At 63.8% G+C, this 229387-nt stretch carries 215 protein-coding genes and 1 riboswitch (2 of these 216 cut by a window edge); of the genes, 113 read left to right on the forward strand and 102 right to left on the reverse strand.

The features are described from left to right. From lptC to hprK, 6 genes are all read left to right on the forward strand, one after another. Positions 1-468 carry the 3' portion of an LPS export ABC transporter periplasmic protein LptC gene (gene lptC / locus P8T11_RS18250; protein WP_268080652.1) on the forward strand. Its footprint begins 165 nt before the window's first position, so the window shows 468 of its 633 coding nt (coding positions 166-633); the start codon falls outside the window, past its left edge; the stop codon is at positions 466-468. Continuing rightward, positions 465-1085: a lipopolysaccharide transport periplasmic protein LptA gene (lptA, locus tag P8T11_RS18255; RefSeq protein WP_268080651.1), complete on the forward strand. Its 621-nt coding sequence runs from the start codon at positions 465-467 to the stop codon at positions 1083-1085. The genes lptC and lptA overlap by 4 nt, the downstream gene beginning before the upstream one ends. A 34-nt stretch (positions 1086-1119) precedes the next feature. After that, a complete protein-coding gene (gene lptB / locus P8T11_RS18260; protein WP_050446226.1) occupies positions 1120-1914 on the forward strand; it encodes an LPS export ABC transporter ATP-binding protein in 795 nt (264 codons plus the stop codon). Between the two features lie 224 nt (positions 1915-2138). Continuing rightward, positions 2139-2477, forward strand: coding sequence for a ribosome hibernation-promoting factor, HPF/YfiA family (hpf, locus tag P8T11_RS18265; RefSeq protein ID WP_050446225.1), 339 nt, complete (start codon positions 2139-2141; stop codon positions 2475-2477). A gap of 401 nt (positions 2478-2878) precedes the next feature. Next, positions 2879-3334 (forward strand): PTS sugar transporter subunit IIA, encoded by a 456-nt coding sequence (locus P8T11_RS18270; RefSeq protein WP_259250969.1) that lies wholly within the window; start codon positions 2879-2881, stop codon positions 3332-3334. A gap of 19 nt (positions 3335-3353) precedes the next feature. Beyond that, entirely contained in the window at positions 3354-4280 is a 927-nt protein-coding gene (hprK, locus tag P8T11_RS18275; protein WP_006216298.1) for an HPr(Ser) kinase/phosphatase, read from the forward strand. A 23-nt stretch (positions 4281-4303) separates the two neighbouring features. Here hprK and P8T11_RS18280 read toward each other — a convergent pair whose 3' ends face one another. Further along, positions 4304-5584, reverse strand: a complete 1281-nt coding sequence (locus P8T11_RS18280; protein WP_268082331.1) for a cytochrome c — start codon at positions 5582-5584, stop codon at positions 4304-4306. A 13-nt stretch (positions 5585-5597) separates the two neighbouring features. Beyond that, positions 5598-6416 (reverse strand): c-type cytochrome, encoded by an 819-nt coding sequence (locus tag P8T11_RS18285; protein WP_418910291.1) that lies wholly within the window; start codon positions 6414-6416, stop codon positions 5598-5600. A 184-nt stretch (positions 6417-6600) separates the two neighbouring features. Here P8T11_RS18285 and rapZ point away from each other — a divergent pair, with 184 nt between their 5' ends. Together rapZ and P8T11_RS18295 are read left to right on the forward strand one after the other, a co-directional pair. Continuing rightward, entirely contained in the window at positions 6601-7473 is an 873-nt protein-coding gene (rapZ, locus tag P8T11_RS18290; RefSeq protein WP_268080650.1) for an RNase adapter RapZ, read from the forward strand. Beyond that, positions 7470-8432 carry a septal ring lytic transglycosylase RlpA family protein gene (locus tag P8T11_RS18295; protein WP_268080649.1) on the forward strand — a complete coding sequence of 321 codons (963 nt, stop codon included), beginning with the start codon at positions 7470-7472 and terminating at the stop codon, positions 8430-8432. The genes rapZ and P8T11_RS18295 overlap by 4 nt, the downstream gene beginning before the upstream one ends. 46 nt (positions 8433-8478) lie before the next feature. Here P8T11_RS18295 and P8T11_RS18300 read toward each other — a convergent pair whose 3' ends face one another. Further along, complete coding sequence (locus tag P8T11_RS18300) at positions 8479-9063, reverse strand: methylated-DNA--[protein]-cysteine S-methyltransferase (RefSeq protein ID WP_268080648.1); 585 nt, start codon at positions 9061-9063, stop codon at positions 8479-8481. 3 nt (positions 9064-9066) lie between these two features. Next, positions 9067-10002 carry a 16S rRNA (cytidine(1402)-2'-O)-methyltransferase gene (rsmI, locus tag P8T11_RS18305; protein WP_268080647.1) on the reverse strand — a complete coding sequence of 312 codons (936 nt, stop codon included), beginning with the start codon at positions 10000-10002 and terminating at the stop codon, positions 9067-9069. A gap of 66 nt (positions 10003-10068) precedes the next feature. Here rsmI and P8T11_RS18310 point away from each other — a divergent pair, with 66 nt between their 5' ends. The 4 genes from P8T11_RS18310 to P8T11_RS18325 all read left to right on the forward strand — a co-directional run bounded on the left by P8T11_RS18310 (position 10069) and on the right by P8T11_RS18325 (position 12477). Next, the gene (locus P8T11_RS18310) at positions 10069-10551 is read left to right on the forward strand and encodes a YraN family protein (RefSeq protein WP_268080646.1); all 483 of its coding nucleotides are present in this window, start codon (positions 10069-10071) and stop codon (positions 10549-10551) included. A gap of 101 nt (positions 10552-10652) precedes the next feature. Further along, complete coding sequence (locus tag P8T11_RS18315) at positions 10653-11246, forward strand: phosphoheptose isomerase (RefSeq protein WP_013396736.1); 594 nt, start codon at positions 10653-10655, stop codon at positions 11244-11246. Beyond that, a complete protein-coding gene (locus tag P8T11_RS18320; RefSeq protein WP_268080645.1) occupies positions 11243-11986 on the forward strand; it encodes a BON domain-containing protein in 744 nt (247 codons plus the stop codon). The genes P8T11_RS18315 and P8T11_RS18320 overlap by 4 nt, the downstream gene beginning before the upstream one ends. Then, the gene (locus tag P8T11_RS18325; protein WP_268080644.1) at positions 11983-12477 is read left to right on the forward strand and encodes a peroxiredoxin family protein; all 495 of its coding nucleotides are present in this window, start codon (positions 11983-11985) and stop codon (positions 12475-12477) included. The genes P8T11_RS18320 and P8T11_RS18325 overlap by 4 nt, the downstream gene beginning before the upstream one ends. A 136-nt stretch (positions 12478-12613) precedes the next feature. Here the strand turns inward: P8T11_RS18325 and P8T11_RS18330 are convergent, their stop codons facing one another. Continuing rightward, positions 12614-13402: a MetQ/NlpA family ABC transporter substrate-binding protein gene (locus P8T11_RS18330; protein WP_268080643.1), complete on the reverse strand. Its 789-nt coding sequence runs from the start codon at positions 13400-13402 to the stop codon at positions 12614-12616. Between the two features lie 265 nt (positions 13403-13667). Here P8T11_RS18330 and argB point away from each other — a divergent pair, with 265 nt between their 5' ends. The 5 genes from argB to P8T11_RS18355 all read left to right on the forward strand — a co-directional run bounded on the left by argB (position 13668) and on the right by P8T11_RS18355 (position 18710). Then, positions 13668-14570: an acetylglutamate kinase gene (gene argB, locus P8T11_RS18335; protein WP_006216311.1), complete on the forward strand. Its 903-nt coding sequence runs from the start codon at positions 13668-13670 to the stop codon at positions 14568-14570. After that, complete coding sequence (locus P8T11_RS18340; protein WP_268080642.1) at positions 14570-15316, forward strand: pyrimidine 5'-nucleotidase; 747 nt, start codon at positions 14570-14572, stop codon at positions 15314-15316. The genes argB and P8T11_RS18340 overlap by 1 nt, the downstream gene beginning before the upstream one ends. A gap of 57 nt (positions 15317-15373) precedes the next feature. Continuing rightward, entirely contained in the window at positions 15374-15949 is a 576-nt protein-coding gene (gene slmA, locus P8T11_RS18345; RefSeq protein WP_046803065.1) for a nucleoid occlusion factor SlmA, read from the forward strand. A gap of 205 nt (positions 15950-16154) precedes the next feature. Further along, positions 16155-17648: a DASS family sodium-coupled anion symporter gene (locus P8T11_RS18350; protein ID WP_268080641.1), complete on the forward strand. Its 1494-nt coding sequence runs from the start codon at positions 16155-16157 to the stop codon at positions 17646-17648. 12 nt (positions 17649-17660) lie between these two features. Then, positions 17661-18710: an Ldh family oxidoreductase gene (locus P8T11_RS18355; RefSeq protein ID WP_268080640.1), complete on the forward strand. Its 1050-nt coding sequence runs from the start codon at positions 17661-17663 to the stop codon at positions 18708-18710. Positions 18711-18891: 181 nt separating this feature from the next. Here the strand turns inward: P8T11_RS18355 and rodA are convergent, their stop codons facing one another. The 5 genes from rodA to P8T11_RS18380 all read right to left on the reverse strand — a co-directional run bounded on the left by rodA (position 18892) and on the right by P8T11_RS18380 (position 24528). Further along, positions 18892-20028, reverse strand: a complete 1137-nt coding sequence (rodA, locus tag P8T11_RS18360; protein WP_268080639.1) for a rod shape-determining protein RodA — start codon at positions 20026-20028, stop codon at positions 18892-18894. After that, a complete protein-coding gene (gene mrdA / locus P8T11_RS18365) occupies positions 20025-21953 on the reverse strand; it encodes a penicillin-binding protein 2 (RefSeq protein ID WP_268080638.1) in 1929 nt (642 codons plus the stop codon). The genes rodA and mrdA overlap by 4 nt, the downstream gene beginning before the upstream one ends. A gap of 15 nt (positions 21954-21968) precedes the next feature. Further along, positions 21969-22529 carry a rod shape-determining protein MreD gene (gene mreD, locus P8T11_RS18370; protein ID WP_268080637.1) on the reverse strand — a complete coding sequence of 187 codons (561 nt, stop codon included), beginning with the start codon at positions 22527-22529 and terminating at the stop codon, positions 21969-21971. Beyond that, positions 22516-23400, reverse strand: coding sequence for a rod shape-determining protein MreC (mreC, locus tag P8T11_RS18375; RefSeq protein ID WP_268080636.1), 885 nt, complete (start codon positions 23398-23400; stop codon positions 22516-22518). Before mreC ends, mreD begins: the two co-directional genes overlap by 14 nt. Positions 23401-23484: 84 nt before the next feature. Next, positions 23485-24528, reverse strand: a complete 1044-nt coding sequence (locus P8T11_RS18380; RefSeq protein WP_006216320.1) for a rod shape-determining protein — start codon at positions 24526-24528, stop codon at positions 23485-23487. Between the two features lie 227 nt (positions 24529-24755). On the opposite strand from P8T11_RS18380, the gene gatC reads away from it, so the two are divergent. The 4 genes from gatC (at position 24756) to P8T11_RS18400 (ending at position 28513) form a co-directional block, all read left to right on the forward strand. Further along, positions 24756-25064: an Asp-tRNA(Asn)/Glu-tRNA(Gln) amidotransferase subunit GatC gene (gene gatC / locus P8T11_RS18385; RefSeq protein WP_268080635.1), complete on the forward strand. Its 309-nt coding sequence runs from the start codon at positions 24756-24758 to the stop codon at positions 25062-25064. Between the two features lie 3 nt (positions 25065-25067). Then, positions 25068-26594 carry an Asp-tRNA(Asn)/Glu-tRNA(Gln) amidotransferase subunit GatA gene (gatA, locus tag P8T11_RS18390; protein ID WP_268080634.1) on the forward strand — a complete coding sequence of 509 codons (1527 nt, stop codon included), beginning with the start codon at positions 25068-25070 and terminating at the stop codon, positions 26592-26594. 110 nt (positions 26595-26704) lie between these two features. Beyond that, a complete protein-coding gene (gatB, locus tag P8T11_RS18395) occupies positions 26705-28162 on the forward strand; it encodes an Asp-tRNA(Asn)/Glu-tRNA(Gln) amidotransferase subunit GatB (protein WP_268080633.1) in 1458 nt (485 codons plus the stop codon). A gap of 102 nt (positions 28163-28264) precedes the next feature. Continuing rightward, the gene (locus tag P8T11_RS18400) at positions 28265-28513 is read left to right on the forward strand and encodes a hypothetical protein (protein ID WP_268080632.1); all 249 of its coding nucleotides are present in this window, start codon (positions 28265-28267) and stop codon (positions 28511-28513) included. A 74-nt stretch (positions 28514-28587) separates the two neighbouring features. On the opposite strand, the gene pyrE is transcribed toward P8T11_RS18400, so the two are convergent. Then, a complete protein-coding gene (gene pyrE / locus P8T11_RS18405; protein WP_268080631.1) occupies positions 28588-29286 on the reverse strand; it encodes an orotate phosphoribosyltransferase in 699 nt (232 codons plus the stop codon). 131 nt (positions 29287-29417) lie between these two features. Between pyrE and P8T11_RS18410 the strand changes: the two genes are divergently transcribed. Further along, on the forward strand, positions 29418-30206 hold the full coding sequence (locus P8T11_RS18410) for an exodeoxyribonuclease III (protein ID WP_268080630.1): 789 nt from the start codon (positions 29418-29420) through the stop codon (positions 30204-30206). Positions 30207-30683: 477 nt separating this feature from the next. Next, complete coding sequence (gene gdhA, locus P8T11_RS18415) at positions 30684-32030, forward strand: NADP-specific glutamate dehydrogenase (protein WP_268080629.1); 1347 nt, start codon at positions 30684-30686, stop codon at positions 32028-32030. Between the two features lie 96 nt (positions 32031-32126). Here gdhA and P8T11_RS18420 read toward each other — a convergent pair whose 3' ends face one another. Both P8T11_RS18420 and P8T11_RS18425 read right to left on the reverse strand, forming a co-directional pair. Then, the gene (locus P8T11_RS18420) at positions 32127-32624 is read right to left on the reverse strand and encodes a copper chaperone PCu(A)C (protein ID WP_268080628.1); all 498 of its coding nucleotides are present in this window, start codon (positions 32622-32624) and stop codon (positions 32127-32129) included. Positions 32625-32644: 20 nt separating this feature from the next. Next, positions 32645-33544 carry a LysR family transcriptional regulator ArgP gene (locus P8T11_RS18425; RefSeq protein WP_268080627.1) on the reverse strand — a complete coding sequence of 300 codons (900 nt, stop codon included), beginning with the start codon at positions 33542-33544 and terminating at the stop codon, positions 32645-32647. 179 nt (positions 33545-33723) lie between these two features. Here P8T11_RS18425 and P8T11_RS18430 point away from each other — a divergent pair, with 179 nt between their 5' ends. Beyond that, on the forward strand, positions 33724-34350 hold the full coding sequence (locus tag P8T11_RS18430) for a LysE/ArgO family amino acid transporter (RefSeq protein ID WP_268080626.1): 627 nt from the start codon (positions 33724-33726) through the stop codon (positions 34348-34350). Positions 34351-34481: 131 nt separating this feature from the next. Here P8T11_RS18430 and P8T11_RS18435 read toward each other — a convergent pair whose 3' ends face one another. From P8T11_RS18435 to P8T11_RS18445, 3 genes are all read right to left on the reverse strand, one after another. Then, on the reverse strand, positions 34482-34907 hold the full coding sequence (locus P8T11_RS18435; protein ID WP_006216338.1) for an organic hydroperoxide resistance protein: 426 nt from the start codon (positions 34905-34907) through the stop codon (positions 34482-34484). A gap of 172 nt (positions 34908-35079) precedes the next feature. Further along, on the reverse strand, positions 35080-35541 hold the full coding sequence (locus tag P8T11_RS18440) for a MarR family winged helix-turn-helix transcriptional regulator (protein ID WP_268080625.1): 462 nt from the start codon (positions 35539-35541) through the stop codon (positions 35080-35082). A 68-nt stretch (positions 35542-35609) separates the two neighbouring features. Further along, a complete protein-coding gene (locus P8T11_RS18445) occupies positions 35610-36317 on the reverse strand; it encodes a Crp/Fnr family transcriptional regulator (RefSeq protein WP_268080624.1) in 708 nt (235 codons plus the stop codon). Positions 36318-36485: 168 nt separating this feature from the next. Here P8T11_RS18445 and P8T11_RS18450 point away from each other — a divergent pair, with 168 nt between their 5' ends. The 7 genes from P8T11_RS18450 to P8T11_RS18480 all read left to right on the forward strand — a co-directional run bounded on the left by P8T11_RS18450 (position 36486) and on the right by P8T11_RS18480 (position 45151). Further along, positions 36486-38462, forward strand: a complete 1977-nt coding sequence (locus P8T11_RS18450) for an AMP-dependent synthetase/ligase (RefSeq protein ID WP_268080623.1) — start codon at positions 36486-36488, stop codon at positions 38460-38462. Positions 38463-38467: 5 nt separating this feature from the next. After that, positions 38468-39265 carry an ABC transporter ATP-binding protein gene (locus P8T11_RS18455; RefSeq protein WP_268080622.1) on the forward strand — a complete coding sequence of 266 codons (798 nt, stop codon included), beginning with the start codon at positions 38468-38470 and terminating at the stop codon, positions 39263-39265. Positions 39266-39276: 11 nt separating this feature from the next. Further along, entirely contained in the window at positions 39277-40206 is a 930-nt protein-coding gene (locus P8T11_RS18460) for a branched-chain amino acid ABC transporter permease (protein ID WP_050446193.1), read from the forward strand. 26 nt (positions 40207-40232) lie between these two features. After that, a complete protein-coding gene (locus P8T11_RS18465) occupies positions 40233-41297 on the forward strand; it encodes a branched-chain amino acid ABC transporter permease (RefSeq protein ID WP_268080621.1) in 1065 nt (354 codons plus the stop codon). A 247-nt stretch (positions 41298-41544) separates the two neighbouring features. Continuing rightward, complete coding sequence (locus tag P8T11_RS18470) at positions 41545-42885, forward strand: ABC transporter substrate-binding protein (protein ID WP_268080620.1); 1341 nt, start codon at positions 41545-41547, stop codon at positions 42883-42885. A gap of 60 nt (positions 42886-42945) precedes the next feature. Continuing rightward, on the forward strand, positions 42946-43800 hold the full coding sequence (locus P8T11_RS18475; protein WP_268080619.1) for an ABC transporter ATP-binding protein: 855 nt from the start codon (positions 42946-42948) through the stop codon (positions 43798-43800). 82 nt (positions 43801-43882) lie between these two features. Further along, complete coding sequence (locus P8T11_RS18480; protein WP_268080618.1) at positions 43883-45151, forward strand: phenylacetate--CoA ligase family protein; 1269 nt, start codon at positions 43883-43885, stop codon at positions 45149-45151. Between the two features lie 73 nt (positions 45152-45224). Here the strand turns inward: P8T11_RS18480 and P8T11_RS18485 are convergent, their stop codons facing one another. From P8T11_RS18485 to P8T11_RS18495, 3 genes are read right to left on the reverse strand one after another with little or no spacing between them, the layout of a single operon-like run. After that, positions 45225-45644, reverse strand: a complete 420-nt coding sequence (locus P8T11_RS18485; protein WP_268080617.1) for a YeeE/YedE family protein — start codon at positions 45642-45644, stop codon at positions 45225-45227. Position 45645: 1 nt separating this feature from the next. After that, the gene (locus tag P8T11_RS18490) at positions 45646-46077 is read right to left on the reverse strand and encodes a YeeE/YedE family protein (protein ID WP_268080616.1); all 432 of its coding nucleotides are present in this window, start codon (positions 46075-46077) and stop codon (positions 45646-45648) included. Next, positions 46074-46409 (reverse strand): ArsR/SmtB family transcription factor, encoded by a 336-nt coding sequence (locus P8T11_RS18495; protein ID WP_268080615.1) that lies wholly within the window; start codon positions 46407-46409, stop codon positions 46074-46076. The genes P8T11_RS18490 and P8T11_RS18495 overlap by 4 nt, the downstream gene beginning before the upstream one ends. 99 nt (positions 46410-46508) lie before the next feature. Between P8T11_RS18495 and P8T11_RS18500 the strand changes: the two genes are divergently transcribed. From P8T11_RS18500 to P8T11_RS18515, 4 genes are all read left to right on the forward strand, one after another. Then, positions 46509-47363 (forward strand): MBL fold metallo-hydrolase, encoded by an 855-nt coding sequence (locus P8T11_RS18500; RefSeq protein WP_268080614.1) that lies wholly within the window; start codon positions 46509-46511, stop codon positions 47361-47363. Between the two features lie 93 nt (positions 47364-47456). Further along, positions 47457-48923 (forward strand): polyphosphate:AMP phosphotransferase, encoded by a 1467-nt coding sequence (pap, locus tag P8T11_RS18505; protein ID WP_268080613.1) that lies wholly within the window; start codon positions 47457-47459, stop codon positions 48921-48923. Between the two features lie 28 nt (positions 48924-48951). Beyond that, positions 48952-49401, forward strand: coding sequence for a GNAT family N-acetyltransferase (locus P8T11_RS18510; protein ID WP_268080612.1), 450 nt, complete (start codon positions 48952-48954; stop codon positions 49399-49401). Next, positions 49398-49862, forward strand: a complete 465-nt coding sequence (locus P8T11_RS18515) for an HIT family protein (RefSeq protein WP_268080611.1) — start codon at positions 49398-49400, stop codon at positions 49860-49862. Before P8T11_RS18510 ends, P8T11_RS18515 begins: the two co-directional genes overlap by 4 nt. A gap of 69 nt (positions 49863-49931) precedes the next feature. On the opposite strand, the gene P8T11_RS18520 is transcribed toward P8T11_RS18515, so the two are convergent. Beyond that, positions 49932-51086: a glycosyltransferase gene (locus P8T11_RS18520; RefSeq protein WP_268080610.1), complete on the reverse strand. Its 1155-nt coding sequence runs from the start codon at positions 51084-51086 to the stop codon at positions 49932-49934. After that, positions 51083-51460, reverse strand: a complete 378-nt coding sequence (locus P8T11_RS18525; RefSeq protein ID WP_268080609.1) for a hydrogenase — start codon at positions 51458-51460, stop codon at positions 51083-51085. The genes P8T11_RS18520 and P8T11_RS18525 overlap by 4 nt, the downstream gene beginning before the upstream one ends. Positions 51461-51850: 390 nt before the next feature. On the opposite strand from P8T11_RS18525, the gene nhaA reads away from it, so the two are divergent. The 4 genes from nhaA to P8T11_RS18545 all read left to right on the forward strand — a co-directional run bounded on the left by nhaA (position 51851) and on the right by P8T11_RS18545 (position 57266). Continuing rightward, positions 51851-53080 carry a Na+/H+ antiporter NhaA gene (gene nhaA / locus P8T11_RS18530; RefSeq protein ID WP_268080608.1) on the forward strand — a complete coding sequence of 410 codons (1230 nt, stop codon included), beginning with the start codon at positions 51851-51853 and terminating at the stop codon, positions 53078-53080. Between the two features lie 38 nt (positions 53081-53118). Continuing rightward, the gene (locus tag P8T11_RS18535; RefSeq protein ID WP_268080607.1) at positions 53119-53880 is read left to right on the forward strand and encodes a uracil-DNA glycosylase; all 762 of its coding nucleotides are present in this window, start codon (positions 53119-53121) and stop codon (positions 53878-53880) included. 278 nt (positions 53881-54158) lie between these two features. Further along, positions 54159-55952: a DEAD/DEAH box helicase gene (locus tag P8T11_RS18540; RefSeq protein ID WP_268080606.1), complete on the forward strand. Its 1794-nt coding sequence runs from the start codon at positions 54159-54161 to the stop codon at positions 55950-55952. Positions 55953-56078: 126 nt separating this feature from the next. After that, positions 56079-57266, forward strand: a complete 1188-nt coding sequence (locus tag P8T11_RS18545; protein ID WP_268082329.1) for a class I SAM-dependent methyltransferase — start codon at positions 56079-56081, stop codon at positions 57264-57266. A 9-nt stretch (positions 57267-57275) separates the two neighbouring features. Here P8T11_RS18545 and P8T11_RS18550 read toward each other — a convergent pair whose 3' ends face one another. Continuing rightward, positions 57276-58427, reverse strand: a complete 1152-nt coding sequence (locus P8T11_RS18550; protein ID WP_268080605.1) for a CCA tRNA nucleotidyltransferase — start codon at positions 58425-58427, stop codon at positions 57276-57278. Then, complete coding sequence (locus tag P8T11_RS18555; protein ID WP_268080604.1) at positions 58424-60562, reverse strand: lytic transglycosylase domain-containing protein; 2139 nt, start codon at positions 60560-60562, stop codon at positions 58424-58426. The genes P8T11_RS18550 and P8T11_RS18555 overlap by 4 nt, the downstream gene beginning before the upstream one ends. A gap of 150 nt (positions 60563-60712) precedes the next feature. Between P8T11_RS18555 and P8T11_RS18560 the strand changes: the two genes are divergently transcribed. The 6 genes from P8T11_RS18560 to P8T11_RS18585 all read left to right on the forward strand — a co-directional run bounded on the left by P8T11_RS18560 (position 60713) and on the right by P8T11_RS18585 (position 66967). Beyond that, the gene (locus tag P8T11_RS18560; RefSeq protein WP_268080603.1) at positions 60713-61387 is read left to right on the forward strand and encodes a 5-formyltetrahydrofolate cyclo-ligase; all 675 of its coding nucleotides are present in this window, start codon (positions 60713-60715) and stop codon (positions 61385-61387) included. A gap of 219 nt (positions 61388-61606) precedes the next feature. Then, positions 61607-63037, forward strand: a complete 1431-nt coding sequence (locus P8T11_RS18565) for a circularly permuted type 2 ATP-grasp protein (RefSeq protein ID WP_268080602.1) — start codon at positions 61607-61609, stop codon at positions 63035-63037. Between the two features lie 2 nt (positions 63038-63039). Next, positions 63040-64014 (forward strand): alpha-E domain-containing protein, encoded by a 975-nt coding sequence (locus tag P8T11_RS18570; protein WP_268080601.1) that lies wholly within the window; start codon positions 63040-63042, stop codon positions 64012-64014. A gap of 15 nt (positions 64015-64029) precedes the next feature. After that, positions 64030-64833, forward strand: a complete 804-nt coding sequence (locus P8T11_RS18575) for a transglutaminase family protein (protein ID WP_050446175.1) — start codon at positions 64030-64032, stop codon at positions 64831-64833. A 54-nt stretch (positions 64834-64887) separates the two neighbouring features. Then, the gene (locus P8T11_RS18580) at positions 64888-65751 is read left to right on the forward strand and encodes a proteasome-type protease (protein WP_268080600.1); all 864 of its coding nucleotides are present in this window, start codon (positions 64888-64890) and stop codon (positions 65749-65751) included. Between the two features lie 217 nt (positions 65752-65968). Beyond that, positions 65969-66967, forward strand: a complete 999-nt coding sequence (locus P8T11_RS18585) for a tripartite tricarboxylate transporter substrate-binding protein (RefSeq protein WP_268080599.1) — start codon at positions 65969-65971, stop codon at positions 66965-66967. A 198-nt stretch (positions 66968-67165) separates the two neighbouring features. Here the strand turns inward: P8T11_RS18585 and metF are convergent, their stop codons facing one another. The 9 genes from metF to P8T11_RS18630 all read right to left on the reverse strand — a co-directional run bounded on the left by metF (position 67166) and on the right by P8T11_RS18630 (position 75772). Further along, positions 67166-68008 (reverse strand): methylenetetrahydrofolate reductase [NAD(P)H], encoded by an 843-nt coding sequence (gene metF / locus P8T11_RS18590; protein WP_268080598.1) that lies wholly within the window; start codon positions 68006-68008, stop codon positions 67166-67168. Beyond that, positions 68008-68343, reverse strand: coding sequence for a phage holin family protein (locus P8T11_RS18595; RefSeq protein ID WP_268082328.1), 336 nt, complete (start codon positions 68341-68343; stop codon positions 68008-68010). The genes metF and P8T11_RS18595 overlap by 1 nt, the downstream gene beginning before the upstream one ends. Positions 68344-68466: 123 nt before the next feature. After that, on the reverse strand, positions 68467-69885 hold the full coding sequence (gene ahcY / locus P8T11_RS18600; RefSeq protein ID WP_268080597.1) for an adenosylhomocysteinase: 1419 nt from the start codon (positions 69883-69885) through the stop codon (positions 68467-68469). Between the two features lie 100 nt (positions 69886-69985). Further along, positions 69986-70158, reverse strand: a riboswitch (S-adenosyl-L-homocysteine riboswitch). A 73-nt stretch (positions 70159-70231) separates the two neighbouring features. Then, the gene (locus P8T11_RS18605; protein ID WP_268080596.1) at positions 70232-71281 is read right to left on the reverse strand and encodes a glycosyltransferase family 4 protein; all 1050 of its coding nucleotides are present in this window, start codon (positions 71279-71281) and stop codon (positions 70232-70234) included. 137 nt (positions 71282-71418) lie between these two features. After that, entirely contained in the window at positions 71419-71655 is a 237-nt protein-coding gene (locus tag P8T11_RS18610; RefSeq protein WP_100853881.1) for a DUF1289 domain-containing protein, read from the reverse strand. Positions 71656-71734: 79 nt separating this feature from the next. Beyond that, the gene (locus tag P8T11_RS18615) at positions 71735-72622 is read right to left on the reverse strand and encodes an alpha/beta fold hydrolase (protein WP_268080595.1); all 888 of its coding nucleotides are present in this window, start codon (positions 72620-72622) and stop codon (positions 71735-71737) included. Positions 72623-72643: 21 nt separating this feature from the next. Further along, positions 72644-73300, reverse strand: a complete 657-nt coding sequence (gene leuD, locus P8T11_RS18620; protein WP_268080594.1) for a 3-isopropylmalate dehydratase small subunit — start codon at positions 73298-73300, stop codon at positions 72644-72646. Further along, on the reverse strand, positions 73297-74718 hold the full coding sequence (gene leuC, locus P8T11_RS18625) for a 3-isopropylmalate dehydratase large subunit (RefSeq protein WP_268080593.1): 1422 nt from the start codon (positions 74716-74718) through the stop codon (positions 73297-73299). Before leuC ends, leuD begins: the two co-directional genes overlap by 4 nt. A gap of 70 nt (positions 74719-74788) precedes the next feature. Then, the gene (locus P8T11_RS18630) at positions 74789-75772 is read right to left on the reverse strand and encodes a tripartite tricarboxylate transporter substrate binding protein (protein ID WP_268080592.1); all 984 of its coding nucleotides are present in this window, start codon (positions 75770-75772) and stop codon (positions 74789-74791) included. Between the two features lie 158 nt (positions 75773-75930). On the opposite strand from P8T11_RS18630, the gene P8T11_RS18635 reads away from it, so the two are divergent. The 3 genes from P8T11_RS18635 to P8T11_RS18645 all read left to right on the forward strand — a co-directional run bounded on the left by P8T11_RS18635 (position 75931) and on the right by P8T11_RS18645 (position 78522). Then, positions 75931-76854 carry a LysR family transcriptional regulator gene (locus P8T11_RS18635; protein WP_268080591.1) on the forward strand — a complete coding sequence of 308 codons (924 nt, stop codon included), beginning with the start codon at positions 75931-75933 and terminating at the stop codon, positions 76852-76854. A 72-nt stretch (positions 76855-76926) separates the two neighbouring features. Beyond that, positions 76927-77184 carry a helix-turn-helix domain-containing protein gene (locus P8T11_RS18640; protein ID WP_050446164.1) on the forward strand — a complete coding sequence of 86 codons (258 nt, stop codon included), beginning with the start codon at positions 76927-76929 and terminating at the stop codon, positions 77182-77184. 3 nt (positions 77185-77187) lie between these two features. Continuing rightward, positions 77188-78522 carry a type II toxin-antitoxin system HipA family toxin gene (locus P8T11_RS18645; protein WP_268080590.1) on the forward strand — a complete coding sequence of 445 codons (1335 nt, stop codon included), beginning with the start codon at positions 77188-77190 and terminating at the stop codon, positions 78520-78522. A gap of 111 nt (positions 78523-78633) precedes the next feature. Here the strand turns inward: P8T11_RS18645 and P8T11_RS18650 are convergent, their stop codons facing one another. From P8T11_RS18650 to P8T11_RS18660, 3 genes are all read right to left on the reverse strand, one after another. Further along, positions 78634-79275: a flavin reductase family protein gene (locus tag P8T11_RS18650; protein WP_050446162.1), complete on the reverse strand. Its 642-nt coding sequence runs from the start codon at positions 79273-79275 to the stop codon at positions 78634-78636. A gap of 1 nt (position 79276) precedes the next feature. Beyond that, positions 79277-80053, reverse strand: a complete 777-nt coding sequence (locus P8T11_RS18655; protein ID WP_268080589.1) for a GntR family transcriptional regulator — start codon at positions 80051-80053, stop codon at positions 79277-79279. An 80-nt stretch (positions 80054-80133) separates the two neighbouring features. After that, on the reverse strand, positions 80134-81096 hold the full coding sequence (locus P8T11_RS18660) for a polysaccharide deacetylase family protein (RefSeq protein WP_268080588.1): 963 nt from the start codon (positions 81094-81096) through the stop codon (positions 80134-80136). A gap of 232 nt (positions 81097-81328) precedes the next feature. On the opposite strand from P8T11_RS18660, the gene P8T11_RS18665 reads away from it, so the two are divergent. The 4 genes from P8T11_RS18665 to P8T11_RS18680 all read left to right on the forward strand — a co-directional run bounded on the left by P8T11_RS18665 (position 81329) and on the right by P8T11_RS18680 (position 87699). Further along, the gene (locus tag P8T11_RS18665) at positions 81329-82519 is read left to right on the forward strand and encodes an ABC transporter substrate-binding protein (RefSeq protein ID WP_050446159.1); all 1191 of its coding nucleotides are present in this window, start codon (positions 81329-81331) and stop codon (positions 82517-82519) included. Between the two features lie 27 nt (positions 82520-82546). Beyond that, positions 82547-83425, forward strand: a complete 879-nt coding sequence (locus P8T11_RS18670) for a branched-chain amino acid ABC transporter permease (RefSeq protein WP_100853873.1) — start codon at positions 82547-82549, stop codon at positions 83423-83425. Then, positions 83425-85917 carry a branched-chain amino acid ABC transporter ATP-binding protein/permease gene (locus tag P8T11_RS18675; RefSeq protein ID WP_268080587.1) on the forward strand — a complete coding sequence of 831 codons (2493 nt, stop codon included), beginning with the start codon at positions 83425-83427 and terminating at the stop codon, positions 85915-85917. Before P8T11_RS18670 ends, P8T11_RS18675 begins: the two co-directional genes overlap by 1 nt. A gap of 249 nt (positions 85918-86166) precedes the next feature. After that, the gene (locus tag P8T11_RS18680) at positions 86167-87699 is read left to right on the forward strand and encodes an amidase (protein WP_268080586.1); all 1533 of its coding nucleotides are present in this window, start codon (positions 86167-86169) and stop codon (positions 87697-87699) included. 380 nt (positions 87700-88079) lie between these two features. Here the strand turns inward: P8T11_RS18680 and metK are convergent, their stop codons facing one another. Next, complete coding sequence (metK, locus tag P8T11_RS18685) at positions 88080-89243, reverse strand: methionine adenosyltransferase (protein WP_046802994.1); 1164 nt, start codon at positions 89241-89243, stop codon at positions 88080-88082. A 275-nt stretch (positions 89244-89518) separates the two neighbouring features. On the opposite strand from metK, the gene P8T11_RS18690 reads away from it, so the two are divergent. The 5 genes from P8T11_RS18690 to xerC are packed head-to-tail and all read left to right on the forward strand — an operon-like array spanning position 89519 to position 93991. Then, positions 89519-90421, forward strand: coding sequence for a lysophospholipid acyltransferase family protein (locus P8T11_RS18690; protein ID WP_268080585.1), 903 nt, complete (start codon positions 89519-89521; stop codon positions 90419-90421). A 30-nt stretch (positions 90422-90451) separates the two neighbouring features. Further along, positions 90452-91342, forward strand: coding sequence for a lysophospholipid acyltransferase family protein (locus P8T11_RS18695; protein WP_268080584.1), 891 nt, complete (start codon positions 90452-90454; stop codon positions 91340-91342). 28 nt (positions 91343-91370) lie between these two features. Next, entirely contained in the window at positions 91371-92282 is a 912-nt protein-coding gene (gene dapF / locus P8T11_RS18700; protein ID WP_268080583.1) for a diaminopimelate epimerase, read from the forward strand. Between the two features lie 4 nt (positions 92283-92286). Then, on the forward strand, positions 92287-92964 hold the full coding sequence (locus tag P8T11_RS18705; protein WP_268080582.1) for a DUF484 family protein: 678 nt from the start codon (positions 92287-92289) through the stop codon (positions 92962-92964). A 22-nt stretch (positions 92965-92986) separates the two neighbouring features. Beyond that, entirely contained in the window at positions 92987-93991 is a 1005-nt protein-coding gene (gene xerC / locus P8T11_RS18710; RefSeq protein WP_277549888.1) for a tyrosine recombinase XerC, read from the forward strand. Positions 93992-93997: 6 nt separating this feature from the next. On the opposite strand, the gene P8T11_RS18715 is transcribed toward xerC, so the two are convergent. Genes P8T11_RS18715 through P8T11_RS18735 form a run of 5 tightly spaced genes read right to left on the reverse strand, consistent with a single transcriptional unit; the run spans position 93998 to position 98234 of the window. Further along, positions 93998-94975, reverse strand: a complete 978-nt coding sequence (locus P8T11_RS18715; protein WP_268082326.1) for a nickel/cobalt transporter — start codon at positions 94973-94975, stop codon at positions 93998-94000. Between the two features lie 29 nt (positions 94976-95004). Further along, on the reverse strand, positions 95005-95688 hold the full coding sequence (locus tag P8T11_RS18720; protein WP_418910290.1) for a DUF1007 family protein: 684 nt from the start codon (positions 95686-95688) through the stop codon (positions 95005-95007). After that, positions 95649-96629, reverse strand: a complete 981-nt coding sequence (locus tag P8T11_RS18725; RefSeq protein ID WP_418910289.1) for a metal ABC transporter substrate-binding protein — start codon at positions 96627-96629, stop codon at positions 95649-95651. Before P8T11_RS18725 ends, P8T11_RS18720 begins: the two co-directional genes overlap by 40 nt. A 19-nt stretch (positions 96630-96648) precedes the next feature. After that, complete coding sequence (locus P8T11_RS18730) at positions 96649-97515, reverse strand: metal ABC transporter permease (RefSeq protein WP_268082323.1); 867 nt, start codon at positions 97513-97515, stop codon at positions 96649-96651. Then, positions 97512-98234, reverse strand: coding sequence for a metal ABC transporter ATP-binding protein (locus tag P8T11_RS18735; protein WP_268080581.1), 723 nt, complete (start codon positions 98232-98234; stop codon positions 97512-97514). The genes P8T11_RS18730 and P8T11_RS18735 overlap by 4 nt, the downstream gene beginning before the upstream one ends. Positions 98235-98653: 419 nt before the next feature. Between P8T11_RS18735 and P8T11_RS18740 the strand changes: the two genes are divergently transcribed. The 5 genes from P8T11_RS18740 to hslU all read left to right on the forward strand — a co-directional run bounded on the left by P8T11_RS18740 (position 98654) and on the right by hslU (position 103334). Then, on the forward strand, positions 98654-99151 hold the full coding sequence (locus tag P8T11_RS18740) for a Fur family transcriptional regulator (RefSeq protein WP_268080580.1): 498 nt from the start codon (positions 98654-98656) through the stop codon (positions 99149-99151). Positions 99152-99527: 376 nt separating this feature from the next. Then, on the forward strand, positions 99528-100652 hold the full coding sequence (locus P8T11_RS18745; protein WP_268080579.1) for a CobW family GTP-binding protein: 1125 nt from the start codon (positions 99528-99530) through the stop codon (positions 100650-100652). A 126-nt stretch (positions 100653-100778) separates the two neighbouring features. Next, positions 100779-101243, forward strand: coding sequence for an RNA polymerase-binding protein DksA (dksA, locus tag P8T11_RS18750; RefSeq protein WP_006216410.1), 465 nt, complete (start codon positions 100779-100781; stop codon positions 101241-101243). A 132-nt stretch (positions 101244-101375) separates the two neighbouring features. Continuing rightward, positions 101376-101915, forward strand: a complete 540-nt coding sequence (gene hslV / locus P8T11_RS18755; protein ID WP_006216412.1) for an ATP-dependent protease subunit HslV — start codon at positions 101376-101378, stop codon at positions 101913-101915. Between the two features lie 84 nt (positions 101916-101999). Further along, complete coding sequence (gene hslU, locus P8T11_RS18760) at positions 102000-103334, forward strand: ATP-dependent protease ATPase subunit HslU (RefSeq protein WP_100853856.1); 1335 nt, start codon at positions 102000-102002, stop codon at positions 103332-103334. A gap of 135 nt (positions 103335-103469) precedes the next feature. Here hslU and P8T11_RS18765 read toward each other — a convergent pair whose 3' ends face one another. Next, positions 103470-103775, reverse strand: a complete 306-nt coding sequence (locus tag P8T11_RS18765; RefSeq protein WP_006216414.1) for a copper-binding protein — start codon at positions 103773-103775, stop codon at positions 103470-103472. Positions 103776-103980: 205 nt separating this feature from the next. Between P8T11_RS18765 and P8T11_RS18770 the strand changes: the two genes are divergently transcribed. The 5 genes from P8T11_RS18770 to rfbC are packed head-to-tail and all read left to right on the forward strand — an operon-like array spanning position 103981 to position 107975. After that, positions 103981-104535, forward strand: a complete 555-nt coding sequence (locus P8T11_RS18770) for a cob(I)yrinic acid a,c-diamide adenosyltransferase (protein ID WP_277549883.1) — start codon at positions 103981-103983, stop codon at positions 104533-104535. Positions 104536-104583: 48 nt separating this feature from the next. Continuing rightward, on the forward strand, positions 104584-105645 hold the full coding sequence (gene rfbB, locus P8T11_RS18775) for a dTDP-glucose 4,6-dehydratase (protein WP_268080578.1): 1062 nt from the start codon (positions 104584-104586) through the stop codon (positions 105643-105645). 1 nt (position 105646) lies between these two features. Further along, the gene (gene rfbD, locus P8T11_RS18780) at positions 105647-106555 is read left to right on the forward strand and encodes a dTDP-4-dehydrorhamnose reductase (RefSeq protein WP_268080577.1); all 909 of its coding nucleotides are present in this window, start codon (positions 105647-105649) and stop codon (positions 106553-106555) included. Then, positions 106552-107433: a glucose-1-phosphate thymidylyltransferase RfbA gene (rfbA, locus tag P8T11_RS18785; RefSeq protein ID WP_268080576.1), complete on the forward strand. Its 882-nt coding sequence runs from the start codon at positions 106552-106554 to the stop codon at positions 107431-107433. Before rfbD ends, rfbA begins: the two co-directional genes overlap by 4 nt. Then, positions 107433-107975 carry a dTDP-4-dehydrorhamnose 3,5-epimerase gene (rfbC, locus tag P8T11_RS18790; RefSeq protein WP_268080575.1) on the forward strand — a complete coding sequence of 181 codons (543 nt, stop codon included), beginning with the start codon at positions 107433-107435 and terminating at the stop codon, positions 107973-107975. Before rfbA ends, rfbC begins: the two co-directional genes overlap by 1 nt. Here the strand turns inward: rfbC and lipA are convergent, their stop codons facing one another. After that, entirely contained in the window at positions 107976-109010 is a 1035-nt protein-coding gene (lipA, locus tag P8T11_RS18795; RefSeq protein ID WP_268080574.1) for a lipoyl synthase, read from the reverse strand. 174 nt (positions 109011-109184) lie between these two features. On the opposite strand from lipA, the gene P8T11_RS18800 reads away from it, so the two are divergent. After that, complete coding sequence (locus tag P8T11_RS18800; RefSeq protein WP_268080573.1) at positions 109185-109997, forward strand: substrate-binding domain-containing protein; 813 nt, start codon at positions 109185-109187, stop codon at positions 109995-109997. Positions 109998-110280: 283 nt separating this feature from the next. On the opposite strand, the gene P8T11_RS18805 is transcribed toward P8T11_RS18800, so the two are convergent. The 10 genes from P8T11_RS18805 to P8T11_RS18850 form a co-directional block, all read right to left on the reverse strand. Beyond that, positions 110281-111003: a tetratricopeptide repeat protein gene (locus P8T11_RS18805; protein ID WP_268080572.1), complete on the reverse strand. Its 723-nt coding sequence runs from the start codon at positions 111001-111003 to the stop codon at positions 110281-110283. Positions 111004-111023: 20 nt separating this feature from the next. Then, positions 111024-111674 (reverse strand): lipoyl(octanoyl) transferase LipB, encoded by a 651-nt coding sequence (gene lipB, locus P8T11_RS18810; RefSeq protein WP_268080571.1) that lies wholly within the window; start codon positions 111672-111674, stop codon positions 111024-111026. Positions 111675-111686: 12 nt separating this feature from the next. Further along, positions 111687-111959, reverse strand: coding sequence for a YbeD family protein (locus tag P8T11_RS18815; RefSeq protein ID WP_006216435.1), 273 nt, complete (start codon positions 111957-111959; stop codon positions 111687-111689). 114 nt (positions 111960-112073) lie between these two features. Continuing rightward, positions 112074-112940: a D-amino acid aminotransferase gene (locus P8T11_RS18820; protein ID WP_268080570.1), complete on the reverse strand. Its 867-nt coding sequence runs from the start codon at positions 112938-112940 to the stop codon at positions 112074-112076. Positions 112941-113076: 136 nt separating this feature from the next. Next, positions 113077-114339, reverse strand: coding sequence for a D-alanyl-D-alanine carboxypeptidase family protein (locus tag P8T11_RS18825; protein WP_268080569.1), 1263 nt, complete (start codon positions 114337-114339; stop codon positions 113077-113079). A 170-nt stretch (positions 114340-114509) separates the two neighbouring features. Next, positions 114510-115163 carry an alpha/beta hydrolase gene (locus tag P8T11_RS18830; RefSeq protein WP_268080568.1) on the reverse strand — a complete coding sequence of 218 codons (654 nt, stop codon included), beginning with the start codon at positions 115161-115163 and terminating at the stop codon, positions 114510-114512. Positions 115164-115224: 61 nt separating this feature from the next. Beyond that, positions 115225-115881, reverse strand: a complete 657-nt coding sequence (locus P8T11_RS18835) for an ABC-type transport auxiliary lipoprotein family protein (RefSeq protein ID WP_268082322.1) — start codon at positions 115879-115881, stop codon at positions 115225-115227. Between the two features lie 29 nt (positions 115882-115910). Further along, complete coding sequence (locus tag P8T11_RS18840) at positions 115911-116867, reverse strand: MlaD family protein (RefSeq protein WP_268080567.1); 957 nt, start codon at positions 116865-116867, stop codon at positions 115911-115913. Continuing rightward, positions 116854-117693 carry an ABC transporter ATP-binding protein gene (locus P8T11_RS18845; RefSeq protein ID WP_100853848.1) on the reverse strand — a complete coding sequence of 280 codons (840 nt, stop codon included), beginning with the start codon at positions 117691-117693 and terminating at the stop codon, positions 116854-116856. Before P8T11_RS18845 ends, P8T11_RS18840 begins: the two co-directional genes overlap by 14 nt. Continuing rightward, the gene (locus P8T11_RS18850; protein WP_268080566.1) at positions 117693-118823 is read right to left on the reverse strand and encodes an MlaE family ABC transporter permease; all 1131 of its coding nucleotides are present in this window, start codon (positions 118821-118823) and stop codon (positions 117693-117695) included. The genes P8T11_RS18845 and P8T11_RS18850 overlap by 1 nt, the downstream gene beginning before the upstream one ends. Positions 118824-118918: 95 nt before the next feature. Between P8T11_RS18850 and P8T11_RS18855 the strand changes: the two genes are divergently transcribed. The 3 genes from P8T11_RS18855 to P8T11_RS18865 are packed head-to-tail and all read left to right on the forward strand — an operon-like array spanning position 118919 to position 120753. Then, complete coding sequence (locus tag P8T11_RS18855; RefSeq protein ID WP_268080565.1) at positions 118919-119770, forward strand: biotin--[acetyl-CoA-carboxylase] ligase; 852 nt, start codon at positions 118919-118921, stop codon at positions 119768-119770. After that, positions 119767-120573, forward strand: a complete 807-nt coding sequence (locus P8T11_RS18860) for a type III pantothenate kinase (protein WP_268080564.1) — start codon at positions 119767-119769, stop codon at positions 120571-120573. The genes P8T11_RS18855 and P8T11_RS18860 overlap by 4 nt, the downstream gene beginning before the upstream one ends. A gap of 15 nt (positions 120574-120588) precedes the next feature. After that, positions 120589-120753: a hypothetical protein gene (locus tag P8T11_RS18865; protein WP_268080563.1), complete on the forward strand. Its 165-nt coding sequence runs from the start codon at positions 120589-120591 to the stop codon at positions 120751-120753. A 172-nt stretch (positions 120754-120925) separates the two neighbouring features. On the opposite strand, the gene P8T11_RS18870 is transcribed toward P8T11_RS18865, so the two are convergent. Both P8T11_RS18870 and waaC read right to left on the reverse strand, forming a co-directional pair. Further along, positions 120926-122284, reverse strand: coding sequence for a 3-deoxy-D-manno-octulosonic acid transferase (locus P8T11_RS18870; protein WP_268080562.1), 1359 nt, complete (start codon positions 122282-122284; stop codon positions 120926-120928). Between the two features lies 1 nt (position 122285). After that, positions 122286-123323: a lipopolysaccharide heptosyltransferase I gene (waaC, locus tag P8T11_RS18875; RefSeq protein ID WP_268080561.1), complete on the reverse strand. Its 1038-nt coding sequence runs from the start codon at positions 123321-123323 to the stop codon at positions 122286-122288. A gap of 122 nt (positions 123324-123445) precedes the next feature. On the opposite strand from waaC, the gene P8T11_RS18880 reads away from it, so the two are divergent. The 22 genes from P8T11_RS18880 to P8T11_RS18985 all read left to right on the forward strand — a co-directional run bounded on the left by P8T11_RS18880 (position 123446) and on the right by P8T11_RS18985 (position 150294). Continuing rightward, complete coding sequence (locus P8T11_RS18880) at positions 123446-124498, forward strand: Gfo/Idh/MocA family protein (RefSeq protein ID WP_268080560.1); 1053 nt, start codon at positions 123446-123448, stop codon at positions 124496-124498. A 4-nt stretch (positions 124499-124502) separates the two neighbouring features. Continuing rightward, a complete protein-coding gene (locus tag P8T11_RS18885; RefSeq protein WP_268080559.1) occupies positions 124503-125072 on the forward strand; it encodes an acyltransferase in 570 nt (189 codons plus the stop codon). Between the two features lie 3 nt (positions 125073-125075). Further along, positions 125076-126176: a DegT/DnrJ/EryC1/StrS family aminotransferase gene (locus P8T11_RS18890; RefSeq protein ID WP_268080558.1), complete on the forward strand. Its 1101-nt coding sequence runs from the start codon at positions 125076-125078 to the stop codon at positions 126174-126176. Then, positions 126173-127261 carry a non-hydrolyzing UDP-N-acetylglucosamine 2-epimerase gene (gene wecB, locus P8T11_RS18895; protein WP_268080557.1) on the forward strand — a complete coding sequence of 363 codons (1089 nt, stop codon included), beginning with the start codon at positions 126173-126175 and terminating at the stop codon, positions 127259-127261. Before P8T11_RS18890 ends, wecB begins: the two co-directional genes overlap by 4 nt. Then, positions 127254-128039 (forward strand): ABC transporter permease, encoded by a 786-nt coding sequence (locus P8T11_RS18900; RefSeq protein WP_268080556.1) that lies wholly within the window; start codon positions 127254-127256, stop codon positions 128037-128039. The genes wecB and P8T11_RS18900 overlap by 8 nt, the downstream gene beginning before the upstream one ends. Then, a complete protein-coding gene (locus P8T11_RS18905; RefSeq protein ID WP_268080555.1) occupies positions 128032-129822 on the forward strand; it encodes an ABC transporter ATP-binding protein in 1791 nt (596 codons plus the stop codon). Before P8T11_RS18900 ends, P8T11_RS18905 begins: the two co-directional genes overlap by 8 nt. Next, positions 129819-131177: a class I SAM-dependent methyltransferase gene (locus P8T11_RS18910; protein WP_268080554.1), complete on the forward strand. Its 1359-nt coding sequence runs from the start codon at positions 129819-129821 to the stop codon at positions 131175-131177. Before P8T11_RS18905 ends, P8T11_RS18910 begins: the two co-directional genes overlap by 4 nt. Positions 131178-131278: 101 nt before the next feature. Beyond that, positions 131279-132298 carry a hypothetical protein gene (locus P8T11_RS18915; protein ID WP_268080553.1) on the forward strand — a complete coding sequence of 340 codons (1020 nt, stop codon included), beginning with the start codon at positions 131279-131281 and terminating at the stop codon, positions 132296-132298. A gap of 37 nt (positions 132299-132335) precedes the next feature. Next, positions 132336-133769 carry a glycosyltransferase family 4 protein gene (locus P8T11_RS18920; RefSeq protein WP_268080552.1) on the forward strand — a complete coding sequence of 478 codons (1434 nt, stop codon included), beginning with the start codon at positions 132336-132338 and terminating at the stop codon, positions 133767-133769. Continuing rightward, positions 133766-136066 (forward strand): D-glucuronyl C5-epimerase family protein, encoded by a 2301-nt coding sequence (locus P8T11_RS18925; RefSeq protein WP_268080551.1) that lies wholly within the window; start codon positions 133766-133768, stop codon positions 136064-136066. Before P8T11_RS18920 ends, P8T11_RS18925 begins: the two co-directional genes overlap by 4 nt. 86 nt (positions 136067-136152) lie before the next feature. After that, positions 136153-137277, forward strand: a complete 1125-nt coding sequence (locus P8T11_RS18930; protein ID WP_268080550.1) for a DegT/DnrJ/EryC1/StrS family aminotransferase — start codon at positions 136153-136155, stop codon at positions 137275-137277. Positions 137278-137300: 23 nt separating this feature from the next. Next, entirely contained in the window at positions 137301-138263 is a 963-nt protein-coding gene (locus P8T11_RS18935) for a Gfo/Idh/MocA family protein (protein ID WP_268080549.1), read from the forward strand. Positions 138264-138272: 9 nt separating this feature from the next. Further along, a complete protein-coding gene (locus tag P8T11_RS18940; protein ID WP_268080548.1) occupies positions 138273-138809 on the forward strand; it encodes an acyltransferase in 537 nt (178 codons plus the stop codon). Positions 138810-138899: 90 nt separating this feature from the next. After that, complete coding sequence (gene asnB, locus P8T11_RS18945; RefSeq protein ID WP_268080547.1) at positions 138900-140822, forward strand: asparagine synthase (glutamine-hydrolyzing); 1923 nt, start codon at positions 138900-138902, stop codon at positions 140820-140822. Between the two features lie 2 nt (positions 140823-140824). Further along, a complete protein-coding gene (locus tag P8T11_RS18950; protein ID WP_268080546.1) occupies positions 140825-142060 on the forward strand; it encodes a glycosyltransferase family 4 protein in 1236 nt (411 codons plus the stop codon). 56 nt (positions 142061-142116) lie between these two features. After that, positions 142117-143307, forward strand: a complete 1191-nt coding sequence (locus P8T11_RS18955; RefSeq protein WP_268082321.1) for a glycosyltransferase family 4 protein — start codon at positions 142117-142119, stop codon at positions 143305-143307. Next, entirely contained in the window at positions 143304-144308 is a 1005-nt protein-coding gene (locus P8T11_RS18960) for an MraY family glycosyltransferase (RefSeq protein WP_268080545.1), read from the forward strand. Before P8T11_RS18955 ends, P8T11_RS18960 begins: the two co-directional genes overlap by 4 nt. Beyond that, positions 144298-146187 (forward strand): polysaccharide biosynthesis protein, encoded by a 1890-nt coding sequence (locus P8T11_RS18965; protein ID WP_268080544.1) that lies wholly within the window; start codon positions 144298-144300, stop codon positions 146185-146187. The genes P8T11_RS18960 and P8T11_RS18965 overlap by 11 nt, the downstream gene beginning before the upstream one ends. 58 nt (positions 146188-146245) lie before the next feature. Beyond that, complete coding sequence (locus P8T11_RS18970; protein ID WP_268080543.1) at positions 146246-147274, forward strand: acyltransferase; 1029 nt, start codon at positions 146246-146248, stop codon at positions 147272-147274. Positions 147275-147384: 110 nt separating this feature from the next. After that, entirely contained in the window at positions 147385-147954 is a 570-nt protein-coding gene (locus tag P8T11_RS18975) for an SRPBCC family protein (RefSeq protein ID WP_268080542.1), read from the forward strand. 99 nt (positions 147955-148053) lie between these two features. Then, positions 148054-149406, forward strand: coding sequence for an MFS transporter (locus tag P8T11_RS18980; RefSeq protein WP_268080541.1), 1353 nt, complete (start codon positions 148054-148056; stop codon positions 149404-149406). An 18-nt stretch (positions 149407-149424) separates the two neighbouring features. After that, complete coding sequence (locus P8T11_RS18985) at positions 149425-150294, forward strand: DMT family transporter (RefSeq protein ID WP_268080540.1); 870 nt, start codon at positions 149425-149427, stop codon at positions 150292-150294. 9 nt (positions 150295-150303) lie between these two features. Here P8T11_RS18985 and clsB read toward each other — a convergent pair whose 3' ends face one another. The 12 genes from clsB to P8T11_RS19045 all read right to left on the reverse strand — a co-directional run bounded on the left by clsB (position 150304) and on the right by P8T11_RS19045 (position 163670). Beyond that, entirely contained in the window at positions 150304-151515 is a 1212-nt protein-coding gene (clsB, locus tag P8T11_RS18990) for a cardiolipin synthase ClsB (RefSeq protein WP_259251103.1), read from the reverse strand. Next, positions 151512-152378 (reverse strand): endonuclease/exonuclease/phosphatase family protein, encoded by an 867-nt coding sequence (locus P8T11_RS18995; RefSeq protein ID WP_268080539.1) that lies wholly within the window; start codon positions 152376-152378, stop codon positions 151512-151514. The genes clsB and P8T11_RS18995 overlap by 4 nt, the downstream gene beginning before the upstream one ends. Before the next feature lie 270 nt (positions 152379-152648). After that, positions 152649-154436 (reverse strand): aspartate--tRNA ligase, encoded by a 1788-nt coding sequence (gene aspS / locus P8T11_RS19000; RefSeq protein WP_277549864.1) that lies wholly within the window; start codon positions 154434-154436, stop codon positions 152649-152651. Between the two features lie 40 nt (positions 154437-154476). Next, a complete protein-coding gene (locus P8T11_RS19005; RefSeq protein WP_418910288.1) occupies positions 154477-155142 on the reverse strand; it encodes a DUF502 domain-containing protein in 666 nt (221 codons plus the stop codon). Between the two features lie 16 nt (positions 155143-155158). Continuing rightward, entirely contained in the window at positions 155159-155512 is a 354-nt protein-coding gene (locus P8T11_RS19010) for an FmdB family zinc ribbon protein (protein WP_268080537.1), read from the reverse strand. Positions 155513-155722: 210 nt separating this feature from the next. Further along, positions 155723-157006, reverse strand: coding sequence for a putative Na+/H+ antiporter (locus P8T11_RS19015; RefSeq protein WP_268080536.1), 1284 nt, complete (start codon positions 157004-157006; stop codon positions 155723-155725). Between the two features lie 178 nt (positions 157007-157184). Further along, the gene (locus P8T11_RS19020) at positions 157185-158081 is read right to left on the reverse strand and encodes a DUF6999 family protein (RefSeq protein WP_268080535.1); all 897 of its coding nucleotides are present in this window, start codon (positions 158079-158081) and stop codon (positions 157185-157187) included. Further along, complete coding sequence (locus P8T11_RS19025) at positions 158078-160009, reverse strand: iron-containing redox enzyme family protein (protein ID WP_268080534.1); 1932 nt, start codon at positions 160007-160009, stop codon at positions 158078-158080. Before P8T11_RS19025 ends, P8T11_RS19020 begins: the two co-directional genes overlap by 4 nt. Positions 160010-160041: 32 nt before the next feature. Beyond that, entirely contained in the window at positions 160042-160974 is a 933-nt protein-coding gene (locus P8T11_RS19030) for a fatty acid desaturase (RefSeq protein ID WP_268080533.1), read from the reverse strand. Then, entirely contained in the window at positions 160934-161710 is a 777-nt protein-coding gene (locus P8T11_RS19035; protein ID WP_268080532.1) for a sterol desaturase family protein, read from the reverse strand. Before P8T11_RS19035 ends, P8T11_RS19030 begins: the two co-directional genes overlap by 41 nt. 133 nt (positions 161711-161843) lie before the next feature. Then, positions 161844-162737: a 4-hydroxy-tetrahydrodipicolinate synthase gene (dapA, locus tag P8T11_RS19040; RefSeq protein ID WP_268080531.1), complete on the reverse strand. Its 894-nt coding sequence runs from the start codon at positions 162735-162737 to the stop codon at positions 161844-161846. A gap of 447 nt (positions 162738-163184) precedes the next feature. After that, positions 163185-163670, reverse strand: a complete 486-nt coding sequence (locus P8T11_RS19045; protein WP_268080530.1) for a GAF domain-containing protein — start codon at positions 163668-163670, stop codon at positions 163185-163187. 158 nt (positions 163671-163828) lie between these two features. Between P8T11_RS19045 and P8T11_RS19050 the strand changes: the two genes are divergently transcribed. From P8T11_RS19050 to P8T11_RS19070, 5 genes are all read left to right on the forward strand, one after another. Continuing rightward, positions 163829-165031, forward strand: coding sequence for a PLP-dependent aminotransferase family protein (locus P8T11_RS19050; protein ID WP_259251117.1), 1203 nt, complete (start codon positions 163829-163831; stop codon positions 165029-165031). 130 nt (positions 165032-165161) lie between these two features. Then, positions 165162-166088: a 4-hydroxybenzoate octaprenyltransferase gene (gene ubiA / locus P8T11_RS19055; RefSeq protein WP_268080529.1), complete on the forward strand. Its 927-nt coding sequence runs from the start codon at positions 165162-165164 to the stop codon at positions 166086-166088. A gap of 206 nt (positions 166089-166294) precedes the next feature. Further along, the gene (locus P8T11_RS19060) at positions 166295-166699 is read left to right on the forward strand and encodes a DUF1090 domain-containing protein (RefSeq protein ID WP_268080528.1); all 405 of its coding nucleotides are present in this window, start codon (positions 166295-166297) and stop codon (positions 166697-166699) included. A gap of 361 nt (positions 166700-167060) precedes the next feature. Next, complete coding sequence (locus tag P8T11_RS19065) at positions 167061-167453, forward strand: DUF4148 domain-containing protein (protein ID WP_268080527.1); 393 nt, start codon at positions 167061-167063, stop codon at positions 167451-167453. A gap of 203 nt (positions 167454-167656) precedes the next feature. Next, a complete protein-coding gene (locus P8T11_RS19070) occupies positions 167657-168778 on the forward strand; it encodes a saccharopine dehydrogenase family protein (protein ID WP_268080526.1) in 1122 nt (373 codons plus the stop codon). Between the two features lie 46 nt (positions 168779-168824). Here P8T11_RS19070 and glcC read toward each other — a convergent pair whose 3' ends face one another. Then, positions 168825-169589 carry a transcriptional regulator GlcC gene (glcC, locus tag P8T11_RS19075; protein ID WP_268080525.1) on the reverse strand — a complete coding sequence of 255 codons (765 nt, stop codon included), beginning with the start codon at positions 169587-169589 and terminating at the stop codon, positions 168825-168827. Positions 169590-169828: 239 nt separating this feature from the next. Here glcC and P8T11_RS19080 point away from each other — a divergent pair, with 239 nt between their 5' ends. From P8T11_RS19080 to P8T11_RS19090, 3 genes are all read left to right on the forward strand, one after another. After that, the gene (locus P8T11_RS19080) at positions 169829-172000 is read left to right on the forward strand and encodes a malate synthase G (RefSeq protein WP_268080524.1); all 2172 of its coding nucleotides are present in this window, start codon (positions 169829-169831) and stop codon (positions 171998-172000) included. A 121-nt stretch (positions 172001-172121) separates the two neighbouring features. Beyond that, entirely contained in the window at positions 172122-172739 is a 618-nt protein-coding gene (locus tag P8T11_RS19085; protein WP_268080523.1) for a TetR/AcrR family transcriptional regulator, read from the forward strand. 244 nt (positions 172740-172983) lie between these two features. Beyond that, a complete protein-coding gene (locus P8T11_RS19090; protein WP_268080522.1) occupies positions 172984-173841 on the forward strand; it encodes a cysteine hydrolase in 858 nt (285 codons plus the stop codon). 30 nt (positions 173842-173871) lie between these two features. Here the strand turns inward: P8T11_RS19090 and P8T11_RS19095 are convergent, their stop codons facing one another. The 5 genes from P8T11_RS19095 to P8T11_RS19115 all read right to left on the reverse strand — a co-directional run bounded on the left by P8T11_RS19095 (position 173872) and on the right by P8T11_RS19115 (position 177034). Then, on the reverse strand, positions 173872-174474 hold the full coding sequence (locus P8T11_RS19095) for a TetR/AcrR family transcriptional regulator (RefSeq protein ID WP_268080521.1): 603 nt from the start codon (positions 174472-174474) through the stop codon (positions 173872-173874). Positions 174475-174601: 127 nt separating this feature from the next. Continuing rightward, on the reverse strand, positions 174602-174910 hold the full coding sequence (locus P8T11_RS19100; protein WP_230693728.1) for a DUF4148 domain-containing protein: 309 nt from the start codon (positions 174908-174910) through the stop codon (positions 174602-174604). Positions 174911-175021: 111 nt separating this feature from the next. Beyond that, complete coding sequence (locus tag P8T11_RS19105; protein WP_259251129.1) at positions 175022-175330, reverse strand: DUF4148 domain-containing protein; 309 nt, start codon at positions 175328-175330, stop codon at positions 175022-175024. 111 nt (positions 175331-175441) lie between these two features. Continuing rightward, positions 175442-175750, reverse strand: a complete 309-nt coding sequence (locus tag P8T11_RS19110; RefSeq protein WP_268080520.1) for a DUF4148 domain-containing protein — start codon at positions 175748-175750, stop codon at positions 175442-175444. Between the two features lie 330 nt (positions 175751-176080). Then, positions 176081-177034: an AraC family transcriptional regulator gene (locus P8T11_RS19115; RefSeq protein ID WP_268080519.1), complete on the reverse strand. Its 954-nt coding sequence runs from the start codon at positions 177032-177034 to the stop codon at positions 176081-176083. A 167-nt stretch (positions 177035-177201) separates the two neighbouring features. On the opposite strand from P8T11_RS19115, the gene P8T11_RS19120 reads away from it, so the two are divergent. Further along, positions 177202-179409, forward strand: a complete 2208-nt coding sequence (locus P8T11_RS19120; RefSeq protein ID WP_268080518.1) for a TonB-dependent siderophore receptor — start codon at positions 177202-177204, stop codon at positions 179407-179409. Positions 179410-179527: 118 nt separating this feature from the next. Here the strand turns inward: P8T11_RS19120 and P8T11_RS19125 are convergent, their stop codons facing one another. After that, positions 179528-180694: a mandelate racemase/muconate lactonizing enzyme family protein gene (locus tag P8T11_RS19125; protein ID WP_050448316.1), complete on the reverse strand. Its 1167-nt coding sequence runs from the start codon at positions 180692-180694 to the stop codon at positions 179528-179530. Between the two features lie 113 nt (positions 180695-180807). Here P8T11_RS19125 and P8T11_RS19130 point away from each other — a divergent pair, with 113 nt between their 5' ends. Next, positions 180808-181707, forward strand: a complete 900-nt coding sequence (locus P8T11_RS19130) for a LysR family transcriptional regulator (RefSeq protein WP_268080517.1) — start codon at positions 180808-180810, stop codon at positions 181705-181707. A 112-nt stretch (positions 181708-181819) separates the two neighbouring features. Here P8T11_RS19130 and ssb read toward each other — a convergent pair whose 3' ends face one another. Both ssb and P8T11_RS19140 read right to left on the reverse strand, forming a co-directional pair. Beyond that, the gene (ssb, locus tag P8T11_RS19135) at positions 181820-182341 is read right to left on the reverse strand and encodes a single-stranded DNA-binding protein (RefSeq protein ID WP_046802916.1); all 522 of its coding nucleotides are present in this window, start codon (positions 182339-182341) and stop codon (positions 181820-181822) included. Between the two features lie 379 nt (positions 182342-182720). After that, complete coding sequence (locus tag P8T11_RS19140; RefSeq protein ID WP_268080516.1) at positions 182721-183905, reverse strand: MFS transporter; 1185 nt, start codon at positions 183903-183905, stop codon at positions 182721-182723. A gap of 195 nt (positions 183906-184100) precedes the next feature. Between P8T11_RS19140 and uvrA the strand changes: the two genes are divergently transcribed. After that, on the forward strand, positions 184101-186956 hold the full coding sequence (uvrA, locus tag P8T11_RS19145) for an excinuclease ABC subunit UvrA (protein ID WP_418910287.1): 2856 nt from the start codon (positions 184101-184103) through the stop codon (positions 186954-186956). Positions 186957-186992: 36 nt separating this feature from the next. Beyond that, positions 186993-187655: a glutathione S-transferase family protein gene (locus P8T11_RS19150; RefSeq protein ID WP_268080515.1), complete on the forward strand. Its 663-nt coding sequence runs from the start codon at positions 186993-186995 to the stop codon at positions 187653-187655. A 39-nt stretch (positions 187656-187694) separates the two neighbouring features. Here the strand turns inward: P8T11_RS19150 and P8T11_RS19155 are convergent, their stop codons facing one another. From P8T11_RS19155 to P8T11_RS19165, 3 genes are read right to left on the reverse strand one after another with little or no spacing between them, the layout of a single operon-like run. Beyond that, positions 187695-188822: a deoxyguanosinetriphosphate triphosphohydrolase gene (locus tag P8T11_RS19155; RefSeq protein ID WP_268080514.1), complete on the reverse strand. Its 1128-nt coding sequence runs from the start codon at positions 188820-188822 to the stop codon at positions 187695-187697. Positions 188823-188846: 24 nt separating this feature from the next. Next, positions 188847-189923: a 3-dehydroquinate synthase gene (gene aroB, locus P8T11_RS19160; RefSeq protein WP_268080513.1), complete on the reverse strand. Its 1077-nt coding sequence runs from the start codon at positions 189921-189923 to the stop codon at positions 188847-188849. Beyond that, entirely contained in the window at positions 189920-190561 is a 642-nt protein-coding gene (locus P8T11_RS19165; RefSeq protein WP_278072145.1) for a shikimate kinase, read from the reverse strand. The genes aroB and P8T11_RS19165 overlap by 4 nt, the downstream gene beginning before the upstream one ends. Before the next feature lie 114 nt (positions 190562-190675). Here P8T11_RS19165 and P8T11_RS19170 point away from each other — a divergent pair, with 114 nt between their 5' ends. Further along, complete coding sequence (locus P8T11_RS19170; RefSeq protein ID WP_268080512.1) at positions 190676-193120, forward strand: penicillin-binding protein 1A; 2445 nt, start codon at positions 190676-190678, stop codon at positions 193118-193120. A 57-nt stretch (positions 193121-193177) separates the two neighbouring features. Here the strand turns inward: P8T11_RS19170 and P8T11_RS19175 are convergent, their stop codons facing one another. The 6 genes from P8T11_RS19175 to hydA all read right to left on the reverse strand — a co-directional run bounded on the left by P8T11_RS19175 (position 193178) and on the right by hydA (position 201293). Beyond that, positions 193178-194830, reverse strand: a complete 1653-nt coding sequence (locus tag P8T11_RS19175; RefSeq protein WP_268080511.1) for an ABC transporter ATP-binding protein — start codon at positions 194828-194830, stop codon at positions 193178-193180. 1 nt (position 194831) lies between these two features. Beyond that, a complete protein-coding gene (locus P8T11_RS19180; RefSeq protein WP_268080510.1) occupies positions 194832-195728 on the reverse strand; it encodes an ABC transporter permease in 897 nt (298 codons plus the stop codon). 10 nt (positions 195729-195738) lie between these two features. Then, the gene (locus P8T11_RS19185) at positions 195739-196680 is read right to left on the reverse strand and encodes an ABC transporter permease (protein WP_268080509.1); all 942 of its coding nucleotides are present in this window, start codon (positions 196678-196680) and stop codon (positions 195739-195741) included. Between the two features lie 6 nt (positions 196681-196686). Next, the gene (locus P8T11_RS19190) at positions 196687-198291 is read right to left on the reverse strand and encodes an ABC transporter substrate-binding protein (RefSeq protein WP_268080508.1); all 1605 of its coding nucleotides are present in this window, start codon (positions 198289-198291) and stop codon (positions 196687-196689) included. Between the two features lie 69 nt (positions 198292-198360). Further along, positions 198361-199803, reverse strand: a complete 1443-nt coding sequence (locus P8T11_RS19195) for an amidohydrolase family protein (protein ID WP_268080507.1) — start codon at positions 199801-199803, stop codon at positions 198361-198363. Positions 199804-199844: 41 nt separating this feature from the next. Beyond that, positions 199845-201293, reverse strand: a complete 1449-nt coding sequence (gene hydA / locus P8T11_RS19200) for a dihydropyrimidinase (protein WP_268080506.1) — start codon at positions 201291-201293, stop codon at positions 199845-199847. 319 nt (positions 201294-201612) lie between these two features. Between hydA and P8T11_RS19205 the strand changes: the two genes are divergently transcribed. Further along, positions 201613-202293: a GntR family transcriptional regulator gene (locus P8T11_RS19205; RefSeq protein ID WP_259251149.1), complete on the forward strand. Its 681-nt coding sequence runs from the start codon at positions 201613-201615 to the stop codon at positions 202291-202293. A gap of 150 nt (positions 202294-202443) precedes the next feature. On the opposite strand, the gene cyaY is transcribed toward P8T11_RS19205, so the two are convergent. Then, the gene (gene cyaY / locus P8T11_RS19210; protein ID WP_105555742.1) at positions 202444-202773 is read right to left on the reverse strand and encodes an iron donor protein CyaY; all 330 of its coding nucleotides are present in this window, start codon (positions 202771-202773) and stop codon (positions 202444-202446) included. Positions 202774-202828: 55 nt separating this feature from the next. Between cyaY and lptM the strand changes: the two genes are divergently transcribed. Next, a complete protein-coding gene (gene lptM / locus P8T11_RS19215) occupies positions 202829-202981 on the forward strand; it encodes an LPS translocon maturation chaperone LptM (RefSeq protein WP_278072146.1) in 153 nt (50 codons plus the stop codon). Then, positions 202978-204270, forward strand: coding sequence for a diaminopimelate decarboxylase (gene lysA / locus P8T11_RS19220; RefSeq protein ID WP_268080505.1), 1293 nt, complete (start codon positions 202978-202980; stop codon positions 204268-204270). The genes lptM and lysA overlap by 4 nt, the downstream gene beginning before the upstream one ends. Before the next feature lie 122 nt (positions 204271-204392). On the opposite strand, the gene P8T11_RS19225 is transcribed toward lysA, so the two are convergent. From P8T11_RS19225 to tssJ, 6 genes are read right to left on the reverse strand one after another with little or no spacing between them, the layout of a single operon-like run. Further along, positions 204393-205673, reverse strand: coding sequence for a hypothetical protein (locus P8T11_RS19225; protein ID WP_268080504.1), 1281 nt, complete (start codon positions 205671-205673; stop codon positions 204393-204395). 26 nt (positions 205674-205699) lie between these two features. Further along, positions 205700-206416 (reverse strand): type VI secretion system-associated protein TagF, encoded by a 717-nt coding sequence (tagF, locus tag P8T11_RS19230; protein WP_268080503.1) that lies wholly within the window; start codon positions 206414-206416, stop codon positions 205700-205702. A gap of 13 nt (positions 206417-206429) precedes the next feature. Beyond that, entirely contained in the window at positions 206430-210056 is a 3627-nt protein-coding gene (gene tssM, locus P8T11_RS19235) for a type VI secretion system membrane subunit TssM (RefSeq protein WP_268080502.1), read from the reverse strand. Further along, entirely contained in the window at positions 210053-211318 is a 1266-nt protein-coding gene (locus P8T11_RS19240) for a DotU family type VI secretion system protein (protein WP_268080501.1), read from the reverse strand. The genes tssM and P8T11_RS19240 overlap by 4 nt, the downstream gene beginning before the upstream one ends. A gap of 35 nt (positions 211319-211353) precedes the next feature. Continuing rightward, a complete protein-coding gene (gene tssK, locus P8T11_RS19245; RefSeq protein WP_268080500.1) occupies positions 211354-212688 on the reverse strand; it encodes a type VI secretion system baseplate subunit TssK in 1335 nt (444 codons plus the stop codon). A 49-nt stretch (positions 212689-212737) separates the two neighbouring features. Next, on the reverse strand, positions 212738-213244 hold the full coding sequence (gene tssJ, locus P8T11_RS19250) for a type VI secretion system lipoprotein TssJ (protein ID WP_268080499.1): 507 nt from the start codon (positions 213242-213244) through the stop codon (positions 212738-212740). Positions 213245-213426: 182 nt separating this feature from the next. Between tssJ and P8T11_RS19255 the strand changes: the two genes are divergently transcribed. Continuing rightward, the gene (locus P8T11_RS19255; RefSeq protein ID WP_268080498.1) at positions 213427-213798 is read left to right on the forward strand and encodes a TssQ family T6SS-associated lipoprotein; all 372 of its coding nucleotides are present in this window, start codon (positions 213427-213429) and stop codon (positions 213796-213798) included. 27 nt (positions 213799-213825) lie between these two features. Beyond that, positions 213826-214596 carry an FHA domain-containing protein gene (locus tag P8T11_RS19260; RefSeq protein ID WP_268080497.1) on the forward strand — a complete coding sequence of 257 codons (771 nt, stop codon included), beginning with the start codon at positions 213826-213828 and terminating at the stop codon, positions 214594-214596. Between the two features lie 10 nt (positions 214597-214606). Here P8T11_RS19260 and tssH read toward each other — a convergent pair whose 3' ends face one another. From tssH to tssA, 10 genes are read right to left on the reverse strand one after another with little or no spacing between them, the layout of a single operon-like run. Continuing rightward, positions 214607-217225 (reverse strand): type VI secretion system ATPase TssH, encoded by a 2619-nt coding sequence (gene tssH, locus P8T11_RS19265; protein WP_268080496.1) that lies wholly within the window; start codon positions 217223-217225, stop codon positions 214607-214609. A gap of 15 nt (positions 217226-217240) precedes the next feature. Continuing rightward, positions 217241-218347, reverse strand: coding sequence for a type VI secretion system baseplate subunit TssG (tssG, locus tag P8T11_RS19270; protein WP_268080495.1), 1107 nt, complete (start codon positions 218345-218347; stop codon positions 217241-217243). 4 nt (positions 218348-218351) lie between these two features. Beyond that, the gene (locus P8T11_RS19275; protein WP_278072147.1) at positions 218352-219011 is read right to left on the reverse strand and encodes a DUF3540 domain-containing protein; all 660 of its coding nucleotides are present in this window, start codon (positions 219009-219011) and stop codon (positions 218352-218354) included. Positions 219012-219039: 28 nt separating this feature from the next. Continuing rightward, positions 219040-220986: a type VI secretion system baseplate subunit TssF gene (gene tssF, locus P8T11_RS19280; protein WP_268080493.1), complete on the reverse strand. Its 1947-nt coding sequence runs from the start codon at positions 220984-220986 to the stop codon at positions 219040-219042. Next, complete coding sequence (tssE, locus tag P8T11_RS19285) at positions 220986-221546, reverse strand: type VI secretion system baseplate subunit TssE (protein ID WP_268080492.1); 561 nt, start codon at positions 221544-221546, stop codon at positions 220986-220988. Before tssE ends, tssF begins: the two co-directional genes overlap by 1 nt. After that, a complete protein-coding gene (locus tag P8T11_RS19290; RefSeq protein WP_268080491.1) occupies positions 221546-222364 on the reverse strand; it encodes a type VI secretion system accessory protein TagJ in 819 nt (272 codons plus the stop codon). Before P8T11_RS19290 ends, tssE begins: the two co-directional genes overlap by 1 nt. A gap of 12 nt (positions 222365-222376) precedes the next feature. After that, a complete protein-coding gene (locus P8T11_RS19295) occupies positions 222377-222862 on the reverse strand; it encodes an Hcp family type VI secretion system effector (RefSeq protein ID WP_268080490.1) in 486 nt (161 codons plus the stop codon). 50 nt (positions 222863-222912) lie between these two features. After that, on the reverse strand, positions 222913-224415 hold the full coding sequence (gene tssC / locus P8T11_RS19300) for a type VI secretion system contractile sheath large subunit (protein WP_268080489.1): 1503 nt from the start codon (positions 224413-224415) through the stop codon (positions 222913-222915). A 30-nt stretch (positions 224416-224445) separates the two neighbouring features. After that, the gene (tssB, locus tag P8T11_RS19305; protein ID WP_268080488.1) at positions 224446-224994 is read right to left on the reverse strand and encodes a type VI secretion system contractile sheath small subunit; all 549 of its coding nucleotides are present in this window, start codon (positions 224992-224994) and stop codon (positions 224446-224448) included. 39 nt (positions 224995-225033) lie between these two features. After that, the gene (gene tssA, locus P8T11_RS19310) at positions 225034-226131 is read right to left on the reverse strand and encodes a type VI secretion system protein TssA (RefSeq protein WP_268080487.1); all 1098 of its coding nucleotides are present in this window, start codon (positions 226129-226131) and stop codon (positions 225034-225036) included. A gap of 517 nt (positions 226132-226648) precedes the next feature. On the opposite strand from tssA, the gene P8T11_RS19315 reads away from it, so the two are divergent. Next, a complete protein-coding gene (locus tag P8T11_RS19315) occupies positions 226649-229036 on the forward strand; it encodes a type VI secretion system Vgr family protein (protein WP_268080486.1) in 2388 nt (795 codons plus the stop codon). A gap of 7 nt (positions 229037-229043) precedes the next feature. Next, on the forward strand, positions 229044-229387 hold the 5' portion of the coding sequence (locus P8T11_RS19320) for a hypothetical protein (protein WP_268080485.1). It continues 79 nt past the right edge of the window; only the first 344 of its 423 coding nucleotides appear in the window; the start codon lies at positions 229044-229046; the stop codon falls past the right edge of the window.

Below are 229387 nucleotides of genomic sequence, written 5' to 3' on the forward strand. Positions count from 1 at the left end.
ACGGACCCCACCGGCCGCCCGATCAACCGACTGGAGGGCGAATACGCGGAACATTTCCCCGACGACGATTCGTATCACATCACCGCCCCGCGCGCGGTGGGCCAGCGCGAAGACAACCCGGTCACGGTAGGCGTATCGAAAACAGCCGTGATGGAGCAAGGCGGCAAGCGCATCGTCATGAATGGCGACGCCCATGTGCACCGCCAGCCCGACGCCAACAACGACGTGCTCGACGTGCGCAGCCAGCAGTTGATCATCCTGCCTGACGAAGATGTGGTCTACACGGACCTGCCCGCCGAAGTCATCAAGGGCCGTTCACGCATGAACGGCAAGGGCATGCACTACAACAACAAGACACGCCAGTTGCAGGTGTCGGCGTCGACGGATGTTGAGATCGCCGGTTCCGAAGGCAGGCAACAGCGCCGCACCGAGATTCCCGCCAACAACACTGACCAAAAGAAACCATGACCGACCTTCGGACTCTCTTTGCCCCGACGACCCGCCTGCTGGGCGCCGTCCTGCTGTCGGCCTCGGTGCTTGCGCCCGCCTACGCGGCGGAACCCGCGGCCAAGCCGGCCGAAGAGCCCAGCACGCTGATCCTGTCGGACACCCTGCACTACGACGACGTCAACAAGAAAAGCGTGTTCACCGGCAACGTCAACATGACGCGCGGCCTGATGACGCTGACCTCCGACACGCTGGAAATGCATGAGGACGCCCAAGGCGGCCAATACGGCACGGCCACGGCCAACAAGGGCAAGGTTGTGACCATACGCCAGGAACGCCCCGAGACCTTTGAGCTTATCGAAGGCAAGGGCTTGCGCGCCGAATACGATGGCACGAAAAGCACGTTCGACCTGATCGGCCAGGCTGTCGTGGTCCGTTACGTCTGTGGCAAACCGTTCGACACGATTCGCGGCGAACGGATACGCTACAACGAAAAAACCGGCACCTACGAAGCCCAGGGCGGCCCCAACTCCGCTGCGGCGGGCGGCCGCGTGCGTTCGGTTGCCGAACCGCGCGCCAAGTCCGATGCCGCCGTGGCCGAATGCCGCAAGCAGCAAGCCGCCAAGAAAGGGCGCTAAAAGCGCCCCCCACGCAACACCACTCGCACCTACGATGAACCAACCTTCTGTGCCCACCCCCGTGACCTCCGCCCCTTCCGGGGTCAAGCAGGGCAGCCTGCGCGCAACCGGTTTGCGCAAGACCTACAACGGCCGGACCGTGGTGCAGGATGTGTCCCTGTCCGTGGTCAGTGGCGAAGTCGTGGGACTGCTTGGACCCAACGGCGCCGGCAAGACCACCAGCTTCTACATGATCGTGGGCCTGGTGCCGGCGGACGCGGGGCGCATTGAAATCGACGGCGCCGTCATCACCGCAATGCCGATCCACAAGCGCGCGCGCATGGGTCTGTCATACCTGCCCCAGGACGCTTCCGTGTTCCGCCGCCTGACGGTCGAACAGAACATCCGCGCCGTGCTTGAGCTGCAAGTGGGGGCCGATGGCCGTCCGCTTTCCACGCCCAAGATCAATGAACAGATGGAGGCCCTGCTGGAAGAGCTGCAGATCGGCCATATCCGCAGCAATGCCGCGATTTCGCTGTCGGGTGGCGAACGCCGCCGCGTGGAAATCGCGCGCGCCCTGGCAACCAGCCCGCGCTTCATCCTGCTGGACGAACCCTTCGCCGGCGTGGACCCCATCGCCGTCATTGAAATCCAGCGCATCGTGCGTTTCTTGAAGGGCCGTGGCATCGGCGTGCTGATCACCGACCACAACGTGCGGGAAACGCTGGGCATCTGCGACCGCGCCTACATCATCAGCGAAGGCAAGGTACTGACCGACGGCCACCCTGACGAAATCGTGGGCGATCCGGCCGTGCGCCGCGTGTATCTGGGCGAGCACTTCCGCATGTAATCGGCACCCTGGGGAAGACCCCTAGTTCCCTCTGGGGACAAGGGCAAATACACCCTAGGGCGTCCGCCATAAAAATGCCATGTTCTTGCGCTAGGTCAGCTTGTTTTATCGGCCCGAGTCTATACACTAGTACTAAACGTAGCCACCCAATCAAGGAGAACGCCTAACGACCTCACCGCGCATTTCGCGCAACCATTTTTTCTCTTTTAGAAGGAGAGCACACTATGAACCTGAGCATCTGCGGTCGTCACCTCGACGTCACCCCGGCAATCCGGGAATATGTCATGAACAAACTGGCGCGAGTGCTGCGGCATTTCGATCACGTCATCGATACCCAGGTCATGCTCTCGGTAGAGCCCCTGCGGCATAGAGCCGAAATCACCATGCGTCTAAGCGGTAAGGACATTCATTGTGAAGCTACCGATGAAAATCTCTATGCGGCCATAGACCTTCTTGCTGACAAAGTCGACCGTCAGGTCATCAAGCACAAGGACAAGGTACGAAGTCACTCAGCGGAGTCCGTGAAGCGGCAAGCGGCGAACCTTTCGCCACCCCAGCAGTAACGCGCTTCATGATCACTCGCCCTGAGCGATACGCTAAACAGCGATTGTAAAAATCCTGCCTAAGTCCCGGTGTCCCGCTAGACGTCAGTCCAGTCGGGGCATCGGCAAAGCTCCCCGCAGTACCCTTCTCGCAGTACCCCCCTCCGTAGTTTCCCCTTCGCCCTGCCCCCTCGATTTGTCCCCAAAATTCTCGGCTTGCACTGGCCCAGGTCCTTGCGTCGCGCTCATTGCGTGTGGGCGGTCGATCCCGCGTCCCCAGGGTTGGCCCGAATGCCGGAAAACCCACAATGCGCCGCGATCAGACTATGCTGTCGCTCTTGCCGTACCGTCCGCCGCCCATTCCATGAGCGCGGCGCAAGGCCAATTTATTGCACTGCGTCATATAACCATATAATGATCCGATGAATCATTTGTCGCGCATCCTACCCGCCGGCAACGTCGTGCTCGATATGCTCGCCACGAGCAAGAAACGAGCGTTCGAACAAGCTGGCCTTCTTTTTGAAAACAACCATGGCTTGGCACGCGCGCTCGTGTTCGACAGCCTGTTTGCCCGGGAACGTCTTGGCTCCACTGCCCTTGGGCAGGGTGTGGCCGTTCCGCATGGCCGCGTGAAAGGACTGGAGCAGGCGCTGGCGGCATTCATCCGCCTGGCCCAGCCCATTTCGTTCGACGCGCCCGACGGGCAACCGGTGTCGATGCTGCTTTGCCTGCTGGTGCCGGAAACGGCCACGCAACAGCACTTGGACATCCTGGCCGAACTGGCACAGCTGATGTCGAACAAGGCGTTGCGTGAAGCGCTGGCCACCGAGCCCGATCCGGCCATCGTCCACAAAATGCTCACGACCGGCAAACTCTGACCCTCGCGGACACGCAGCCATGCTAACGGTGCAGGAACTCGTCGACGACAACGCCGACAAAATCCCCTTTAACTGGATATCCGGCCAAGGCGCCGCGGACCGCGCCATTCCCGATGACGGCATGGCCGCCGCCGACCTGGTTGGCCACCTGAACCTGATCCACCCGTCCCGCATCCAGGTGTTCGGGCAGGAAGAGCTGGCGTACTACACCCGCTTCGACCTGCGCCGCCGCATGCACCACATGGACGAGCTGCTGATCGGCGGCGTGCCCGCCATTCTGCTGGCCGATGGCCTGACGCCCCCGCAAGACCTCGTGGACCAATGCGACCAGCATCAGGTGCCGCTGCTGTCCACCCCGGTGGCCGCCGCGCAACTGATCGACCTGCTGCGCATCTACCTGGGTAAGAAGCTGGCGCCCACCACCACGGTGCATGGCGTGTTCCTGGACGTGCTGGGTCTGGGGGTGTTGATCACCGGCGAATCGGGCCTGGGCAAGAGCGAACTGGCGCTGGAACTGATTTCGCGCGGACACGGCCTGGTGGCCGACGACGCCGTGGAATTCTCCCGCACCGCGCCCAACATGATCGAAGGCCACTGTCCCCAACTGCTGCAAAACCTGCTGGAAGTTCGTGGCCTGGGCCTGCTTGATATCCGCACCATCTTCGGCGAGACCTCGGTACGCCGGAAGATGCGCCTGAAGCTCATCGTGCATCTGGTGCGCGCCACCGCGCAAGACAAGTTCGAACGCTTGCCGCTGCAAGACATCACGCAAGACATGCTGGGCCTGCCCGTGCGCAAGGTGATGCTGCAAGTGGCAGCCGGCCGCAACCTGGCCGTGCTGGTGGAAGCCGCCGTGCGCAATACCATCCTGAAGCTGCGCGGCATCGATACGCTGGGCGAATTCATGGAACGCCAGGCCATGGCGATCCTGCAAAGCAGCAAGTGAACGCGCGTCGCCGCTAGCCGGCCTTAGTTCAAGGTGGACGACGCGCGCGCCCGCTTGACCTCAAGCGCGGTAACGCCGCCTGCTTCGTTGCCCCAGCTATTGCGGATGTAGGACACCAGCATGGCGATGTCACTGTCGTTCAGGATCTGGCCAAACGGCGGCATGCCATGCGGCCGTGGGTTGGCGACCGTGGCGGGCGCATAGCCGCCGTCCAACACCATGCGTATGGCGTTGACCGGCGACGGCGCCGTCACCGTCGGGTTGCCCGCCAACGCCGGCCACGCGTTGCCGCTGCCCTGACCCTGCGGCTGATGGCATTGCGCGCAATGCTGGCGATAGATCTTGCTGCCCAACTCCATTGCCGCGGGCGCTGCCGCCGCCGTTGAGCGTGGCGTGGAAGGCGGCGTCGCCGACAGGGACTTGATGTAGACGCCAATCGCCAGCGCGTCGTCATCCGTCAGGTGCTGCGTGCTGCCCAGCACAACTTCAGCCATCGGACCGCTGGCGCTCGAATGGACCGAGATGCCGGTCTTGAGCAAGGCGGCGATGTCGGCCGCCGTCCAGCGGCCCATGCCGGTCTGTCTATCGTTGGTGAGCGGCGGCGCATACCAATCCAGCACGGGAATGATGCCGCCCGTGAACGCATCGGACGACCGGGTCGCCCCCAGGCTGTTGCGCGGTGTATGGCAGGCGGCACAATGCCCCAGGCCTTCGACCAGATAGCGGCCGCGGTTCCATTGCACTGATTGCCCCGCGTCGGCCTCTTGCACGCCCGGTTTGAAATACAGCGCACGCCACGCGGCCAGCAAGGCGCGCTGGTCGTAGGGGAACGCCATATCGGGCGGGCGACTGGGCTGGCTCACCGGCGGCACGCTGCGCAGGTAGGCGTACAAGGCATCGGCATCGGCCCGCGTGACACGGGTGTATTCCGTGTAGGGGAAGGCCGGATACAGCAGCGTGCCGTCCTTGGATTTACCGTTGTGCAGCGCTTGCCAGAAGTCGTCGGCGGTCCAGGTGCCGATGCCCGTTTTTTCATCAGGCGTGATGTTCGGGCCGTACACCGTGCCGAATGGCGTGGGGATCGGCGTGCCGCCCGCCAGCGCCTTGCCGCCTCGGCTGGTGTGGCAGGCCATGCAGTTACCGGCCAGCGCCAGATAGCGGCCGCGCTCGACCAGCGTGCCTGCGTCTGCCGTGGCGGCAGGGCCCGTGCTGGTGTCGTCGCGCGTGCCCAGCCAAACCAGGCCGCCTACCGTCACGACACACGCCAACAACACGACAGTCAGGATTTTCTTCAGCAGTTTCATCATGGCCCCCGGATCAGCGTTGCGCCTGGCTGCCGCATTCCGCGGGCAAGCGCAGCGACCCCGCGCTTTCTGGCGCGTAGGGCTCGGTGACGGGCTGTGACGACAGCCACGCGGCCAGGGCGCCGATGTCGGCCGGGGTGAGCTTGTTGGCGATGTCGGCCATGCAGTCCGGCGCGGCGGCGCGGCGCAGCCCGGTCTTCCAACTGCCGATCTGCGAACCGATGTAGTCACGCGGCAAACCCAGCAATCCAGGAATGGCGGGCATCAGGCCGCTGAGCGCGGCGCCGTGACAGGACGCACAGGCAGGCAGGCCACGAGCCGCGTCGCCCTGCAAGGCCAGCTTGCGGCCGGCCTCCAGCGTGGCGCGGGATACCTCCGCGCGCGCCGGTGGCGGATAGGGCACATGCTGCTCGGAAAAATACGCGGCCATCTCGCGCAGGTAGTCGTCGGGTAGACCCGCCAGCAGATGCGACATGGGCCGGTACTGACGGCGCTCGTCGCGGAAATTCAGCAACTGGTGGTACAGGTATTCCTGCGGCTTGCCGGCCAGGCGCGGGTAGTACCCGTCGGCGCCCGCCCGGCCCTGCGCACCATGGCAGGCGGTACAGGCCGCAACGCGGGCCGCCATGGTGTCGGGCTGCAAGGTATCAGGCTTCAACGCATCGGGACTTGCGCTGGCGGGTATGGAAGGGGCTGAAGGCGGGGCGGCGGGCGACGCTGGCTGCGCGTGCACGGGGCTTGTCGTAAAGACCACAACGGCCGCCGCGAACACGCGGAAAATCGCCCCAAACCGCGGCAGTGAAACACTACGAAAGGAAATGAGCGCTAACATCTAGGTCGAATTCCTATCCCCCGAGAGCATGGCGGCGGGGCTGGTCAGTGAATCGATCAAGTATCCGGCCCGTAAGCTTAAGCGATGGAGCAAGAAAGGGTACAGGCGCAGATTCCCGATTTACGGCCATACCAGATGCCTTCTCGCCTGCATCGTCCTGGAAAAGCGTGCCACAATCATGTCCATGTTGAAAGTCGTCCTAGTCACCGGTATCTCGGGTTCGGGAAAATCAGTTGCCTTGCGCATGCTTGAGGACGCCAGCTACACCTGCGTCGACAACTTGCCTGTGCGCTTCCTGACCGAATTCATCGCCAACGCACGCGATGAAGGCTTGGAGCGCGTGGCCGTGGCAATCGACGTCCGCTCACCCGGCGAACTCGCCGAACTGCCTGACGTCGTGACGGCGCTGCGTTCCATGGGCACCAGCCTGCGCGTGGTGTTCCTGGACGCGAACACCTCGACGCTGGTGCAGCGTTACTCCGAATCGCGTCGCCGCCATCCGCTTACCGATCGCCTGCAACGCGGCGGCACGCCGCCCTCGCTTGCCGACTGCATCGCGCTGGAACGTGAACTGCTGGCGCCACTGCGCGAGCAGGAACATGTGATCGACACCTCGGATCTGACCCCCGGTCAGTTGCGCGCCTGGATCCGCGACTTGATCCAGGCCGACCGCGCGCCGCTGGTACTGACCTTCGAATCCTTTGCCTACAAGCGCGGCGTGCCCGGCGACGCCGATCTGGTGTTCGACGTGCGCTGCCTGCCCAACCCGCATTACGACCGCAACCTGCGGCCGCTGACCGGGCGCGATGAACCCGTGGCCACCTGGCTGGCCGGTTACGAGCAAGTGGGGCAGATGGTCGACGACATCGCCGGCTTCCTGAACCGCTGGCTGCCGCAATACACGCAAGACACCCGCAACTACCTGACCGTGGCAATCGGCTGCACGGGCGGCCAGCACCGCTCGGTCTATGTGGTGGAGCAGTTGGCGCTGCGCTTCGCCGACCACGACCCCTTGCTGGTGCGCCACCGAAACCAATTGCCCACCGAATCCGCATGACCCTGTCTCGCCCGCTGCGCCCGATCCTGATGTTGTTGCTGGCCATTGCCGTGGCCGGCTGCTCTTCCACCGGCGGAAGCAAAAAGGGCGGCGGGTACTACAAGGACGACGGCCCGGACGCCAACCCGCCGTCGAACCTGGACCAGGTGCCGGATGCGGTGCCCCGCATCGAACCCTATGCCAGCGGCGCCAACCGGCCCTATGTGGTTTTCGGCAAGCGCTACGTGCCGGACACCAGCGGCCAAGCGTATAAGCAGCGCGGCCTGGCATCCTGGTACGGTAAGAAGTTCCACGGCAATGCCACGTCCATCGGCGAGTCCTACGACATGTACGCCATGACGGCGGCCCACACGACGCTGCCACTTCCCAGCTATGCGCGCGTCACCAGCCTGGTCAACGGCAAGACGATCATCGTGCGGGTGAACGACCGTGGTCCGTTCCATAGCGACCGCATCATGGATTTGTCTTACGTGGCCGCCTACAAGCTGGGCATCATCGGACCGGGTAGTGGCCAGGTAGTGGTCGAGAGCATTCCGCAGGAAGAGATCCGACGCCTGGCCTCGCAAGGAACGCCCGCGGTGCCTGCACCGGAACCCGATTCCGCCACGGGCTCGTTGCCCGTCCAGGCGCCGTTGACCGCGGCGCCGGTAGCGTTGACGGCTGAACCCTTGCCCGGCCCCGCCGCGGGTTCGGCTCCGGTACGCCAGGCGCCGGCAGCCGGCATCGGCAATGTCTATCTGCAAGTGGGCGCGTTCAGTCAGGCCGGCAACGCGCAATCGCTGGTTGCCCGCATCAATCCGCAACTGAGCTCGGTCGGCGCGCCGCCCGCCAAGGTGGATCAATCCAACAACCTGTACCGGGTCAGGATCGGCCCGTACCCCGACCGCCAAAGCGCGTTGAACGCGGTGCCGACAGTGTCGGACCGCATCGGCATCCTGCCCAGCATCGCCACGCAGTAACGCGGACGGCTTTCGGGCTTACCAAGGCAGAGTTAACAAGGCAGATTCACCACGGCAGCTCGGCTTGCCCGTCGCAGATGCGGCGCGCGCGCGGGTTGCGGCTGACATAGCGGTTGCCTTCGTGGGCCAGCAGCGCCTGCTTGCGCGGGAGCCCGCCGCCAAACCCCGTCAGCGAGGTATCGGCGCCAATCACGCGGTGACACGGAATGATGATGATGATGGGGTTGCGGCCGACCGCGCCGCCGACTGCCTGCGCGCCCTTGGGCCGCCCCACGCTGCGGGCCAGGTCGCCATAGCTGGCGAGCTTGCCAAAATCCAGTGCGCACAGTGACTGCCAGACCTTGTGCTGGAACGCGGTGCCGACGGGGTCGAGCGCCACGTCGAAAGCGCGGCGCTTGCCCGCGAACCATTCGTCCAGTTCGCGACGCGCCTGCTCCAGGATGGGATCGGCGTCCGTATGCGCCCAGCCTTCAGGCGACGGCAGCGATTCCTGGTCCGTGAACCAGGCACCACGCAGGCCTTTCGGGCTGGCGACCAGGCGCAGCTCCCCCAAAGGGGTGGGCATGTCGCGGTATGCCAAGGGTTCCAGCGGATCGGCGGGTTTTTTTGACACGATAGTTGGGTACGCCATGGCTTAGTCCGCCGACTTCTTGCGCGACAGCGCCCGGTTGTACAACACGTCTCGCGGCTGGCCCGTGACCTTGGCGGCGACCCGCGCGGCGTCGCGCACGGACAGCGATTCCAACAGCGCGTCCAACAATACATCGGTGCGCGGATCGGCATCCGCGTCGATTTCCTGCTCGGCGGCGGCATGCGCGATCAGCACGAATTCACCCTGCTCGCGGTGAGCGTCGGCAGCCAGCCAGGCCGCCGCTTCGCCCATCGTGATGGTGGCGATTTCTTCAAAGCGCTTGGTGAGCTCACGCGCCACGGTCAATTGCCGGTCGGGCCCGCAGACTTCCAGCAGGTCCGCCAGCGTGGCGGCCAACCGGTGGGGGGATTCGAACATCACCACGGGCGCGGGCAAGGCGCACCACGAACGTAGCCAGCGCTGGCGAGCCACGGCCTTGGGTGGCGGGAAACCGGCAAAGGCGTAGGCGGGGTTTTCGTCGGTGGTCACGCCGCTGCCCATCAGCGCCGCGATGACGGCGCTGGGCCCCGGCACGGGCACCACCGCGAAGCCGGCGTCGCGCACGGCGCGCACCACGCGCGCGCCAGGATCGCTGACGGCGGGTGCGCCCGCGTCCGACACCAGCGCCACGCGCTGGCCTTGGGCCAGGCGTTCACAGATGGCTTGGGCGGCGGTGGCTTCATTGTGGCGGTGCGCGGCCATGAGCGGCGTGCTGACGCCCCAGGCGTCCAGCAAGGTGCGGCTGGCGCGCGTGTCTTCGGCGGCAATCACGTCGGCGCGTTGCAGGGCATGCCAGGCCCGCAGCCCCAAGTCGCCCAGGTTACCGATCGGCGTGGCCACGACGTACAGCGTCGACGCGGGCCAATGCTGCCCCGCCACACGGTCGGCCACGCGGCTCCAGGCATCGCCGCCGGGCGGGGGTGAGACATTTTGATTCATTGCAGCCTACTGACACGGAAAACCATGTCAGTGTAGCCGCCAATCCCTGCCATCTTCGGAGCCTGCATGACGGACGATACCTTGCGCCTGGCCTGCGAACTGGCGCTGGCCGCCCGGCGTCGCGCGGACAAACGGCGGCGGCGCAGCCGACGGCCGCCCGCGCCAGGCGACACGCCGGTGCGCCGCTCGCCCATGCAGCGCCGGGGAGACCACCACGAAGACGCCGCGCTGCGGCTGCTGCAAGCACGCGGCCTGGTCTTGCTGGCGCGCAATCTGTGGACGCGGGCCGGGGAAATCGATCTGGTCATGCGCGACGGCAACACGCTGGTCTTCGTCGAAGTCCGTGCCCGCGCACGCACGCGCTACGGCGGCGCGGCGGCAAGCATCGGCCGCGACAAACAGGCTCGGCTGGCCCGCGCGGCCGCGCACTGGCTACCGGAATTGGCGCGGCGGCATTGGCAAGGGGTGGCTCCCCCTGCCCGCTTCGACGCGGTGGTGTTCGACGACGGCCATCCGCAATGGCTGCGCGCCGCCTTTGTGCTGCCGTAGCCGGCGGCACTTGCAGGGTCCGGACACGTCCGTAACCCCCTGCCGCACAGTCGTTACGCATGGACAGAACGGCGCGACGGCCCCGTGAGATAATCGCGCCCATGGATATGACCTCTCGTATGACGTCGCACTTTCGCGACGCCATGGCTGCGTGCGAACAAAGTATGAACGTCCTGGCGGAACCGCTGGCAGTGGCGGTCGACGTGCTGTTCGGCGCCCTGGCGAACAACGGCAAGATTCTGGCTTGCGGCAACGGTGGCTCGGCCGCCGATGCGCAGCATTTCATCGCCGAACTGGTGGGCCGCTTCGAACGCGAGCGCCTGCCCCTGGCGGGCATCGCGCTCAATACCGACACCTCCATTCTCACCGCCGTCGGCAACGACTACGGCTTTGACGAAATCTATGAGCGCCAGGTCAACGCCTTCGGGCAGGCCGGCGACGTACTGGTGGCCATCTCCACCAGCGGCAATTCACCCAACGTGGTGCGGGCCATGGAAGCCGCCAGCGCCCGCGAAATGCACGTGCTTGCCCTGACGGGCAAGGGCGGCGGCGTCATGGGGGAACTCATCACGCCCATGGACGTCCATCTATGTGTTCCCAGCGACCGCACCATGCGGATCCAGGAAGTCCATATTCTGCTGCTGCACGCGCTTTGCGACGGCATCGACGCTCTTCTGCTTGGAGACACCGAATGATTTCTGACGTCAGAACCGCAGTTCGCCCCCTGATGCTCGCCGCGGCGCTGTCCACCGCCGCCCTGTCGCTGTCGGCCTGCGCGCCCCTGATCGTGGGCGGCGCGGCCGCCACCACGGCGGTCGTCATCACCGACCGCCGCACCTCCGGCATCCAGCTTGAAGACCAGAACATTGCCTTCAAGGCGCAAAGCCAGATCTCGCAAAAGCTGGGCGACACGGCCCGGGTCAATGCCATGGCCTATGGTGGGCACCTGCTGCTGACGGGCGACGTGCCCACCGAGCAAGCCAAAGCCGAAGCGACCACCATTGCGCAAGGCATCGAAAACGTCAAACAGGTCATCAACCAGTTGAACGTCGGCCCCATCGCCTCGTTCGGCACACGTTCGAACGACACATGGCTGACGTCCAAGGTCAAGACCGCGCTGATCAACACCAAGTACGTGCCGTCCGGCACCATCGCACTGACGACCGACAATAGCGTCGTCTACCTGATGGGCAAGGTGACCCAGGCCGAAGGCGACTACGCCGCCAACGCCACGGCGGATGTCGGCGGCGTGGTCAAGGTGGTTAAACTGTTCGAAATCATCAGCCGCGAAGAAGCGATCCGGTTGTCCAACAGCAGCACCCGGGACGCCGCCACAGAAACCAAAGCGCCTATTCAAAGCGGCGCCGGCGCAGCACCCAGCGACAACAACGCGGCCGGCACGAGCAACGGCGTAGAAGCGATGCCCATCAAATGAAAAAAGCCATCGTAGCCCTGGCCGTCCTGGTGGCGGTTGGCGTCGGCGCCTGGTTCGTCTGGCGTCCTGCCCAGACCGCGCCCGACGTCTCCTTCACCACGCTGGAAGGCAAAACCTTTTCAATGCAGGACCTGCGCGGCAAGGTTGTGCTGGTCAAGTTCTGGGCAACCAGTTGTGTCACTTGCGTGAAGCAGATGCCGGAAACCATCGCCGCCTACAAGGAATACGCCGCGAAGGGCTACGAGGCCGTGGCGGTCGCCATGGACTACGACCCGCCCAATTACGTGCTGAACTTCGCCGAGCAGCGCAAGCTGCCTTTCCCGGTGGCGCTGGACACCAAGGGCGAGATCGCGCGCGCGTTCGGCGACATCCGGCTCACCCCCACCGCCTTCCTGATCGACAAGCAGGGGCACATCATCAAGCGCTATCTGGGTGAATACGACGTGGCCGAATTCCACGCCACGGTGGAAAAGGCGCTGGCGGCAGGCTGATTACGCTGGGTTTGCGCGTTTGGTTGTCAGCGCGTTTCCCAGTTGCTCCGTTCCCCGCCCCCAAAACAAAACCGCCCATTGGGCGGTTTTGTTTTTGCCCGGCCGTATCAGCCGAGTCCAGCGGTATCTGCCGGACTCAAAACGCCGGAATGACCGCGCCCTTGTACTTTTCCTGGATGAATTTCTTCACCTCGGGCGAGTGCAGCGCGTCAACCAGCTTCTTGATGCCGGGGGCGTCCTTGTTGTCCGACCGGGTCACCAGAATGTTGGCGTAGGGCGAATCAGCGCCCTCGATGAACAACGCATCCTTCGTGGGAACCAGGCCGGCTTCCAGCGCGTAGTTGGTGTTGATCAAGGCCAGGTCCACGTCATCCAGCGCGCGCGGCAGCATTGCAGCTTCGAGTTCGCGGAATTTCAGCTTCTTGGGGTTCTCGACCACATCGGCGGCGGTGGCCAGGATGTTGGACGGATCCTTCAGCTTGATCACGCCCTGCTTTTGCAGCAGCACCAGCGCGCGGCCGCCGTTGGACGGATCGTTCGGGATGGCGACCGTGGCGCCGTCCTTGAGCTCGGTCAGGCTCTTGATCTTCTTGGAATACCCGCCAAAGGGTTCGACGTGGACCAGCGCCACCGGCACCAGCGTGGCCTTGCGGTCTTTGTTGAACGAATCCAGGTACGGCTTGTGCTGGAAGAAGTTGGCGTCCAACTGCTTGTCCACCAATTGCAGGTTGGGCTGCACGTAATCACTGAACACCGTGATGTCGAGCTCGACGCCTTGCTTGGCCAACTGCGGTTTCACCACTTCCAGGATTTCGGCGTGGGGAACCTGGGTCGCGCCCACCACCACTTTTTCTGCATGGGCGGCATGGGCCGCCACCAGGAAGGCCGATGCCACCAGGGCAGACCGGACGAAGTTCAAACGCATGTGTTGCCTCTTTTATGGGATGAAAATAGGGGACTGATTCTCAATAGCCAGGATTCGCCCCCTTTTGCGGGGCCCCGCTGTCTCGAAAACGCACCCAATTTACCTGAATGCCGGTTATTTGTCGGGCATATGGACATGGGTTTTAGGCATATGAAACGCGGGGGTACTACAATCCGTCGTATGCTTGCGCTACCGCGTTTCGAACGCGATGTTGTGCAGGCATTTTTTCTAACCACTCATACTTTTATTTGCCGACTTAGCTGCCATGACCGACACCCCCGACCCTGCTGCCGTTTCGTCCCCCGCTGTCAAAGCCGCTGTGCTGTCTGAAGCACTGCCGTATATCCGACGATTCCACGGCAAGACCATCGTGGTCAAGTACGGCGGCAACGCCATGACGGAAGAGCGCTTGCAGCGCAGCTTCGCGCACGACGTCGTGCTGCTCAAGCTGGTGGGTCTGAACCCGGTGGTGGTGCACGGCGGCGGTCCGCAGATCGACGACGCGCTGCGCCGCATCGGCAAGCAAGGCACCTTCATCCAGGGCATGCGCGTGACCGATGCCGAAACCATGGAAGTGGTTGAATGGGTGTTGGGCGGCCAGGTCCAGCAAGACATCGTCATGATGATCAACGAGGTCGGCGGCAAGGCCGTGGGCCTGACCGGCAAGGATGGCGGCTTGATCCAGGCCCAGAAAAAACTGATGGCCAACAAGGACAACCCCGCCGAACCGATCGACATCGGCTTCGTGGGCGACATCACGCTGGTTGAACCTGCCGTGGTCAAGGCCCTGCAAGACGACCAGTTCATTCCCGTGATCTCGCCCATCGGCTATGGCGAAGACGGCACCGCCTACAACATCAACGCCGACGTCGTCGCCGGCAAGATGGCCGAAGTGCTGGGCGCCGAAAAGCTCTTGATGCTGACCAATACCCCGGGCGTGCTGGACAAGGCGGGCAAGCTGTTGCGCAGCCTGTCGGCCCAGACCATCGACGAGCTCTTCGCCGACGGCACTATCTCGGGCGGCATGCTGCCCAAGATCTCGTCGGCGCTGGATGCCGCCAAGAACGGCGTGAATTCCGTGCATATCGTCGACGGCCGCGTGCCGCACTGCCTGCTGCTGGAAATCCTGACCGACCAAGGCGTGGGCACGATGATCAGCTCGCATTGATGCGAGCACAGCGCCTCTTGTTGCGGCCGGCGGTGCGCCTGCGCCGCTCACGCCGCGTGGCCACGGGCGTTTCCGAACGCCTGTGGCTGTTCGACCTGGACAACACGCTGCACGACACCTCCCATGCCATCTTTCCGAAGATAGACCTGGGCATGACCATGGCGGTGGCCGAGGCGCTGAATGTAGACGTCGACACCGCCAACGATCTGCGCAGGAAATATTGGCACCGCTACGGTGCCACGATGATTGGCATGGTGCGCCACCACGGCGTCAACCCGCACGACTTCCTGCACCGCAGCCACGACTTCGACGTCAACCCGCTGGTGCGCAGCGAAAAGGCGCTGGCCTACAAGCTGCGCCGCCTGCCCGGTCGCAAGGTGCTGCTGACCAACGCGCCACTGCGCTATGCGCGCTCCGTGCTGGAACGCCTGGGCATCCTGAACCAGTTCGACAGCCTGTGGGCCATCGAACACATGCAACTGCACGGTGAATTCCGGCCCAAGCCGTCGCCCGCGCTACTGCGCTATGTACTGGCCCGCGAAGGCGTGCCCGCCCACCGCGCCGTGCTGGTCGAAGACACGCTGGCCAACCTGCGCGGCGCGCGCAGCGTGGGCCTGCGCACGGTGCACGTGTATCACCCCGGCACGCCCTTTTCGCGCGGCCAATCGCATCGTCCGCCCTATGTCGACTTGCGGGTAAACTCCGTCAGTGATTTGTTGTTACGTCGGCGTCCCCTGCGGGGATAGCGGCGCGCTCCTCCCCTTCCCTTCACCGTCCAAGCCTGCGCGAGAGCAGTCCCTTCCATGGCGAGCAAACCCGGCGAGCGCAAGACCCAGATTCTGCAGACCCTGGCCGAGATGCTGGAGCAACCGCACGCATCTCGCATCACCACGGCCGCGCTGGCCGCGCGCCTGCAGGTGTCGGAAGCCGCGCTGTATCGGCATTTCGCCAGCAAGGCGCAGATGTTCGAAGGGCTGATCGAATTCATCGAAACCAGCATCTTCACGCTGGTCAACCAGATTGCCACCGTGGAACCCTACGGCGTGCCGCAAGCGCACAAGACCGTGGCAATGCTGTTGACGTTTTCCGAGCGCAACAAGGGCATGACGCGGGTGCTGACGGGCGACGCGCTGGTCACGGAAGACAACCGGCTGCAAGAGCGCATCAACCATATCAATGACCGGATCGAAACGTCGTTGAAGCAGTCGCTGCGTATCGCCATCACCGACGGCGGTTTGCCGGCGGATGCCAACGTGGCCGCGCACGCCAGCCTGCTGACGCATCTGGTGTTGGGCCGCTGGCTGCGCTATGCGCAAAGCGGCTGGCGGGTTGCGCCGACGCTGCACCTGGATGAGCAACTGCGCCTGGCGCTGGGCTGAAGCGCCCCCTTGCGAGCCGCAAGGGCGAACGAGCATAATGCGCCGGGTAGGTTTCCTCAAGCCCAAAGCTCTATCGGTTTGATCTACATCAATGCGGGTTTTCCTCAATGCCGTCACGATCGTCCTGTAGCGTCGACACATCGAATTGAATAAACCCGTGCTCGCGGGAAGCGTGTCGACGGTTTGACCTCAACCGGAGATGGATATGACCGCGCCAGCCGCTGTCCCTGCCTCGCAAGCCCCCAAGAAAGTAAAAATACCCATCGGACTCATCGCCGGCGTCTTGGTGATGATCGGGGTGCTAATGATGCCCCTGCCCGCCGACCTGCCGGTTGCGGGCCACCGCATGCTGGCGATCCTGGCATTCGCCGTGGTGGTCTGGATTACCGAAGCCGTGTCTTACGAAGCCAGCGCGATCATGATCACGACGCTGATGGCTTTCCTGCTGGGCACGGCTCCGACAATCAAAGACCCGAACGTGCTGTACGGCACGTCCGCCGCCATCAGCATGGCGCTGACGGGCTTTGCCAACTCGGCGCTGGCGCTGGTCACCGGCGCCTTGTTCATTGCCGCCGCCATGACGTTCACCGGGCTGGACCGGCGCATTGCGCTGGTCACGCTGTCGCGGGTGGGCACCAGCACGCGCCGCATCCTGATCGGATGTATCGCCGTGACGATCGTGTTGAGCCTGGTCGTGCCCAGCGCCACCGCGCGCAGCGCCGCCGTGGTGCCGATCATGATGGGCGTCATCGCCGCCTTCGGCGTGGACAAGCGCTCGAACATCGCGGCCGGCATCATGATCATCGTGGCGCAGGCCACCAGCATCTGGAACGTGGGCATCCAGACCGCCGCCGCGCAAAACCTGCTGACCGTCGGCTTCATGGAAAAGATGCTGGGTGAGCGTGTGGCGTGGTCGGACTGGCTGATTGCCGGCGCCCCGTGGTCGCTGATCATGTCGGCCGTGCTGATCGTCGTGGTGCTCAAGCTGCTGCCGCCGGAAAGCGACAGCATCGCCGGGGGCAAGGAAGCCGTCGAAAAGTCGCTGATTGAACTGGGCCCGATGACCAGCGCGCAAAAGCGCCTGATGGGTGTGTCGCTGATGCTGCTGCTGTTCTGGGCAACCGAAGGCAAGCTGCACAAGTTCGACACCACGTCCACCACCTACTTTGGCCTGGTTTTGTTGCTGCTGCCGCGCTTTGGCGTGATGACGTGGAAAGACGTGCAGTCGCGCATTCCATGGGGCACCGTGATTGTGTTCGGCGTGGGTATCAGCCTGGGCACCGCCCTGCTGACCACACAAGCCGGCCAATGGCTGGGCAACCAGGTGGTTGCGCACACCGGGCTGGACCATCTTGGGCCGCTCGCCATCTTCGCCGTGCTGGCCGCGTTCCTGATCGTCATCCACCTGGGTTTCGCCAGCGCCACCGCGCTGACCTCGGCCATGCTGCCCATCCTGATTTCGGTGCTGGCCACGCTGCCCGGCGATTTCAGTCGCCTGGGCATGACGATGCTGTTGGGCTTTGTCGTCAGCTACGGCTTCATCCTGCCGATCAACGCTCCGCAGAACATGGTGTGCCTGGGCACGGAAACCTTCAACGCCAAGCAGTTCGCGAAAGTCGGCATCATTGTCACCATCGTCGGCTACCTGCTGATGCTGCTGATGGGCATGACCTACTGGCGCTGGCTCGGCTGGCTGTAAGGAGTACGCATCATGAAACTCTCTTTAGCCCAAGCCAATGAATACGGCCGCCGCGTGCTGATGGCGCAAGGCGTGCCGGAAGACATCGCGCGCGACGTGGCCGAGCACCTGGTGGAGTCCGACCGGGTCGGCTACACCAGCCACGGCCTGTCGATCCTGACCAACTATCGCCGCGTGCTGTCCCAGGGACTGGCGCAGGCGGATGGCCGCCCCGAACTGGTCAATGACCGGGGCGCCATGCTGGCCTACGACGGCCACCACGGCCTGGGCCAGTACGTTGGCAAGGTCGTCATCGACAAGGCCATCGAGCGTACGCAGGAACACGGGCAGTGCATCGTGACCCTGCGCCACAGCCATCACCTGGGCCGCATGGGCCACTTTGGCGAAATGGTGGCGGCCAAGGGGCTGATCCTGCTGGCCTTCACCAACGTGATCAACCGCGCCCCCACCGTGGCGCCGTTCGGCGGCGCGCAAGCCTGCCTGACCACCAACCCGCTGTGCTTTGCCGGCCCGCTGCCTGGCGGACGTCCGCCTTTCATCGTGGACATGGCGACGAGTTCCATCGCCGTGAACAAGGCGCGGGTGCTGGCGGCCAAGGGCGAACAAGCGCCGCCCGGGTCGCTGATCGACGCGGACGGCAACCCCACGACGGACCCCAGCGCGCTGTTCGCCGATCCGCCGGGCGCCCTGCTGCCCTTTGGCGGCCACAAGGGCTACGCGCTGGGCCTGGTGGCCGAACTACTGGCGGGGGTGTTGTCAGGCGGCGGCACGATCCAGCCTGAACACCCGCGCAACGGCGTGGCAACGAACAATATGTTTGCGCTGCTGCTGGACCCGCAGGTCGACTTCAATACGGACTGGCGGTCGATGGAAGTGGGTGCGTTCATCGATTATTTGCACGCCTGCAAGCCGCAACCGGGTGTGGAGGGGGTGCAGTACCCGGGGGAATATGAAGCTCGGAATCGGGCGGTGAATGCGGATTCGGTGGAGTTCGACAGCCGGATCTGGGACGGGCTGAACACGCTGGCGGTGGAGTTGGGGGTGCCGGAGGCGTTGCCTTGAGGGCGGGCGCGTAGGGGACGATGGGGTTCGTGCTTGGCGGAGATGAAGGGGGTCGTGCTTGCGGAGATGATGGGTTCGTGTTTGCGGAGATGATGGGTTTCGCGCGAAGGAGAATGGCGTTTTTGGGTAGGGGGTGGCGCGCTGCACCCATCCTACGCCATCCTGCCTTTGAGAAATGCTGTCAGGTTTTGGTGGAGCGGTGTCGGCTGATGCTCATCATGATGCCGAACGCGATGCCCATCGTGAATAGTGCGGTCCCGCCGTAACTCATGAATGGCAAGGGTACGCCCACGACCGGCAGGATGCCCGTCACCATCCCGACGTTCACGAACACGTAGATGAACAGCATCATCGTCAGCGCGCCGGCCAGCAGCCGGCCGAACTGCGATGAGGCGCGGGACGCGATGGTGAGGCCGCGCGCCATCATCAAGCCGTACAGCACCAGAATCGCAATGCCGCCGTACAGCCCGAATTCCTCGGCGTAGACCGCGAAGATGAAGTCGGTGGTGCGTTCGGGAATGAAGTCCAGATGGGTTTGCGTACCCTTCATGTAGCCCTTGCCGTACATGCCGCCCGACCCCACCGCGATCATCGATTGAATCGTGTGGAAGCCCTTGCCGAGCGGATCGGAACTTGGGTTCAGCAGGGTGCAGACACGGTTCTTCTGATAGTCGTGCAGCACGACCCAGTTCACGTCCGGTTCGCACAATTGGTCTTCGTAGTACACCAGCGTGCCGATGGCGATGATGCCGGCCAACATGACGGGCACCAGCAGCTTGAAGGACAGGCCCGCGAAATAAATCACGAAAAAGCCCGCGCCGAACACCAGCAGCGCCGTGCCCAAATCGGGCTGCAAGACGATCAGCCCAAAGGGCGCGGCCAGCATCGCGGCGGCGGCGAAGAAATCGCGGACGCGCACGGCGCCTTCGTGACGCTGGAAATACCAGGCCAGCATCATCGGCACGGCAATCTTCATCATCTCGGACGGCTGGATCCGGGTTACGCCCAGGTCCAGCCAGCGCGTCGCGCCCTTGCTGGTTTCCCCAAAGAATTCCACGCCCAGCAGCAACACCACCCCCACCACGTAAAACGGCAAGGCCAGCTTCATCAGCCACTTGGGCGGAATCAGCGCCATGGTCCACATGGCGAAGAACGCGATGACGAAGTTGCGTGACTGCTCGGCAAAACGCCAGTCCGTACCACCCACGGCAGAATGCATGACGGTCAGGCCCAGCGCCGTGAACATCATCAGGATGGCCAGCAGCGGCCAGTCGAACGCCGTGAAGACGCGTAGCAGGATGAGGCCCAGGCGTTTCATTGTTGGCGCACCACTTCGTCGGTAATCGTTTCGACGGACGCCAGCGGGTCGCCACGGTCGGGCCGCACGATATGGTCCTGGCGGTCCTTGGCGAGCCAATAGTCGAAAACCTTGCGCGCGACCGGCGCGGCCACGCTGGCGCCCCAGCCCGCGTTCTCGACAATCAGCGACAGGGCAATGCGGGGATGCTCCAGCGGCGCGAAGCCCATGAACAGCGCGTGGTCGCGCAGGCGTTCGTCGATGGCGCTGGCGCGGTAGTGGCCACCGCGCAGGCTGAACACCTGCGCGGTACCGGTTTTACCGGCCGCCTGGTACGGCGCGTTGGCGAATGCGCGGCGCGCGGTACCGGACCGCACCACATCCGCCATGGCGTTCTTGATCACATCCACGTTGGCCTGCTTGAGCGGGATGCGGTAATCGGGCACGGACACCGTGGGCTTGGCGACGCCAGTGCGCGAATCGCGCACCGCGTGCACCAGGTGCGGGCGGCGGTACAGGCCATTGTTGGCCAGGGTCGACGTACCCTGCGCCAGTTGCAGCAAGGTAAATGAGTTGTAGCCCTGGCCCACGGCCACCGATATGGTTTCGCCCGCGTACCAGCGCTGGCGGTCCTTGTCTTTGTAGGCCGCGCGCTTCCAGTCGGTGGACGGCAACACGCCCCGCTTTTCGCCTTCCAGGTCGATGCCCGTGATCTGGCCAAAGCCGAACTGCTTGGTGAAGTCATGCAGGGCGTTGACGCCGATCTCGGGGCCGAGCGAATAAAAGTACGTGTCGGACGACACCACGATGGCCTTGTGCATGTCCGTCATGCCGTAGGCCGCGCCGCCCGCGTTGCGGAATCTTTGCCCGCCGAACTCGAAGTAGCCGGGATCCGAAATACGGTCCGTTGCGCTGCGCTTGCCCAGTTCCAGGGCGGCCAGGCCAACGAACGGCTTGTAGGTGGAGCCGATGGGATAGGTGCCGTAAAGCGGACGATTGATCAGCGGATGGTCCGGTGATTCGTTAAGCATGCGCCAGTTATCGACATCGATGCCATCCACGAACAGATTGGGGTCGAATGACGGCTGCGACACAAAGGCCAGCACCTCGCCCGTATCCGGGTCAATCGCGACCAACGCGCCGCGCTGGCCCGCGAAGGCTTCCTCGGCCACCTTCTGCAGGCCCAGGTCAATGGACAGCATGATGTCCGACCCCGGCACCGGATCAATCCGCCGCAACGTGCGCATCGGGCGGCCGCTTGCGGTGACTTCGACCTCTTCCAGGCCGGTGCGGCCGTGCAGTTGCTCTTCCCAGGTCTTTTCGATGCCTTTTTTGCCGATGACATCCGTGCCGCGGTAGTTGCCCAGTTGGCCGGTGCGCTCCAGTTCTTCGTTGTCGCCTTCGGCGATGCGGCCGATGTAGCCGACCACGTGCGCGGCAGAGACGCCTTGCGGATATTCGCGCACCCAGCGCGCCCGCAATTCAACCCCCGGGAACTGGAAGGCGTGCGCGGCGAACCAGGCCGCCTCGGTCTCGTTCAGGTTATTGCGCAAGAGCAGGCTGGCGTAACGGCTGGCCTCCGCCGCGCGCCGCTTGAAACGCCGCTGATCCGCCGGGCTGATGTAGACGATTTCGGTCAGGCGCTCGAACAGCTCGTTCATGTTGCCGGCATGGGCAGGCACCACTTCCAGCGTGTAGGTGCGGTAGTTGCGGGCCAGGACTTCCCCGTTGCGGTCCAGGATCTCACCGCGTCGCGGCGGGATCGGCACCACCGCGATGCGGTTGCGGTCGGCGCGTTCCGACAGGCCTTCGTAACGGTCTACCTGCAAGTACCAGAACCGGCCTGCCAGCACGCCGAAGCACACCAGCGCGAACACACCGCCCACCCACGCGCGCAGGCGGAATCGCTGCTTTTGCTGCTGGCCGGTTTTCTTGAATTCAAACATCACGCATCGCCGTCATCAGGCGGAGGAGGATTCTGCGTCGTCGGCGCCGCGCTGCGGCAGGTGCAGCACCCAACCCACCAGCGGCCACAAGGCGACCGTGATGGCCACGCTGACGCACCATTCCCAGCCCGGCCACTTTCCCGCCAGCCAGGCGTGGATGATCTGCGTCAGGAAACGGGCGACGAAGAACACAGGCAGCATGTGCATCGCCTGGCTCCAGAGGTCGAACCGTTGCAGCCGTCGGTGCAGCACCACGGCGCCATAGGCGACCAAGGTGTAGGACAAGGCGTGCTCGCCCAGCAGGCCGGCGTCGTGCACATCCATCAGCAAGCCGAAGAAGAACGCGGTGAACAGGCCGACGCGGCGCGGTTCGTGCACGCACCAGAAGGCGATGATCAGCAGCAGTACGTCGGGCGCGCCCTGCCACAGCCGCCACGGCAGCAACGACACCAGCCACACCAGCAGCAAGGTGCCCCAGACGAACACACCATGCGCCGGACCGGAAAGCCGGTCGGGGTGCACGTTGCTGGGTGTGCCCAGGCGGCGCCTGGGTTGCGATTGATTAGTCCGATCCACCGGAATCGACCTCCTGACGGTTGGACTCGGCGCGGGCCACATCCACCTGCAGTACCAGGAAGTGGCGATAGCGTTCGGGGTGGGCCAGCGGTTCACACACGGCGCGGGCGAACCCGGAAGCGGTGTCGCGCTCGACCGAGGTCACTTTGGCCACGGGCAGGCCGGCGGGAAACAGGCCGCCGACGCCACTGGTGACGATAGTATCGCCTTCCTTGATGTCGGCATTGGCGGCAAGGTAACGAACTTCCATCTTGCCGGGCGAATTGCCGCCGAAGGCAATCAAGCGCAGGCCGTTGCGCAGCAATTGCACGGGAATGGACACTTGTTCGTCGGTCACCAGGGCAGCTTCGGCCGTCATCGGCGTCACACGCACGATCTGGCCCACCACGCCGCCTTCGTCGATGACCGGCATGCCCGGCGCCAATCCGGCCTTGCTGCCCTTGTTGAACACCAGCCTTTGCGTGAACGCGTTGGCGGGTTCGTACATGACCTCGACCACCACGGCCGACTGGTCCACGGTATCGGTCACACCCAGCAGGCGGCGCAATTGGGCGTTTTCGGCGGCCAGTTGCGCGGCGTGCGACGCCACTTGGGCCAGCTCGATGCGCTGGCGCTGCAAGGCTTCGTTTTCACTGCGGATGCGGTTGGCCGCGTTGACCCACTCATTGACCTGCTGGACCAGATCGCGCGGCGCCATGACGGCGCGCTGAAAGGGGTACAGCGCCACGGCAATCGTACGGCGCGCGGGTTCAAGCATGCGCCATTGCGAATCCATGATGATCAAAACCAAAGCAAGGACGACCAGAACGACCAGCCGCACCTCCGCAGGTGGGCCGCGCCTGAATAGGGGGGGGGTCCCTTGTCGTTGCATGAATCTCAGCCCGGACGCCCGCGTCCGTAGCCCCCGCAGCGGCCGGAGCCGAAAAAAAGCGGGGCTCCGGGCTGGCGGGCGGTATTAGTCGTTGATGAAGATGGCGCCCAGTTTCTCAAGGTGTTCCAGCGCCTCGCCGCAACCACGCACGACGCAGGTCAGGGGGTCGTCGGCCACCACCACGGGCAAACCGGTCTCTTCCTGCAGCAGGCGATCAAGATCGCGCAGCAGCGCGCCGCCACCGGTCAGGGCGATGCCCTTGTCGGTGATGTCGGCGCCGAGTTCGGGCGGGGTTTGTTCAAGTGCGATCTTCACGGCGGAGACGATCTGGTTCAGCGGATCGGTCAGCGATTCCAGGATCTCGTTGGACGAGACCGTGAAGCTGCGCGGCACGCCTTCGGCCAGATTGCGGCCCTTGACTTCGATCTCGCGGACTTCGGACCCCGGGAATGCGGAACCGATTTCCTTCTTGATCAATTCAGCCGTGGGTTCACCGATCAGCATGCCGTAGTTGCGGCGGATGTAGTTGACGATGGCCTCGTCGAACTTGTCGCCGCCGACGCGCACGGAACCCTTGTAGACCATGCCGCCCAGCGAGATGACCGCCACTTCCGTGGTGCCACCGCCGATGTCGACAACCATGGAGCCGCTGGCGTCGGACACGGCCAGGCCGGCGCCGATGGCCGCGGCCATGGGTTCTTCGATCAGGAAAACGTGGGACGCGCCCGCGCCCAAGGCCGATTCGCGAATGGCGCGGCGCTCAACCTGGGTGGAACCGCAAGGCACGCAGACGATGATCCGCGGGCTGGGCGCCAGCATGTTGCGGGGGTGCACCATGCGAATGAACTGTTTGAGCATCTGTTCGGTGACCGTGAAGTCGGCGATAACGCCGTCCTTCATGGGCCGGATGGCCTCGATGTTGCCGGGAACTCGACCGAGCATCTGCTTGGCTTCGTGGCCGACGGCCTGGATGATCTTTTTGCCGTGAGGCCCGCCTTCATGACGGATTGCGACCACGGAGGGCTCATCGAGCACGATGCCCTTGCCGCGGACGTAAATCAGCGTATTGGCGGTACCGAGGTCGATCGCCATATCGCTGGAAAAATAACTGCGCAGGAATCCGAACATGGGAGCTCAGCTAAATTCTGGGGGGAATTGGGTTCATGCCGGGGGGCGTATGGCCCGAAAAAGGTCGGGTCCGCCTGTCATCACGGCGATTAAACCGTGAATCATAACTTATAATTTCACCGGAAATAGCGCATAAATGCAGGCTATTCAAGCTTTGTAACGGGTTCGGCGCATGCATACTGCCCAGTCCCGCCCTTCGGCCTTCGCTTATCGATTTTGCAATCCCTATGGCGCTTAATGACACAGATGTGGCCCGCATTGCCCGGCTGGCCAGGATCGAATTGACCCCCGACCAGCGCACCCTTGCGCAGGCCGAGCTTAACGGCATTCTCCACTTGATAGAACGGCTTCAGTCCGTCGACACCCAAGGCGTCGAACCGCTGGCCCACCCCCTGTCCGCCCATGAGGACATTGTGCTGCGCCTGCGTGAAGACGCCGTGACCGAGACCAGCTCGGAAACGCGCCGCGAAGCGCTGCTGGCCAATGCCCCCGACGCCCAGGAAGGCTTGTTCCTGGTTCCTAAAGTCCTGGACTAAGCCATGACAAAACCCGCCTTGCATACCCAATTCGAGGGGATCGCCGCCTTGCGCGCGGCCCTCGCCCAACGCCAGGTCAGCGCCGTCGAACTGGCGCAAAGCGCCTTGGCGGCCGCCGATGCGGCCAGCGGCCTGAATTGCTTTTTACATATTGACGCTGAATTGACGCTGGCCCAGGCCCGCGCCGCCGACGCCGCCCTGGCCGACGGCTCGGCAGGCCCCTTGGCCGGCGTGCCCATCGCCCACAAAGACGCTTTCGTGACCCGCGGCTGGCGCACCACCGCCGGCAGCAAGATGCTGGACGGCTACGTCAGCCCGTTCGACGCCACCGTGGTCGAGCGCCTGGGTTCGGCTGGCGCCGTGTCCATCGGCAAGCTCAACTGCGACGAATTCGCCATGGGCTCCGGCAACGAGAATTCCGCCTACGGCGTCGTGAAGAATCCTTGGGACCACGCCGCCGTTCCGGGCGGGTCGTCGGGCGGCTCGGCCGCCGCGGTGGCCGCCCGCCTGGTGGCCGCGGCTACCGGCACCGACACCGGCGGCTCGGTCCGCCAACCCGCCGCGCTGTGCGGCGTCAGCGGCATCAAGCCCACTTACGGCACCGTGTCGCGCTATGGCATGGTGGCTTTCGGGTCCAGCCTGGACCAGGCCGGCCCCTTGGCGCAAAGCAGCCGCGACCTGCTTGAACTGCTGGACGTCATCAGCGGCTTTGACCCGCGCGACGCCACCAGCCTGGAGAAGTGCGACGCCGCCGTGAACGAACCCGGCCGCGTCCGCCGCGACTTCGACGCCGCGCAAGGAAAGTTCGACTCCGCCGGCAGCCAGCCCCTGAAGGGCCTGCGCATCGGCGTGCCGGAAGAATATTTCGGCGCCGGCCTGGCTGCCGATGTAGCCGCCGCGGTGGAAGCCGCGCTGGCACAGTTTGAAGCGCTGGGCGCCGTGCGCGTGCCGGTATCCCTGCCCCGCACGGAACTGGCCATCCCGGCTTATTACGTCATTGCCCCGGCGGAAGCGTCCAGCAACCTGGCCCGCTACGACGGCGTGCGCTACGGCCACCGCACCGAGCAGTACGGCGATTTGAACGAGATGATCAGCCGCTCGCGCGCCGAAGGCTTCGGCGACGAGGTCAAGCGCCGCATCCTGATCGGCACCTACGTGCTGTCCCACGGTTACTACGATGCCTATTATTTGCAGGCCCAACGCCTGCGCCGCCTGATCGCGCAAGATTTCCAACGCGCCTATGCCGGCCAGTGCGACGTGATCATGGGCCCGGTCACGCCCTCGGTTGCCAAGAACATCGGCGACAACCGCGACGACCCAACCGCCGACTGGCTGGCCGACGTCTACACGCTGGGCGTGAGCCTGGCCGGTTTGCCGGCAATGTCGATCCCCTGCGGCTTTGGCGGCGACAACGGCAAGCGTCCGGTCGGCCTGCAAATCATTGGCAACTACTTCGATGAAGGCAGGCTCCTGGCCATCGCCGACCGTTACCAACAAGTGACGGACTGGCACAAGCGGTCCCCGCTCTGATGATGCCCCCACGCTCTCTTCGTTCGCTGCCCCCCGACGGGGCTGCCAACGCTTGGGGCGGCCCGGCGCCGCTGGCCCCGCAGCGGCACTACTGATTGGAACTACAGATAATGAACTGGGAAATCGTCATCGGCCTGGAAACGCACACCCAGCTTTCCACCGACTCCAAGATTTTTTCGGGCAGCAGCACGCAATTCGGCGCGGCGCCCAATACGCATGCCAATGAAGTGGACCTGGCCTTGCCGGGCAGCCTGCCCGTCATGAACCGGGGCGCGGCTGAACGCGCCATCCGCTTTGGGCTGGCCGTGGGCGCGACCATCGCGCCGCGTTCGGTCTTTGCGCGCAAGAACTACTTCTACCCCGACCTGCCCAAGGGCTACCAGATCAGCCAGTACGAACTGCCCGTCGTGGTGGGTGGAACGCTGTCGTTCTTTGTCGGCGAAGAAGAAAAAACCGTCAACCTGACGCGCGCCCACCTGGAAGAAGACGCAGGCAAGTCGCTGCACGACGACTTCACGCTGGCCAACGGCTCGCCCGCCAGCGGCATCGACCTGAACCGCGCCGGCACCCCGCTGCTGGAAATCGTGACCGAGCCCGAAATGCGCTCGGCCGCCGAAGCCGTGGCCTACGCCCGCGCGCTGCACAGCCTGGTCGTGTGGCTGGGCATTTGCGACGGCAACATGCAGGAAGGCTCGTTCCGCTGCGACGCCAACGTGTCCGTGCGCCCGGTCGGCCAGAAAGAATTTGGCACCCGCACCGAAATCAAGAACGTCAACTCGTTCCGCTTCCTGGAACGCGCCATCGTCTACGAAGCGCGCCGCCAGATCGAACTGATCGAAGACGGCGGCACGGTCGTGCAGGAAACCCGCCTGTACGACGCCGACCGCGACGAAACCCGCAGCATGCGCAGCAAGGAAGACGCGCACGATTACCGCTACTTCCCCGACCCCGACCTGCCCACGCTGGTGATCTCCAGCGCCTGGGTCGATGAAGTGCGCGCCGCCATGCCCGAACTGCCGGCCGCGCAACGCGCCCGCTTCGAATCGGAATACGGCCTGCCCGCCTACGACGCCGCCCAACTCACGGTCAGCCGCGATCTGGCCGCGTACTTCCAGGCGGTGGCGAATGCGCTGCCGGCGGGCCAGGCCAAGCTGGCCGCGAACTGGGTCATGGGCGAAGTGGCTGCTGCCCTGAACAAGGACGAAAAGAGCATCGCTGATTCGCCTGTGCAGGCCCCCGCGCTGGCGGCCCTGATCGGCCGTATCATCGACGGCACGATCTCCAACAAGATCGCCCGCGAAGTCTTCGGCGCCATGTGGGCCGGTGAAAACGGCGGCGACGCCGACGCCATCATCGACGCACGCGGCCTGAAGCAGATCAGCGACACGGGCGCCATCGGCGCCATGATCGACGACGTGCTGGCCGCCAACCCGGCCATCGTGGAAGAGTACCGGGCCGGCAAGCAAAAGGCGTTCAATTCGCTGGTGGGCCAGATCATGAAGGCCGCACGCGGCAAGGCCAACCCGCAGCAAGTGAACGACCTGCTCAAGGAAAAGCTGGGCGGCTGATAGCCAAGACAGGGATCAGTCTGACAAAAGGCCGCGGCACATTGCCGCGGCCTTTTCTTTTGCCAAGAATGGGGATGGCCAATTCTTGATCGGAGATCCCCAATGTCTGACTACATCGAAGTGCCGCAGGAAGCGGTTGCAAAACAGCTTGAGACGTTGATCGTGGCTGCGCAGAACGGTGCGCGCATCGTCATCGTGAAGGACGGCAAGGCACGGGCCTACATTCGCCCGGCGAATCCTGATATGACCGAAGACATGTACGACGCGATCCTCGCGTTGCGGGGCTTCGCCTTGAACCGAGGCATCTCGGACGAACAACTCCGCGCCTGGTTCACCGAGGACCAGCGATGAAAACCGTCGCCGAGCCCGTGGCGCGCTATGGATGACCGGGCGCGCGGCAGCGGCCCGGCGCCCATCCAAACCGCTTACTTCACCCCGTACTTCGTCCGATACGCCTGCACCGCATCGCAGTTTTCCGCGAAAGACGCGTCGTCTTCCAGCAAGGCCATGATGTCTGACAGCGATGCAATCGCCACCACCGGAATGCCGTAGGTCTTGGCCACGTCCTGCACCGCCGAATGCGGGGACAGCGCGTCATCCGGGCCGGCGCGTTCCATGCGGTCCAGGGCGATCAGCACGGCGGCCGGTTCAGCGCCCGCGTTGCGGATGATTTCCACCGATTCGCGCACCGACGTACCCGCCGTGATCACGTCGTCAATGATGACGACCTTGCCCTTGAGCGGCGCGCCGACCAGGGTGCCGCCTTCGCCGTGGTCCTTGGCTTCCTTGCGGTTGTAGGCAAACGGCACGTCGTTGCGGCCATCCATCGCCGGGTGGCCCGCCAGCGCCACCGCAGTGGCGGTGGCCAACGGAATGCCTTTGTACGCCGGGCCGAACAGCATGTCGAACTGCACGCCGGAATCCAGCAGCGCCTGGGCATAGAACTGCGCCAGCTTGCCGACCGCGCGGCCGCTGTTGAACAAGCCGGCATTGAAGAAGTAAGGGCTGATCCGACCCGATTTGACCTTGAAGCTGCCAAAGCGCAGCACGCCTTCATCAAGGGCGAAGCGGACGAATTCTTGAGGCGTGGCGGAAGATGGCGTGGCAGGAGTGGCGGCGGGCATGCGAGTGGGTCCGGTGGATGGCAAACCCCCGCATTTTATCCGTTGTCGGGGCTATTCCCTGCCCCCGGCGCCGAGTCGGTTAAATTCCTGGCATTGTTCCGGCCCCAGGGCCGCTCTACAGGAGTTTCGCTTTGCTGCGCATCACGTCGATCAATCTCAACGGCATCCGCTCCGCCTTCCGCAAGGGCCTGCAACCTTGGATGGAAAAGCATGCGGCGGACGTACTTTGCCTTCAGGAAATCAAGATTGCCGAGTCGGACCTGACTGACGACCTGCGTCATCCGCCAGGCTATACCGGCCACTTTCACCACGCGGTGAAAAAGGGCTACAGCGGCGTGGGCATCTACCTGCGCGACGCCGCCGAGCGCGTGAACATTGGCCTGGGCTGCGATGAATTCGACCCCGAAGGCCGCATCATCCGCGCCGACTGGAAGAACCTGTCGGTGGTCAGCGCCTACCTGCCCTCGGGTTCCAGCGGCGACGAGCGCCAGCAGGCCAAGTACCGGTTCCTGGACCGCTTCGGCCCCTGGATTGACGCCCTGATGCACGAGCACAAAACCACCGGCCGCGAATTCGTCATCTGCGGCGACTGGAACATCGCGCACAAGGAAATCGACCTGAAGAACTGGAAGGGCAACATGAAGAATTCGGGCTTCCTGCCCGAAGAGCGCGCCTGGCTGACTGATGTGTTCGACAAGCGCGGCTTTGTCGACGTATTCCGCACCATTGATGACCGGCCTGACCAGTACACCTGGTGGAGCAACCGTGGCCAGGCCTGGGCCAAGAACGTGGGGTGGCGGATCGATTACCAGATCGCGACCCCCGGCATTGCCGCCCGCGCGCGCAACGTGGCCATCTACAAGGACGAGCGCTTTTCCGACCACGCGCCGTTGACGATCGATTACGACACCACGCTTTGACGGGGGTAGGCGGGCGCGTGCAGTGCGTCCGCCAACAGCGACCGGCCCAGGAGCCCTGGGCATCGCGTTTCGATTAAAATTTATTAGGGACGCATTATTTATCCACGGGCCAATTGCCTGCCCGTGACTTGGCGGCAGCCCCCTGTATTTGCGGGCTCGACGGGACATTCGAGCAATCCATCTTCGCCCCTGTAAAACGGGGCCGCATTGCAAACGCCAGCAAAATCAACGCCCGCCTTGCAATTCCACCCTGCTTTTCTACGCCAGGCTCATATCCCGCGCTAAATGCGACCCCATTTAATCGAAAGAAAATACGCTTTCTTTTCAACGCACTAAGGCGTCTTCCCACCTTTGCGCGGGGCAACAAATTTCCCCTACACTTGCGCACCATGACGGTGCTATTTATGCACCAGAATAATTAATATGCGCCCCACAATGGCGCAGAACGCACCCATTCGTAGCATCCCCGAGGAAATCATGTTGAAAGTGCAGAGTCTGGACGACTTCCTGCGTGGCGTCGCCGCGCGCGACCCACAGCAGCCCGAGTTCATGCAAGCCGTCCAAGAGGTCATGCTCAGCCTGTGGCCTTTCATCGAAAAGCACCCGCATTACGCCGACCACGCGCTGCTTGAACGCCTGGTTGAACCGGAACGCGTCATCCAGTTCCGTGTGTGCTGGACCGATGACCGGGGCCAGGCCCAGGTGAACCGCGCGTTCCGCATCCAGCACAGCTCGGCCATCGGCCCATTCAAGGGCGGCATGCGCTTTCACCCCTCGGTGAATCTGTCCATCCTCAAGTTCCTGGCGTTTGAACAGACGCTGAAGAACTCGCTGACGACGCTGCCCATGGGCGGCGCCAAGGGCGGGTCCGACTTCGACCCCAAGGGCAAGTCCGACGCCGAAGTCATGCGCTTTTGCCAGGCATTGATGATTGAGCTGTATCGCCACCTGGGCCCCGACACCGACGTGCCGGCCGGCGACATCGGCGTGGGCGCGCGCGAAGTCGGCTTCATGGCCGGCATGATGAAAAAGCTGTCGAACTCCACAGCCAGCGTCTTCACCGGCAAGGGCCTGACCTTTGGCGGCAGCCTGATCCGCCCCGAGGCCACGGGCTACGGCACCGTGTACTTCGCCGAAGAAATGCTCAAGCGGGTGGGCAAGTCGTTTGACGGCCTGCGCGTGTCGGTATCGGGGTCGGGCAATGTGGCGCAGTACGCCATCGAAAAAGCCATGTCGCTGGGCGCCAAGGTTGTGACCGTGTCGGATTCCAATGGCACCGTGGTCGATGACGCAGGCTTCACGCACGAAAAGCTGGTAGCGCTGATGCACATCAAGAACGACCTGCGCGGCCGACTGGACAGCTACGCCCAGCAATTTGGCCTGAAGTACGAAGCAGGCAAGCGCCCGTGGCATGTGCCGGTGGACGTGGCCCTGCCGTGCGCTACCCAGAACGAACTGGAATTGTCCGACGCGCAAACGCTGGTCAAGAATGGCGTGCTGTGCGTGGCCGAAGGCGCCAACATGCCAGCCACGCTGGATGCCGCCAAGGCATTCATCGCCGCGCGTGTGCTGTACGCGCCGGGCAAGGCCAGCAATGCGGGCGGCGTGGCGGTGTCGGGCCTGGAAATGGCGCAGAACTCCGCGCGCCTGTCGTGGACCCGCGACGAAGTGGACGCGCGCCTGCACGCCATCATGCGCGACATCCACGAGAACTGCGTGCGCCACGGCCACAGCGAACGCGAATACGTCAACTACCTGGACGGCGCCAACATCGCCGGCTTCGTCAAGGTTGCCGACGCAATGCGCCAGCAGGGCCTGTATTGATTTTGACGCTGGCCGCCACATAAAGCGTGGCGGCATATAAAGAATGGCGGCCCATCAGGCCGCCATTCTTGTTATTCCGTCGTCAATGACACGCGCTCAGTGCTTCATGGCGCCGTGATCGTGGTTCATGCTCATGCCGGGGTTGTGCGACGCCGGCATCACCTTGAATTGCACGGCGACTTCGCCGGCCTTTTCAAATTTCAGCGTAGCGGGCACGGTGGCGCCATCCTTGAACGGCGCGCGCAGTTTGATGAACATGACGTGATAGCCGCCCGGGCTGAGCTTGACCTCGGCATCGGCCGGCACCACGATGCCGCCTTCCACCTGGCGCATCTTGGACACGCCGTTCTCGGTCAGCACGGAATGCAGTTCGACCCGTTCCGCGGCGTCAGACGACACCGACAGCAGGCGGTCTTCAGTCTTGGCGTCGTTATCGATGTCCATATACCCCGCCCCGTTGGACTGGCCCGGCGCCGACGCGCGCACCCAGACATCGTCGATTTCGATCTGGCCAACCTTATAGTCCTTCGCCCACGCCGATCCGGCCGTACACAGGCCCAGGGCGGCGATGAATGCGAATTTGCGGATGTTCATGGGGGTGTCCTCCTAGTGGGTTAACGCCGCCGGACCAAGCTGCGGGCGGCCGACAGAACCGAATCGGTCAAGGCTTCCATCGCCTCGGAGTTTACCCGCCAATGCTGCCAGTACAGCGGCACATCTTCCCAGGCACGGCCGCGAAGCAGCATTAGATGACCCGCATCAAGATGCTCTTGCACCAACGGCAGCGGGTTCATGGTCCAACCCATGCCGCCCAGCGTGGCTTGCACGAAAGCCCGCGTGGACGGCACCCACCAGACAGGCGGCTGCCAGGGCGCCGGGTCCGAGATCTTGTGCGCAAAGCGTGCCTGCAACGCGTCCTTGCGGTTGAACACCAGGACTGGCGCCTGCGCCAGCGTCTGCGCGTTGACGCCCTGGGCGAAATAGCGCTTGTGGAAATCGGGCGTGCAGGTGGCCACGTAGCGCATGCTGCCCAGCGAATGGATCCGGCAGCCCTGGACGGGATCGGCCAGCGTGGTCACCGCACCCAGCACCGAGCCGTTGCGCAACAGCGCGGCGGTGTGGTCCTGGTCTTCGGACTGCATGTCCAAGGTGGCGCGTGTGCGGGTTGAAAACAGCAGCGCGGCTTCGACAAACCAGGTTTCCAGGCTGTCGTGGTTGACCGCGATGGGGATGCTGGCATGCGGCACGTCGTCGTCGGACATGCCCAGCCGATTCAGGGCGTCGTGCTCCAGCAGCGCGGACTGCTCGGCCAGTTGTACCAGCACCTGACCGTCGGCCGTGGCGGCGGCGGGTACGGTGCGCTGGACCAGCAGGCGGCCCATGCGGTCTTCCAGCGCCTTGATGCGCTGCGACACCGCCGACGGCGTCACGCTCAAGGACAGCGCAGCCCGCTCGAAACTGCCTTCACGCACCACCGCGGCCAATGCTCGCAGGTTGCCGTGGTCAATTTTCATGGATTAGTTCTACTTAATATAGTGAAGGAAAATTAGCTGTATTTCATTAATACGGCAAGGGAAAATACGCTATTGCCGAACTGCGCAATGCACCCGCGCGACACGCGCGGCGGCCGCCGCACATTCAGCACCCACATCAAAGCGCCGCCACAGGCGTTGCAGTCACAGGTATTTGCATCATGTTCGCCACATCCCCCCTCTTTTTCACAGCCTGGGTCAGCGGAACGGCCACCGGGCTGGGCCTGTTCGCGGTCGTGGGCGCGCAAAGCGCCTTTATCCTGCGCCAGGGCTTGATGCGCGCGCACCTGTTCAGCGTGGTCGCCATCTGCGCGCTGATCGATGCCGTGTTCATCTTCGCCAGCGTGTCGGGGCTACAAGCCTTGACCACCTGGTTCCCCTGGCTGACCACCGCCGTGCTGTGGTTCGGCGTAGCATTTCTGTCCTGGTACGGGCTTCAATCCGCGCGCCGCGCTTTGTCGGCAACGGGCGGCCTGGCCGCCGCGCGGGACGTGGCGCCCTCGCGCCGTGCCGCGATGCTTGGCGCGCTGGGCTTCACGCTGCTGAACCCGCATTTCTGGCTGGACATGGTGGTGGTGGGTTCGCTTGCCCACGGGTTCGACGACGCCCGCATGGCGTTTGCCGCCGGCGCCTTCACCGCCAGCCTGTTGTGGCTGGCGGTGTTGGGCATCGGTTCACGCCTGTTCGCCCCATTCTTCTCCAGCGCCTTGGCATGGCGGGTGCTGGATGGCGTGATTGCCGTCGTCATGATCGGGCTGGCCATCAGCCTTGCGGTCAAGGGCGTATAAAAAAGGCACCGACCAAGGAAAAGCGCCACCCATCCTGTGAAGGAGGGGTGGCGCTTTCGCCATCAAGCGTCCGGATCAACGTGAACGAATCATCGTGACCCGATCACACTGACCGGCCGAACGTTAACGACTCAAACAATCGTCAACGTCACATCAATATTGCCGCGCGTGGCGTTCGAGTACGGGCAAACGATGTGCGCGGCGGCGACCAGCTTTTCGGCCTGTTCGCGGTCCATGCCCGGCAGCGAGATCTTCAGTTCGACTTCGATGCCGAAGCCGGTCGGGATGGCGCCGATGCCCACGATGCCGTTCACCGACACGTCGGCCGGAATGGCGATCTTGTCGCGGCCACCCACGAACTTCATGGCACCCAGGAAGCAGGCGGAATAACCGACGGCGAACAGTTGTTCGGGGTTGGTGCCGGCAGCGCCCGCGCCACCCAGCTCGCGCGGCGTGGTCAGCTTGACATCCAGGTTGCCGTCATCGCTGACGCCACGGCCTTCACGGCCGCCGGTTGCGGTGGCATTGGCGCGATACAGAACTTTTTCGATAGACATGGTGCGTTTCCTTTGTAGGATAAAAGTTGAACTGCCAGGCCTGGCGGGCCCTCCCGCTTCGGCGTTTACTGATGACTTGCAAACCTGCAAATCCGTTTGGTCATTTAAGTAGCACACAACTATATAGTGCACTATTTATTAGACCGGATGATGACACGCATCACCCCACACTTCAAATACTTTCGACCAGCTTACCCCGCAATGCGTGCAGCGCCTTCATCATGCCCTGCGCCTCGTCCAGCCTGCATTGCGCGGCGGCTGCCACCGAATGCGGTACCGTTTCGGCGCGCTCTCGCAGCGCGCGGCCCTGTTCCGTCAGTCCCACGATCACCTGGCGTTCGTCATCGACGGCACGCTTGCGCGTCACCAGGCCCGCCGCTTCCAGGCGTTTCAACAGCGGCGTCAGCGTGGCCGAGTCCAGAAACAGGCGGTCGCCGATATCCGTCACCGTGATGTCATCGCCTTCCCACAGCACCAGCATCACCAGGTACTGCGGATACGTCAGGTCCAGCCCACGCAGCAGCTTGCGGTACACCTTGTTCATCGCCAGCGAAGTCGAGTACAGGGCGAAGCACAACTGGCTGTCCAGCAGCAGCGGGTTGAATGCGCTTTTGGCTTTGGATCGAGATTTCATTGTGCAATATTAAATAGCGCACTATTTAACGTCAAGCGTTTTTTTAATAGATGTGGTGCACCCCGCGTTCAGGCCGCTTGCTCGCCGTCGACGGTGCTGCGGTCCGACCCGTATTGTTTCAAGCCATCCAGGTTCAGCACGCGCACGGCGCCGTATTCCACATTCAGCAAGCCCGCCTCTTCCAGCTTGCGCAGTGCCTGGTTGGCGCGCTGGCGCGACACCCGGGCCAGATAGCCGACTTCTTCCTGCGTAATGGTCAGGCGCATCCCCATGCCGGGATACAGCAAAGGGTTGAACAGCTCGGCCAGACAGCGGGCTACCCGCGCGTCAGGGTCCAGCAATCGGTCGTACTCCGCCTTGCCGATGAACTGCGCCACGCGCTCGTTCAATTGATGAAGCAAATAGCGGTTGAAGGGAATGCTGGTGTCCAGCAGCCAGTCAAATGTGGGCGCCGGCAGCCGCGCCACGACGGAGTCGCGCAGCGCGACGATGTCGTACTTGCGGACTTCGCGCTTGAGCAGCGAGCCCTCGCCGATCCAGCCGCCCGCAGGCACGCCGGTCAGCGACGCCACTTTGCCTTCCGCATTGCCGACCGACACCTTGACCAAACCGGCCAATACGCCAATCCAAGCCTGTGCGAGTTCACCTTTGCGCTCTATGATCGATCCGGCAACGACTTGCTGCACGGAGAGGTCCCGCTCGACGCGCGATTGCTGCTCGGCGTTGAGCACGCGAAACCACGCCGCGGCAAGTTGAAGGGAGTCGGATAGCTGCATCGGGAATACCCTAAAAGTTCCTTGAATGTCGCGATGGTGACAGTTGGTAGCAACCCAACCTTATACCTTAAGTCCTGCCGTAAATCTAAAACCAACTGGTCAAGCCCCTTCTCGCCATAGTCGCTCCCGCGGCGCCTGGCACGGTGTGCCCAAACCGGAGGAGACAACGTGGCACATTCATCGCCCGCATCCGCACAGGTGCCGGCGGCGCTGGACACCTTTCCAGCGCTGCTGTTCGCGCATGCCAATGTTCGTGGGTCGCGGCCCGCGATACGAGAGAAAGATCTGGGGATCTGGCAAACCCTGACGTGGTCCGAAGTGGCGGCGCATGTGCGCCATGTTGCGAACGGATTCGCGTCATTGGGCATACGGCCCGGCATGCACGTGGCCGTCATCGGCGAGAACCGCCCCCGCCTCTATATGGCCATGATGGCCGCGCAATCGCTGGGCGCGATTCCCGTGCCGCTCTACCAGGACGCCGTCGCGCAGGAAATGGTCTACGTGCTGCAAGATGCCGAGATCAGCGTGGCCGTCGTGGAAGACCAGGAACAGGTCGACAAGATGCTGGAAGTGCGCGAGCAATGTCCGGCCTTGAAGCACGTGGTGTTCGACGACCCGCGCGGGCTGCGTCATTACGCCGACCCGATGCTGCAGTCGTATGAGCAATTGGAAACGCTGGGCCAGCAATACGCCGCACAGCATCCCGACCACCTGGACCAGGCCATCGCCGCCGTGCAGCCGCATGATCCGGCCGCCATGTTCTATACCTCGGGCACCACCGGCAAGCCCAAGGGCGTGGTGCTGACGCACCATGCGCTGATCGACCGCGCGCGCGCCGTGTCCGACATGGAAAAACTGACCGATCAGGAAGACGTGCTGGCCTACCTGCCGCCCGCGTGGATCGGCCAGAACATGTTTTCGTACACGCAACTGCTGGTGACGGGCTTTACCGTCAACCACCCCGAATCGCCCGACACCGTGGCGATCGACATGCGCGACATCGGCCCCACCTATTACTTCGCGCCGCCGCGCGTGCTGGAAGGCCTGCTGACGCACGTGATGATCCGCATGGAAGACGCGGGCTACATCAAGCGCAAGCTGTTTGGCGCCTGCATGAACCTGGCGCGCCGTGTCGGCACCAAGATCCTGGACGGCGAATCCGTCAACGCCTGGGACCGCCTGCGCTACGCCATTGGCAATGCGCTGATCTACGGCCCCTTGCGCAACGCGCTGGGCATGAGCCGCGTGCGCGTGGCCTACACGGCGGGCGAGGCCATCGGCCCCGACCTGTTCGTGTTTTACCGGTCCATCGGCATCAACCTGAAGCAGCTGTACGGCTCGACGGAAACGTCGGTGTTCGTCTGCGTGCAGCCCGATGGCAAGGTGCGCGACGATACCGTCGGCCCGCCGGTGGCCGGCGTTGAAATCCGCGTGGCCGACAACGGCGAAATCCTGGTGAAAAGCCCGGGGCTGTTCAAGGAGTACTACCGCAACCCGGACGCCACGGCCGAGGCGCGCAGCGCCGACGGCTGGTTTCACACGGGTGACGCGGGCTACCTGGATACCGACGGCCAGTTGAAGATCATCGACCGCGCCAAGGACGTCGGCAAGCTAGCCAATGGCAGCCTGTTCGCGCCGAAGTACATCGAGAACAAGCTCAAGTTCTTCCAGCACATCAAGGAAGCCGTGGCCTTTGGCGCCGACCGCGATGACGTTTGCGCGTTCATCAACATCGACCTGGAAGCCGTGGGCAACTGGGCCGAACGCCGGGGCTTGCCGTATGCGGGTTACACCGACCTGGCCGCCAAGGAAGAGGTCTACCAACTGATCGCGGAATGCGTGGAGCAGGTCAATGCGGATCTGGCCACCGACCCGAAACTGTGCGCATCGCAAGTCAGCCGCTTCTTGATCCTGCACAAGGAACTGGACCCGGATGACGACGAACTGACCCGCACGCGCAAGGTGCGTCGCGCGTTCATTGCGCAGAAGTACGGCGTGCTGATCGACGCGCTGTTCGGCGGCAAGCAGTCGCAGTTCATTGAAACCGAAGTGAAGTTCGAAGACGGACGCACCGGCAAGATCTCGGCCGACCTGAAGATCCGACCCGTCAAGACGTTCCCCGCCATCACAGCCCGAGCCGCGTAGAGATCATGAGCAACAACGACCGCGACCAGCGTATCGGCGACGTCATGCTGGACATGCAGAACATCTCCCTGTCTTTCGGCGGCGTGAAAGCGCTGACTGACATTTCCTTCAACGTGCGCGAGCATGAGATTCGCGCCATCATCGGCCCCAACGGCGCCGGCAAAAGCTCGATGCTGAACGTCATCAACGGCGTCTATACGCCGCAGCAAGGCGGCATCGAATTTCGCGGCGAACGCTTCTCGAAGATGAACCCACGGCGCGCCGCCGAAATGGGCATCGCGCGCACGTTTCAGAACCTGGCGCTGTTCAAGGGCATGAGCGTGCTGGACAACATCATGACGGGCCGCAACCTGCGCATGAAGTGCGGGCTGCTGTCGCAGGCGTTCCGCCTGGGGCCGGCCGAACGCGAAGAAACCCGGCACCGCGAATTCGTCGAGAACATCGTCGACTTCCTGGAAATCCAGGCCTATCGCAAAACGCCGGTGGGCCGTCTGCCCTACGGCCTGCAAAAGCGCGTGGACCTGGGCCGCGCGCTGGCGATGGAGCCGCGCCTGCTGCTGCTGGACGAACCCATGGCCGGCATGAACATCGAGGAAAAGCAGGACATGAGCCGCTTCATCCTGGATGTGAATGACGAATTCGGCACCACCATCGTGCTGATCGAGCACGACATGGGCGTGGTCATGGATATTTCCGACCGCGTGGTGGTGCTGGACTACGGCAAGAAGATCGGCGATGGCCGCCCGGACGAAGTCCGCGCGAATGAAGACGTCATCCGCGCCTATCTCGGCGTGTCGCACTAAGGCGGACAGACATGGGATTTTTTCTAGAGACCTTATTCGGCGGCTTGATGAGCGGCATGATGTATGCGCTGATCGGCCTGGGCTTTGTACTGATCTTCAAGGCATCCGGCGTCTTCAACTTCGCGCAGGGCGCGATGGTGCTGGTGGCGGCCTTGTCCATGGCGCGCTTTTCGGAATGGATTCCGCGCTGGCTCGGCTTTGACAACATGATCCTGGCCAACGTGCTGGCCTTCATCGTCAGCGCCATGGTGATGTTCCTGCTGGCGGTGGCCATTGAACGCTACGTGTTGCGCCACCTGGTCAACCAGGAGGCCACCACGCTCTTGATGGCCACCCTGGGCATCAGCTACTTCCTGGACGGCCTGGGCCAGATCACGTTTGGCAGTTCGGTGTATTCCATCAACGTGGGCATGCCCAAGGACCCGCTGTTGATCCTGGACACGGTCTTTGAAGGTGGATTGTTGATCAACCTGGAAGATCTGACCGCGGCTGTCATCGCGGCCTTGCTGGTCGCGACGCTGGCGTTGTTCTTCCAATACACCTCCACCGGCCGCGCGCTGCGCGCGGTGGCCGACGACCACCAGGCCGCGCAATCCATCGGCATTCCGCTGAACCGCATCTGGGTCATCGTGTGGTGCGTGGCGGGCTTGGTGGCGCTGGTGGCCGGCATTATCTGGGGGTCGAAGTTCGGCGTGCAGTTCACGCTGTCCACCGCGGCGCTGCGCGCGTTGCCGGTGGTGATCCTGGGCGGCCTGACCTCGGTGCCCGGCGCCATTCTCGGCGGCCTGATCATCGGCGTGGGGGAAAAGCTGTCCGAGGTCTATCTGGGGTCGCTCGTGGGCGGCGGTATCGAAATCTGGTTCGCCTATGTGTTGGCGCTGGTGTTCCTGCTGTTCCGTCCGCAAGGGCTGTTCGGCGAGAAGATCATCGACCGCGTGTAACCCACCAGGCCCTCTAGGATAAAAACATGTTCTATCGTGAAAACGGCCAGTTCAAAACCAGCTACCGGGCGGATCAGCAGATTTTCCCGATCCGCCAGGACCGCATCTTCATCTGGCTGCTGCTGGCGGTGGCGTTCATTGCCGTACCGGCGCTGTCCTCCGACTACCTGCTGCGCGCCATCCTGATTCCGTTCCTGATCCTGTCGCTGGCGGCGGTGGGCTTGAACATCCTGGTTGGCTATTGCGGCCAGATCTCGCTGGGCACTGGCGCCTTCATGGCGGTGGGCGCGTATGCGGCCTGGAACTTCGGGGTGCGCTTTCCGGGCATGCCGCTGCTGTTCCAGATTCTGCTGGGCGGGTGCTTCGCCACCCTGGTTGGCGTGATCTTCGGCATCCCCAGCCTGCGCATCCGGGGTCTGTATCTGGCGGTGGCCACGCTGGCGGCGCAGTTCTTCGTGGACTGGGCTTTCCTGCGCATTCCCTTCTTCACCAACTATTCGTCCTCGGGCAGCGTCTCGGTGCCGCCACTTACGGCCTTTGGCCTGCCGGTGCAGTCCGCGTTGGAAAAGTATCTGTTCGTGCTGATCCTGGTGGTGGTCTTCAGCCTGCTGGCCAAGAACCTGGTGCGCGGTGCGATCGGCCGCCAGTGGATGGCCATTCGCGACATGGACGTGGCGGCATCGGTCATCGGCATCCGGCCCATGTACGCCAAGCTGACGGCGTTCGCGGTCAGCTCGTTCATCGTGGGCGTGGCGGGCGCGCTGTGGGGCTACATCCACCTGGGTTCCTGGGAACCGCTGGCCTTTGACCTGACCCGTTCGTTCCAGTTGCTGTTCATGGTCATCATCGGCGGGCTGGGTTCGATCATCGGCAGCTTCTTCGGCGCGGCCTTCATCGTGCTGGTGCCGGTGGCGCTGTCGAACATTCCGCACGCAATCGGCCTGCCGCTGTCAGTGGACACCGCCGCGCACATCGAACACATGGTGTTCGGCGCGCTGATCGTGTTCTTCCTGATTGCAGAACCGCACGGGCTGGCGCGTTTGTGGAGCATCGGAAAGGAAAAGCTGCGCATCTGGCCGTTCCCGCACTGAAAGAGTTGACCCACCCCCGAAGCGCCGTTGGCGCTTCCCCCTCAAGGGGGCCCGGCTGGGGACCGGCAAAGCCGGATCCGCCGCGGGCCCACTCAGAGGCACTGAAGCAACACGAGACAAGAGCTTATTGATCAACGGCTGTCAGGGCGGCACAAGCGCCACGGCAACCATCCTGAATACCCGGCTCAAGACCGGGCCAATCCCGGTGTCCCAGGGTTTACTGACCCAAGCACCACGCAGGAGGTAAATGGAGATGAAGCGTCTTAACCTGAAGTTGGCGGCGGCATTGGTAGCCGCAGCCGGCGCCGTCGGCGCCGTGGCCACGCCGGCAATGGCGGCCGAAGAGCAGTTCGTTCCGTTGCTGGTGTATCGCACCGGGTCGTTCGCGCCGCTAGGCATTCCCTGGGCCGATGGCAAGCTGGACTACCTGAAGCTGGTCAACGAGCGCGATGGCGGCGTCAACGGCGTCAAGATCACGTACGAAGAATGTGAAACGTCCTACGCCACCGACCGCGGCGTGGAATGCTATGAACGCCTGAAGGGCAAGGGCACCGGGGCTTCGGGCTTCGACACCCAGTCCACCGGCATCACGTTCGCGGTCAGCGACAAGGCCATCCAGGACAAGGTGCCCGTCGAAACGATGGGCTATGGCCTGTCGCAATCGGTGGATGGCAGCGTGTTCCAGTGGAACTTCCCGCTGCTGGGCACGTACTGGACCGCCGCTGACGTGATGATCCAGGACATCGCCAAGAAAGAAGGCGGCATGGACAAGCTCAAGGGCAAGAAGATCGCCCTGGTCTACCACGACTCGCCGTACGGCAAGGAACCGATTCCGCTGCTGCAAAAGCGCGCCGCCAAGGAAGGCTTCGAGCTGGTGCTGTATCCGGTCACCGCCCCCGGCGTCGAGCAGAAATCCACCTGGCTGCAAATCCGCCAGGCACGCCCGAACTACGTGCTGCTGTGGAGCGCCGGCATCATGACACCGACCGCCATCCGCGAAGCACAGGCCAGCGGCTACCCGCGCGACAAGATGTACGCCATCTGGTGGGCCGGCTCCGAAGGCGACGTGAAAGACCTGGGCGATGTCGCCAAGGGCTACAACGCCATCACCGTGCACAACAGCGGCGCCGATACCGACAAGGTCTACGACGACCTGAAGAAGTACGTCTATGACAAGGGCGAAGGCGCGGACAAGACGGCCAAGAACACCCTGAACACCATCGCCCACACGCGCGGCATGATGATTTCCATGTTGCAAGTCGAGGCGATCCGCGCGGCGCAAGAAAAGTACGGCAAGGGCAAGGCCATGACGCCCGAGCAAGTGCGCTGGGGCTTCGAAAACCTGAACCTGACGCAAGAGAAACTGGACAAGCTGGGCTTTGGCCAGATCATGCGTCCCGTCAAGACCTCGTGCGGCAACCACATGGGTGATGACTGGGCTCGCATCGTGCAGTGGGACGGCGCCAAGTTCAAGGTGGTGTCCGACTGGTATCAGTCCGACAAGGCCATCCTGGATCCGATGGTCAAGGAAGCCGCGGCCAAGTACGCCAAGGAAAAGAACATCACGCCCCGCACTTGCGAGAACTGATGTGAACCGGCGGCCGGCGCCCTGGCGGGCGTCGGCCGCCACCACGCCGCAGGAATCGTCATGACCGCTGCAACACACGCTGCAAACACCGCCGTCACTCCCAACGCCGTCCCTAACGTGCTGCTGGACGTGAACGGCATCGAGGTGATCTACAACCACGTGATCCTGGTGCTCAAGGGCGTGTCCCTGCAAGTGCCTGAGGGCAAGATCGTGGCCTTGCTGGGCGCCAACGGCGCGGGCAAGACCACGACGCTGCGCGCTGTTTCGAACCTGCTCAAGGGCGAACGCGGCGACGTCACCAAGGGCCATATCCAATACCGTGGCCAGCGCATCGAGCGGCTGTCGCCCTCGGAACTGGTCAAGCGCGGCGTCGTGCAGGTGATGGAAGGCCGGCACTGCTTTGCCCACCTGACCATTGAAGAAAACCTGCTGACCGGCGCCTACACGCGCAACATGAACCGCGCCGACACCGCCGCGGCGCTGGAACGTGTGTACCAGTATTTCCCGCGCCTGAAGCAGCGCCGCACCAGCCAGTCCGGCTACACCTCGGGCGGCGAACAACAGATGACCGCCATCGGCCGCGCGCTGATGGCCAACCCCAGCATGATCCTGCTTGACGAGCCCTCTATGGGGCTGGCGCCGCAGATCGTGGAAGAAATCTTTGAAATCGTGCGCGACCTGAACCAGCGCGAAGGCGTGAGCTTCCTGCTGGCGGAGCAGAACACCAACATTGCACTGCGCTATGCCGACTACGGCTACATCCTGGAGAACGGACGCGTGATGATGGACGGCGCCGCGCAGGACCTGGCCCAAAACGAGGACGTGAAAGAGTTCTACCTGGGTATTTCCAGTGGCGAACGCAAGAGCTTTCGCGAAAACAAGTTCTATCGCCGCCGCAAACGCTGGTTGGCCTGACCCCTGGAACAGCAGCGCCGGCACACACGGCGGCGCCGCTTGCAACGACACCGCAGTACGGCACACGAGAGGGTGCGATCCCATGTCCGAGTTTTTCGATGTCCTGGAAACCCGAGCGCCCGAGCAACGCGAGCGCGAGCTGATGGCCGCCTTGCCCGCCGCGATTACCCGGGCGATGGCCCGCGCGCCGGCTATCGCCGAGCAGCTGCGCGGCGTCGACCCCGCCACCATCACATCCCGCGAAGCGCTGGCCCGACTGCCGGTCTTGCGCAAGCATGAATTGCTGGAACGCCAGCAGCACAGCCGCGACGACGCCGCCGCCCCCACCGGCCCCGGCAAGACCTTCGGCGGCTTTTCCGCCATCGGCTGGGGCGAGGCGATGCGCGTCTTCGCCTCGCCCGGCCCCATCTATGAACCGGAAAGCGCGCGCGCTGACTACTGGCGTTTTGCGCGCGCCCTGTACGCCGCGGGCTTTCGCGCCGGCGAACTGGCCTACAACTGCTTTTCGTATCACTTCACCCCGGCCGGCTCCATGATGGAAACGGCGGCGCACGCCGTGGGCTGCACGGTGTTTCCGGGCGGCACCGGCCAGACCGAACAGCAGGTGCGCGCCATTCAGGACCTGGCGCCCAGCGGCTATACGGGCACGCCCAGCTTCCTGAAGATCATCCTGGAAAAGTCGGACGAACTGGGCGTGAAGCTGGATTCCTTGCAGCGTGCATTGGTATCGGGCGAAGCCTTTCCGCCGTCGCTGCGCGACTGGCTGGCGGCGCGCGGCATCGAGGGCTATCAGGCCTATGGCAGCGCCGACCTGGGCATGATCGCGTTCGAAACGCCGGCCCGCCAAGGGCTGGTGCTGGGCGAAGACATCATCGTGGAGATCGTGCGCCCCGGCACTGGCGAACCCGTGCCCGACGGCGAGGTCGGTGAAGTCGTCGTGACCACCTTGAACCCGGACTACCCGCTGGTGCGCTTCGGCACGGGCGACCTGTCGGCGGTCATGCCCGGCATTTCGCCTTGCGGGCGCACCAACACCCGTATCAAAGGTTGGATGGGCCGGGCGGATCAGACGACCAAGGTGCGCGGCATGTTCGTGCATCCGTCGCAGGTGGCGGACGTGGCGCGCCGCCACCCGGAAATCTTGCGGGCGCGGCTCGTCATCAGTGGCAGCACCGGGTCGGACCGCATGGTGCTGAAAGTGGAATCGCGCGTGCGCGGCGAAGACCTGGCCAAGCGCATCGCGGACTCGGTGCGCGACGTGACCAAGTTGCGCGCGGACGTTGAATGGGTGGACGCAGACGGCCTGCCCAACGACGGCAAAGTCATCGACGACGTACGTACCTACGAATAGAAGCAGCGCAGCCGTTTAACCAGCAATAGCAACAACGGCGCAGCCGTTCTGCAAGCCGGCGGGCCAACTCGGCCTACCGGCTTCTTAACGCTTCAAGCGCGGCATAGATCGCCATGCCGGCCAGCATGGCGGCCACGAAGATCAGCGCCTGCGGCACGCCCGCCGCCGCGGCCACCAACGCCGGCCCCGGGCAGAAACCCGCCAGGCCCCAGCCCGCCCCGAACGCCAGGCTGCCCAATGCCAGGCGCAGGTCGATGCGGGTAGCGGTAGGCCAGCGCAGCGGCTCACCCGTCAGGCTGGCGCGACGGCGGCGCAACACGGCAAAGCCCGCGGCCGTGATCAACACCGCGCCCCCCATGACAAATGCCAGGGACGGATCCCACTGGCCCGCCAGGTCCAGAAAGCCCAGCACCTTGGCCGGGTTGGCCATGCCGGACACGATCAGGCCCAGGCCGAAGACCAAGCCCGATACGAACGCGATCAGTGCAGTCATGTCATGCCCCCATCAGATGCCGCGTGGCATAGACCATGGCAAAGCCCGCCGCCATGAAGAGCGCGGTGGCGGCCAGCGAGCGCGGCGATCCGCGCGACAGCCCGCAAACCCCATGGCCGCTGGTGCAGCCCGATGCGTAGCGCGTGCCGATGCCCACCAGCAGGCCCGCCACAATCAGGCGCGGCGTGCCGGCCTCGACCACGATGGCGGGCAGCGCAGTGGCCAAGGTGTATAGCCACGGCGCGGCGCACAACCCCACCAGGAACGCCAAGCGCCACGCCCCATCGCGCTGGGGCGGCAGCAGCCCGCCCAAAATGCCGCTGATACCGGCAACACGGCCCGCCCCCGCCATCAACAGCACGGCGGCGGCGCCGATCAGCAGGCCACCAATCGTGGCCGTGACAGGGGTGAAGGAAGACCAGTCCAGGTTCATGTGAGTGACGCCATGGCGCGGCCGCAGTACAAACTGGAGAGCGTTTTCATGACCTGGCTGACTTCGAAGCTGGCCATCTGGTAGTAGACGTACTTGCCCTCGCGGCGCGTCGACACCAGGCCTTCATCGCGCAATACGCCCAGTTGCTGGGACAAGGTCGGCTGGCGAATGCCGGTCAACGATTCCAGTTCACCCACATTGCGTTCGTTCTGCACCAACTGGCACAGCAGCAGCAAACGATCTTCGTTGGCCAGCGCTTTCAACAGCGTGCAGGCCTGGGCGGCGGATTCTCGCAAGGCGGCGAGTTCGCATTCAGTCAGGGAGGCGTTCATGGCGGGCAGTCTGGCGTGAAAAATAAGTGATCATTATATTTACAGATAAACTATTCAGCAATATTATTTAAATACATATATTGATATTCGCGGGCCGCCATGAATCCACATATCCAAGCATTCTTCGACTCCGTCACCGCTACCGTTACCTACGTGGTGCATGACGGTAGCGCCTGCGCCATCATCGATTCCGTTCTGGACTACGACCCGAAGTCCGGTCGCAGCAGCACCGCCAGCGCGGACCGGGTGGTGGACTACGTGCGTGAAAGCGGGCTGGAAACGCAATGGCTGCTGGAAACCCATGCCCACGCCGATCACCTGTCCGCCGCGCCTTACCTGCAGCGCAAGCTGGGCGGCGTCATCGCCATTGGGCAAAGCATCCGCACCGTGCAGGGGGTGTTCAAGCAGATCTTCAATCTGGAGCCCGAGTTCCAGCTTGACGGCTCGCAGTTCGGCCGCCTGTTCGCCGACGGCGAAACCTTCCAGATCGGCAAGCTTGAGGCCACCGCCATCCATGTGCCGGGCCACACGCCGGCCGACATGGCTTACCTGATCGGCGACGCCGCCTTTGTGGGCGACACGATGTTCATGCCCGATGTGGGCACCGCGCGCTGCGATTTCCCGGGCGGCAATGCGCACGAGCTTTATCGTTCGATCCAGCGCCTGCTGAGCCTGCCGGGCGACACCCGGCTCTTCATGTGCCACGACTATCCGCCTAACGGGCGCGACGCCAGTTGGCAGACATCGGTGGCCGAGCAACGCAACGCCAATATCCATGTGCGCAGCGGCGTCAGCGAAGACGAGTTCGTCGCCATGCGTACGCGGCGCGACGCCACCTTGTCCATGCCGACGCTGATTCTTCCCGCGATCCAGGTGAACATCCGCGCGGGCCATTTTCCGCCGCCCGAAGACAACGGCGTGCGCTACCTGAAGATTCCGGTCGACAGCCTGTAGGTTCCGCGCCGCGCTTGCCTGGCGCTGCGGACTTGCGCGGCGCGGGCGAATCCCTCAAGATCGGCCGTCCCACAGCCGACCAGACGGATCCTCATGTTCGCAGAAGCCGAAGCCGACCCCAGCCTGTCCAAGGACGAGTTCAAACCCCTGGAGGCGCGGCTGCGTGTCGCCCTGCTCAATGCGCAGTACCAGCGCCTGGAAAAGGCGGACAAGACGCTGCTGATCGTGGTGGCGGGCATCGACGGCGCCGGCAAAGGCGCCACGATCAATCTGCTGAACGAATGGATGGACCCGCGTCACATCAAGACCCTGGCGTATGGCCCGCCCGAAGGCGAAGAGCTGGAGCGTCCGCCGTTCTGGCGCTATTGGAAAGACCTGCCGCCCAAGGGCAGCACCGGCATCGTGTTCGGGTCCTGGTACGCGCCGCTGGTGATCGAGGCGGCCCGCAAGAAACCCAACCAGGAATATATCGACGCGCATGCCGCCGCCATCCGGCGCTTTGAAGCCATGCTGGCCATGGAGGGCGTGCAGGTCGTCAAGCTGTGGTTCCACCTGTCGGCCGATGCCCAGCATGAACGCGCGCAGCGCCTGCTGGCCAGCCCCGAAACCTCGTGGCAGGTCAGCCCCGTGGACCTGAAAGTTCATAAGAAATACGACCGCATCCGCAACGCTGGCCAGGTGGTGCTGAACCACACGGACAGCGGACATGCGCCCTGGGTCGTCATCCCCAGCGCCGACGAAAACATGCGTTCGGCGCGCACGGCCGAAGCCGTGCTGGCAGCAATGCGCCAGCGCGGCGTGCCGCGCATCCCGCAATCGTTCCTGGCGCATTCCCGCCCCGCCCGCATCGTCGACCGCCTGGGCAAGCTGGATTACGAGGCCAAGATCGACAAGGACGACTACGAATCCGAGCTCGGCCTGTTGCAAGGCAGGCTGGCGCGCGCGGCAAGGTCCCGGAAATTCCAGGATCGCTCGCTGGTGCTGGTCTTTGAAGGCCAGGACGCCGCCGGCAAGGGTGGCGCCATCCGGCGCGTGACGCACGCGCTGGACGCCCGCCAATTTGACATCACACCCGTCTCTGCGCCCAGCAGCTACGAGCTGTCGCGCCCCTACCTGTGGCGCTTCTGGCGTCACCTGCCGCGCCACGGCCGCATCGCCATCTTTGACCGGTCCTGGTATGGCCGCGTGCTGGTCGAGCGTGTGGAAAAGCTGACCGCGCCCGCGCAGTGGCGCCGCGCCTACGGCGAGATCAACGACTTCGAGGAACAACTGGCGGCAAGCGGCGCGATCGTGCTGAAGTTCTGGCTGGCGGTCACGGCCGACGTGCAGCTAGAACGCTTCAAGGAACGCGAGAAGTCGCCCTTCAAGAATTTCAAGATCACGCCGGACGACTGGCGCAACCGTGAAAAATGGAAGGATTACGCAGCCGCCGCCAACGAGATGCTGGCGCGCACGGACATCGGCCATGCCCCCTGGCAGCTGGTGTCGGCCAACGACAAGCGGTACGCTCGCGTGCAAGTGCTGCGACACATCGTCCAAGCCATGGAAGACCAACTCTGAATCCGAAACCGCCAGGAGAACCCGCGCAATGAGCACCCTTGAAATCCGCCCTGTCGTAGCCGCCGACTTCGACGTCTGGCTGCCGTTGTGGAAGGGCTACCAGGAGTTCTACCGCGTCAACATCGATGACGCCGTAACCCGCACCACCTGGGCACGCCTGCTGGATCCCGCCGAGCCCATGCATGCCGCGCTGGCCTACAGTGGCGGTCGCGCCATCGGCATGGTGCACTGGATTTTTCATCGGTCCACCTGGACGGCGGGCGACTACTGCTATCTGCAAGACCTGTACGTGGACGCGGACGTGCGCGGCACCGGCGCGGGCCGCGCGTTGATCGAACACGTCTATGCCCAAGCCGCTGCCGCGAATGCCTCGCGGGTGTACTGGCTTACCCACGAAACCAACGCCAACGCGATGCAGTTGTATGACCGCATTGCCGACCGTTCCGGCTTCATCCAATACCGCAAGGCGATGGCATGAGCGCTCGCGACCCGAACTGTCCGCTATGCCTGGAAGATGGCGGCTCGCTACTGTGGCGCGGGCCGCACCTGCGCGTCATTGAGGTCAACGACGCGGACTACCCGGGCTTCACCCGCGTGATCTGGAACGGCCATCTGGCTGAAATGACGAGCCTGTCCACGCATGGCCGCGACCTGCTCATGCGCGCGGTGTATGCCGTGGAAGAGGCGCAGCAGGCGGTGCTGGCGCCCGACAAGATCAATCTGGCGTCGTTAGGCAACATGGTGCCCCACTTGCACTGGCATGTGATTCCGCGGTGGCGCGGCGACCGCCACTTTCCGGACCCGATCTGGGCCGCCCCGCGTATCGCCGCCGGCGCGGAGCCCCCGGAATGGACCGATCGGCAGGCGCGCACGCAGGCCCTGCTGCCGCGCTACCGCAATCGCGTGGTCGAAAGCATGAACGCGCTACTCATGCATTGAGTGTCGGGCCGGGCGCCGGGCCTCGGCATGGGGTTCTGCCCGTTCTGCCAGTTCTGCCCATTGCGCCGATCACGCCATGCGCCGAAGGCGTCCCCGTTCAGCCAGCCACGACGTATAGGCCTGTTCGACCTGGCCCGCAATGCGCTCGGCGGAAAACAAGCCTTCGCCACGTATGCGTTCCTGGCCCGCGTCGCCCATCTGACGCCGCAAGCCTGGGTCATCCAGCAGCGACGCCAGCGCCGCCGCCAACGCGGCGGGATCGCGCGGCGGCACCAGCAAGCCGGTCACGCCGGCTTGCATGGTTTCAGGCACGCCGCCCACGTCGGTGCCGATGACGGGCAGGCCCATCGCCGCAGCCTCAATGAATACAGTGCCCAAGGCCTCGCGGTGCGTCGCCAGCGCGAAAACGTCGAACGCCATCAACACATTGCCGATGTCGTGGCGCCGACCGGTGAAATGCACCCGCTGCGCGAGTCCCAGCGCCGCCACCTTGGCCTGCAGTTGCTCGAAGAGAGGCATGCCGTCGCCCACCAGGACCAGGTGCGCGGTCGGAAAACGGGTGGAAATCTGCGCGAATGCGTCGATCAGGTCGCCATGCCCCTTTTCGGCACGCAAGACCGCCACGCAACCCACGACCAAGGAGTCTGGAGGCAAACCCAGTTCCTGCCGCAAACATGCGTCTTCATGCACCTGCGGCAGCACCACGGGCGAATGGATGGTGGCGACGGATTCCGGCCGCGCGCCGCCGTCCAGCAGTTGCTTGCGCACGTACCGGCTGACGGCAATGACCCGATGCGCCAACCAGGTATAGGCATAAAGCGAATTGATGGGCTTGGCCAGATGCCGCGTCCGCACGATCAGCGGCGTACCCGCAAGGCGAGCCCCCAGCGCCGCCAGCACGGTGTCGCGGCGGCTGTGCGTGTTGACGACGTCAAAGCGCTCGCGCCGCAACAAGCTGCGCACGAACGCCACGCCGCGCAGGAAATTGCCCGGACCATCCATCACGATGCGGTGCACCGTGAACCCCGCCTGGCTCAGCCGGTCGCCCAGTTCCGCGCCGGGTTGGCACACCAGTTCCAGATGGTGGCCACGCTCGCGCATCGCAACCATCTCCTTGTAGATGCAGAATTCCTGCCCACCGAACGAGGTGGCAGCCTCCGTATGCAGGATGCGCAAACGGGCACCACCGTTGTCGGTCGGCGAATCAAAGACGGGAGGAGTCATCGGAGCTGGGGATTTCCGGACGAGCGGGGAGTATTCCATGCACGGTCGCGGGCCAACAGGTAGGCTTCCAGATAGGCCACGTCTTCCCGCTCAAGCGCCGCTGCGCCATGTGTGCGGCAGTCAACGGCGCACTCGGACGCCGCCAGCCGTTGGCCAGTCCACACCTGGATTCGGCCAGTGCACGACAAATCAAAGTGGGCACCCTCGCGCCGCCAGGTCAACAGGCGCATGCTGGGCGTCAGGCGCAACACTTCGTATGTGCCATGCGGCGTGGGGACGGCCGGCGGAGTCAGCGCGCTACCGATGTCCACCAGGCGACGGGTCCGGGAATCGGCTGGCTGGTACATCAACACGGAAAGAGGATCAAGAGGCATGGGGAGGCTAGCGAAGGTTGCCAGCCGGCTGATGCTAGCCAGAAACTGAGCAAGATGTTCAAGAAAAATCTGATTCTAGAAATTAATTGACATGTCTATTACAGACAGACGCACCGCGGGTCGGAATTTAGTTGAAATCCGTGATGCAGTCATCCGTAGCGCCCGCATGGAAGGGCCCCAAAGCGTGCCGTCCATTCGCAAGCGACGCTTACGCTCGCCCCTTGCATTTATCCAGAAATTCCTGAGAAAGGATGGAATTTCGCCGACGTTGGCATACAGTTGCTCCGCTTTTTACAAGGTGGCACCGCCGTGCGTCCGCCAGCCTGAGAGGCTATTCAGGTAAAATTCAGCACAATTTCCGATGTTAACAAATCACACAAAGGACTCCCATTGACCCAGCAGGCCACGCCCCATCGTCCCGTTTCCTTTCTCCAGGCGTTCCTGCGTTCCGAAGCGATGGGCGGGTACGTGCTCATGGCCGCCGCGCTGGTTGCCCTGATCATCGCCAACAGCCCGGCTGCCCCTGCTTACTTCGATGTACTGGGGACCAAGCTGGGCTTCGAAGCCGGCCCCGTCGTACTCAAGGAAACGGTGCTGCATTGGATCAACGACGGCCTGATGGCTGTGTTCTTCCTGCTGGTGGGCCTGGAGATCAAGCGTGAAGTAATGGACGGCCAACTGCGTGGCGTCGGCCGCATCGTGCTGCCGGGCGTGGCGGCTGTAGGCGGCATGATGGTGCCCGCGCTGATCTACGTACTGATCAATCTGGGCAGCCCCGAGACCCTGCGCGGCTGGGCCATTCCGGCCGCGACCGACATCGCGTTCGCGCTCGGCATCCTGGCGCTGCTGGGTAGCCGCGTACCCACGTCGCTGAAGATCTTCCTGACCGCGCTCGCCATCCTGGATGACTTGGGCGCCATCATCATCATCGCCTTGTTCTATACATCGGAATTGCAAGTGTTCGCGCTGGGCATGGCGGGCGCGTTGCTGGCCTGCCTGTTCTGCCTGAACCGCGCCGGCGTGCTGCGCCTGACGCCTTACCTGCTGATCGGCGCCGTGCTCTGGTATTTCGTGCTGAAGTCCGGCGTGCACGCCACGCTGGCCGGCGTGGCGCTGGCCCTGACCATCCCGCTGCGGCCCCGCAACCAGGGCAAGCCCGAAGCCCATTCCCCCCTGCACGACCTTGAGCACGCCCTGCACAAGCCCGTCGCGCTGCTGATCGTGCCGATCTTCGGGTTCGCCAATGCGGGCGTGTCGTTCGCGGGCATGGGGCTGTCCAGCTTGGCGCAACCGGTGCCCATGGGCGTCGCGCTGGGCCTGTTCCTGGGCAAGCAGTTGGGGGTGTTCGGCTTCGCCTGGCTGGCTATCAAGAGCGGCATCGCCAGCCTGCCGCGCCATGCAACGATGAAGCAGGTGTACGGCGTGTCGATGCTTTGCGGCATTGGTTTCACCATGAGCCTCTTCATTGGCGCCCTGGCCTTCACCGACGCCGCCACCGTCGACGCCACCAAGATCGGCGTGCTGACCGGCTCATTGCTTTCCGCCGTGCTGGGCTTCCTGCTGCTGCGCATGAGCGGTGCACCGGCGGCGGATGGTGCCTCCAGCGAGGCCGCGCGTTAAACCCCGAGGCGGGTGGGCGCTATGCCAAAATCGCGCCCATGCCGATTGATAACCGCCTGACTCCCAACGCCCTTGCCGCCCAGACGGCTGAACTTCCCGCCGCCTGGGCTGCGGCTTTCGCGCCACGCGCCGTGGCCGATGCCTTGGCCTCGGCCACCGCGCACGTGGAAAAGCGTCTTGCCGACGGGGCGGTCGTGTACCCCGCCACGCCGTTTCGCGCGCTGCACGGCCTGGCGCCATCGGATGTGCGCGTGGTGATCCTGGGACAAGACCCCTACCATGGCCCCGGCCAGGCACAAGGGCTTGCGTTCTCGGTGCCCGATGACTGCAAGCGCCCGCCCAGCCTGCGCAACATCTTCAACGAAATCGCGCAGGAATACCCGGGCACCGCTCTCCCCGCCGGCAACGACCTCAGCCCCTGGGCCGAGCAGGGAGTGCTGCTCTTGAACACCTGCCTGACAGTGGAAGACGGCCAGCCCGCCTCGCACGCCAAGCGCGGCTGGGAAATGGTGACTGATGCCCTGATCGCGCTGGTTGCACGCGACCCCGCGCCCAAGGTCTTCATGCTGTGGGGCGCCCACGCACAAGCCAAGCGCTTGTTGCTGCCGGACAACAATGGCCACCTGGTGTTGATGGCCAACCATCCCTCGCCGCTGTCCGCCCGCCGGCCACCCATCCCTTTCCTGGGCTGTGGGCACTTCCAGATGACCAACGCATGGCTGGTGAACCAAGGGAAAAACCCTATTGATTGGGGGCTGGACAAAAAAGTAATTCCCTTGCAAGGCGAAATCAGGTTATGATCGCCGCACTGCACAAAACGAGTTCGGCATTTACCGCTTTGATTTAGCGGCATTTTTTGCAGTCCGCCGGGCAACCTAGCCCGGGCCCCATGCCGAACTATCATCGATTCCTGACCTCCTTTCCTTTCGCCCTGCGTTCCAATCTGTACAAGAGAACGCGCCACGCGCACGGTTGATTCGGTCGGCACGATGCTCCATCAACCGTCGCCTGGATCCGGCCGCCTAATCCCCTGGCCCGACCAAGCACTGCGTCGCATCGTCTGCGGCAAGGGAAAGTAATGTCTTTCGAAACTCTGGGTCTTGCACCCGCTCTGTTGTCGGCCGTTCAAGAAGCTGGCTTCAATACCCCCACCTCGGTCCAAGCTGCCGCCATTCCGCAAGCGCTGGCTGGCCACGACCTGATGGTTTCCTCGCAAACGGGCAGCGGCAAGACCGCCGCCTTCATGCTGCCGGCCCTGCACCGTATTGCCCAGATGCCCGCCAACAAGGGCGTCGGCGTGCAAGTGCTGGTGCTGACCCCGACCCGCGAACTGGCCCTGCAAGTCACCGAAGCCACGGCCACCTACGGCCGCAAGCTGGCTGACCTGCGCACCGCCACCGTGGTGGGCGGCATGCCCTACGGCGCCCAATTGAAGGCCCTGTCGCGTCGCGTTGACGTGCTGGTCGCTACCCCCGGCCGCCTGATCGATCACCTGCAATCGGGCCGCGTCAAGCTGAACACCGTGCACACGCTGGTGCTGGACGAAGCCGACCGCATGCTGGACATGGGCTTCATTGAAGACATTGAAACCATCGTCAGCCGCCTGCCGGAAGATCGCCAGACGCTGCTGTTCTCGGCCACGCTGGACGGCACGATCGCCAAGCTGGCCGCCAAGATGATGCGCGACCCGCAGCGTATCGAGATGGCTGGCGCCAAGGAAAAGCACACCAACATCACGCAAAGCCTGCTGTACGCGGACGATGCCAGCCACAAGATGCAATTGCTGGACCACGTGCTGCGCGACGCCAAGCTGGATCAAGCCATTGTCTTCACGTCCACCAAGCGTGGCGCTGACGACCTGGCCGATCGCCTGGCCGATCAAGGCTTTGCCGCCGCCGCCCTGCACGGCGACATGAACCAGCGCCAGCGCACCCGTACGCTGTCGCAACTGCAACGCGGCCAACTGCGTATCCTGGTTGCCACCGACGTCGCCGCCCGCGGCATCGACGTGCAAGGCATCAGCCACGCCGTCAACTTCGACCTGCCGATGCAAGCCGAAGACTACGTGCACCGTATCGGCCGTACCGGCCGCGCCGGTCGCAGCGGCCTGGCGTTCACGCTGGCCACGCACTCCGAGCGCCACAAGGTGCGCCGTATCGAGCACTACATTGGCCAAACGATTACGCCGGAAACCATCGCCGGCCTGGAACCCAAGCGCACGCCGCGTCCGTCGGCTGGCGGCAGCGGCGCCCCGCGTGGCGGCAAGCCGTTCGGCAAGCGTCCTGGCGGTTTCGGTGGTTCGCGCCATGAAGGCGGCTACCAAGGCAACCGCGAAGGCCGTTCGTTTGGCGGCCCGCGTGAAGGCGGCGCTCCTCGTGGCGAATTCAAGCCGCGTGAAGGTGGTTACCAAGGCAACCGTGACAGCGCCCCGCGCGAAGGCGGCTATCAAGGCAATCGCCCCTTTGGCGACCGCCCGGCCCGTTCGTTCAGCGATCGTCCCAGCTTCGGTGATCGTCCCCAACGCGAAGGCGGCTACCAGGGCAATCGCCCGTTCGGCGACCGTCCCCCGCGTGAAGGCGGCTTCCGTGGTGGTGACCGTGATGCCCGCCCGAGCTTCGGTGGCGACCGTCCCAGCTTTGGCGACCGCCCCCAGCGCGACGCCCGCCCGTTCAGCGAACGCGCTCCCCGTGAAGGCGGTTTCCGCGGCGCTGACCGTGACGCCCGCCCCAGCTTCGGCGATCGTCCCCCGCGTGAAGGCGGCTTCCGTGGCGGCGACCGTCCGGAAGGCGGCTTCCGCGCCAAGCCCTCGTTTGACAAGCGCCCCGGCGGCCCCGCCAAGCGCTTCGCCAAGCCGGCTGATCGCCGCGGCTAAATCGCCCGCTTGATCCCCACCAAACCCCGCGCCTGTCGCGGGGTTTGTTTTTGGGGCGCCTTACAACGCGCAGCGTCGCCGTTCTTTTTTTGGGAAAATGCACCCATGACCACGCCTTCCTCGACCATGCAACGCCCCGCGCCCGCCAACCTTCCCCCGCTATCTCCCGCCGCCCAGGCGCATAGCGACGCCACCGCCGCGCACTTGCGCAAGACGATCAGCGCCAACGGTGGCTGGTTGCCGTTCGACCATTGGATGGCCGAGGCGCTGTATGCGCCCGGGCTGGGCTACTACGCGGCCGGCAATGTGAAGCTGGCCGATGCGGATGACGGCGCCAAGACGCCCGCCGGCGATTTCGTCACCGCGCCGCAACTGACGCCGCTGTTCGCCCGCACCATCGCCCGCCAGGCGGCGCAGGTGCTGCGCCAGACCCAAACGCAGGCGGTGCTGGAATTTGGCGCGGGCACGGGCGCACTGGCCGAAGGCGTGCTGCGCGAGCTGGACGCGCTGGGGCTGGACCAGACGCAATACCTGATCCTGGAAGTCTCGGCCGACCTGCGCGCGCGTCAGGCCGAAAGACTGGCCTCGTTCGGCAGCCGCGTGCAATGGCTGGATTCGCTACCCAACACCTTTGCGGGCTGCGTGCTGGCCAACGAGGTGCTGGACGCCATGCCCGTTTCCCTGTTTTGCTGGGGTGAGGACGGCGCCGTGCTGGAGCGTGGCGTCGCGTTGGATGCGCAGCAGGGCTTTGTCTGGAGCGATCGGCCCGCGCCGGCCGCGCTGGCGCAGGCCGTGGCGGCGCGCATGCCGGCGTTGCCCGGCTACGTGTCCGAGATCAATCTGCAGGGCGAAGCCTGGATCGCCGCCATGGGCAGTTGGCTGGAACGCGGCGCGGCGCTGCTGGTGGATTACGGCTTTCCGCGCAGCGAGTACTACCATCCGCAACGCGCCGGCGGCACGCTGATGTGCCATTTGCGCCATCACGCGCATGGGGATCCCTTCACCGCGCCGGGGTTGCAGGACATCACCGCGCACGTGGATTTCACGGCCATGGCGGATGCGGCGCTCGAGGCCAATTTGCAGGTGTTGGGTTACACATCCCAGGCGCGCTTTCTGATGAACGCCGGGCTGATGGATCTGCTGGAGCAACTGGACCCGTCCGATGCGCAGCAATACGCACAAGCGGTGGCGCCGGTGCAAAAGCTGCTGTCCGAAGCCGAAATGGGCGAACTCTTCAAGGTGCTGGCGGTGGGGCGAGGCATGACGGAACCGCTGGCCGGGTTCTCGCGCGGCGACCGCCTGGGCAAGCTGTAGCCGCCGGCCTCAGCCCGCGCGCAGCCGGTCCAGCCGCGCGCGCCGGACGCTGTCCTTGATGCGGGCCGGGTCACCGGCGCAGGCCTTGGCGATGGCCCCGGCATCCACGCCGCGCACGGCGTCCACCCGCGACTGCCAGCCGGCCATGTCCACCGGCCGCAAGATCGACGCCGTCTTCAACAGGTCAAAAAACCGTTCGGGCTTGCGCAGCGCATCGGCACGCTCCATCAGCGCCAACTGCGCTTCGGTGGCGTCGCCTTGGTGCGTGTCTTGGTGCGTGCCTTGGTGCGTGCCCGTAGTGCAATCCACCGCATCCAGACCCGACAACACCTCCGGCAGCAGGCGCGCGTAGTCATTGCATTCTGTGGGGACGCGCATGCGCCGGCCCAGCGCCTCGCGCTCCGGCGTCAGCCGGCAAAGCAGCGCGTAGCGCCCCGCCAGCGACAAGCCCTGCTCTGCCGCGCGGTCCACATCGGCGCCAGCCTCCTTGACCCCTTGCAGTTCGGGCATCACGCGAGCCAGCGCGCCGGAATCCTGCAGCACGTCCAGCATGCGCGAAGGCTTCTTCGCCATCAGGCCGCGCGACAGTTCCTTCCAGACGCGCTCGGCCACCAGCGCATCGGCCTCGCCTTGCTGGACCATGCGCTGGCACAACGCCAGGGTTTCCGGCGCCACGGTGAAATCATCGAAGCGTGCCGCGAAACGGCCCAGGCGCAGGATGCGCACGGGATCTTCCTGGAAGGCCTCTCCCACGTGGCGAAACACGCGGGCGCGCACATCGGCCGCGCCGTCCAGCGGGTCAACCAATTCGCCGTCTTGCGTCTGGGCGATGGCGTTGACGGTCAGGTCGCGGCGGCGCAGGTCTTCTTCCAGCGTCACGTCGGCGCCGGTATAGAAGGTAAAGCCCTTATAGCCCCGGCCGGACTTGCGCTCTGTGCGCGCCAGCGCGTATTCCTCTTTGGTGCGCGGGTGCAGGAACACGGGAAAATCACCGCCAACCGGAATGAAGCCACGGCGCACCATGTCTTCGGGGGTCGCGCCCACCACGACCCAGTCGTGGTCGCCGGGCGGAAAACCCAGCAGCGCGTCACGCACCGCACCGCCCACGATATACACCTGCAAGCCTTCGATGGCCGGGTCGTGCTTCGGGTCCTGCGTCATCGGGCCGCGGTGCTCTCGGCGCCCAGCGGCGTGATGCTGCCCAGGCGTTCTTTCAAGGACTGCGGCTGACCGGTGAACATCGCCGCGTAGTACACCGAATTCGACATCACGTTCTTCACGTAGGTGCGGGTTTCGTTGAACGGAATGGTTTCGGCGAAGATGGCGCCTTCAATGGGATGCGAGAAGGTCGCGCGCCAGTTCTGCGGACGCCGCGGGCCCGCGTTGTAGCCGGCGCTGGCCATCATCTGCGACCCATCCAGGTCGCGCAGCACCATGTTCAGGTAGTTGGTGCCCAGTTCGGTGTTGGTGTCGAAATCGTTCACGCTGGACGGCGTGAAATCCGTCATGCCGATCTTGCCCGCCACCCACTTGGCCGTGGCCGGCATCAGCTGCATCAGGCCAGACGCGCCCACGTGCGAACGCGCGTCCATGATGAAGCGCGATTCCTGGCGGATCAGGCCATAGACCCAGGCCGGGTCCAATGCGATGGCGTTGGCCTTGGCGGTGACGCGGCCTTCAAATGGCGCGATGAAGCGCTGCGAAAAATCGAACTCTTTTTCCGTGCGGTCGGACGTGTTGACCACGCGGTCGTAGATGTTCTCGGCGCGGGCCAGCTCGGCGGCGGCCATCAGTTGGCGGTCGTTCATGCCGCGCAGCGTGAAATTCCATTCAGGCACCGCTTCGCCGCGCCAGCCCAGGCGGAACAGTTGCACGGCCCGTTGCAGCCCGGGGTTGGCGCGCGCTTCGGCGATTTCGCTGTCGGTGATGGGCGCCGGGCGCGGCGGCACATTGATGCGCCGACCCAACTCTTCGGAAGACAATTGGCCGTAGAAATCAAAGCGGTCGGCAATGCTGGCGTACAGGGTGTTGGCCTCGTCCTTGCGGCCGGTGGCGGCCAGGCCGCGCGCCTTCCAGTACACCCACGACGGATCGTCGCGCTGCGACGCCGGCATGTCGTCGATGGAGGCAATGACCCACTTCCAATCAATCTTCGGCTGGCGCAACGCAGCGCGCACCTTCCAGCCTGCGTTGTATTCCGTCATGCGGATGTGACCGGCCTCGTGGTACCAGTCGTCGGCGCGGCTATCCATCCGCAGCGCGGCGATCAGCGCGTATTGCCCACGCACCCAGGCCAGATTCGGCTTGGACATGGACTTGGCCCATTCACGGCGCAGGTAGGAATCAGCCACCCCGACGTCCGATCGCGCCAGCCGGGCCAACGCGATGGTCACGAGTTCTTTCTCGTTGCGGCCCACCGGCATGCGGTCTTGCCGGGTCAGCCACTTCATCGGGTCCTTCATGAGGACGTCGTAGGTTTTCAGATCGCGTGGCTCGAACATGTACTGCGCGAGCTTGCGCGCGTTGGACGTTTTGTCGTCCTCGATAGCGTCGCGCAACTGCGGTTCCAGCTGTTGCCAGCCCAACACGCCGTCCGCCACCAGTTGGTCGTACAGCGCCCAGCACGCGCTGCCCGGCACGAACACGGACATCGCCTGCTCGGCGGTGGCGCGCTGGCCGGTCATGTGCTTGGCGTCCAGAATGGCGCATTCGATCTGGCTATTGCTGTTCTTCACAGGCGCCAGCTTGCGCACGGTGTCGAAGTCGCCGCTGCGGGCGGCGGCCAGCAGCCAGTCGCCACGCAAGCGGTCAGCCAGATAGGCGTCGCCGTTGCTGCTGATGAAGCGCTGCAGGTCGGCGGTGGGCCGGGCGCTGGCGGGCACGGTCCAGAGCTGGTAACGCAGCAACCAGTATTCGGGGTACATGCCCAGCGTGTCGGACTTGGCCTGCGGCACCAAGGCGCCCAGGATGGACCATTGCTTGCGGCTCATGGCGGCGCGCGCGGCGACCACGGCGGCCAGGGCGGGCGTATCGGCGGTGGGCGGCAGGCCGGCCAGCACGGCGGGCGGCACGGCAATGACGGGTTGGGCGGAGTGGGGGGTTTGGGCGGCGGTTGGGGCTTGCGCGCTGATGGCGGCGTTGCGCTGCTGCGCATCAACCGGCGCACAGGCGGCAGTGAAAAGCGCCAGCAGGGGCAGCCAGCGTCTCAGGCCCGCGCGCGGGATCGGTGCAAACACGCCTTGCGGGGATTTCCGGCGAGTTTTCTGATACCGTCCAGAGTGCTGCGCTTGTGTCATGCCGCGTCCCTCATTTACTGGCATACCAAGGCCTTGCCGCACGCCTGTATGCACATCCGCATGCTGCCTTGCACGCTCGATTCCAGCAGCTTCGCCTTCGTTTTTGCCTTCGTCTTCGCCTTCATTGTCCACCCCCATTACAGCCACTGCATGACTACGCAAAATACTCCAGAGGATACCGCAGTCCAGCACCGTACGCGATTGCGGAAACTGCGTGCCGAGATGCCCGAAGACCAGCGCAGCCGAGGTGGTTTGCTTATGCGAGCGCGGCTGTTCACCTGGCTGAACGTGGCCCGCGACGAGGCCCTGCGCGCGGGCCGCAAGGCGCCCGCCACCGTGGCCGCCTTCTGGCCCCTGGACGGTGAACCCGACCTGCGCCCGCTGCTCACGCAATGGGTGGAAAACGGCGTGGCCGTGGCGCTGCCCGTGGTGCGCGCGCGCAATGCCCCGCTGGCCTTCCTGCCCTGGACGCCCGATGCCGAGCTTCGCGCCGGCCCTTACGGCATCCAGGAGCCCGTGGCCGGCCCCGACGTGCTGCCGGACGTGGTCCTGGTGCCCACGCTGGGTTACACGGAACACGGCGACCGCCTGGGTTATGGCGCGGGCTACTACGACCGCACGCTGGCCGCCTTGCGCGACCGCGGCCACCCCTTCATCACCATCGGCATCGCCTGGAGCTGCGGCGAGCTGGATGCCGACTATCAGGCCGCCCCGCACGACTTTCCGCTGGACGCCGTGCTGACCCAGGACGGCTGGGTGCCAGAGGCGCCGCTTTCGCAAGCAACCACGGGCGGCACCACCCTGCACACGTTCCGCATGAACTGACGCACCAGAACCGCCCGGCGGCGCGCACCAAAGCGGTGCCATCAACCGCCCTGGGGATGGTGTTTCAGCGCGCTTGAGAGGATATTTCCCCAAAGGCGTGTCCCCAAAAGCTGGCACGCAGGTTGCTTATTAGTTTGTGACCGGCCGAGCATTGGCCGGGTTGACCGCGTGCAAGCCGGCCACCCACAAGCCGGCAGCAAGCACCGCATTGGAGGAGCCATGAAGGACAGAACATCCCGTCCCGCCGCTTATGACGAAATGCGCGAAGGCGCAGGCGGCATCCGCTCCCAGTACCAGGCGTTCGAACGCTGGCATGAAGAGCAATCGGCTGAAGCCATGGCCGTGCGCCGCCTGGAAGCCGACCTGAGCTTTCGCCGGGTCGGCATTACTTTTTCGGTAGCGGGCGACGCCGCCGGCACCGAGCGCCTGATCCCGTTCGACCTAATTCCCCGCATCATTCCCGCCGACGAATGGCGTCACCTGGAAGCCGGCCTGAAGCAGCGCGTGCGCGCGCTGAACATGTTCATCCACGACATCTATCACGGCCACGACATCGTGCGCGCGGGCATCGTGCCGGCCGAACAGGTCTTTCTGAACGCCCAGTACCGCCCTGAAATGCAGGACGTGGATGTGGCTGAGGACATCTACTGCCACATCGCCGGCGTGGACATCGTGCGGGCCGGCGCGGGCGAGTTCTATGTGCTGGAAGACAACCTGCGCGTGCCGTCGGGTGTGTCCTACATGCTTGAAAACCGCAAGATGTCGATGCGCCTGATGCCCGACGCCTTCAGCCGCATCAAGGTCGAACCCGTGGCGCACTATCCCGACCTGCTGCTGGACAACCTGCGCGAAGTGGCCCCACATGGCGGCGACGACCCCACCGTGGTGGTGTTGACGCCCGGCATGTACAACTCGGCCTACTTCGAACACGCTTTCCTGGCGCAGCAGATGGGCGTGGAACTGGTCGAAGGGCAAGACCTGTTCGTGGAACAGAACACCGTCTACATGCGCACCACGCAAGGCCCGCGCAAGGTGGACGTTATCTACCGGCGCCTGGACGACGACTTTCTAGACCCGCTGTCGTTTCGCGCCGACTCGGCCCTGGGCGTGCCCGGACTGCTGTCGGTCTACCGCGCCGGCCGCGTCACGCTGGCCAACGCCATCGGCACCGGCATCGCCGACGACAAGTCCACCTATCTGTACGTGCCCGACATGATTCGGTTCTATCTCAGCGAAGAACCCATCCTGTCCAACGTGCCGACCTGGCGCTGCGGCCGTCCCAGCGAGCTTTCCCACGTGCTGGCCAACATGCACGAACTGGTGGTGAAGGAAGTGCACGGCGCCGGCGGCTACGGCATGCTGGTGGGCCCGTCCGCCAGCCATGCCGAGATCGACGCCTTCAAGGACCGCGTGCGCGCCAACCCCGGCAACTACATCGCGCAGCCCACGCTGGCGCTGTCCACCGTGCCCACCTACGTGGAATCCGGCGTGGCGCCGCGCCACGTGGATCTGCGCCCCTACGTGCTGTGCGGCAAAGACATCCGCACCGTGCCCGGCGGCCTGTGCCGTGTGGCGCTGACCGAAGGCTCGCTGGTGGTCAACAGCAGCCAGGGCGGCGGCACCAAAGACACCTGGGTTCTGGAGGACTGAACATGCTGAGCCGTACCGCCGACAACCTGTTCTGGATGTGCCGCTACATCGAGCGCGCCGAAAACACCGCGCGCATGCTGGACGTGAACCTGCAAATGTCGCTGCTGCCCCAAGACCCGCAAACGCGCGAAGGCTCGTGGCTGGGCGTGCTGCGCATCTCTGAACTGCAAGGGCTATATCAAAGCAAGTACGAATCCATCTCGCCGCACGACGTGCTGCAGTACATGGTGCGCGACCCCGAAAACGCCTCGTCGATCTATTCCTGCATGCGCGCCGCCCGCGAGAACGCGCGTGCCGTGCGCGGCAGCCTGACCACCGAGGTCTGGGAAACGTACAACACCACCTGGCTGGAACTGCTCAAGCATCTGCATACCGGCCTGTTGGAACGTAACCCCGGCGAGTTCTTCGAATGGGTGAAGTTCCGCTCGCACCTGGCGCGCGGCGTCACCATCGGCACCATGCTCGAAGACGAGGCGCTGTACTTCCTGCGCATCGGCATGCACTTGGAACGCGCGGACAACACCGCCCGGATGCTGGACGTGAAGTTCCATGAACGCGGCAGCAACGGCACGATGGAGCCGCGCGGCGAACCCTCTGGCACCGCCGCCCTGCAAAGCGAGTTCTATCGTTGGTCTGCGCTGCTGAGTTCTGTGTCCGGGCTGGAGATCTACCGCAAGGTGTATCGCGACGTCATCACGCCCGACCGCGTAGCGGAGCTGCTGATCCTGCACCCCGACATGCCGCGTTCGCTGCTGGCGTCGATGCGCGCGGTGTCCGAGGACCTGGCGCGCGTGTCGAACCAGCGCTCGACCGAAACCCAGCGGCGCGCGGGCATGCTGTGCGCCGAGCTGCAATTCGGCCGCGTCGAAGACATCCTGGATAGCGGCCTGCATCAATACCTGGACCACTTCCTGGACCGCATCAACGACCTGGGCAACCGGATCAGCCAGGACTTCCTGGTTCCGCTGTCGGCATAACCTGGAGACAGCACCATGAAACAGTTCATCACTCACATCACCCATTACCGCTACACCGCGCCGGTCACCTACAGCATCCAGACCCTGCGCCTGACCCCGCGCGACGACGAGCACCAGCGCCTGCTGCGCTGGAACATCGAAGCGCCGGGCGCGCTGGAAAAGCAGGTGGACGCCTACGGCAACATCACGCACACGCTGACCTTGAACCGCCCCCACACCGATATTGAATTGCGCGTGGTGGGGCAGGTGCAGGTGGCGCCGTTGACGCGCGGCCTGCTGGGCGGCGAAGACAGCCGCCTGCCCGTCCACGCCTATTGCGTGCAGACCTCGTTGACGCAAGCCGACGACACCATTCTTGCCTTCGTGCGCAGCGTGCTGCCCAACGGCATCACCACCCCGGACGACATCCTGGCGCTGGCCAACGCCATCAGCGACCGGGTCGCCTACGAGCCAGGCACCACCGACGTCACCACGGCCGCCAACCAGGTCCTGGCGATGGGCCACGGCGTATGCCAGGACCACGCCCATCTGTTCCTGGCCTGCGTGCGCGGCCTGGGCGTGCCCGCGCGCTACGTCAGCGGCTACGTGCACACCACCACCGAACACTCGGCCAGCCATGCCTGGGCCGACGTATGGCTGGCCGACATCGGCTGGACCAGCGTCGACATCACCAACCGCCAGTTCGCCTCGGACAGCCATTGCCGGCTAGCCGTGGCGCGCGACTATGACTCGGCCTCGCCGGTGCGCGGCGTGCGCAGCGGCGGCGGCGAGGAATCCATGGAGATCAGCGTGCAGGTGCAGACGTCCGGCCAGCAATAACCGCCGCGCCCGCGCCGCAATACAATGCGGCGTGGTTTCTCCAAATTTTCGATCATGACCTACTGCGTAGCCGCCCGCCTTGACGCTGGCCTGGTATTCCTCTCTGACTCCCGCACCAATGCGGGCGTCGACCAGATCAGCGTCTTCCGAAAGATGACCGTCTTCGAACGACCGGGCGAACGCGTCATGGTCATGATGACGTCCGGCAACCTGGCCGTCAGCCAGGCCGTGCTGCATGCGCTGGCCCGGCAGCATGATGAAGGCGGCGACACCATCTGGACCGCCACCGACCTGTTCGAGGCCACCCGCTGCGTGGGCGCCGCCGTACGCGAGGTCTATCAGCGCGAAGCCCCTGCCCTGCATGAACAAGGCGTGGACTTCAACGTCAGCATCATCTTCGGGGGACAGATCGGCAGCGAACGCTGCCGCCTGTTCCAGGTTTACGCCGCGGGCAATTTCATTGAAGCCGGCCTGGAATGCCCGTATTTCCAGATCGGCGAAGCCAAGTACGGCAAGCCCATCCTGGACCGTGTGCTGCGCCCCGACACGTCGCTGGACGAAGCAGCCAAGTGCGCGCTGATTTCCATGGACTCGACCTTGCGATCGAACATTTCCGTGGGCCTGCCGCTGGATTTGCTGGTCTATGACACCAACGCCCTGCGCGTCACGCACTTTGCCAGCATCGACGAAAACAACGAGTACTTCCGCATGATCCGTGGCACCTGGGGCGAACGCCTGCGCCAGGTTTTCGCCGAGATCCCCGACCCGCTCTGGACCAACCCCGACGATCCCAGCTCGCTGGTGCCTCTGAGCCGCGTGCATCAGCCGCTGCGCATTGAACCCGTGAACGCGCCCGAACCCAGCTACCCCACGCCTCAGGTGCTGGCGCAAGATCCGGGCAAAGACCAGGCGAGTTGAACCGCGACGGCGGTTGACGAAGTGCAGCTTTCCAGGACGCGCAGGCTTGCGTGGCCCCGTCGCATTTTCCGCCGCGCCCCCCTTTCCACTTGCCGAAACCCGGCTTGTGAAACGGCGAATTCTCATCCTTGGCTACACGGGCCACACTGGTTGCGGCCTGCATTGCGCACGTCCGTTGACGCATGCGGGCACGAGAAAAAACCACAAGGAGCGAGACATGCCCAATTACTTCGGGCGCGCGGCAACGCGCGCAGCCTGGCCCGTGCTGGCCCTGTCATGCCTTGCCTGGAGTTCCGCCAGCGCGCAGGGCGCCTATCCCAACCATCCCATTTCGCTGGTGGTTCCGTTCGCGGCCGGCGGGCCGACCGATGTGGTCGCGCGCAGCCTGGGCGCTTCCATGGCCAAGACCTTGGGGCAAAGTGTCGTGATCGAAAACCGCACCGGCGCGGGCGGCACGCTGGCCTCGCAGCACGTGGCGCGCGCCGCGCCAGACGGCTATACCTTCCTGATCCACCACAACGGCATGGCCACCGCGCCGGCGCTCTACCGCAAGCTGTCGTACAACCCGCTGACGGACTTCGCCTACGTCGGCCAGGTGGCGGACGTGCCCATGACCTTGCTGGGCCGCAAGGACTTGCCGGCCGACGGCATGGGGGGCTTTATCAAGTACGCACGCGAGAACGGCAACAAGATCAACCTGGCCAACGCCGGGCTGGGCGCGGTATCGCAGTTGTGCGGCATGCTGTTGCAGGAAGCGCTGGGCGTGCAGTTCACCACGGTGCCCTATGCCGGCACGGCCCCCGCCATGACGGCGCTGCTGGGCGGCCAGGTGGATGTGCTGTGCGACCAGACCACGCAAACCATCCCGCAGATCAAGGCCGACCGCGTGAAGCTATTCGGCGTCACCACGCTGGACCGCATCAAGACACTGCCTGACGCACCCACCTTGCAGGAAGCCGGCTTGAAGGGGTTTGAGGTAAAGGTCTGGCACGGCGTCTATGCGCCCAAGGGCACGCCACCCGAAGCCATCAACAAGTTCAACGCGGCGCTGCGCGCGGCGCTGAAAGACCCGGCGTTCACGCAGAAAATGACAGAATTGGGCGCCGACATCGTGCCAGAATCGAAGCAGACGCCAGAAGGCCTGCAAACCTGGCTGCAATCCGAAATCAACAAATGGGGCGTCGTCATCCGCAAGGCAGGCGTCTACGCGGATTAAGCACAACGGCACGTAGGATGGGTGAAGCGCGGCAAGGCCGAGGCAAAAACCCACATATCGATCGCGCGCAACCCATCAAGCAGCGGTGGATCGGGCAGATCCTGGCGAAGAAATAGCGCAGTGAATGATGGGTTGCGCGCGGCGTGGCATCGTGTTTTTCTGCCAAGCTGCGCGCGCTTCACCCATCCTACGCAGCCTTTACAGCGCCAGTTCTTTCCACACCGCAAGCGGTGCTTCCGCCTGGTTCAGCGTATAAAAATGCAAACCCGGCGCGCCGTTGTCCAGCAGGGTCTGGCACAACTCGGTCACCACATCCACGCCAAAGGCGCGGATGGATGCTTTATCGTCACCAAACTCCGCCAAGCGCAGGCGGATCCAGCGCGGCACTTCCGCGCCGCACATTTCCGAAAAACGCAGCAGTTGCGTGTGATTCGTGATGGGCATGATGCCCGGCACGATGGGCACGTTCACGCCCTTGGCCTGGGCCCGGTCGACGAAGTCGAAGTAGGCGTCGGCGTTGAAGAAGTACTGCGTGATGGCGGCATCGGCCCCCGCGTTCACCTTGGCCACGAAATGATCCAGGTCCGCCGACGGGTTGGCGGCTTGCGGATGCATTTCGGGATAGGCGGCCACTTCAACGTGGAACCAGTCGCCGGTTTCCTCGCGGATGAACGACACCAGTTCCTTGGCGTAGCGCAGTTCGCCCGCGTCGCCGCCCATGCCCGAGGGCAGGTCGCCGCGCAGGGCGACCACGCGCCGCACGCCTTCGCTCTTGTACGTCTGGAGTATGTCGCGCAGATCCTGGCGCGTGGCGCCTACGCAAGACAAGTGAGGTGCCGCATCGCAACCCAGGTTGCGCAACGTGCGCACGGCGTCGGCCGTGCCGGCGCGCGTGGAACCACCCGCGCCGAAAGTCACGCTGACGTACTTGGGCTGAATGGCCAGCATCTGCTTGGCCGCGCGCACCAGCCGCTCTTGGCCGGCCAGGTCGCGCGGAGGAAAGAACTCCAGACTGAAAGCAGGGGAAGTCGAGTCAGACATTAGGGGATCAGTTTGGTAAGCAGGCCAGAGATAAGGCTGTACAGCAACGCACCGCCCACGGCCCACCAGAACCCGTTGACCTGGAAGCCCTTCAGCACGGAGCCGACGAACCAGAACAACAAGGCGTTGATGACGATGAGGAAGAGCCCGAGCGTGACGATCGTGATGGGCAAGGTAAGCAACACCAGCACCGGCTTGACCAGCATGTTGACCAGGCCCAGCACCAACGCCGCGATCAGCGCTGAACCGAAGCTGGCTACGACGATGCCGGGCAAGAGGTAGGCGACGGCCAGCAAGGCCACCGCGTTCAGGATCCAGACGAGTATCAATGCCACCATGTTCGAACTCCTGTGTTGACGCGCCGCGGCCCGGATTTCTTTAGGCGAAAACCAGGTTCGCCCGCGGCTCGGAAACCCGCGCCAACATGGCGCGGCATTTCCTATTGTGCTTTCAACCTATCAATAACGGTAGTGCTCGGGCTTGAAGGGGCCTTCGACCGGCACGTTGATGTAGTCGGCCTGATCCTTGCGCAGGGTCGTCAGCTTCACACCCAGCTTCTTCAGGTGCAGGCGGGCAACCTTTTCGTCCAGGTGCTTGGGCAGCACATAGACTTCGCCCGACTTGTAGGCGTCGTTGCGCGTGAACAGTTCGATCTGGGCGATGGTCTGGTTGGCGAACGACGACGACATCACGAACGACGGGTGGCCGGTGGCGCAACCCAGGTTCACCAGGCGGCCTTGGGCCAGCAGGATAATGCGCTTGCCGTCCGGGAAGATCACGTGATCAACCTGCGGCTTGATTTCTTCCCACTGGCAATCGGCCAGGCCGGCAACGTCGATTTCGTTGTCGAAGTGGCCGATGTTGCAGACGATCGCCTGGTCCTTCATGGCGTTCATGTGCTCGCGCGTGATGACGTGGTAGTTGCCGGTGGCGGTGACGAAGATGTCGCCATGGAGGGCGGCCTCTTCCATCGTCACGACCTTGAAGCCTTCCATCGCGGCTTGCAGGGCGCAGATCGGGTCGATTTCGGTAACCCAGACTTGGGCGCGCAGGGCGACCAGCGCCTGGGCGCAGCCCTTGCCCACGTCGCCGTAGCCGGCCACGACGGCGATCTTGCCGGCCACCATCACGTCGGTGGCGCGCTTGATGCCGTCCACCAGCGATTCGCGGCAGCCGTACAGGTTGTCGAACTTGGACTTGGTGACCGAGTCGTTGACGTTGATGGCGGCAAAGGCCAGCTCGCCCTTTTGCGACATCTGGTACAGGCGATGCACGCCGGTCGTGGTTTCTTCCGTCACGCCCTTGATCTGCGCCAGGCGGGTGGAATACCACTTCGGATCACGCTTGAGCGTTTCCTTGATGGCGGCGAACAGGATGCGCTCTTCGTCGCTGCCCGGGTTGGCCAGCACCGAGATGTCTTTCTCGGCCTTGGTGCCCAGGTGCAACATCAACGTGGCGTCGCCGCCGTCGTCGAGGATCATGTTGGCGTGCTGGCCATTGGGCCATTCGAAAATCTTGTGGGTGTACTGCCAGTACTCTTCCAGCGTTTCGCCCTTGACGGCGAAGACCGGCGTGCCGGACGCGGCGATGGCGGCGGCGGCGTGGTCTTGCGTGGAGAAGATGTTGCACGAGGCCCAGCGCACTTCGGCGCCCAGGGCCACCAGCGTTTCGATCAGCACGCCGGTCTGGATGGTCATGTGCAGGCTGCCGGCAATGCGCGCGCCCTTGAGCGGCTGCGCGGCGGCGAACTCTTCGCGGATGGCCATCAGGCCGGGCATTTCGGTTTCGGCGATGGCCAGTTCGCGACGGCCCCAGCCAGCCAGCGACAGGTCGGCAACCAGGTAGTCGGAGAAGGATTTATCAGTAACAGCGTTCATGGTGTGTAGGCTCCACGTGAATATCGAACGGCGCACGATATGGCCGGACAACGCGAAGACACCACGACAGTCGAGTGCTCGCCTTTCCCGCCATATGCGACAAAGGTGAGCGCCGTTGCTGTAGCGACGCGCAAGGCGCGGCGCTTGAACAAGGATTCCTGAGCCTGGCGAGCCGGGGTTCCGCGATGCTGTTGCACGTTGCCGTTGCACATTGCTGTTGCACTTACCGTGCAAGGCGGGAACCGCTGGGTCGTCGCAACGCTCCTCAGGATTGCCGGGCATTGTACCGGTTCGGCACCCTGCGCGGAAATGCGTCCCTGAAAAAAACCAGGGGAAGATCAGTTCTTCATCCTGCCCGTGCCGGGGCGGTGCGCGACGCGGATTCCGGCACTAACGGCACCAACGGCACCAGCGCATCCAGCAAGCTCGTCGCCACGGAATCCCAGCTACGGGTCAGCGCATGCGCCCGCACCGCCTCACGGTCCAGCGGCAGCGCGGCGCGGCAGGCTTGGGCCAGGTCGTCGTGCAGGCAGCCGGTGACGCCCTGGTTCACCACCGCCAGCGGCGCCTCGCTGCGAAACGCCGCCACGGGGGTGCCGCATGCCATCGCCTCCAGCATCACCAGGCCGAACGTGTCGGTCAGACTGGGGAACACGAACACATCAGCCGCGGCGTAGAACGATGGCAGCGCATCGTCCTGCTGCATGCCCAGGAAGACCGCATCAGGGAACCGCTTTTTCAACCGCGCCTCGTCCGGCCCCGCCCCCACCACCACCTTGCTGCCCGGCAGGTCCAGCGACAGGAAGGCATCCAGGTTCTTCTCGCGCGCCACGCGACCCACGCTCAAGAAAACGGGGCGCGGCAGATGCGCGAATGCCTGGCTGCGGGCCGGCTGGAATTTGCGCGGGTCCACCCCGCGCGACCAGACCTGCAGGTTGCCCAGGCCGCGCCGCACCAGTACGTCGCGCACCGTGGGCGTGGGCACCAGCACGCATTGCGAAGGCCGGTGGAACCAGCGCAGGTAGCGCCACGGCAAGGCGGCGGGAATGCCCATTCGCGCTTGCAGGTAGTCGGGGAACATGGTGTGGAATGACGTCGTGAATTGCCAGCCACGCGACAGCGCCATGCGGCGCGCCGCCAGCCCCAGCGGGCCTTCGGTGGCGATGTGCAGGGCGTCGGGGATGATGTCGCCCAGGATGCGGCGCAATTGCCGCCCGGGCTGCAGGCACAGACGCAAGTCGGGTTCGGACGGCGCGGGCACGGTCCGGCTGCCCTCCGGGCTCACCACGATCAGCTCGTGGCCCCATTCATGCAGAATCTGCCGCATGGTCGTCCAGGTGCGGACGACGCCATTGACTTGCGGATGCCAGGCATCCGTAACCAGGACGATGCGCATGATAGGGCCGGAAGTGCGCCGCGTTTGCAGCGATACCGAGATTTAGCCCGTGCCATGTGACAGGGCCACGACACAGCCCAAGTCAGCCAGACCCGAAACAGCCAAAAAAATGGCCGGTAGACCCGGCCCGCCCCGCCTTAGTTGTTGCGCCGGGGATACCCCTGCGCCTTGATGCGCACCCAGACGTCGCGCTTTTCCTCTTCCGACATGAACACCCAGTTGGCGACTTCCATGGCCGTGCGGCCGCAGCCGCGGCAGATGTCGTCAAACAGGGTCGAGCACACGGCCACGCAGGGGGAGTCGGTTGCCTTGAAGACGCGTTGGGCGTCGTCAGGGTCGGGCAGCTCGGAAAGATCAGCGAAGTAACGATTCATGGGCCGAAGGTTACCACCAGGGTTGCGTCCCTTTATGGATAGCCCTATCGCCCGCCGAGGCTAGCTTGACGACGGCCGTTCAGCGCCATCCGAAGAACGCGCCGGCCTCTTGCAGCACGGCATCCGGGCATTCTTCGGCCAGGTAATGCGCCCCCGGCAAGGGCCCGCCCGAGACCTCGTCGGCAATCGCTTGCCATAGCGCCAGTACGTCGAAATTCTTGCCCACCGCCCCGCGCTCGCCCCAGAGCGCCCGCACCGGCATGCGCAGCCGCTCGCCCGAGGCGCGGCCGGCGCGGTCGTGGTCCAGGTCCACCGTGGCCGACGCGCGATAGTCTTCGCACAGCCCGGTGGCCCAACCTGGCAAGCGGGCCGCGCGTTCGTATTCCGCCATCGCCTCGGCCGAAAAATGCACCAGGCCGCCCGGGCGGCCACCCATGACCGAACGCAGGTAGAAAACGGGGTCGTGCTCGATCATGGTTTCCGGGCCAGGCGCGGGCTGGATCAGCCAGAACCAATGGAAGTAGGCCTGGGCGAAGGCGCGCGTAGTGCCTTCGTACATGTCCAGCGTCGGTGCGATATCCAGCAGCATCATGCGCGACACGGCGCCGGCATGGTCCAGCGCCAGCCGATGCGCCACGCGCGCGCCCCGGTCATGCGCCAGCACCTCGAAGCGCTCGTGGCCCAGCGCGCGCATCACGCCCAGCATGTCGGCGGCCATCTCGCGCTTGGAATGCGCGGCGTGGTCCGGCGTGGCCGCGGGCTTGGTGCTGTCGCCATAGCCGCGCAAGTCGGCCGCCACGCAGGTGCGATGCCGGGTCAGTTCCGACCACACGCGGTGCCAGATGACGCTCGTTTGCGGATGGCCGTGCAACAGCAGCAAGGGCGGGCCCGACCCGTCGATGCGCGCGGCGATCTCAATGCCATTGGCCGGGATGCGGCGCACGGGCAAGTCGAAAAATGCGGTCATGGGTGGGGTCTCCTTATGCGTTTATTGTCGATCGGAATCCAGGCGGTCGCGCACCGTGCGCGCCACGTCCTTCATCCAAGGATGCCGCGCCCAGTGGACGGCCTCGAACCGCTCCACCTCGGGCAATTGCAAGAGCGACGCGCCCACCAGGTCCTGGCCTTGCGCGAACATGCGGCGGTGCCGCTCCGGCAAGGTAAAGCCCGCCGTCCAGCCGTCGGCGGCGCGGACCTGGCCCGCCATCACGTCGATGGCCACGCGGTTGGCGCCAAGCGCTTCCGTATTGGACACCCGCGCAAGCAAGGCGTCGACATCGGCGGGCGGCAGGCTGACCAGCAAGAGGCCATTATTAACCGCATTGAAGTAGAAGATTTCACCAAAGCTGGGCGCGATCACCGCGCGAATGCCGAACTGCTGCAAGCCCCACACCGCGTGCTCGCGGCTGGAGCCGCAGCCGAAATTCGGGCCGGCCACCAGCACGGAGGTGCCCGCGTAGGCGTCCTGGTTCAGCACGAAATCCGCGCGCGGCGCACCATGTTCGTCAAAGCGCAGGTCATACAGCAGGCCTCGGTCCAGCCCTGCCTTGTCGATGATGCGCAAGAACTGCTTGGGCATGATCTGGTCGGTGTCCAGGTTGGAGTACGGCAACGGCGCGGCGATGCCTTCAATCAGCGGATTCATTGGCTTTGGCTCCAGTCACGGACGTCAACGATGCGGCCGGCCAGCGCGGCGGCAGCCGCCATCGCCGGGCTCATCAGGTGCGTGCGCCCTGCCCGCCCCTGGCGTCCTTCGAAATTTCGGTTGGTGGTGGACGCGCAGCGCTCGCCCGGGCGCAGCACGTCGTCGTTCATCGCCAGGCACATCGAACAGCCCGGTTGGCGCCACTCGAAACCCGCCTCGATCAGCAGCGCCGCCAAGCCTTCGGCTTCGGCCTGCGCGCGCACCGCGCCAGAACCCGGCACGACCATCGCGCGCACGCCCGCCGCCACCTTCCTGCCGCGCACCAGCCCGGCCACCACGCGCAGGTCTTCAATGCGCCCGTTGGTACAGGACCCAATGAACACGCGGTCCACCGGCACACCGGCGATTGGCGCGCCGGGCGCAAGACCGATGTAGTCCATGGCCTTTTGCAGCGCCAGCCGGGCCAGTTGATCGGGTTCGGCTTGCGGGTCGGGCACACAGCCCGTGACCGGCACTGCTTGATCGGGGCTGGTGCCCCAGGTGACGAACGGCGCAATATCGGCGGCATGGAACACGTGTTCGGCGTCGAACGCTGCGCCGGCATCCGTGCGCAGCGTGGCCCAGTAGGCGCGCGCCGCTGCCAGCATGTCGCCCTGCAACTGCGGCGCGTGCGCGGTGACGTAGCCGTCGGTGGTGGCGTCCGGCGCGATCAGCGCAGCGCGCGCGCCCGCTTCCACCGTCATGTTGCACAGGGTCATGCGGGCCTCGGCCGACAAGGCGTCGATGGCCTCGCCGCAGAACTCCACCGCGTGGCCGCGCGCGCCTTGCGCCCCGATGCGATGCACCAGATAAATCACCAGGTCCTTGGCGGACACGCCCGTGCCCAGCACGCCGTCAACCCGCACACGCATGTTGCGCGCCACGCGGTACACCAGCGTCTGCGTGGCCAGGATGTGTTCGACTTCCGACGTGCCGATGCCGAAGCCCAAGGCGCCCAAAGCGCCATAAGTGGTGGTGTGGCTGTCGCCGCACAGCACCACCATGCCGGGCAGGATCATGCCGTGCTCGGGCGCGATCACGTGCTCAATACCCTGCAACGGGTCGGTCGTATCGAAGAGCGCGATGTGCTGTTCGTCGCAATTGCGTTTCAGATTCACGGCCTGGCGCGACGAGGCCTCATCGGCAATCACGCGCAGCGCCGACGGCACCGGGTGCGTGGGAATGATGTGGTCCACCACTGCCATCTGCTGCCCCGGCCGCAGCACGTCGCGGCCGCGCGCGGCCAGCCCGCTGAAGGCTTGTGGGCTGGTGTATTCGTTCATGATGTGCAGATCCACGTACAGCAGAATGTGCTCGTCGTCGATGCGGGCCACCTCATGGCTGGCCACCAGTTTGTCGTACAGCGTCATGCGGGGCATGTCTTGCTTCCTTGAATTTGAGCGCCCGCGGCAGGCGCGGGCGCGTCTTGCAATGGCTTCAATCAGCCAGTCAGTTGGCCTGAATACCGGCGTCCTTCACCACCTTGGCCCAGCGCGTCATCTCGGCGGCCACCATGTCGTCCGTCTTCGCGGGCGTAGACACCAGCGGTTCGAAGCCCTCTTTCTGCATGCGCGTGCTGAGCTCCTGCGATTGCAGGGCTTCGGCCAGCTTGGCGTTCAAGGTGTCGATCACCGGTTGCGGCGTGCCTGCCGGCGCGCTGACCACAAACCAGGTGTTGAATTCGTAGCCGGGCAAGCCGGACTCCGCGATAGTCGGCACGTCGGGCAGCAGCGGCGACCGCGTCGTGCCGGTCACGCCCAGGGCGCGCAGCTTCTTGCCGTCCACCTGCGGCTTGGCGGCGGACAACACCGGAAAACTCATCTGCACCTGGCCGCTGATGGTGTCCACCATGGCCGGACCGCCGCCCTTGTAGGGCACATGCAGGATCTGCGTCTTGGACACGGACTTGAACAATTCCGCTGCCATGTGGAAGGTGCTGCCGGTGCCGGCCGACCCAAAGCTGAGTTCATTCGCGGGCCGCGCGCGCACATAGGCCAGCAGTTCGCTGACGTTGGCCACGGGCAAGTCGTTCGTTACCGTCAGCACGTGCTGCGACGTGCCCACGGTGCCCACCGACCGCAGATCTTTGCGGGTGTCGAACGGCATGGTCTTGAACAGCGCCGGGTTGATGGCCAGCGACATGGTGTTGATGCCCAGCGTGTAGCCATTGGGCTGGGCGCGCGCCACGGCGGACATGCCGATGTTGCCGGACGCGCCGGCGCGGTTTTCGATGATCACGCTCTGCCCCAGCGCGCGGCCCCAGGCATCCGAGATCAGGCGCGCGGCGATATCCACGCTGCCGCCAGGCGCGAACGGCACAATCAGCGTGATCGCTCGATCAGGAAAAGCGTCGGCGGCGGTGGCCGGCGCGGTCCAACAGGCAGTAATGGCAAGGGCCGCGCACAAGGCGCCGGCTACGGGTTTGATGGTCATGCGGATGTCTCCTCGGTTGGCCGCGTGGTGGCGCAGTGGCGGTGCGGCTCTATAGTGGAGCGGCCAGTTTATAGGCGGCCTGCATCTTTATAATTCGCGTAAAAACTAAATCTTTATTAGATTTAATTTATAAATGGCCACCGCCTTGGGGGACTGCCATGGACGCCCTTTCCGATCTTGCTTTCTTCTCGCTGGTGGTCAAACACGGCAATCTGTCCGCCACGGCGCGCGAACTGGGCCTGACGCCGCCCGCCATCAGCGCCAGGCTGGCCCGGCTGGAACAGCGCCTGGGCGTGCGGCTGCTGAACCGCACCACCCGGCGCGTCAGCGTTACCCAGGAAGGCGAGCTTTATCTCGCCGAAGGCGGGCGCATCCTGGCAGACCTTGAAGCGCTGGAACGCTCGGTGTCCAGCGCCCGCGCACAACCGCAGGGGCTACTGCGGCTGAACGCCACGTTCGGCTTCGGCCGCGCGCACATCGTGCCGGCCGTGTCGGATTTCGCGCGTCAGTATCCCGATGTGGAAGTGCAGATGCGGCTGACGGACAGGCCCTTGAACCTGATCGAAGAAGGCTTCGACGTGGCCGTGCGCTTCGGCGACCTGCCCGACGCCCGCCTGACGGCCCGCAAGATCGCGTCCAACCGGAGGCTGCTGTGCGCGTCGCCCCGCTACCTGGCCACCTACGGCGAACCCCGCACCCCGGGCGAACTGCAACGCCATCGCTGCATCGTGGTGCGCGAAAACGAGGTCGCCTACGGCACCTGGCGGCTGGAATCCGGCCAACGCGCGGAAACCGTGAAAGTGCGCGGCCCGGTCAGTTCCAACGACGGCCAAAGCGCACTGGAATGGGCGCTGGACGGCCACGGCATCGTCATGCGCTCGGAATGGGAAACCGCCGCCTACCTGCGTGACGGCCGGCTGCGCGAAGTGCTGACCGACTGGCGCACGCCCGCTGCCGACATCCACGCGCTGTACCCCGAACGCCTGAACCTGCCGGCCAAGACGGTGGCATTCGTGGATTTTCTGTCCCAGCGCTTCGCGCGGTATTTGAAGGGGCCGGGCGGGGGAAATGCGGGCTGGTGACTGCTCTAGGCTGTAGCCGTGGGGCTACAAATTAGCTAGAATTATCCTATTCTGATGCCCAGGGGCTACAAAATGACCACACTCGGCGATGTCGCGGAAATGCTGCGCTCGGCCCGCAAGGAAAGCGGCTTGTCGCAAGAGGAAATGGCCCGGCGCGCGGATGTCGCCCGAACCACGCTGACGCGCATGGAAAACCTGGCACGCAACGACATGAGCGTATCAGCGCTGGTCCGGCTGCTGGACGCTGCCGGCTACGACCTTAAAGTTGTCAAAGCTGGCCACCAGCGGACCTTGGAAGACATTTTGGCCGAACAACGGCGCGGGGAATAAGCCATGAAACTGGACGTCCACGTTCTCGGACGCCACGTCGCCAAGCTATATCGCGAGGCAGACGAATACGTTCTCGATTATGTCCCTGACGCCCCCGACGACGCCTTCGTCAGTCTCACGATGCCAGTGCGCGAGGCGGCGTGGCGATGGCCCCGCGACTTGCACCCATTCTTTCGACAAAACTTGCCTGAAGGGCATCTGCTTGGCGTAATCCGCGAGCTGTTTGGCCCCCTCATGGATGGCACGGACTTATCCCTGCTTGCCGTCGTCGGCGCATCCGGTATTGGACGTGTAGCGGTGACAGCGGAAGGCGCAAGTCCTGGCCTGCCGTTACCGCCCCTGAATATCAAGGACCTGTTGACGGCCGAGAACACCGCGCCCCGCTTCGACGCGCTGGTGCGCGCGTATGCACGCAGCGCCATCTCGGGCGTGGTGCCAAAATTCCTGGCTCCCGACGGGGGTAGCCAAGGCGCCCCCGATACGGAAAAAGCCACGTTGCGCACCCCGCAACACATCATCAAGGGGTCCGACGAAAGGACGCCCTATTTGGGATTCAACGAGTTCTTCACGCTGCGCGTATTGCGGCGCTTGAATGTCGTGCCCGTCGTCAATGCCCAGATGTCCGACGATGGCCGTGTGCTGGTCGTTGACCGCTTCGACGTCGATGCTGCCGGCCAGCCGATAAGCGGTGTGGAAGACGCTTGCAGCCTGCTCGGCCTGCCGCCCCACGAAAAGTACGGCACGACCACCGAGCGCGTTTACAAGGCCACCCGCGAGTACCTTCCTTCGGCATCCCTGCGTGCGCAAAACCTTCACTTCGCTTGGCACCTGCTTACGAACTACGTGGTTCGCAACGCGGATTGCCATGCCAAGAACATCGCCTTGTATTACACCTCGCGCGCCGACGTCGCGTACACGCCCGTTTACGACATCGTCACGACCCAGGCCTACCCCGAATTCAGCAACAGTGCGCCCGCCCTATCCGTTGACGGACGCAAGACATGGGTTCCCGGCAGCACGCTGGCCAAGTTCATGCTGGCCAGGCTTGGCATCAATTCAAAGCAGTATCAGGCGATGGTCGAGCAGCTATGCGAATCGGCGGTCGAAGTGGGACGCGAGGTCATCGAGGCAGCGAAGAACGAACCGCAGTGGCGCTGGATTGCCAAGCAAATGGTGCATGCCTGGAACGACGGCATGTGCGGGCTGCGGAGTTCGAAACTCGATGCTCGGTACCGTAGCCTGGACGCCGCGATTTCCGAGGCAGGCTACGAAGCCGCCGACGCACCCTTGGACACATCCCGCGTCATCGGACGGTCCGAAGGCTTGGCCACGCGTTAGCCGGCCGCGCCTAAGCCGGCCGCACCTGGCCGGCCGCACCTGGCCGGCCGCACCTAGCCGGCCGCGCCCAAGCACGCATAGCCGCGTCGATCCACAGCTAGCCTTCGTGCGTTAAATCTCATCAATCGCCGTGCTCGCCGCCGTGCCCGCCGGCGCGTCGCCCGCGCCGATGGCGTAGCGGTCGCGCGTGGTGACGTAGAAGCTTGCGCCGAACCTTCCCACGGGGAAGTAATCCTGCAAGCGCACGCGCCAGGTTTCCGTGTCGATCAGGCCGTCGCGCGCGTGCAGCCAGCGCACCTGGCCGATGAAGATCTGGCGGCTGGCGGTTTCCATGGTTTCGTAGAGCGTGCATTCGAACGCCACGGGGGCCTGCACGATGCGCGGCGGCTTGACGTGGTGGCTGGGCGCGGCGTCCAGGCCGGCGTGGGCCAGTTCGCTGACGTCGGCGGGCAGGCGGTCGCCGCAGCGGTGCATTTTTTCGGCCATGGCTTCGTCGGTCAGGTGCACCACGAATTCCTTGTCGCGCGCGATGTTGCGCGCCGTGTCCTTCAAGCCGCCGTCTTCCAGGCGGTTGATGCTGACCATGACGATGGGCGGGTCTTCGCCCAGCATGTTGAACATGCTGAACGGCGCCGCGTTGACCACGCCGGTTTCGGATAGGGTGGTGATCAGCGCGATGGGCCGGGGCACGATCAGGCTGGCCATCAGCTTGTAGCGCTGGTACTCGGTGATTGCGTCGAAGTCGATTTCCATATCAGGCCAGTCCCAGCATCTGGGCAAGGGTTTGTGCGGGCTGTGGGCGCTCAAGGCTGATGCGCCGCTCCAGGTCCGCCAAGTGGTTGTCATTGATCTTCACGGCCTGGGCCACGTCGCCGCGTTCCATCAGATCCACGATCAGCACGTGTTCGTCGTGTTCGCAGGCGGCGTTGCCGGGCGGTTCGTACAGCGCCACGATGAGCGAGCAGCGCGACACCAGCTCGGCCAGATAGCCGTGCAGGATGGCGTTGCCGGAAAGCTCGCCCAGCCGCACGTGAAACGCGCTGGCCTGGCGCGCCCACGCGGGCTGGCCGGCGCGATGCAGCAAGGCGTGCTCGTCGCGCAACTGTTTGCGCAGCGACGCATAGTCGGCCTTGGTGGCGCGCGCCACGGCCAAGGGCAGCAGCGCGGCTTCCAGCGCGCGGCGCGCCTGGAAGATCTGGCGCGTGTCTTCAGGCGTGGGTTCGGCCACCACGGCGCCCCGGTTGTGGTGCAGGTCCACCACGTGCTCGTGCGCCAGGCGCTGCAAGGCTTTGCGCGCCACCGAGCGCGACACGCCGAAGAGCTCGCAGATCGCGGCCTCGGGCAGCTTCGTGCCAGGCGTCAGCCGCTGGCTCATCACGCTTTCATATACCGCTTCGCAGATGCGGCGTTCCATGTCGCTGTCGGGCGAGCCGTCGCCAGGGCTGGCGGCGCCCGCCACGGCCGGTTCGACGGCGATCGGTTTGCGGGCAGCGGGCTTGGCGCGGGGTGTTGCGGGGCTACGGGTTGGCATGCTGGACTCGGGGATAAACGTACAAGACGGGCAATACAAGCAATACGGGCATCGGCGCGGCGGACCGGCGGTTTGACCCGTCAGAGCGCGGCGATCACGCCGGGCGGCAGGCTGTCCACGTGACGGCAGATTTCGCCGGGCGTGGTGAACCAGATCTCGCCCCGGTCGCGCGCGGCCGCCAATGGCGCCAGCGCCCGTCGCAGATGCCGCAAGCGATACGGTTGCCCAACAATATAGGGATGCAGCGCAATGCCCATCACCAGCGGCTGGCGCAGCGCCTGCGCGCGCATCTCTTCGAACTGGTCAAGAATCATATCGGCAAAGTCGCGCGCGTCCATCTTGCGGCCCATGATCATCGGGATGTCGTTGAGTTCCTGCGGGTACGGGATGGCCCATAGCTCGCCTGCGCGCGTGCGCATGCGCATGGGCTGGTCGTCGTGGCACCAGTTGAGCGTGTAGCGATAGCCCGCTTCGGCCAGCAGGTCGGGCGTGGCGTGGCTTTCCGATATCCAGGGTGACAACCAACCCGCGGGCGCCTGGCCGGCGTGTTCGGCAATGCGGTCGCGGCAATGCGCCAGCAGCGCGCTTTCCTCGGCTTCGGGCAAGCCGCCCTGCCGATGAGCGTTGCTGTAGCCGTGGCCGATCAGTTCGTCGCCGCGCGCCAGGAAGGCGTCGATCAGGTCAGGGCAATGGTCATACAGGGCGGTATTGATCAGCACGCCGGCGGGCAAGCGCAGTTCGTCAAACAATTCCAGGCAGCGCCACGCGCCCACGCGGTTGCCGTATTCGCGCCAGGCGTAGTTCAGCACGTCCGGATGCGGCGAGGCCGGTCCCAATTCCGCCCCCAGCCCTTCGCCAAACGCGAAATGCTCAATATTGAAGCCCAGATACACGGCCAGCCGCGCGCCATTCGGCCAGGTGTAGTCCTGCCGTCCGGCAATCGGTTGATAGGCGAAGCGGCCGTGGCAAGCCAGGGCCTCGGGGGTCCAGGCAGCGGCGTCGTCACGCCCCGGATTAGTGCCTGCAAGCAAGGTTGGGTTCATTTTGGTGCAAATCCTGATGCATGATTGTTAACAAAATTATTGGTTCTTTGGAAACAAAACTCGGTTCTGACGCATACAAACCACGCCCAAAGACGCCACATCTCCCCTCGTGGCAGCGCGATCCTGGCAATCGGCGGCCCGGTGGACGCAGGTGGCATGGATCTTGCATGGGGTACGGAAGCAGCCCTTAACCCCATGCAAGATCCGTTCCACTTTTTTCAGGAGTGTCTCGATGGTCCCGACCCGCCGTTCCTTCATGCTTCGCGCCACCGCCGCCGCCCTCTTCACGGCCGGCCTCGCCCTGCAACCGGCGCTTGCCGCCGACCCCATCAAGATCGGCCTGATCACCGCGCTGTCGGGTGAATCCGCCCGCGCGGGCGAAGCGCTCACGCGCGGCATGACCATCGCCATCGACGAGATCAATGCCAAGGGTGGCCTGCTGGGCGGCCGCAAGATCGAGCTGGTGCGGCGCGACGACGAAGGCAACCCCGCCAAGGGCATGGCCGCCGCGCGCGAACTGATCTTCAAAGAGAAAGTGACCGTACTGTTCGGCGGCCTGGACACCCCGGTGTCGATGGCCATCGTGCCCATCGTGAACCAGGAGAAAGTGCCGTTCATGGGGCCGTGGGCCGCCGGCACGGCCATCACGCATAACAAGGGCAACCCGAACTTCGTGTTCCGCGTGTCGGCCATGGACGAGATCGTTGACAGCGCGATGCTGCAGTACGCGCAAAAGACGTTCAAGACCGCCAAGCCCGGGTTGATCCTGGTGAACAACCCCTGGGGCGAATCCAACGAAAAAGGCTTGAACGCGGCAATGGCCGCCGCCAAGGTCACGGCGGCGGGCACTGAAAAATTCCAGGCCAACGACCTGGACGTGGTGCCGCAATTGAGCCGGCTGAAGGCCGCGGGCGCGGACACGCTGTTCATGGTGGGCAACGTGGGCCCGTCGGCGCAAGTGGTGAAGTCGCTGGACCGCATGGGCTGGAAGGTGCCGATCGTGTCGCACTGGGGTCCCGCGGGCGGGCGCTTCACCGAGTTGGCCGGCCCCAACGCCAAGAATGTGCACTTCGTGCAGACCTACAGCTTCTTCGGCAAGCAAGGGCCGGTGGGCGAAAAGGTCTTGCAGGCGCTGAAGACCAAGTATTCCGACATCAAGGGCCCGCAAGACATCACGCCGGCGGTGGGCGTGGCCAACGCCTATGACGGCATGCAGCTGGCCGCGCTGGCCATCACGCAGGCCGGTTCGACCGATGGCGACGCCGTGCGCCAGGGCTTCTACAAGATCGGCAAGTACGACGGCCTGATCAAGACGTACGAACAGCCCTTCACCCCCACGTCGCACGACGCACTGCGCGAGGACGACTACGTGTGGACGCATTTCGTCGATAACCGCATCCTGCCCGTCAAGGGCGCGCAATAAACCGGTTGCATCACGCGGGAGACGCGCATGTTGTTGATGTCCGCCATCGTCAGCGGCCTGGGTCTGGGAAGCATGTACGGGCTGATGGCCCTGGGCTTCTACCTGACCTACGCCGTGTCGGGAACGGTGAATTTCGCCCAGGGCAGTTCCATGATGCTGGGCGCCGTGCTGACCTATACGTTCGTCCAGACCCTGGGCTGGCCGCTGGCACCCGCGCTGTTGGTGGCGCTGGCGCTCTGCGCCCTGTATGGGCTGGTGGTCGAGCGGCTGGCGGTGCGGCCGTTCGCCAGCCGGGGCTCCAACGCCTGGCTGATGTCGACGGTAGCGCTGGGCATCGTGCTGGACAACGTCGTGATGTTCACCTTCGGCAAGGAGCCGCGCAGCCTGCCTTCGCCCTTGGCGCAAGCCCCGCTTGAAATCGGTGGCCTGGGGCTGGGCGTCTACCCGCTGCAACTGCTGATTCCGCTGGTCGGGCTGACGCTGGCCGCCGCGCTGCACACCCTGTCGCGCCGCACGCGCTGGGGCGTGGCGCTGCTGGCCGTGGTGCAGAACCCGAACGCCGCGCGGCTCATGGGCATCCCCGTGCGCCGCGCCATCATGGCCGCCTTCGCCGTGTCCACGCTGTTTGCGGGCGTGGCGGGCGCGCTGGTGGCGCCGCTGTTCAACGTGCAGGCGGACATGGGCACGCTGTTCGGCTTGAAGGCCTATGTGGTGGCCATTCTGGGCGGCATCACCAGCGCCTGGGGCGTGATGATCGCGGGCCTGCTGTTTGGCGTGGTCGAAGCGCTGATCACCGTGAACCTGGGCTCCGGGTACACCCACATCATCAGCTTCACGCTGGTGATCGTCATGTTGGCCGTGCGTCCGAACGGATTGTTCGGCCGCGCCGATGTCAGGAAGGTCTGATGAATAAGCGACTTGCATCGCGCCGGCTGTGGCTGGCGCTCTACGCGCTGCTGGCCGTGGCCGCCCTGGTTCTGGCGGCTACCGTCAATGGCTATTACGTCTTCGTGCTGGGCAACGTGGCGCTGCTGGCGTTGGCTGGCATCGGTTTGAACGTGCTGCTGGGGCTGACCGGGCAGATGTCGTTCGGCCACGCGGGCTTCTACGCCATCGGTGCCTACACCGTGGCCATCCTGACCGGCCAGGCGGGTTGGAGCTTCTGGCTGGCGTGGCCCGCGGCGGCTGTGGTGGCGGGCGCCTTCGGACTGCTGCTGGCCTTGCCCGCGCTGCGCGTGAAGGGGCCGTACCTGGCGATGATCACCATCGCCTTTGGCTTCATCGTGGAACACGCGCTGATCGAAGGCGGCGACGTCACGGGCGGGCAAAACGGCATCATGGGGATCGCACAGCCCTCGCTGGCTGGCATCGGCGGCGACCGGGGCGTGGCGATGCTGGCGATCGTGGCCGTGTTCGTGGCGCTGGCGGCATACGCGCTGCTGTCGCGCGGCACCTGGGGCGCAGCCATGCGCGCGGTGAAAGACAGCGAGACCGCCAGCGAATCCATCGGCATCAATCCCTTGATGGTCAAGACGGTGGCGTTCATGGTGTCGGCGGCGGTGGTGGGCTTGGCGGGCGGGCTCTACGCGCCGCAGACCGGCATGATCACGCCGCACAACTTCAATTTCATGCAGTCGATTCTGTTCGTGCTGGCGGTAACGCTGGGCGGCGCGGGGTCCCTGGCCGGGCCCTTGCTGGGCGCGGTGGTGGTGGGTCTGCTGCCCGAACTGCTGTCCAGCCTGGAGGAATACCGCCTGCTGTTCTTCGGTGTGTTCCTGCTGGTGGTGCTGTGGGCGGCGCCGGATGGGGTGGCAGGCTTGCTGTCGCGCTGGCGTCGCAACGCGGCGGGCCAGGCGCTTGCACCGCGCCATGGCGGCGGCATGTCGATGGGCGGACGCGCCGGGCGCGTGCTGCGCGCCAATGCGCTGACCATGACGTTTGGCGGCGTGCGCGCCGTCCAGTCCGTGTCGTTCAACGTGCCGCCCGCCGCCATCACGGCGCTGATCGGCCCCAATGGCGCGGGCAAGTCCACCGTCATCAACATGCTTAGCGGCTACTACCAGCCGACCAGCGGCGCGGTGTCGCTGGGCGACACGCCACTGGCCGCCCTGCCCGCCTATCGCGTGGCGCGCGGCGGCATTGCCCGCACCTATCAGACCTCGCAGTTGTTCGACACCTTGACCGTGGAAGACAACGTGGCGCTGGGCATGGTGCGCGGCCGTTTGGGCGGGCTGCTGGGATCGCGCCGCTACCTGGCACCAGACGTACGCGAACGCGCGCGCGCCCTGCTGGCGTTCTGCGGCTACGAAGGCGCGCTGAACATCCCCGCCGCCGACCTGCCGCACGTGGACCGGCGGCTGGTGGAAATTGCCCGCGCGCTGGCTACGGACGCCGACATCCTGCTGATGGACGAACCGGCCGCGGGCCTGTCGCGCGAAGACAAGACGCGCCTGGCCGGTCTGTTGCGGCGCATCGCCGAAGCGGGCGCGGGCGTGCTGCTGGTCGAACACGACATGACGCTGGTGATGGGCGTGTCCGATCACGTCGTGGCCATCGACGCGGGCCGCGAACTGGCCAAGGGCAACCCGGCCGAAATCCAGCAGTCGCCCGCGGTGCGCCAGGCGTATCTGGGCGACGACAGCGCACGGCGCGCGCCGGCCGCGCGGCAACGTCCGGCGGGCACGCCCGTGGCGCCCGAGGTGCTGGGCGTGGGCAACCTAGTCACCGGCTACGGGGCGAATCCCGTGCTGCACGGTATCGACCTGCAAGTGCGCCAGGGCGAGATGGTGGCGCTGCTGGGGGCCAACGGCGCGGGCAAGTCGACCTTGATGCGCACGCTGGCGGGGCTGCATCGGCCCGCGCAAGGCGGCATGCATTTGCAAGGGATGGAACTGAACAACCTGGCCGCCGACCGCATCGTGGCGCGCGGCCTGGTGCTGGTGCCCGAAGGGCGGCAAGTGTTTCCCGGCTTGAGCGTGCTGGACAACATCCGGCTGGGCGCCTTCCTGCATCCCCAGGACCGCGAGGCCCGCGTCGAGGAAATGCTGACGCGCTTTCCGCGCCTGCGCGAACGCCTGCATCAGCGCGCCGGCCTCTTGTCGGGCGGCGAACAGCAGATGCTGGCGATCGCGCGCGGGCTGATGGCCAAGCCGGTGATCCTGCTGCTGGACGAGCCGTCGCTGGGCCTGGCGCCCAAGATCATTGATGAGCTGTTTGAAGCGCTGGACCGCCTGCGTGCGGAATCCATGACGATTCTTCTGGTGGATCAGATGGCGGCGCTGGCGCTATCGTTGGCGGACCGGGCGTATGTGCTGGAATCGGGACGCGTGGCGGCTCAGGGGTCGGCGGCGGAGATTGCGCAAGACGGCGCGTTGGCTCGGGCGTATCTGGGCGCGTAAGAGGCTCCGCAAGGCCATCGGTGCGGGCGGAGTGGCCGGGCGCTTAGATCCGTTTCGCACCTGCGCGCGGGCTGTGGGAATCGGCACAATGTATAAGCGGGTTGTTGCCGGCCAGCGGCACGACAACCCAGCCGTTGAATCGCGAAGCTGCTGAAGTCGGTGAAGTCGGTGCAATTTCCGCCGCGCGCCGTATAAACGCTTTCCGGACCCGTCAGGGCCGGAAGGCTTTTCCTTTTCTTGAAGAGAGCCATGCCAGCACAAGCCCCCACCGACCTGCATTTTCGAGACGCCCGCGAACTGGCCCGCGCCATCCGTGACCGTGAACTGAGCTCGCGCCAGGTCACCGCCCACTTCCTGGACCGCATCGAACGCGCCGCGCCACTGGCGGCCTTCAGCGAGGTCACCGCCGAACGCGCGCTGGCCCAGGCCGACGCGGCCGACCGGCTGCTGGCCGCGGGCATGCTGCTGGGGCCCTTGCATGGCGTGCCGGTGGCCGTAAAGGACAGCATCCAGTGGCAGGGCACGCCCACCACCGGCGGCTCGCAGGCGCGGCGTGGCGTGATCAGCACGGAAACCTCGACGGCGGTGCGCGCACTGGCGGCGGGGGGCATGGTGATCCTGGGCAAGACGCGCATGACGGAATTCGCGTTTGGGCTGTCGGGCCAAAACCCCACCCAGGGCACGGCGCGCAACCCGTGGGATGCAAAGGTAGCCCGCGCCCCCGGCGGTTCTTCAAGCGGCGCGGGCGTGGCAGTGGCGGCTGGCCTGACGCCCATCGCACTGGGTGGCGATACCGGCGGTTCCGTGCGCGCGCCCGCGGCGCTCAATGGGTTGGTGGGCTACAAGCCATCGTCGGGCCTGATCAGCCGCGCGGGCTGCCTGCCGCTGTCGGACACGCTGGATGTGCTGGGCCCCATTGCCTGCAGCGTGGCGGACGCCCGGCTGCTGGCGCAAATACTTGCCGGACCGGATGTGGACGACCCCGCCACCTTGGCGTTGCCCGCGTCCTGCGTCACCGCGCTGCGCCACCCCGTGGCGCGCCGAGTCGCCGCTGACGCTCCCGCCTCCGTCCCCTCGGCCACCGCTACCGCCTCCACCTCCGCCGGTGCTGGTACTCCCCCTACTGCCTCCTCTTCCTTAAGCGTTCCCATTGTTGTCGCCGTCTTGCCGCCGCAAGCCTGGCCTGCACCACTATCCGACGCCGCCATGCAGGTCTGGCATCAGATGCAAGAGCGCCTGGCGCATGCCGGCCTGACCCCCACCCCCTGGCATCCGCCCGCGGCGCTGTCGTTTGCCCGCATGGCGGACGACAACTCGCTGGTGTTGGCATACGAGGCCTATCGCTACTTCGGCGCGCTGGCCGAAAACCCCGCCGCGCCCTTGTGGGAAGTGGTGCGCGCGCGCATCGCGGCGGGCGGCCGGATCGCGCAGGCAGACTACGAAGCCGCGCTGATTCGGCGGCAGGCCGACATGGCGGCATTCGCTGGCGCCCTGCAGGGGCTGGACGCCCTGCTGATGCCCGCCTGCGACCAGGCCGCGCAGCCGCTGGATGCCGAAGACGTGCGGCATGCGGGCCTAGGCAAGCTGCTGCGCCCCGCCAATTTCCTGGGCGCGGCCGCCATCGCCCTACCCGCTGGATTCGACGCCGACGGCATGCCGATCGGCGTGCAACTGCTGGCCCCCGCAGGCCACGACGCCACGCTGCTGGACTGCGCGGCAACGCTGGAACCGGTGCTGGCGCCGACGCAACAAACGCCCGATATGTCAGTGTGGGACCTGTAGGATGGGTGCAGCGCGCGAACCAGGTCGTTAGAAAACCAACCTAGTTCGCGCGAAACCCATCAAGCAACGGTGGAATTCTGAAGGGCAGCGGCAAGAACCCAAGGGTTCTGAAGCGGCGTCGTCGATAACGTACAAGGGTTTTGAAGCCGGGTCGTCGAAAACGCCCAAAGCTTCTGTAGCCAGGCCATCAAAACCGCGGTGGCTTTTAACCATTGCGGCGTCATGCCATCGGCGGGTGATGGGTTGCGCGCGATCGGCGGTGGCGCAGTGGTGGAGAGTTTTGCGCGCTTCACCCATCCTACGTGCCCAGCACTTCCTCCCATAAAAAACGCCCCTGCCATTGTTCATGGCAGGGGCGTTCTTCATGAAGATTCGCTGTTTTACAGCGCCTTCTTCAATTCCTGAACCTTGTCCGTGGCTTCCCACGAGAACTCCGGCTCGGAACGGCCAAAGTGGCCGTAGGCGGCGGTCTTTGCGTAGATCGGGCGCAGCAGGTCCAGCATGTTCACGATGCCCTTCGGACGCAGGTCGAAGTGCTCGCGCACCAGCTTGGCGATCTGATCGTCGGGGATCACGCCCGTGCCTTCGGTGTAGACCGTGATGTTGATCGGTTCGGCCACGCCGATGGCGTAGCTGACCTGCACCTGGCATTGGCGCGCCAGGCCGGCGGCCACGATGTTCTTGGCCACGTAGCGGGCCGCGTAGGCAGCCGAACGGTCAACCTTCGACGGATCCTTGCCCGAGAATGCGCCGCCACCGTGCGGGCATGCGCCGCCGTAGGTGTCGACGATGATCTTGCGGCCGGTCAGGCCGCAATCGCCTTGCGGGCCGCCGATGACGAAGCGGCCGGTCGGGTTGACCAGGAACTTCGTTTGCGGCGTGATCAGGCCTTCGGGGAAGCTCGGCTTGATGATGTCTTCGATCACCGCTTCGCGGATGGTCTCTTGCGTGACTTCCGGCGCATGCTGGGTCGACAGCACCACGGTATCGACTTCCGCCGGGCGGCCGTCGATGTAGCGGAAGGTCACTTGCGACTTGGCGTCCGGGCGCAGCCACGGCAGGCGGCCGTCCTTGCGCAGTTCGCTCTGGCGCTGCACCAGGCGGTGCGCATACCAGATCGGGGCGGGCATCAAATCAGGCGTTTCGTCGCAGGCATAGCCGAACATCAGGCCTTGGTCGCCCGCGCCTTGGTTCAGATAGTCTTCCGAGCTGCGGTCGACGCCTTGGGCGATGTCGGGCGATTGCTTGTCGTAAGCAACCAGCACCGCGCAGCCCTTGTAGTCGATGCCGTATTCGGTGTTGTCGTAGCCGATGCGGCGGATGGTGTCCCGCGCAACCTGGATGTAATCCACGTTGGCGGTGGTGGTGATTTCACCAGCCAGCACGACCAGGCCCGTGTTGCACAGCGTTTCGGCTGCAACGCGCGCGTTGGGGTCCTGCGTGAAGATGGCGTCGAGGATCGAATCGGAAATCTGGTCGGCAACCTTGTCGGGGTGCCCTTCGGAGACGGATTCGGAAGTGAAGAGAAAATCGTTATTGGCCACAGATGCGTCCTTAGTGTCCGGCCTTACCGGCGCATAGGTTCACGAGGCGCGTTGCACCCCGGACTGCATGACATACGCTATCTGGGCGCGACGCTTTAGCGGATTTGGCAAAGGCCGCGCATAGCGCTTTACCCTTGCCGTCGCCCCGCAAGTTGTCGGTTAACTCGGCGACTGGACGGATTTTAAGCGAAAATGCCGTTCTTATGCTCGCGGCGGGGGTATGAACATATTCCCGAACACCGGCATAACCCTGCCCGTCCTTTTCTATTTGCCGCATGCTGCTCGCCCTGTTCCGACTTTTCGCCGCCCTGCCGCTACCCGTTGCGCACGCCCTCGGCCGCGCGGCGGGCCTGGCCGTGTACGCCTGGCCGGGCAAGTATCGGCGGCGCCTTCAGGCCAATGCCGCGCAAGCCGGCTACCCCGGCGCGGCCTTCGCCCGCCAGGCCGCGGCCGAGACCGGCGCCATGATTCTTGAGAACCCGCGTGTCTGGTTCAAGAACGAGGAAAGCCTGGCCCAAGTGGTGTCGGACGATAACGAGGTGGTCGACACCGCCCGGGCCGAAGGGCGCGGCATCCTGTTCCTGACCCCGCACCTGGGCTGCTTTGAAATCACCGCCCGCTATCTGGCCCGCCAGATGCCCATGACGGTCATGTTCCGCCCCCCGCGCAAAGACGTGCTGGCCCCCTTGCTGGAGACGGCGCGCAACAGTTCCGCCGTCAACGCCGTCCCGGCCACCATGCAGGGCGTGCGGGAATTTGTGCGCGCGCTGCGGCGCGGCGAATCCGTGGGCATGCTGCCCGACCAGGCGCCCAGTGTGGGCGACGGCGTATGGGTTCCGTTCTTTGGCCGGCTGGCCTACACCATGACGCTGCCCAGCAAGCTGGCCACGCAAACCAACGTCCCCATCATCCTGACCGCCGGAGAACGCCTGCCGCGCGGCAAAGGCTGGCGCATCCACTACGTGCGCGTGCCCGAACCGCTGCCGGCCGAGCCCGAAGCCCAGGCGGCGCTCATCAACGCCGCGATGGAAACGCTGATTCGACGCTGCCCCCAGCAGTACCTCTGGAGCTATAACCGCTACAAGACGCCGCGCGGGGCGCCTCCGGCCCCTGACGCCAACGCCGATGCCGATGCCGATGCCGATGCCGATGCCGACAGCGTTCGGCAGGCCCGCTGACCGTTCCCGCCCGGCCCTTTCCCCAAAACGATGACAGATTCAAAGACGCGCACGCTGGTTTCCCTGTTGAAGTGGTTCGGCCGCATCAAGCCATCGACCCGCCTGCGCATCGGCGCCGTGCTGGGCTGGCTGGCGCCACGGCTGGCGAAGTCACGGGCCCGTATCGTGCGGCGCAATATTGAACTGTGCTTTCCCGACCAGCCGGAATCGGTGCGCGAGCAATGGGTGGCGGACCACTTCCGGGCCTTGGCGCAATCCATCGTGGACCGGGGCGTGCTCTGGTACGGCACCCCCGAGGCCATCAAGGACATGGTCACGCAGACCGGCGCCGAACGCATCAACGAACTCACCGCCCAGGGCCGCCCCGTGATTTTGCTGGCGCCCCACTTCATTGCGCTGGACGCCGCCGCCACCCGCCTGACCATGGAAGTGCCCAGCGCCGCCACCATGTACACGCCGCAAAGCGACCCGCACATCGATGCAGTCGTGGCCGCCGGCCGGGCCCGCTTCAACGAGGTGTTCCTGGTCAGCCGCAAGGACGGCGTGCGCGACCTGATCCGCCACCTGCGCGCGCCGCGCCCGGTCTATTACCTGCCCGACATGGACTTCGGCCGCCAGGGGTCCGTGTTCGTGCCCTTCTTCGGCGTGCAGGCCGCCACGCTGCTGGCCACCGCCCAGCTTGCCCAGAAATGGAACGCCGCCGTGCTGCCCATCGTGGGTTTCTGGAACCCCGAGACCGGCCGCTATCACATAGACGTCCTGCCTCCGCTTGAAGATTTCCCCGGCGCGGCCTCCCTGGAAGACGCCACCGCCCGCCTGAACCGCGAGCTGGAATCCTGGGTGCGCCGCTGCCCCAGCCAGTACTACTGGGTCCATCGCCGCTTCAAGACCCGCCCGCCCGGCGAAGCCAAGCTCTATTGACCCCGCCCTGGCTTCCCGCGCCCGAATAATGGGCGATAATCCAGCGATGAACTGGAACTTCACCAAAATGCATGGCGCGGGCAATGATTTCGTCGTGCTCGACGGGGTCCGCCAGACCATCGAAATGACGCCCGAGCGCGCCCGCGCCCTGGGCGACCGGCACTTCGGCATCGGCGCCGACCAGATCCTCCTGGTTGAACGCGCCACCCGCCCGGACGCTGATTTCCGCTACCGCATTTTCAATTCCGACGGCAGCGAAGTCGAACACTGCGGCAACGGCGCGCGCTGCTTCGTGCGCTTCGTGCACGAACAAGGCCTGTCCGACCGCAATCCCCTTCGCGCCGAAATCGCCACCGGCATCCTCGTGCTGGATGAAGGCGACGACGAACAAGTCACGGTCGACATGGGCAGCACCCGTTTCGAGCCCGAAGCCCTGCCCTTCGACACTACCGGCTTGACCTCGCAACGCGAAGGTGAAGACACGCTCTGGGAACTGGAGATCGACGCGCCCGCCGGTGTGCCCGGCAAAGTGCTGCTGTCCACCGTGGCCATCTCCAATCCGCATGCGGTGCAGGTGGTGGACAACGTCGACACCGCCCCCGTCGCCATTCAAGGCCCGCTGATCGAGACCCATCCGCGCTTTGCGCGCCGCGTCAACGCCGGCTTCCTGCAAGTGATGGACCGCCACAACGTCCGCCTGCGCGTCTTCGAACGCGGCGCGGGCGAAACCCTGGCCTGCGGCACGGGCGCCTGCGCCGCCGTCGCGGCCGGCATCCGCCGCGGTTTGCTGGAATCGCCCGTGCGCGTGCAAACCCGTGGTGGCGTGCTTACCGTTGCCTGGAATGGCGACCAACTGCGCATGACCGGCCCCGCCGAATCCGTGTTCACGGGGCAAGTCGACATCGACAAGCTCGTCTTCTCCATGGCGCTGAACCGCTGACCCTATGACTGATACCGCTTTCACCGCCCAAGACATCGCCGCCTTCCTGCAAGACCACCCTGGCTTCTTTGACGAGCACGCCGACGTGTTCGCCACCATGCAGGTACCGCACCCGCATGGCGCGCGCGCCATTTCGCTGGGCGAACGCCAGATCCTGACGCTGCGCGAGCGCAACCGCGAACTGGAATGGCGCTTGAACGAACTGGTGCGCAACGCCACCGCCAACGAAAGCATCGGCTCGCATCTGGCCAAGTGGTGCAGCCGCATGCTGTCGGAAAACGACGCGCAGCGCGTGCCCGGCGAAATCGCGCTGGGCCTGGCCGAACAGTTTGAACTGAACCACGTGGCGCTGCGCTTGTGGAACCTGTCCGAGCTGGCGCCCACGGGCTACGGCGAACCCACCTCGCAAGACGTGCGCACGTTCACCGATAGCCTGAAGACCCCCTACTGCGGCACCGATACCGACTTCGAAGCCGCGGGCTGGCTCGACAGCAAGCCCAAGTCGCTGGCATTGGTGCCGCTGCGTCTGGAGGCCGACGGCCCCGCCGTGGGCTTGCTGGTGCTGGGTTCCGACGACCCCGAACGTTTCACGCCCGAAATGGGCACGACGTTTTTGGAATCCATCGGCCAACTGGCGTCGGCGGCATTGCATCGCCTGAATCCCGCGTCGCCGAAGGCCTAGCGCAAATCAGGGCGGGCGGACAATGACCCAGACCACACAAGACGCGCCCCCGCCCGACCCTGCCCCTGGCGCCGAGGCCTTGCCCGACCCGATGCGCGCCTGGTTGCGCCATCTGGAAACCAACCGCCGCTATTCGCCCCACACGCTGGACGCCTACCGTCGCGAGCTGCATTTCTTGAATCAGCTTGCCGACCGCGCCCGGCTGCCGCTGGACAAGATCGCCAACGGCCATATCCGCCAATTCGTTGCGCGGCTGCATGCCGAAGGGCGAGGCCCACGCAGCCTGGCCCGCACCTTGGCGGCCTGGCGCGGCTTCTACCAATGGTGGGCGCCCGCGATCGACCTTGCCGGCAACCCCGTGGCCGGCGTGCGCGCACCCAAGGCCCCGCGCGGTCTGCCCAAGGCCTTGTCCGTGGAGCAGACCCAAGCCCTGCTTGACCGCCCCACCGCCAAGGTCGCGAACGAACCCGCCGCGCTACGCGACCAGGCCATGTTCGAACTGCTCTACTCCAGCGGGCTGCGCTTGTCGGAACTGGTGGGCTTGGACCTGCGCTACACGCGCACGGCCGATTACGAATCGCGCGGCTGGTTAAAGCTGGACGAGGCAGAGGTCGAAGTGCTGGGCAAGGGTGGCAAGCGCCGTTCCGTGCCGGTGGGCCAGGCCGCCGTTGCCGCCTTGCAGAAATGGATAGCCGCGCGCCCGCAATTGGCGCCGCCCGCGCCACAGCCTGAGGACGCCGCCGCGTTGTTCCTGGGTGCGCGCGGCAAGCGTATCTCGCCGCGCATCGTGCAGTTGCAATTGGCGCAGGTTGCCCAAGCGGCGGGCTTGCCCACGCACGTGCATCCGCACGTGCTGCGCCACAGCTTCGCCAGCCATGTATTGCAGTCGGCGCAGGACTTGCGCGCCGTTCAGGAAATGCTGGGCCACGCCAATATCTCGACCACCCAGGTCTATACCCGGCTTGATTTCCAGCACCTGGCCAAAGCCTACGACCAGGCGCATCCGCGCGCGGGGCGCAAGTCCTGAAGCGGGCTAGCCGCCTCCGGCCACCATGCCACCCAGCAGCGTGACACCCAGCAACAACACCATCACCGCCGCCAGCGCTTCCACCCCGTAGCGCACGCGCGCCGCGCCTGTGCTGGACAGACGTTGACCGATGCGCGTCGCCGCGCCGCCGGCGGCCACGGCCAGGCAAGCCAGCGCCGCCACCGTCAAACCGGTGCCCAAGCCCATCGCCAATGCCGACGCCACGCCGGCCAGGACAAAGCCCTGCGACAAGGCGAACACCAGCACGATCAGCGCGCCGCTGCACGGACGCAGCCCCACCGCCAGAATGGCCGACATGGCGCGCCGCCAGTTCAACTGGCCGGCAACCTGATCAGGTGCGGGCACATGCGCATGGCCGCAACCGCAATCATCGTGGTGGTGGTGGTGGTGATGTGCATCAGCAGAGGCAACCGGCTCGCGCCGACGCCGCAGCAATGGCCTGACCGCCTTGATCCACACCAACCACACACCCAGCAGCGTCACCAACCCATACGACGCCAGCTCCAGCCAACGCGTCGCCTGGTTCATCGTGGTAGCGGTTGCGTTGAACACCAACGCCAGCACCGCCACCATCACAATCGCCACCAGCGCCTGGATCAGCGCGGACGCCAGCGCCAGCAGCGCGCCGTTGCGTGCCGTCTGCCGATTGGCCACTACATAGGAAGAGATCACCGCCTTGCCATGCCCAGGCCCAAGCGCGTGAAAAACGCCGTAGGCAAACGACAGGCCGATCAAGGTCCAGGCCGCGCCGCCATCGGCCTGCCAGGCGCGCACCGCGCCCGTCAATTGGCGGTAGAAATGGCTTTGCCAGACGGCCACTTGCCCAAAGAAACTGGCCAGCCAGCCCGGCCCACCCATGCCCGCGCCGCTTTCCGGCACGCCGAAAGGATGCGCACCCTGCGCCGTGGCCACGCCCATGCCGCCCAGCAGCGGCGACAGCAGCAACAGCACCAACGCCGCCATCCACCAGCCAAAGCGCCAGGAAGCCAGCGTTACGGGCATCGCACCTCGATGCGGTGCGTCAGCCCCTTGGTGATGGCGAAAAGTTCGTCCGGCAATGCGTCCGGGTCGGCCGGGATCGCGGCCAGTTGCTGCATGGTCTTCCAATCCAATTCCTTGGGCTTGCGATAGGCCGACGTACACGTCGCGGCATCCGGGCCGCCCAGCGACACCGCGCCTTTCTCGTCAAAAGCGTACGCAACAAAATAAGTAGGGTCGTAGATATCCACCTGCGCGCCGTCGGCGCCCACCGGCATGGGCGTGGCCAAGGGCAAGGTGAACGACAACGTCAGGCGCGCGGTCTTGGGGTTCCAGTCGACCTTGGCATCACGCGGCGCCGCGAAGGTGGCGGTCTTGCCGCCCACGGTAACGCGGGTGAAATAGTGCGAAATCGGTTCACCCAGCGCCTTCATCCAGTCATCCGCCATGCCCTTCAAGGTGGCGGCGGGCAAGGAACCACCCTTGCCTTTCGGCAGGCCTTGCGTGGCATAGGCGCCGAACATTTCATCGAACAACCAGACCTGGCGAACCGCCGTGATGCGGTGCTGCGCGTCCACATCGATGACCGCGCGCGCATCGATCCACATATGCGGGTGCGCGCTGGCGGACCCTGCCGCCAGCAGTGCCGTCGCGGCGGTCAGGGCTGCAAGGCCGCGGCGAGCTGACGTACGTTCCATTCAAACATTTCCAGATAGGTAGCGCCGGGCTGTCCGGGCTTGGACAGCGCATCGGAATAAAGCGTACCACCCACCTTGGCACCGGTCTCGCGCGCAATCTGCTGAACCAGTTTGGGGCTGGAAATGTTCTCAACGAACACCGCCGGCACCCTGTCGCGCTTGACCTGTTCAATGATGCTGGCGATTTCACGGGCCGAAGGTTCGGCGTCCGTGGATACGCCCATCGCCGAAATGAACGACACGCCGTAGGCATCGCCGAAATAGCCAAAGGCACCGTGCGACGTCACGACCTTGCGGCGTGCTTCCGGAATGGCGGCGAACGTCTTCCTGGCGGAAGCGTCCACGGCTTCCAGGCGCGCGATATAGGCACTTGCACGCTGGCGATAGGCGTCGGCGTGCGCCGGATCGGCGGCGGCCAGGCCCTCGGCCACATTGCGCGCATAGATCACGCCATTGGCCAGGTTCTGCCAGGCGTGGGGATCCGAGTCGCCATGATGGTGATGACCTTCCTTGTGATCGTGGTCGTGGTCGTGGTCGTGATCATGGTCATCGTGCTTGCCATCGCCACCCGCTTGCGCGAACTTGCGCGGCGTCACGCCTTTGCTGGCCACCACCGTCTGGCCGGCAAAGCCGGACGCCTTCGTCAGCTTGGGCAACCAGGTCTCGAAGTCCAGGCCGTTCACGAACAACACTTTCGCGGTGGACAGCTTCTTGGCGTCGCCCGGCGTGGGTTCGTATTCGTGCGCGTCGCCATCCGGCCCGACCAGCGTCGTCAGGCTGACGTCGTCGCCGCCCACTTCCCGCACGATGTCGCCCAGGATGGAGAAGCTGGCCACGGCCTTCAGCGGTTCGGCGGCATGCGACGCCCCGACCACGGCCGACAGGCACAGCCCGGCCATTGCCAACAAGGCGCGGCGACGCAGCGGCAGAATGGAACGCATAACGAATCTCCTTATTAAGTCAGGCTTGGCGCATGCGGCGCGGCGCCCGCAGCAACCCGCCTTGCGGGCCGCCGACGATGGAAAACAGATAACAGGCGCCCGCCGCCAGAATGATCGAAGGCGACGCAGGCACGTTGAAGTGGTAGGACACCAGCAGACCGCTGACCGAGGCCAGCACACCGAACCCGGCCGCCAGCGGAATCTGCCGCGCGGCCGACCGCGCCCAGAAGCGCGCCGCGGCGGCGGGCAACATCATGATCCCCACGACCATCAAGGTGCCCAGCACCTGGAAGCCCGCCACCAGATTGACCACCACCAGCACCAGGAACCCCATGTGGACCCAGCCGCCCCCGCCGCCGCTGGCCCGCAGAAACCCCGGGTCCAGGCATTCGGCGACCAGCAAGCGGTAGATGGCGGCCAGCACCAGCAAGGTCACGCTGGCCGTGATGGTCACCAGCAGCAGAGCAGGGTCGTCCAGCCCCAGCACCGTGCCGAACAGCACATGCAGCAAATCCATGTTCGAGCCGCGCAAGGACACCAGCAATACACCCAGCCCCAGCGATATCAAATAGAAGGCGGCAAAACTGGCGTCTTCACGCAGCGGCGTCAACCGCGCCACCAGCCCGGCCAGCAAGGCGACGGCCAAGCCGGTGGCGATGCCACCCAGCATCATGGCGCCCAGCGACAGCCCGGACAGCAGGAACCCCGCCGCCACCCCCGGCAGGATGGCGTGCGACATCGCGTCGCCCATCAAACTCATGCGCCGTAGCACCAGGAACACGCCCAAGGGCGCCGCGCCCAACGACAAGGCGCAGGCGCCAGCCAGCGCGCGCCGCATGAAGCCATAGTCAAGAAAGGGAGAAACCACCCATTGCGCCAACGTCATGCGTAGGCCCTCGCATGCCATTGCCGCGCCACCTTCAGATGCGCGTCGCTCAAGACGCTGGCGGTGTCGCCCCACGCCACGACAGAGCCCGACAACAGCAGGCATTCGGGAAAGTGGTCGCGCACAAGATCCAGGTCATGCAGCACGGCGATCACCGTGCGCCCCTGGCCGTGCAGCCCGCACAGCAATGCCATCAGGTCGTCGGCGGTATGGGCGTCGACCGCGGCAAAGGGCTCGTCCAGCAGCAGCACCGGCGCGTCCTGCACCAGCATCCGCGCAAACAAGGTGCGCTGCATCTGCCCGCCCGACAAGGTGTCCACGCCCCGCCCGGCGGCGTCCGCCAGGCCGACGGTTTCCAGCGCATGCATGCAGCGTTCAAGTTCGTCGTGGCGAAAACGCCGCCACGCACCGACCCGTCGCCAAGCGCCCATGGCCACCAGGTCCAGCACCGTGACCGGGAACGATCGGTCCAATTCGGCCGCCTGCGGTAGCCAGGCCAATTCGGAACGCCCCCCGCCGCTGATGCGCACGCTGCCCGCCATGGGGCGCAGCACGCCCATGATGCCTTTGATCAAGGTCGACTTGCCCGCCCCATTCGGCCCGACCACGGCCGTCATGCCGCCGGCGGCAAAACAGCCCGACACGGACTTCAGCGCGGGATGGCCATGCCAGCCAAAAGACGCATCGGCCAGCTCGATGGTGACGGGCGCCTTGCTCATCGCGGCCACCAGTCCAGCGCCCAAGCCGTCAGCGCCCACAGCATGGCGGCCGCCACCACGGCGACGGCCATGCGACGCCAGGCGGAAGCCAGAAAGGCAGAGCGGGGAATCTTGCCTTGCCGAAGCGCGGCGCCGGGCCGCGGGGGCAAAAGCGTGAAGTGAGACATGGAAAGCGGGCAGGCTAAAGACTAAAGATACGTAGGGGCGGACCGGGGAAAGAAGCACGCGTCGGCCAGCGGAACCCCAGCTAATCCGAAACGCGAAGACCGTCTGAACTTGGCCCGGCTTATTTTTACAATGTTATATCATAACTAAACTGACTTGAATCTGGCCGGGGGTGCCCGCATATCTGAGTTTTCTGCTACTTTCCTGGCATCTCGCGCGCGTCGCGCGCGTCTTTCATTCAGATAAAGTCCACCATGCCCGCTCCGCCCCGTTCCCCCCGCAGCGACACCGTCGGCGCCCAGCTCAGCGTCGCCGAGACGCTGTGCGAACAGCGCGGTCGCCGCCTTACCCCCATCCGCCGCAAGGTGCTGGAACTGCTGCTGCGCCACGGCCGCAGCCTGAAGGCGTATGAATTGCTGGACGCCATGCGCGAAGTGCATCCCGGCGCGGCGCCCCCCACCGTGTACCGCGCGCTGGACTTCCTGATGGACGAAGGCCTGATTCACCGCCTGGACGCCGTCAACGCCTGGAGTGCCTGCCATGACGCCGGCGGCGCCCCGCATGATTTGTTGGTGGTCTGCACCGGCTGCGGCGCGGTTGCCGAAGTATCCGACCCCGCCATGAGCCGCCAATTGGCCGAGCGGGTCGCCCAAACGGGCTACGCCCTGGCCACGCACGAGACCGAGATCCGCGCGCTCTGTCCCCAATGCCAGAAAAAGCAGCCGGCCGACGCTGCGCATCACCATCACTGATTCCGGTTACGGCGTTTGCGCCACCGCGCGCGCCGTCAGCACCGTATTGCCAGCCGTCCGTTAAGGGCCCGTTGCGTCCGGTTCGCAACGACTCTTGAAATCTGGCAAACCGCCCCAAAATAGTGATATCGCCGGATACTTGCCGGCCTACAGACGCGATCCGGACGGCTTCGGCCCCTGGGTTGATCCGGGGTTTGCCCCCTGCCCCCGACTGTGCTGTAATCCTGCGTCCGGCCGCTGTTGGCGGCCCACGCAGCCTGTGGCAAACATCACCCGCACGGGGCAAAACACCCTGTCAGGGCCTGAATTGAATGCCTGGGCTTCGGCCTTGGCTTTATAGCCTTCACAGCCTTGACTTCACGCTAGCAGCTTCGCCATGAACACCCCGCGCAGTTTGGACAAAATGGTTCCCGTCACCATCCTCACCGGCTTTCTCGGTGCGGGCAAGACCACCCTGCTCAAACGCATCCTGACCGAATTCCATGGCCGCCGCGTAGCGGTCATCGAAAACGAGTTCGGACCGGAAAGCATCGACAACGACCTGCTCGTGCAAGACAGCGATGAAGAAATCATCGAACTGTCCAACGGCTGCGTCTGCTGCACGGTGCGTGGCGACCTGATGCGCACCCTGTCCGAGCTGCGCGTCAAGCGCGAAGCCGGCGAACTGACATTCGAACGCGTCATCCTGGAAACCACGGGCATGGCCAACCCCGGCCCCGTCTGCCAGACGTTCTTCATGGATGACGACATCGCCGAGTACTACCGCCTGGACGCGGTAGTGACCGTGGTTGATGCCAAGCACGGCATGTCCACGCTGGACGAACAACCCGAAGCCCAGAAACAAGTCGGTTTCGCCGACCGCATCCTGATCTCCAAGCGCGACCTGGTCAACGAAGTCGACTACGAAGCGCTGCGCCACCGCCTGGTTCACATGAACCCGCGCGCGCCGATCACGCCGGTCAATTTCGGCGAAGTCGACCTGAAGTCGATCATCGACATCAGTGGCTTCAACCTGAATTCCATCCTGGACATCGACCCGGAATTCCTGGCCGATGAGCACCCCGACGCCGCCCACAGCCACGCCCACGACCATGGGCATGACCACGCGCACGATCATGGCCACGACCACGATCATGAGCACGAAGGCGAATGCGGGGCGCATTGTGATCACGCCCACCACCATCACCACCACCAGCACGACGACGAAATCGGTGCGTTCGTGTTCCGTTCCAACAAGCCGTTCGATCCCGCGCGCCTTGAAGAATTCCTGGGCGGCGTGGTGCAGGTTTATGGTCCCGACCTGATGCGATACAAGGGCATCCTGTACATGAAGGGCATCAACCGCCGCATGTTGTTCCAGGGTGTGCACATGATGATGGGCGCCGAACCCGGCAAGCCGTGGACCGCGGCTGAAAAACCGTCCACCAAGATGGTATTCATTGGACGTAAGCTGCCCCAGGAGATTTTCACCCGGGGCTTGGAGCAGTGCCTGGCGGGGTAATCCCCCTTCCCGACGTGACGCGATGCGACGAAGGCAGTACTGTGAGGTACGAATAGCGTAGGCAGCAAGCAACACGAACCGGGAAAGGACGCCCGCGCCAGGATCGATTCATAGTGGAGTGTTTTCATGGCTACCAAGGCAGCAACTAAAAAATCAAGCAAGTCGACGAGCGATACGGCGATTGATCTGCCCAGCGAGAAGGAATTGCTGGCCATGCCCGAGTCCGACTATATGAATGAACGCCAACTGGCTTTCTTCAAGGAACGGCTCAAACAACTCGAACAGGACATCCTGGCCAACGCCGGCGAGACCACTGAGCACCTGCGCGAAACGCAGTTCGTGCCCGACCCCGCCGACCGCGCCACCATCGAGGAAGAACACGCACTTGAGCTGCGCACTCGCGACCGCGAGCGCAAGCTGCTGAAGAAGGTGCAACAGTCCATCGCCCGCATCGACAGCGGCGAATATGGCTGGTGTGAAGAAACCGGCGAACCGATCGGCGTACCCCGCCTGTTGGCCCGCCCCACGGCCACCCTGTCGCTGGAAGCGCAGGAACGCCGTGAAATGCGCCAAAAGCTGTACGGCGACTGATCCGTCCCGTTTTCACGCCATGCCCTGAAAGGCTATGCTGGTTTCCAGCATGGCCTTTTTTATTGGCCGTCGCGCAACGCGCTTGATTTCCTTCGAACCGCCCCCAGCTAGTCCTTTCAAAGGAAGGAACGCATGGAACAATTTCACGCCACCACCATCGTGTGTGTGCGCCGCGGCAACCGCGTCGCGCTCGGCGGCGATGGCCAGGTCACCCTGGGCAACATCGTCGTCAAGGGCACGGCCCGCAAGATCCGCCGCCTGTACCACGACAAGATCCTCGCTGGCTTTGCCGGCGCCACCGCCGACGCGTTCACGCTGCAGGAACGCTTTGAAGCCAAACTGGAAAAGCATCAGGGCAACCTGATGCGCGCCGCCGTCGAGCTCACTCGCGACTGGCGTACCGACCGCGTCCTGCGCCGTCTTGAAGCCATGCTGATCGTGGCCGACACCGAGCACACGCTGGTCCTGACCGGCAACGGCGACGTGCTCGAACCCGAGCACGGCCTGGCGGCCATCGGGTCGGGCGGCGCCTACGCGCAGTCGGCCGCGCTGGCCTTGCTGCGCAACACCGAACTGTCGCCCGAAGCCGTCGTCAAGCAGTCCCTGGAAATCGCCGGCGACCTCTGCATCTACACCAACCAGAACCACGTCATCGAAACGCTGGGTGACTGACACCCGCCACGCGGCGCACGGGCAACTTCCCTGCGCCGCGGCCGCCTCCCCAGCCCGCCGCTCTAGCTTTTAGGATTCGCCCTCATGTCCGCATCCAACATGACGCCCGGAGAGATCGTCTCCGAACTCGACAAGTACATCGTTGGCCAGAACCGCGCCAAGCGCGCCGTCGCGGTCGCCCTGCGCAACCGCTGGCGCCGCCAGCAGGTCGCCGAGCCCCTGCGCCAGGAAATCCACCCCAAGAACATCCTGATGATCGGCCCCACCGGCGTGGGCAAGACCGAGATCGCCCGCCGCCTGGCCAAGCTGGCCAACGCACCTTTCATCAAGATCGAAGCCACCAAGTTCACGGAAGTGGGCTACGTCGGCCGCGACGTCGACACCATCATCCGCGACCTGACCGAATACTCGATCAAGCAAACCCGCGAACTGGAAATGCGCCGCGTGCGCACCCAGGCCGAAGACGCCGCCGAAGACCGCATCCTGGACGCCCTGGTGCCACCCGCCCGTGGCGCCTCTGGCGAGCCGGAGCGCGGTGAAGACAACAGCGCCCGCCAGACCTTCAGGAAGCGCCTGCGCGAAGGCAAGATCGACGACCTGGAAATCGAGATCGAGGTGTCCCAGGCCGCGCCGCAGATGGACGTCATGACGCCCCCTGGCATGGAAGAAATGGCCGAGCAACTGCGCGGCATGTTCGCCGGCATGGCTCGCGACAAGAAAAAGCCCAAGAAGATGAAGGTGCGTGAAGCCTTCAAGCTGATCATCGACGAAGAAGCCGCCAAGCGCGTCAACGAAGAAGACCTGCGCACGGTTGCCATCAACAACGTTGAACAGAACGGCATCGTCTTCCTGGACGAAATCGACAAGATCGCCGCCCGCCAGGAATCCGGTGGCGCAGACGTGTCCCGCCAAGGCGTGCAGCGCGACCTGCTGCCGCTGGTGGAAGGCACCACGGTCAACACACGCTATGGCATGGTCCGCACCGACCACATCCTGTTCATCGCGTCGGGCGCATTCCACCTGGCGCGCCCGTCTGACCTGATCCCGGAACTGCAAGGCCGTTTCCCGATCCGCGTCGAACTGGAATCGCTGACCGCCGAAGACTTCGTCCGTATTCTGTCCGACACGGATGCGTCCCTGACCAAGCAGTACACCGCGCTGATGGCCACCGAAGACGTGCAGTTGGAGTTCACGGACGAAGGCGTGCGCCGCCTGGCGGAACTGGCCTTCGACGTCAACGAAACCACCGAAAACATCGGTGCGCGCCGCTTGTACACGGTCATGGAGAAGCTGCTGGACGAACTGTCGTTCGACGCTACGTCCAGCCAAGACAAGCACGTGAAAATCGACGCCGCCTACGTCAATTCGCAACTGGCCGAAGCCGCCAGCAGCCAGGATCTGGCTCGCTACGTGCTGTAAGGCGGGGGGCCGCTAGACGGTGGGTGCTAAAGGGTGTGCAACACCCTTTGCACCCTTGCACTGGGTCCCACTGGCAAAAAAAGCCGCTTATCGCCTGATCGCGATAAGCGGCTTTTTCATGGGCGCGGCATTCACTTAGTTAGTGATCGCCGTCACCACGTATTTGCCATCCTTGCGCGTGGCCGTGAACCGCACCTTGTCGCCTGCCTTGATCTTCGCCAACAGCGCCGGGTCCGCGTCATAGACCAGCGTCATGGCCGGCAGGTCCAGCGCCTTGATCTCGTCATGCTTGATCGTCACCTTGCCCGCGGCCGGGTCGACGCGACGTACTTCCCCGCTGGCGTCAGCCTGCTGCGCAAACGCCAGAGGCGTCGCCAGCGACACAACGGCCATCGCGGTGGCGACAGCCATGGGCATTGCATACTTGCGGTCAAAAGCCATACAGGCATCCTCCATTGACACCGAAAGCCGCCCGGGCGGCACCGCCCGGTCTGCTTTCCACAGTGCTAGGATACCGCCGTTATGAAACAGTTCCTGCGGCAGAACGCAACAATCCTGACGGTTGATTGCGAGCCTACCTCTTTGCGAGGTGCACGCTTACCGCTGGACGCAACCCTCCATATTCACCCACTTCAGGACGTTTCACATGGCCAACCGCTTATCTGTCATTGCTACCCGCACGGGGGACGACGGCACCACGGGCCTGGGGGACGGATCACGCACGCCCAAGGACGCCCCGCGCATCGCGGCATTGGGGGATGTAGACGAACTAAACAGCGTCATCGGTGTGCTGCTGACTGAAGCGCTTCCCCCCGAAATCTCGATTGATCTAGTGGCAATTCAACACCACCTCTTCGACATGGGCGCGGAACTTTGCATTCCCGGCCACACCGCAGTCACCGACGAACAGGTCGCCCTGTTGGACACGCGCCTGGCGCATTACAACGCCACGCTAACGCCCTTGCGAGAATTCATCCTACCCGGCGGAACCCGCGCGGCTGCCCAAGCGCACGTGGCGCGCACCGTATGCAGGCGGGCGGAGCGGGCGGTGGTGGCGCTGGCGGCGGAGGAGCCAGTGAATGCGCCGGTCAGGCAGTATCTGAACCGGTTGTCGGATCTGATGTTTGTACTGGCGCGTTGTATAAACCAGCATGAAGGTCAGAAAGATACATTCTGGGCGGGCGCCCAGGCGCGCCGATAGCTTGCGGCCGGAATACGCCGGACGCCATCGGCCCAAGGTTCGAAGCATATGAGCATTCTCGTCACCGGCGGCGCCGGCTTCATCGGGTCCAATTTCGTCCTGGACTGGCTCGCGCACAGCGACGAACCCGTCGTCACGCTGGACAAATTGACCTACGCCGGTAATCTGGATAACTTGGCGCCCGTGGCCAGCGACCCGCGCCATCGTTTCGTCTACGGCGATATCGCCGATCAAGCAACCGTGCGGGAATTGCTGGGAACGCATCGTCCCCGTGCCGTGATCAATTTCGCCGCCGAAACCCATGTCGACCGGTCCATCGCCGATCCGGGCGCGTTCGTTCAGGCCAACGTGCTGGGCACCTGCCATTTGCTGGAAACAACGCGCAGCTATTGGTCTGCGCTTGATTCGGCAGATAAGAACGGCTTTCGCTTTGTGCATATATCGACCGACGAGGTCTATGGGTCGCTGGACGAGAATGGCTCGCCCTTCACCGAACAGACCCCCTACGCGCCCAACAGCCCATACTCCGCCAGTAAAGCGGCCAGCGACCATTTCGTGCGGGCTTACCACCAGACCTACGGCCTGCCGGTGCTGACGTCCAATTGCTCCAATAACTATGGTCCTCGGCAATTCCCGGAAAAGTTGATTCCGCTGATCATCCACCATGCCTTCACCGGCAAGCCCCTGCCCCTCTACGGCGATGGCCTTCAACGACGTGACTGGCTGTACGTGTCTGACCATTGCGACGCCATTCGCCGGATACTGGAAGCTGGCACGCCCGGCGCCACGTACAACGTAGGCGGCTGGAACGAAATGACCAATCTGGAGCTGGTCCGCGGGCTTTGCGGGCTGCTGGACGAATTGCGACCGCGAGCCGATGGCAGGCCATACGCAGATCAAATCGTCCATGTCCCCGATCGCGCGGGTCATGACCGCCGTTATGCGGTGGACGCGTCGCGGCTACAGCGCGAATTGGGCTGGATGCCCACGGAAACCTTCGATTCAGGTATCCGAAAAACGGTGCAGTGGTATTTGCACGAAACACAATGGGTGGCAAACGTCGCCAGCGGCGCTTACCGTAGGCATCCGACGACTCTCGGCGGGAGCTAGCGTGAAGATCCTATTGCTCGGCAAGAACGGGCAGATTGGCCGGGAATTGCGGCACGCCTTGCCCGCGTTGGGTGAAGTAGTGTCCCTGGGCCGCGAAGATATCGATCTGCGCGACCAGGACGCCTTACGCATAACGCTATCGTCCCATCAGCCCGATGTCATCGTGAATGCGGCGGGCTATACCGCCGTGGATCTGGCGGAATCGCATCAGAATGAAGCCGCACTGCTCAATACGCAGGCTGTCACCACGCTAGCGCACTACGCACAAGACTCGGGCACCCTGCTTGTTCACTATTCCACAGACTATGTGTTCGATGGCGCCAGCACAGCGGCCTATACGGAAGCCGACGCGCCGGCTCCTAAAAATGTCTATGGCGCCACCAAACTTGCGGGCGAAGCTGCCATCAGGGCCGCCCTGTGCGATGCGTTGATTCTTCGCTGTAGTTGGGTCTATGCAGCAGACGGCCAAAATTTTCCGCGCACGATATTGCGCCTCGCACGCACACGCGATCAATTGGATGTCGTCGTGGACCAGGTCGGCGCTCCAACATCCGCAGCGCTGATCGCGGACGTCACCCTCCGCGCCATCACGGCGCGTCAACGGTCGTTGCTGGCAAGCGGCATTTATCATCTGTCGGCAAGCGGCGTAACAAGCTGGTACGCCTACGCACGGTATCTGGTTGCCGGCGCGGCAGCGCGCAGGATTCCCCTGCGGCTCACACCAGACGGCATTCGACCCATCACCTCGGCAGACTACAACGCCGCGGCCAGACGCCCTCACAATTCCCGTTTGGACAGCACACTGCTTGCCACCGCACTGGGCCTGCAACTTGCGGATTGGACACACGGGGTCGAGCAAATATTGGATCAGCTTTCGGAACGCGCACACCACGGCGGAGACCTCCCATGACACGCAAAGGTATTGTGCTGGCCGGCGGTTCGGGCGCCCGCCTGCATCCAGCCACGCTCGCGATCAGCAAGCAATTGCTGCCTGTTTTCGACAAGCCGATGATCTACTATCCGCTCAGCACGCTGATGCTGGCAGGTATACGTGACATTCTGATCATCTCCACGCCGCAGGACACCCCACGTTTCCAGCAACTGCTGCAAGATGGGTCGCAATGGGGCTTGAACCTGCAATACGCCATCCAGCCTTCGCCCGACGGCCTGGCACAAGCCTTTCTGATCGGCGCTCACTTCATTGGCCAAGGGCAGTGCGCGCTGGTGTTGGGCGACAATATTTTCTATGGTCATGAACTGCCCAAACTGCTTGAGCGTGCCAACGCGCGCAGGGAAGGCGCCACCGTGTTTACCTACCATGTCCAGGATCCGCAACGCTATGGCGTGGCCGAGTTCAACCAGGATGGCAAGGTGATGTCCATTGAAGAGAAGCCCGCCCAGCCGCGTTCCAACTACGCTGTGACCGGCTTGTATTTCTACGACAACGACGTGATCGACATCGCCCGAGACATTCAGCCCTCTGCACGCGGCGAGCTCGAGATCACGGACGTGAACCAGCGCTACCTGGAGCAGGGCTCGCTCAACGTGGAAATCATGGGCCGCGGCTTCGCCTGGTTGGATACCGGCACGCACGAATCGTTGCTGGAGGCTAGTCAGTTCATTGCCACGCTGGAGCATCGGCAAGGATTGAAAGTGGCATGCCTGGAAGAGATCGCTTATCGCCAGCAATGGATCACTGCCGAAGCGCTGTCACGGCTGGCTGCGCCGTTGTCCAAAAGCGGCTACGGCCAATACCTGAATCGCATCCTGAAGGACAAGGTGTTCTGATGAAAGCCATTGCGCAAACCCTGCCCGAGGTGCTGCTGCTTGAGCCACGTGTGTTCAGCGATGCGCGCGGGTTTTTTTTTGAGAGCTTCAATGAACGCACCTTTGAAGCCGCCACCGGTTTGCAGCGTCACTTCGTGCAGGACAATCATTCGCGCTCGCTCCGCGGCGTGCTGCGCGGTTTGCACTATCAGCTTGAACGCCCACAGGGCAAGCTTGTGCGCGTCTGCGTGGGAGAAATCTTCGATGTGGCGGTTGACGTGCGGCGCGCATCACCCACGTTTGGCCAATGGGTGGGTACACACCTTAGCGCGGAGAACAAACGCCAAATGTGGATACCCGAAGGATATGCACATGGCTTTCTGACACTGTCCGAGTCGGCCGAGGTGCTATATCGGACCACGGACTACTACACGCCGGAGCTTGAACGCTGTATCCGGTGGGATGACCCCGATCTGGCTATAGCCTGGCCTGGCGGTGAAACGCCGTTACTGTCCCAAAAGGACCATCACGGCGCGTCCCTGAAAACCGCACAACTGGATTGATCAATTCACCCCAGCCGCATGCGCCTGTTCATCCGCATGATACGAAGACCGCACCATCGCGCCCACCGCCGCATGTGAGAACCCCATCGCATACGCCTCACGTTCAAACATCTTGAACGTATCCGGGTGCACATACCGCAGCACCGGCAAATGATGCTCCGACGGTTGCAGATACTGCCCGATCGTCAGCATATCCACGCCATGCTCGCGCATATCCCGCATCACTTGCAGGATTTCCTCATCCGTTTCACCTAACCCCAGCATCAGCCCTGACTTGGTGGGCACTTCGGGGTGCAGTTTTTTAAACTCTGCCAGCAGCTTCAACGAGTGCATGTAATCAGACCCCGGACGTGCCTGCTTGTACAAGCGCGGCACGGTTTCCAGGTTGTGGTTCATCACATCCGGGGGGCCGGCGTTCAGGATGGTCAGCGCGCGGTCCAGGCGGCCGCGGAAGTCGGGGACCAGGACTTCGATGCGGGTGGTGGGCGACAGTTCGCGGATGTGCGTGATGCAATCCACGAAGTGGCCGGCGCCGCCGTCGCGCAGGTCGTCGCGGTCCACCGAGGTGATGACCACGTACGACAGCTTCAGCGCGGCAATGGTGCGCGCGAGGTTCTCGGGTTCTTTGGTGTCCAGCGGGTCGGGGCGGCCATGGCCCACATCACAGAACGGGCAGCGGCGCGTGCACTTGTCGCCCATGATCATGAACGTGGCGGTGCCCTTGCCGAAGCATTCGCCGATGTTCGGGCAAGAGGCTTCTTCGCAGACCGTGTGCAGATTGTGTTCGCGCAGGATGCGCTTGATGTCGTAGAAGCGCGAGCCGGGCGCGGCGGCTTTCACGCGGATCCACTCGGGCTTCTTCAGGCGTTCGGCCGGAACGATCTTGATGGGAATGCGCGCCGTCTTGGCCTGCGACTTCTGCTTTTGGGTGGGGTCGTAGACGGCTTCCGAAGTGGCCGAGGCCGTGGCGGAAGCGGTTGCGGATGCAGCGGCGGATTCATTCGGGGGAACAGCGGACTCAGCGAGCGTAGACATTGGGCACCTTCGCAACCGGCGCGCAGGATGGCCCGGTTTGAGACAAAAATGGCATTTTACCCTCCGCCGCTCCGGTGCGCCGCTGGGGGTGCAGAACGCCTACCAGCCCCAAAGGGTGAGGCATGACCGGCTGGGTTATCGTCTTGCCTTACAAATTTGCTGAATTCGCTTCTTATGGCCCTCCTCCCCCCGCCGCGCCTTGTCGCCCTGATCGCCCCCCGCCTGGACGCCGGACCCGCCAGCCGCGCCATTCAAGCGTGTGCGCAGCGCCTGGCGCCCGAGGGCTACTTCCTGACGGCAGGCCCTTGGCACGACCCGGCCATGCTGCCGCAGCTTGCCGCGCTGCGCCCGGCCGCGGCGCTAGTCATCGGTCCGCTGGACGAGCCGACATTGCGGGCCGGCTTGGCGGCGCTGGAAATACCGGTGGTGGAAACCTGGAGCGCCTCGGCGCATCCGCTGGACACCGCCGTGGTCATCGACAACGAAGAGGCCGGCCGGGCGGCGGCGCGTCATCTTGCTGAGAAGCGCCATGCGCTGGTGGCCTGCATCAGCGCCGACAACCCGTGGGAACGCGCGCGGCGCCAAGGCTTCATCAGTGCGGCGGCCGGGCTGGGGCTCGATCGGGTGGCGGATATCGTGCAGCCGGAAGTGCTGCAGATGAACGACGGCCGCATGGCATTCTTGCGCTTGCTGGCCACCAATACGATCTTTGACGCGGTCTTTTGCACGTCTGACCTGCTGGCGGCAGCCGCGGTGTCGGAAGCGCACAATCGTGACCTGCACGTGCCGCAAGATCTGGCAGTCCTGGGTTTTACGGACGACGGGAGCGCCGCGCAATGGGCGCAAGGGCTGACCACGCTTGGGGTAGATGCAGAAGATTTGGGCCGCCGTGCGGCGCAGGTGCTACTGGACCGCTTACAAGGTGAGCTGGCGCCCGGCCAACATCAAACGCTGGACGTAACCTTCGAACCTCGGCTAAGCACGTAGGATGGGTGCAGCGCGAGAGGACGGCTAAAAGAACACCGCCACCGATCGCGCGAAACCCATCAGACGAACGCGATGCTGTAGCGGGATGAATTTAGAACCGGGGCTGTACTGAATGCCGACACAGTCGAGCGTGCTGGGATTCTGCGTTGCTTGATGGCTTTGTGGCGGAATCTGCTAGGACGCTGGCGCTGCTTGATGGGTTGCGCGCGATCGAGCATGGGGTTCTTTTAGCGGGTTTCTCGCGCTTCACCCATCCTACGGTCGTACGGTCCTGCTTCGCGCTTTATACCTCGTAGAGTGGGGGGAAGCCGCTGTCTTGCAATAGCGTATTCGCTTCTTTCAAGAATGCCGGGGTGGCGGTTTCTGGGACTTGGACCAGCCATTGCACCGCTTCCTCTTTCTTGCCGCGCAGCAGCAATAGTCGGCCCAGGTGGAACATGCCGCGAAAGTCGCCGCCCTCGGCGCAACGCTGGTAGCAGTCGAATGCGCGGTCCAGGTCTTGCTCGACTACCTCGCCCGCCTCGTAGAAGCGGCCGACCACGCCGATGGATTTCACATGGCCGGTCTGCGCCGCTTGCTGGTAAAGCGCCAGTGCCGCGGCCTTGTTTTGCGTGACACCGCCCCGGCCGGCGCGCAGCATGTGCGCGTAGTTGTACATGCCCCAATCCAGGCCACGGTCGGCGGCCAGCCTGAACCAGTATGCAGCGACGGTATCGTCAGCCGCCACGCCCCAGCCATTTTCGTAGCAGCGGCCCACCATATTGATGGCCATCGGATGATCGGCATTGGCGGCGCGCTTGAACCAGGCCAGCGCGGTTTCGGGCTGGCGCGCCACGCCCACGCCGTCCAGCAGCATCTGGCCGTAGATGGTCTGCGCTTCGACCAATCCAAGCTCGGCCGCGGCCCCGATCCAGGCGGCGTAGGGTTCCGGCGGGCCCTCGCGCAGCTGGGCCAGTTGCTCCGGCGTGGTCGCGGCGACATCGGCGGCCGTGTAAGAGGTCTTCACTGCGGTCTCCACTGCGGTCTTCAAAGCGTGCTCCTTCTGCGACGCCAGGCGTCCGCCAGATTGTGCGCCAGCGCGTCGCCCACGTCGGTGGGCAAGCGGCGCACGCCGCAGGCCGCCATGTCAACGGTGCGCAGCCCTTCGTAGCCGCAGGGGTTGATGCCCAGGAAAGGGGCCAGGTCCATGTCCACGTTCAGCGACACGCCATGATAGGCGCGCCCGTTGCGGATCTTGATGCCCAGCGCGGCGATCTTGGCCAGTTCGCCACCGCCGGGGCCCAGATCGGGATCCGGCACGTACACGCCCGGCGCGCCGGGCTTGCGACAGGCGCCGTCCACGCCATGCTGCGTCAGCGTGTCGATCACGGCGCCTTCAAGCAGCGTGACGTATTCCTTCACGTACATATCCACACGGCGCAGGTCGAACAGCGCGTACGCCATGACCTGCCCGGGGCCGTGATAAGTCACCTGGCCGCCACGGTCGCAATGAACGATGGGGATGTTGCCGGGGTTCAGCACATGTTGCGGCAGGCCGGCCTGGCCCAGCGTGTAGACCGGCGCGTGCTCGCAAAGCCAGATCTCGTCAGGCGTATCGGCGCCGCGCAGCGAGGTATACGCCTGCATGTCCTGCCAGACCGGCAGATAGTCCGCCGGCCGCGCGAGCCACTTGATCACGGCAATTCCGGTTTACAGAACGATGGACACCATCGGATGGCCGTGCAGGGCCTTGTACAGGTTGTCCAATTGCTCGCGCGAGGTGGCGCGCACGATGAACGTCAGGCCCATGTAGTTGCCGCCTTTGCTGGGCCGCATCTCGACCGTGGCGGCGTCAAAACCGGGGTCGAATTGCAGCACGACGTCAGTCAGCGTCTGGGCGAATTCGGGATGCTGCTTGCCCATGACCTTGATGGGAAAGTCGCTGGGATATTCAATAAGCGATTCTTCGGGCGGAATATGCATGAGTGGACCCTAGAGAGGTGGTTGCCCCTGAATGTTTTTATATGGGGGCAAGCTGCGCACAGGCAAGACCGGCCGGAAGGTCGGGCGGCTGTGGCAGCCGCCCGGTACAGCGGCTTACAGCGCGGCGATGCGGGCATCATAACCCGCTCGCAACTGCTCAAAAACAGGGCCGGGCTTGCCCGAACCCACCGGCTTTCCGTCAAGGGTGACGATAGCCAGCACTTCCTTGGTGGCCGAAGACAGCATCAACTCGTCGGCGGATTCCACCTCTTGCTGGCTGATGCGGCGCGACTCGAACGGGATGCCCGCTGCTTCGGCCAATTCGCCCATCAGGCCGTAGCGGATGCCTTCCAGGATCAGGTTGTTCTTGGGCGGCGCCAGCAGCTTGCCGCCTGACACGACCCAGATGTTGGTGGACGAGCCTTCGGTCAGGTAGCCATCGCGAAACTGCACGACTTCGTCGGCGTTCGCATCCACCGCCTGCTGCTTGGCCAGCACGTTACCCAACAGCGACACCGACTTGATCTCGCAATGCAGCCAGCGTTCGTCGGGAATGCTGATGGCGGCCAAGCCCTGGGTGCGTTGCGCGGCGGGTGGCGGCGACCACGGAGAGATCATGCCGAACACGGTGGGCGTGACCGGCGTGGCGGGAAATTGATGGTCGCGCTTGGCAACGCCGCGCGTGACCTGCAAGTACACGATGCAGGTGTCCAGCGTGGTGCGCGCCAACAACTGTTCAATCAGGCTGACCCAGCCCGCGCGGTCAAACGGCTGCGCAATCCGCAGGGCCGCCAGGCTGCGGTCCAGACGATTCAGGTGCTCGGCCATGCGGAACGCCTTGCCCTGATACACGGGGACGACTTCGTAGATGCCGTCGCCAAAAATAAAGCCGCGGTCGAGGACAGAGATTTTGGCCTCATCCACGCGCAGGAACTCACCGTTGAGATACACCTGGCTTTCGCCCGGCACGCCCGGAATCATGCGGGTCTCCTGAAGGATCAAACGTAAAGGACGAACCGGAATGGTTCGCCCCAGAATGGCAAACGGGCGTTTCGCGTACGAAACGCCCGCTGCTAGCTTACACCCGCGATCGCGCCCATGGCGCGGCGCGGTGCGCTTATTGGAACCAGCGCTTCACGGTGTCGACCATGCGGCCAAAGAAGCCCGCGCGTTCCACGGCATCCTGCACCACCAGCGGTTCGGTGCGCAGCACCTTGCCATCCAGCGTGAATTGCAGCGTGCCCACCTGTTGGCCCTTGGCCAGCGGGGCGATCAGCGGATCGGTGCGCTGGGCCACCGGCTTCAAATCACCGGCCTTGCCGCGCGGCACCGCAATCGACACCGGGTTCGGGGGACCCAGCTTGACGTTGTCAGCCGTGCCTTCCCAGACGCGGGCATCGATACCGGGTTGGCTCTTGTCGAACAGCTTCACGGTATCGAAGTTCTGGAAGCTCCAGTTCAAGAGCTTCAGGCTTTCTTCGGCGCGCGTGGCTTCGCTGTCGGTACCCACCACCACCACCAGGATGCGGCGGTCGCCGCGCACCGCGGTCGACACCAGGCAATAGCCGGCCGATTCGGTATGGCCCGTCTTCATGCCGTCCACCGACGGGTCGGCCCACAGCAGGCGGTTGCGGTTCGGCTGCGTGATCTTGTTGTACGTGTAGCTCTTCTGCTTGTAGTAGTGGAAGTAGTCGGGATGATCGGTGATCAGATGCGCCGACAAGGTGGCCAGGTCGCGCGTGGACGTCACGTGCTGCGGATCCGGCAAACCGGTCGAGTTCATGAAGTGAGTGTTCTTCATGCCCAGGCGCTCGGCTTCCTGGTTCATCAGCGCGGCGAAGGCGGATTCGCTGCCGCCCACGGCTTCGGCCAGCGCCACGGAGGCGTCGTTGCCGGACTGCACGATCATGCCTTGATTCAGTTCGTCGACCGTGACGGGTTTGCGCGGTTCGATGAACATGCGCGAACCGCCCGTGCGCCAGGCGTGCTCGGACACCGGCACCGTCTGCTCCAGCGTCAGGCGTTTTTCTTCCAGTGCGTTGAACACGACATAGGCCGTCATGATCTTGGTCAGCGATGCCGGCTCGACCTTCATGTCGGGGTTGGACGCGGCCAAGGTCTGGCCGCTGTTCACGTCGATGACGATCCAAGCCTTCGCCGCGATGGTGGGCGCCGGAACCGCTGACACATCACCCACCGGCACCGCGCCCGAGGCCGTAGGAGCCGGTGCCGTAGCGCCGGCCGCGGCCGGCGTGGCGGCGGGCGCCTGTTGCGACCAGGCGGGCATCGAGGCCGCAAGCATCGCCGACAACACAGCGCCTGTAACCAGGCGGCGGGTAAAGACAACGGGAGAGTGAACGGAATAAGGCAATTTCTTCATCGGCAACGTGGGTCCCAGGAAAGACGCCCGCTGGCGCGGGGCTGATGGCTGACAATTATAGGCAGGCGATTGGACCGGTCCGCTTCGCAGGGGGTTCCCGGTGCATTTAAAACATGCAACTTGATGCAACCTGACGCCTGGCTGATGCACGCTGACGTCGGCCGACAGCGTCAGTCCAGCGCCACTTTCAACCGCGCTTGCACCAGTTGCCGCAGCACCAGCAGCTTGCCGTGAAAGAAATGAGATGCGCCGGGCACCACCACAACGGGAATCGAACGCGGACGCGCCCAATCCATCGCTTCCGACAGCGGCACCACTTCGTCTTCTTCGCCGTGGACCATCAGCGTGTCGTCCGGCACCTGCACTTCATGGGACTGAAAGCGGTTGACCGCCGGCCCCATCAGCATCAGCGCGCAAGGCAATACCGCATCGCCCGCCTCGGCCAGTGCGGCATAGGTTTGCGCGGCAACGGCGGTGCCGAACGAAAAGCCCGCCAGCACCCAGGGCGCGTCGGCCAGTTCAGGATGCAGTTCGCGCATTTGCGCCACCACCGCCAGCATGTCCTGCGTTTCGCCCACCGACTTGTCGAACTCGCCTTCCGACTGACCCACGCCACGGAAGTTGGGGCGCACCGCCACCAGGCCATGCTGCACGCAAGCGCGCGACAGGGTTGTGACGACCTTGTTTTCGCGCGCACCGCCTTGCAAGGGATGTGGGTGCAGGACCAGGGCCCAGCCTCGCGGCGTGCCTGCAGGCCAATCGACGGCGCAATCGATGCGGCCGGCGGGGCCGGTGAAGGCGTGAGTATCAGAGCGTGCGGACATGGATCAACTCAACGTGCGTAAAGAGAATGGAAAAGCGGGAAACGGAAAACGGAAAACGATGTTAACCGCCCGCTTTGGCGGCGGGCGTCATCGTGGCCGGCGTCGTCGTTGCAGGCTTCATCGTGGCGGGGGCCATGGTGGTGGCCAGCCATTGCGCCAACTGGTCGGCCGCCTGGTCGGTGGCTTGCCGCAACGCGGCCACCCCGCCCGCGGCGTCCTGCGTGGGCGCGGGCGCCTGCACCAGGATGCGGGTTTGATCGACGACCGAGCGGCCATTGACCAATACCGCCTGCAGCAGGATGCGCCCCTGGCTGGTCTGGCCGTCTTCCGAGAACACCTGTTCGAACTGCGACAGGGAAACCTGCAATTGCGGCGTCTGAAGATTGACGCGATCAGCCAGAACGGGACCCTGACGCGACAGGCGGTCGGTAATGCGCTGGCGCACCAGCTCGGACGGCGCCGATGCCCAGCGGTAGGTGGCATAGGCCTTGGGCGCGGCGCTGTCGCCCACCCGCCAGATCACGCCGGTATCCGACAAGGCGGGCGACGCCTGGAAGCTCATCGCAATGGGTGCGCGTGCCGGCAAGGCGGGGGCTGGCTGGGCGTCCAGCCCCAGGTCGAAGACTGACGGCGGCGCAGGCACGCGGCCAATACCGCAACCCGCAAGCGCCAGCGTCAACGTCAAGGTCACAGTCAGGGTCAACGTCCGGGTCACCATCGAAACGGCGCAACGCATCTTCAGCATCTTCATTTGGGCTGCCTCCCGAAACCGGCGAACCCGGCTTCGCCAGGCCCAGGCGCAACAGGCGCCGGGCCGAACAAGAACGATTGCGGCGTGCTGTCGACACGGCGCAGGGTCACGGCCGCTCCGCGCGCAGCCGCGCTGACGTTGCCGGCCATGTTGGTAACGGCGGGCAAGGTCTCGCCGTCCAGCCGGGCGGCGGCCAGGGCGATGTCGTTCAGGCTGCGCGTGGCCACTGACAAGGGGCCATCGGGCGCGTTCAGGCGTGCCACCGCCTGGCGAGCCTGCTGCGCCAGATCGGCAATCTCGCGCGCTGCGCGATCCGCCTGGCGTGAGGTGTTGTTCAGCGAATCCAGCAGCGGGCCCAGCTTGGCCATCGTGGGCGCCAGGTCGCGGCTGGCTTGCCGCAATGACTGCGTGATGTCGGTGGCGTTTTGCAGGCTGGCGGTCAGCGCTTGCACGTTCTGTTCGCTCAGCACGCGGCGCAGTTGCTCGGTGGCTTCTTCCACGTTTGAAATCAGCTTGCCGCCGCGTTGCTCGATACGGTCAAGAAAGCCCGGGCGCAGCGGAATGGCGGCGGGATTTTCCGCCGTGGACGTCAGGCGCTTGATCGACGAGCCGTCGTCGCGCAGCTCGACATTGGCCATGCCCGTCACGCCCTGCACGCCCAGTTCGGCCCAGGTCGATTCAGTGATCGGCGTGTTCGGCGCCACGCCGATGCGGATGCGCACCTGGCCCGGCTTCTTGGGGTTCAGCGCCAGCGACTGCACCTTGCCCACCGGCACGCCCTGATAGCGCACGGCCGATTGCGGGTTCAGGCCGCTGACGGCCGTGGCCGAGATGATTTCGTACGTTTGCAGTTGGGTCCGGTCCCGGCCAATCCAGACGGCCACCAGCACGGCGGCGGCCAGCAGGACCAGCGTGAAGATGCCGGCCATGAGCGCATGACTACGGTTTTCCATGATGCAATCCCTTCGGCGCCAGATCCCCAAGCGCGCGCAAGCCGCGTTCGCCCAGGAAGAACGTGTGAATGAACGGGTGATCGACCTTCAGTACTTCCGGCACCGTGTCGCACACGATCACCCGCTTGTCCGCCAGCACGGCAACACGGGTGGCCAACGCCAGCAGCGTGTCCAGATCGTGCGTCACCATGACGACGGTAAACCCCAACTGCCGATGCAGGCTGCGCACCAGGTCCACGAATTCGTCCGAGCGCAGCGGGTCCAGGCCGGCCGTGGGCTCGTCCAGGAACAGCAATTCCGGGTCCAGCGACAAGGCGCGCGCCAGCGCCACGCGCTTGACCATGCCGCCGGACAAATCCGACGGCCGCTTGTCGGCATCATTGGCCGTCAGCCCCACCATGGCCAGCCGGCACATGACGACGTCGCGCACCAGGTCTTCCGGCACCGTACGCAGTTCGCGCAGCGGCAAGGCCACATTGTCGAACACGGACAAGGCCGAGAACAGCGCCCCCGCCTGAAACAGCATGCCCCATCGGTACGACAGGCGCCGGCGCTCGCCGGGCGTCAGGTCAAACAAGGAATGCCCCAGCACTTTCACGCTGCCGGCGGCGGGCTGGTCCAGGCCGATGATCTGCCGCAGCAACACCGTCTTGCCCGTGCCCGAACCGCCCACCAGCACCAGGATTTCGCCCGGGAAGACGGTCAGGTCAAGGTTGTCGTGAACCACATGGTCGCCAAAGGCCGTACGCAGTCCGCGCACCGTGATGACGGGTTCAACCGTGATGCTGTCATCGGTGAACAATCGATGTTGCAGGGCGCTGTTCATCAGATGCCCACCGAACTGAAGATGATGGCGTACAGCGCATCCAGCAAAATCACACCAGTAATTGATGTAACCACGGATGTGGTGGTGCCGCGCCCCAGGCTTTCGGTATTGGGCTGGATGCGCAGGCCGAAGTGGCAGGCGATCAGCGCGATCAGGATGCCGAAGGTCACGCCCTTCAGGATGCCGATCCAGTAATTGGTCAATGAAATGGCGTCAGGCAGCGACGTCAAAAACCACTGCGCCGACACGCCCAACTGCACTTGCGCGGCCAGCATGCCGCCCAGGAGCGCCATGGCGCTTGTCCAAAGGGACAGCAGGGGCATGGTTACCGCCAACGCCAGCACGCGCGGCAGAATCAGCCGTTGGCCGTGTGAGATGCCCATGACCCGCATGGCGTCCAGTTCCTGAGTGACCCGCATCACGCCAATCTGCGCGGTGATGGCAGAGCCCGACCGGCCCGCCACCAGAATGGCGGCCAGCACCGGCCCAAGCTCGCGCACGATGGACACGCCCAACAGCCGCACAATGAAGCGGTCGGCACCAATCATTTGAAGCTGCTGCGCCGACAGATACGACAGCACCACGCCAATCAGGAACCCCACCAGCGCCGTGATGCCCAGCGCCTGCGCGCCGGTTCGATACACCTGCGCCGAGATCTCGCGCCATGGACCCAGGCGCGGACGGCGCAGCATGCTGCCCAGATCCAGAATCAGTTGGCCCAGCATGATGAGCAGGGCCCGGCCGTTCTCGGCGGCTTGGAATATGGCCCCGCCCAGGGCGCGGACCCACGTCCAGGATTCGGGCTTGGACGGCGCCGCCTGGACCTCGCCCTTGTTCATGGCCAGCGCGTTGAATACATCCTGCTGGCCGGCCGACCAGCGCACGCGCTCGGGCAGCTTTTCGCCCCAGGCCTGCCAGATGAGCAAGGCGCCGATGGTGTCCAGCCGACTGATGCCATGCAGGTCCCAACGCACGCCCTCTTCAGCGGCCCGCGCCATTGCGGTGCGCCGGCGTTCGACTTCGCCGGCCTGGGCCAGGGCCAGAACGCTCCAGTCGCCCGCCACATGGCAAACTTTCCCGTCCTGACGGAAAGGCGCGGCGGCGGACGCGGATGAAGCGGAATGCGGCATGTAGGCGGAGCACCGATGCGAAATGTATCGCCAATGATAAACGCTAGAGGGCTGAAAGGCCGCGAGGGCGGGCCGCGTGCCCTACAATCGCCGCCATGCCTGATCACGTTCGCCCTATCGACCTGCCCGCGCCGGAAGCCCTGGCCCGGGAGCTAGGCTCGCGCCTGCCCGTATTCCAAGACATCGCCTGGACCGGCGACACCGGGTCGACCAATGCCGACCTGCTGGCGCGCGCGCGCTCAGGCGCCGGGGCCGGTAAACCGTGGCTGCTGGGCAGCCATCTACAAAACGCCGGCCGTGGCCGCGCGGGACGTCCCTGGCAAAACCAGTCTGGCGCCACCTTGATGTTTTCCTGCGCTTACGACGTCCATCTGCCTGCCGCGCAATTGCCCGCGCTGTCTCCCTTGGCCGGCGTAGCCGCCTGCGAGGCACTGCGCGCGGTGGCCGGCCCACGTGCGCGCGGCCTGTGCATGAAGTGGCCGAATGATGTGCAGTGGCACGACGCCAAGCTGGCGGGCGTGCTGGTGGAAACCACCCGCAACCCGGGCGGCCGCGAAGCCGGCTACACCGTCGTCATCGGCATGGGCGTCAACCTGACCGACGCGGGCGAACTGTCCCGCGCGTTGGGCCGCGAAGTGGCCGACTGGACCCAGGTGCAAGCCGAATCAGACCGCCAGGCCAGCGCCGCCGACCTGGTCTGCGCCAGCGCCACCGCCTGGCTGGAAGCCGTCCAGACCCTGGAACGCGAAGGTTTCGCCGCGTTCCGCCAGCGTTTCAATCAGGTCGACGCCTTAGCGGGCAGGCCGGTGAACGTGCTGGAGAAAGGCGATATCCTACTTAGCGGCACCGCCTGTGGCGTAGACGAACACGGGCGCCTGCTGGTGCAAACGCCCGAGGGCGCCACACCGATCTCGATCGGTGAAATTTCGATTCGACGCCAAGCATGATTATTCTTATCGACTCCGGCAACAGCCGTCTCAAGGTGGGTTGGCTGGACGCCAGCAACCCCGACATGCCCCGCGAACCGGCGGCTATCGCCTTCGACGGCCTGGACCTGGATGCGCTGGACGACTGGCTGGCCGCGCTCCCGCGCCGCCCTCTGCGCGCGCTGGGCGTGAACGTGGCGGGCGAGGCGCGCGGCACGGCCATCGCCGCCACCCTGCAAAAGCATGGCTGTGCGGTGACCTGGTCGCCGTCGCAGGCGACCACGCTGGGGCTGGTCAACAGTTACCGCGTGCCGACGCAACTGGGCGCCGACCGCTGGGCCTCGCTGCTGGGCGTGCTGTCGCGCCTGCCCGGCGCGCATCCTCCCTTCGTGCTGGCCAGCTTCGGCACCGCCACCACCATCGACACCGTCGGCCCTGACAACGTCTTCGCGGGCGGCCTGATCCTGCCCGGCCCCGCCATGATGCGCAGCGCGCTGGCCCACGGCACCGCCAACCTGCCGATTGCCAATGGCCAGGTCGTGGCCTATCCCGTCGACACGCACGAAGCCATCGCCTCGGGCATCGCCGCAGCGCAAGCCGGCGCGGTGGTGCGCCAATGGCTGGCGGGCCGCCAGCGCTATGGCCAGACCCCGCAGATCTACGCGGCGGGCGGCGGCTGGCCCGAAGTGCATCAAGAGATTGAACGCTTGCTGGCCGACGCCGGCGGCGCATTCGGCGCGGCCCCCGTGCCGGTATACCTGGATCACCCCGTCCTGGATGGCCTGGCCGCGGTCGCGCGCGCCACCCTGGACACCCACGCCTGAGCGAGGTCTTCCGCCATGCGAGTGCTATTCATCCTGATCGTGCTGGCGAATTTATGGGTGCTGGCGCTGGGCCAGGGCTGGATCGGCGTGCGCCCGGAGGATGAGGGGCGGGATACGCGGCGGTTCAGTCAGGAACTGAATGCGGATGCGGTGAAGCTGGTGGGGCGGGCGACGCCTTAGTTTGGGGCTGCGTGCGGCGCCTTAACTGTATGGCGTCTTGACCTGGTGCTGTGACGTCTTGCCTGGTGCACCGTCTGGTGCAGAGCTGCTGGGGTGCGGCGCCTGCGGCGTCTTGCCCTGATATCGCCAACGCCTTCTCGGGCGTTACATCCCATCGCAGTTGATCCGCTGATCAACCTAACCAATGCGCCAGCGCGTCCATCGTCCGGCGGGTCGCACCGGCATGCAATTCAAACCACGCACGCGCCGCCCGGCTCGCGCGTTCGCGACTGACCTCATCCCGTGACCAGGCCAGCGCAGCATCCACGGCCTGCGCTGGATCGGGTTCCCGCAACGCTGCGCCCGCCGCAATCGCGTCGTCAGCCGCTTGCAGAAAATTGAACGTGTGCGGCCCCACAATGACGGGCACTCCCGCCGCACACGCTTCGATCAGATTCTGGCCGCCCAGCGGCGCAAAGCTGCCTGCCACGATGGCCACGTCTGACGCCGCGTAGTAGAAGGCCATCTCCCCCAGCGTGTCGCCAAGCAGCACCGACGTCTGTGCCTCGGGTTCACTGCCGCTGCTACGCCGGACAAACGGCAATTGCGCGTCGCTCAGCAGTTGAGCCGCCTCGTCAAAACGTTGCGGGTGACGCGGAATCAGCACGAACAGCGGCGCGCCCGGCTGGCCGCTACGGCGTTTAATGGCCTCGATGAAGAGCGCGTCCTCGCCCTCGCGCGTGCTGGCAATTGCGATCACCTGGCGGCCCAGACGTGTACGCCATGCCTCACCCGCCTGGACCTGCACCGCTGGCAACACCAAGTCGAATTTCAGGTTTCCGGTGACGATGGGCTCGGATGCGCCCGCCTGCTTCAGGCGCCCCGCATCTTCGGAGGTCTGCGCCAACACCAGATCCAGCCCTGCCAGCGCTTCGCGCATCACGCTGCCCATGCGCCCCGCCTGCCGCAATGACGACGCAGAATAGCGGGCGCTGACCAGCGCCATGGGAACTTGTGCGCGGCGGGCGGCGGCCAACAGGTTCGGCCAGATCTCGCGTTCGATGAGCAAGCCGCAACGCGGCTGATAGCCCTGCATGAAACGGCGGGTTGAACCGGGAAAGTCATAGGGCAGCCAAGCCTGACGCAACTGCCCCCGGCCGATGGCGTCGTCGAACAAACGCTGGCCCTCGGCACGGCCCGTGGCGGTCATATGGGTCAAGAACACGGGCAGGCCACGGTCAAGCAAGGCTTGCAGCAGCGGCTGTGCGGCACGCGTCTCGCCCAGGCTGACGGCGTGCACCCAGACCGGGGCTGACCAGGGGAAATGGGCGAAAATGGGGGCGGAAGCGGATGCGAGATCGACCGAAGTTGAAGCGGAAGCCGACGCCGGAACTGAACCGGAAGCCGAAGGTGGTGATTCAATCGGGAGGCCGAAACGTTCACGTGAGAACACACCCCACTCACCACCGGCACGCTTGGCGCGGCGCGCCATCCATAACCAGAGCAGCGGCGCCAACGCCCGAAGAGCCAGCGTATAGACGCCGCGGTTCATATCACTGGGCGGCCAGAGCCTGCTCGACAGCGGCCATGACCGCTTCACGCGATGGCGAAGCGCCTCGGTCGCCCAGGCTGGCGGTGTAGTTCGAGCCGACAAGCGGCGTGCGGACCGGCGTGGAGGCGCGGTAGATGCCAATGGTCGGGCGGCCCAACGCGGCCGACAAGTGCGTCAGGCCACTGTCCAGCCCCACCATCAGGCGCGCGCCGGCAAGCAGGCGCGCCACTTCCGTCAAGTCCATGCGAGGCATCACTTCCGTCCCGTCCATTCCGGCCACCAGCAAGCTGGCGCGTTCGGCTTCGGATTCGTTACCCGCCAGAAGCTTCAGGGTGCATCCGGCCTCGCGCAAACGGCGGAACACCGCGCGCCAATCTTCTTCGGGCCAGAGTTTGTCGTCACGGCTGGCCGACGGCATGATCACCGCGTAACCGCGGTCGTTTTCCAGATGATGCAGGCGCGGCAGCTCGCCAGCGTTCAAGCCCGCGCTGCCGACTTCGATGACGGGCTCGGCCGGTTGCGCCGCCTGACGCACGAAGTTCTGCAAACCGAAATCCGGCAAGCCGGCATGCTGATAGCCAAAGGTCAGCCCCGCCAGCTTGCGCTGACGGATCACGGCGGGCTGCCAGAATTCCACACGATGGCGCACGTTGTAGAACAACGAGGCCAGCGGCTCACGCGCCGAGCGCCAGTCCAACCCATGGCGCACCCCGCGCGCCTGGCGCACAAGCCACGCGGACTTCAGCAACGCCTGCATGTCCAGGACGATGTCGTATTGCGTGGAGCGCAAGCGCTCTTTCAACGCCTTGCGTTCGGCGCGCACCTGCGAAGACCACCAGGACTTGCGCCAACGGCGATGCGCGACCTTGATGATTTCATTGACAGCCGGGTGCCACGAGGGGATCTCGGCAAACGCTTCTTCGACGACCCAGTCGATCTTTGCGTCCTGGATATATCTGGCAATGTCCGAAATCGCGGGAAGCATATGCACTAGATCGCCTAATGACGATGTACGGACGATGAGAATACGAGTCGGCATCAATTGAAATGGAAGATTTGGACTGCTCGTCGCCCCCCCTCTCTTCAAGTATTATTACGCTCTATTCCGGGTGGGGTAGTCGAGTTATCCCGGCAATTTACAACAAAACAACTTAATCTCCGATGACCGCTAATCCAGTTACCGACCGTAAGGTCCGTTTCGCCCTGGTTGGATGTGGGCGCATTTCCAAGAATCACATCGGTGCAATCGCCCAACACAGCGATCGTGCAGAGATCGTGGACGTTTGTGACACCAATCCCGCTGCGCTCAAGGCAGCAGCCGAAGCAACGGGCGCAACTCCTCACGCGTCGCTGACTGAATTGCTGGCGAATAGCTCGGCAGACGCGGTCATCCTGGCCACGCCGTCCGGCCTGCACCCTTGGCAAGCGATCGAAATCGCGCAATCTGGCCGCCATGTCGTCAGCGAAAAGCCCATGGCGACGCGCTGGGAAGACGGCAAGCGCATGGTCAAGGCTTGTGACGAAGCGGGCGTTCGGCTCTTCGTGGTCAAGCAAAACCGCCGCAACGCCACGCTGCAACTGCTCAAGAAAGCCATCGACCAAGGCCGTTTCGGCCGCATCTATATGGTCACCGTCAACGTCTTCTGGACCCGGCCCCAGGAGTACTACGATGCAGCGCGCTGGCGCGGCAAGTGGGAATGGGACGGTGGCGCCTTCATGAACCAGGCCAGCCACTATGTAGACTTGCTGGATTGGCTGGTCGGCCCGGTCGAAAGCGTCTACGCCTACACGGCGACGCTTGCTCGCCGCATTGAAGCGGAAGATACTGGCGTGGCCGCCGTCCGTTGGCGGCATGGCGCAATGGGTTCGATCAACGTCACCATGTTGACGTATCCGCAGAACTTGGAAGGCTCCATCACAATTCTCGGCGAAAAGGGCACAGTCCGCGTAGGCGGCGTCGCCGTCAATCGCATTGACGAATGGAAGTTCGCCGACGAAAGCCCCGACGACGACAAGATTCGCGAGGCAAACTACGAAACCACGTCGGTCTATGGCTTCGGTCACCCGCTGTACTACGACAACGTGATCCGCACATTGCGCGGCGAATGCGAGCCCGAGACGGATGGCCGCGAAGGGCTTCAATCCCTGGCCCTGCTGACCGCGATGTACCGATCGGCGCGCGACGGCATCCGTGTTCCATTGCCGCTGGACTGATCCCATGACTATTCATTCCACTGCAATCATTGACGAAGGCGCCCAGATTGGTACGTCCAGCCGCGTCTGGCACTGGGTTCATGTCTGCTCCGGGGCGGTGATCGGCGAAGGCTGTTCCCTGGGTCAGAACGTGTTCGTCGGTAACAAGGTAAAAATTGGGGACCGCGTCAAAATCCAGAACAACGTCTCGGTATATGACAATGTCACGCTCGAGAATGACGTGTTTTGTGGTCCGAGCATGGTCTTCACGAACGTTTACAACCCGCGCGCCGCAATCGAACGCAAGAACGAATACCGCAATACACTGGTGCGCCAGGGTGCCACGCTGGGCGCCAACTGCACCATTGTGTGCGGCGCCACGATCGGCAGTTTTGCGTTCGTCGGCGCGGGGGCCGTGGTCAACAAAGACGTACCTGATTTCGCTCTGGTTGTAGGTGTCCCAGCCCGCCAGATCGGCTGGATGAGCCGCCACGGCGAACAACTCGACCTACCTCTTACTGGTAACGCGCAGGCGACTTGTCCCGCGACCGGTGATCAATACACGCTCAAGGATGGCGTTTGCCAATTAGTGTGAACCATGCAATTCATTGACCTGAAGAAGCAGTATCAACTCCTTCGCGACCCAATCAACACCCGTATCCAGCAGGTGCTGGATCACGGGCAGTACATCATGGGCCCGGAAGTCAAAGAGCTGGAAACGGCGCTATGCGCCTACACCGGCGCCAAGCACTGCATCACTGTGGCCTCGGGCACGGAAGCATTGCTGATTTCGCTGATGGCGCTCGGCGTCACCGCTGGCGACGAGGTCATCACCACATCGTTTACGTTTGTCGCAACCGCCGAAGTTATCGCGTTGCTTGGCGCCGTACCGGTATTCGTAGATGTCGAAAAAGACACCTGCAACATCCTGGCCTCTGAAATCGAAGCCAAGATCACGCCGCGCACCAAGGCAATCATCCCTGTGTCGCTGTACGGCCAGTGTGGCGACATGGACGAAGTGAACGCCATTGCGGAAAAGCATGGCATCACCGTGATTGAAGACGCGGCGCAAAGTTTCGGCGCCACATACAAAGGCAAAAAGAGCTGCAACCTTTCCAAGATCGGCTGCACGAGTTTCTTCCCGAGCAAGCCCCTGGGCTGCTACGGAGACGGCGGCGCCATTTTCACAAGCGATGACGAACTGGCGCAAGCCATGCGAGAAATCCGCGTTCATGGTCAATCCGGGCGTTATTACCATACCCGTATTGGTGTGGGCGGCCGCATGGACACGCTGCAATGCGCCGTGGTCCTGGGCAAACTCGAACGCTTTGACGCCGAGGTCGAGCAACGCATCCAGATTGGCGAACGCTATCGCCAACTGCTCGCGGATCTGCCGAGCGGCTCGGGCACGGTCACCGTACGTCCCGATCGCGACAGCGTGTGGGCGCAATTCACCGTCATGATTCCGAACCGCGAAGCCGTTATTACCTCGCTCAAGGAAGCCGGCATTCCGACGGCCGTGCATTATCCACGTCCGATCCATATGCAACCGGCATACGCGCATTTTGCCAATGCCTGCGTTACCCCAAATTCGGAGTACCTGGCCGAACGTGTCATGAGCTTGCCCATGCATCCTTATATGGATGAGGACGCCATTGCAAACGTTTGCAAAGCACTGATTAGGGCTCTGCAGCAATGAGCATCAAGATAATCACGATCGTCGGTGCCCGCCCTCAATTCATCAAGGCCGCTGCGATCTCTCGCCAGATCCGCGACAATCGACAAGGTCGTATCGAAGAAGTCCTAGTCCATACGGGCCAGCACTACGACGGCAATATGTCACAAGTGTTCTTCGACGAACTGGGCATTCCCTCGCCAAAGCACAACCTCAGCATCGCTGGCGGATCGCATGGGGCCATGACGGGCCGCATGCTTGAGGCCATCGAAGATATCCTGCTCCAGGAAAAACCTGATTGGGTTCTTATTTACGGTGACACCAATTCCACCTTGGCCGGCGCGTTGGCAGCTGCAAAGTTGCATATTCCCGTCGCCCATGTGGAGGCCGGCTTGCGCTCGTTCAACATGCGCATGCCCGAAGAAGTAAACCGAATACTCTCCGACCGCGTCTCCACTTTGTTACTGTGCCCCACCGATACGGCCGTTCAAAATCTGGCCAACGAGGGTATTACCGTGGGTGTGAGTAATGTAGGCGATGTGATGTTTGACGTTGCTCTCTATTATGGAGAGAAAGCGCGGCAAACCAGCACGATCATGCAGAAGCTTGGATTGAAGGAAAAATGCTTCATCTTGGCAACGTGCCATCGTGCCGAAAATACCGACGACTCTACACGGCTGTCCGCCATCCTGTCCGCGCTGGGGGACATTTCCGCTAGGCAAACCGTCGTGCTGCCGCTACATCCCCGTACGCGCAAACTGGTTGAGGCGAACCTCGAATCGTTGCTCGGCAATGTCCGCATTGTGGAACCCTTGGCATTCCTGGACATGGTGGCCCTTGAACAGTCGGCCAGCGCCATCCTGACTGACTCTGGCGGCGTGCAGAAGGAGGCATTTTTCTACCAGGTTCCCTGCATTACCTTGCGTGACGAAACGGAATGGGTAGAAACCGTGGATTCTGGCTGGAACCAACTGGTGGGCGCCAACCGTGAACGGATTCTGGAAGCCGTCGCGACGCTCTCACCCCCCTCCTCGACCCCCTGCCTGTTCGGGCGTGGCGATGCGGCAGAGCGTGCACTGGATTGCCTGGAAGCAACAACTAATGTTTGATAGATCGCAGCTATTGTGGAAGCACCGCAGGCTTCTTTGGGCGACCACGCTGACCGATGTGAAAATGCGTTTTTCCGGGACCATCCTGGGGCGTCTGTGGACGCTGTTGTACCCGCTGATGTTTCTCGGCTTGTACGCGGTCGTCTATACGATGATCTTCAAGATCAAGCTCGGCAACTATTCCACGTTTGAATATGTGCTGCTTATCTTTAGCGGGCTCATTCCATTCCTGGGCTTCTCCGAAGCGCTGGGTGGCGGGGTGGGTTGCGTGCTTGGTAATAAGGGGCTGGTCAAGAACACGCTATTTCCCATCGAGCTGATTCCCGTCAAGGCCGTGCTCGCCAGTTCGGTCACGATGCTGGTCGGGCTGGCATTGCTGCTGATCTTCCTTTGGGCCAATGGCATCGTGCATGCGACCCAGTTTATGCTGCCGGTCATCATCGTGCTTCAGCTGATATTCACAATCGGCCTGATCTGGCTGCTTTCGGCCATGAACGTGTTTATTCCAGACATCGCGCAAACCGTGTCGATCATGACGCTATTTCTGATGCTGGTTTCGCCGATCGCCTATACGCATGAAATGATACCGCCGGCACTGGTGCCCTTCATGTATCCCAATCCGCTGTATTACCTCATCATGCTTTACCGCGACGTGGCTTTCATTGGCGTGATTCCCACCTCCATGTTGATCACGTTCACGTGCATCGCTGGTGGTTTCTTTATGTTGGGCGGTTACGTGTTCTCTCGTCTGAAGCCTTTGTTCGCCGACTATGTCTGACCCGATTATCGAGATATCAGATCTCTCAAAGATGTTCCGAATGTTCCGGTCGCCGCGCTTCCGGATGATGGAAACCTTGGGTCTGCCCGTTCCCTCGAACAGCTACGAAGAGTTCTGGGCGCTGCGCGACATTTCGTTTTCCATCCAGCCAGGTGAACGGATCGGGTTGATCGGTCGAAACGGCGCCGGCAAAAGTACCCTGCTCAAAATCGTCGCGGGGCTATTGCGCCCGTCTTCCGGCTACGCGCGGGTGCGAGGCGAAGTCCAGGCGCTGATGGAATTGGGGACTGGCTTTCACCCCGAATTCACAGGCCGCGCCAACGTCATCTCGTCGTTGGCCTACCAGGGCGTGACCGGCAGGGAAGCCAAGCGCCTGCTGGACAGCGTCATCGACTTTTCGGAACTCGATGAGTTCATGGACAAGCCGGTCAAGACGTATTCGGCCGGCATGTATTCGCGCCTTGCGTTTGCGGTCGCCACCGCCGTGCGCCCCGAGATTTTGATCATTGACGAAATTCTCGGTGCTGGCGATGCGTACTTCTCGGCGAAGTCCGCCGCACGGATGCGCGAACTGACTTCACAAGGCACCACTGTTCTCTTCGTTTCGCACGACATGTCCGCGGTGCAAATGATCTGCGACCGCTGCATCTGGATCGAGCGCGGCCGCATGATCATGGACAGCGATCCGAACGACGTCAGCAAGCGGTATGCGGCATCAATCCGCAAGCAGGAAGAGCTGCGGCTGCGCGCGATCAACCTCAAGTTGCAGCGCGGCGACGTCAGCGAGTTGCTCACGGGCACTGACCTGGACAAGACACATATCTTGCGCTTGGTGACGTCGGCCCAACGCGCGCCGGAAAAGCCTGTGCCCGTGTATCGCGTCGACTTGCTGCATCACAACGAGACGCTGGATTCGGTTATTGTCGGTGACGCTCGCGATGACGACCGCACCGAACGCCTGCATCTGCTGACCGCCAAGGGATTCATGGAGTGGGGTCCGCCCTCCAAGGCGTCAGATGGGCAACCCTTCCGCATGGTCGGCCGCTTCAATGGGTCTTACAATCACGCCCCGATCAGCCTGCGCCTTCCAGTCGGCATGGGCGAGGACGTGAATTTCAGCCTGAAGATTACCCACGGCCCGGTCGATCCCGCCGAACCGTTGCTTCTGCAGATGTTTGACGGCGTGGACTACATCACGCTTGGCGCGCTGCAACACAGCGGCGCACGGGTGCTTGAAACAGTCATTCCAATGGAGGCTGCCGCAACCAGTGAAGCCGAACCGCCCAAGGAGGACGAGCAGCCGGAGCGCGATGACTTCACATATGGCACAGGCGACGCCTGGATTGCCGATGTGGACTTCTTGGACGCCAAGGGGGTCTCACACCGACTGTTCCATTTTTCCCAACCTATGTACGTCAAGATCGGCTGGCGTGCAAAGAAGCCGCTTGATCGCTTGGTGTTCGCCGTGTGCGTTTACGGCTTAGATGGCCGTTGCGTCTCACAGGTGATTTCGCCGTTCGTCTCGACAGAAGGCAACGGTTCGCAAGGCACTGTCACGGCGGCCTTTGAGCCGTTACGCATCGGCAAGGGTGATTACCTGGTTTCGATCGGGATATTTGACGGCCTCACCACGGAAACCAGCGGCGACGCCGTGGCGTTCGACGTCCAAGACCGCAAGTATCGCCTGCGTGTGACGCCCCCCGTCAACGCAGCACTGGAACGAGGCATCGTGGTGGACGACGCCGTATGGTCGGTCAACACTACCCGCGGGGGTCAAAAATGAGTTCGAACTACTACGACCAGGCCACCCTCTGGAATGCCGCGCCCAGCGCCGCGCAGGTCGACGTCGCGCAAGCGCTTAAGGCCCGTATCCCAGAGGATGTGCGCACTATCCTGGATGCAGGCTGTGGTAGTGGCATCGTCACCAACGCCCTGGTGGATCAATGGGATGTGATGGGATGCGACATCAGCCAGACCGCTTTGGCCCAGGTCAATGCACCGACCGTGCTTGCCGATCTGACTGACCTGCCCTTTGAAGATCAGAAATTCGACTTAGTCCTGTCCAGCGATGTCATCGAGCATATTCCGGACAGCGTGTATCGCGCGGCAATTAAGGAAATCGCACGGGTTGCCAGCAAATACATCCTGATCGCAGTGCCGTATCAGGAAATTCTCGAGGCGTCTACAGTACAGTGCCCGAAGTGCCGCTGCCGGTTTCACGCCCATTATCATCAGCGATCCTACTCGGCGACGAATTTCGAGGATCTGTTTCCGCCGGAATTCGAGGTGGTGTCGACCAGCCTGGCCGGAGAACGCTGGCCGTTCAGTAACGTCACGCTGTCACAAACCGGCCTGGAGCTGGCCGACCTGGACTACGAGTTTCCCTCTGCAATTTGCCCCGATTGCGGCACGCAACGTGAAGCACGCCTTCCTTCGCAGCAGGCAGCCATTCTGGAAAAACAGTTGCTCGCCCTGCAATACCTGCGTTACGAGCACGGATTGGAAACCGCACCCACGCCATCCGAATTGCTTGTGCTGCTCAAGCGCAGGGAAACCCCACCCGCGATGCCCCAGCGCATCAATGAGCCTGAGTTTTCGGGAGAATTTGCGGTAACTTCGCCTATTGTTCTGGATCAGTGCAGCCGTTTGGGACACTTGGTTAACTATCCGAGCCGGCCCTATCTCGTGCCTGATGGAGATGAATTCGAAGTCTTAATGATGCCACGCCTGCCGTATCAGATCTTTGCAACAGCAACGCAGCAAGACGCGCCGGAACTGGCCGTTTACGACGCGGTGAAGGAGCGATATCAATCTGTCCCCGTCAAGCGCGAGAAAAACGACGAATGGCGCTTTACTTGCCCGGAGGTCTGCCCTGGCACCGTTGGTTACCGAATCCGAATTCCCAAAGCAGCGGGCTTCGGGACATTGCGAGTAGTATGGTCAGAAGCCCTGAATTGGGCTCAGTGCTTTAATCGCGCTTTTGAGTTCAGCGCTGCGGTTTCAAATTTGCAGAACCAGCTTGAAGCAGAGCGCGCGGAACACGCTAAACAGTTGAATGCCATCAATGCACTGGCTAACGATATTGAGGCGCGACGCGCTTCGTTGGAAAGCCAGTTGAATCAGCGATCAGAATCATAAAAGAATCTTTCTGATCCGTATCATTGAATGAGTAGGGCCTTGTCAAGACAAGGCCCTACGCGCGCACCTTACACGCATAGTTATATCGGGTGTCATCGAGCATGAAGATTTTCCACGGGCCAAACAATATTGCTGGCGCTGCCGGGGTGCTTGCCAAGGCCCAGCGCACACTCGGCTACGATGCTGAAGCAGTTTGCTACAGCACCGGCACCTATGGATATCCGGCCGACAGATACTTGAAGCGGACGATGGCTGACCGCGTGTCTTCGACGATTAAGGAGAGCCTAACACACGACGTGTTTCATTTCTATTTCGGCCAGTCGTTAACGGGTGGAAGTCTATATGACGTGCCTTGGCTGAAGCGCATGGGAAAAAGAGTCTTCTTCTATTTTTGCGGATGTGACCTGCGCGACGCCAAGGCGGTTATCGCCCGGCATGAATACAGCGCTTGTAAAACGTGTTGGCCCGCTGCTTGCAGCGCCAATCGCTTGAAGGCGGTCGAGACCGCGAGCAACTGTGATGGCATTTTTGTTAGCACACCGGACTTGCTGGAATTCGTAGAGGACGCCATTTGGTTGCCGCAACCGCTGAACTTCGAACAGTTCGACGCCCTACGCCAGTCGTTGCAAGCTAGCGCAGCCTGGAGCCAACGCGCCAAGAAGACGGTGCGCATTGCTCACGGCCCGTCGAGCCGGCTGCTCAAGGGCACGATCCATCTCGAGGAAGCCATCGCAAGTCTGCAGGCGCGTCACCTCGACGTCGAATTGGTGCTGGTCGAAAAGATGAGCCATGTTGACGCCATGCAGGCCTGCCTGGACGCAGACATTATTGTTGATCAATTATTGATCGGCGCCTATGGACAGTTTTCCGTTGAGATGATGGCGTTGGGTAAACCGGTGGTTTGCTACATCCGCGATGATCTCCGGCCCCTGTATCCTGCAGATCTTCCCATCTTATCCGCCAATCCACGCACCATCGAGCAAGTATTGGAAAGCTTGGTGAATCAACCGGAGACCTGGGCGGGAATGGGTGAAGCGGGTTTGACCTATGCCAGGAAATATCACGATTCCTTCGCTGTGGCAAAAATTGCGATAGACGCGTACAACATTAAAAATACATAATTAAATAGATCGGCAGATTATTTCCATGCGAATACTAATGATGACCGATGATGTGCAAATTGACCGCCGCATCATCCAGGAAGCAAAGTCACTGATCGCTCGTAACAATGAGGTAATCCTGTTGTCAGCTCCTGGTGAAAACCTGGCGCCGCACGAGGTTATCGAGGGAGTAAAAGTTGAACGCGTCACTTTTTCGACCAGCCGTCAGCGTTTGATCGAAGTCATCATCGTCCGCATTCACGGCCGCTTTATCGAACTCGTCAACGCGGGGTCGACCGTTGGCCAACGCTTGAGCTCCAAAGTGGCCTCACTGCCGTTCAAGGCGTTGTCGTTTCTGCGCCGCATGACGTGGCGTGCTATTCACCCCCGCCGGCCCACACCGAATTCGCCAGGCCTGACTCGCATCACCGGCCGCGCGCAGTCCATCGCCATGCACGTCACCTGGCGTTGTTTCTGGCTTGCCGCCGTGATTTCCAATCGCTTGCTGGCGTTCACGCTTCGCGTCATCCGTCGCATTGCACGCGTGACCAGCCGAGACGCCACGCTGGTCGAGCGGGCCAAATTCTTCAATGCAGATGTCGTCCACGCGCACGACCTACCGCAGCTGCAAGCGGGTGTAAACGCGGCGCGCGAGTTGAATGTCCCCTTGATTTATGACGCCCACGAGCTGTATCCCGAAATCTGCACACTCACGCCAGAGCAACAAAAGCGCCTGGGGCGCGTGGAAAAGAAACTGATCAAGCATTGCGACGCAGTGATCACGGTCAATCCTCATCTAGCGCAAGAATTCGCGCGGCGCTATGACATCACGGCCCCGGACGTCATTCTCAATGCCATCGATCCTTTCGATGACCTTCATGATCGGCCGCGCAACTTGTTCAGAGAAGAATTGAACATTCCCTCGGACAAGCAAATTCTGCTATTTCAGGGCTGGATGTCGCCCGACCGTGGCTTGCAAGATCTGGTGCGCGCCCTAGTCAATGTCCAGCCCGACGTGCATCTGGTCTTCATGGGTTACGGTGATCTCGTCAAAGACCTGACCAAAATCGCCGAAGAGGTCAACGTGCTGGACCGGGTGCATTTTAAAAATGCCGTTCCCCAAGTCGAACTGTTGTATTGGACCGCGTCGGCCGACGCCGGCATCATTCCCTATCAACCGGTAGATTTGAACCATTGGTTCTGCTCGCCGAATAAGCTGTTTGAATTCGTTCAGTCGCGCTTGCCCATCATCGCCAACGACCTCCCTTATTTGCGGGATGTCATCACCACGGATGGAGTCGGCCTGGTTGCAGACATGAAGTCGCTGGACGCCCTGTCGGCGGCGATCAATGCCATGTTCGACCCGGAGGTAGGCGGCGCTGCGCGCTTCAAGCCGGCCCTTGAGGCAGCACAGTACAAATATTCATGGCAGGCCCAGGAAGCCCAGCTCTTTGGCATTTACGAACGCGTACTCGGCCAAGGAAAAGCATGATGACAACGAACGCCCACGTGCCCGGACGCCTGTTGCGAGCCGGCCGGGAAGTCCGTTGGACCAGTCTGTTGATGATCGCCGCTATCTTTTTGCTGTTTGCGTCAACCGCCCACGCTCAGCGCGCCGGTCTGTGGATGCAGCAGTTCATGGAGATGTCGCCAAACCAATGGTCGGTGTACCAACGCAAGGTCGAAATGGTGACCAAGGAAACTGGCGATGCCAGGATTCTTGATGAGTCGCCCACCCTGATCGCCATGAAGGGGCTGGACGCGCTGTTGCGCAAAGATGTCGTGCTGGCGAAAACACAAGCTGCCCTGTTGGACCAATACGCGGTCACGCGGCAGAATGCGACGTGGTTTGAATTCCGCTGGGACTATTCCACGTCCTGGCCGTACAAGCTGAAAGCCCCTTGGATATCAGGCCTGGCGCAAGGGCTGGGTTTGTCGCTCAACACCTGGCTATATCAGGCCACCAAGGAACCGCGTTATCTGAAGGCTGCCCGGAATATCGCGAAGAGCTATCTGGTTCCCATCGAGAACGGTGGATTCTTGCGCAAGGAGGCTGACGGATCGATAAATTTCGAAGAGTATCCGGTCGCCACGCCCACGCATGTCTTGAACGGTGCCGCGCTAGCCACGCTGGCATTACAGGATTACGCGAAAGTCAGCGGCGACAACGCTTATGCCAGCACGATTAAATCCGCCTATGCTTGGTGGAATAGCAATATTGCACGCTATCAAGTCGTGGATGCGTCCTATCCGGAAGTCGTGTCCGCCTATTCCCTGGCGCCACACCGAAATGAATTGCTGTTTCGTCTCTTGTCGGACACGCCTTTCAATGTCCGTAAAATTTCATTCAAACCGGAAAAGGGTGATCCACTGACGCTGCAAGTGGGCCAATCAGAAGATGCCGACCGTTCCACGGACGCCTTCCTTTGGTTTAATCCAAAATTCCAAAACTGGAGCGAACCCAAGGAAAGCTCTTTGGGAAAATACAGAAGCTTTGTTCCTAAACAAGGCGAATATAACCACGCGCCTTTTACGTTTTCAGTGACACCAGAGGCCCTGAAACAATCCGCCACCCTGGAGTTGCAAGTTGACGACTTGCAGTCGGGCGAAGTGCTCGTTCAGTTGTATACAGGCAAGGAATATCTCCCGGTGGGAAAAATTGCGATGCAAGGCACGCAACAGACCCTCAGTTTTCCGATATCCGCGGAAGTTCTCGGCGCTTTCCAGGATGCGCAATCCGTCCCGCCGCCGGTCGAGCCTGCTTATTTCACCGACAACTACCTGTTGGTGAGCTTGCTTGGCCAGGCAGGCCATTCGCCTGTTCTGCAACGCGCGGCCCGCCGGTTCGAGAATTCGACATCGTTGACACCTGGTGTCTACGACGCAAGTCCGCGCACGCGTTGGCTGCTTGGGGAACCCATGCAATTCAAAGCACCGACCGAGCATGGCCCCGAAGCCTGGCACACGGAATACCCGAGCGTCTTGGTGGCGGATGGCCTTTGGCAGCTCTACTATTCCGCCATTGGGGAAGACAGCCGCTGGCGGATCATGCATGCAACATCCAACGACCAAGGCAAGACCTGGGGGCCGTCCGAGCAGGTTCTTGACGAGGCCCACTTGGAATTCCACGGAAGTTACGCGTTTCCATCTGTCCAATACGACAAGATGCACGAGCTATACGTCATGGTGTTCTCCGCGGACTATGACCGCGATGGCCACTACGACGCGGTCATGCTCGCCGAATCCGCCGACCTCAAGACCTGGACGCCGCCGCGACGCGTCGCCAGCGAAGGCGGTCTGGCTCCCATCCTTTGGCATGACGGCGAGTACTACCATATCGCCTATACGATCAAGGATGGGGAGTCCTTCCACGTGATGGAAATGCAGTCCCTGGATCGTCTATCATGGACCCTTCCTAAGTCCATTGCCAGTGCACGCGCCCGATTGCATTCGGGTTTCTATACCCTCGCGCGCCTGCCCAGCCGAAAGGACTTCTTCATGATGGAACGCTTCCTAGCGCCTGGTCGGATTGAATGGAGAGTCATGTGTCGAGCAGCTGACTCGACGTTGATCGACGTTTCAAAATCGCCCTTCTACGTCTTGGGTGCAAACCCGGGAAGGTGGGACGACTATCGATATGGCATGAGCTTTTTCCGCGCTCCCGATGGCCGACTGCTGATGTTTCTGAACGGCATACCATTTGGCGCCGAACATGGCGGCAGCATGGCGATGGTCGGTGTAGACGAGAAGGCGCTTTGGAAGAACATCGACACGTCGAGCTGTCATTGACCCGTACCTTCTTTGACACATCGACACTGTGCCAATCCCAGTTTAATCAGCAACATATCCACAAATTTTTGTTTGGAGTTACCTAAATGGCAGTCAGCTTTATAGACTTGCGCCGCTTCGAGTCGGGTTTTCAGGAAGCATGGCAACGCCAGGTCGCGGAGATGTCGGCACGAGCCGAGTTTATTGGCGGACAGAGCGTTTCTCGACTGGAAGAGCGACTCCGTGAAGCCACGGGCGCCCGCGAAGTGGTGAGTTGCGCGAACGGCACCGACGCCCTCCAACTGGCATTGCGCGCCGTTGGTGTGGGCCGTGACGATATCGTGCTGGTGCCGGACCTCACTTTCTGGGCGACTTACGAAGCCGTTGTGAACGTCAACGCCACGCCGTACACGGTTGACTGCAACAAGGCAGACCAAAGCCTGGACGTGGACCTGGTTGCCGAATTGCTCGGCACGGTCAAGCCCAAGGCCGTCATCGTGGTGCACCTGTACGGCTGGGGCACGGCTCGTCTGGCTGAACTGCGCAAGCTGTGCCGCGATGCGGGTGTTGCACTGATCGAAGACTCCGCTCAGGCATATGGCGTGAAGGTCGACGGCGATTCCATTTTCAAGGGCGCCCACATCGCGACCACCTCGTTCTACCCGGCAAAAGTGCTGGGCGCGGCTGGAGACGGCGGCGCCGTGTTCTGCGAAGATAAGACGTTGGCCGACACGGTGCGCCGACTGTCCAACCATGGTCGCACCGCCCATTACGGCCACGGCGACGTGGGTTGGAACTCCCGCCTGGATTCGCTGCAGGCCGCCTTCCTGAACCTGAGCTTGGATCACATTGACGCGCGCCTTGAATCGCGCCGCGCCTCCGCGAACCTCTATCGCGAAAAACTTGGGAATCGTTTCCCGAGCTTTACCGTTGCAGATGCACCGGCCGGTTACGAAGAAAATGGTTACTGCAACGTGAGCTTCGTGGACGACTTGGCCGTCAAGGCGCGCCTGGAAGCCGCGCTGAAGGAAAAGCAAATCGGCTTTGGCAATATCTACCCCTCGCCCTTGTCCAAGCAACCCGGCGCGGCAGCCTACCTTAAGGGTCAAGCCGGCGGCGAGACGGCGGCGTGGCTGTGCAGCCATGTGATCAACCTGCCGTTGTTCCCCTATATGACTGACAGCGAAATCGCCGAAGTTGTGGACACGGTCAGCGCCGTTCTGAGCGCCTGACGTCCGCACCACTGGAGCATGACATGAAATACGCAATCATCGGCGTCGGCAACATGGGTAAGAACCACGCCCGAGCCGTGCACGAGCTTGGCTTGACGGAATTGGTGGCCGTCGCCGACTCTTCGACGCAAACCGTCAATTCGATCGCCAAGCTGTACAACTGCCAGGCATTCGACGACTACATCAAGATGCTGGACGAGTGCGAAATCGATGCAGTGTCGATCTGCGTTCCGACCACGCTGCACGCCAGCGTTGCAACGGAATGCCTGCGCCGCGGCAAGCACGTTCTGCTCGAAAAGCCCATCGCTCCCACCGTCGAGGAAGGCCTGCAATTGCAGTCTTTCGCAAAGGAACAAGGGGTGCAGTTGATGATCGGTCACATCGAGCGCTTCAACCCCGCCGTCGTGAAGGTCAAGGAACTGCTGCGCAACAATGAGATCGGCCGCGTCGTTTCCATCATGGCGCGCCGCGTCGGCATTTTCCCGCCGCAAATCCGCGACGCGAATATCGCCGTGGATCTGGCGATCCACGATCTGGATATCGTCAGCTATCTGCTGGACGAATTCCCGACCGATGTGACCTCGGACAAGCGCCGCAACCACATCGAATTGCGTGAAGACTCCGTAGAGTTCTTCCTCCGTTATCCTTCGGCTGCCGCTTACGTGCAAGCCAACTGGATCACGCCGGTGAAGATTCGCAAATTGAACATCACTGGCACCGATGGCTATCTGGAGATGGATTACATCAACCAGAAGATTCAGTTCTATAAGAGCAACTACGAAAAATACCGCGATGAACCCGGCCACATTACGGGGTACTCGGACTACGTACTGAAATACATGGAGCCGGACCTCGTCGAGATTCAGGTCGCCAAACGCGAGCCATTGAAGGAACAGATTTCCTACTTCGTTCGCGCCATTAACAACGGCGAACAGATCGACAACTCGTTTGCCATTCAAGCGCTTCGAATCGCCCTCCAAGCCTAGGAAAGCATTGTGACCAGCGAAAAGAAATTCTTCATTCATGCCACCGCGGAAGTCTCGGCCAAGGCCGATATCGGTGACGGCACCAAAATCTGGAATTACGCACAGGTGCGTGAGGGCGTAACGCTCGGCAGCGAGTGCATCGTCGGGAAGAACGTTTACATCGATTTCGATGTGCGCATCGGTTCGCGCTGCAAGATCCAGAATAATTGTTCGATTTATCACGGCGCCGAGCTGGAAGACGGCGTGTTCGTCGGCCCGCACGTTATTCTGACCAATGACAAGAAACCGCGCGCCATTGCGCCCGACGGCTCTCTCAAAGGGAATGCGGATTGGGTCGTCGGCCCGATCCGTATTTGCTACGGCGCCGCGCTGGGTGCGGGCTCCATCATCCTGCCCAACGTGACCGTCGGACGTTTCGCTCTCGTTGGTGCGGGCGCGGTCGTCACTCGTGACGTGCCCGATTACGCGTTGGTCGCCGGCAACCCTGCCCAAGTGATTGGATGGGTGGATGCCGATGGCAATCGCGTGGAACAGCCGCCTGCCTGATAAACCGGGGCGCCGCGAACGCGATGTCCTGACAATCAATTTTGCGGCCGATCCTGATGGAGCGGCCCTTTTTGCTTAAGCCATATAGCCATGTGCGGAATTATTGGAATTCTCTCGACAAGTAAAGGGCGCGCCGAATGGCCGCCCATGGAACAACTGCTTGACACCATCCGCCACCGCGGTCCAGACGGAAACGGTGTCGAGATGGAAGAGCGCGCCGATAGCTTCCTGAGTTTTGGCCACGCAAGGCTGGCAATTATTGATCCGGAACATGGCCGCCAACCGATGACGACGACCGATGGCGCCCTTACCATCATTTTCAACGGCGAGATTTACAACTACCTGGAACTGCGCCGCGAACTCATCGCGAAAGGGCATCCGATCCGTTCGTACTCCGACACGGAAGTGCTGCTGTACGCCTACCGGGAATGGGGCGAAAGCTGTCTGGATCGTTTGTTGGGCATGTTCGCGTTTGCCATCTGGGACCGCAAGAATCGCCGCGTGTTCTGCGCACGCGACCGCGTCGGCATCAAGCCCTTTTACTACTATTACGATGGTTCGAACTTTGTCTTCGCGTCGGAGATCAAGGCCATCCTGGCTACCGGCGCGGTGCAAGCGAAATCCGATGCGGCAGGCCTGAAGGACTACCTTACCTTTCAGTTCTGTCTGGGTGAAAAGACGCTGTTCGATCAGGTCCAGAAGCTCAAGCCGGGCTGGAAGCTGACCATTACCTTCGATGGTGACAAGCTTAAGCTCAACCAAAGCGAGTACTGGGACGTCAACTACGACATCGACCACTCGCACGACGAACGCTGGTTCGTGGATCATCTGGCTGGCCTGATCGAGGATGCCACGCGCATGCACCTGCGCTCGGACGTACCGCTGGGCGCGCATCTGTCCGGAGGACTGGATTCCAGCACGGTCGTGAGCCTGTCTTCAAGCCTGCTTAGCGGAGAACGACTCAAGACGTTTACAGGTGCCTTTCCCGAAGGACCGCAATACGACGAGACGGGCTACGCCAAACTGGTCGCGCAAGCGTCAAACGCTGATTATCACGAGATCTTCATCCAGGGCAAGGAACTGCCGGACATATTGCCCAAACTGATGTACTACATGGACGAGCCGCTAGCCGGCCCGGGCGTGATTCCTCAATACTATGTGTCGCACCTGGCCGCGCAACACGTCAAGGTCGTCTTGGGCGGCCAAGGCGGCGACGAGCTCTTCATCGGCTATGCGCGCTATCTGGTCGCTTATCTTGAGCAGTGCCTGTCGGGCGCCATCTACGAGACCGCGCACAACCAGCAGTACGCCGTGTCGCTGGAATCCATCGTCCCCAACCTGCCGTTGCTGCAGACCTACCGGCCGATGCTGCAAGGGCTTTGGAGCGACGGCCTGTTCGAGTCGCCAGACAAGCGCTACTTCAAGCTGCTGGACCGCAGCGAGGGCATGACGCAGCTGTTTACATCTGACGTCACCGGCGGCAGCTATTCGCCCTTTGAGTCGATGCAAGAGATCTTCAATCGCAAGGGCCTGCATTCGCTCATCAACCAGATGACGTATTTCGACCTGAAGGGTTCGCTGCCGGCGCTACTACACGTTGAAGACCGCACCAGCATGTCTGCCTCGCTGGAGTCGCGCGTGCCGCTGCTGGATCACCGAATCGTCGAATTCATGGCCCGCATTCCGCCCAACATCAAATTCGCGGGCGGCCGGATGAAGCATTTATTCAAGGAAGCCGTGCGCAATACCGTCCCGCAGCCGATTTTTGATCGCAAGGACAAGATGGGCTTCCCCACACCGCTCGCACAATGGACCAAGGGCGTGGCGCGAGACTTCGTGCGTAGCATCCTGTTGTCGCCCAATGCGCGCCAACGCGGCTTGTACGACGTCGCTCAAATTGAACGCGTCTTGGAAAACGAACGCGAGTTCGGCCGTGTGGTGTGGGGCCTGCTGTGCTTGGAATTGTGGCACCGCATCTTCATCGATGGTGACATGAAACCGGCCGGAGTGTGACGATGACGGTTTCGTCTCCGTCAGTGGTAATGCTCACGGCGGACCGACAAATTGACCGGCGGATTCTCCAGGAAGCCCAGAGCCTGCGCGCACGCGGTTGGCAAGTGACGCTTATCGCGATGCCCGAAGATGCACCGGCCCCGCTACCCGCAGGGCTGGATGTCATTCGGGTGGGAGCGGGCAACACCGGCACGCCCTCGCGTGAGAGCTTCATCCTGGACGCCTACCGCGTCATCCGCTCCCTGCTGCCGATGAACGGGCGGTTGATGCGGTTCGCCAAGCAGGTCGCGTGGAGCTACGTTGTCGACCAGGAACAGTTCTACCAACGCTTGTATGGCGCATCGGCACTTCAGTTCCGGCCCACGGTATTCGTGGCGCATGACTTGCCGATGCTGGCCGTGGCCCATCGCGCTGCCCACGCCTGTGGCGCGCGGCTCGTGTATGACAGCCACGAGCTCTTTGCCGAACAGGAATTCTCGAATTCCGAACGAAAACGGTGGCGCCATATCGAAGGCCAACACATCGGCGCCTGTGACGCGGTCATCACCGTGAACCCATCCATCGCGCGCGAACTCGAAACGCGCTACGAATTGGAAAATCCGGTCAACGTCATCTATAACGCGGCGTATCTCGAATCCCCATCGCCCGCCAAAGGCAAGCTTCGAAGGCAGCTTGGATTGCCCGATGACGCACGTATCCTATTAATGCAAGGCGGCCTGTCGGCCGGGCGCAATATTGACACCCTGGTACGGGCAATGGCCAAGGTCAAGACACAAGACGTACACTTGGTCCTGCTGGGGGATGGGCAAATCACGCGCTACCTCAAACGCATGGTGCGTTCGCTGCATCTAGAGAATCGGGTTTATTTTCACCCGGCCGTGCCGCAACATGCACTACCTGAGTACACCATTGATGCGGACTTGGGGGTGATCCCCTACCTGGCCTCCTGTTTAAACAACCGCTATTGCACGCCGAACAAGCTGTTTGAATATGTGGCTGCTGAACTTCCCATGTTAGCCAGCGATCTTCCCGAAATCAGTCGTATCGTGAATGAATTCAATTTGGGCCTGACCACAGATTTCGGCTCCGAGGCATCGATCGCGCAGGGGATCGATAATTGCTTTGCCAAGTCAGATCGTCTAGTCCAATGGCGTCAAAATGCCGCGCGTGCCCGTAATCAGCTCTGTTGGGAACAAGAAGAAAGAAAGCTGATCTCGATTTTCGAGGCATTTCGGTGAAGATAACTGTCGTCTATCAGTACTATCAAGGGCATAACGCGCCAGGTCACTCGCTTGTGTATGAGCTGACTCAGCATATGGCTGTCGATCACGACGTTTCCGTAGTATCCGGTGAGGCCGGCTACATGGATCGCACCTTGAATCCAGTGCCTTGGTACCGCCGCCTGTTCCGCATGGAACAAGACGGTGGCGTCCAGGTATTGCGCACGTATACATACGTGGAAAAAAAACGCAATGTGTTCGGCCGCATCCTCAACTTCATCTCGTTTTCGATTTCCTGCCCGCTAGGGTTGCTGTCCATCCGCAAGCCGGATATTGTGCTGGCGTCTTCTCCTCCCCTCATGCCGATGTTCACGGTAGCGCTGGTGTGCAAACTACGGCGCATTCCTTTCGTGATTGAGGTGCGCGACCTGTGGCCCTCTTCCGCTGTGGAAATGGGCGTGCTGCGAAACAGGAAGATGATTTCGCTCATGGCCTGGATGGAACGGTTTCTATACAATCATTCAAACGTGATCGTTGCGCTCACCGAAGGGATCCGCAAGGATATTGTCGATCGAGGCTGGCCGTCGGAGAAAGTCGAGGTCGTGACCTGCGGGGTGGACTTTGATCGCCTGCACCCCGACGCGCACGGCCGGGAGCAGGTCCGAGCTCGCCACGGATGGAATAACAAGACAATCATTATGTATTTCGGCGCCCTAGGGGTTGCCAACAATATGGCCGTCATCCTCGACGCAGCCAAGCTCCTGGAGAACCGGAAGGATCTATTATTCGTGCTGGTGGGTGATGGCGCCAAAAAAAACGAAACGTTGTCCCGCATTACCGCCGAACGCCTTGGCAATGTCCAGCTGCTTGATCCCGTTCCCAAGGACCAGGCTCGGCATTACCTTAGCGCGGCGGATATCGGCCTGACGACGCTGCTGGACATTCCGCTGTTCCATGGCGCCATCCCCACCAAACTGCTGGACTATATGGCTTGCTGTCTGCCTGTCTTGTGCGGGATCAGGGGTGAGGCCGAACAGATCATGGCGAAGGGGCGTGCGGGTTACTGCTTTGAGCCGAATAATTCGGCAGCCCTGGCGGCGTGGGTTGAGCATCTGGCGCAATCGCCTGAGAAGCGTGCCGAGATGGGTGAGGCGGGTTTGGCCTATGTGCGGCAGCATTTTTCCGCCGCCGCCTCGCGTGAAAAGATGGTTCGCATCCTGTTGGGCGCGCCAGAGCGTCGCCCTGCCAAACGGACGAAGACATGACGATTGCCGTTGCCCTGTTGGCCGGCGTCATCGCCTACCTGATCGCGTACGCGCTGATCCGGCACGCAGACCGCCTGCGTTTGATCGATGAGCCCAACGTCCGATCTTCGCATCAAAAGCGCACTCCTCGGGGTGGCGGTGCCGGCATCTTTGCGGCGGGGTTGCTCGTAGGCACCTGGCTGGCATGGCGATACGCATGGCCGACGGGCGCATATGTACTGGCGCTGTCATCCGTCATTGCTGTAATCGGTTTCCTGGACGACCTGTATTCTCTGACCGCGCGTTCACGCTTGGCGGTGCAATTCGCGTGCTGCGGACTGTTGATCCTGGCCATGATGCCTGCGCAGATATGGCCATCAGCCGTCGGCTGGCTCGGTCTTGCCCTGCTGCTCGCGCTTGGCGTATGGTGGATCAACCTGTTCAATTTCATGGACGGCATTGACGCAATCGCCGCAACACAGGGGATATTCATGCTGGGCGCGGCCACCATGCTGTCCTTCCTGAACGCGCCTGAGGCAGCATCGAATCCAGCATGGATATGGATGGTCTCGCTCGTGGCCGCCATCGTCGGTTTTCTCTTGCTGAATTGGCCACCCGCGAAAATTTTCATGGGCGACGTGGGGAGCACCTACCTGGCGTTCATGATTCTTGCATTCGCCGTATTTTCGGTCAGACAGGGCTGGCTATATCCGTCCACTTGGGCAATACTTGGCGCGATTTTTTTCACGGATGCCACCATCACACTCTTAACGCGCATTGCTCGCGGAGAACGGTGGCATGAGGCTCACCGCAGCCATGCGTATCAACGGCTTTCGCGCCGCTGGCAGGGTCATCGCCCCGTCGTCGCGTTCGCCGTCGCATTCAACGTCTTGTGGATCCTTCCTTTGGCGCTTCTCAGTATTTATTGGGACAAGTTCGAATCCCTCTTCATTCTGTTCGCCTATGTCCCCCTGGTGGTGGGCGTAGTCCGTGTGGGTGGAGGGCGACCCGATGCTGCCTGAATATATCGGCCGACATATCGTCCATCTGAGCAGGCCGCTCAAGCAAGCGCTCATGCTTGCAGGCGACATCTGCCTGCTGACGTTTGCGGTCTGGGCTGCCTATGCCCTGCGCTTTGGGGAGTGGTTTCTGCCCAATCGCGAACAGGCGTTCCTGATGTTGGTCGCACCGCTGATCGCGCTACCGATATTTTTGAAGGCTGGGCTGTATCGCTCAGTGATCCGATACATGGGCGAACACGCCCTGTGGTCGATTATGAAGGGCATGACCCTCGCTGCGTTGATCTGGGCGGTTCTCGCCTTCATGACACAAATGACGGGCGCGGGAGGCGTGCCTCGAGCAGTGCCCGTGCTGTATTGGCTACTAGGCGTGGTTTTCATCGGCGGCGCCCGATTCACTGCCAGATGGATGCTGTGGTTGCCCGTGCGCGAACGCTTCGCCGGCAGACAAGTGCTGATTTATGGTGCGGGCGATGCTGGTCGACAGCTTGCCGCCACGCTGCGACAGGGGCGCGAGTTCTTTCCAGCGGGTTTTCTTGATGACAACGGTGCGCTGCAAGGCAAGGACGTTGGCGGCTTGCGCGTCTATGCGCCGACCCAGTTGTCTTACCTGACCGAGCAATTCGACATCCACGACGTCATCGTTACCGTGCCGAGGGTGTCACATGTGCGCCGCAAGGAGATCCTGGCCTTTCTCGAACAATACCCTGTACGCGTGCGAGTATTGCCGGCGCTATCGGATATCGCTAGCGGCCGGCACCTTGTGAATATGCTGCGGGAAGTGGATATCGGTGACTTGCTGGGGCGCGACGCCGTGGTGGCCGACCCCGCGCTCCTGAGCAAGTGCATTCGTGACAAGGTCGTGCTCGTGACGGGCGCTGGGGGCTCCATTGGATCAGAATTATGCCGCCAGATCGCCGCCCGGCGGCCGCGGCAATTATTGATGCTGGAGGCCAACGAATATGCGCTCTATCAGATAGACCGAGTCATACGCTCGATAGCGGATTTCGATGTGCGCGCCTACCTTGGGTCTGCCGAAGACTATCCGACTATCACCCACCTGCTGAAGCATCACGGCGTGCACACGATTTACCATGCCGCGGCGCACAAACACGTGCCATTGGTCGAAGCCAATGTGATCGAAGGCGCCCGCAACAACGTGATAGGAACACACAGCCTCGCGCAGGCCGCCTTTTTGAATAGCGTCGAAACGTTCCTGCTTATCTCCACTGACAAGGCCGTCAGGCCGACGAACGTCATGGGCGCCACCAAGCGCTGGGCAGAGCTGATCGTGCAGGACTTCGCGAACCGCGCCAACGCTGCGGGTACCGGCCAACATTTCTCCGCCGTCAGGTTCGGCAACGTGCTGGGATCGAGCGGTTCCGTCATTCCCCTGTTCAAAGAACAGATTGCGCAAGGCGGACCCGTCACCGTCACGCATACGGAGGTGACTCGATACTTCATGTCCATCCATGAGGCGGTTGAACTTGTTATTCAAGCAAGCAGCATGGCGCACGGCAGCGAAGTATTTCTGCTCGATATGGGAGAGCCCGTAAAGATCCTGGATCTGGCGCGTAAGATGATCCGACTGGCCGGCCAGACCGAACGCACAAATGCGAATCTGGAAGGCGATATCGAGATTGCGGTGACCGGACTTCGTCCTGGCGAGAAACTGTATGAAGAGTTACTAATTTCAGACGAAAATGCCCAACCTACGCCGCATCCCAAGATTAAGAAGGCGATTGAACTGAATCTCGACTCAGGCATACTTGAGGCCCATTTGAAGGAATTGCGGAAGCATATCGCCGCTCAGGATTCAAACAAGGCCCGCGAACTCTTGATGACCGTAGCACTACGGGGATCCATCGCAACTCAACAGTAGGGCCACTGCAGAGCCTGGCTTCCTAAACCCTGCAATCCGCCAATTCGCGAGCACGACCTTGACTACTTCCCACACCGACAAGCCGGTCCAAGCAAAGGACACGCGCCTCGATTTGATCCGCGTCATAGCCTGTGCAGCCGTGGTGCTGCTCCACGTCTCGGCCCGCCCTTTTTATATGGGCGACCAGATCAGCGAAAAATGGTGGTTCCTGGGTAATGTCATCAGCTCGCTAACACACTGGTGTGTGCCGGTGTTCGTCATGCTCAGTGGGGCACTGTTGCTGGGTTCGCCCAAGACACAGTATCCAGACATATTGCGCCGGCGTGTGCCCCGACTACTCGCCGTGTTAATCGCCGCGACCATTCTCTATGGCATCTGGACGAAAGTGGCTCTGGGCAGTTTTACGTGGCCCGCTTTCTGGACATCGATTCTGGATGGTCAGCCCTATTACCACTTGTATTTCTTCTACCTGATCATTGGCCTGTATTTGATTGCGCCGCTGTTGTCGCGTGCCGTTGAAATATTGCCGGAAGCCACCATTAAGATGGCCGTCATCGTGACAACATTGGTCACATTGGTGAGTTTCTGCTGGAGCGTGTTTTCGGGGCGCTACACGCCCAACGGTTCGACCTTTTCCTGGCCCTATATCAGCTATTTTCTGATGGGTTTTTATTTGTATCGGTACCGTCCGAACCTGCCTTACGGCGCCATCACGGTAGTCGCCTATCTGGCCACGGTCATCGGCACGCAAATCATGCATTATGTGCCCGGTCCCTGGGGGCTGTTCTTCTTTCTATATTTCAGCCCGACAGTGTATGCGTTCTCGCTAGGCATCTTTGGCTGGCTACTTCTTCGGTCAAAATCCGAACCGCGCCGCTTTGTCAGTTTCCTGGCACCTATGACGCTGCTAGTCTATGTGATTCATCCGATCTTCATGGAAACGCTCCGCCGACTTTACCCGATCTACACGCCCGGACTAATGCGACTCAAATATGATCTGCCACTGACCTTCGTAGCAACGCTGATCCTGTCCTTTGCGGTGGCCTATCTACTGCGCCTGATCCCGGTGGTCCGGAAATTCTGCTGATCCTGGCCACCCGGTGAAATGCGTCATCAGACCGAATTAAACGACGTCGGAGTAGCCAAAATCTCTCTTTAGAGCAAGAATGACCACATAACTCTTCCAAGGAGACAGCCATGCGCATTGCCGATGCCCAATGGATTCCTTCAACGCAACACCAGACATGGGATGCGTTGACTGACCCGAGAGTCTTGCAGAAGTGCATACCGGGCTGCGTGGAAGTTGCGATGCGCAGCCCTACCGAATACGCCGTCACCTTGCGGGCCAACATCGCGGGGATCGACACCGACTACGAGGGCGAGATCCTGCTCTCGGACGTCAACGCCCCTGACAGTTGCACGCTGGTCTTCGAAGGCAAGGGCCGCGCGGCCTGCCTGGCCATCGGTACGGCGCAGGTCAACCTCAGCACCAAGGACCAGGGCACCCGCGTCGCCTACACGGTGGCTGGCATGGCCGGGGGCAAGCTGGCTGAATGCGGGGAAGGCCTGCTGCTGAAAGCTGGCGACAAGATCATCCAGAAGTTCTTTGCCGCCTTCATCGACCACATGGCGGCCCAGCCGCGCGTCGCGCCGCCGCCCCCTCCTCCCGAACCCGAACCCCGCGGCTTGTCCAATTCCCGGTGGTCATGGGCGCTGGTAGTTCTGGTCATCGCGGTTTTCTGGGGTTATCACTCGTTTTACAAGTGAAAACCCTAGTGCGCCGGTGATATCCTAGGCGGCATGACTCCGCCGCCGCCACCGACACAGCCAGCCGCCGAATCCCCTCGCTCTCGACGAGACTTGCTGATGGCCATGGCGGGCGTGTCGGCGACGGTGGTGCTGGCCGCGCTGGATTCCACCATCATCAGCACCACCCTGCCTCGCGTGGCCGAGGCCCTGAACGGCATGGCGCTCTACGCCTGGGTCGGCACCGGCTATCTGCTGGCCACCGCGGCGTCCATCCTGATCTTTGGCCGGCTGGGCGACATGTTCGGCCGCAAGCCCTTGATGCTGGTGTCCGTGCTGATCATCGCGCTGGGCTCCATTGCCTGTGGACTGGCGCAGTCCATGACCCAGTTGATCGTGTTCCGCACCTTGCAAGGGGTAGGCGGCGGCATGATGATCGCCACCGCTTTCGCGGCGCCGGCCGACCTGTTTCCCGATGCCAAGCAGCGGGTGCGCTGGATGGCACTGGTGTCCGCGGCGTTTGCCATGGCCAGCGGGATCGGGCCGGTGTTGGGCGGCGCGGCGACGCAAGCGCTGGGATGGCGCGCGGCATTCTTCATTTCTCCGATTGCAGCGGCGGGCGCATTCTTTCTGCTGGCCCGGTACTTTCCCCGCATCCGCCCCATTCATGACGGCAGCCGCAAGATCGACTGGGTGGGCGCCATCCTCCTGGTCCTGGCCGTGGGCGCCCCGCTGGCGGCGCTGGAACTGGCGTTTGCCCAGGGCGAACATGCTCATCCCCTGCTGGGTGCCATGTTGGCGGTGGTTGGCGTGGCCGCCATCGCCATCCTGATTCCCACTGAACGCCGCGTAAAGTCCCCCATTTTTCCGCTACGCGTGCTGGCCGGGCAGGAATCCCGCCTGCTGAACCTGGCCGCCATGATGGTGGGCGCGGTCATGTTTGTGCTGATCTTCTATAGCCCGCTGTTGTTGCAGCAGGTGCTGGGCTACTCGCCCAGCGAAGCGGGGTTGCTGCTGACCCCGCTGGTCGCCGCGATTTCGGTGGGCAGCATCATCAATGGCCGGATGTTTCCCAAGCAGACCGAACCGCAACGCCTGATGGTGTTCGGCGGCCTGCTGCTGGCGGCCGGTACGCTGATGGTGCTGTTGATTTCGCCCGGGACCTCGGCCTGGTGGATTCTTGCCGCCTTCTTCGTCAACGGGTGCGCGCTTGGCTTCCTGCTTCCGAACCTGACGCTCTTCATGCAGATGCTGAGCGAACGCCGCGACGTGGGCGTGGCGTCGGCGCTGGTCCAGACCACGCGCGCAATCGGCAGTGCGTTGGGGACCGCGCTGGTGGGCATCATGATTTCACACGGCACGGTACTAAACGGAGTGCGGGCCGGCCTGGTCTTGTGTATTGTCCTGTCCCTGGCCTGCGCGCTGCTTGCGTATCGGGTCAAGATGAAGAATCTGGTCACTGGCCGGAAATAAGGCAAACCGAGACACATCATGCGTCAACGCAATCTGTTGGACCTGCTGCTGCTGGCGGCGGTCTGGGGCGGCTCTTTTCTGTTCATGCGCCTTGCCGTGCAGGACTTCGGGCCCATCGCCCTGATTGAGCTGCGTGTTGGCCTGGCGGCGTTGTTCCTGCTGCCAGCGGCCATCTGGCGCGGCAAGCTGCCCTTGATTGCGCGGCACTGGAAGGCGCTGCTGGTGGTGGGCACCTTGAACGCCGCCGTGCCCTTCCTGCTGTATGCCTATGCGGCGCAATCGCTGGGCGCGGGCTTCCTGTCGGTGGCCAACGCCGTGACGCCGGTATGGGGCGCGGTCGTCGGGTGGCTGTGGCTGAAAGACAGGTTGCCGTGGATGCGGTCGCTGGGCCTGTTGATCGGGTTCGTGGGCATCATCGTGCTGGTGTGGGACAAGCTGAACTTCCAGACCGGGGGCACCGGACCCGCCGTGCTTGCCGCCGTATCGGCACCCGTGTTCTATGGCATCGCCGCCAACTGGACCAAGCGATTCCTGACCGGCGTAGACGCCTTGGCCAGCGCCACGGGCAGCATGATCGCCGCGTCGCTCGTGCTGCTGCCGCTGGCGATATCCGCCTGGCCGGAGACGCCCGCGTCGATGACCGCCTGGATCTCCACGATCTTGCTGGCTGTCGTCTGCACGGGCGCGGCCTACATCATCTTCTTCCGGCTGATCGCCAACGTAGGGCCGACCGGCGCCGTCAGCGTCACCTTCCTGGTGCCGATCTTCGGCGTAGTGTGGGGCGCGTGGTTGTTGGACGAGAGCATTACCCCGTCCATCGCGCTGGGGGCCGCCATCATTTTGATCGGGACCGCGTTGGCGTTGGGGCTGATCAAGCGCCGCGCGTGAGCAGACGCTTCAGTATTTGTCGGACGAGCCCGTCAACGCGACACCTATACGCAGCAGCGTGTAAGACACCGCGTCCACCCAGCGCCGCAACCATCCCCGGCGCTGGTAATCCAAGGGCCTGATGAAGCGGCCGCCTTCGCGGATGGCCGTTTCCAGGCGTTCTTGCAGGTCCCACGCAAAGGGCTGGCTGTCGACGACCACGTTGGCCTCGCGCGCCAGCAGCAGACTGAAGGGATCCAGGTTGGACGAGCCCACCGTGGCCACGTTATCAATGACGGCAACTTTGGCGTGCAGGTATCCCGGCATGTACTCGAAGATTTCGATGCCGTCGCGCAGCAGTTGGTCGTACAGGGAACGGGTGGCGTGGTACTGCATGCGGTATTCGACCTTACCCTGCAGCAGCAGCCGCACCCGCACGCCGCGCGCCGCCGCTTTGGCCAGGGCGCGGCGGAATTGGCGTCCCGGAAAGAAATAGGCGTTGGCGATCAAGATATCGCGACGCGCCTGCGTGATGCCATACAGATACGCGCGTTCGAACGTCTGGCGATACCGCAGGTTGTCACGCAGCACCAGCGCCGCGCGCAAGGTGCCGCAAGGTTCAACCGGCGCATGGTGCGGCTTGGTGAGCCGCATGCGGCTCCAGTCGCGCGGATGGCGCCGCAACCGCGCCCAGTTCAAGCGCACCCACAGCAAGTCCTGCGCATAGGCCGCTTCGGTGACGAGCGGTCCTTCCACTTGCACCGCGAAATCAAAGCGCGGCGCGGAGATGCCGTCCGTGGGATCCAAATCATCGTAATCGTCGATGACGTTGATGCCGCCGATGAACGCTATGCGTCCATCCACAATGGTGACCTTGCGATGCAGCCGTCGCAGCCGGCTGCGCGACGGAATAAAGCGAGCGAACCAGCGCGGTTCAGGCCGGAAGATGCGGCATTGGGCGCCTGCGTCCAGCAGCATCGCGCGCACGTGTTCGACGTTCATCGCGCTGCCGAAGCCATCCAGCACCACCCGCACTTTCACGCCGCGCCGCGCCGCCGCCGTCAGGCACTCCAGCACCTGCGAGCCGGTGCGATCCACCATGAAAATATAGGTTTCCAGATGCACGCTGACCTGCGCGGCGTCGATGGCCGAACACAGCGCGGGGAAGAAGTCGGCGCCGTTCTGCAACAAGCGGATGTTGTTGCCGTCCGTCCATTCCAGCTTGACCTGCTCGGTCTTCACGGAAGTTCCAGCTCCGCCAGCAAGGGAGAATGATCCGACAGCCGCGCCCACTCCCGGCCCCGCAGCACACGCGCGCTGCGCACGGCAAACCCGCGCTGGTAGATGCGGTCCAGGCGAAACCACGGAAACACGGCGGGAAAGGTGCGGGGCGGCGGCTGCAGCATGCGCGCGCTGCCACCCATGCCCAGCTGGTTGGTGCGTTCCATCACGGACAGGCCACCGTTGGGCAAGCCGCGCAGCGCGTTGCTCAGCCGTTTGACCGAATCGCGCAAGCGCGGCAATTCACCGCCATGGCTGCGCGGCGCATGGGAAAACACTTCATACAGCCCCAACTGCTGGACGAACAGCGGCGCCAGGCGATCATTCCAATCGTTGAAATCTCCCGCGATCAGAATGGGCTCGCCGTCAGGCACCATGCGCCGGATACGCTCGGTCAACGCCAGCACCTGGCGCGTGCGGCTGCCCGCAAACAGGCCCAGATGCACCACAAAGCAATGCACCGGGCGGTCGCCCACGTCGATGCGCGCATGCAGCAGGCCGCGTTGCTCCAGGCGGTGGTCGGAGATGTCGAGGTTTTCGTGATCAAGAATGGGAAAGCGCGACAGCAGCGCGTTGCCATGGTCCGTGGCGTGGCGAATGGCATTGCGGCCGTAAGCCACGTCCAGCCGCAAGGCGGCGGCAAGCGATTCGTGTTGCGCGTGGAGCAGAGATCGTTGCTCGTTGCGACCCTGGACTTCCTGCAGGAAGACAAGATCCGGGCGCAGGCCATAAAGGCCCAAGCGAAGCTCATTCAGGGAGTCGAGCCGACCCGATGCCGAACGGCCCTTGTGAATGTTGTAGCTGACGACACGGATGAGCGACATAAAAGCGATGGCGCCTTTGAAAGCAGAGGAACCACAAGCCAGGCCCAAAAGCAGCCCCAGCAAGCACCGCCAACAAAGCGGCGTCTGCCAGATTACTCCAATTCAGCCACGCCCTGCCGCGACAAAACACTCACAAGTAGCCACGCAGCCAAGAACACAACCCGCCGCAAGCCCATGCCGCCCCACAAGCCGGGCCGCCGAGGATCCGGCTCCGCCGGTCCCGCGAGGCGCCCCCCTGGGGGGAGGCGCCCCCGGCGCCTCGGGGGGGGCTTACTTAGCCTCTACGTTACGCAAGCGGATGTGCAACTCGCGCAACTGCTTTTCGTCGACTTCGGAAGGCGCTTGCGTCAGCAGATCCTGAGCGCGTTGCGTCTTCGGGAAGGCGATCACGTCGCGGATCGATTCGGCGCCGGTCATCATCGTGACGATGCGGTCCAGGCCGAACGCGATACCACCGTGCGGAGGCGCGCCATACTGCAGCGCGTCCAGCAGGTAGCCGAACTTTTCCTGGGCTTCCTCGGCGCCGATCTTCAGCGCGCGGAACACCTTGCTTTGCACTTCTTCGCGGTGGATACGGACCGAGCCGCCGCCGATTTCCCAACCGTTCAGCACCATGTCGTAAGCCTTGGCGAAGGCCTTGCTGGGATCGGTTTCCAGGAAGTCTTCGTGGCCGTCCTTGGGGCTGGTGAACGGGTGGTGGGCGGCGGTGTAGCGGCCGTCTTCCTCGTCGTATTCGAACATCGGGAAGTCAACCACCCACAGCGGCTGCCAACCGGCTTCGAACAGGCCCGTCTTCTTGCCGAATTCGCTGTGGCCGATCTTCACGCGCAGCGCGCCGATGGCGTCGTTGACGACCTTCTCGCGATCCGCGCCGAAGAAAATGATGTCGCCATCTTGCGCGCCGGTGCGCTTGACCAGTTCGGCCAGCGCGGCGTCGTGCAGGTTCTTGACGATGGGCGATTGCAGGCCGTCGCGGCCCTTGGCCACTTCGTTGACCTTGATGTAGGCAAGGCCCTTGGCGCCATAGATGCCGACGAACTGCGTGTAGGCATCGATTTCGCTGCGGGACATTTCGGCGCCGCCGGGCACGCGCAGTGCGACCACACGGCTGCCGGGCGCCGTGGCGGCGGCGGCAAACACCTTGAAGTCCACGTCGCGCATGACGTCGGTCATGTCGGTGAATTCAAGCTTCACGCGCAGGTCCGGCTTGTCCGAACCGTAGCGGCGCATCGCTTCCGTCCACGGCATGATGGGGAACGGCGAAGCCAGGTCCACACCCTGCACGACCTTGAAGACGTGACGGATCAGGTTTTCAAAGATTTCACGGATCTCGAACTCGTTCAGGAACGAGGTTTCGCAGTCGATCTGGGTGAACTCGGGCTGGCGGTCAGCGCGCAGGTCTTCGTCGCGGAAGCACTTGGTGATCTGATAGTAGCGGTCAAAGCCCGACACCATCAGCATCTGCTTGAACAACTGCGGCGACTGCGGCAGCGCGAAGAAGTGGCCGGCGTTCACGCGCGAGGGCACGAGATAGTCGCGCGCGCCTTCGGGCGTGCTCTTGGCCAGCATCGGGGTTTCGATGTCGATGAAGCCCAACTGGTCCAGGAACTTGCGCGTTTCGATCGACACGCGGTAACGCAGCATCAGGTTGCGCTGCATTTGCGGGCGGCGCAGGTCCAGCACGCGGTGCGTCAGGCGGGTGGTTTCCGACAGGTTGTCGTCGTCAAGCTGGAACGGCGGCGTGACCGACGCGTTCAGGATTTCGACTTCCTTGCACAGCACTTCGATTTCGCCCGAAGCCAGTTCGCTGTTGGCAGTGCCAGCCGGACGCTCGCGCACCAGGCCGGTGACGCGGACGCAGAATTCATTGCGCAGGCGCTCGGCGGTGGCGAAGGCGGCGTTGTCCGGATCGAACACGATCTGGGCCAGGCCCGCGCGGTCGCGCAAGTCGATGAAGATGACCCCGCCGTGGTCGCGGCGGCGGTTCACCCAGCCGTACAGGGTGACGGTCTGGCCGAGATGGTCACGGCAAACCTGGCCGGTGTAGCAGGTACGCATGCGGGATGACTCCGTTGTGTGCTTAGTTTGAGCGTAAGGGTTACGAATCGCCGCGAGGCGCGTCTTGCACGCCAGGCGCCGGAGAGAGCGGGGCCGGCCGGTCCCCGGGCGTGAACGCCTGGGCCGGGGCGACCACGCCCATGGAAACGATGTACTTCAAAGCCGCGTCCACGCTCATCTGAAGATCGATCGCGTCGGCGCGAGGCATCATCAGGAAAAAGCCGGACGTGGGGTTCGGCGTCGTCGGCACATACACGCTGATGTGGTCGCCTGGCATCAGGCTGGCCACTTCACCGCTGGGGGTGCCGGTAACGAAAGCGATGGTCCAGGAACCCGCCCGCGGATACTGCACCAGCACCGCGCGGCGAAACGCCTGTCCGTTCGGGGCAAGCACGGTATCGCTGACCTGCTTGACCGAGTTGTAGATGGAACGCACCAGCGGAATACGGCCCAGCAGGTTTTCCCACTGGTCCACCATGGTACGGCCGATCAGGTTGGCCGCAAACACGCCCGTCAACAGCACCACCACGATGACCAGCACGAAGCGGAAGCCGGGGATGTCGATGCCGAACAGCGATTCGGACGACAGAAAGCCAGGCACGAACCCTTCCAGGGTGGCGACCAGCAAACCCAGCACCCACACCGTGATGACCAGGGGAACCCAGATCAGCAGGCCGGTGATGAAGTACTTTTTGATAAGGCGCATCCGCATCGCAAGGGCTCTAGGTGGCGGACGACCCTGCGGCAGGCGATCCTGCGGCAGGCGACCCTGCGGCAGGCGCCCCTGCGGCAGGAGCGCTTGTGGCAGGAGCCGCCGCCGGCGTGGCTGCCGGTGCCGCCGCGGGCGCCCCACCTTCCGCTGCCGCCCCGGTGGACGCAGCGCCCCCGGAACCATTGCCACGAAAATCGGTGACGTACCAGCCGGAACCCTTGAGCTGGAATCCAGCCGCGGTCACCTGCTTGGAAAACGTGCTTTGGCCGCATTCGGGGCAAACCGAAAGGGGCGCATCGGAAATCTTCTGCAAGACGTCTTTGGCATGGCCGCAGGCGCTGCACTTATAGGCGTAGATGGGCATCAAGGGCTCCCAGGCGCGCGCCCGGAAAATAAAAAGCCGTCGGTCGGCAGACAAATGCTGTCTGGGGCGACGGGAGGGCAAGGCCGGAAAAAAATTCGGGAAAGTCTTGAATTTTAGCGGTTTTTCATGAACCGTCGGTGTCCGGTCCTGCCCTGGGGCGCCAAGCGGCATCGCAGGGGCTTGCCCCCCGGCGCCGCCAGCCGCCTTTCCCTATACCGGAAGCAGGAACATGATGGCCGCTACCAGGGTGGGCGCAAGGGCCGACAGGAACAGGCGGCCCGACGAAATACTGCCGTCCGGGAAGTGGTTCTTCAGGATGGCAAAACCCGCCGGATTGGGCGCGTTGGCAATCACGGTCAAGCCGCCGCCCGTCACCGCGCCGGCCACCAGCATGTAGCGCCACGTCTCGTTGGTGCCTTCAACCAGCGAGCCCAGGTACGTCAGCGCGGCATTGTCGGTAATGGCCGTCAGCGCCGTGGCGCCCCAGAACAGCACGAACGGTTCCAACCCGCCCAGCAAGTCCTGCAACCACCATTTCTGCAAGCCGCCCAGCACCACCAACCCGGCCAGGAAGAAGCCCACCATCAGGCCTTCCTTGATCAGCAGACGGTTCTGATGGCGCTTATAGGCTTCCGAAAAGCCGATGAACATCATCAGCAGGCCCATGAAGATGGCCGGGTGATGCGCGGTTAGCACCACGGCCACCAGGAACGCCAGATGCACCAGGATGACGAGCACCGGCACCGGCGGACGCGAATCGGACCCTTCCGGCGCGTCCACCCCGCCGCCCGTGCCCACAGAGCGTTCCATCAGCGCCTTGCGGCAGACGAAGGTCAGGATGCCTGCGTTCAGGAAGACCGCCACCGCGGCGCGCCAGCCGAAATGCTGCACCATGTGCGCGGCATCCCATCCGAAGGTGGAGGCCACCATCAGGACCGGCGGCGCGGCGTACGACGTCAGCACACCGCCGATGGACACGTTCACGAACAGCACGCCCAGCGTCAGGTATTTAAAGCCGGCTCGGCCGCTCGTGCGGAAATAGGCGTCGCGCAGCAAGATGGCGGCCAGCGTCATCGCGGCGGGCTCGGTAATGAAGGAGCCGCCCAGCGGCACCAGCGACATCACCACGAAGAACGTCGCCAGCTCGCGCGGCAGCGGCAGCACGCGCGCCACGATGCGCACCATCAGCCCCACCATTTCCAGGATCGGCCGGCTGGCCGCCACCACCATGATCACGAAGACAAACAGCGGCTCGGTGAAGTTGCGCGTGTCCATGTAGTCGATCGCGGTAACGGGACCAGACAGCGCCGCCATCGTCACGATCAGTGCGAACGCCCAGACGCCGAACACGGCCTCCACCTCGGACAACAGGTGCCAAATGCCCGCGTGCGGGCCGCCGCGGTGGGCAAGCCGCGCAAAGACAGGGACGGAAAAGGTATGAAGAACCGCCACGGCAAACAGAATGGTGGCGACGACTTCAATGGGTTGAGGCATAGGAGGGACTTCCGAAATAAAGAATCACGCAACGGAAAATCACGCGATGCGAACGCGATCCGGCGCTGCTCACCGAACAAGGCAGGCAATATAACGCAGGCATATTGCCGTGTAACGCAGGGTCTACACCAAGCCCCCCGCGCTACGTCCGATGCGAAGACCCGCTTCCCGGCCTTGCCTAGCTGATCGGCGCGGGCGGTTCCGCACCCTGCTGCGCCGCCTTCATCTCCATCAACAGGCTGTGCAGCATCTCGGTGGACAAGCCATGCAGCACCAGCCGGTAACCCGCGCGCAAGGTCGACAGCGGCACCAGCGGATGGCTGTTGTTGACCAGGATCAGGTGCTGCGGCGCGCCCAGCAACTTGGCCGTGTAGATGCCGATGGTTTCGTCCAGCTGCAACGAATTGGCGGCACGCCAGAAGTCGTTGTCAGTCAGCATCAGTTGGTACAGCGGCGTGAACAGTTCGATGGCGCTTTGCAGGTCCAGGAAGTTCAACTTGCCTTGCGGCATGTCTTCCAACTTCAGCGGCGGGTCCTGGATCATCGAGAAGTCGACTGTCTCGGGCGCATGCATTTCCACGCCGGCTTCGCGCAGTGCCTGATTCAAGCGGATGACGAAGTTGAACAGGTTCAGGTCGTGCTTGACGAAGAGTTCGTCCTTCAGATCATCAATCTCCATCGGCTGAAGCGGCGTGGTCGTGATCGGCACCGGCGAATTCGCGGCAATGAACGCCAGCGCCTGCGCCCCCAGATGGAAGTGGCGCAGGATCAGCCAGTTGGCCTCGGGCGAGACGAAGCGATTGAGTCCCCAGGCCAGAATGCGATGCAGCAGCTTCGAATGCGACCAGCGACGCGGCAGGAAGGTCTTCACCACCTGAATCAGGATGATGAAGGCACGCGCCAGCGGTCGCAGGAACGGCAGCAGATACTGGCGCGAGGCGCAACTGGAATCCGTCAGCCAGGCCTTCTTCACCTTGTCCGGCAAGGGCGTGCTGCGGTCCAGGTACAGGGCAAGCCAGGGGTTGGGGTCGGCCGGATCATGCGGCTTGGCCAGAAAATCGGGTTCCTTGCTCATGCCGCATCGCCCTCCATGACGTGGTGGAACTGCATCAGATACAGCGCGGCAGTGCGGCGCGCGGTGTCCACGATGCGCTGTTCGGCGCGGCCGTCCTCGTCGCAATCCAGCGCCAATTCCACCGCCGACAACCAACGCGCCAGGTGATGCTCATCGTTGTGGCCGTGGTACTCCAGAAAGCGGAATGCATCGGGCGGTAGCTTCAGGCTGGCTTTCAACAAGGGCAGCAGCGCCGGCACGATGCGCTGGCCCGTACCCTCGATGATGTAGATGGCGCCCAGCAGGCCGATCGGGTCGCGCGTGGCGGCCAGTCCGTGCAGATAGGCGTTCAACGCCTCGCCACCCGGGTTGCGGCGCAGCGCGTCGATGTTGTCGACCACGCCGCCCGCCGTGCGGTAGTCCTGGAACAGAATCTGAAAGTCGTTCTGTTCTTCGCCGGCATGCATGTCGATCAGCGCGGCCAGCGGCGCGTATTGCTCCGTCAGCGATGCCGCGCCCTCGCGCATCCACTTGCTGCCTTCGCGCACCTGCGGAATCCAGTTCTCCATCCAGTTCAGGTAGTCGGCCGTCTGGAATTGGCGGTTGCGCAGCCGGCGCACCACCGGCGTGCGCCATACTCGCGAACGGTAGTCGTGCCAGATGGCAGCCAGCTCGGTCAGCAATTGGCCCAGGCCTTGCGGCGCCATGTCGGGGTCGTGCGGTGGCGCGATGGCGTCGGCGTCATCGCTTTGCGTGTCGTCGCGGGTTGCGGGCCTGACGGCGGACGCCGGGGTTCCGGCCACGGCTGGCGCATGCACCGCCTCAGCCTCCAGCAGCATATAGGCCGCCATGAAGCGCCCCGACTCGGGGATGTAGCAGAAGATCTGTTCGCCCGGCTTGATCTCGCGCGTTTCCAAAAATTCGGCCAGCATGATCAGGATCGACGCCGCGCCCGTGTTGCCACGCCAGGCCAGGTTGCTGAACCAGCGTTCGCGCGGGATCACCAATCCCGCCTTTTCCATCAGGTCTTCGACTACGGGAATGAATTTTTCTGACGAGTAATGGCACAGGAAATGGTCGACCTGATCAGGATCCAGCCAGCCGTCTCGCACCAGCTTGGCGTACTCGTGGATGCCGATGTCGAACAGATGCGGCAACAGGCGGATGTCCTGGCGCAGTGACAGCGCGCCGTCGGCCTCGGCCTCATTCCAGGACGGATAATCCAGATGGCCCTTTTGGCGGTCAGCAGACAGGCCCAGTTGCATGCACACGGGGTAGTCGCCCGAGAACGAGCGCTGATGCACCCATTTCAGTTTCAACCTGACGCCCTGCGACGCGCCCGCCAGCGCGCGGCCCGAGTTGCCCAGCAGCAAGGCGCCCGCGCCATCCGACAGCATCCAGCGCAGGAAGTGCGCGTCAAAGTCCGCGTCATAGCCACGCGCCGCAAAGCGCGATCGCTTGAACAGGCGCGACGGCAATTCGCTGGCCACGGCCAGAGCGCTGGCGTGTCCGCCCATCTCCACACCCTGCGCGGCCACCTGGATCGCCGACACACCCGCCGCGCAAATGCCATGCACCGACAGCGTTTCCATCGGCTGCGCGGCAAGCTCGCCCTGGATCATGTTGGCAAAGCCCGGCATCAGCGCATCGCCACCCGACGATCCGCTGGTCAGCAAGGACACGGCGGCAAGGTCGCTGTCATTGCGCCGCAGGCAGTCGCGGATGGCGTTGGCCGCCAGTTGCGCGTTGGTGTAGACGGTCTGCCCTTCCGGGTCGATGGCGTAGTAGCGCTGCTTGATGCCGTTCTCGGCAAGGATGCGGCTTTTGATGCGGCTGGACATCCGGTTCAGCGGCGCGATGTAGCTGTCCATGGCGTCGTTGGACACGGCTTCGCCCGGCATGAAATAGCCGGCGCTTTCCAGGTAGACACGATTAAACGCAATGGGCATGTGACAGGCCTCGATGGGGAATGGATGGGACGCTAGCGGACATGCTCGGGCGCCATGCGGGAACGACTGCGCAAACGCGGCATGAACGCCGCCAGCACGAAGACACGGCACATATAGGGCAGCAGCCCACGTTCGTTAAGTGCCGGGTCGACGCTCGCGCGATAGTGCTCGCGATGCAGCCGGGTCAGTTCGGACCAATGCGCGCGCGGATGCTCGTGATGCGCGGTGTGCAGGCCGATATTGAACAGCAACGGGTTGACCAACCCTTCGAAATTGCGCGCGTAGTTCAGGCCGGCCGCGTGGCGCGGCCCGCCATCAGCATGCGCATGCTGCAAGTAATTCGTGGCCAGCAGCCAGTGCAATCCGTGCAACTGCGGCACGATCACCAGCACCAGCGCCTTGATGGGGTTCACCGCCAGCAGCCCGCCCCACAAGCCCAGCCACGCGCCGTACTGCGCCAGGCAATAACGCCAGGCGCCAGGCCAGTGGCGGCGCAGTCGGCCCAGCCACGCGAAGAACAGCGGGTACAGCACCCAGCCCGCCTGTAGCGGGTGAAGCAGATAGCCCCAAAGGTGATTCGTGTCGCCACCAAAGCGATACGTGCGCGCGACGTCGCGCGCGCCATGCTTGTACCGGTGGTGGTTGGCCACATGCGCCGGATAGAACACAAACGTGGGGTGCCCTTGCAGCAGCGTGATCCAGAAATCGGTGGCGCGATTGGTCCAGCGACCGCGCCACATGCGGATATGCGTGTGGTTGTGATGAATGACGCCGATACCCAGCGTCAAAAAAAGCATCAGCGCGTAAAGCGGCCACCAGAATCCGTACACCCATTGCCACACCGCCAGCGCGGGCAGCGCGGCCAGATAAGCCAGGCTTTGCCAGTCGCGCCGGTTACGCAGCGACGGCAGGCGGCGCCGAACGCTAAGCTTTGCCGCCAACAGATTCTCTGCGCTGGAAGGCATCCAGCTGGGGAGCCGCGGCCTCGGCTTGCAGGCGGGTGCGGAACAAGCGGTCCATGAAGGTGAACTGGAAGCCGTAATTGCCGTTGTAGCAAGCGTGGTGCAGATGGTGGCGCCGGCTGGCGGCGAACCAATGCGCGTAGGACACCTTGGGGAAAAAATCGTAATTGGCGTGCCCAATGCAATTGAAGAACAGGCTGAACAGCGGCACCGACGCCAGCGCCCAGAAACTGAAATCGTGCAGCACCATGGGCAGCAAGATCACGTTGCCCAGCATCAGCGCTTCGACCGGGTGGAAGCTGTAGGTCGAGAATGGCGTGGTCACTACCGACCGGTGATGCGGCAAGTGAAAGCGGCGCAGCGGCTTGGTGTGCAACAGCCGGTGGTTCACCCAGAAATGGACATCGTTCCAGGCGACCAGCACCAGGATTTCCACCACCACTTTCTGCCAGCTTGGGTTCGGGTCCAGATGCGCCCAACCCAGTTGCAGCAAGCCCCAGGGAAAGATCATGCCCGTGCCGAACAGCAGGATGGACAAGCCGGATTGCGCAAGCTCGCGCCGCATCTGCCCGGGCCCCAGCGGGCGCGGGTCCAGCGGTCGCCCCATGCCCAGCGCCGGCAACACGTGCTGGGTCAGCAGCCAGGTGGCCGCGCCAAAGGCAAGATAGATGCCGCCGAAGAACAGCAGCCCCGCCAGCATCACCTGCCACGCGGACAAGGCTTCAAATGCTTGAGCCATGAACGTTTTGTTTCACCCGAAGAATGGCCGCATGATAAGCAATCCGTCAGCTTCCCGGTAAGGCATTTATTACAAAATGAATCCGGGCACCACAAAGCTGAAGGACGCAGCGCCATTGCGGCCTAACTTCCGTCTACTGGCAAGGAAACTGGCGGTTCAGGCCTGCAACGGCTGCGTCCAGGCGCGCCGCCAAGGCCGCGCTGGCGGCCGGCATCGGCTGCCGCAGTTCTTCGGTCAAGAGACCCAGGCGCCCAAGCTGCGCCTTCAGCGGGCCGGGGTTGGGTTCTTCGAAAGCCAGCCGGATCACCGGCGCCAAGGCATGGAACAGCCGGCGCGCCAAGTCCAACTGCTGCGCGCGCACCGCCTGGTACATGGCCACGAACAGATCAGGCCGTACATGCGCGGCGGCGGCGATCATGCCGGCGCCGCCCAGGCACAGCACGGACAAGGTTTGCAGGTCTTCGCCCGCCAGCACGCTCATCTGACCATCAGCGATCAGGGCGAGCGTCTTGTCCAGGGATCCGCCGCAATCCTTGATCGCGGCAATGTTCGGATGCGCGGCCAGCGACAACAAGGTCGATGTGTCCAGCGTGGTGCCCGTGCGGTACGGAATGTCGTAGAGCACCAGGGGAAAGCGCGAAGCATCGGCCAGGCAGCGGAAATAGGCGGCGGCCCCTTCTTGCCCGGCCCGCACGTAGTACGGCGCGGGCGCCAGAATGCCCGCCAGCGGCCGGGTGCCAAAGGCCGACAGGCGTTGCAGCACATGCCCCTGGTGGTTGCCGGCCAGGCCCATGATGACGGGCAGCCGGCCGGCTTCAATCAACACGGCGTCCAGCACCGCCAATTGCTCGGCGTCGTCCAGTGACGCGGCCTCGCCCGTGCTGCCACACACGACCAGCCCGTCCACACCCGCGGCGGCATAGTGGCGCACCAGGCGGCGCAAGGCGCCGCCGTCGACGGCCCCGCCGGAAAACGGCGTCACCAGCGGCACCCAGACGCCTTGGAACACAGATTGTTGAATAGACATAAGAACACTCCTTCGATGTAAGCGGACCGCGGTTGGACCGTACAGAAGTGCTCGGGATACTAGAGGTGCGCGCGGAGGCGCTGCTGCGCCGCCAGAAGGCCACTGTTCCGTCGCCCATCTGACGGAACAGCATGCTCCGGTCAGATGAGCGGCTGTTTTTTGGATTTCAGGCCGACGGCAGCCAGCACCACGCCCAGGGCGCGGATGCAGGAAGCGAATTGGATGGCCTGAAGAATCATGAATGAATAAAACACTAAGACGCGCCGATAAGACACACGTGGCGGCTGATGCGGAAATCTACCGGGCGGCCGTCACCGTGTCAACGGCGCGCGGTGGCCGGCGGCGCTTTGCGCATCAGACGGTTTGATGGCGCTTGGCCCGCACTTATTAGCCCGCGCTTATTAGCCCGCACTTATCAGCCCGCGCCTGGCCCGCGCATAACCACGCTTAACCCAGGCTGGCCAGGAACACGGCGCACAGCGCCTGCATGCCTTGGCGGTCGTCTTCGTCAAAACGATCCGGCACCGGGCTGTCCACATCCCACACGCCGATCAATTCGCCCTGATGCACCAGCGGCACCACGATTTCCGAACGCGACGCGGCGTCGCAAGCGATGTGGCCGGGGAAGGCATGCACGTCGGGCACCAACTGCGTCTGCCGTTGGCTCGCGGCCGCGCCGCACACGCCGCGATCCAAGGGAATCCGCACGCAGGCCGGCTTGCCCTGGAAGGGTCCAAGAACCAGCTCGGTGCCATCAAAGAAATAAAAGCCCGCCCAGTTCAGATCGGGCAAGGCTTGATAGGCCAGCGCGCTCAGGTTGGCGGCATTGGCGATGCGGTCGGGCTCGCCTTCCAGCAGCGCGCGGGCCTGCGCCACCAATTCGGCATACAGGGCGGACTTGGATTCGGCAACGATAGGGGCGGCTTCGAACATGGCGATAAATGTAACTGTACAGGCGGTTTTCGATGCAGGTGATTTTAGGGGTTCCGCGCGTTAAAGGGGCCGGGCTGCTAGCGTGTGGGACAATACTTTTTTGTCGCAGTCCCCGTTACAAGCCTCTCCCTTTACCCTTCTTCTTCAAGAAGCAATCCATGGACAAGCCTCTCGAACCTGCGTTTTCCTTTTCGGAACGCGCCCAGCAACTTACCAGCTCCGCCATCCGCGAGATCCTCAAGGTCACCGAGCGCCCCGAAGTCATTTCGTTCGCTGGCGGCCTGCCCGCGCCCGGCGGCTTCCCGGTAGAAGTGGTACGTGCTGCGTTCGACAAGGTATTGGCCACCAACGGCCGCGCGGCTTTGCAATACGGCCCCACCGAAGGTTTTGCACCGCTGCGTCAATGGGTTGCCGACGACCTGAACCGCGCGGGCGCCAACGTCGCCGCCGACCAGATCCTGATCGTTTCGGGTTCGCAGCAGGCGCTGGACCTGCTGGGCAAAGTGCTAATCGACAAGGACAGCAAGGTGCTGGTCGAAGACCCCAGCTACCTGGGCGCCCTGCAATCGTTCAGCCTGTACCAGCCGAAGTTCGTACCGGTGCCCACCGATGAAGGCGGCCTCATCCCCGAAGCCATCACGCCTGAACTGGCTGACGGCGCACGCTTCCTGTACGCGCTGCCCAACTTCCAGAACCCCACGGGCCGCACGCTGAACCTGGAGCGCCGCATCGCGCTGGTCAAGCGCGCCGCCGAACTGAACCTGACCATCGTTGAAGACGACCCCTACGGCGAACTGCGCTATGCAGGCGAGCCGCAGCCGGGCCTGATCGCGCTGGCCGCCGAATACGGCGCCAACGTCGTTCGCCTGGGCACGTTCTCGAAGGTGCTGGCCCCCGGCCTGCGCCTGGGCTACATCGCCGGCGCGCGCTCGCTGATCAACAAGCTGGTGCAGGCCAAGCAAGCCACCGACCTGCACACGCCCACGCTGACGCAGATGGCCGTGTACGAAATCGTCAAGGACGGCTTCCTGGAAGAGCATCTGCCCAACGTGCGCGAAATCTACCGCGCCCAAGGCAGCTGCATGCTGGACGCGATCAAACAGGAATTCCCGTCCACCGTCACCTGGACCAAGCCGGAAGGCGGCATGTTCATCTGGCTGACGCTGCCCGAACACATGGACAGCACCAAGCTGCTGGAAAAGGCCATCGCGCAAAACGTGGCCTTCGTGCCCGGCGCGCCGTTCTACAGCGGCGCGGGCAAACCGAACACGCTGCGCCTGAGCTTCGCCACCGTGCCGGAAGACAAGATCCGCACGGGCATCGCCATCCTGGGCAAGCTGCTCAAGGAATACACGGCATAAGCAAACCGTAGCCAGGGCAATGCGGCCTGAAAACCGCATCCTGAACGGCGATTGACCTTCCACGGCCGGGCGCAATGCCCGGCCGTTGTTTTATGCTGTCGGCTTTGCCGACCATTTTCTGACCGTGACAGTGAGCGCCTCGCAACAACCTCCCGTCGATCTCAGCGACATCGTTTTCACCGACTGGGTCGAACGCTGGCTCCCGAAGTCGTGGCGGCCCTACGCCCGCCTGTGCCGCCTGGATCGGCCCATCGGCACGTGGCTGACGCTGCTGCCAGCCATCGCCGCGCTGGTTCAGTCCGCGGGCGGGCTGCCCGACCTGCAACGACTGGTCGTCTTTTCGCTGGGCGCGCTGCTGATGCGCGGCATCGGCTGCACCGTCAACGACATGTGCGACCGCAACTTCGACAAGCACGTCGAACGCACGCGCTTCCGTCCACTGACCAGCGGGCAGTTGTCGATGAAGAACGCCGTGTGGTTCCTGGTGGGCCAGTTGCTGGTCTGCGGGTCACTGCTGTTTTTCCTGAACGAGATGAGCCGCTGGCTGGCCTTGGCCGTGCTGCCTTTCGTCTTCATCTACCCACTGTGCAAGCGCGTCACATACTGGCCGCAAGTGGTGCTGGGCATCTGCTTTAACTGGGGCATGCTGATGGCCTGGTCCGACACGCAGAACGTGGTGCCGCTGGCCGCCATCGCGATGTGGCTGGGCGCGGTGCTTTGGCAGGTGGGCTACGACAGCATCTACGCCTATGTTGACGTGCGCGATGACCGCAGCCTGGGCCTGCACTCCACCGCCATGCGCTTTGGCGACCAGGGCAAGCTGTGGATCGGCGGCTTCTACGCCGCCACCGTCGTGCTGTGGGCCTGGGGTGGCCACGCCATGGGGCTGTCGTGGGCGTATCAGGTGGGGATGGCCGCCGTGGCGGTGCATCTGGCGTGGCAGTTGAAGGTGTTCGACATCCAGCGGCCCGACCGCAATTTCATGCTGTTTCGCGCCAACCTGTGGCTGGGCGCGCTGCTGGTTGCGGCGGCGTTGGCGGGCACGCTGATCCGCTAGGGAAGACGGGGCATATACGCAGACCCGACGTAGACCCGGCCCGGATCCGACCCAGACCCTGGGCATGAGCCGGGCACATGAGCCGGCCATATGAGCCGCCATATGAGCCGCCACATGAGCCGGCCACGATTAGCCGCGCGCGCATTGCCGCCTGGGCCGGATCGCGCCATCATGGCGCTTGTCGAAACGACTTACGGAGACACCGCATGCCCTCTTTCGTGAAATCCCTGGCGACTGTCGCCGCCGCCTCTGCCATGTTGGGCGCACTGCCCGCGCAGGCCGCCACCGACTGCTCGGCGCAGCGCGGTTGCGCCGCCAAGTTCTGCGAAATCGAAAACGACATCGCCGCCGCCCAGGCACAGAACAACACGCGCCGCGAAGCTGGCTTGAAGAAGGCGCTGGCCGAAGCCCGTGCCAATTGCACCGACAGCCGCCTGCAATCGCAGCGCGAAGCCGACGTGCGTGAGAAGCAAACCAAGGTGTCCGAACGCGAAGAAGAGTTGAAGGAAGCGCGCGCCAAGGGCAAGCAAGACAAAATCGACAAGGCCCAGCGCAAGCTGCAAGAAGCCCAGTCTGAATACAACGCCGCGCTGGTTGAGTTGAACCGATAGCGCGTTTGCGCCCAGGTTGCGCCCTGTTTTCGCCCTGTTTTCGCGGTTTGCTTTCCCTTAGCCCCGGGCATGCCCCGGGGCATTGCTTTTTTCGTCCTGGACGCGACGTTCGAGCAGCCTTTCGAACTCCCTCGCAACCACTATCTATCGTGTCACCAGACGGAAATATCACCATCCATGGTGTCAACTGGTGGAATCCAAATCGATTAGTACAGAATTTGGAAAGATGTTTTCAGGTAATAAGGGTTTATCCCAGGGTTCTTTGAGCACAGAATGCATCTCATCGGGACACAGCAAGCGAACCCCCGGCAATGACGCCAGCGGTTCGAATCCCAAGCTCACAAGACACCGGAGGTCTGCTATGAAAACCCTTGCTACCGCATTGATGCTGTCCATGTCCGTTCTGGCTGCTGGCGCGCAAGCCGCCGAAGCCGACCAAGGCCCGACCCGCGCACAGGTTCAGGCCGAACTGCAACAAGCCAAGGTTTCGGGCCAATACACGTTCGGCGAAGAAGGCTACCCCGCCCCCATCGCCCAGAAGTCCAGCCTGACCTCGCAACAAGTCCAAGCTGAACTCGCCCAAGCCAAGAACGCTGGTGAAGTCACCTTCGGCAACCTGGACTACCCGCCCGTCGCCGCCGCTGAACACGCCACGTCGCTGAGCCGTTCGCAGGTTCAGTCGCAACTGGCCCAAGCCAAGGCGGAAGGTCTGGTCACCTTCGGCAACCTGGACTACCCCCCCATGGGCAGCTGATCCACGGGCCTGAAAAGGCCGTGACAGCCCCATCGAAAGCCCCTCGGCAAATTACCGAGGGGCTTTGTTTTTGACGATTCGACTGCTAATTAAGTCATATCGGCGTTAACTTAAGCCGTTACGACAGATTTGATTCTACAAATCGACAGCGCTCACGCATAGGATGAGGCCACCCCCGTCCCTTTCATTGCAGGAGCCGCACCATGTCCACTTCAGCCACCCGCCCCATCGTTTTGCTGGGCGCCGGAAAAATCGGTTTCGCCATTGCCCTGATGCTGGAACGCAGCGGCGACTACACCGTTCTGGTTGCCGATCAGGACCCCGCCCGGCTGGCGGTTCTGGCCGAACTGGGCTGCGAAACCCGCCAGATCAGTGACGACGCCTCGGTGGCGCGCTGCATCGAAGGCGCCTATGCCGTGGTCAACGCCCTGCCCTTTCATCGCGCCACCGCGGTCGCCAGCCTTTGCGCACGCGCCGGCGTGCACTACTTTGACCTGACCGAAGACGTCGCCAGCACCCACGCCATCCAGGCGCTGGCGGGCGATGTGCATAGCGTGTTGATGCCGCAGTGCGGTCTGGCCCCCGGCTTCATCGGCATCGTCGGCAACGCGCTGGCGCGTCGCTTCGACACCTTGCTGGACCTGCGCATGCGCGTCGGCGCGCTACCGCGTTACCCCTCCAACAGCTTGCGCTACAACCTGACCTGGAGCACCGAGGGGCTGATCAACGAATACTGCAACCCTTGCGAAGCCATCGTCGACGGGCAACTGACCAGCGTGCCGGCGCTAGAGGGCTACGAAACGTTCGCGCTGGATGGCGTGGAATACGAAGCCTTCAACACCTCGGGCGGACTAGGCACACTGCCCGCGACACTGCTGGGCCGCGCCCGCAACGTCGACTACAAGTCGGTTCGCTATCCGGGCCACTGCAACATCATGAAGTTGCTGCTCAACGACCTGCGCCTGCGCGATCGTCGCGACCTGCTCAAGGATATTTTCGAGTCCGCCATCCCCACCACCGAGCAGGACGTCATCGTCATCCAGGCCTCGGCGTCCGGCCATCGCCACGGCCGCTTGGAGGAAGAGTCCTACCCGATCCGCGTGTTCGGCGCGGACGTGGACGGCCACCGCCTAAGCGCCATCCAGTTGTCCACGGCGGCGGGCATCTGCGCGGCACTGGATCTGGTGGCGCAAGGCACCTTGCCGCAAAAGGGCTTCGTGGGCCAGGAAGCGATTGATCTGGATGCCTTGCTGAACAACCGTTTCGGCCGTGTGTATGCCGGCAAGCCACTGGCGCTGGCGGGCTGCGCGACGGCCGACCGCTAAACGCCGCTCCCACCCGCGCAAGCGCGCGCGCACTGCCCGCGCGGCGTTACGTCCAGCCTTCCAGGCGTAGCGTCGCGCGCACCAGCCGCTGTTCTTCCTGTTCGATATCCGACAAGCTTTGACGCACGCTGTCTACATGGTCGGCGGCGGCTTTGCGCGCCTGCTCGGGTTGCCGACTCGTCACCGCGTTGAACAGGCGCGTATGCTGCCGGTCGATCTGCCGCTTTTCCGGCTCGCGGTGGTACAGGTTGTTCACGCATGCAAACACCGACCCCAGCAGCAGATCCGTCAGCGATTGCAGCGTGTGCACCAGCACCGGGTTATGCGAGGCCTCGCAGATCGCCAGATGGAAGGCGTGGTCCAGATGGGCGTGGGTGGCCGTATCGGTAGCCGCGCCTTGCGCCGCCACCATCTCGTCATAACGGCGGCGGATCATGATGAAATCCGCCTCGGTGCCGCGTATGGCGGCAAGCCGCGCGGACTCGGCTTCCAGCAGCGAACGCACTTCCAGCAAGTCGTATAGCGTGCGGGGCTGCGAATTGAACAGATGCATCAAAGGCCCGGCATCCACCTTTGAAATGTGCGCCACGAACGAGCCCTTGCCTTGCGCGGTGTGGATGATCTCGCGCGCGCGCAACAGCTTCAGCCCTTCGCGCAGCGCCGTGCGCGACACGCCCAGCTTTTCAGTCAAGCGCCGCTCAGACGGCAACGCCTGCCCCGCCTTGAGCACGCCATCCAGGATCAGGCGTTCGATTCGCTCGGCAACCTCGTCCGCCACCTGGCGGGGCTTTTCTTCTGTTTCCGCGTACATGCAATCTCCGCACCAGTGGTATGACCAAGCCGAATCATTGTTCCCGGCGAATTCCCATACCCTCGTAAGTGGCTGATATAGAACCATAAAAATTAGGTATCTGTCTTCACCGCCGCAAACAAACTGGTATGACCAGCTGGTTTTGATATGGACATTGCAGCGGGTGCGAACGATGATGTCAAAACAGATTCGCCCGGCGCCAGCGCGCCGGCCAGCCCTACTTACCGCTAGAGACCCGCATGACTCAACGCATCCAGCACCACGGCCTGCAAGTGGCGGCCAATCTCAACCAATTCATCGAACAAGAAGCCTTGCCCGGCACCGGCCTGGATACCGACGGCTTCTGGCAGGGTTTCGCGGCGCTGGTACACGACCTGGCGCCCAAGAACCGCGCACTGCTGGCCGAACGCGACCGCCTGCAGGCCGAACTCGACACCTGGCACCGCGCCAACCCCGGCCCCATTGCTGACCCGGCCGCCTACCGCAAGTTTCTGGAAGGCATCGGCTACCTGCTGCCCCAGCCCGCCAGCGTGCAGGCCACCACCGATAACGTCGATACCGAAATCTCGCAGCAGGCCGGCCCGCAGTTGGTCGTGCCGATGTCGAACCCCCGCTATGCCTTGAACGCCGCGAATGCGCGCTGGGGCAGCCTGTACGACGCCCTCTACGGCACCGACGCCATTCCCGCCACGCCGGGCGATACCGGCAAAGGCTACAACCCCGAGCGCGGCGCCGCCGTCATTGCGCGCGCGCGCAGCTTCCTTGATACCGCCGCCCCGCTGGCCAACGGTTCGCACGCCGACGCGCAAAGCTACACCGTTGAAGGCGACCAACTGCGCGTGGCCTTGGCCAAGGGCGTGGTCACCGGCCTGAAGTTCGGCTCGCAATTCGCCGGCTACCAAGGCGAGGCGTCCGCCCCCACGGCCATCCTGTTGAAGAACAACGGCCTGCACTTCGAAATCCAGATCGACCGCGCCAACCCCATCGGCAGCACCGACGCCGCCGGCGTGAAAGACGTGCTGGTCGAAGCCGCGCTGACCACCATCATGGACTGCGAAGACTCGGTCGCCGCCGTCGATGCCGACGACAAGGTCCATATCTACCGCAATTGGCTCGGCCTGATGAAGGGCGACCTGACCGAAGATGTCACCAAGGGCGGCAAGACCTTCACCCGCAAGCTGAACGCCGACCGCCAGTACACGCGCCCGGACGGCGGCGCACTGACCCTGCATGGCCGTTCGCTGATGTTCGTGCGCAACGTGGGCCACTTGATGACCAACCCCGCCATCCTCGACCGCGACGGGCAGGAAATCCCGGAAGGCATTCTGGACGCCGTCGTCACCAGCCTGGCCGCGCTGCACGACCGCACCGCCAAGCTGAATTCGCGTACCGGCTCGGTCTACATCGTGAAGCCCAAGATGCATGGCCCCGACGAAGCCGCCTTCGCCAGCGAACTCTTCGACCGCGTGGAAGACCTGATCAACGTGCCACGCAACACGCTGAAGATGGGCATCATGGACGAAGAGCGCCGCACCAGCATCAACCTCAAGGCCTGCATTGGCGCGGCTGCCTCGCGCGTTGCCTTCATCAACACGGGCTTTCTGGACCGCACCGGCGACGAAATGCACTCCAGCATGGAAGCCGGCCCGATGCTGCGCAAGGGCGACATGAAATCCACCGCCTGGATCACGGCCTACGAGCGCAACAACGTGCTGGTTGGGCTGGACGCCGGCCTGCGCGGCCGCGCCCAGATCGGCAAGGGCATGTGGGCCATGCCCGACCTGATGGCCGCCATGCTGGAACAGAAAATCGCGCATCCGAAGGCCGGCGCCAATACCGCCTGGGTGCCTTCGCCCACGGCCGCCACGCTGCACGCGCTGCACTATCACCAGATCGACGTGCAATCCGTGCAAAAGGAACTGGAACGCACCAAGCTGGACAGCGTGCGCGACGACTTGCTGGGCGGGCTGTTGACCGTGCCGGTGGGCGACCCGTCCAAGTGGTCCGCCACCGACATCCAGCAAGAGCTGGACAACAACGTGCAGGGCATCCTGGGTTACGTGGTGCGCTGGATCGACCAGGGCGTGGGTTGCTCGAAGGTGCCCGACATCCACAACGTGGGCCTGATGGAAGACCGCGCTACCCTGCGCATCTCCAGCCAGCACATCGCCAACTGGCTGCGCCATGGCGTGACCAACAAGGACCAGGTCATGGAGACCTTCAAGCGCATGGCCAAGGTGGTGGATGGCCAGAACGCCGGCGACGCGCTCTACCAGCCGATGGCCGGCAACTTCGACACCTCGCTGGCCTTCAAGGCGGCATGCGCCCTGGTGTTTGAAGGCCTGACGCAACCGAACGGCTACACCGAACCCTTGCTGCACAAGTATCGTCTGCAATTCAAGGCGGCCTGATCGCCGTTCGCGCGACACGCCGAAACGGGCAGCCTTGGCTGCCCGTTTTCTTTTCCATCCCAATAAACCCCATGCCTTTAAATGCATATATTTTTCGCACAGTCGTGCTAAATTCTGGCGCATGACTGCCAAAACAGAAAAAAGCGAGCTGACCTTCGCTGCCATCGTGGACGCGTCCCTGGACATGGCCGCGACCCAAGGCATGGAAAGCCTGTCACTGGGCCAGGTAGCCAAGCGGCTCGGTATCAGCAAAAGCGGCGTGTTTTCGCGAGTAGGTTCGCTGGAAGCCTTGCAGCAGGCCGTGCTGGACGAATACGACCGGCGCTTCGTGGCTGCCGTCTTCACCCCCGCCATGGCCCATCCGCGTGGCTTGCCGCGCTTGAACGCCCTGGTGTCACTGTGGGTTGAACGTGCCAGCAACGTCGAGTTGTCGACGGGCTGCGTCTATGTTGCGGGCGCCTTTGAATACGACGACGTGGAATCGCCGCTGCGAGCCGTGCTGGAAGGTAACTTGCGACGCTGGCGCGCGGCCATGGTGCGCACGGTGCGCCAAGCGCTGGAAGCCGGCCATCTGCGGCCCGACACCGATCCGGAACAACTTGTGTTTGAGGTGTACAGCCTGATGATCGGCCTGATGCATGACGCCCGCTTCCTGCGGGACCCGAAAGCCCCCGCGCGCGTACGCGCCGCCTATGACAGGCTTATCTCGACGTACCGCAGCTTCACCTACCTGGAATAAATCTATCCCGCCGGCCGACGCCGGTGATTTTTTCGTCAACTTTCGCACGATCGTGCGAAACATTCATCGGATACTGCCATGTGGATTATGATCGCCGCCCTTGCCCTCGCCGTCCTGGCTCACCTTTGGCGGCAATGGCGCGCCCTGCTACGTCAATTGCCCGACTGCGCGGAACATCTGGTGCTGTTCTAGTGAACAAACGGCATCCCGGTCTATATTCCGGAAAAGGCCATCGAAATTCCCCATGCCGCGTTCCGTCCATTTATTGATCGTCGACCCGCAGAACGATTTCTGCGATCTGCCCGAGCCCTACCTGCCCAGGGACCCCGTGACCGGACAGGCCAGGCAACCTGCCCTGCCCGTGCCGGGCGCCCACGCCGACATGCAACGGCTGGCGCATTTCATCGACGCCACCGCGCCCGCATTGAGCTCGATCACCGTCACGCTGGATTCACACCATCGCGTAGACATCGCGCACCCAACGTTCTGGCACGCCGGTGAAGGTCAGGCCGTCGAGCCGTTCACGCCAATATCCGCTGCGCAGCTGCGCGCCGGCCATTTTGTACCCCGCCACGTCGACGACCTGCCACGCACCCTGACCTATCTGGACGAACTTGAAGCGCGGGGCCGTTACACGCTGATGGTGTGGCCAGTGCATTGCGAAATTGGCACGTGGGGCCATAACGTGCACCCCGACGTGCGGGCGGCGTACAACCGCTGGGAAGACGCCGGGCAGTTCATCGTGCGCAAAGTGCCCAAAGGGACGAATCCGTGGACGGAACACTACAGCGCGCTGATGGCCGAAGTGCCAGACGCCGACGACCCGCGCAGCCAGCTCAACCGTAGCTTGCTGGATTCGCTGGACCGTTCGGACCTCATCCTGGTGGCGGGCGAAGCGGGCAGCCACTGCGTTCGGGCCACGGTGGAGCATATGATCGAACATCTGCCTGGGGGCAATCTGTCGCGGATTGTGTTGCTGACCGACTGCATGAGCCCCGTTCCCGGGTTCGAAGACGCGCAAACCACTTTCCTGCAACGCATGCGCGACCTGGGCGTGCAGGAACGCACCAGCATCGACATGGCGCGCGCGCTGCAAAGCTGACATCCGTGGTTGACGCCAGTCCCGCTGCGCTTAGACGCCAGCCGCGGGCGTGGCGGCCTTGTCGCATTCCACGTACAAGGCGCTGATCGCCTCGCACAACGCGGGCGGTTGCTGGAACAGCCGCGAGACCAGCAGGCAGCCTTGCACGGTAGCAAAGACCGCGCGGCCTGCCGCGTCAGCCGTGCCCGAGAATTTCAGGGTGCCTTCGGCGGCGCCTTGGGCCAGCACACGTGCCAACCACGCTTCGTGCGCACGGAAAAATCCCTGCAATGCGCCGCGCACGCGGTCAGACAAGGTCATGATGTCGGCGGCCAGCATGCCGCCCAGACAAAGCTCGCCTTCGCCGCAAGCCGCCGATTCCATCATCGACAGGTACGCCTCAAGTTGCGCTTGCGCAGGCTGCGTGGTGTCGATGCCGCGTATGGCACCCAGCGCGCGCGTGCTGTAGGCTTCGACCGCTTCGTACAGCAGGTCGTCCTTGCCTGGAAAATAATAGTGAATGCTGGACGTCTTCACGCCCACGTGCTCCGCCAGGTCGCGGTAGCTGAAACCGTTGCATCCGCGCGTGCGGATGAGCTTTTCGGCATGCGCCAGCAGCAGGTCTCGGGTTGTGTTGGGGGTCGGAGTGTCCATGGCTGAATATTACCTACTAATAGGTCGGTCCGTCATCGGTGCCCGCCCTAGTGTGTGGACCGAAGCCCGTGCGAACCCCGGCCGGGAAACATCCCGCCCCCCGGGGTTCGCATGTGCCGGCATCGGCTTAGCCTTGCACGGGCGGGTAGTCGAGTTCGCCGGTGTCGGTCAGGCCTTGGGCACGGGCTGCAGCCAGTTCTTGCTTGACCTGAGCGCGGGTCTTGTCGGCACCGACGGCGGCAAAGGCGGTGGCGGATTCGCCTTCTTCACCGAACACCAGTTCGCCATTGGCGCGGGCGTCGGCCAGCTCTTGCTGCACTTGGGCACGGGTTACGGTGCTGGCAGTGTTCAGAGGAGGCGGATAGTCCAGTTCGCCAGCTTGGGCGGCACCGATGAACGAGGCGGACAGAATCAGGGCGGATACGAGGGTCTTCATGGTTGAACTCCAGTTAGGATCAATGCGGCTAAGCGTTGTTAAGGTCGTTGCGACTATCGGGTAACGTTCTAAGGGCTATCTATGCCTAGATAGATAAGGCTTCAAAAAAACTCAGCCTTCGACGGGCGGGTACGCCAGTTCGTTGCTTTCGGTCAGGCCTTGCGCACGGGCGGCGGCCAATTCCTGCTTCACTTGGGCGCGGGTCTTGTCCGAGCCAGCATCGGCAAACGTCGTGGCAGCGTAGCCTTCTTCACCGAACTCCAGCTCGCCATTGGCGCGAGCGGCCGCCAGTTCTTGCTGCACTTGAGCGCGCGTCACGGTGCTGGCGGTATTCAGGGGAGGCGGGTAGTCCAGTTCGCCAGCTTGGGCGGCACCGATGAACGAGGCGGACAGAATCAGGGCGGATACGAGGGTCTTCATGGTTGAACTCCAGTAAGGATCAATGTTGCTAAACGTGGGTAAGGTCGTTACGGCTATCGGGTAATGCTGTAAGGGCTATCTATGCCTAGATAGACAACGCTGCAAAAAAACTCAGCCTTGAACGGGCGGGTAAGCCAGTTCGTTGCTTTCGGTCAGGCCTTGAGCACGGGCGGCGGCCAATTCCTGCTTCACTTGGGCGCGGGTCTTGTCCGAGCCGACATCCGCAAACGTCGTCGCGGCGTAGCCTTCTTCACCGAATTCCAGTTCACCGTTGGCGCGGGCGGCGGCCAATTCTTGCTGCACTTGAGCGCGGGTCACCGTGCTGGCGGTATTCAGGGGAGGCGGGTAGTCCAGTTCGCCAGCTTGGGCAGCGCCGATAACCGAGGCGGACAGAATCAGGGCGGATACGAGGGTCTTCATGGTCAGATCTCCAGATAAGGTGCGTAAGGTGCTTCAGTTGAGTTTGGGTTACGATCGCCAGCTATCTACTTATAGATAGACACTGCGATAAAAAAAAGGGCCAATCAAAAATCGTCCTACTGTATTTCTGGGTTCGGCGGCAGCGGTGCTTCTGAGGTGTTGCGTGTACTGCCTTGCTGCGTTGTTTGCTGCTTGTGCTGCTTGTGCTGCGTCGATGGATGAATCTTACCTACTACTAGGTAGACAGCACAAGTGGGTTTTGTGAAACTAAATATTTCATGATGCCGATGGACAACGCTGCCCTAGGCTTTCGTCGCGACCAAGCCGCAATTACCAGGATCGCGGCGACGCGCCATAGCGCAGTTTGAAGACCTTGCTGAAGTGGCTCAGGCTGGAAAAGCCCACCTCGCCAGCCACTTGCGTAACGCTCATGCCGGCCTGCAACAAGTCCGATGCGCGGGCCAGGCGCATATCGCTCAGATAGGCATGCACGGAACGGCCCACGCATTCGCGCATCAATTGCTGCAAGCGCTTCTCTGACAGCCCCACCGTGCGCGCCAGGAGTCCGGGCGGCCAGTGTTCCGCGCAGCGATCCCGCAAGAGCTGGCACGCGTGACGCACCCGTTGATGCTCATGCGCCGCGGGGCCTGCCAGCGCGGCAGGCAAGGACAGTAGCTGCACGAATGCCGACAGCATTTCAAGGGTCTTGGCGCGATACCAAAGGCGCCGCGCGTCCGCCGCTGACGGCGCATCGCTGGAAAGGCTGCCCGCCAAGGCCAGCAAGCTGGCGGGCGCGTCCAACGACGCCACCAACGACCCGTGCGCCGGTACGCTGACATCGCGGTGGAAACGCTGCCGCAGCAAGCCGATGGGCATCGTGCCGCCCGCGCGCACCAGTGCGGCCGGCGTGTAGCGGATATCCACCATCCGCACCCGACGCCTGGCCGGCAGATGCGTGGCCCAGCCCATCACGCGCTCGTGGTTGAACAAAAGCGCCGCGCCGCCAGCCACCTTCAGCGGTTCGCCCCCTTCCAGCGCCAACAGGGCATCGCCTTCCAGCCAGACCTGCATGCCGAACACTGGCGCGCCCGGCGCGGGAATCGTCAAGGTCCGCCGTGGGCAACCATCCAGCACCACCAGGCTGACACCCTCGTCAACCCGCAGCACTTTTTCGATGACATCTTCCCAGTCGTCGGTGGCGGGCACGGTCGGCAGCGTACCGCGCCACCATTCATGCGGCTGGACGGGACCCGTGCAGGGGTCGGGCAGTAACAGAGAGGACAAGGGCGCGGTGGCGCTGGCAGGCATAGGTGTCGGGCGCAAAAAACGGGGCGGCAGCAAAACCGTCAATGGACGCCGAAGAAACGTCAGACAGAAAAACAGAGATCTGGAATCATGCCGACGCTTAGGAATGATTCTTGTTAATTATAAATTGAACCAGGGGTAACACCGTGTCCTTTTCCAAGAAGCCGCTGCCGCTGGCGTTGTTGGCCGCCATTGCCGCGTCGCCGGCTCTCGTTGCCGCGCAAACCGCATCGCCTGCCGCAAGCGGCGTGACCACGCTGGCACCGGTAGTGGTGCAAGGCGCGCGCGACGCGTCGCCCACTTCTGGCGCGGACTTCGTGGCCACGCGCAGCCGCTCCGGCACCAAGTCAGACGCGGAACTCATCAACACGCCCCAGACCATCAACGTCATTACCCGCAATGAAATGGACCAGCGCGGGGTCACCTCGGTCGCCCAGGCCGTGCGCTACACGCCGGGGGTGATCGCGCAATACGGCGACAACGACGTGCGCTATGACTGGCTGACCATACGCGGCTTTACGCCGTCGCGCTATCTGGACGGCCTGCTGCTGCCCTTTGGCGCGCGCGGCTATTCGCAGCCACGTATCGACACCTATGGCCTGGAGCGCATTGAAATCCTGAAAGGCCCGTCATCTGGCCTGTACGGCCAAAGCGCGCCCGGTGGTCTGGTCAACATGACCAGCAAACGCCCCACCGCCGAACCACTTAACGAAGTGGTGTTGCAAGCGGGCAGCTTCAACCGGTTCCAGGGCGCATTCGACTTCTCTGGCCCGGCCGATGAAGAAGGCAAGTTCCTGTACCGGCTGACGGGCACGCTGCGCGACAGCGATACGCAGTATCAACACGTTGACGACGAACGCCAGTTCATCGCCCCCAGCTTCACCTGGCGCCCGTCGTCCGACACCAGCCTGAACCTGAGCGCCCAGTATCAGAAGATCACCAGCCATGGCGGCGGCGGCGCCCCCGTGCTGCCCGTCATCGGCACGCTGGAAAAAAGCGACACCGCCGGCTACATCCCGCGTGACCGCTTCGTGGGCGAACCCGGCTACGACATCTTCACCAACGAACAAACCATGGTCGGCTACACGCTAGACCATCGCGTGAACAACACCTGGAGCCTGCGCCAAAGCGCCCGCTACACGAACGTCGACACCAACACGCGGCGCGTGCAGATTGGCGCGATGGTGTCGGACACCCAGGCCATCCGCTACGCCTGGGCCTTTCCCGAAACCTCGCACACCTTCCAGATCGATAACCAGTTGAACGCCAAGTTCAACGCCGGCCCGATGCGTCATGACCTGACGTTCGGTCTGGACTACCTGCGCGAAAAGTCGCGCTACAACGAGAGCAGCCTGGGCCTGATGCTGCCACCCGCGTCCCCCTTGTTTGACGTGTTCGACCCTGACTACGGCACCTCGGTGACGCGCCCGCCCACCGCCACCAAGATCAACATGACGCGCACCCAGCTAGGCCTGTATGCGCAAGACCAGATTGAACTGGACCGCCTGCGCTTCACGTTCGCCGGCCGCTATGACTGGACCGAAGGCACCACCGACAACGGCACCGTGGGCAGCGGCGGCCAATGGGGCTGGACGTCCCGCACGGCCGATGCCGACCGCTTCACCGGCCGCGCCGGCGTGACCTACCGCTTCGACAATGGTCTGGCGCCGTACCTGAGCTATTCCACGTCTTTCCAACCCATGACGGGCGTCACGCGCGACGGCTCGGCGCTCAAGCCCACCACGGGCGAACAGTACGAAGCCGGCGTGAAGTTCCAGCCCGATGGCTACGACAGCTTCATCACGCTGTCGGCCTTCCAGATCACGCAGAAGAACGTCAGCACGCCGGATCCCGTCAACACCAGCTTTGTCGTGCAGACCGGCGAAGCGCAGGTGCAGGGCATCGAGCTGGAAGGCAAGGCCAGTTTCGACAACGGGCTGGACCTGACCATGTCGTATGCGTTGAGCGACAGTGAAATCACCAAGACCAACGTCGCCGCGCAACGTGGCAACCAGTTGATCTTCGTACCGCGCCATCAAGCCGCCTTGTGGGCCGACTACACGCTGCGCGACGGTCCGCTGCAAGGCGTGGGCCTGGGCGCGGGCGTCACGTACCGCGGCGGCTTTTATGGCGACTTGAACAACCGCTACGCCCTCCCCGCCGTCACGCTGGTGGACGCGGCCATCCGCTATGACCTGGGCCGCGCCAGCCCCACGCTGGCCGGCGCGCAGGTGGCGCTGAACGTGTCCAACCTGTTCGACAAGCGCTACGTCGCCAACTGCCTGGGCACGGCCGTCAGTTGCTACTGGGGCGCGGAACGCACGGTGATGGCGACGCTGCGGTATCGCTGGTAAATCGGACGTGGATCGCGGGTGATTCGCGGGTGATCTGCTGAGAACGACCCGCTGAGAACTACCCGCAGCGGGGTTCGCCGGAGATTCGCCGGCAAACCCTGTGCGGGGCGGCTACCGCCTACGCCGACAATTGCCGCATGACGGTGATCAGGTCCGACTTGCCTTCGAAGCCGATGCCCGGCAGCTCCGGCATCGTGACGTAGCCGCCGTCCACCTTCACCCCATCGGGAAACCCGCCGAAGGGCTGGAACAGGTCCGGGTAGCTTTCGTTGCCGCCCAGCCCCAGGCCCGCGGCGATGTTCAAGGACATCTGGTGGCCACCGTGCGGAATGCAGCGGCTGGCCGACCAGCCGTGCTGCTTCAGCATGTCCAGCGTGCGCAGATACTCCACCAACCCGTAGCTCAGCGCGCAATCGAATTGCAGCCAATCACGGTCCGGGCGCATGCCGCCATGGCGGATCAGGTTGCGCGCGTCCTGCATCGAAAACAGGTTCTCGCCCGTCGCCATGGGGTTGGCGTAGTAGTTGCGCAGCGTGGCCTGCAACTCGTAATCCAGCGGGTCGCCCGCCTCTTCGTACCAGAACAGGTCGTACTGTGACAGCGCCTTGGCGTACTGGATGGCGGTGTCCAGATCAAAGCGGCCGTTCGCATCCACCGCCAGCTTCTGCCCGTCTTGCAACACGCTCAAGATGGAATCGATGCGGCGCAAGTCCTCGTCCAGCGACGCGCCGCCAATCTTCTTCTTCACGACCGTGTAGCCGCGGTCGATGTAGCTGCGCATCTCGTCCTTGAGCTTGCCGTGGTCCTGGCCGGGGTAGTAATACCCACCTGCCGCATAAACAAACACGCGGCGGTCGGCCTGGCCGTTGCCATAGCGGTCGGCCAGCAACTGGAACAGCGGCTTGCCCTCGATCTTTGCGACCGCATCCCACACCGCCATATCGATGGTGCCGATCGCCACCGAGCGCTCGCCATGGCCGCCCGGCTTTTCGTTCGTGAACATGGCGTTCCAGATCTTGTGCGGGTCCAGGTTCTTGCCCGTCGCGTCCACCAGCGATTCAGGATCCGCCTCCATGACGCGTGGAATGAAGCGTTCGCGCATCAACTTGCCCTGGCCATATCGGCCATTTGAATTGAAGCCGTAGCCCACCACCGGCTTGCCGTCGCGGATCACGTCGGTGATCACGGCGACCAGGCTCAGCGTCATCTTGCTGAAATCGATATAGGCGTTGCGGATGGGCGAGCTGATGGGCAGCGTCTGTTCGCGGATCTCGACGATTCTCATGGGGTGTCTCCTGATGTGCCGGCGGGGGCGACGTAGTAGCAATGGGAACCCCTAGCGTAGAGGCGAATACCTGCACTAAGATTCACCATTATTCATTTGATTATTTACTTTCAGTGAAAACTGACATCGCGTCCGAACTGGAATTCTTCATCCATCTGGCCCGGCTGGGCAGCCTGTCCGCCGCCGCGCGCGAGCTCAACCTGACGCCGCCCGCCGCCACCAAGCGCCTGGCGCTGATGGAGCGGCGCCTGGGCGTGCGCCTGGTGAACCGCAGCACGCGCAACCTAAGTCTGACGAGCGAAGGCGAGACGTACCTGTCGCACGCCACCAAGATCCTCGAAGACCTGCGCGACATGGAAGACGCCGTCTCCAGCAGCGGCGCCACCCCGCGCGGCGCGCTGAAAGTGAACGCCACCTTGGGCTTCGGCCGCACCACCATCGCCCCGCTGGTCTCGGACTTCGCCAAGCGCTATCCCGAGGTCCAAGTCCAACTGGAAGTCACCGACCGCCCGGTGGACCTGGTGGAAAGCGGGTTCGACCTGGCGATCCGCTTCGGCGAACTGCCCGACAGACGCCTGAGCGCGCGGCGCGTCATGTCCAACCGCCGCTTCCTGTGCGCGGCGCCCCGTTATCTGGACAAGCACGGCACGCCCGCCACGCTGGCTGATCTAGCGTCACACCGATGCATCCTGCATACGCAAAACGATGAGGCGCACGGCGTGTGGCGATTCACCCGCGATGGGGAAAGCGTGGCAATCAAGGTGGATGGGGCCTTGTCCAGCAATGACGGAGATATCGTGCTGGGCTGGGCGCTGGACGGCCATGGCATATTGATCCGCTCGGAATGGGATCTGGCCAAGTATTTGCAAAGCGGACGGCTGCGGGTGGTATTACCCGACTTCACGCTGCCGTCCGCCGACCTCTTTGTGTATTACCCGCAACGCAGAAATCAAACCGCCCGGGCCAGGGCGTTTATTGATTATCTGGTTGAGGTGTTCAAGCGGTCGGTGTGACGTGACCACCGCACGGCCACACGCCACTATTCATTATTCAGGTTGATCCGGTCGTCAAAAACAATGCCCCCGCATTGCGGGGGCATGGATTGAAACCGTGCAATAGCAGGGATCAGAACGGAATATCGTCGTCCATATCCGCCAAATTCGCACCGCTGCTGGCCGGGGCCGCTGCAGGCGCCGGGCGCTGTTGCGGGGCCGGGCGTTGCGCCGGGGCGCGTTGTTGTTGCGGGCGCGACGGGGCGTCGTCGTAGCCACCGCCACCACCGTAGCTGGCACCGCCGCCACCGCCGTCTTCGCGGCCGCCCAGCATTTGCATCTGGTCAGCCACCACTTCGGTGCTGTAACGGTCAGCGCCGGTGTCCTTGTCTTGCCACTTGCGCGTCTTCAGACGGCCTTCGATGTAGACCGAACGGCCCTTCTTCAGGTATTCGCCGGCGATTTCAGCCAGGCGGTTGTACATGACGACGCGGTGCCATTCGGTTTCTTCGCGGCGCTCGCCCGATGCCTTGTCCTTCCAGGTGGAGGTGGTGGCGATGGACATGTTGCAGATTGCAGCCCCTTCCGGGCTGTAGCGGACTTCCGGGTCGCGACCCAGATTGCCCACGAGTATGACTTTGTTAACCGATGCCATGCCGATGTCCCTCAGTTGTTGACAGCCTGCGCCTGTGCGTTGCCGCAAGCGCGCCGGCAACAACATAAAAAGCGATGTTGAAGACCGGCTTCATGAAACACGCCGGTCATCATGACAATGACCGGCGACGCCTGGGATCCTGATGACCCCTACTTCCGTGAAGCCCTAATTTGGTACGTATTATCGACGAAAAGCACCCTCGACGCCAAACGCGATTCGTGACAAAGCGATCCACCCAAGGAATCGATTTAGGGGCTATTGGCCGCCATTCACTGCACGATCAGTGAAGTTTCGGGTGAGGTCGGGGACACATCATCCGGCCGATCACCAGCCCGCCCGACAGCCCTAGACACCAGCCCTGAAACCGGCCTCATCACCCCTATGACAACGGCCGCAGCGCCCAGGTCACCACTAGCCACACTGCTGATAAAACAGCCGCGCCGATAAAGACGGCGCTAGATCCCGAATGGGCCGCCAGCCAGCCGCCCAGCGCGCCGCCGGCAAACAGCCCCGCCGCCTGCGCCGTGTTGTAGAAGCCCAGCGCCAAGCCCTTGTAAGCCTGTGGCGCCACGCGCGACACCAGCGAAGGCTGCAAGGCTTCCAGGATATTGAAGGCGACGAAGAAACCGGTCAGCGCGATGGCCAGCGTGTAGAAACCATGGCTGGCCGCCGGCATCAATGCGCACACCAGCACCAGGCCGGCCACGGCGGCGCGCAAGGCGCCTCGATGGGCGCGGCGCTTTTCCGCCACGAACACCACGGGCACCATCAGCACGAACGACACCAGGATGACGGGCAGATAAACCTTCCACAGCTCGCGCGCGTCCAGGCCGCCTACCTTGGCCAGCAGCGCCGGCACCACGACAAACATCGACACCTGGATCAAATGCAGCACGAACACGCCGAAATTCAAGCGCAGCAGGTCGCGGTGGGTCAGCACTTCCATCGGCCGGGCGGACTGCATGGTGCGGGCCTGGGTGCGCGGCACCACGGGCACGACAAAACGCGCCACGCCCAGGCAGATCACACCCAGGCAGGCGATGGTCCAGAACAGGCCGGACAAGCCCCACCACCCCACCAGCACGGGCGACAGCACCAAGGACACCGCGAAAGACAGGCCGATCGACGCGCCCACCATGGCCATGGCGCGGGTGCGGACTTCGTCGCGGGTGGCGTCGGCCAGCCAGGCGGTGACGGCGGCCGAGATGGCGCCCGCCCCCTGGATGGCGCGGCCGATGGTGATCCAGTACACGTCGTCCGCCTGCGCACAGACGATGCTGCCGGCCACGAACAGCAGCAGCCCGAACAGCACGACGGGCCGGCGGCCCCAGCGGTCGGACGCCAGGCCGAAGGGAATCTGCATGAACGCCTGGGTCAGGCCATACATGCCCAGCGCCAGGCCGACGCGCGCGGGGTCGTCTCCACCCGGCATGCCGGCCGCCGCCACGGCAAACACCGGCAGCAACAGGAACAGCCCCAACATCCGCGCGGCGAACAGGCCGGCCAATGCCACGCTGGCGCGGCGCTCGGAAGGGGTCAATTTCAGTTTGATGTCTGCCGGCATGCGAAAAATTCAACAATGACAAGGGCGGTGCGCGCGCGTGGATGTCACACGCTCACAGTCTGATCTGGCGGTGCGGCGCCGGAGCCCATTCAGTCCAAATCGCGGACTGCCTTGAACGCGGGGGGACTCGGCGCGCTATAGTAACAAGTTGGCCTTTGAAACCGCTTAAAAGAGCCTGATGGACACCCGATCGACGTGACAATACGCATACGGGGTGCACGCACCCACAACCTCAAGAACGTTTCGCTGGACCTGCCGCGCCACAAACTGGTGGTGGTCACCGGCCTGTCCGGCTCTGGCAAATCTTCGCTGGCGTTCGATACGCTGTACGCGGAGGGCCAACGACGTTATGTGGAAAGCCTGTCCGCGTATGCCCGCCAATTCCTCCAGCTGATGGACAAGCCGGACGTCGACCTCATCGAAGGTCTGTCGCCGGCCATCTCCATCGAGCAGAAGGCCGCCGGCCACAACCCGCGTTCCACGGTCGGCACTATCACCGAGATCCACGACTACCTGCGCCTGCTGTATGCGCGGGTGGGCACGCCCTACTGTCCCGAACACGGTCTGCCGCTACAGGCGCAGTCGGTCAGCCAGATGGTTGACGCGGTGTTGGGTTGGACGCCCGAAACGCGCCTGGCCGTGCTGGCGCCCATTGCGCGCGGCAAGAAAGGCAGCTTCGAGGACGAATGCGCCAGCCTGCAGGCGCAAGGCTATGTGCGTTTGCGCGTGGACGGGCAGTTGATGGAAATCGACGGCATGGCGCCGTTGAAGAAGACCGAAAAGCACGACATCGACGTCGTCATCGACCGGCTGCGCATCAAGCCGGAAAGCAAGCAGCGCCTGGCGGAAAGCTTCGAAACCGCGCTGCAACTGGCCGACGGCCGCGCGCTGGCGCTGGACATGGACAGCGAGCACGAACAGGTGTTCTCCAGCCGCTACGCCTGCCCGGTGTGCAGCCACAGCCTGCCTGAGTTGGAACCGCGCCTGTTCAGCTTCAACAATCCGATGGGCGCCTGCCCCAGTTGCGACGGCATTGGCCAGGTGGGCTTCTTTGACCCCAAACGGGTCGTGGCATTTCCTGAACTGAGCCTGGCCGCCGGCGCGATCCGCGGCTGGGACCGCCGCAACGCCTTCACGCATTCGCTGTTGGCCAGTCTGGCGGCGCATTACGAATTCGATATCGAAGCCCCGTTTGAAGAGCTACCCGAAGCCCTGCGCGACAAGGTGCTGTACGGCTCGGGCGAAGAAGAGATTTCGTTTCTCTACCTGAACGAAAAGGGCCGCAGCACGGTCAAGCGGCATACCTTCGAGGGCGTGATCCCGAACCTGGAGCGCCGCTGGCGCGAAACGGACTCGGCGACGGTGCGCGAAGAACTGGGCAAGTACCGCAATATCAAGACCTGCCCCGACTGCGCGGGTTCGCGTCTGCGCCCCGAGGCCCGCAACGTGCTGATCGGCCACGATCCGCGCGGCGGCGAGCGCCACGGCCAGGCTATCTATGAAGTCGAGGCGATGCCGCTATCGGGCTGCCTGGCCTGGTTCCGCGACCTGAGCCTGACCGGGGCCAAGCAGGAAATTGCACAGCGCATCGTGCGCGAGATCGAAGCGCGACTCAGCTTCCTGAACAACGTCGGGTTGAATTACCTGTCGCTGGACCGCAGCGCCGACACCATCTCGGGCGGCGAGGCCCAGCGCATCCGCCTGGCCAGCCAGATCGGCTCGGGCCTGACGGGCGTGATGTATGTGCTGGATGAACCCTCTATCGGCCTGCACCAGCGGGACAACGATCGGCTGATCGGCACCTTGCAGCACCTGCGAGACCTGGGCAACAGCGTCATCGTGGTCGAGCACGACGAAGACATGATCCGCATGGCGGACTGGGTGGTCGACATGGGTCCGGGCGCGGGCGAGCATGGCGGCGAAGTGGTGTCGCAGGGCGACCCGGAAACCGTGCAGCGCGATCCGAATTCCCTGACCGGCCAGTACCTGAGCGGCGCGCGCGAGATCGCGATTCCTGCACGCCGCCCGGTCAACGACGAACTGCCCTGGCTGACCCTGAGCGGTGCCAGCGGCAACAACCTGAAAGACGTCGAATTGCGCGTGCCGGCTGGCCGCCTGGTATGCGTCACGGGCGTATCGGGTTCCGGCAAGTCCACGCTGATCAACGACACGCTGGCAGTCGCCGTGTCGCGCCAACTGCATCACGCGCAGAGCGAACCCGCCCCTTACGTGTCGATGCAGGGGTTGGAGAATTTCGACAAGATCATCAGCGTGGACCAAAGCCCCATCGGCCGCACGCCGCGCAGCAACCCGGCAACCTACACCGGCCTGTTCACGCCCATCCGCGAGCTTTTCGCGGGCGTGCCCGAGGCGCGCACTCGCGGCTACGATCCCGGCCGATTCAGCTTCAACGTCAAGGGCGGGCGCTGCGAAGCCTGCCAGGGCGACGGCGTGGTCAAGGTGGAAATGCACTTTCTGCCCGACATGTACGTGCCCTGCGACGTGTGCCACGGCAAACGCTACAACCGTGAAACGCTGGAAATCCGCTACCGGGGCCGCAACATCAGCGAAGTGCTGGACCTGACGGTTGAGCAGGCGCTGGACTACTTCGAATCCGTGCCGGCCATCTCGCGCAAGTTGCACACGCTGATTGACGTCGGCCTGTCCTACATACGCCTGGGCCAAAGCGCGACCACGCTGTCGGGCGGTGAAGCGCAGCGCGTGAAGCTGTCGCTGGAGCTGTCGCGCCGCAGCACCGGACGCACGCTGTACATCCTGGACGAACCCACCACCGGCCTGCATTTCCGCGATATTGAATTGCTGCTGCAAGTGCTGAACCAGTTGGTCGACAGCGGCAACACAGTGCTCATCATCGAACACAACCTGGACGTCATCAAAACGGCGGACTGGCTGATCGACATGGGCCCGGAAGGCGGCGATGGCGGCGGCTACGTGGTGGCGCAAGGCACGCCGGAAGACGTCGCGAACACGCAGGCCAGCCACACCGGGCAATACCTGGGCAAGCTGCTGCGGCGTAACGCCAGCAGGTAGATCGACTTATCAACACCCCCCGCGAGGACCCGCGCCATGTACACCCTGATCATCGGCAACAAGAATTACTCTTCGTGGTCCTTGCGGCCGTGGCTGGCGCTACGAGCCACGGGCATCGCGTTCACTGAGCAAAAGCTCGGATTTTTCACAGAAGAGTTTTCACGCAAGGTGGGCGCGGTGTCGCCCGCCGGGCTGGTGCCGGTATTGCTGGACGACGACTTCGCCGTCTGGGATTCCCTGGCCATATGTGAATACGTGGCCGAACGGCATCCAGATGCCGGGCTATGGCCCAAGGACGCCAAGGCGCGCGCCCGCGCGCGTTCGCTGGTGGCGCAAATGCACAGCGGCTTTGGCGCCATGCGCAATGCCCTGCCGATGAATATCGAAGCGCATCTGCCCGGCATCAAGCTGCCCGAGGCCGCGCAACAGGATATCTCGCGCCTGCAAGCCATCTGGCACGACACCCGCGCTGAATTCGGCCAGGGCGGCCCGTTCCTGTTCGGTGCATTTTCGATTGCCGACGCATTCTTTGCGCCGGTGGTGTCGCGCTTCACCACCTACGGCATCGCTGCCGCGGGCGCCGTGCGCGACTACATGGACGCCGTCCTGGCGCTGCCGGCCATGCAGGATTGGATGCGCGATGCACGCGCCGAAGCCACTTTTGTGCCGGAAGACGAACCCTATCGAAAGCACCGCTAGGCGGGCAAGGCGCGCGGCCAGCCAACCAGCCCAGCCGCTTCAACCCATTTCGAACAGGCGCTTGTGCTCGCGGATGGCGTAGCGGTCGGTCATGCCGGCGATGTAATCGGCAATGGCGCGCGCCTGCTCGTTGAATGCCGGGCGCCGGTAGTCGGGCGGCAGCAGGCGCGGGTCATCCAGAAACGCCGCGAACAGTTCGCGCACAATGCGGCGTGCCTTGGCCGTCATGCGCAGCACCTGGTAGTGCCGATACAGGTTGTCGAACAAGAACTTCTTCAAGGCATCGGCCTCGAGCCGGATATCGTCCGAGAACCCCGCCAGCGGCGGTGAGCGGCGCACGTCGTCCACGCTGGCCGGCGCCGCGTCGCGGATGCGGGCCAGCGAGGTTTGCGTCAGGTCGACGATCAGCGTGTTGATCATGCGGCGGATGGTCTCTGCCACGGCACGACGCGGCGCCAGGCCCGGATAGCGCTCCAGCACATAGGCGTGATGCCGTTCGAAGATCGACACGTCCTGCAGTTGCTCAAGCGTGATCAACCCGGAGCGCAGGCCGTCGTCGATATCGTGGTTGTTGTAGGCGACCTCGTCGGCCAGGTTGGCCAGTTGCGCTTCCAGCGACGGCTGCGTGCGGCTCAGGAAGCGTTCGCCCACGTCGCCCAATTGGCGCGCGTGCGCGGCCGAGCAATGCTTGAGGATGCCTTCGCGCGTTTCAAAGCAAAGATTCAAGCCATTAAAGTCGGCGTAGCGCTCTTCAAGCTCGTCCACCACGCGCAGGCTTTGCAGGTTGTGCTCAAAACCGCCCGCTTCGGGCGCCAGTTCGCGCATGCAGGCGTTCAGCTCGTCCTGCCCTGCATGGCCAAAGGGCGTATGGCCCAGGTCGTGGGCCAGCGAGATGGCTTCGGTCAGGTCTTCCGACAGCTGCAGGCTACGGGCCAGCGTGCGCGCAATCTGCGCCACTTCCAGGCTATGCGTCAGGCGGGTGCGAAAGAGATCGCCTTCATGGTTGACGAAGACCTGCGTCTTGTATTCCAGCCGGCGAAACGCGCCGGAATGCACGATGCGGTCGCGGTCGCGCTGAAACTCGGTCCGGTTCTCGGGCGGAGGCTCTGCCGTTTTCCGACCACGCGATTGAGACGGGTCGGATGCGTAAGAAGCCAGTTCATTCATCTGCAACACCGTCTCCAATCGCGGTTACTGGGTGGTTCGGGCCAAGACGGCGCGCACGGCGTCGTCGGGGGCCGCGCGCATGAAGGCTTCGCCGATGCGCGGCATGAGCACGTAGCGGATGGACCCGCCTTCCGTTTTCTTGTCGACCTGCATCAAGTCCAGCCAGCGGTCCGCACCCAGGTCGGGCGCCACGACCGGGCAGCCGATAGCGGCCACCAGCGCGCGCACGCGCTCGACATCGGCGCGGTCAAAGCCGGCCACGTCGGCAGACAATTCAGCCGCCTGCACCATGCCGCAACCGACGGCCTCGCCGTGCAGCCAGGCGCCATAGCCCAGGCCGGATTCAATGGCATGGCCAAAGGTGTGACCCAGATTCAGGATGGCGCGCAAGCCGGACTCGCGCTCGTCCTTGCCCACCACCTGCGCCTTCAGCTCGCAAGAGCGGCGGATGGCATGGGCAACGGCCTGCGGGTCCAGCGCGCGCAGCTTCGCGGCATTGGTTTCGCACCAGGTCCAGAAATCCGGGTCCAGGATCAAGCCGTACTTGATGACTTCGGCCAACCCCGCCGACACTTCCCGCGCGGGCAGGGTGTTCAGCACATCGGTGTCGATTTCGACCGCCACCGGCTGGTAGAACGCCCCGATCATGTTCTTGCCCAGCGGATGGTTGACGGCGGTCTTGCCGCCCACGGACGAGTCCACCTGGGCCAGCAGGGTGGTGGGCACCTGCAGAAAGCGCACGCCGCGCATATAGACGGCGGCGGCAAAGCCCGTCATGTCGCCGATGACGCCGCCGCCCAGCGCCACCAGGACGCAACGGCGATCCAGGCGGTGGGTCAGCAAGGCGTCGAAGATCAGGTTCAGCGACTGCCAGTCTTTGTAGGCTTCGCCGTCCGGCAGCTCGATGCGCAACACCCGCTTGCCGGTGCGCGCCAGCGCCGCTTCGGCGCGTTCGCCGTACAGCGCCGCCACCGTGGGGTTGGTCACGACCGCAATCGCGGTGGCGTCGGCGGGAATGCATTGGTCCAGGGCATCGATGCGGCCGGGGCCGATATGGATCGGATAGCTTCCGCCCGGGGTGTCGACGTCAACAACGTTCATATGCGCTTCTCAAAGGCTTGTAATTGCGGCAGCAGCGCCTTGACCAGGGTGTGGATGGGCGTCGCGCCCGTTTCCACGACCAGATCGGCGACTTCTTTATAGAGGGGTTCGCGCAGGGTCATCAGGTCCCGCAGGGTGCCGCGAGGGTCCGCCGTGGCCAGCAAAGGCCGGTTGCGGTCGCGGCAGGTCCGGCGGAACAATTCGTCCACGCTGGCTCTTAAATAGATGACAATTCCGCGCTCGTGCAGCCGTTGGCGATTCTCGGGAGCCAGGATCGCGCCGCCGCCGGTGGCAAGAATTATGTTGCGCCGTTGGGTACACTCCTCCAAGGCGGCGGACTCTCGGCGACGAAAACCGGCTTCGCCCTCGATTTCGAAGATAACCGGCACCCGAACGCCGCAACGCGCCTCGAGCTCATGATCCAGATCCATAAACTCGCGCCCCAACGCACGCGCCAGACTACGACCTATGGTGGTCTTGCCCGCGCCCATCATCCCGACCAGGAAGACGGGCAAATCGTGCGGCAACGACACAGTCTTGCCTGTGCATTCGATGGCGCAAGGCACGTTTTCAGGCGCCTCGCCGGAGGGCGCTGGGTCCGGGTCAGCTTCCGGACATGAGTGGGCGGAAAAGTTCATGTCGGCATTATCACATCTGCCGCCAGTTGCCCGCGCACCACACAGAACAATCTTGTTACAGAAACCGATCCGTCTCGCTGAGACGGGGCCGGAGATACCCGTAAAATCGCCGCGATGAGCAAGCCCCAGAATTCCTCCAAGAAAGACAAGCCCGCCAAGAGCGGCTCCCCGATCCTGCGATTCTTCGTAAAAACCGGCATCTTCGGTGTCGGCCTGTTCCTGTGCGGCGTATTGCTGGCCGGAATGGCGCTGGCCCTGGCTTGGCCCAACCTGCCAAACCTGAACGCCATGACGGACTACCGCCCGAGGGTGCCGCTGCGCGTCTACACGGCGGATCGCGTCCTGATCGGTGAATTCGGCGAAGAACGCCGCAACGTGCTGCGCTTCAATGAAATCCCCGACGTCATGAAGTCGGCGGTGCTGGCGGCCGAGGACGACCGCTTCTACCAGCACGGTGGAATCGACTGGATGGGCGTGGTGCGGGCCGGCCTGACCAACCTGATCAACATGTCGAAGACGCAGGGCGCCAGCACGATCACGATGCAGGTGGCGCGCAACTTCTACCTGTCGTCGGAAAAGACCTATTCGCGCAAGTTCTACGAACTGCTGCTGACATTCAAGATCGAAAACGAGCTCACCAAGGACCAGATCCTTGAGCTCTACATGAACCAGATCTACCTGGGCCACCGCGCTTACGGCTTCGCGGCCGCGTCGCGCGCCTACTTCGGCAAGCCGCTGTCGGAAGTGACACCGGCCGAAGCCGCCATGCTGGCCGGCATTCCGAAGGCGCCCTCGCGCTTCAACCCGATTTCAAACCGCCCCCGCGCCGAACTGCGCCAACGCTACGTGCTGGGCCGCATGCTTTCGCTGGGCTACCTGACCGAACCCGAATACAAGCAGGCGATGGCGCAGCCCATCGTCATGAAATCGGCGGAAGGCACGCCGGCCGGCGGCTATGCCATCCATGGCGAATACGTGGCCGAACTGGCGCGCCAACTGCTCTATAACGTCTATCAGGACAACGTCTACTCGCGCGGCATCAACATCTACACCACGGTGCAGTCCAAGGACCAGGAAGCGGCCTATCGCGCCGTGCGTGAGGGCGTGCTGGACTACACCCGCCGCGCGCCCTACCCCGGCCCGGAAGAGCAGCTCGACCTGCCCCCCGGCACCGAGAACAATCCCGCCGCGCTGGATGAATTCCTGGATGGCGTGTTCGACAAGTTCGGCGACAGCGGCGACCTGCTCACCGCCCTGGTGCTGTCGGCCAGCCCCACCGAAGTGAAACTGGCGCGCAGCTCGCGCGAAATCATCACGATCACGGACAAGAAAGTGTTGGCCGTCGTGGCGCGCGCGCTGAACGACAAAGCCAAACCCGCGCAGCGCATCAAGCGCGGGTCGGTGGTGTACATCCGCAAGTTCGGCGATCACTGGGAAATCATCAACCTGCCGTCGGTGCAGGCGGCGTTCGTGGCCCTGACCCCGCAAGATGGCGCCATCCGCGCCATGGTGGGCGGCTTCGATTTTTATCGCGGCAACTTCAACCGCGTGACGCAAGCCTGGCGCCAGCCGGGTTCGAACATCAAGCCGTTCATCTACGCCGCCTCGCTTGAGCGCGGCCTGACCCCGGCCACGCAGATTTCCGACCAGCCGTTTGAACTGAGCGCGGCGCAAACCGGCTCCAAGGCCTGGAATCCCAAGAACTACGGCAACCAGTACGAGCCCATGCTGACCCTGCGCCAGGGCCTGTACAAGTCGAAGAACATGGTGTCGATCCGCATCCTGCAGGCCATCGGCCCGCAGTACGCGCAAGACTATCTGACCCGCTTCGGCTTCGACAAGGCGCGCCAGCCGCCCGTGCTGCCGCTGGCACTCGGCGCGGGCTCCGTGACGCCGCTGCAACTGGCGGGCGCGTTCTCGGTGTTCGCCAACGGCGGTTACCGCGTCACGCCCTACCTGATCGACCGAGTCACCGACAGCAGCGGCAAGGTCATCATGCAGTCCCGGCCCGTTGTGGCCGGTGACGCGGCGGCCCGCGCCATCGATCCGCGCACGGCCTGGGTCATGGACGACATCCTGCGCGGCGTGGCCACCTACGGCACCGCGGCCCGCGCCCGGGTACTGCTCAAGCGCAACGACATCGCCGGCAAGACGGGCACGACCAACGAATCCGTGGACGCCTGGTTCTCGGGCTACACCCCGAACCTGGTGGCAACGTCGTGGCTGGGCTTTGACCAGCCCAAGTCGCTGGGCTCGCGTGAAACGGGCGGCGGTGTCGCCATGCCGATCTGGGTTGATTACATGCAGGAAGTCCTGAAGGGCGTGCCGGAAGAAAAGCCGCGCCCCCGTCCCGACGGCCTGATCGTGGAAAACGGCGAGTACTACTTCTCGGAATTCCCTCCTGGCCAGGCCGTCGCCCGCCTGGGGCTGCCCGAGGCCGATACGCTGGGTGAATTCCTGAACGGTCTGGGCAGCAGCAGCCCGGACACGCAGATCAAGGTTGCGCCGGGCGTGGGCACGCAAAACACCGCGCCCTGGTCGCAGAAGATCCCGTTCTGACGCAACAAGGCCGGCCTGGATAGGCCGGCCTTTTTACTGCTGACAGCTTCCAGCGTCTTACTGCAACACCGCTTCGGCCGGCCTGAAACGCTTGAAATCCCACTGCCTGCCCGGCGCGGCCTCCAGCAACTGGCGCGTGTAGCCATCCCGCGGCCGAGTCAGCACCGCGGCTGCCTCCCCCGCCTCGACGATCTGCCCGGATTTCATCACAACGATGGAATTGCAGATCTGCGCCGCGACCCGCAGGTCGTGCGTGATGAACAGCACCGCCGTATCAGTGCGGGCGCGGATGTCCTCAAGCAGTTCCAGCACCTGCGCCTGTACCGACACGTCCAGCGCGGAAACCGCCTCGTCGGCGATCAGGATGTCGGGCCGCAGGGCAAGCGCCCGCGCGATGCAGATGCGCTGGCGCTGCCCGCCGGAAAACTGATGCGGATAGCGGTCCATGGTGTCCGCCCCCAGCCCGACGATATCCAGCAGCTCGATGGCTCGCGCCCGGGCTTCGTCTTGCGGCACGCCGAAATTGCGCATCCCCTCGACGATCGAATCGCCCACGCGGATGCGCGCATTCAGCGACCGGTAGGGGTCCTGGAACACCACTTGGATGCGTTTGCGCACGGGATAAAATTCCCGTTTGCTGGCCGTGGCGATCTCGGTGCCGTCCAGGCGCACGCTGCCTGAACTGGGATCGATCAGGCGCGCGATGCACCTCGCCAGGGTGGACTTGCCCGAGCCCGACTCACCCACGATGCCGACGATTTCCTTCTTGCGCAGCGTGAAGCTGACATCGCGCACGGCGTGCACCGACCGCTTCGCCTTGAAGAAGCCGCGCTCGTTATAGGTCTTGTGCAGACCCTGCACGACCAGCACGGGTTCGCCTTCGGGCGCCTGCCGCGCGGCCGGCGCCAGGCCCGGCACCGACGACACCAGCATACGGGTGTAGGCCTCTTTCGGGCGCGCCAGGATCTCGTCGCGGGTGCCCACCTCTACCAATCTTCCTCGGTTCATCACGGCGATGCGGTCGGCAATCTCCGCCACCACGCCAAAGTCATGCGTGATGAACAGCACCGCGGTGTTGTGCGACTTCTGCAGCTCCAGGATCAACGCCAGGATCTGCTTCTGGGTCGTCACGTCCAACGCGGTGGTGGGCTCGTCGGCGATGAGCAGCTTGGGATTCAGGATCAGCGCCATGCAGATGACGATGCGCTGGCGCTGTCCGCCAGACAACTGGTGCGGATAGGATTGGTAGATGCGCTCCACATCCGGCAGCCGCACCGACTCCAGCATGTCCAGGATCTTGCGCTTGCGGGCGGCCGCGTCCAGGCCGCTGTGGGTACGCAGCACCTCGTCGATCTGCCAGCCCACCGTGCGCACCGGATTGAGCGCCGTCATGGGTTCCTGGAAAACCATGGACATGCGGGTGGCGCGCAGTTCCCGCAGGCGCTCCGGCGTGCACGCCAGCACGTCTTCGCCGTCAAGCAGGATGCGGCCCGCGCTGGGCCGCAGCGCGTCTGGCGCCAGCAGGCCCATCACCGAAAACGACGTGACGGACTTGCCCGATCCGGATTCCCCGACCACGCACAAGGTTTCACCGGCGTGTATGTCGAAGCTGATGCCTTCGACCACGTAGCGCGGCGCATCCTCCGGCGCCCCCACCAACTCCACCGACAGATTCTGTACTTGCAGGACGGGCATTGTGGAATCGTTCATGTCAGACCCTCCGCGCCATCTTGGGATCAAGGGCGTCACGCATGGCGTCGCCCAGCATGTTCACGCTAAGCACGGTCAGCGCCAGGAAAAGACCTGGCAGCAGGATCAGCCCAGGCTTGATCTGGAAGTACATGCGCCCCTCGGCGATGACGTTGCCCCAGGACGGGAATTCGGGCGGCATGCCCACGCCCAGAAAGCTCATGACCGCCTCGGACAGCATGGCGGACGCGAAGATGAAAGTGCCCTGCACGATCAGCGGCGCCACGGTGTTGGGCACCAGATGGCGCATCATCAACACGTGCGTGGGCGTGCCCAGCGAGATGGCGGCTTCCACATAGGGCTCGTCGCGCAGGCTCAGGATCAGCCCACGCACCAGGCGCACCACGCGCGGAAACTCGGGCACGGCAATGGCGATCAGCACCGTCAGCATGCTGGCGCCGGTCACGGCAACCAGCGCGATGGCCAGCAGGATGCTGGGCACGGACATGATGCCGTCCATGACGCGCATGATGACCATGTCCGCCGCGCGAAAGTAGCCGGCGATCACGCCCAGCAGCAGTCCGGGTATCAGCGCGGCGACGGCGGTGCCCGCCCCGATCATCAGCGAAATGCGCGCGCCGTGGACCACGCGCGACAACACGTCGCGGCCGTAGGCGTCGGTGCCGAACCAGTGCTCGGCGGAAAAGCCCTTCAAACGCTGCATGGGATTGATGGCCATGGGATCGGCCAGGCCCAGCAGGTTGGCCGAGATGGCGGCCAGCACGATGATCGCAAGCATCACCAGCGCAGCCATGACCGGCCATGTGGACAGCGTGCGAACCAGCGCCGACCTGGGCCGTTTGCGGATGGCGGGCGCGAGGCTGGCCCCACCCGCTATCGAGTGTATGGAAGTAGACATGCGGGTTCCTTCAATAACGGATGCGCGGATCGAACACCGAGTACAGGACGTCGATGGTCAGGTTCACGCCGATGTAGACCAGCGAGAACAGCAGGATCAGCCCCTGGATCAGCGGATAATCCCGGGCCAGCACGGACTCGACCACCAGCCGGCCCAGGCCAGGCAGGTTGAACACCGACTCCGTGACGACCACCCCGCTGATCAGCAGCGCGATGCTGACGCCGATCACGGTGATGATGGGAACGGCCGCGGTGCGCAACGCGTGCGCCATCATCACGGCGCGTTCGGTAATGCCCTTGGCGCGCGCGGTGCGGATGAAGTCTTCACCCATCACTTCCAGCACGCTGCTGCGCGCGATGCGCGCAATCAGGGCGACAAAGCCCGTGCTGAGCGCAAGGGTGGGCAGCAGCAAGTGCATGCCGAAGGCCCAGAGGCCCGCCGACGGCGACTTGTAGCCCTGCACCGGCAGCCAGCCCAACTTCATGGCGAACAGCAGAATCAGGGCATAGCCGGTGACGAAGATGGGCACCGAAAAGCCCAGCACCGAAAACGCCATCACCGCCCGGTCCGCGCGGGTGCCGCGCCGCCAGGCCGCGAACACGCCCAGCGGCACCGCGATCAGCGTGGACAGCAGGATGGTCGACAGCGCGAGGGCCAGCGACGGCCCCACGCGGCTGCTGATCATCGCGGTGACGGGCGTGCCCGAATGCAGCGACACGCCCAGATCACCCCGCAGCACCTGCCCGCTCCACAGGAAGAACTGGGTGGCCAGCGACCGGTCCAGCCCCATGTGCTCGCGGATCTGCGCCAGTTGCGTCTCGGTGGCCGCATCGCCCGCCAGCATCAGCGCCGGATCCCCCGGCGTCAGCCGCAGCAGGCAGAACACCAGCACGGCCACCGTCAGCACCACGGGAACCGTGGCCAGGATGCGTCTGAGTAGGTAGCTGAACATGCTGGCTTACCGGCTGGCTTTCTTGATGTTCCAGAACACCGGCGCGGGTGACTCCAGCACGCCCGACAGCTTCTTGCTGTAGGCCGCGGCCGTCTCGATCTGGCCCAGCGTGATGGCCACGCCTTCATCCAGCATCACGTCCTGCAACTGTTCGGCGATCTGCTTGCGTTCCGGTTCCGTCGCCGCCACCAGGAACTGGTCGCGCAGCGCTTCCACCTTCGGCACGGTCGGCCAGCCGAACCAGGCCTTCTCGCCGTTGGCCGACACGCCATAGTTGCGCAGCGGATCCATGATTTCGCTGACGTGCCACGTGGTCACGAAAATGCTCCAGCCGCCCTTGGCCGGCACGTCGCGGTTGGCGCGGCGCGACAACATGGTCATGAAGTCCATGGCTTGCAGTTGCACGTTGAAGCCCGCCTGGCGCAACTGCTGCGCCATCACCACGGGAATGGCGGAGGCCATGGCGATGTCGGTGGCATGCAGGATCACCACGGGCGTGCCGTCATACTTGGCTTCCTTCAGCAGCGCCTTGGCCTTGTCGATGTTGGACGGCACGATCATATCGGCGCGCGTATCGCTGGAATACGGCAGGCCGCAACCGAACACCGCGCCGCAGGTCTTGAAGTATTCCGGGTCGCCTACCTGCGCCTTCAGGATGTCGTCCTGGCCGACCGCGTACATGGCCGCCTGGCGCACCAGCTTGTTGTCGAAGGGCGCGTTGAGCTGGTTGAAGCGGTACATGGGCTGGTAGCCCATCTTGTCCAGCACCCGCAACGTCAGGTCCGGCGAACTCTTCACCATCGGCACCAGATCGAACGGCACGGTCTCGATGTAATCGACCTCGCCGCCCAGCAAGGCATTCACCGTCGTCATCGGGTCGGCCATGGCCACCCATTCCACGCGGTCCACGTTCACCACCTTGCCGCCTGCCGTCCAGCTGGGCGCTTCCTTGCGCGGCACGTAGTCAGTGTTCTTTTCGTAGACCGTTTTCACGCCCGGCTGAAATTCCTTTTGCACGAACTTGAAAGGCCCCGACCCCGTGTAGTCGGTGATGGCCTGCGCCACTGGCGTCTGCGCCACGCGCTTGGGCATCATGAAGCTGGGCAGGCCGCTGGGCTTGCCCAACGCCGACAACACGTCCGCCGGTTCCTTCAGCACGATCTTGAAGGTCTTGTCGTCGACGACGTCCATCGACGTGACCAGCGGCATCAGTTGACGGCCGGTCTTGTCCGACTGCGCCCAGCGCTGGATCGACGCCACGCAATCCTCGGCTTTCACCGGCGCGCCGTCATGCCATTTCAGGCCGTCGCGCAGCGTGAACGTGTAGGTCTTGCCGTCCGGCGAGATCTCCCACTTGTCCGCCATCTGCGGCTGGACCTTGTTGTTCGCGTCCGTCGCCAGCAGCGTGTCGTAAATCATGTAGGCGTGATTGCGCGTCTGGTGCGATGCCGTCAGCACGGGGTCCAGCACCGTCAGCTTGCTGGCCATCACCACGGTCAGCGTTTCCGCCTGCGCGGGCGCCCAGGCCATGGCGGCGGCACAAGCCAGCGCCGCGCCGACACGGCCCAGGCCGTAGCGGGTTTCAAGCGTTTCAGTATTCAGATAAGCCATGTCATTCCCTTGAAGTTTTTATGGATGAACGGGGCCTGTGCCGGCCCTTCGGATGGAGTTGCGATCGGATCAGACGATGTCAAACGACAGCGGTGACATCTGTTCGGCGCTGCGGCCGGCCACCAGGTCACGCGAAGGCACCAAGGCCTCGGCGCGGCGCTGGGCCTCATCCACCTGCTCGGCTGCCTTGCGGTAATCCAGCGAATGCACCTGCCCCTCATGCACCACACGATGGCCGTCGACGTACACGGTGTGCACGGCGCGGTCCGCGGCGGCGTAGACAAGACTGCGCACCGGGTCGCGCGACGGGCGCATCAAGTGATGGGTCATGTCCACCATCACGAGGTCGGCGCGCGCGCCCACCGCGACGCGGCCCAGGTCGTCGCGGCCCAGCGCCTTCGCGCCGCCGACGGTCGCGGCATGGAACACTTCACCCGTGGTGACGGCGCGCGGCGTTTGCGCCATCAGGCGAGCCAGATAGCCCACGTGGCGCATTTCCTCGATCATGTTGTGCGGATACGTGTCCGTGCCGATGCCCAGGTTGATACCCGCGCGGCGATAGCGCCCGAAGTCGCGCAGCGCCATGCCCCGGCGCATGAAAACCGTGGGACAGTGAGCCACGCTGGCGCCTGTTTCAGACAGAATGGACAGGTCGGTCGCCGTGCCCCAGTGCGTGTTCGGATGGTCGTCCACGAAGATGCCGTGGCCCACGATGCTGCCGGGGTCCAGCACGCCCAGGCTGTGCAGCCACTGAACCGGCGTCAGGCCATGGCGACGCGTGATCTCGTGAAATTCCGGCAGCGACTGCGCGGCATGCGTCTGCCAGCCGATGCCACGGCGCTTCGCCTCCTGGTGGCTGGCCTTCAGCAGTTCCGGCGTGCAGGTGTCGATCTGCGCCGGCACCAGCATGCCCGTCAGCCGGCCGCATGCATGCGCCTCGGCCTTGTCGATCAGCGCCAGCGCGCGCTCCATGCCCGCCTCGCCGGCCTTCTCGTTCCAGTCGTATTCCACAACATGGCCGTTGCGCGTGTACCAGCGCGCCGAGCGGAACATGGGCGCGATATAAGCCCGCAAGCCGCTCTGCACCATGATGTCGATCCATTGCTCGTGCGCCACCGACATATCCACCACCGTCGTCACGCCAGACATTAGTAGCTCGGCGGCGGCCAGCGTCAACTGCGCGGGCGCGGCCTCGTCGTCGCCTTCCATCGTGGGCATGTACTCGTACAGGTTCGAGTTGTACAGGCCCGCCGACCCGGTCTCGTCCGTGTAGCCCTTGTTGATGGGCTCGTGCACCAGATGGCTATGGATGTCGACCAGGCCCGGCATCACCATCATGCCGCTGCCACTGACGATCTCTGCGTCGGGCGCCACCGCCTGCGCGCCCGGCCCCACGTGCGTAATGCGCCCGTTTGCGAACGCCACGTCGGCGTTCTTCATATAAACATGCCGCTGGCGTGCCTCGTCCCAGGCAACCACAACGTCGGCGTTCTTGATCAAGGTAGTTTTCAACGCAATATCCTCCGAATAATCCCGAATAACCGTGTAGCGCGCTAGCGCCAGGCGGGCCGCGCGCCCTTGCGGGCGCTGGGTGGCGCCAGGCTGGGCAGCCCGCGCGGCAAAAACTTTCCTTGGCCCGGCGCGCCGACAAAGCGCTCGCCGTCCCACACGACCTGCCCACGCAACAGGGTCATCGCGGGCCAGGCTCGCAGCGTCATGCCCGCATACGGCGTGTAGTCCACTGCGTGGTGCAGGTGTTCGTTGGTCAGCGTGAATTCGCGCTCTTCCCAGATCACCAGGTCGGCATCGCTGCCGATGGCCAACGTGCCCTTTTGCGGGTACAGACCGTAGGCGCGCGCCGGCTGGGTCGCGGTCAGCTCCACAAAGCGATTCAGGCTGATGCGCCCGCCCAGCACACCTTCCGAATACAGCAGCGGCATGCGCGTTTCAATGCCGGGAATGCCGTTCGGAATATGGCGGAACGCCACCTCTTTGCCGCCGGGCGTCTTGCCGTCGTCGCCCGTCAGGTTGAAGGGCGAGTGGTCCGACGAAAACACCGTGAACAAGCCGTCCGCCAGCCCCTGCCAGATATCCTCCTGGCTGGATTTGTCGCGTGGCGGGGGGCTGCATACGCAGCGCGCGCCGACATAGCTGTCATCCATGCCCAGGTCGGCGGCGGTCAGCAAAATGTATTGCGGGCAGGTTTCGGCATAGACATTCAGGCCCTTGGCGCGCGCCTCGCGGATCTGCGCAACCGCTTCGCCGCCCGAGATATGCACCAGCAGGATCGGCACGTCGATGAGTTCGGACAGTGCAATCGCGCGATGTGCGCCCTCGCGCTCCACCAAGGTCGGCCGCGACACCGCATGAAAACGCGGCGCGGTGCGGCCCGAGGCTTCCAGGCGGCGCGTCAGCCAGGCGATGCAGTCCGAGTTCTCGGCATGAATCATCGCCATGCCACCATGCGTGCGCGCCACGTCCAGCACGTCCAGGATCTGGCCGTCGGACAGCTTGAGCGCGTCGTAGGTCATGTACAGCTTGAACGAGGTGTAGCCAGCCTTGATCAGGCGCGGCAGTTCCTCGGCCAGCGCGGCGGGCGTGGGGTCGGTCAGGATCAGGTGGAAGGCATAGTCCACGCACGCGCGGCCGTCGGCGCGCTGGTGGTAGTCGTCAATGGCGGCCTGCACGGTGCCGCCCTTGCGCTGCGCCGCGAACGGGATCACGGTGGTGGTGCCACCGCAGGCGGCCGAGCGCGTGCCGGTGAAGAAGTCGTCCGCCAACTTCACGGGCGGCGCCATCGGTTGGTCCAGGTGGCAATGGGCGTCGATGCCGCCCGGCGTCACCACCCGCCCAGCCACGTCGATTTCGCACAGGCCCGGCGCCAGACCATGCCCGATCTGCACGATGCGGCCGTCCGAAATCCCCAGATCCGCGCGACAGGTATCACCGGCGGTCGCCAGCACCGCGTCACGCAGCACCAGGTCAAAACCTTGCTTCGTCATATGCGTCAGCCCGTCTTATCCGCCCTTTCCGCGCCGCGAAAAGCGCGGCCGGATGAGCATGCTGTGAGCGGATTCTAGGCCGAATACAAGAATGATTACGCTAGTGATAACCCTGAAATATACATTTCAATCTAAAATTGTTAACATTATTTTTGACTGCGCACCGCGCTGCGTCTCCAACAGCGGCGGCTGATCGGGTATCTTCACGTTCATCCGTCATGTTGCTAACAACATGAGCCCTACAAGCGGCAAGGCACCGCTCATTACCCACGGCGGCGATCCCGCCCTGGCATCTCACGCGCAAACCAAGAACGAGCCCATGGCATCAGACAAACGCGAAACTTCGGTCACCGGCATCTACGAGCGCATCTACCGCGCCATCCTGGACAACCGCCTCAAACCCGGCACCAAGCTGGTCGAAGAGCGCCTGGCCGAAATCTTCGAAGTCAGCCGACCGCGCATCCGCGAAGTCCTTGCGCGCCTGGCCCATGAACAGATCGTCGAACTGTTCCCCCAGCGCGGCGCCTATGTGGCCAAGCCGTCCATCGAAAAAGCGCGGGACGTCTTCGAGGCCCGCAGGCTGATCGAGCCCGCCGTGGTGCGGCGCCTGACGCAGAACCTCACCCCCGAAAAGCTGGCGCGCCTGCGCGAGCACGTCGTCCTGGAACACGATGCCCGCAAGCGCGACGACAAGCGCGCCATCATCCGGCTGGCCGGGGAATTCCATATTCTGCTGAGCGAACTGGCGGGCAACGGCGAACTGGCGCGCACCATGCGCGAACTGTCCACGCTGACCTGTCTCGTCATCTTCCTGTACAACCTGCCCACCGCCACCAGTTGCCGCGACGACGAACACGAACTCATCACCGAAGCCATCGCGGCCCGTGACGCCCAACGCGCCGAGGAACTGACGCTGCATCACCTGGAGCACATCGAACAAAGCGTGAAGCTGGAATCGGTGGAAGAATCCGTGGATCTGGAAGAAGTCTTCAAGTTCTGACCTCCGCCCACATACGCCCGGCGAAAAAAACAATAAGCCCCAGGTCGCGAAACCTGGGGCTTATATGTAGCCTGAAACATGCAGCCTGAATGCCGGCCAATGAATGCCGGCCAATGATGTCGGCCTTTCTACCTGCCGACTACGCCAACCTTACAGTTTCAGCGTCACGGGGACGCCGGCCGCGGCCGAACAGATCTGCGACAAGGCGTCGGGCAGTTGCGGGCCGCCTCGGGTATCGTTCCAGTGCTGGCCGTCGTAGCGGTAGTGGAAGCCGCCGCTGCGCGCCGCCACCCAGAGCTCCTGCATGGCAGCCTGGCTGTTCACGACGACGTGGGTGTTATCTTCAAAGACCATGGTCAAGACATTGCCGCTGCGGCTGGCTTCCACATCGACGTCGAGCGAAGCCGCCCAGTCATCGGCCTGGCTTTCGATGCTGTCCAGCACCTGGTCGATCAACGCAAGAAATTCGGTTTCGGTCATAATCGAGCCTGCAAGAATTACGGAGTTCCCAGTGTTCCAATTGGCATTCAGCCGCATGGCTCTTCGCATTGTAGCCACGCTTGTGGCCTCCGGCATGGTGGCGGCTTGCGGGTACAAGGGGCCTTTATATATGCCGACGCCTGACGGCAAGCCGCCGTCGAGTTCGCAGCCGGCGCCACAAATTCCGCCGCCTCCGCCGCTCCCATGACATCCGCCTTTCCCTTGCCGCCACCGTTAGCCGGCCATCCCTACTTTCAGTACCGCAATAACGTACTGTACGCCGAGGATGTGCCGCTGGACCACCTGGCGCATGGGCTAGGCACCCCGCTGTACGTCTATTCCCGCGCGGCCCTCAAGGCCGCCTGGGAAACTTACCATAGCGCCATCGGGCAACGTCCCGTGCTGGTCTGCTACGGCATGAAGGCCAATTCCAATCTGGCGGTGTTGAAGGAATTCGTGCGGCTGGGCGCGGGCTTTGACATCGTTTCGGGCGGAGAACTCAAGCGCACGCTGGCGGTCGGCGCCGACCCGTCCAAGATCGTGTTTTCCGGCGTGGGCAAGCAAGCCTGGGAAATGCGCGACGCGCTGGCGGCCAAGGTGAAGTGCTTCAACGTGGAGTCCGAAGCCGAGCTGCACCGCCTGTCCGACGTGGCCGAAGCATTGGGCGTACGCGCTCCGGTATCGCTGCGCGTGAACCCCGACGTGGACGCGCAGACGCACCCCTATATCTCCACCGGCCTGAAAGAAAACAAGTTCGGCATCGCCATCGAATCGGCGTTGGACGTCTATCGCGTCGCGCGAAACTTGCCGGGCCTGGAAATCGTTGGCGTTGATTGCCATATCGGCTCGCAACTGACCGACATCAGTCCCTATTTCGATGCGCTGGAAAAGTTGCTGGACCTGATCGACGCGTTGGATCAGGACGGCATCCGCATCGCCCATCTGGACTTGGGCGGCGGCCTGGGCATCCGCTACACGGACGAGACGCCCCCGTCGCCCAAGGCGCTGCTGGACCGCGTGTTTGAACGCTTGAACGCGCGCGGCCAGGGGCATCTGCACCTGGTGCTGGAGCCGGGCCGTTCGCTCGTCGGCAACGCGGGCGTGCTGCTGACCACCGTGCAATACCTGAAGCACGCTGAAGCGCGCAACTTCGCGATTGTCGACGCCGCCATGAACGACCTGCTGCGCCCAGCGCTCTACGAGGCCTATCACGGCGTGCACCCGTTGCGCCCGCGCGCTGGCGATCAAGTGGAATACGACGTCGTGGGCCCGGTGTGCGAAAGCGCCGACTGGCTGGCCAGGCAGCGCAAGCTGGCGATCCAGCAGGGCGATGTGCTGGCGGTGGAATCCGCGGGCGCTTACAGCATGGCAATGGCCAGCAACTACAACACGCGCGCCCGCGCTGCCGAAGTCATGGTGGATGGCGACCATTACCATGTTGTGCGCCAGCGCGAGACGCTGGACGATCTGCTCAAGGGCGAATCCACGCTACCCTGAGCCCGCGCCCGCTTGCGTCACGCGTCTGGCCGGCTGTTGCGCCGCTGTTGCCCTGCTGTTGCCCTGCTGCTGACCACTCCGAATCGGCTCGTGACTTGCTTGTGGCTGCTGTCCCGCTTTCACTACTTGAACTCGTGCGAGATCGCGGCGGGCTTGCCCGCCGCAACAGTCAATGTCATGCGGTGCTCGCCCGCCGACGCGTTGCGCACCGTCACCTGGTAGCGCCCCGGCGTCAGAGACAACTCTCGCAAGGGCGGACTCACGCCACGTGAACGGCCGTTAACCAGCACTTCTCCCCACGGACGCACGGCCACGCGCACTGCGACAGGCGCGGCCTTGGGTGGTGCCTTGGGTGCTGCATCAGGTGGGGTTTCGGATGCTGTGGTGGGCGGCGCCGTCGTGGCGGACGCGGGTACGCTGCCGGAAGCCTCGACCGCGGCATCGGGCGCCGCAGCGGGCGCGGCGGGCGCGGCATCAGGAGGCTGCGGCGCCGGGGTCGGTGCAAAAGCGGGTGCCGATGCTTCTGGCGTCTGCGCCGGAGCCTGCTGCGTGCTGGCCAGTTGGACGGGTGGCGGCGCCGTCTGCATCCAGGCATACCCGCCCGCGGCCAGCAGCAACAAGCACGCCAGTATCCATGGCAAGGCACGCGGGCGGCGGCGAGGCGCATATTCCGGCGGCGTCTGCGCCACCGTATCGGCTACGGGAAGCACCGGCTCCTCTTCGTCTGGCAGGGCTATCTTCGGCGGGACGACAGGCACGACCGTTGGCTCCCGCAGCGGCAACGCCCCCATCGCTGCCGCGAACGCCGCCAACGTCTGTGGCCGCGCGTGCGCCGGCATCGCCAAACCGCTGTCCACCGCGTCGCAAAACGCCTTGCCGTATCCGTTCGCGCCCCACTCCTCCATAGGCCGGTAGTCATCCCGCACGCGACGCGCCAGCGCGCTGGGCGGCGTGCTGCCCGTGGCCAGGAAGTAGGCCAGCGCCGCCAGGCCATACACATCGGTCCACGGGCCACAGGGATACGCAGGGTCATCTGTGTATTGCTCGAATGCCGCGTAGCCGGCATGCCGGGGCGCATCCTCGGCATCTGGCACCGGTTGCACCGGTGGCGTGGCCAGCATGGCCTGGCTCGATGCGTCTGGGACGGTCCTGTCCAAGGCGACCCCGTCTGAGGCGACCCCGTCTTTGGTGCCTGCGAAGACGAGCGCAGCAGGATAAATACCGCCATGCACCCGGCCTGCCGCATGCAGCGGTGCCAGCGACTCGGCCAGCTCGGCGATGATGCGCGTGACCTCGTCCTGGCGCTTGCGGCCCGGCGGCAAGCGGATCAGCGCATCCAGGCGCGAGTCGCCCGGCGGGACCGGGATGCCTGCATCGGGCGGCATGATGGAAGCAGTAGTCATGCGCGTTCCTCCAGGGTCTATCAGGCTCATGGCCGCCACGTCGGCAGCGACGAGAACAGCCTGGCGAACAAGGTAGCGTTCAGCGCACCGCCGTGCACATAGGTTTGCAAGGCCGCGCCATCCGCCTGGTTGGTCCACCAATAGCTGGTGTGCGAACTGGGGTTGAAGCAGAAAGGCAGGTCGGGCCACGCATTCAAGGCGCGCCGCGCCAAGGGCGCTGATTCCTGTTCAAGCCCCGCGCGCAAGATGTCCATGATGTCGTTGCCCGCTCGCGGCGCGGCAGGGCTAGACGCCGCGGCAGGCATGCGAACCTGCTGCAGGCTGCGGTCAAACTGTTCCGGCGCGCAGCCGTGGCGCACGGCCGCCAGCATGCTGGCGCCCACTTGACGGTAGTAGTCACTGGCGCCGTCCAGCATGCTGCTGTGATATTGCGCGGGCGGCAGCGCCACGACCACGCACAAGGGGTAGCCGCGCCCCACGCGGTCGCGGCTTGGCGTGATGCAGCCCAGTTGCGCCACGCCCGCGCCGGGCCCGGCGGGAATCGCGAAATTCCAGATCGGGGCGGACGCAAAGCTGCGCGCCGCCGCGGCGTCCGGCGCGTGCTTCAACGCCACCAGCCCAAACTGCAACCAGTGATCCCACCACGCGATCAGTTCGCGCGGCAAACGCCGGTGTACGAAGTCGCCCGCCGCCGGGATCTTGCCGTACCACCCTACCTGTCCGCTCTCCACTCCTAGGTCCATGTCTATGTCCTGGTCACGACGCGCCGGGGCAGGCAAAAGCCTGCATCTCGGCTAGATGAAAAGGGCTTTTGACGCTGCTGGCGGTGATCTCCAGCACCACCTTGCGCCCGCCCAGATCGAAGGTGGCCAAGGTGATTTCCGGCGACGCGCCGCGCCGCAACTGGGCGCGGTCCAGCATCCGGTTCAGCGCCCACGGGCCCGACGTCGTCATGCCCGCCGCGCCAACCTGCGGGGTCAACTCGATACGCACCTGATTGCTGCCCCGGGGCCCCGGCCATTGCACCGTGGTCGCCACCTGCGGGCCATGCGCGTAACGCACCGACTGGCCGTCCACGTCCATCACGAACTGCGTGATGCTTGCGTCCATCTCCACCGGCCGGATCGCCACGCGATACGACGGCAAGGGGTTGCCCGCCATGAAGTACACATCGCGGATGACGCCCGCTCGCTGGAACGCATCCAGCGTGGCCGAGCTGCCGCCCGACCGGCCATCGACCCCGGGCTTGAAACGCCAGCGTGGCCCGGACACGTCGATCTGCGTCGCCAGGTTCTTCTGAAAGAAGTCGTCCATCAGCCCGTTGGGCGCGAACAACCGCGCCATGTCGTTGGGCGCCACGTCGCGCGTGGAGCGGCTGGAAAACGGATAGCGTCCCGCCACCGACTGGCCGCAGAACACGCCGATGGTGGCGGAAACGGTCTCGCCCATGCGCGCGCGGGCCACATCGGACACCTCGCCCGACGCGTTCACCGACAAGGCATTGAGCACATCGCGCAAGGGTCCGGGCAAGCGTCCGGCTTCGGCACGCAGCTTGGTCACCGAATCCGAACTGGGAGTGGGGCTGCCGCTGCGCAACGCCGCGTCCGCCGCCGTCAGATAGGTGTAGAGCTCATTGATCAGGCCCGTGGTGGCGGCGATGGGTGGCGCGGCGCCGCCCGCGCCGCCTTCGCCCTGCGCCAGCCGACGATAGGGCTCGAAATGCTGGTCCACGATGCGCTCCAGCTTGTCATCCGACGCATCCGCGCGCGCGGCAGCGCCCGGCCCCGTCGGCCCGAACATCTGCTCCAGCGCCTCGCGCGTGCTGCTGACACGGTCGCGTGCTTGGTCCACCAGCGATCGGTCGTCCTTGGCCGAGTCGCGCAGCAAGGACGTTTCGCGCGCGACGCCGCGCACCAGTTGCACCAGCGGCGACTCCGGCGCCGACAAGGTACGCGCCATCTGGATGTTCTGCAGCAAGGACTTGCTGGGCGCCAGCTGCAAGTCATTCAGATAGCCATCCCACTGCGCCACATAATCATTCATGTACAGGCGCTTGATGCCCGCCACCAACTGGCGTTGCGCGGCCTGATCCAGCACGCCCGGCGCGGGAATGTTCAAGATCCACGCATCGTCCGACCGCAGCACCTCAGCCACGCTGGACACGCGCTTGTTGAACACATCCCAATAGCCGCGATAGCTGTACAGCGGCGGGATGCCCTGGCTTAGCGGCTTGCCGCTCTTGCGCACGAACACAGCGCTGGCCTGCGCACCGCCCAAGGTCACCACCGTGTTTTCCGGGGCGATATCGGTATTGGCCAGCGTCCGGCGCAAGCGGCTGTAGGCGCGTTGCGCCAGCGTGTAGCGCGCCAGCTTCTCACGCGCCTGCGCCACCAAAGCCTCATCCTTCGGGAAGGGCGAAGCCAGCACGTGGCCCTGCGTCAGGTTGCGCAAGTGCAGCGACAACTGCTCGTACTGGCGGCGCGTGTAGCCGTCCGGCAGGGTCGATTGCATGTCCGACAACAGCCACGCATGCATGAACTCCGCGTCATAGCGGTCGGCCTCGTAAAGCATCAGATAGGCGCGCAACGCTTCGTAGGAATACTCCAGGTCGCTGGCCGACGCATCCCGCAGCGCGGCCTCGACGCGCCGCGCCACTTGCGGCAACAGCACCTGGTCCAGCGTGTTGTCGTACACCCCCTGCGCGGCGGCTTGCAGCTTGAAGCCCTGATACAGCCCGAAGCGGTAAGCGAGCGGCGGCTGGTCAATCTCAAAGTTCTCGTGACGCGGCAGATACCAGATGCTGTCCAGAAATGGCATCAGCCCCAGCACGTCGCCGGTGCGCGTGATCTTGATGTCGCGCGTCAGCTTCTCCACGGCCGGTACGCGGCGCGCCACTTCATCCACGTATCCCGAATTATTGCGGTAGCTCAGCGCCCAGCCCGCGATCAGCGCCACGAACATCGCCGTGACGACGCCATAGCCCGCCCAATGCAGTTGCCGATAACGACGTTCCCAGCGCAGGTTGCGACCCGCCAGCCCAGCTTCGCGAAAGATGACGTCGCGCAGCAGGTTCTTCAAGAAGTAGCTGCGACCCTCCCCTTCGCCCGGCACGCTGGGCGCGGGCGAGGCCGCGCCATCGATGCGCAGGTAGCGCTTCAGATGCCCGGTCACCTGATCGAAGGTCTCGCCACCCTGCGTGCCGCTGGTGAAGTACACGCCACGCGGGATGACGCGGGCTTCGAACTTCGACGTCGCGAACACATCGCTCAGGAAGTGCCCCAGGATGTTTTGCAGCCCGGCAAACTGCTGCGGCAGCATATAGGCCAGCGCGCGCCGCGACGGGTCTTCCTCGGCGGCCACCACTTCCGGCAGCGCATCGTCCAAGCGCCGTTGCAGCAGCGCATACTCGGCGTGGAAGGCTGCGTATAGATCGAAGTCGGGCTCCTGCGTGCGCGCATAGGGCAAGGTAAAGCCCCACACCTGCGCCAGCTCGTCGCGGCTGAACGACGCAAAGTACTCTTCAAAGCCGGACAACAGATCCGTCTTCGTCACCAGCACGTACACCGGAAACGCGATGCCCAGTTGCTCGCGCAGTTCCTGCAAGCGACGCCGCAACACCGCCGCGTGCTGTGCGCGTTGCGCATCGGATGCCGACAGCAAGTCTTCCACACTGACCGTCAACATGGCGCCGTTGATCGGCTGTCGGCCTCGGTACTTGGTCAGCAGGCGAAGAAAGCCGCGCCACTCTTCCTCGTCGCCGGTGGGGTCGCTTTCGTGCGTGGTGTAGCGCCCCGCCGTGTCCAGCAATACGGCATCGTCGGTGAACCACCAGTCGCAATTGCGCGTGCCACCCACGCCGCGCAAGGCCACTTTCCCGTAGCGCTCGGCCAAGGGGAAGTTCAAGCCCGAATTCACCAGCGCCGTGGTCTTGCCCGCCCCCGGCGCGCCGATGATCACGTACCAGGGCAGTTGATACAGATACTGCTTCGAGAACCGATCCAGCGGACGGCGCTTGCCGCGATTCTCGAAGCGCGTCTTGCGCAGCAGCTCGACGGCTTCGTCAAAACGCGCTTCCAACTGGCGGATCTCGTCGTTCTCGGCAACGTCCTCCACCGTCTTTTCGGCGCGCGGCCGAGGCCGCAGTTGGCCCAGCAATTGCGCGTTCAAGCGTCCTTCGCGCCACTTGCGCCACAACCAACGCAGCAGCCATATCGCGAACATCGCCACGATGACGATGATGCGCACTGCCTCGCTTTCCAGCGGCCGCACGGTGCCCACCGCAATGAGCGGCCCCGCGATCCAGATCAGCAGCGCCAGCGCCACCAGCCCCAGGAAATTCCAGACGCGCCGGCTGAAGAACCATCCGAACAAGCGATAGATCATTCCTGGCCTCCTTGTGCGTCGCCCTCATGCCCGGCGGGGGGCACCAGCACCGTGATCTCGACGCGGCGGTTCAACGCACGGCCAGCCGCCGTGTCGTTGGGCGCGACGGGGTCGGCGTCTCCACGCCCTTCCGCCCGCACGCGCGCCGATTGCCCCAGGCGTTGTTCCAGCATGTCCTTGACGGCATCGGCGCGCGCTTGCGACAGGTGCCAGTTGGATGGAAAGCGCGCGCTGCGCATCGGAATGTTGTCGGTGTACCCCCGCACCAGAATGTTGCCCTGCGTCTCGCGCAGCGCGTCCGCCACGCGCGACAACACCGGCAAATACTGATCGCGAACCGAACTCGCGCCAGATTCGAACACGCCGTCTCCGCGCAGCACCACCACGCTGCGGTCCACTTCGTCGCGCACGCTGACCAACTGGTCGCGGATCTCGGGCGCCAGGAACACCGCCAGTCGCGGCGTGGGCGCGGGCCGCTTCACCACCGCCGGCGCAATCTGCACAACGGGTGGCTTCAGTTGGCTGACGGCTGCGAATACACCGTCCGACTGGCTGCCCAGCCGCCAGCCCAAGCCCCAGTACAAGGCCAGCGCCAGCACGGCGGCCAGCGCGCCAAAGACCCACAGCGGCACGGGCAAGCGGCGCAACGGCGTCTGCGCGGGCTCGTCGCGCCAATGCGGCGACAAGGCCAGCGCGTACTCGCCGCGTGCTCCGCGCAGAATGCGCAGCAAGCGCTGCCGCAGCGTTTCCAGTTGCGAGCGGCCGTTGTCCATCACGCGGTAGCGGCCTTCAAAGCCCAGCAGCAGGCAGTAGTACAGCAGCTCCAGCAAGTCCAGATGTTGCGCCGGATTCTGCGACAGCTTGGCCAGCAGTTGGAAGAATTTTTCACCGCCCCAGGTCTCGTTGTGGAAGGTCACCAGCAAGCTATGCGCCGACCATACGCCGCCCCCGCCCCACGGCGTCAACGCGGCGGCCTCGTCCAACGCCGTGCACAGGCAGTAGCGCGCGCCCAGGATGGTTTCGTTCGAAACGCCCGCCTGCTGCGCACGCAGCTCAAACTGGCGAACCTCGTCCAGCAGGTGTTCGCGCAGCATCGCGGGCGACGGATGCGCCGCCGTGGCGCGAATCTGTGGAATCAGGTCCAGCAAGGGGTTGGCCGCCGCCACCAGCGGGTTGGCGCCGCTGATGACATAGTCGTGAGGCCGCAACCGGCTGGAAGCTTGGCCAGGGCTGTCGCCCAAGCCACCCGGCGGTGCGGACATTGTGTGGTCCGATGCATGCATAGCTGTCTCCGCGTTCAATCCCGCAACGCCCAGAACTCCATCGTCAGCCCGGGAAAGTCGCCGGCCAGATGCAGCGCAAGCGCGCCGGTGCGCTCCAGCTGCTTCCAGAACTCGCCGCTTTTATCTAGTTCGAAATACACGTGCCCCGCGCTGTAGGGAATCTGGCGCGGCGCCACCGGCAGCGCGCGCACCGCCACGCCGGGCAGCTGCAGGTGCACCAGGTCCCGGATACGTTCAACCGGGCCGATCTTGACCTGCGCGGGAAAGCGCGCGCGCACGGTATCGGTGCCCATGTCCGCGTGCACCGCCAGCACGAAGCCTGCGGTTTGCAGCAATTCGGGGTCCGTAATCTGCGCCACCCGCACGCCCTGGCCCCGGTCTTGCAAGGGAATCTGCAACGCCCGCTGCTCAAGCACGGCCGACAACGAACGGCGCAGCTCGTGCATCAGCGGTGCGAAGCTGGCTTGAAGATCGTCATGCACGTACTCGGGCAACACTTCGGGACGCCGCGTCGTGGACGTGAACGTGGATAGATCGCAGGCCAGCATCAGCCAGTCGTGAAACAGCCGCTCGGGATGCAGGGCGGCGCTCTGGCGCGCATGCCACAGCGCGCCGACGTAACGGTTGACGGTTTCCAGCAGCATGAAGTCGGACACCTCGGATACGCCGCCACGCCCAGGCTGCGACAGCCGCTCGGCTAACGCCTCGCTGCGCGCGCCCAGCAGGCCGTAGAGCTCGTTGACCCACCCGCGCAGCACGGGATGCTCGCCCGCCGCCAGCCACGGCGCCACGTAACCGTCGTCCAACACCACGCGGTTGTCCTGCCGGCGTTCCACTACCCGCGCCACCCCCAGGCTTAGCCAATCGTCGGTCAGCTCGTCTTCGAGCATCAGCCGCAGCCGCAGGCGGCCCAGTTGCAACAGGGCGGGTTCCAACCCCATAGAGCCGGTGTCTTCCACATCAGCCTCATGCACCAGATAGCGTGCCAAGCTGTCCTCTTCGCCCTCGTAGATGACGTCGGTGGCGCCGGGACGCGCGCGCGGAATCGCCAAGACAACACGGGCATCGCGCACCTGCAACGGCACCTCCAGCGCGGCGGGTGCGGCGGCGGGGTCAGAGAAGTCGAACGGCGTGCCGTCGGGCATGACGCCCGCGGCCTCGGTCAACACCAGTTTGCCGATTGCCAATGCATCGCGGTCCAGGGATAGATGGGAAAACCCCCAGAAGAAGCCTTGCGTCGCCGCCGCACGCTGCTGCGCCGCATGCAGCACATGGCGCTCAAGCTGCTGGAAATGCTGGGGTCGCAGGAACATACCCTCCGACCAGATCACTTTGTCTCTGCTCACCATGCTCAGGTTCTCTTGTTCTCGTTTGGGTGTCTGCTTCTAGTGTCTGCTTCTAAAACGGCCACCATGAACGGCTGCGGTCCACCTCTTCCAGGCCCGCGCGCGTGACCGCCACTTTCACCGTCTCCTCATTCGGCGAAAACTGCCAGACCTTGTAGATATTCGTGTTCTGCGCTTCAGGCAGCGACACCAGCAACCGCCATTTGCTTTGCTCAAGATTTCGATACGCCGCCACCACGCCCACCACGCGCGCGTCCGGGTTGCCGGGGTAATGCAGCACCTTTGCCTCGCCCGGCCGCAAGATCACCTGCTCGGTGTTGAGCAACTCGGCGCCCAGCGCCACACGCGCATCGGCCTGCAAGGTGAAGAAGTCGCTGGCTTGGAAGGTGCTTGCCGATTTCAGTTCATAGATGGTCACCTGCACCGGCGAGGGCCTGCCACTGGCGTTGGCGTTCACCTTCGGGTCGGCACGCAGTTCGATGGCGTACGGCGCCGGCACGCGCTTGGCGGTTGACGAGCACCCGGCAAGCAGCGCGCCCGCCGCCAGGCATGCCGCCATGCGCCGCCAACGGCTCGCGCCGCGGCCTCCTGTCCCGCTTGTCCGGTAAAAGAATGCGTTCATAAACCCTCGGAAATAAAACACACACGTCTGTTACGCCACGACGCAACCCCTGGGCGCCGGGCCGCTATCATCGGCGGAATATCCAAGCCACTTTCTTCGTGAATCGACACGCCCGTGCCATGAAACAGCCCGTCCGTCTCAGTCTGATTGCCATTTTTGCGGTGCTTGCGGCCTGTAGTTCCTCGCCGTCCCCGCAAGCCACCGATGCCTTGCAAGAGGTTCGCGACGAATACGCCGCCAGCCGCTTTGGCGACGTGGCCCGCACCGTGGCCACGTCCGATGTCCTGGCCACCGCGCCCACGCCCATTCGGGTCGAGGCCTTGAAGCTTCAAGCCTTCAGTTACTGCGTCATCGGCTACCAGCAGCTCTGCGAAGACAGCTTCACCCGCATCCTGCAATTGCAGCCCTCGTTCGATCTCGCACCCAATGAAGCGGGGCATCCTCAATGGGGTCCGGTATTCAAGTCGGTCAAGGCAGCCCAGACCCGTTGACGCGCCGCTGGCGCCAAGGAGATAGGCATGAAGGTCACCGTGTTCCAACATGCCGGCGATCCGGCTTTTGAACCCATCCACGCCGAGTTCACGGCGCCCGGCGGCACGGTGGGCCGCAGCGCCGAGAATCATCTGGCCCTGCCCGATGCCACGCGCGAGATCTGCCGCGTGCAGGCGGCCATCCGCATCCATGACGCGGGCGCCACGGGCTTCCTGATGAACCTGAGCAGCATGAGCGCGGTCAACGTCAACGGGCAGCCTGTCGCGCGCGACCAGGAAGTGCCGTTGAATCCGGGCGATGAGCTTGAAATCGGCGGCTACCGCTTGCGGGCGGAAGCCGTCACAGCGACAGCCGATCCCGAACCCGCCCCCCTGCCCCCCACGCACACCGAAGACATCTTCAGCGACCTGATCGGCCCCGGCACCTTGCCGGTGGGCAGCGTGCCGGACGTATCCACCCACCCGTTCGACCTGGATTCCGCTGCCGCGCGCAACCCCGACGACCCCCTGCGCCATCTGCCACGCGGCGACGCCACGGTGTCGCGCCCGGTCACCGATCCCCTGGCGCTGTTCGACGCTCCGAATGACGGCTCGCCCAGTGTCTTCGCCGACGGCACACCGTCCACCCTGCCGGTCCACGATCCTTTGGCCGAACATCGGACCCACCCCGTGGACGACGCCTTGCGCGGGCCGCGCGAGGCCACGGACGGACGCGCCGCCGCCGACCATCTGCGCGAAATCGGCGGCTTCATGCGCCCCGCGCCCGTGAAGAAAGCGCCCGACGACAAGAGCCGCTAGCACGACAGGCTTACGTGTAGTCATAGCGAAACTCCCCACCGTTGGTGGACAGGCGCACGGCTTGCAGCTTGCGGTCCTGCATGGATGCGCCCAACAGTTCGCGGCTGATCTGCGGCAGCACCGTGTTGGTCAGGATGGCGTCCACCATGCGCGCGCCGGATTCCACTTCCGTGCAGCGCGCCACGACCAGCGCCGTCGCATCCTCAGTCACGTCCAACACCACGCCATGGTGTTCTTGCAGGCGGCGGCGCACGCGGTCGAACTGCAACGCCACGATGCGCGCCAGCATGTCGTCCGACAACGGCAGGTAAGGCACCGCCATCAGTCGGCCCAGCAGCGCCGCCGGGAATGCCTGCAACAAGGGGTCGCGCAGTGCCGCCGCCAAGCCTTCGGCGTCCGGCATCAGCGCCGGGTCGCGGCATAGCGTGGCGATGCGCTCCGTGCCCACGTTGGACGTCAGGATGATGACGGCGTTGCGGAAATCGATATAGCGGCCCTCGCCGTCCTCCATCCAGCCCTTGTCAAAGACCTGGAAGAAAATCTCATGCACGTCGGGATGTGCCTTCTCGACTTCGTCCAGCAACACGACGCAATAGGGCCGCCTGCGCACGGCCTCGGTCAACACGCCGCCCTCGCCGTAGCCCACGTAACCTGGCGGCGCGCCCTTGAGTGTGGAGACGGTATGCGACTCCTGGAACTCGCTCATGTTGATGGTGATCAGGTTCTGTTCGCCGCCATACAGCGCTTCGGCCAAGGCCAGCGCGGTTTCGGTCTTGCCCACGCCGCTGGGTCCGCACAACAGGAACACGCCCACCGGCTTGCCCGGATCGGTCAGCCGGGCACGCGATGTCTGGATGCGGCGCGCCACGGCCTCCAGCGCCTCGCGCTGCCCGATCACGCGCTTCTCCAAGGTGTCCGCCAGCGCCAGCACGGCGTGCGCCTCGTCCCGCACCATGCGGCCCACGGGGATGCCGGTCCAGTCCGCCACCACGGCCGCCACCGCCGCCGCGTCCACGGCGGTATGGATCATCGGCGCCTCGCCCTGGCCATCAACCAAGGCGCGTGCGGCGCTGGCCAGGGCCTGCCGCGTAAATGCGTGTTCCGACGCCGGCGCCGTCGGCGCGTTCAAGGTCTCGCGCAGCGAAAACACCTTTGCCGCCAAATCGCGCTGAGTCTCCCAGCCAGACGCCAGCTTCGCTTCTTCCTGCACGGCGTCGGCAAGTTCCGCCTCCAGGCGTTCAACGCGCTGTGCGTCGCCCGCGCCAAGATGGACTTCGTGCCGCGCGATGCGCAGCGCGGTCTCCAGCGCCTGAATGCGACGGCGCGCATCCTCCAGCGCGGGCGGGACGGCGTGCTGGCTGATCGCCACGCGCGCGCAGGCCGTGTCCAGCAAGGCCACCGCCTTGTCGGGCAACTGACGCGCAGGGATGTAGCGGTGCGACAAGCTCACCGCCGCGGTGATCGCCTCGTCCAGCAGCAGCACGCCGTGATGCGCCTGCAAGGTCTCGGCCAGGCCGCGCAGCATGTTGAACGCGCGCGCTTCGTCCGGCTCGTGCACTTGCACCACCTGGAAGCGGCGGCTAAGCGCAGGGTCTTTCTCGATGTGCTTCTTGTATTCCGACCAGGTGGTGGCACCTATGGTGCGCAACTGGCCACGCGCCAACGCGGGCTTGAGCAGGTTGGCGGCGTCGCCCGTGCCGGCCGCGCCCCCCGCGCCCACCAGCGTGTGGATCTCGTCGATGAACAACACGATGGGCCGCTCGCTTGCCTGGACCTCATCGATCACGCCGCGCAGCCGTTGTTCGAATTCTCCTTTCACACCCGCCCCGGCTTGCAGCAGGCCGATGTCCAGCAGATACAGCGACACGTCGCGCAAGGGTGGCGGCACATCGCCCGCGGCCAAACGCAATGCCAAGCCTTCCACCACCGCGGTCTTGCCCACGCCGGCCTCTCCGGCCAGCAGGGGATTGTTCTGCCGGCGGCGCATCAGCACGTCGACAATCTGGCGGATCTCTTCGTCGCGGCCGGATACGGGGTCGATCTCGCCTGCGCGGGCCTTGGCGGTCAGGTCCACGGCAAAGCGCTCCAACGCGGCCAGATCCTTGCCGAGCGCCCGCGCATCATCGCCAACGACGTCCGTGGCGGTGGCGGCTTCCGGCGAACCTTGCACCATCGCATCCATCTGCTCAAGCAGCTTGTCCGGCACGATGCGCGAGAACTGGGGCGACATGCCCAGCAGCACGTGGCGCAGCGCGTAGGTCCTGACCAGGCCCGTCAGCAGATGGCCGCTGCGGATGCGCGTCGCGCCATAACGCAACGAGCCCAACACCCAGGCGCGCTCAACGGCGTGGTCGATGTGTTCCGACAGATCGGACACCGAGCCCGCGCCAGCCGGCAGACGGTCCAGCTCGGCTGTCAGGTCGGCCTGCAATTGCCCCAGGTCCAGCTCGAAGGCGCGCGCGATGCGATGCAGGTCGCTGTCCTGGCCATGCAGAATCTGATGCAGCCAATGCACCAGCTCCACGTAGGGATTGCCGCGCAGTTTGCAGAATGCGGTCGCGCCCTCCAATGCCTGGTAGAGCAGGGGATTGAGCTTTCCGAAGAGTTCAATACGACCGATATCCGACATGGCATCATGGCGCGATCAAGCGCGTGGTGTCCTGGAGAGTTGAGCCGGCGACCGGCCACGTGCCGGGGTTTGTTCCCGGCGTTCATAGTCCAGCAGCAGATCGCCGGCATCACCCTGTGCCGGCCGGCGCTTGCCCAGCCACGTCGACAGCCCCAGCGGTCGGGGCGCGCCAAGGCGCACACCCTCTGCGTCTTGCGCACGCAGCACCGGGCGCACGTCCCAAGCCAGCTCCACACCGATGTAGTGCCTGACCCAATGCGTCAGTTGTTGCGCACGCTGGCTGCCTGGCAGGAAGCTCTTGTAATCGTCCAAGGCCAGCGGACCGATCTCGATGCGGAACTTGTGCTGCGCATCGCGCACCGCCACGCCCAGCACCGTATCGCGCCCCAAGCCCACCGCGCTGCCCAGCCCAAGCCGCTGCTCGGGTTCAAGCCGTATCCATTGCGGCACGAATTCGCGAATGCACACCGGCAAGCCGAAGAACGCTTGCAGGATGTGCTTGAGGCCTTCGGGGTTGCGGGTCTGGCGCACCAGATGCCCCGCCATGAAGTACTTGGCATGGTCCAGCACGGCATCGCGCCGCCGCATCGATGGCTCGCCCATGTGCAACAGACTGGCCACATAGCGCGTGAAGCGCGCGTCCTTGCGGTCCAGGCTGACTGTGCTTTGCGCGTCGGCCCAGGCGCGGTAGAACAGCAGGATAAGCCGGTGATGAAACACGTCGGCGAAGGCGGCCAGCGTGCGGTCGCCGTAATGCGCCATGCGTTCATGGGCATGCTCGGTCAGGTGCAGCGGCAAGGGGCCGTTCGGGCCGAACAGGCCAAAGCCATGGATGGAGACTTCTGCCGGCCGGCCACCCTGGGCCGCCTGTACGCGCGCCAACGTGGACGGCGCGAAGGCCATGGATGGCTCCTGCCGCATGCGCACGGGTTCATAACGCGCCACGGTATCGCGCCCCAGCGGCTTGCGCGCGCCGCAATGCGCGTCGATCCAACGCAGGGCATGGAACAGGTCGTGCGCGTAGGGCTCGCGCTCCAGCGCGCGCCACCACTGCGCCTGCGCCTCATTCGAAGCAGCGGCGCTGGGGGAAACCGGATCGGCGACGGGTTGCGTGACGTCCACCGCGTCACCCCATGTGTATCTGCTTGGCGTCCACCTTGACCAGGTCAGAACCCGTCAAAAGCGTGTACGACGCATGCAGCCGCGCGCTTTGGTCGGCCTGGAAATCAATGGAACCCGCGCGCAGTTGGTCAACCTCGCTGACGCTGCGCATCGACAGGCGCGCCATGAGCGTCATGCGGTCCAGCACCGCTTCGTAGTTTCGGCCCACCAACCGCGTCTCGCCGATGGTGGCGTGCAACTGTTCGGCGACCATGCGCACGCGCTTGCAGGCATGGTTTTCGTCGGCAGCTTCAACCGAGTATTCGGCGGTGCGGACGCGCACGGCATTCTGACCTTGCAAGGTCACGTCGCCCGCGCTTTCCACGCGCACGCAGCCGCCCTGCGATCGCAGCACCAAGTCGCCCTGCGCTTCCAGCGTCGTGCGCGCGGGCGCCGCTTGCACCGTGACCGCGATGAGATACACGCGCGACGGATCCGGCCCGCTGATCAGCACCTCGTCACCCGCCTCGGGCGTCAGCAGGCAACTGGCGGCGCGCCGCGCCAACCATGTGCGGCCATCGCAGGCCACGGCGTACTGGCCGTCGGGTTCAGCATGCAGCACTTCGCCCAGCAGATGTACGGGGTCATAGGCGATGCGGTTCAGGCTTGCGGCGGATTTCATCATGCGCTCCAGTTCGTAACGGGATGCGGGCCTAGACCACCGGCCGGCGTCCCATGCGGGGCTTGAAGCGCGCAACCTCGCCGCGCTGCAGGGTCGACAAGACCAGCTCCGACATCATGTTGATCGAGACATGGCGCGCGAAAAACTGTTCAAGCACGGCGCCAAACAAATACGGACTAATGCCGGAAAAGGCCCCCTCGTCCACTTGCAGCGCGATACGCACGCCGCGTCCATGCACGATGGGCCCAGGCACCGGCAAGCGGTGATAGACGGGCTTGGCGCTGACGTGCCGCAGGCCGGAAATGTGCTTGCGCACCACCGGATCGGCCAGGTTGCCGTAGACGTGCAGCATCTCGCGCAGTGTTTGCGCGCCCTGCTCCGTGTCCAGGTCCGTCAGGCTCAGATAGTTCAGCCCCAGGTGGCTGATCAGATGCCAGGTGGCGGCGTTCTCGGCCAACGCCGCGCAGGGGCGTGTGGGGCCGTGCAGCACCTTCACCGCGCGCACGGGCGCCGACACGCGCAACGTCATGTCCGTGTCCGTGCCCAAGGGCAGCAGCAGCGCCATGTCCCGATTCGTGCATAGCGTTTCCAGCGACACATGGCGCAATTGGCCGGAGAACGGCGCTTCGTGCCGGTCCACCAGCGACAGGAACACTTCACTGCCGGTGTAGCCGGTGCGCGTGCCGTTGCGCTGGGCGGTGTCAGAGATCAGCCGTGGCTCGCGGCGCACGGAGAAATACGCACCGTAGTCATCCGGGTCGCTGCCCAGGGACCCATAGAACGGACGGAACTCCTGCTCTTGTTGCTGCGCGGAGGCGTGACCGGTCACGCGCGTGACGCCGAAGACTTCGTAGTCCAAGGGGCGGCTGCGATCGACCACCACGTGATATTCGGACGTGCGCGGCGTGATCGCCACGCGGTCGGCGCGCTTGGGGAACAGGTTGATCACCGGCGTGCAGTGCAGCGCCAGGTTGGCGGCCGAAATCGCCCCTTCCAGTTCCGGCGCGGCCACGGAGAACAGGAAGGTCAGATCGAATGCGCGGGTATCACGTGGCGTGCCTTGCGATGGCGATGGCGCCGCGCCGAGCGAACCCACGCCCGACACCGCCCTCGCCCCGGTCTTCAACCCCGCTTTCAAGCCATTCACACTGAAGAACAGATAACGCTGCGCAAAGGCGAAGTACTCCTGCAGCAAGCGATAGCCCTGGAACACGCGCGCATCGCCCGGCAACAGCGCCTGGTCATCCGCGAACCCTTCGTGGCGCACGGCGGTGGCCGGCAGCTTGTTGATCCACGCCACCGGACGCGTCGTGTCGTGGCCCAGCACCGCCACCGTGTGTCCCATCAACACTTCCAGCAAGCGCTGCATCTGCAGATCTTGCCCATTCAGATGGAACATCAGTTGATCAAGATCCAGGTCTTCCAGGCGCTGGCCGCCACCAATTTCGATGCGGATGCGCAGCGCGCTAAGCACGCGGCCCGTCCGGCCCGCCAGGCCCAGGCGCGCCAGCGGCAAGTCCTGCGGCGCGGCGGTGAAGTCGGCCTGGGTGACTTGCAGCGGCCACAAGCGCACGGCGTGCCCGGTCGTGAATTCGCAAGGCGTCTGCTCGCCACGCGGCACACGGCCGCGCAGCAGCGTGCCGCGTGGCAGCTCAAAGCCGCCCGCCAGCGTGCCCTCGTTCATGCTGGGCGAAAACTGCACGATCGCCATCGACGGTGTAGGCGCCAGGTAATTGGGATACACCACTTCCAGCAAGCGCTGCGAGAAGCGCGGAAACTCCGCGTCCATCTTCATCTGGATGCGCGCGGTCAGAAAGCTGAAGCCTTCCAGCAGACGTTCAACATACGGGTCCGCCACTTCCGTCGCGTTCATGCCCAGGCGGCCCGCCACCTTGGGGTGCGCCTGGGCGAACTCCGCGCCCAGCTCGCGCAGATACACAAGCTCGCGGTTGTAATAGTCCAGCAGTCGGGCGTCCATCAGAGGCCGCCCAAATCGCGCAGATCCATGTGGCCGCTTTCCAGATCGATGTCCGTGCGGAACAGGAACTCAAGCGGATGCGGCACGCACCACAACATGCCCCGGATCTCAAGGCTCAACACGTTGTGATGTTCCAGGGTGCCCGTGTCCGTCACGCAGCGCACCTCGACCGAGGAATCCAGAATGCGTGGCTCAAACGCGGAAATCGCATTGCGGATGGAATCTTCCACGTCGATCCAGTCGATCTCCGACATGCGTTTTCCGGCCATCGCCCGCACGCCAAAATTCACTGTCGATGTGGCGACAGGACGATGCGCCGACAGATCCTGCGACGTCTGCAAGTTGACCGTATTGAGCAGCCAGCGCAGATCTCGCAATACGGCCGCGCGCAACTGCTCATGCGTGAGCATGGCGCTATCGCGCGGCTCTTGGCGGCGCAACGGCTCGTTGTCCATCAAGCGATCCAGCAACGACGGCTGCAGGCGGTCCCGCGCCGCGCGCGGGGTCCGCGGCGTGCGAGCAAGGGGTTCCCAACGGGCCGTATCGTCGGCGTGGCCCATCAGGCAAGCTCCAGGCTGCGCAGGTCAAGCAGCGCGAACTCGCCCGCGTCGGTCAGCCACATCTTCTGACCCACGCCGGCATAGGTGTCGGCATACAGCGGCCGCCATTCGGTGACCCGCCCCAGCTTGACGGGGTCAGGCAGATCGATCATGCGAGCGCCAGGCGCGGGCGGATAGCGCGCCGGCACCAGGCCTTGCAGCGTCCGGCCGCCAAGCAGTTCGATCTCGGCGCGCGCCCACACCAGGTCGCACAGCCCCTCTGGCGCCAGCAGGCGCACCCGCTTGAGCGCCGCGAAGGGCAGCCACACGTAGCGCCCCGCGCCCAGGAACTCGAAGACGGGTCCCAGGCGGCTGTCACCGTCGCAGATCCACTGAAACGGTAGCGGCGCGTCCTGCATGACCCCTTGCACCCGGCCCGCGCCCGCCGTGGCGTCCTGCAAGGCCTGGGCGCGCAGCTCGGCGGCCTGCGTCTTGGGTCCGCGCTCATCCTGGCTCAACGCCGACATCAGGGCCTGCATCCAGGCATCGGGTTCGCTCAGCACGACCGGTTCGCCCTGGCCCGCCAGCACAGCTTCCCGCTCGCGCTCGGCCGCGATGGCGCTGGCGTACAGCGCCACCATTGGCCGCGCCTGCGCACTGAGCGCGCCACACACGCTCAGTTGTTCAGCGGCGCGCGCCCAGTCGCCCTGCACCACCAGCAGTTGGAACAGTTGCGCGCGCAAGTCCGCGTCGGCCGGCCGGCGGCGAATCTGCGCCTGCACTTCGTCCAACTGGCCAGACAGGCTGATCGCGCCGAAAGGAACGGCAACTATAGACATGAAGGCTCCGCGCTAACCGACTTCCTTGTTCTGCTTGATATCCCAGGCCACCAAGCTTTCGGCGCCCTTGCCGCCCTTTTCGGTCTGCTCCCAGTATTGCTGCTTGACCTTGGCTGCCTGGAACGCGAAGTTCACCACCACGCCGTCCGCGCTGCGGTCGCCGGAGATCTGCACCGACGACACGATTACGTCTTCCAGCGTGATCTTGGAATACTCGATCTGCTCGCCGCCCGCCTTGCACATGGACAGCTCGATCTTGCCCAGGTGCTTGCCGCTGGCGCAGTGCTTCATCACGGCGGGGGCCGCCTTGTCGATACGCGCCACCACGTGCAGGTCGTTGAAGCTTGCCTTGCCCGCGCCCAGGCCGCCGCCGCTGGCCAGGTTGCCTGGCTGCGTCGCGCCCCACGAGAAGGACACGATATCCGTCCAGTCCTTGTGGTTGGCGTCTTTGGACTCACCGTTGGCGCCATCGATTTTCATGAACATATCCACAGCCACATCTGTCTCCTGAAGTTATCGGGCGCGGCTGCGCCCATCTAGTCTGAGGCTCAGCCTTCGTTCTGCTTGAGCGAAGGCAGCTTGGACACCAGCCGCAGCGACACCGTCAGCCCTTCCAGCTGATAGTGCGGCCGCAGGAAAAACTTGGCCGAGTAATAGCCCGGGTTGTCTTCAATCTCCTGCACTTGCACCTCGGCCGCCGCCAAGGGCTTGCGGGCCTTGGTTTCCTGCGACGAGTTCACCGGGTCGCCATCCACGTAATTCATGATCCAGTCGTTCAGCCAGCGCTCCATGTCGTCGCGCTCGCGGAACGAACCGATCTTGTCGCGCACGATGCACTTGAGGTAATGCGCGAACCGGCAGCAGGCAAACAGGTACGGCAGGCGCGCGGCCAGCTTGGCATTGGCCGACGCGTCGGCCTCGTAGTACTCGTGCGGCTTCTGCAAGGACTGCGCACCGATGAAGGCCGCGAAGTCGGAGTTCTTGCGATGCACCAGCGGCATGAAGCCGTTCTTGGCCAGCTCGGCCTCGCGCCGGTCGCTGATGGCGATTTCGGTCGGGCACTTCATGTCCACACCGCCGTCATCGCTGGGAAAGCTGTGGCACGGCAGGTTTTCCACCGCGCCGCCTGACTCCACGCCCCGGATCGACGTGCACCAGCCGTACAGCTTGAACGAGCGGTTTACGTTCGCCGCCATCGCGTACGCGGAATTGGCCCAGGTGTAGCGGTCGTGGTTGGCGCCGTCGGTGTCTTCTTCAAAGTCGAATTCGTCCACCGGATTGGTGCGCGCGCCATAAGGCAGGCGGGCCAGGAAGCGCGGCATCGCCAGCCCGATGTAGCGCGAGTCTTCGGACTCGCGCAGGCTGCGCCAGGCGGCGTACTCGGTGTTGGTGAAAATCTTGGTCAGGTCGCGCGGGTTGGCCAGTTCCTGCCACGAATCCATCTGCATCACGTTGGGCGATGCGCCGGCAATGAAGGGGCAATGCGCGGCGGACGAAATCTTGGCAATCTCGCCCAGCAACTCCACATCGGGTGGGCTGTGGTCGAAGTGGTAGTCGCCCACCAGGCAGCCGATGGGCTCGCCGCCAAACTGGCCATACTCTTCTTCGTACACGCGCTTGAAGATGGGGCTTTGGTCCCAGCCCACGCCCTTGTGGCGCTTGAGCGTGCGCCCCAGCTCCGCCTTCGAGATACTCATCACGCGAATCTTCAGCAGCTCGTCGGTTTCGGTGTTGGTGACCAGGTAATGCAGGCCACGCCACGCGCCTTCAAGCTGCTGGAATTCGGGATGGTGCATTACCCGGTTGATCTGTTCGGACAACTTGCGGTCGATCTCGGCGATGATCGCCTGGATGGTGCGATAGGCGTCCGACGACAGCCCGACGCCGCTGTTCTCAAGCGCCTGATGCGCCAGCGTGCGCACGGCGTGCTCCACCGCCACGCGCGCCTGCTCGGTCTTGGGCTTGAATTCCTTCTTCAGGAGCGCGGACAGGTCGTCGGCCTCCAGGGTGTCGACAGCGCGCGCGTCCGCGCGTTTGGCCACTGCGGTCATGGCATTCTCCGAAAAGCGGTTCTAGCGGAACTAGGCGGCCGGGTCCGTGGCGGCGGGGTCTGATGCGGGCGGTGCTTCAGGCTTGGGGGCCGCCGCCAGCGCGTTCATCAGCGCGGGGTTCTTGAGCACGTTGCCGATCAGCTCCTCGGCACCGGTCTTGCCGTCCATGTAGGTCAGCAGGTTGGCCAGTTGGGTCCGCGCGCTTAACAGCTCGTTCAATGCGCCGACCTTCTTGGCGACCGTGGCCGGTGAGAAGTCGTCGATGCTTTCGAACGTGATGTCCACGTTCAGATTGCCGTCGCCGGTCAGCGTGTTGTCCACCTGGAACGCCGCGCGCGGCTGGATCGAACGCATGCGTTCATCGAAGTTGTCGATATCGATGTCCAGGAACTTGCGCTCGCCCACTTCGGGCTGGGGCGTTTCGGACTTGCCGGCCAGGTCGGCCAGCACGCCCATCACGAAGGGCAACTGGATCTTGCGCTCCGCGCCGTAGATTTCCACGTCGTACTCGATCTGCACACGCGGCGCGCGGTTTCTGGCAATGAACTTCTGGCCGCTTCCTTTCAGGCTGGTCGCCATGGTGTTGTCTCCTCTTGTTTATGTGGGGGCTGGCCCGCCCTACGAATCCGGCCGGCTCTCCGTGTCACGCGGCAGCCAGGCCTCGAATTGCTCAAGGCCTTGGGGCGCCAGGTTTTTGATGATGTCGTGAAAGCTCAACGGAATGAGTTGCTGGGTGCGACGGATGAGATAAGGCGCGGGGTGCCCGGGCTCGTTGGCTTCGAAGTACGCGCTGACCTTGGCCAGCATGGCCATGGCGTCCTCGCGCGACTGGATGCGGGCGTCCTGCCAGCGCACGCCGGCGTTGGGTGTGGTGTTGGGTGTGGTGTTGGGTGTGGTGCTGCTGGCGGGCGCGTCAGCAGCCTGCGCCGAGTCATCCTGGAGAGCGGCTTGCGGCGGCGCAGACATTCCGGCTGCATCAGAGGACACCTGCGGCCCATCGCGCGCGGCATCCAGCACGACGTTCAACGTGCGCAGGACGGCGGTGTAGTCAGGCGCCCACGTGGGGCCCAGTTTGTCCGTCACCAGTTTCTGTATGCGCCGCAATGCCTCCGACGCGGACGCCAGCGCCAGCACATCGGCTTCGCGTTGCGTCCACGCTTCACGCAGGCGCGCGACCACGCGGGGACGCCCGCCCGGATAGCAGTCGGCGTCCTGGCGGCTGCCATCCAGCAGCGCCTCGGTATCACGCAAGGACAGTTGCCCATGCACCCCATTGACCAGGCTCGCCGAGCGCACGCTGCGCGCGCAACCCTGCATATCGCCAAACGCCGCCAGCGCATTCATGCGCGGCATCGGATCGTCTTCGCCCACGCTATCCAGGCGCGGATGCACGGGCTCCCAATAGCGTTCCAGGGTGTCAACGGCCAGCGCCAGCCCGTCTGCGTAACCCGGCAGTCCGCGGATCTCGGTCCAGGCACAGGTCAACAGCCCGATCACGCGCAGGTCTCGTGTGCGTTCCAGCAACGCACGCGCCAGGCGTTCGACCTCGCGCCAGTCCGGCGGCTGCGCGGCGATGATGGTCGAGCCGAACTGCTGTTCGTCCCGGCCGGCCGCGGCTTGCTGCAACTGCAGGAAGTCAGCGTCGTATTCGAGGTCTTCCCCGCAGGGCAGACGTGAATCGAGTGTATTGAGGATATCGGCGAAGTCCATAGTCATTGCTTAGATGCCTGGGGATGCTGCCTGGAACCAACCACTACGCTCCGCGCTGCTTCACGGAAGGGAGAATTCTAGGCACGTCTTTCCGCATGCAACGAACAACTCACAACTTCAGATTTTTCTTACAACCAGCTAACAAGCACTAAACAAATGCACACTTTTCGCCCTGCTACGCTGATGTTTTGACATATTCCTTACGCAACGCGGGTGTCGGCGCAAGCGTTGTTACTGAACCGTAAAAAACACAAAAGCATGTGTTTGGGCTTTTCGCTCGCTTTGCACGCTGCCTACAATCGGCGCTCACGCTGGCGACAGACTGGCGCGTAAATAGATTCAGAGACAGACGTCCCCGGCATCGGTGCCCCCTCTTCACGGCGGCGCCCGCCCTTTTTGCAAGCGGCCCGCTACGTGGCCGGCCCTCACATTGCAGGCACTGCGGCGCGCGCCATTCGCGCGCTCGCGAAACACTCGGAACAGCAAGCGCAGCAGCTTTGAATTCTCATAAGGAGACGATGAGATGGACCGCACCGTGCCAAGCGAACGCGTCGTCAAGGCGCATACGCCCTTGCCGCCAGAGCAATTGAAGTTTCGCGGCATGCACGGCGCCGAAAGCCTGTCGCAGCTATTTGAATTTGAAGTCGAGCTGGTGTCGGAGTCCTATGCGCTGGACATGAAGTCGCTGCTTGGAAAGCCGTTGACGCTCGAGATCGAGACCACACCGGGCACGCCGCGCTATCTCAGCGGACACATCACCCGCTGCGTGCTGGTGGGCCGCGAGAACAACACGTCGCGCTACACCATCTACCGCGCCACGGTACGGCCCTGGCTCTGGTACCTGACGCAAACGTCTGACAACAAGATCTTCCAGAACAAGAGCGTGCCCGACGTGATCCGCGAGGTGCTCAAGGACTACAGCTACCCCGTCGAGTTCAAGCTGACGGAGACGTATCGCCATTGGGAATACTGCGTGCAGTACCAGGAAACCGACTACGCCTTCATCTGCCGCTTGATGGAGCACGAAGGCATCTACTTCTGGTTCAAGCACGACAAGGGCAAGCACACGCTGGTGCTGACCGACGACATCACGCAGCATGAACCGGTGCCTGACTACGAGCAGATCCCCTATTACGGACCCGACCGCGTCACCGTTCCGCGCGAAGACTACATCCACAAATGGGAAGTCGCCGAACAGATCACGCCCGGCGCGTTCGCCACCACCGACTACCACCCGCTGACGCCCGCCGCCAGCCTGGAAGCGCGGCGCAACAACCCCGGCGCGTATGACCACGGTGATCTGGAAATGTTCGAATGGCAGGGTGGCTACACAAACCCCGACGATGCCGAACACTACACGCGCGTGCGGCTGCAAGACCTGCAATGCAGGCAGGAGCAAAGCACCGGCGCATCCAACGCGCGCGGGCTTTCGACCGGACATCTTTTCACACTGCGCAACCATCCACGGCAAGCTGAAAACCGCGAGTACCTCGTCGTCAGCACCTACTACCGCATCCGAGAAACGGGCTACGCCAGCGGCCAGATCGATCCGGGTGACTTTGACCTGGAATTCGTTGTGCTGCCCTCCAGCACGCAGTTTCGCGCGCCGCGCGTCACACCGATCCCGCGTACCCACGGGCCACAGACCGCGACGGTGGTGGGCAAGCAGGGCGAGGAAATCTGGACCGACAAGATGGGCCGCGTCAAAGTGCAGTTCCACTGGGACCGCTACGGCAAGAAAGACGAAAACAGTTCGTGCTGGGTGCGTGTGTCCAGCCCCTGGGCCGGCGGCGGCTTTGGCGGCATCCAGCTACCGCGCGTGCGAGATGAAGTGATCGTGGATTTCATCGGCGGCCAACCCGACCGCCCCATCGTGATCGGGCGCGTCTTCAATGCGAACAACCTGCCGCCGTGGGACCTGCCCGACAACGCCACGCAAAGCGGCTTCCTGAGCCGCTCGAAAAGCGGCACGCCCGCCACCGCGAACGCGCTGATGTTTGAAGACAAGAGCGGCTGCGAACGCATCTGGCTGCACGCCGAGCGCGAGCTCTGCACGGAAGTCGAAGCCAACGAGACGCACACAACAGACCTGAACCGCAGCACGACGATCGGCGAGAACGACACCACCAAGATCGGCGGCTTTCGCGACATCAACATCACCGGCACCGACAACCTGAAAGTCGGCAAGCGCCGAGACGTCTACGTCACGGGGCACGAGGAATACACCGTCAAGGCATCGCGTACCGTCAACGTGAAAGACGGCCTGATGGACGAGAAGTTCGACAACGGTTTGAAGACCACCGTGGCCGCCAAGGGCGAAGAGCGCGAGATCACGGGGCCGTTCAAGGAAACGCTGAAGACCGGCCAGAAGGTTTACGTCAACAGCGGCAATTCGCTGCATCACGTCAAGGAAGGCACGCTGACCGAAAAGGCCAAGGGCAAGGTTGAAGTGTTGTCCACCGATGCGAATATGGACGTGAAGGCCAAGACCGCGATGCTGGTGCAGTCGGAGACCGCCACGATGGACATCAAGTCCAAGGGCAAGGCACACATGGAATCGGAAGATTCCACGGTGATGGTCAAGGCCAAGGGCAACATCACGCTGGAAACCCCGGCCGACGTGGTGATGGACGCCGCCAACGTCAAGGACCTGTCCAAGGAAAGCTGGTTGCAGGCCACGCCGTTCTCCATCGGCCTGGCGGTGGCCAAGGCGGAATTCGGGCTGCATCGCGTGGCGTTGTTCCGCACCACCGTCATGTTGAATCTGTCCTTCACGAACTACGCCGCGGTCAGCAATATCGGCCAGTTGGTGTCGTATCGCACCACCGGATCCAGCTACGCCTTTGATCTGCAGAAGGCAGAGAAAGTCGGCCTGGGCGCGTCCATGGTCGGCCTGTGGACCATCATCTGAGGCGCCCATGTCCGAATTCGTGACGGCTTGGCCGGATTGGGGAAAGTGGGTGGTGCTGGGCTTGCTGCTGTCGGGCGCGCAAGCGGCTTTCATGCTTCGACGCGAACGCAAGCGTCGGGCGGAGGCGCGTGCGGACGCGCGGCAGCTTGAAGCCGTGCGCGTCACGGGCGTGGCCAGCACCGCGCGCGTGACCGCTGCGCGCGACACGCGCACCCGCATCGGCGAAACGCTGTATTTCGTCATTGAACTGGACCTGGACGTGGCCGCGACCGACACCACGCCGGCCTTCGCCCACACGCTGCGCGTCCCGCTGTCGCCGCTGCACCTGGCTGACTTCGGCGTGGGCAAGAT

It is taken from the genome of Achromobacter spanius (assembly GCF_029637605.1).
GTDB lineage: Bacteria > Pseudomonadota > Gammaproteobacteria > Burkholderiales > Burkholderiaceae_B > Achromobacter > Achromobacter spanius_E.

Coding starts and splice junctions, on each gene's coding strand:
- lptA (WP_268080651.1), top strand. CDS start 465: ATGACCGACCTTCGGACTCTCTTTGCCCCGACGACCCGCCTGCTGGGC.
- lptB (WP_050446226.1), top strand. CDS start 1,120: ATGAACCAACCTTCTGTGCCCACCCCCGTGACCTCCGCCCCTTCCGGG.
- hpf (WP_050446225.1), top strand. CDS start 2,139: ATGAACCTGAGCATCTGCGGTCGTCACCTCGACGTCACCCCGGCAATC.
- P8T11_RS18270 (WP_259250969.1), top strand. CDS start 2,879: ATGAATCATTTGTCGCGCATCCTACCCGCCGGCAACGTCGTGCTCGAT.
- hprK (WP_006216298.1), top strand. CDS start 3,354: ATGCTAACGGTGCAGGAACTCGTCGACGACAACGCCGACAAAATCCCC.
- P8T11_RS18280 (WP_268082331.1), bottom strand. CDS start 5,584: ATGAAACTGCTGAAGAAAATCCTGACTGTCGTGTTGTTGGCGTGTGTC.
- P8T11_RS18285 (WP_418910291.1), bottom strand. CDS start 6,416: ATGTTAGCGCTCATTTCCTTTCGTAGTGTTTCACTGCCGCGGTTTGGG.
- rapZ (WP_268080650.1), top strand. CDS start 6,601: ATGTTGAAAGTCGTCCTAGTCACCGGTATCTCGGGTTCGGGAAAATCA.
- P8T11_RS18295 (WP_268080649.1), top strand. CDS start 7,470: ATGACCCTGTCTCGCCCGCTGCGCCCGATCCTGATGTTGTTGCTGGCC.
- P8T11_RS18300 (WP_268080648.1), bottom strand. CDS start 9,063: ATGGCGTACCCAACTATCGTGTCAAAAAAACCCGCCGATCCGCTGGAA.
- rsmI (WP_268080647.1), bottom strand. CDS start 10,002: ATGAATCAAAATGTCTCACCCCCGCCCGGCGGCGATGCCTGGAGCCGC.
- P8T11_RS18310 (WP_268080646.1), top strand. CDS start 10,069: ATGACGGACGATACCTTGCGCCTGGCCTGCGAACTGGCGCTGGCCGCC.
- P8T11_RS18315 (WP_013396736.1), top strand. CDS start 10,653: ATGGATATGACCTCTCGTATGACGTCGCACTTTCGCGACGCCATGGCT.
- P8T11_RS18320 (WP_268080645.1), top strand. CDS start 11,243: ATGATTTCTGACGTCAGAACCGCAGTTCGCCCCCTGATGCTCGCCGCG.
- P8T11_RS18325 (WP_268080644.1), top strand. CDS start 11,983: ATGAAAAAAGCCATCGTAGCCCTGGCCGTCCTGGTGGCGGTTGGCGTC.
- P8T11_RS18330 (WP_268080643.1), bottom strand. CDS start 13,402: ATGCGTTTGAACTTCGTCCGGTCTGCCCTGGTGGCATCGGCCTTCCTG.
- argB (WP_006216311.1), top strand. CDS start 13,668: ATGACCGACACCCCCGACCCTGCTGCCGTTTCGTCCCCCGCTGTCAAA.
- P8T11_RS18340 (WP_268080642.1), top strand. CDS start 14,570: ATGCGAGCACAGCGCCTCTTGTTGCGGCCGGCGGTGCGCCTGCGCCGC.
- slmA (WP_046803065.1), top strand. CDS start 15,374: ATGGCGAGCAAACCCGGCGAGCGCAAGACCCAGATTCTGCAGACCCTG.
- P8T11_RS18350 (WP_268080641.1), top strand. CDS start 16,155: ATGACCGCGCCAGCCGCTGTCCCTGCCTCGCAAGCCCCCAAGAAAGTA.
- P8T11_RS18355 (WP_268080640.1), top strand. CDS start 17,661: ATGAAACTCTCTTTAGCCCAAGCCAATGAATACGGCCGCCGCGTGCTG.
- rodA (WP_268080639.1), bottom strand. CDS start 20,028: ATGAAACGCCTGGGCCTCATCCTGCTACGCGTCTTCACGGCGTTCGAC.
- mrdA (WP_268080638.1), bottom strand. CDS start 21,953: ATGTTTGAATTCAAGAAAACCGGCCAGCAGCAAAAGCAGCGATTCCGC.
- mreC (WP_268080636.1), bottom strand. CDS start 23,400: ATGCAACGACAAGGGACCCCCCCCCTATTCAGGCGCGGCCCACCTGCG.
- P8T11_RS18380 (WP_006216320.1), bottom strand. CDS start 24,528: ATGTTCGGATTCCTGCGCAGTTATTTTTCCAGCGATATGGCGATCGAC.
- gatC (WP_268080635.1), top strand. CDS start 24,756: ATGGCGCTTAATGACACAGATGTGGCCCGCATTGCCCGGCTGGCCAGG.
- gatA (WP_268080634.1), top strand. CDS start 25,068: ATGACAAAACCCGCCTTGCATACCCAATTCGAGGGGATCGCCGCCTTG.
- gatB (WP_268080633.1), top strand. CDS start 26,705: ATGAACTGGGAAATCGTCATCGGCCTGGAAACGCACACCCAGCTTTCC.
- P8T11_RS18400 (WP_268080632.1), top strand. CDS start 28,265: ATGTCTGACTACATCGAAGTGCCGCAGGAAGCGGTTGCAAAACAGCTT.
- pyrE (WP_268080631.1), bottom strand. CDS start 29,286: ATGCCCGCCGCCACTCCTGCCACGCCATCTTCCGCCACGCCTCAAGAA.
- gdhA (WP_268080629.1), top strand. CDS start 30,684: ATGTTGAAAGTGCAGAGTCTGGACGACTTCCTGCGTGGCGTCGCCGCG.
- P8T11_RS18420 (WP_268080628.1), bottom strand. CDS start 32,624: ATGAACATCCGCAAATTCGCATTCATCGCCGCCCTGGGCCTGTGTACG.
- P8T11_RS18425 (WP_268080627.1), bottom strand. CDS start 33,544: ATGAAAATTGACCACGGCAACCTGCGAGCATTGGCCGCGGTGGTGCGT.
- P8T11_RS18430 (WP_268080626.1), top strand. CDS start 33,724: ATGTTCGCCACATCCCCCCTCTTTTTCACAGCCTGGGTCAGCGGAACG.
- P8T11_RS18435 (WP_006216338.1), bottom strand. CDS start 34,907: ATGTCTATCGAAAAAGTTCTGTATCGCGCCAATGCCACCGCAACCGGC.
- P8T11_RS18440 (WP_268080625.1), bottom strand. CDS start 35,541: ATGAAATCTCGATCCAAAGCCAAAAGCGCATTCAACCCGCTGCTGCTG.
- P8T11_RS18445 (WP_268080624.1), bottom strand. CDS start 36,317: ATGCAGCTATCCGACTCCCTTCAACTTGCCGCGGCGTGGTTTCGCGTG.
- P8T11_RS18455 (WP_268080622.1), top strand. CDS start 38,468: ATGAGCAACAACGACCGCGACCAGCGTATCGGCGACGTCATGCTGGAC.
- P8T11_RS18460 (WP_050446193.1), top strand. CDS start 39,277: ATGGGATTTTTTCTAGAGACCTTATTCGGCGGCTTGATGAGCGGCATG.
- P8T11_RS18465 (WP_268080621.1), top strand. CDS start 40,233: ATGTTCTATCGTGAAAACGGCCAGTTCAAAACCAGCTACCGGGCGGAT.
- P8T11_RS18470 (WP_268080620.1), top strand. CDS start 41,545: ATGGAGATGAAGCGTCTTAACCTGAAGTTGGCGGCGGCATTGGTAGCC.
- P8T11_RS18475 (WP_268080619.1), top strand. CDS start 42,946: ATGACCGCTGCAACACACGCTGCAAACACCGCCGTCACTCCCAACGCC.
- P8T11_RS18480 (WP_268080618.1), top strand. CDS start 43,883: ATGTCCGAGTTTTTCGATGTCCTGGAAACCCGAGCGCCCGAGCAACGC.
- P8T11_RS18485 (WP_268080617.1), bottom strand. CDS start 45,644: ATGACTGCACTGATCGCGTTCGTATCGGGCTTGGTCTTCGGCCTGGGC.
- P8T11_RS18490 (WP_268080616.1), bottom strand. CDS start 46,077: ATGAACCTGGACTGGTCTTCCTTCACCCCTGTCACGGCCACGATTGGT.
- P8T11_RS18495 (WP_268080615.1), bottom strand. CDS start 46,409: ATGAACGCCTCCCTGACTGAATGCGAACTCGCCGCCTTGCGAGAATCC.
- P8T11_RS18500 (WP_268080614.1), top strand. CDS start 46,509: ATGAATCCACATATCCAAGCATTCTTCGACTCCGTCACCGCTACCGTT.
- pap (WP_268080613.1), top strand. CDS start 47,457: ATGTTCGCAGAAGCCGAAGCCGACCCCAGCCTGTCCAAGGACGAGTTC.
- P8T11_RS18510 (WP_268080612.1), top strand. CDS start 48,952: ATGAGCACCCTTGAAATCCGCCCTGTCGTAGCCGCCGACTTCGACGTC.
- P8T11_RS18515 (WP_268080611.1), top strand. CDS start 49,398: ATGAGCGCTCGCGACCCGAACTGTCCGCTATGCCTGGAAGATGGCGGC.
- P8T11_RS18520 (WP_268080610.1), bottom strand. CDS start 51,086: ATGACTCCTCCCGTCTTTGATTCGCCGACCGACAACGGTGGTGCCCGT.
- P8T11_RS18525 (WP_268080609.1), bottom strand. CDS start 51,460: ATGCCTCTTGATCCTCTTTCCGTGTTGATGTACCAGCCAGCCGATTCC.
- P8T11_RS18535 (WP_268080607.1), top strand. CDS start 53,119: ATGCCGATTGATAACCGCCTGACTCCCAACGCCCTTGCCGCCCAGACG.
- P8T11_RS18540 (WP_268080606.1), top strand. CDS start 54,159: ATGTCTTTCGAAACTCTGGGTCTTGCACCCGCTCTGTTGTCGGCCGTT.
- P8T11_RS18545 (WP_268082329.1), top strand. CDS start 56,079: ATGCAACGCCCCGCGCCCGCCAACCTTCCCCCGCTATCTCCCGCCGCC.
- P8T11_RS18550 (WP_268080605.1), bottom strand. CDS start 58,427: ATGACGCAGGACCCGAAGCACGACCCGGCCATCGAAGGCTTGCAGGTG.
- P8T11_RS18555 (WP_268080604.1), bottom strand. CDS start 60,562: ATGACACAAGCGCAGCACTCTGGACGGTATCAGAAAACTCGCCGGAAA.
- P8T11_RS18560 (WP_268080603.1), top strand. CDS start 60,713: ATGACTACGCAAAATACTCCAGAGGATACCGCAGTCCAGCACCGTACG.
- P8T11_RS18565 (WP_268080602.1), top strand. CDS start 61,607: ATGAAGGACAGAACATCCCGTCCCGCCGCTTATGACGAAATGCGCGAA.
- P8T11_RS18570 (WP_268080601.1), top strand. CDS start 63,040: ATGCTGAGCCGTACCGCCGACAACCTGTTCTGGATGTGCCGCTACATC.
- P8T11_RS18575 (WP_050446175.1), top strand. CDS start 64,030: ATGAAACAGTTCATCACTCACATCACCCATTACCGCTACACCGCGCCG.
- P8T11_RS18580 (WP_268080600.1), top strand. CDS start 64,888: ATGACCTACTGCGTAGCCGCCCGCCTTGACGCTGGCCTGGTATTCCTC.
- P8T11_RS18585 (WP_268080599.1), top strand. CDS start 65,969: ATGCCCAATTACTTCGGGCGCGCGGCAACGCGCGCAGCCTGGCCCGTG.
- metF (WP_268080598.1), bottom strand. CDS start 68,008: ATGTCTGACTCGACTTCCCCTGCTTTCAGTCTGGAGTTCTTTCCTCCG.
- ahcY (WP_268080597.1), bottom strand. CDS start 69,885: ATGAACGCTGTTACTGATAAATCCTTCTCCGACTACCTGGTTGCCGAC.
- P8T11_RS18605 (WP_268080596.1), bottom strand. CDS start 71,281: ATGCGCATCGTCCTGGTTACGGATGCCTGGCATCCGCAAGTCAATGGC.
- P8T11_RS18610 (WP_100853881.1), bottom strand. CDS start 71,655: ATGAATCGTTACTTCGCTGATCTTTCCGAGCTGCCCGACCCTGACGAC.
- P8T11_RS18615 (WP_268080595.1), bottom strand. CDS start 72,622: ATGACCGCATTTTTCGACTTGCCCGTGCGCCGCATCCCGGCCAATGGC.
- leuD (WP_268080594.1), bottom strand. CDS start 73,300: ATGAATCCGCTGATTGAAGGCATCGCCGCGCCGTTGCCGTACTCCAAC.
- leuC (WP_268080593.1), bottom strand. CDS start 74,718: ATGCCCCGCATGACGCTGTACGACAAACTGGTGGCCAGCCATGAGGTG.
- P8T11_RS18630 (WP_268080592.1), bottom strand. CDS start 75,772: ATGACCATCAAACCCGTAGCCGGCGCCTTGTGCGCGGCCCTTGCCATT.
- P8T11_RS18635 (WP_268080591.1), top strand. CDS start 75,931: ATGGACGCCCTTTCCGATCTTGCTTTCTTCTCGCTGGTGGTCAAACAC.
- P8T11_RS18640 (WP_050446164.1), top strand. CDS start 76,927: ATGACCACACTCGGCGATGTCGCGGAAATGCTGCGCTCGGCCCGCAAG.
- P8T11_RS18645 (WP_268080590.1), top strand. CDS start 77,188: ATGAAACTGGACGTCCACGTTCTCGGACGCCACGTCGCCAAGCTATAT.
- P8T11_RS18650 (WP_050446162.1), bottom strand. CDS start 79,275: ATGGAAATCGACTTCGACGCAATCACCGAGTACCAGCGCTACAAGCTG.
- P8T11_RS18655 (WP_268080589.1), bottom strand. CDS start 80,053: ATGCCAACCCGTAGCCCCGCAACACCCCGCGCCAAGCCCGCTGCCCGC.
- P8T11_RS18660 (WP_268080588.1), bottom strand. CDS start 81,096: ATGAACCCAACCTTGCTTGCAGGCACTAATCCGGGGCGTGACGACGCC.
- P8T11_RS18665 (WP_050446159.1), top strand. CDS start 81,329: ATGGTCCCGACCCGCCGTTCCTTCATGCTTCGCGCCACCGCCGCCGCC.
- P8T11_RS18670 (WP_100853873.1), top strand. CDS start 82,547: ATGTTGTTGATGTCCGCCATCGTCAGCGGCCTGGGTCTGGGAAGCATG.
- P8T11_RS18675 (WP_268080587.1), top strand. CDS start 83,425: ATGAATAAGCGACTTGCATCGCGCCGGCTGTGGCTGGCGCTCTACGCG.
- P8T11_RS18680 (WP_268080586.1), top strand. CDS start 86,167: ATGCCAGCACAAGCCCCCACCGACCTGCATTTTCGAGACGCCCGCGAA.
- P8T11_RS18690 (WP_268080585.1), top strand. CDS start 89,519: ATGCTGCTCGCCCTGTTCCGACTTTTCGCCGCCCTGCCGCTACCCGTT.
- P8T11_RS18695 (WP_268080584.1), top strand. CDS start 90,452: ATGACAGATTCAAAGACGCGCACGCTGGTTTCCCTGTTGAAGTGGTTC.
- dapF (WP_268080583.1), top strand. CDS start 91,371: ATGGGCGATAATCCAGCGATGAACTGGAACTTCACCAAAATGCATGGC.
- P8T11_RS18705 (WP_268080582.1), top strand. CDS start 92,287: ATGACTGATACCGCTTTCACCGCCCAAGACATCGCCGCCTTCCTGCAA.
- xerC (WP_277549888.1), top strand. CDS start 92,987: ATGACCCAGACCACACAAGACGCGCCCCCGCCCGACCCTGCCCCTGGC.
- P8T11_RS18715 (WP_268082326.1), bottom strand. CDS start 94,975: ATGGCGGCGTTGGTGCTGTTGCTGCTGTCGCCGCTGCTGGGCGGCATG.
- P8T11_RS18720 (WP_418910290.1), bottom strand. CDS start 95,688: ATGGAACGTACGTCAGCTCGCCGCGGCCTTGCAGCCCTGACCGCCGCG.
- P8T11_RS18725 (WP_418910289.1), bottom strand. CDS start 96,629: ATGCGTTCCATTCTGCCGCTGCGTCGCCGCGCCTTGTTGGCAATGGCC.
- P8T11_RS18730 (WP_268082323.1), bottom strand. CDS start 97,515: ATGACGTTGGCGCAATGGGTGGTTTCTCCCTTTCTTGACTATGGCTTC.
- P8T11_RS18735 (WP_268080581.1), bottom strand. CDS start 98,234: ATGAGCAAGGCGCCCGTCACCATCGAGCTGGCCGATGCGTCTTTTGGC.
- P8T11_RS18740 (WP_268080580.1), top strand. CDS start 98,654: ATGCCCGCTCCGCCCCGTTCCCCCCGCAGCGACACCGTCGGCGCCCAG.
- P8T11_RS18745 (WP_268080579.1), top strand. CDS start 99,528: ATGAACACCCCGCGCAGTTTGGACAAAATGGTTCCCGTCACCATCCTC.
- dksA (WP_006216410.1), top strand. CDS start 100,779: ATGGCTACCAAGGCAGCAACTAAAAAATCAAGCAAGTCGACGAGCGAT.
- hslV (WP_006216412.1), top strand. CDS start 101,376: ATGGAACAATTTCACGCCACCACCATCGTGTGTGTGCGCCGCGGCAAC.
- hslU (WP_100853856.1), top strand. CDS start 102,000: ATGTCCGCATCCAACATGACGCCCGGAGAGATCGTCTCCGAACTCGAC.
- P8T11_RS18765 (WP_006216414.1), bottom strand. CDS start 103,775: ATGGCTTTTGACCGCAAGTATGCAATGCCCATGGCTGTCGCCACCGCG.
- P8T11_RS18770 (WP_277549883.1), top strand. CDS start 103,981: ATGGCCAACCGCTTATCTGTCATTGCTACCCGCACGGGGGACGACGGC.
- rfbB (WP_268080578.1), top strand. CDS start 104,584: ATGAGCATTCTCGTCACCGGCGGCGCCGGCTTCATCGGGTCCAATTTC.
- rfbA (WP_268080576.1), top strand. CDS start 106,552: ATGACACGCAAAGGTATTGTGCTGGCCGGCGGTTCGGGCGCCCGCCTG.
- rfbC (WP_268080575.1), top strand. CDS start 107,433: ATGAAAGCCATTGCGCAAACCCTGCCCGAGGTGCTGCTGCTTGAGCCA.
- lipA (WP_268080574.1), bottom strand. CDS start 109,010: ATGTCTACGCTCGCTGAGTCCGCTGTTCCCCCGAATGAATCCGCCGCT.
- P8T11_RS18800 (WP_268080573.1), top strand. CDS start 109,185: ATGGCCCTCCTCCCCCCGCCGCGCCTTGTCGCCCTGATCGCCCCCCGC.
- P8T11_RS18815 (WP_006216435.1), bottom strand. CDS start 111,959: ATGCATATTCCGCCCGAAGAATCGCTTATTGAATATCCCAGCGACTTT.
- P8T11_RS18820 (WP_268080570.1), bottom strand. CDS start 112,940: ATGATTCCGGGCGTGCCGGGCGAAAGCCAGGTGTATCTCAACGGTGAG.
- P8T11_RS18825 (WP_268080569.1), bottom strand. CDS start 114,339: ATGAAGAAATTGCCTTATTCCGTTCACTCTCCCGTTGTCTTTACCCGC.
- P8T11_RS18830 (WP_268080568.1), bottom strand. CDS start 115,163: ATGTCCGCACGCTCTGATACTCACGCCTTCACCGGCCCCGCCGGCCGC.
- P8T11_RS18835 (WP_268082322.1), bottom strand. CDS start 115,881: ATGGTGACCCGGACGTTGACCCTGACTGTGACCTTGACGTTGACGCTG.
- P8T11_RS18840 (WP_268080567.1), bottom strand. CDS start 116,867: ATGGAAAACCGTAGTCATGCGCTCATGGCCGGCATCTTCACGCTGGTC.
- P8T11_RS18845 (WP_100853848.1), bottom strand. CDS start 117,693: ATGAACAGCGCCCTGCAACATCGATTGTTCACCGATGACAGCATCACG.
- P8T11_RS18850 (WP_268080566.1), bottom strand. CDS start 118,823: ATGCCGCATTCCGCTTCATCCGCGTCCGCCGCCGCGCCTTTCCGTCAG.
- P8T11_RS18855 (WP_268080565.1), top strand. CDS start 118,919: ATGCCTGATCACGTTCGCCCTATCGACCTGCCCGCGCCGGAAGCCCTG.
- P8T11_RS18860 (WP_268080564.1), top strand. CDS start 119,767: ATGATTATTCTTATCGACTCCGGCAACAGCCGTCTCAAGGTGGGTTGG.
- P8T11_RS18865 (WP_268080563.1), top strand. CDS start 120,589: ATGCGAGTGCTATTCATCCTGATCGTGCTGGCGAATTTATGGGTGCTG.
- P8T11_RS18870 (WP_268080562.1), bottom strand. CDS start 122,284: ATGAACCGCGGCGTCTATACGCTGGCTCTTCGGGCGTTGGCGCCGCTG.
- waaC (WP_268080561.1), bottom strand. CDS start 123,323: ATGCCGACTCGTATTCTCATCGTCCGTACATCGTCATTAGGCGATCTA.
- P8T11_RS18880 (WP_268080560.1), top strand. CDS start 123,446: ATGACCGCTAATCCAGTTACCGACCGTAAGGTCCGTTTCGCCCTGGTT.
- P8T11_RS18885 (WP_268080559.1), top strand. CDS start 124,503: ATGACTATTCATTCCACTGCAATCATTGACGAAGGCGCCCAGATTGGT.
- P8T11_RS18890 (WP_268080558.1), top strand. CDS start 125,076: ATGCAATTCATTGACCTGAAGAAGCAGTATCAACTCCTTCGCGACCCA.
- wecB (WP_268080557.1), top strand. CDS start 126,173: ATGAGCATCAAGATAATCACGATCGTCGGTGCCCGCCCTCAATTCATC.
- P8T11_RS18900 (WP_268080556.1), top strand. CDS start 127,254: ATGTTTGATAGATCGCAGCTATTGTGGAAGCACCGCAGGCTTCTTTGG.
- P8T11_RS18905 (WP_268080555.1), top strand. CDS start 128,032: ATGTCTGACCCGATTATCGAGATATCAGATCTCTCAAAGATGTTCCGA.
- P8T11_RS18910 (WP_268080554.1), top strand. CDS start 129,819: ATGAGTTCGAACTACTACGACCAGGCCACCCTCTGGAATGCCGCGCCC.
- P8T11_RS18915 (WP_268080553.1), top strand. CDS start 131,279: ATGAAGATTTTCCACGGGCCAAACAATATTGCTGGCGCTGCCGGGGTG.
- P8T11_RS18920 (WP_268080552.1), top strand. CDS start 132,336: ATGATGACCGATGATGTGCAAATTGACCGCCGCATCATCCAGGAAGCA.
- P8T11_RS18925 (WP_268080551.1), top strand. CDS start 133,766: ATGATGACAACGAACGCCCACGTGCCCGGACGCCTGTTGCGAGCCGGC.
- P8T11_RS18930 (WP_268080550.1), top strand. CDS start 136,153: ATGGCAGTCAGCTTTATAGACTTGCGCCGCTTCGAGTCGGGTTTTCAG.
- P8T11_RS18935 (WP_268080549.1), top strand. CDS start 137,301: ATGAAATACGCAATCATCGGCGTCGGCAACATGGGTAAGAACCACGCC.
- asnB (WP_268080547.1), top strand. CDS start 138,900: ATGTGCGGAATTATTGGAATTCTCTCGACAAGTAAAGGGCGCGCCGAA.
- P8T11_RS18950 (WP_268080546.1), top strand. CDS start 140,825: ATGACGGTTTCGTCTCCGTCAGTGGTAATGCTCACGGCGGACCGACAA.
- P8T11_RS18960 (WP_268080545.1), top strand. CDS start 143,304: ATGACGATTGCCGTTGCCCTGTTGGCCGGCGTCATCGCCTACCTGATC.
- P8T11_RS18965 (WP_268080544.1), top strand. CDS start 144,298: ATGCTGCCTGAATATATCGGCCGACATATCGTCCATCTGAGCAGGCCG.
- P8T11_RS18975 (WP_268080542.1), top strand. CDS start 147,385: ATGCGCATTGCCGATGCCCAATGGATTCCTTCAACGCAACACCAGACA.
- P8T11_RS18980 (WP_268080541.1), top strand. CDS start 148,054: ATGGCCATGGCGGGCGTGTCGGCGACGGTGGTGCTGGCCGCGCTGGAT.
- P8T11_RS18985 (WP_268080540.1), top strand. CDS start 149,425: ATGCGTCAACGCAATCTGTTGGACCTGCTGCTGCTGGCGGCGGTCTGG.
- P8T11_RS18995 (WP_268080539.1), bottom strand. CDS start 152,378: ATGTCGCTCATCCGTGTCGTCAGCTACAACATTCACAAGGGCCGTTCG.
- aspS (WP_277549864.1), bottom strand. CDS start 154,436: ATGCGTACCTGCTACACCGGCCAGGTTTGCCGTGACCATCTCGGCCAG.
- P8T11_RS19005 (WP_418910288.1), bottom strand. CDS start 155,142: ATGCGCCTTATCAAAAAGTACTTCATCACCGGCCTGCTGATCTGGGTT.
- P8T11_RS19010 (WP_268080537.1), bottom strand. CDS start 155,512: ATGCCCATCTACGCCTATAAGTGCAGCGCCTGCGGCCATGCCAAAGAC.
- P8T11_RS19015 (WP_268080536.1), bottom strand. CDS start 157,006: ATGCCTCAACCCATTGAAGTCGTCGCCACCATTCTGTTTGCCGTGGCG.
- P8T11_RS19020 (WP_268080535.1), bottom strand. CDS start 158,081: ATGAGCAAGGAACCCGATTTTCTGGCCAAGCCGCATGATCCGGCCGAC.
- P8T11_RS19025 (WP_268080534.1), bottom strand. CDS start 160,009: ATGCCCATTGCGTTTAATCGTGTCTACCTGGAAAGCGCCGGCTATTTC.
- P8T11_RS19030 (WP_268080533.1), bottom strand. CDS start 160,974: ATGCCTTCCAGCGCAGAGAATCTGTTGGCGGCAAAGCTTAGCGTTCGG.
- P8T11_RS19035 (WP_268080532.1), bottom strand. CDS start 161,710: ATGGCTCAAGCATTTGAAGCCTTGTCCGCGTGGCAGGTGATGCTGGCG.
- dapA (WP_268080531.1), bottom strand. CDS start 162,737: ATGTCTATTCAACAATCTGTGTTCCAAGGCGTCTGGGTGCCGCTGGTG.
- P8T11_RS19045 (WP_268080530.1), bottom strand. CDS start 163,670: ATGTTCGAAGCCGCCCCTATCGTTGCCGAATCCAAGTCCGCCCTGTAT.
- P8T11_RS19050 (WP_259251117.1), top strand. CDS start 163,829: ATGGACAAGCCTCTCGAACCTGCGTTTTCCTTTTCGGAACGCGCCCAG.
- P8T11_RS19060 (WP_268080528.1), top strand. CDS start 166,295: ATGCCCTCTTTCGTGAAATCCCTGGCGACTGTCGCCGCCGCCTCTGCC.
- P8T11_RS19065 (WP_268080527.1), top strand. CDS start 167,061: ATGAAAACCCTTGCTACCGCATTGATGCTGTCCATGTCCGTTCTGGCT.
- P8T11_RS19070 (WP_268080526.1), top strand. CDS start 167,657: ATGTCCACTTCAGCCACCCGCCCCATCGTTTTGCTGGGCGCCGGAAAA.
- glcC (WP_268080525.1), bottom strand. CDS start 169,589: ATGTACGCGGAAACAGAAGAAAAGCCCCGCCAGGTGGCGGACGAGGTT.
- P8T11_RS19080 (WP_268080524.1), top strand. CDS start 169,829: ATGACTCAACGCATCCAGCACCACGGCCTGCAAGTGGCGGCCAATCTC.
- P8T11_RS19085 (WP_268080523.1), top strand. CDS start 172,122: ATGACTGCCAAAACAGAAAAAAGCGAGCTGACCTTCGCTGCCATCGTG.
- P8T11_RS19090 (WP_268080522.1), top strand. CDS start 172,984: ATGCCGCGTTCCGTCCATTTATTGATCGTCGACCCGCAGAACGATTTC.
- P8T11_RS19095 (WP_268080521.1), bottom strand. CDS start 174,474: ATGGACACTCCGACCCCCAACACAACCCGAGACCTGCTGCTGGCGCAT.
- P8T11_RS19100 (WP_230693728.1), bottom strand. CDS start 174,910: ATGAAGACCCTCGTATCCGCCCTGATTCTGTCCGCCTCGTTCATCGGT.
- P8T11_RS19105 (WP_259251129.1), bottom strand. CDS start 175,330: ATGAAGACCCTCGTATCCGCCCTGATTCTGTCCGCCTCGTTCATCGGT.
- P8T11_RS19110 (WP_268080520.1), bottom strand. CDS start 175,750: ATGAAGACCCTCGTATCCGCCCTGATTCTGTCCGCCTCGGTTATCGGC.
- P8T11_RS19125 (WP_050448316.1), bottom strand. CDS start 180,694: ATGAGAATCGTCGAGATCCGCGAACAGACGCTGCCCATCAGCTCGCCC.
- ssb (WP_046802916.1), bottom strand. CDS start 182,341: ATGGCATCGGTTAACAAAGTCATACTCGTGGGCAATCTGGGTCGCGAC.
- P8T11_RS19140 (WP_268080516.1), bottom strand. CDS start 183,905: ATGCCGGCAGACATCAAACTGAAATTGACCCCTTCCGAGCGCCGCGCC.
- P8T11_RS19150 (WP_268080515.1), top strand. CDS start 186,993: ATGTACACCCTGATCATCGGCAACAAGAATTACTCTTCGTGGTCCTTG.
- P8T11_RS19155 (WP_268080514.1), bottom strand. CDS start 188,822: ATGAATGAACTGGCTTCTTACGCATCCGACCCGTCTCAATCGCGTGGT.
- aroB (WP_268080513.1), bottom strand. CDS start 189,923: ATGAACGTTGTTGACGTCGACACCCCGGGCGGAAGCTATCCGATCCAT.
- P8T11_RS19165 (WP_278072145.1), bottom strand. CDS start 190,561: ATGAACTTTTCCGCCCACTCATGTCCGGAAGCTGACCCGGACCCAGCG.
- P8T11_RS19170 (WP_268080512.1), top strand. CDS start 190,676: ATGAGCAAGCCCCAGAATTCCTCCAAGAAAGACAAGCCCGCCAAGAGC.
- P8T11_RS19175 (WP_268080511.1), bottom strand. CDS start 194,830: ATGAACGATTCCACAATGCCCGTCCTGCAAGTACAGAATCTGTCGGTG.
- P8T11_RS19180 (WP_268080510.1), bottom strand. CDS start 195,728: ATGTCTACTTCCATACACTCGATAGCGGGTGGGGCCAGCCTCGCGCCC.
- P8T11_RS19185 (WP_268080509.1), bottom strand. CDS start 196,680: ATGTTCAGCTACCTACTCAGACGCATCCTGGCCACGGTTCCCGTGGTG.
- P8T11_RS19190 (WP_268080508.1), bottom strand. CDS start 198,291: ATGGCTTATCTGAATACTGAAACGCTTGAAACCCGCTACGGCCTGGGC.
- hydA (WP_268080506.1), bottom strand. CDS start 201,293: ATGACGAAGCAAGGTTTTGACCTGGTGCTGCGTGACGCGGTGCTGGCG.
- P8T11_RS19205 (WP_259251149.1), top strand. CDS start 201,613: ATGGCATCAGACAAACGCGAAACTTCGGTCACCGGCATCTACGAGCGC.
- cyaY (WP_105555742.1), bottom strand. CDS start 202,773: ATGACCGAAACCGAATTTCTTGCGTTGATCGACCAGGTGCTGGACAGC.
- lptM (WP_278072146.1), top strand. CDS start 202,829: ATGGCTCTTCGCATTGTAGCCACGCTTGTGGCCTCCGGCATGGTGGCG.
- lysA (WP_268080505.1), top strand. CDS start 202,978: ATGACATCCGCCTTTCCCTTGCCGCCACCGTTAGCCGGCCATCCCTAC.
- P8T11_RS19225 (WP_268080504.1), bottom strand. CDS start 205,673: ATGACTACTGCTTCCATCATGCCGCCCGATGCAGGCATCCCGGTCCCG.
- tagF (WP_268080503.1), bottom strand. CDS start 206,416: ATGGACCTAGGAGTGGAGAGCGGACAGGTAGGGTGGTACGGCAAGATC.
- tssM (WP_268080502.1), bottom strand. CDS start 210,056: ATGATCTATCGCTTGTTCGGATGGTTCTTCAGCCGGCGCGTCTGGAAT.
- P8T11_RS19240 (WP_268080501.1), bottom strand. CDS start 211,318: ATGTCCGCACCGCCGGGTGGCTTGGGCGACAGCCCTGGCCAAGCTTCC.
- tssK (WP_268080500.1), bottom strand. CDS start 212,688: ATGGTGAGCAGAGACAAAGTGATCTGGTCGGAGGGTATGTTCCTGCGA.
- tssJ (WP_268080499.1), bottom strand. CDS start 213,244: ATGGCGGCATGCCTGGCGGCGGGCGCGCTGCTTGCCGGGTGCTCGTCA.
- P8T11_RS19255 (WP_268080498.1), top strand. CDS start 213,427: ATGAAACAGCCCGTCCGTCTCAGTCTGATTGCCATTTTTGCGGTGCTT.
- P8T11_RS19260 (WP_268080497.1), top strand. CDS start 213,826: ATGAAGGTCACCGTGTTCCAACATGCCGGCGATCCGGCTTTTGAACCC.
- tssH (WP_268080496.1), bottom strand. CDS start 217,225: ATGTCGGATATCGGTCGTATTGAACTCTTCGGAAAGCTCAATCCCCTG.
- P8T11_RS19275 (WP_278072147.1), bottom strand. CDS start 219,011: ATGATGAAATCCGCCGCAAGCCTGAACCGCATCGCCTATGACCCCGTA.
- tssF (WP_268080493.1), bottom strand. CDS start 220,986: ATGGACGCCCGACTGCTGGACTATTACAACCGCGAGCTTGTGTATCTG.
- tssE (WP_268080492.1), bottom strand. CDS start 221,546: ATGGGCCACGCCGACGATACGGCCCGTTGGGAACCCCTTGCTCGCACG.
- P8T11_RS19290 (WP_268080491.1), bottom strand. CDS start 222,364: ATGTCTATAGTTGCCGTTCCTTTCGGCGCGATCAGCCTGTCTGGCCAG.
- tssC (WP_268080489.1), bottom strand. CDS start 224,415: ATGACCGCAGTGGCCAAACGCGCGGACGCGCGCGCTGTCGACACCCTG.
- tssB (WP_268080488.1), bottom strand. CDS start 224,994: ATGGCGACCAGCCTGAAAGGAAGCGGCCAGAAGTTCATTGCCAGAAAC.
- tssA (WP_268080487.1), bottom strand. CDS start 226,131: ATGACTATGGACTTCGCCGATATCCTCAATACACTCGATTCACGTCTG.
- P8T11_RS19315 (WP_268080486.1), top strand. CDS start 226,649: ATGGACCGCACCGTGCCAAGCGAACGCGTCGTCAAGGCGCATACGCCC.